208 protein-coding genes (2 of these 208 running past the window's edge) are annotated in these 230686 nt (G+C 56.8%); 98 read left to right on the top strand and 110 right to left on the bottom strand.

Annotated features, from left to right (window positions below; genetic code table 11):
- The 5 genes from KFJ24_RS14605 to KFJ24_RS14585 form a co-directional block, all read right to left on the bottom strand.
- Positions 1–115 carry the 5' end (the start) of an ABC transporter ATP-binding protein gene (locus KFJ24_RS14605; RefSeq protein ID WP_250831818.1) on the bottom strand. The gene continues 605 nt to the left of window position 1, outside the view, so only the first 115 of its 720 coding nucleotides appear in the window; its start codon is at positions 113–115; the stop codon falls past the left edge of the window.
- On the bottom strand, positions 105–878 hold the full coding sequence (locus tag KFJ24_RS14600; RefSeq protein WP_250831817.1) for an ABC transporter ATP-binding protein: 774 nt from the start codon (positions 876–878) through the stop codon (positions 105–107). The genes KFJ24_RS14605 and KFJ24_RS14600 overlap by 11 nt, the downstream gene beginning before the upstream one ends.
- Positions 879–1132: 254 nt before the next feature.
- A complete protein-coding gene (locus tag KFJ24_RS14595; protein WP_250831816.1) occupies positions 1133–3634 on the bottom strand; it encodes an acyl-CoA dehydrogenase in 2502 nt (833 codons plus the stop codon).
- Between the two features lie 81 nt (positions 3635–3715).
- Positions 3716–4606, bottom strand: a complete 891-nt coding sequence (locus KFJ24_RS14590; RefSeq protein ID WP_250831815.1) for a prenyltransferase — start codon at positions 4604–4606, stop codon at positions 3716–3718.
- A 13-nt stretch (positions 4607–4619) separates the two neighbouring features.
- Positions 4620–5507, bottom strand: a complete 888-nt coding sequence (locus tag KFJ24_RS14585) for an AEC family transporter (RefSeq protein WP_250831814.1) — start codon at positions 5505–5507, stop codon at positions 4620–4622.
- A 218-nt stretch (positions 5508–5725) separates the two neighbouring features.
- On the opposite strand from KFJ24_RS14585, the gene KFJ24_RS14580 reads away from it, so the two are divergent.
- On the top strand, positions 5726–6919 hold the full coding sequence (locus KFJ24_RS14580; protein ID WP_250831813.1) for a MalY/PatB family protein: 1194 nt from the start codon (positions 5726–5728) through the stop codon (positions 6917–6919).
- Here KFJ24_RS14580 and KFJ24_RS14575 read toward each other — a convergent pair whose 3' ends face one another.
- From KFJ24_RS14575 to KFJ24_RS14565, 3 genes are all read right to left on the bottom strand, one after another.
- Positions 6920–7414, bottom strand: a complete 495-nt coding sequence (locus KFJ24_RS14575; RefSeq protein WP_250831812.1) for a carbohydrate-binding protein — start codon at positions 7412–7414, stop codon at positions 6920–6922.
- 14 nt (positions 7415–7428) lie between these two features.
- Positions 7429–8349 carry a DMT family transporter gene (locus KFJ24_RS14570; RefSeq protein ID WP_250831811.1) on the bottom strand — a complete coding sequence of 307 codons (921 nt, stop codon included), beginning with the start codon at positions 8347–8349 and terminating at the stop codon, positions 7429–7431.
- 70 nt (positions 8350–8419) lie between these two features.
- A complete protein-coding gene (locus tag KFJ24_RS14565; protein ID WP_434968020.1) occupies positions 8420–9838 on the bottom strand; it encodes a succinylglutamate desuccinylase in 1419 nt (472 codons plus the stop codon).
- A gap of 192 nt (positions 9839–10030) precedes the next feature.
- On the opposite strand from KFJ24_RS14565, the gene KFJ24_RS14560 reads away from it, so the two are divergent.
- Positions 10031–10189 carry a YqaE/Pmp3 family membrane protein gene (locus KFJ24_RS14560; protein ID WP_248181915.1) on the top strand — a complete coding sequence of 53 codons (159 nt, stop codon included), beginning with the start codon at positions 10031–10033 and terminating at the stop codon, positions 10187–10189.
- Positions 10190–10240: 51 nt separating this feature from the next.
- Here the strand turns inward: KFJ24_RS14560 and KFJ24_RS14555 are convergent, their stop codons facing one another.
- The 4 genes from KFJ24_RS14555 to KFJ24_RS14540 form a co-directional block, all read right to left on the bottom strand.
- Positions 10241–10825: a DUF3501 family protein gene (locus tag KFJ24_RS14555; protein WP_250831810.1), complete on the bottom strand. Its 585-nt coding sequence runs from the start codon at positions 10823–10825 to the stop codon at positions 10241–10243.
- 12 nt (positions 10826–10837) lie between these two features.
- Positions 10838–12187 (bottom strand): heterodisulfide reductase-related iron-sulfur binding cluster, encoded by a 1350-nt coding sequence (locus KFJ24_RS14550; RefSeq protein ID WP_250831809.1) that lies wholly within the window; start codon positions 12185–12187, stop codon positions 10838–10840.
- A gap of 89 nt (positions 12188–12276) precedes the next feature.
- Positions 12277–12708: a rubrerythrin family protein gene (locus KFJ24_RS14545; RefSeq protein WP_250831808.1), complete on the bottom strand. Its 432-nt coding sequence runs from the start codon at positions 12706–12708 to the stop codon at positions 12277–12279.
- 197 nt (positions 12709–12905) lie between these two features.
- The gene (locus tag KFJ24_RS14540) at positions 12906–14543 is read right to left on the bottom strand and encodes an MBL fold metallo-hydrolase (RefSeq protein WP_250831807.1); all 1638 of its coding nucleotides are present in this window, start codon (positions 14541–14543) and stop codon (positions 12906–12908) included.
- Positions 14544–14678: 135 nt separating this feature from the next.
- Here KFJ24_RS14540 and KFJ24_RS14535 point away from each other — a divergent pair, with 135 nt between their 5' ends.
- Positions 14679–15104, top strand: a complete 426-nt coding sequence (locus KFJ24_RS14535) for a thioesterase family protein (protein WP_250831806.1) — start codon at positions 14679–14681, stop codon at positions 15102–15104.
- Here KFJ24_RS14535 and KFJ24_RS14530 read toward each other — a convergent pair.
- The 4 genes from KFJ24_RS14530 to KFJ24_RS14515 form a co-directional block, all read right to left on the bottom strand.
- Positions 15090–16379 carry an MATE family efflux transporter gene (locus KFJ24_RS14530; protein ID WP_250832660.1) on the bottom strand — a complete coding sequence of 430 codons (1290 nt, stop codon included), beginning with the start codon at positions 16377–16379 and terminating at the stop codon, positions 15090–15092. The two genes, KFJ24_RS14535 and KFJ24_RS14530, sit on opposite strands and share 15 nt — an antisense overlap.
- A gap of 270 nt (positions 16380–16649) precedes the next feature.
- Positions 16650–17147: a thiol peroxidase gene (tpx, locus tag KFJ24_RS14525; RefSeq protein ID WP_250831805.1), complete on the bottom strand. Its 498-nt coding sequence runs from the start codon at positions 17145–17147 to the stop codon at positions 16650–16652.
- Positions 17148–17245: 98 nt separating this feature from the next.
- Positions 17246–18466, bottom strand: a complete 1221-nt coding sequence (locus KFJ24_RS14520; protein ID WP_250831804.1) for a Bcr/CflA family multidrug efflux MFS transporter — start codon at positions 18464–18466, stop codon at positions 17246–17248.
- A 154-nt stretch (positions 18467–18620) separates the two neighbouring features.
- Positions 18621–19532: a LysR family transcriptional regulator gene (locus tag KFJ24_RS14515; RefSeq protein WP_250831803.1), complete on the bottom strand. Its 912-nt coding sequence runs from the start codon at positions 19530–19532 to the stop codon at positions 18621–18623.
- A 170-nt stretch (positions 19533–19702) separates the two neighbouring features.
- Here KFJ24_RS14515 and KFJ24_RS14510 point away from each other — a divergent pair, with 170 nt between their 5' ends.
- Entirely contained in the window at positions 19703–20374 is a 672-nt protein-coding gene (locus tag KFJ24_RS14510) for a haloacid dehalogenase type II (protein WP_250831802.1), read from the top strand.
- 157 nt (positions 20375–20531) lie between these two features.
- Here KFJ24_RS14510 and KFJ24_RS14505 read toward each other — a convergent pair whose 3' ends face one another.
- Positions 20532–21683, bottom strand: a complete 1152-nt coding sequence (locus KFJ24_RS14505; RefSeq protein WP_250831801.1) for an alpha/beta fold hydrolase — start codon at positions 21681–21683, stop codon at positions 20532–20534.
- 199 nt (positions 21684–21882) lie between these two features.
- Between KFJ24_RS14505 and KFJ24_RS14500 the strand changes: the two genes are divergently transcribed.
- Positions 21883–22773 (top strand): acyltransferase, encoded by an 891-nt coding sequence (locus KFJ24_RS14500; RefSeq protein WP_250831800.1) that lies wholly within the window; start codon positions 21883–21885, stop codon positions 22771–22773.
- An 18-nt stretch (positions 22774–22791) separates the two neighbouring features.
- Here KFJ24_RS14500 and KFJ24_RS14495 read toward each other — a convergent pair whose 3' ends face one another.
- The 3 genes from KFJ24_RS14495 to KFJ24_RS14485 all read right to left on the bottom strand — a co-directional run bounded on the left by KFJ24_RS14495 (position 22792) and on the right by KFJ24_RS14485 (position 25836).
- On the bottom strand, positions 22792–23004 hold the full coding sequence (locus tag KFJ24_RS14495; protein WP_250831799.1) for a hypothetical protein: 213 nt from the start codon (positions 23002–23004) through the stop codon (positions 22792–22794).
- A gap of 62 nt (positions 23005–23066) precedes the next feature.
- Positions 23067–25055 (bottom strand): ribonuclease R family protein, encoded by a 1989-nt coding sequence (locus KFJ24_RS14490; RefSeq protein WP_250831798.1) that lies wholly within the window; start codon positions 25053–25055, stop codon positions 23067–23069.
- 106 nt (positions 25056–25161) lie between these two features.
- A complete protein-coding gene (locus KFJ24_RS14485; RefSeq protein ID WP_250831797.1) occupies positions 25162–25836 on the bottom strand; it encodes a Fe2+-dependent dioxygenase in 675 nt (224 codons plus the stop codon).
- A gap of 132 nt (positions 25837–25968) precedes the next feature.
- Between KFJ24_RS14485 and KFJ24_RS14480 the strand changes: the two genes are divergently transcribed.
- Positions 25969–26985: a hypothetical protein gene (locus tag KFJ24_RS14480; RefSeq protein ID WP_250831796.1), complete on the top strand. Its 1017-nt coding sequence runs from the start codon at positions 25969–25971 to the stop codon at positions 26983–26985.
- A 51-nt stretch (positions 26986–27036) separates the two neighbouring features.
- On the opposite strand, the gene KFJ24_RS14475 is transcribed toward KFJ24_RS14480, so the two are convergent.
- From KFJ24_RS14475 to folE, 9 genes are all read right to left on the bottom strand, one after another.
- Positions 27037–28758 carry a GGDEF domain-containing protein gene (locus KFJ24_RS14475; protein ID WP_250831795.1) on the bottom strand — a complete coding sequence of 574 codons (1722 nt, stop codon included), beginning with the start codon at positions 28756–28758 and terminating at the stop codon, positions 27037–27039.
- A gap of 191 nt (positions 28759–28949) precedes the next feature.
- Positions 28950–29399 carry a DUF411 domain-containing protein gene (locus KFJ24_RS14470; protein WP_250831794.1) on the bottom strand — a complete coding sequence of 150 codons (450 nt, stop codon included), beginning with the start codon at positions 29397–29399 and terminating at the stop codon, positions 28950–28952.
- A 141-nt stretch (positions 29400–29540) separates the two neighbouring features.
- A complete protein-coding gene (locus KFJ24_RS14465; RefSeq protein ID WP_250831793.1) occupies positions 29541–32156 on the bottom strand; it encodes a heavy metal translocating P-type ATPase in 2616 nt (871 codons plus the stop codon).
- A 6-nt stretch (positions 32157–32162) separates the two neighbouring features.
- Positions 32163–32594 carry a MerR family transcriptional regulator gene (locus tag KFJ24_RS14460; RefSeq protein ID WP_250831792.1) on the bottom strand — a complete coding sequence of 144 codons (432 nt, stop codon included), beginning with the start codon at positions 32592–32594 and terminating at the stop codon, positions 32163–32165.
- 136 nt (positions 32595–32730) lie between these two features.
- Complete coding sequence (locus KFJ24_RS14455; RefSeq protein ID WP_250831791.1) at positions 32731–33045, bottom strand: hypothetical protein; 315 nt, start codon at positions 33043–33045, stop codon at positions 32731–32733.
- Between the two features lie 51 nt (positions 33046–33096).
- Positions 33097–35364 carry a putative bifunctional diguanylate cyclase/phosphodiesterase gene (locus tag KFJ24_RS14450; protein ID WP_250831790.1) on the bottom strand — a complete coding sequence of 756 codons (2268 nt, stop codon included), beginning with the start codon at positions 35362–35364 and terminating at the stop codon, positions 33097–33099.
- Positions 35365–35706: 342 nt separating this feature from the next.
- Positions 35707–36138, bottom strand: a complete 432-nt coding sequence (locus KFJ24_RS14445) for a CoA-binding protein (protein WP_250831789.1) — start codon at positions 36136–36138, stop codon at positions 35707–35709.
- A gap of 24 nt (positions 36139–36162) precedes the next feature.
- Positions 36163–36537: a dihydroneopterin triphosphate 2'-epimerase gene (folX, locus tag KFJ24_RS14440; protein WP_250831788.1), complete on the bottom strand. Its 375-nt coding sequence runs from the start codon at positions 36535–36537 to the stop codon at positions 36163–36165.
- A gap of 24 nt (positions 36538–36561) precedes the next feature.
- Positions 36562–37131, bottom strand: coding sequence for a GTP cyclohydrolase I FolE (folE, locus tag KFJ24_RS14435; RefSeq protein ID WP_250831787.1), 570 nt, complete (start codon positions 37129–37131; stop codon positions 36562–36564).
- A gap of 195 nt (positions 37132–37326) precedes the next feature.
- On the opposite strand from folE, the gene KFJ24_RS14430 reads away from it, so the two are divergent.
- Positions 37327–38232 carry an alpha/beta fold hydrolase gene (locus tag KFJ24_RS14430; protein ID WP_250831786.1) on the top strand — a complete coding sequence of 302 codons (906 nt, stop codon included), beginning with the start codon at positions 37327–37329 and terminating at the stop codon, positions 38230–38232.
- Between the two features lie 27 nt (positions 38233–38259).
- Here the strand turns inward: KFJ24_RS14430 and KFJ24_RS14425 are convergent, their stop codons facing one another.
- Positions 38260–39327: a GGDEF domain-containing protein gene (locus tag KFJ24_RS14425; protein ID WP_250831785.1), complete on the bottom strand. Its 1068-nt coding sequence runs from the start codon at positions 39325–39327 to the stop codon at positions 38260–38262.
- Positions 39328–39508: 181 nt separating this feature from the next.
- Here KFJ24_RS14425 and KFJ24_RS14420 point away from each other — a divergent pair, with 181 nt between their 5' ends.
- On the top strand, positions 39509–40591 hold the full coding sequence (locus tag KFJ24_RS14420; RefSeq protein WP_250831784.1) for a patatin-like phospholipase family protein: 1083 nt from the start codon (positions 39509–39511) through the stop codon (positions 40589–40591).
- 3 nt (positions 40592–40594) lie between these two features.
- Here the strand turns inward: KFJ24_RS14420 and arsJ are convergent, their stop codons facing one another.
- The 4 genes from arsJ to KFJ24_RS14400 are packed head-to-tail and all read right to left on the bottom strand — an operon-like array spanning position 40595 to position 44201.
- Positions 40595–41788: an organoarsenical effux MFS transporter ArsJ gene (gene arsJ / locus KFJ24_RS14415; protein ID WP_250831783.1), complete on the bottom strand. Its 1194-nt coding sequence runs from the start codon at positions 41786–41788 to the stop codon at positions 40595–40597.
- 1 nt (position 41789) lies between these two features.
- Positions 41790–42794, bottom strand: coding sequence for an ArsJ-associated glyceraldehyde-3-phosphate dehydrogenase (locus KFJ24_RS14410; protein WP_250831782.1), 1005 nt, complete (start codon positions 42792–42794; stop codon positions 41790–41792).
- Between the two features lie 15 nt (positions 42795–42809).
- Positions 42810–43841 (bottom strand): ACR3 family arsenite efflux transporter, encoded by a 1032-nt coding sequence (arsB, locus tag KFJ24_RS14405; protein ID WP_250831781.1) that lies wholly within the window; start codon positions 43839–43841, stop codon positions 42810–42812.
- Positions 43842–44201, bottom strand: coding sequence for a metalloregulator ArsR/SmtB family transcription factor (locus KFJ24_RS14400; protein WP_250831780.1), 360 nt, complete (start codon positions 44199–44201; stop codon positions 43842–43844). It lies immediately after the preceding gene.
- Between the two features lie 127 nt (positions 44202–44328).
- Here KFJ24_RS14400 and KFJ24_RS14395 point away from each other — a divergent pair, with 127 nt between their 5' ends.
- Positions 44329–44598, top strand: a complete 270-nt coding sequence (locus tag KFJ24_RS14395; RefSeq protein ID WP_250831779.1) for a CDGSH iron-sulfur domain-containing protein — start codon at positions 44329–44331, stop codon at positions 44596–44598.
- Here KFJ24_RS14395 and KFJ24_RS14390 read toward each other — a convergent pair.
- The 12 genes from KFJ24_RS14390 to pilG all read right to left on the bottom strand — a co-directional run bounded on the left by KFJ24_RS14390 (position 44569) and on the right by pilG (position 61367).
- Positions 44569–45576 (bottom strand): PAS domain-containing protein, encoded by a 1008-nt coding sequence (locus KFJ24_RS14390; RefSeq protein ID WP_250831778.1) that lies wholly within the window; start codon positions 45574–45576, stop codon positions 44569–44571. The two genes, KFJ24_RS14395 and KFJ24_RS14390, sit on opposite strands and share 30 nt — an antisense overlap.
- 89 nt (positions 45577–45665) lie before the next feature.
- Positions 45666–46478, bottom strand: coding sequence for an iron chelate uptake ABC transporter family permease subunit (locus tag KFJ24_RS14385; protein ID WP_250831777.1), 813 nt, complete (start codon positions 46476–46478; stop codon positions 45666–45668).
- On the bottom strand, positions 46465–47235 hold the full coding sequence (znuC, locus tag KFJ24_RS14380; RefSeq protein WP_250831776.1) for a zinc ABC transporter ATP-binding protein ZnuC: 771 nt from the start codon (positions 47233–47235) through the stop codon (positions 46465–46467). Before znuC ends, KFJ24_RS14385 begins: the two co-directional genes overlap by 14 nt.
- Positions 47228–47719 (bottom strand): Fur family transcriptional regulator, encoded by a 492-nt coding sequence (locus KFJ24_RS14375; protein ID WP_250831775.1) that lies wholly within the window; start codon positions 47717–47719, stop codon positions 47228–47230. The genes znuC and KFJ24_RS14375 overlap by 8 nt, the downstream gene beginning before the upstream one ends.
- Before the next feature lie 67 nt (positions 47720–47786).
- Positions 47787–48248, bottom strand: a complete 462-nt coding sequence (locus KFJ24_RS14370) for a chemotaxis protein CheW (RefSeq protein ID WP_250831774.1) — start codon at positions 48246–48248, stop codon at positions 47787–47789.
- A gap of 11 nt (positions 48249–48259) precedes the next feature.
- A complete protein-coding gene (locus KFJ24_RS14365) occupies positions 48260–49312 on the bottom strand; it encodes a chemotaxis protein CheB (RefSeq protein WP_250831773.1) in 1053 nt (350 codons plus the stop codon).
- Positions 49312–56907, bottom strand: a complete 7596-nt coding sequence (locus KFJ24_RS14360; RefSeq protein WP_250831772.1) for an Hpt domain-containing protein — start codon at positions 56905–56907, stop codon at positions 49312–49314. The genes KFJ24_RS14365 and KFJ24_RS14360 overlap by 1 nt, the downstream gene beginning before the upstream one ends.
- An 11-nt stretch (positions 56908–56918) precedes the next feature.
- The gene (locus tag KFJ24_RS14355) at positions 56919–57818 is read right to left on the bottom strand and encodes a CheR family methyltransferase (RefSeq protein WP_250831771.1); all 900 of its coding nucleotides are present in this window, start codon (positions 57816–57818) and stop codon (positions 56919–56921) included.
- Positions 57819–57845: 27 nt separating this feature from the next.
- Positions 57846–59921, bottom strand: coding sequence for a methyl-accepting chemotaxis protein (locus KFJ24_RS14350; protein ID WP_250831770.1), 2076 nt, complete (start codon positions 59919–59921; stop codon positions 57846–57848).
- 92 nt (positions 59922–60013) lie between these two features.
- The gene (locus KFJ24_RS14345; RefSeq protein ID WP_250831769.1) at positions 60014–60559 is read right to left on the bottom strand and encodes a chemotaxis protein CheW; all 546 of its coding nucleotides are present in this window, start codon (positions 60557–60559) and stop codon (positions 60014–60016) included.
- 20 nt (positions 60560–60579) lie between these two features.
- Positions 60580–60942: a twitching motility response regulator PilH gene (gene pilH, locus KFJ24_RS14340; RefSeq protein ID WP_250831768.1), complete on the bottom strand. Its 363-nt coding sequence runs from the start codon at positions 60940–60942 to the stop codon at positions 60580–60582.
- 32 nt (positions 60943–60974) lie between these two features.
- On the bottom strand, positions 60975–61367 hold the full coding sequence (gene pilG, locus KFJ24_RS14335; RefSeq protein ID WP_008175635.1) for a twitching motility response regulator PilG: 393 nt from the start codon (positions 61365–61367) through the stop codon (positions 60975–60977).
- A 296-nt stretch (positions 61368–61663) separates the two neighbouring features.
- Between pilG and gshB the strand changes: the two genes are divergently transcribed.
- The 8 genes from gshB (at position 61664) to KFJ24_RS14295 (ending at position 68669) form a co-directional block, all read left to right on the top strand.
- Positions 61664–62626, top strand: coding sequence for a glutathione synthase (gene gshB, locus KFJ24_RS14330; protein ID WP_250831767.1), 963 nt, complete (start codon positions 61664–61666; stop codon positions 62624–62626).
- Positions 62627–62664: 38 nt separating this feature from the next.
- Positions 62665–63531 (top strand): energy transducer TonB, encoded by an 867-nt coding sequence (locus KFJ24_RS14325; RefSeq protein WP_250831766.1) that lies wholly within the window; start codon positions 62665–62667, stop codon positions 63529–63531.
- Positions 63528–64094: a YqgE/AlgH family protein gene (locus tag KFJ24_RS14320; RefSeq protein ID WP_250831765.1), complete on the top strand. Its 567-nt coding sequence runs from the start codon at positions 63528–63530 to the stop codon at positions 64092–64094. The genes KFJ24_RS14325 and KFJ24_RS14320 overlap by 4 nt, the downstream gene beginning before the upstream one ends.
- The gene (gene ruvX / locus KFJ24_RS14315; protein ID WP_250831764.1) at positions 64087–64530 is read left to right on the top strand and encodes a Holliday junction resolvase RuvX; all 444 of its coding nucleotides are present in this window, start codon (positions 64087–64089) and stop codon (positions 64528–64530) included. The genes KFJ24_RS14320 and ruvX overlap by 8 nt, the downstream gene beginning before the upstream one ends.
- Before the next feature lie 32 nt (positions 64531–64562).
- Positions 64563–65072 (top strand): bifunctional pyr operon transcriptional regulator/uracil phosphoribosyltransferase PyrR, encoded by a 510-nt coding sequence (pyrR, locus tag KFJ24_RS14310; protein ID WP_250831763.1) that lies wholly within the window; start codon positions 64563–64565, stop codon positions 65070–65072.
- A 42-nt stretch (positions 65073–65114) separates the two neighbouring features.
- Positions 65115–66128: an aspartate carbamoyltransferase catalytic subunit gene (locus KFJ24_RS14305; RefSeq protein ID WP_250831762.1), complete on the top strand. Its 1014-nt coding sequence runs from the start codon at positions 65115–65117 to the stop codon at positions 66126–66128.
- Complete coding sequence (locus KFJ24_RS14300) at positions 66125–67432, top strand: dihydroorotase (RefSeq protein ID WP_250831761.1); 1308 nt, start codon at positions 66125–66127, stop codon at positions 67430–67432. Before KFJ24_RS14305 ends, KFJ24_RS14300 begins: the two co-directional genes overlap by 4 nt.
- 211 nt (positions 67433–67643) lie before the next feature.
- Entirely contained in the window at positions 67644–68669 is a 1026-nt protein-coding gene (locus KFJ24_RS14295) for a putative solute-binding protein (protein ID WP_250831760.1), read from the top strand.
- Positions 68670–68723: 54 nt separating this feature from the next.
- Here KFJ24_RS14295 and KFJ24_RS14290 read toward each other — a convergent pair whose 3' ends face one another.
- Positions 68724–68996, bottom strand: a complete 273-nt coding sequence (locus tag KFJ24_RS14290) for an HU family DNA-binding protein (RefSeq protein WP_250831759.1) — start codon at positions 68994–68996, stop codon at positions 68724–68726.
- A gap of 407 nt (positions 68997–69403) precedes the next feature.
- On the opposite strand from KFJ24_RS14290, the gene KFJ24_RS14285 reads away from it, so the two are divergent.
- Positions 69404–70351 carry a hypothetical protein gene (locus KFJ24_RS14285; protein ID WP_250831758.1) on the top strand — a complete coding sequence of 316 codons (948 nt, stop codon included), beginning with the start codon at positions 69404–69406 and terminating at the stop codon, positions 70349–70351.
- Between the two features lie 7 nt (positions 70352–70358).
- Positions 70359–72440, top strand: a complete 2082-nt coding sequence (locus KFJ24_RS14280) for a TRAP transporter large permease subunit (protein WP_250831757.1) — start codon at positions 70359–70361, stop codon at positions 72438–72440.
- A gap of 33 nt (positions 72441–72473) precedes the next feature.
- On the opposite strand, the gene KFJ24_RS14275 is transcribed toward KFJ24_RS14280, so the two are convergent.
- The 8 genes from KFJ24_RS14275 to mutM form a co-directional block, all read right to left on the bottom strand.
- A complete protein-coding gene (locus tag KFJ24_RS14275; protein WP_250831756.1) occupies positions 72474–73277 on the bottom strand; it encodes a class I SAM-dependent methyltransferase in 804 nt (267 codons plus the stop codon).
- A 124-nt stretch (positions 73278–73401) separates the two neighbouring features.
- On the bottom strand, positions 73402–73680 hold the full coding sequence (locus KFJ24_RS14270) for a hypothetical protein (RefSeq protein WP_250831755.1): 279 nt from the start codon (positions 73678–73680) through the stop codon (positions 73402–73404).
- A gap of 89 nt (positions 73681–73769) precedes the next feature.
- Positions 73770–75302, bottom strand: coding sequence for a phosphoenolpyruvate carboxykinase (locus KFJ24_RS14265; RefSeq protein WP_250831754.1), 1533 nt, complete (start codon positions 75300–75302; stop codon positions 73770–73772).
- A 172-nt stretch (positions 75303–75474) separates the two neighbouring features.
- Positions 75475–76329, bottom strand: coding sequence for an Hsp33 family molecular chaperone HslO (hslO, locus tag KFJ24_RS14260; RefSeq protein ID WP_250831753.1), 855 nt, complete (start codon positions 76327–76329; stop codon positions 75475–75477).
- Between the two features lie 79 nt (positions 76330–76408).
- Positions 76409–76816 (bottom strand): ribosome-associated heat shock protein Hsp15, encoded by a 408-nt coding sequence (hslR, locus tag KFJ24_RS14255; RefSeq protein ID WP_250831752.1) that lies wholly within the window; start codon positions 76814–76816, stop codon positions 76409–76411.
- A gap of 41 nt (positions 76817–76857) precedes the next feature.
- Positions 76858–77547 carry a GMP/IMP nucleotidase gene (yrfG, locus tag KFJ24_RS14250; protein ID WP_250831751.1) on the bottom strand — a complete coding sequence of 230 codons (690 nt, stop codon included), beginning with the start codon at positions 77545–77547 and terminating at the stop codon, positions 76858–76860.
- An 82-nt stretch (positions 77548–77629) separates the two neighbouring features.
- The gene (locus KFJ24_RS14245; RefSeq protein ID WP_250831750.1) at positions 77630–77962 is read right to left on the bottom strand and encodes a hypothetical protein; all 333 of its coding nucleotides are present in this window, start codon (positions 77960–77962) and stop codon (positions 77630–77632) included.
- 170 nt (positions 77963–78132) lie between these two features.
- A complete protein-coding gene (mutM, locus tag KFJ24_RS14240; RefSeq protein ID WP_250831749.1) occupies positions 78133–78945 on the bottom strand; it encodes a bifunctional DNA-formamidopyrimidine glycosylase/DNA-(apurinic or apyrimidinic site) lyase in 813 nt (270 codons plus the stop codon).
- Between the two features lie 230 nt (positions 78946–79175).
- On the opposite strand from mutM, the gene KFJ24_RS14235 reads away from it, so the two are divergent.
- Complete coding sequence (locus tag KFJ24_RS14235; RefSeq protein WP_250831748.1) at positions 79176–80354, top strand: DesA family fatty acid desaturase; 1179 nt, start codon at positions 79176–79178, stop codon at positions 80352–80354.
- 67 nt (positions 80355–80421) lie between these two features.
- On the opposite strand, the gene rsmD is transcribed toward KFJ24_RS14235, so the two are convergent.
- Entirely contained in the window at positions 80422–81093 is a 672-nt protein-coding gene (rsmD, locus tag KFJ24_RS14230; RefSeq protein WP_250831747.1) for a 16S rRNA (guanine(966)-N(2))-methyltransferase RsmD, read from the bottom strand.
- A gap of 161 nt (positions 81094–81254) precedes the next feature.
- On the opposite strand from rsmD, the gene ftsY reads away from it, so the two are divergent.
- From ftsY to KFJ24_RS14190, 8 genes are all read left to right on the top strand, one after another.
- Positions 81255–82436 carry a signal recognition particle-docking protein FtsY gene (gene ftsY / locus KFJ24_RS14225; RefSeq protein ID WP_250831746.1) on the top strand — a complete coding sequence of 394 codons (1182 nt, stop codon included), beginning with the start codon at positions 81255–81257 and terminating at the stop codon, positions 82434–82436.
- 32 nt (positions 82437–82468) lie between these two features.
- Positions 82469–83158: a cell division ATP-binding protein FtsE gene (gene ftsE / locus KFJ24_RS14220; protein WP_250831745.1), complete on the top strand. Its 690-nt coding sequence runs from the start codon at positions 82469–82471 to the stop codon at positions 83156–83158.
- Positions 83148–84152 (top strand): permease-like cell division protein FtsX, encoded by a 1005-nt coding sequence (gene ftsX / locus KFJ24_RS14215; protein ID WP_250831744.1) that lies wholly within the window; start codon positions 83148–83150, stop codon positions 84150–84152. The genes ftsE and ftsX overlap by 11 nt, the downstream gene beginning before the upstream one ends.
- 193 nt (positions 84153–84345) lie before the next feature.
- Positions 84346–85206: an RNA polymerase sigma factor RpoH gene (gene rpoH / locus KFJ24_RS14210; protein ID WP_250831743.1), complete on the top strand. Its 861-nt coding sequence runs from the start codon at positions 84346–84348 to the stop codon at positions 85204–85206.
- Positions 85207–85337: 131 nt separating this feature from the next.
- Positions 85338–86249, top strand: a complete 912-nt coding sequence (locus KFJ24_RS14205; protein WP_250831742.1) for an NAD(P)-dependent oxidoreductase — start codon at positions 85338–85340, stop codon at positions 86247–86249.
- A gap of 4 nt (positions 86250–86253) precedes the next feature.
- A complete protein-coding gene (gene hyi, locus KFJ24_RS14200; RefSeq protein ID WP_250831741.1) occupies positions 86254–87033 on the top strand; it encodes a hydroxypyruvate isomerase in 780 nt (259 codons plus the stop codon).
- A gap of 116 nt (positions 87034–87149) precedes the next feature.
- Positions 87150–87830, top strand: a complete 681-nt coding sequence (locus KFJ24_RS14195) for a winged helix-turn-helix domain-containing protein (RefSeq protein ID WP_250831740.1) — start codon at positions 87150–87152, stop codon at positions 87828–87830.
- Positions 87817–89298, top strand: coding sequence for a HAMP domain-containing sensor histidine kinase (locus tag KFJ24_RS14190; protein WP_250831739.1), 1482 nt, complete (start codon positions 87817–87819; stop codon positions 89296–89298). Before KFJ24_RS14195 ends, KFJ24_RS14190 begins: the two co-directional genes overlap by 14 nt.
- 6 nt (positions 89299–89304) lie before the next feature.
- On the opposite strand, the gene KFJ24_RS14185 is transcribed toward KFJ24_RS14190, so the two are convergent.
- Both KFJ24_RS14185 and KFJ24_RS14180 read right to left on the bottom strand, forming a co-directional pair.
- Entirely contained in the window at positions 89305–89586 is a 282-nt protein-coding gene (locus KFJ24_RS14185) for a hypothetical protein (protein WP_250831738.1), read from the bottom strand.
- Between the two features lie 277 nt (positions 89587–89863).
- The gene (locus tag KFJ24_RS14180; protein ID WP_250831737.1) at positions 89864–90772 is read right to left on the bottom strand and encodes a LysR family transcriptional regulator; all 909 of its coding nucleotides are present in this window, start codon (positions 90770–90772) and stop codon (positions 89864–89866) included.
- Between the two features lie 247 nt (positions 90773–91019).
- Here KFJ24_RS14180 and KFJ24_RS14175 point away from each other — a divergent pair, with 247 nt between their 5' ends.
- From KFJ24_RS14175 to astD, 9 genes are all read left to right on the top strand, one after another.
- Positions 91020–91760, top strand: coding sequence for an amino acid ABC transporter ATP-binding protein (locus KFJ24_RS14175; protein WP_250832659.1), 741 nt, complete (start codon positions 91020–91022; stop codon positions 91758–91760).
- 98 nt (positions 91761–91858) lie between these two features.
- A complete protein-coding gene (locus KFJ24_RS14170) occupies positions 91859–92653 on the top strand; it encodes a substrate-binding periplasmic protein (protein ID WP_250831736.1) in 795 nt (264 codons plus the stop codon).
- Between the two features lie 144 nt (positions 92654–92797).
- Positions 92798–93484 carry an amino acid ABC transporter permease gene (locus KFJ24_RS14165; protein WP_250831735.1) on the top strand — a complete coding sequence of 229 codons (687 nt, stop codon included), beginning with the start codon at positions 92798–92800 and terminating at the stop codon, positions 93482–93484.
- 12 nt (positions 93485–93496) lie between these two features.
- Positions 93497–94192, top strand: coding sequence for an amino acid ABC transporter permease (locus KFJ24_RS14160; RefSeq protein ID WP_250831734.1), 696 nt, complete (start codon positions 93497–93499; stop codon positions 94190–94192).
- A 55-nt stretch (positions 94193–94247) separates the two neighbouring features.
- Positions 94248–95501 (top strand): NAD(P)/FAD-dependent oxidoreductase, encoded by a 1254-nt coding sequence (locus KFJ24_RS14155; RefSeq protein ID WP_250831733.1) that lies wholly within the window; start codon positions 94248–94250, stop codon positions 95499–95501.
- A gap of 37 nt (positions 95502–95538) precedes the next feature.
- Positions 95539–95889 carry a RidA family protein gene (locus tag KFJ24_RS14150; protein ID WP_250831732.1) on the top strand — a complete coding sequence of 117 codons (351 nt, stop codon included), beginning with the start codon at positions 95539–95541 and terminating at the stop codon, positions 95887–95889.
- An 80-nt stretch (positions 95890–95969) separates the two neighbouring features.
- Entirely contained in the window at positions 95970–97196 is a 1227-nt protein-coding gene (locus tag KFJ24_RS14145) for an aspartate aminotransferase family protein (RefSeq protein ID WP_250831731.1), read from the top strand.
- Between the two features lie 52 nt (positions 97197–97248).
- Positions 97249–98274 carry an arginine N-succinyltransferase gene (gene astA / locus KFJ24_RS14140; RefSeq protein WP_250831730.1) on the top strand — a complete coding sequence of 342 codons (1026 nt, stop codon included), beginning with the start codon at positions 97249–97251 and terminating at the stop codon, positions 98272–98274.
- A 2-nt stretch (positions 98275–98276) separates the two neighbouring features.
- Entirely contained in the window at positions 98277–99746 is a 1470-nt protein-coding gene (astD, locus tag KFJ24_RS14135; RefSeq protein ID WP_250831729.1) for a succinylglutamate-semialdehyde dehydrogenase, read from the top strand.
- Positions 99747–99785: 39 nt separating this feature from the next.
- Here the strand turns inward: astD and greB are convergent, their stop codons facing one another.
- On the bottom strand, positions 99786–100262 hold the full coding sequence (gene greB / locus KFJ24_RS14130) for a transcription elongation factor GreB (RefSeq protein ID WP_250831728.1): 477 nt from the start codon (positions 100260–100262) through the stop codon (positions 99786–99788).
- Positions 100263–100589: 327 nt separating this feature from the next.
- On the opposite strand from greB, the gene KFJ24_RS14125 reads away from it, so the two are divergent.
- Complete coding sequence (locus KFJ24_RS14125) at positions 100590–100970, top strand: hypothetical protein (protein ID WP_250831727.1); 381 nt, start codon at positions 100590–100592, stop codon at positions 100968–100970.
- Positions 100971–100988: 18 nt separating this feature from the next.
- On the opposite strand, the gene KFJ24_RS14120 is transcribed toward KFJ24_RS14125, so the two are convergent.
- Entirely contained in the window at positions 100989–101300 is a 312-nt protein-coding gene (locus KFJ24_RS14120) for a site-specific integrase (protein ID WP_250831726.1), read from the bottom strand.
- Between the two features lie 131 nt (positions 101301–101431).
- Entirely contained in the window at positions 101432–101692 is a 261-nt protein-coding gene (locus tag KFJ24_RS14115; protein WP_250831725.1) for an acyl-CoA-binding protein, read from the bottom strand.
- 519 nt (positions 101693–102211) lie between these two features.
- Here KFJ24_RS14115 and KFJ24_RS14110 point away from each other — a divergent pair.
- From KFJ24_RS14110 to KFJ24_RS14100, 3 genes are all read left to right on the top strand, one after another.
- Complete coding sequence (locus KFJ24_RS14110; protein WP_250831724.1) at positions 102212–104935, top strand: bifunctional diguanylate cyclase/phosphodiesterase; 2724 nt, start codon at positions 102212–102214, stop codon at positions 104933–104935.
- 29 nt (positions 104936–104964) lie between these two features.
- Entirely contained in the window at positions 104965–106572 is a 1608-nt protein-coding gene (locus tag KFJ24_RS14105; protein ID WP_250831723.1) for a methyl-accepting chemotaxis protein, read from the top strand.
- Between the two features lie 306 nt (positions 106573–106878).
- Entirely contained in the window at positions 106879–107136 is a 258-nt protein-coding gene (locus KFJ24_RS14100; protein ID WP_250831722.1) for a YdcH family protein, read from the top strand.
- Positions 107137–107205: 69 nt separating this feature from the next.
- Here KFJ24_RS14100 and cysK read toward each other — a convergent pair whose 3' ends face one another.
- The gene (gene cysK, locus KFJ24_RS14095; protein ID WP_250831721.1) at positions 107206–108177 is read right to left on the bottom strand and encodes a cysteine synthase A; all 972 of its coding nucleotides are present in this window, start codon (positions 108175–108177) and stop codon (positions 107206–107208) included.
- Positions 108178–108411: 234 nt separating this feature from the next.
- Positions 108412–108852 (bottom strand): thioredoxin TrxC, encoded by a 441-nt coding sequence (trxC, locus tag KFJ24_RS14090; RefSeq protein ID WP_250831720.1) that lies wholly within the window; start codon positions 108850–108852, stop codon positions 108412–108414.
- Between the two features lie 179 nt (positions 108853–109031).
- On the opposite strand from trxC, the gene KFJ24_RS14085 reads away from it, so the two are divergent.
- Positions 109032–109817: an ATP-binding protein gene (locus KFJ24_RS14085; protein WP_250831719.1), complete on the top strand. Its 786-nt coding sequence runs from the start codon at positions 109032–109034 to the stop codon at positions 109815–109817.
- A gap of 7 nt (positions 109818–109824) precedes the next feature.
- Here the strand turns inward: KFJ24_RS14085 and KFJ24_RS14080 are convergent, their stop codons facing one another.
- The 3 genes from KFJ24_RS14080 to pdsR are packed head-to-tail and all read right to left on the bottom strand — an operon-like array spanning position 109825 to position 113889.
- The gene (locus KFJ24_RS14080; RefSeq protein ID WP_250831718.1) at positions 109825–111132 is read right to left on the bottom strand and encodes a DUF3422 family protein; all 1308 of its coding nucleotides are present in this window, start codon (positions 111130–111132) and stop codon (positions 109825–109827) included.
- 15 nt (positions 111133–111147) lie between these two features.
- Positions 111148–113184 (bottom strand): ATP-binding protein, encoded by a 2037-nt coding sequence (locus KFJ24_RS14075; protein WP_250831717.1) that lies wholly within the window; start codon positions 113182–113184, stop codon positions 111148–111150.
- Positions 113185–113187: 3 nt separating this feature from the next.
- Positions 113188–113889, bottom strand: coding sequence for a proteobacterial dedicated sortase system response regulator (pdsR, locus tag KFJ24_RS14070; protein ID WP_250831716.1), 702 nt, complete (start codon positions 113887–113889; stop codon positions 113188–113190).
- A 191-nt stretch (positions 113890–114080) separates the two neighbouring features.
- On the opposite strand from pdsR, the gene KFJ24_RS14065 reads away from it, so the two are divergent.
- The 5 genes from KFJ24_RS14065 to KFJ24_RS14045 all read left to right on the top strand — a co-directional run bounded on the left by KFJ24_RS14065 (position 114081) and on the right by KFJ24_RS14045 (position 118291).
- A complete protein-coding gene (locus KFJ24_RS14065) occupies positions 114081–116201 on the top strand; it encodes a marine proteobacterial sortase target protein (RefSeq protein WP_250831715.1) in 2121 nt (706 codons plus the stop codon).
- Positions 116198–116791: a class GN sortase gene (locus KFJ24_RS14060; protein ID WP_250831714.1), complete on the top strand. Its 594-nt coding sequence runs from the start codon at positions 116198–116200 to the stop codon at positions 116789–116791. The genes KFJ24_RS14065 and KFJ24_RS14060 overlap by 4 nt, the downstream gene beginning before the upstream one ends.
- A gap of 46 nt (positions 116792–116837) precedes the next feature.
- The gene (locus tag KFJ24_RS14055; RefSeq protein WP_250831713.1) at positions 116838–117536 is read left to right on the top strand and encodes a lysophospholipid acyltransferase family protein; all 699 of its coding nucleotides are present in this window, start codon (positions 116838–116840) and stop codon (positions 117534–117536) included.
- A 105-nt stretch (positions 117537–117641) separates the two neighbouring features.
- Positions 117642–117884, top strand: coding sequence for a GlsB/YeaQ/YmgE family stress response membrane protein (locus KFJ24_RS14050; protein ID WP_250831712.1), 243 nt, complete (start codon positions 117642–117644; stop codon positions 117882–117884).
- A 2-nt stretch (positions 117885–117886) separates the two neighbouring features.
- Positions 117887–118291 carry an MAPEG family protein gene (locus KFJ24_RS14045; RefSeq protein ID WP_250831711.1) on the top strand — a complete coding sequence of 135 codons (405 nt, stop codon included), beginning with the start codon at positions 117887–117889 and terminating at the stop codon, positions 118289–118291.
- Positions 118292–118349: 58 nt separating this feature from the next.
- Here the strand turns inward: KFJ24_RS14045 and KFJ24_RS14040 are convergent, their stop codons facing one another.
- Complete coding sequence (locus KFJ24_RS14040; RefSeq protein WP_250831710.1) at positions 118350–118796, bottom strand: OmpA family protein; 447 nt, start codon at positions 118794–118796, stop codon at positions 118350–118352.
- Positions 118797–119122: 326 nt separating this feature from the next.
- On the opposite strand from KFJ24_RS14040, the gene KFJ24_RS14035 reads away from it, so the two are divergent.
- The gene (locus tag KFJ24_RS14035) at positions 119123–120568 is read left to right on the top strand and encodes a rhomboid family intramembrane serine protease (protein WP_250831709.1); all 1446 of its coding nucleotides are present in this window, start codon (positions 119123–119125) and stop codon (positions 120566–120568) included.
- Between the two features lie 18 nt (positions 120569–120586).
- Here the strand turns inward: KFJ24_RS14035 and KFJ24_RS14030 are convergent, their stop codons facing one another.
- The gene (locus KFJ24_RS14030; RefSeq protein WP_250831708.1) at positions 120587–122041 is read right to left on the bottom strand and encodes a hypothetical protein; all 1455 of its coding nucleotides are present in this window, start codon (positions 122039–122041) and stop codon (positions 120587–120589) included.
- A gap of 144 nt (positions 122042–122185) precedes the next feature.
- Here KFJ24_RS14030 and KFJ24_RS14025 point away from each other — a divergent pair, with 144 nt between their 5' ends.
- From KFJ24_RS14025 to KFJ24_RS13985, 9 genes are all read left to right on the top strand, one after another.
- Positions 122186–124009, top strand: a complete 1824-nt coding sequence (locus tag KFJ24_RS14025) for an ABC transporter ATP-binding protein (protein WP_434968019.1) — start codon at positions 122186–122188, stop codon at positions 124007–124009.
- A gap of 162 nt (positions 124010–124171) precedes the next feature.
- Positions 124172–125686: a methyl-accepting chemotaxis protein gene (locus tag KFJ24_RS14020; protein ID WP_250831706.1), complete on the top strand. Its 1515-nt coding sequence runs from the start codon at positions 124172–124174 to the stop codon at positions 125684–125686.
- Between the two features lie 269 nt (positions 125687–125955).
- Positions 125956–128715, top strand: a complete 2760-nt coding sequence (gene acnA / locus KFJ24_RS14015; RefSeq protein WP_250831705.1) for an aconitate hydratase AcnA — start codon at positions 125956–125958, stop codon at positions 128713–128715.
- 195 nt (positions 128716–128910) lie between these two features.
- The gene (locus KFJ24_RS14010; protein WP_250831704.1) at positions 128911–129060 is read left to right on the top strand and encodes a hypothetical protein; all 150 of its coding nucleotides are present in this window, start codon (positions 128911–128913) and stop codon (positions 129058–129060) included.
- 89 nt (positions 129061–129149) lie between these two features.
- Positions 129150–129470, top strand: a complete 321-nt coding sequence (locus KFJ24_RS14005) for a DUF2288 domain-containing protein (RefSeq protein WP_250831703.1) — start codon at positions 129150–129152, stop codon at positions 129468–129470.
- Positions 129471–129488: 18 nt separating this feature from the next.
- On the top strand, positions 129489–129860 hold the full coding sequence (locus KFJ24_RS14000; RefSeq protein WP_250831702.1) for a hypothetical protein: 372 nt from the start codon (positions 129489–129491) through the stop codon (positions 129858–129860).
- Positions 129861–129888: 28 nt separating this feature from the next.
- Complete coding sequence (locus tag KFJ24_RS13995; protein WP_250831701.1) at positions 129889–130797, top strand: lysine exporter LysO family protein; 909 nt, start codon at positions 129889–129891, stop codon at positions 130795–130797.
- Positions 130798–130901: 104 nt separating this feature from the next.
- Positions 130902–131861 carry an ABC transporter substrate-binding protein gene (locus KFJ24_RS13990; protein WP_250831700.1) on the top strand — a complete coding sequence of 320 codons (960 nt, stop codon included), beginning with the start codon at positions 130902–130904 and terminating at the stop codon, positions 131859–131861.
- Positions 131862–131863: 2 nt separating this feature from the next.
- Complete coding sequence (locus KFJ24_RS13985; RefSeq protein WP_250832657.1) at positions 131864–134137, top strand: diguanylate cyclase domain-containing protein; 2274 nt, start codon at positions 131864–131866, stop codon at positions 134135–134137.
- Positions 134138–134267: 130 nt separating this feature from the next.
- Here the strand turns inward: KFJ24_RS13985 and KFJ24_RS13980 are convergent, their stop codons facing one another.
- The gene (locus KFJ24_RS13980; protein WP_250831699.1) at positions 134268–135476 is read right to left on the bottom strand and encodes an HD-GYP domain-containing protein; all 1209 of its coding nucleotides are present in this window, start codon (positions 135474–135476) and stop codon (positions 134268–134270) included.
- Positions 135473–136282: a TatD family hydrolase gene (locus KFJ24_RS13975; protein ID WP_250831698.1), complete on the bottom strand. Its 810-nt coding sequence runs from the start codon at positions 136280–136282 to the stop codon at positions 135473–135475. The genes KFJ24_RS13980 and KFJ24_RS13975 overlap by 4 nt, the downstream gene beginning before the upstream one ends.
- A 120-nt stretch (positions 136283–136402) precedes the next feature.
- Here KFJ24_RS13975 and KFJ24_RS13970 point away from each other — a divergent pair, with 120 nt between their 5' ends.
- The 3 genes from KFJ24_RS13970 to KFJ24_RS13960 all read left to right on the top strand — a co-directional run bounded on the left by KFJ24_RS13970 (position 136403) and on the right by KFJ24_RS13960 (position 139876).
- The gene (locus tag KFJ24_RS13970; RefSeq protein WP_250831697.1) at positions 136403–137230 is read left to right on the top strand and encodes a polyphosphate kinase 2 family protein; all 828 of its coding nucleotides are present in this window, start codon (positions 136403–136405) and stop codon (positions 137228–137230) included.
- A gap of 20 nt (positions 137231–137250) precedes the next feature.
- Positions 137251–138522, top strand: coding sequence for a D-amino acid dehydrogenase (locus KFJ24_RS13965; protein WP_250831696.1), 1272 nt, complete (start codon positions 137251–137253; stop codon positions 138520–138522).
- 79 nt (positions 138523–138601) lie between these two features.
- Positions 138602–139876, top strand: a complete 1275-nt coding sequence (locus KFJ24_RS13960) for a methyltransferase (RefSeq protein WP_250831695.1) — start codon at positions 138602–138604, stop codon at positions 139874–139876.
- Here KFJ24_RS13960 and KFJ24_RS13955 read toward each other — a convergent pair.
- The 3 genes from KFJ24_RS13955 to KFJ24_RS13945 form a co-directional block, all read right to left on the bottom strand.
- Entirely contained in the window at positions 139833–140315 is a 483-nt protein-coding gene (locus KFJ24_RS13955) for a hypothetical protein (RefSeq protein ID WP_250831694.1), read from the bottom strand. The genes KFJ24_RS13960 and KFJ24_RS13955 overlap by 44 nt on opposite strands.
- A gap of 69 nt (positions 140316–140384) precedes the next feature.
- Entirely contained in the window at positions 140385–141581 is a 1197-nt protein-coding gene (locus tag KFJ24_RS13950; protein ID WP_250831693.1) for an OmpA family protein, read from the bottom strand.
- A 158-nt stretch (positions 141582–141739) separates the two neighbouring features.
- Positions 141740–144061: an ATP-dependent helicase gene (locus tag KFJ24_RS13945; protein ID WP_250832656.1), complete on the bottom strand. Its 2322-nt coding sequence runs from the start codon at positions 144059–144061 to the stop codon at positions 141740–141742.
- A gap of 184 nt (positions 144062–144245) precedes the next feature.
- Between KFJ24_RS13945 and KFJ24_RS13940 the strand changes: the two genes are divergently transcribed.
- The 3 genes from KFJ24_RS13940 (at position 144246) to KFJ24_RS13930 (ending at position 147545) form a co-directional block, all read left to right on the top strand.
- Positions 144246–144623 (top strand): DUF2237 family protein, encoded by a 378-nt coding sequence (locus KFJ24_RS13940; RefSeq protein WP_250831692.1) that lies wholly within the window; start codon positions 144246–144248, stop codon positions 144621–144623.
- Entirely contained in the window at positions 144623–146776 is a 2154-nt protein-coding gene (locus KFJ24_RS13935) for a tRNA(Met) cytidine acetyltransferase TmcA (RefSeq protein WP_250831691.1), read from the top strand. The genes KFJ24_RS13940 and KFJ24_RS13935 overlap by 1 nt, the downstream gene beginning before the upstream one ends.
- 70 nt (positions 146777–146846) lie before the next feature.
- Positions 146847–147545: an ankyrin repeat domain-containing protein gene (locus KFJ24_RS13930; protein WP_350455578.1), complete on the top strand. Its 699-nt coding sequence runs from the start codon at positions 146847–146849 to the stop codon at positions 147543–147545.
- A 4-nt stretch (positions 147546–147549) separates the two neighbouring features.
- On the opposite strand, the gene KFJ24_RS13925 is transcribed toward KFJ24_RS13930, so the two are convergent.
- The gene (locus KFJ24_RS13925) at positions 147550–148692 is read right to left on the bottom strand and encodes an enoyl-CoA hydratase/isomerase family protein (protein WP_250831689.1); all 1143 of its coding nucleotides are present in this window, start codon (positions 148690–148692) and stop codon (positions 147550–147552) included.
- A 177-nt stretch (positions 148693–148869) separates the two neighbouring features.
- On the opposite strand from KFJ24_RS13925, the gene KFJ24_RS13920 reads away from it, so the two are divergent.
- Complete coding sequence (locus KFJ24_RS13920; RefSeq protein ID WP_250832655.1) at positions 148870–149202, top strand: c-type cytochrome; 333 nt, start codon at positions 148870–148872, stop codon at positions 149200–149202.
- A 39-nt stretch (positions 149203–149241) separates the two neighbouring features.
- Here KFJ24_RS13920 and ppnN read toward each other — a convergent pair whose 3' ends face one another.
- On the bottom strand, positions 149242–150615 hold the full coding sequence (gene ppnN, locus KFJ24_RS13915) for a nucleotide 5'-monophosphate nucleosidase PpnN (protein WP_250831688.1): 1374 nt from the start codon (positions 150613–150615) through the stop codon (positions 149242–149244).
- 155 nt (positions 150616–150770) lie between these two features.
- On the opposite strand from ppnN, the gene thiI reads away from it, so the two are divergent.
- Entirely contained in the window at positions 150771–152225 is a 1455-nt protein-coding gene (gene thiI, locus KFJ24_RS13910) for a tRNA uracil 4-sulfurtransferase ThiI (protein WP_250831687.1), read from the top strand.
- Between the two features lie 4 nt (positions 152226–152229).
- Here the strand turns inward: thiI and KFJ24_RS13905 are convergent, their stop codons facing one another.
- Positions 152230–153243, bottom strand: coding sequence for a histone deacetylase family protein (locus KFJ24_RS13905; RefSeq protein ID WP_250831686.1), 1014 nt, complete (start codon positions 153241–153243; stop codon positions 152230–152232).
- 172 nt (positions 153244–153415) lie between these two features.
- On the opposite strand from KFJ24_RS13905, the gene KFJ24_RS13900 reads away from it, so the two are divergent.
- Both KFJ24_RS13900 and uvrD read left to right on the top strand, forming a co-directional pair.
- Complete coding sequence (locus KFJ24_RS13900; RefSeq protein WP_250831685.1) at positions 153416–154867, top strand: NAD-dependent succinate-semialdehyde dehydrogenase; 1452 nt, start codon at positions 153416–153418, stop codon at positions 154865–154867.
- Positions 154868–155107: 240 nt separating this feature from the next.
- A complete protein-coding gene (gene uvrD / locus KFJ24_RS13895) occupies positions 155108–157273 on the top strand; it encodes a DNA helicase II (RefSeq protein WP_250831684.1) in 2166 nt (721 codons plus the stop codon).
- A 148-nt stretch (positions 157274–157421) separates the two neighbouring features.
- Here uvrD and KFJ24_RS13890 read toward each other — a convergent pair whose 3' ends face one another.
- The 5 genes from KFJ24_RS13890 to KFJ24_RS13870 form a co-directional block, all read right to left on the bottom strand.
- Positions 157422–158219 (bottom strand): undecaprenyl-diphosphate phosphatase, encoded by a 798-nt coding sequence (locus KFJ24_RS13890; RefSeq protein WP_250831683.1) that lies wholly within the window; start codon positions 158217–158219, stop codon positions 157422–157424.
- Positions 158220–158347: 128 nt separating this feature from the next.
- Positions 158348–160840 (bottom strand): arsenate reductase (azurin) large subunit, encoded by a 2493-nt coding sequence (locus KFJ24_RS13885; RefSeq protein ID WP_250831682.1) that lies wholly within the window; start codon positions 160838–160840, stop codon positions 158348–158350.
- A 14-nt stretch (positions 160841–160854) separates the two neighbouring features.
- Positions 160855–161388, bottom strand: coding sequence for an arsenate reductase (azurin) small subunit (locus KFJ24_RS13880; RefSeq protein WP_250831681.1), 534 nt, complete (start codon positions 161386–161388; stop codon positions 160855–160857).
- A gap of 389 nt (positions 161389–161777) precedes the next feature.
- Positions 161778–162014, bottom strand: coding sequence for a thioredoxin family protein (locus KFJ24_RS13875; protein WP_250831680.1), 237 nt, complete (start codon positions 162012–162014; stop codon positions 161778–161780).
- A 40-nt stretch (positions 162015–162054) separates the two neighbouring features.
- Entirely contained in the window at positions 162055–163071 is a 1017-nt protein-coding gene (locus tag KFJ24_RS13870; RefSeq protein ID WP_250831679.1) for a permease, read from the bottom strand.
- Between the two features lie 188 nt (positions 163072–163259).
- Between KFJ24_RS13870 and KFJ24_RS13865 the strand changes: the two genes are divergently transcribed.
- Positions 163260–164444 carry an MFS transporter gene (locus KFJ24_RS13865; RefSeq protein WP_250831678.1) on the top strand — a complete coding sequence of 395 codons (1185 nt, stop codon included), beginning with the start codon at positions 163260–163262 and terminating at the stop codon, positions 164442–164444.
- On the opposite strand, the gene KFJ24_RS13860 is transcribed toward KFJ24_RS13865, so the two are convergent.
- Complete coding sequence (locus tag KFJ24_RS13860; protein ID WP_250831677.1) at positions 164441–164776, bottom strand: TraR/DksA family transcriptional regulator; 336 nt, start codon at positions 164774–164776, stop codon at positions 164441–164443. The two genes, KFJ24_RS13865 and KFJ24_RS13860, sit on opposite strands and share 4 nt — an antisense overlap.
- Positions 164777–164961: 185 nt before the next feature.
- Between KFJ24_RS13860 and nifJ the strand changes: the two genes are divergently transcribed.
- Together nifJ and KFJ24_RS13850 are read left to right on the top strand one after the other, a co-directional pair.
- Complete coding sequence (gene nifJ, locus KFJ24_RS13855; protein ID WP_250831676.1) at positions 164962–168555, top strand: pyruvate:ferredoxin (flavodoxin) oxidoreductase; 3594 nt, start codon at positions 164962–164964, stop codon at positions 168553–168555.
- Positions 168548–169540 (top strand): dihydroorotate dehydrogenase-like protein, encoded by a 993-nt coding sequence (locus KFJ24_RS13850; protein ID WP_250831675.1) that lies wholly within the window; start codon positions 168548–168550, stop codon positions 169538–169540. The genes nifJ and KFJ24_RS13850 overlap by 8 nt, the downstream gene beginning before the upstream one ends.
- 3 nt (positions 169541–169543) lie before the next feature.
- On the opposite strand, the gene KFJ24_RS13845 is transcribed toward KFJ24_RS13850, so the two are convergent.
- Positions 169544–169948 (bottom strand): acyl-CoA thioesterase, encoded by a 405-nt coding sequence (locus KFJ24_RS13845; protein ID WP_250831674.1) that lies wholly within the window; start codon positions 169946–169948, stop codon positions 169544–169546.
- Positions 169949–170143: 195 nt separating this feature from the next.
- Between KFJ24_RS13845 and KFJ24_RS13840 the strand changes: the two genes are divergently transcribed.
- The 5 genes from KFJ24_RS13840 to phoU all read left to right on the top strand — a co-directional run bounded on the left by KFJ24_RS13840 (position 170144) and on the right by phoU (position 175637).
- Positions 170144–171187 (top strand): substrate-binding domain-containing protein, encoded by a 1044-nt coding sequence (locus KFJ24_RS13840; RefSeq protein ID WP_250831673.1) that lies wholly within the window; start codon positions 170144–170146, stop codon positions 171185–171187.
- Between the two features lie 139 nt (positions 171188–171326).
- Positions 171327–172715, top strand: a complete 1389-nt coding sequence (gene pstC / locus KFJ24_RS13835; protein WP_250831672.1) for a phosphate ABC transporter permease subunit PstC — start codon at positions 171327–171329, stop codon at positions 172713–172715.
- Positions 172708–173982: a phosphate ABC transporter permease PstA gene (gene pstA / locus KFJ24_RS13830; protein WP_250831671.1), complete on the top strand. Its 1275-nt coding sequence runs from the start codon at positions 172708–172710 to the stop codon at positions 173980–173982. Before pstC ends, pstA begins: the two co-directional genes overlap by 8 nt.
- Positions 173983–173993: 11 nt before the next feature.
- Entirely contained in the window at positions 173994–174881 is an 888-nt protein-coding gene (gene pstB, locus KFJ24_RS13825) for a phosphate ABC transporter ATP-binding protein PstB (protein WP_250831670.1), read from the top strand.
- Positions 174882–174914: 33 nt separating this feature from the next.
- Positions 174915–175637 (top strand): phosphate signaling complex protein PhoU, encoded by a 723-nt coding sequence (gene phoU, locus KFJ24_RS13820; protein ID WP_250831669.1) that lies wholly within the window; start codon positions 174915–174917, stop codon positions 175635–175637.
- Between the two features lie 15 nt (positions 175638–175652).
- Here phoU and KFJ24_RS13815 read toward each other — a convergent pair whose 3' ends face one another.
- The 5 genes from KFJ24_RS13815 to mnmH form a co-directional block, all read right to left on the bottom strand.
- Positions 175653–176018: a histidine triad nucleotide-binding protein gene (locus tag KFJ24_RS13815; protein ID WP_250831668.1), complete on the bottom strand. Its 366-nt coding sequence runs from the start codon at positions 176016–176018 to the stop codon at positions 175653–175655.
- 49 nt (positions 176019–176067) lie between these two features.
- A complete protein-coding gene (locus KFJ24_RS13810; RefSeq protein ID WP_250831667.1) occupies positions 176068–177363 on the bottom strand; it encodes an FAD-dependent monooxygenase in 1296 nt (431 codons plus the stop codon).
- 85 nt (positions 177364–177448) lie between these two features.
- Positions 177449–178003, bottom strand: a complete 555-nt coding sequence (locus KFJ24_RS13805; protein ID WP_250831666.1) for an aminoacyl-tRNA deacylase — start codon at positions 178001–178003, stop codon at positions 177449–177451.
- Between the two features lie 169 nt (positions 178004–178172).
- Complete coding sequence (locus tag KFJ24_RS13800; protein ID WP_250831665.1) at positions 178173–179006, bottom strand: mechanosensitive ion channel family protein; 834 nt, start codon at positions 179004–179006, stop codon at positions 178173–178175.
- 146 nt (positions 179007–179152) lie between these two features.
- A complete protein-coding gene (gene mnmH / locus KFJ24_RS13795; protein ID WP_250831664.1) occupies positions 179153–180256 on the bottom strand; it encodes a tRNA 2-selenouridine(34) synthase MnmH in 1104 nt (367 codons plus the stop codon).
- Between the two features lie 139 nt (positions 180257–180395).
- On the opposite strand from mnmH, the gene KFJ24_RS13790 reads away from it, so the two are divergent.
- Positions 180396–181049 (top strand): class I SAM-dependent methyltransferase, encoded by a 654-nt coding sequence (locus tag KFJ24_RS13790; protein ID WP_250831663.1) that lies wholly within the window; start codon positions 180396–180398, stop codon positions 181047–181049.
- A 430-nt stretch (positions 181050–181479) separates the two neighbouring features.
- Here KFJ24_RS13790 and KFJ24_RS13785 read toward each other — a convergent pair whose 3' ends face one another.
- A complete protein-coding gene (locus tag KFJ24_RS13785) occupies positions 181480–181884 on the bottom strand; it encodes a VanZ family protein (protein ID WP_250831662.1) in 405 nt (134 codons plus the stop codon).
- A 97-nt stretch (positions 181885–181981) separates the two neighbouring features.
- On the opposite strand from KFJ24_RS13785, the gene cysZ reads away from it, so the two are divergent.
- From cysZ to KFJ24_RS13760, 5 genes are all read left to right on the top strand, one after another.
- The gene (gene cysZ, locus KFJ24_RS13780; protein ID WP_250831661.1) at positions 181982–182731 is read left to right on the top strand and encodes a sulfate transporter CysZ; all 750 of its coding nucleotides are present in this window, start codon (positions 181982–181984) and stop codon (positions 182729–182731) included.
- Positions 182732–182748: 17 nt separating this feature from the next.
- The gene (gene rapA, locus KFJ24_RS13775) at positions 182749–185610 is read left to right on the top strand and encodes an RNA polymerase-associated protein RapA (protein ID WP_250831660.1); all 2862 of its coding nucleotides are present in this window, start codon (positions 182749–182751) and stop codon (positions 185608–185610) included.
- A gap of 130 nt (positions 185611–185740) precedes the next feature.
- Positions 185741–188191: an acyl-CoA dehydrogenase gene (locus tag KFJ24_RS13770; RefSeq protein WP_250831659.1), complete on the top strand. Its 2451-nt coding sequence runs from the start codon at positions 185741–185743 to the stop codon at positions 188189–188191.
- Positions 188192–188352: 161 nt separating this feature from the next.
- On the top strand, positions 188353–188733 hold the full coding sequence (crcB, locus tag KFJ24_RS13765) for a fluoride efflux transporter CrcB (RefSeq protein ID WP_250831658.1): 381 nt from the start codon (positions 188353–188355) through the stop codon (positions 188731–188733).
- Positions 188734–188992: 259 nt separating this feature from the next.
- Entirely contained in the window at positions 188993–189199 is a 207-nt protein-coding gene (locus KFJ24_RS13760) for a cold-shock protein (RefSeq protein ID WP_008172950.1), read from the top strand.
- 168 nt (positions 189200–189367) lie between these two features.
- On the opposite strand, the gene KFJ24_RS13755 is transcribed toward KFJ24_RS13760, so the two are convergent.
- Positions 189368–190171: a dienelactone hydrolase family protein gene (locus tag KFJ24_RS13755; RefSeq protein WP_250831657.1), complete on the bottom strand. Its 804-nt coding sequence runs from the start codon at positions 190169–190171 to the stop codon at positions 189368–189370.
- A 157-nt stretch (positions 190172–190328) separates the two neighbouring features.
- On the opposite strand from KFJ24_RS13755, the gene ald reads away from it, so the two are divergent.
- The 3 genes from ald to KFJ24_RS13740 all read left to right on the top strand — a co-directional run bounded on the left by ald (position 190329) and on the right by KFJ24_RS13740 (position 192850).
- Positions 190329–191447 (top strand): alanine dehydrogenase, encoded by a 1119-nt coding sequence (gene ald, locus KFJ24_RS13750; protein WP_250831656.1) that lies wholly within the window; start codon positions 190329–190331, stop codon positions 191445–191447.
- A gap of 23 nt (positions 191448–191470) precedes the next feature.
- Complete coding sequence (locus KFJ24_RS13745; protein WP_250831655.1) at positions 191471–192043, top strand: glutathione S-transferase family protein; 573 nt, start codon at positions 191471–191473, stop codon at positions 192041–192043.
- Positions 192044–192238: 195 nt separating this feature from the next.
- Positions 192239–192850, top strand: a complete 612-nt coding sequence (locus KFJ24_RS13740) for a Yip1 family protein (protein ID WP_250831654.1) — start codon at positions 192239–192241, stop codon at positions 192848–192850.
- Positions 192851–192999: 149 nt separating this feature from the next.
- On the opposite strand, the gene KFJ24_RS13735 is transcribed toward KFJ24_RS13740, so the two are convergent.
- The gene (locus tag KFJ24_RS13735; RefSeq protein WP_250831653.1) at positions 193000–195417 is read right to left on the bottom strand and encodes a xylulose 5-phosphate 3-epimerase; all 2418 of its coding nucleotides are present in this window, start codon (positions 195415–195417) and stop codon (positions 193000–193002) included.
- A 244-nt stretch (positions 195418–195661) separates the two neighbouring features.
- Between KFJ24_RS13735 and ilvD the strand changes: the two genes are divergently transcribed.
- A complete protein-coding gene (gene ilvD, locus KFJ24_RS13730; RefSeq protein WP_250831652.1) occupies positions 195662–197338 on the top strand; it encodes a dihydroxy-acid dehydratase in 1677 nt (558 codons plus the stop codon).
- Positions 197339–197350: 12 nt separating this feature from the next.
- Here the strand turns inward: ilvD and KFJ24_RS13725 are convergent, their stop codons facing one another.
- Positions 197351–199954: an EAL domain-containing protein gene (locus KFJ24_RS13725; protein ID WP_250831651.1), complete on the bottom strand. Its 2604-nt coding sequence runs from the start codon at positions 199952–199954 to the stop codon at positions 197351–197353.
- Positions 199955–200235: 281 nt separating this feature from the next.
- Between KFJ24_RS13725 and pbpG the strand changes: the two genes are divergently transcribed.
- Together pbpG and KFJ24_RS13715 are read left to right on the top strand one after the other, a co-directional pair.
- Positions 200236–201180, top strand: a complete 945-nt coding sequence (gene pbpG, locus KFJ24_RS13720; RefSeq protein ID WP_250831650.1) for a D-alanyl-D-alanine endopeptidase — start codon at positions 200236–200238, stop codon at positions 201178–201180.
- Between the two features lie 23 nt (positions 201181–201203).
- Positions 201204–201683 carry an asparaginase domain-containing protein gene (locus tag KFJ24_RS13715; protein ID WP_250831649.1) on the top strand — a complete coding sequence of 160 codons (480 nt, stop codon included), beginning with the start codon at positions 201204–201206 and terminating at the stop codon, positions 201681–201683.
- Positions 201684–201686: 3 nt separating this feature from the next.
- On the opposite strand, the gene rsuA is transcribed toward KFJ24_RS13715, so the two are convergent.
- The 8 genes from rsuA to KFJ24_RS13675 form a co-directional block, all read right to left on the bottom strand.
- On the bottom strand, positions 201687–202379 hold the full coding sequence (gene rsuA / locus KFJ24_RS13710; RefSeq protein ID WP_250831648.1) for a 16S rRNA pseudouridine(516) synthase RsuA: 693 nt from the start codon (positions 202377–202379) through the stop codon (positions 201687–201689).
- Positions 202379–203407, bottom strand: coding sequence for a metal-dependent hydrolase (locus tag KFJ24_RS13705; RefSeq protein WP_250831647.1), 1029 nt, complete (start codon positions 203405–203407; stop codon positions 202379–202381). Before KFJ24_RS13705 ends, rsuA begins: the two co-directional genes overlap by 1 nt.
- A gap of 6 nt (positions 203408–203413) precedes the next feature.
- Positions 203414–204667 (bottom strand): lytic murein transglycosylase, encoded by a 1254-nt coding sequence (locus tag KFJ24_RS13700; protein WP_434968018.1) that lies wholly within the window; start codon positions 204665–204667, stop codon positions 203414–203416.
- A 254-nt stretch (positions 204668–204921) separates the two neighbouring features.
- Entirely contained in the window at positions 204922–206238 is a 1317-nt protein-coding gene (gene phoR, locus KFJ24_RS13695) for a phosphate regulon sensor histidine kinase PhoR (RefSeq protein WP_250831646.1), read from the bottom strand.
- 53 nt (positions 206239–206291) lie between these two features.
- The gene (phoB, locus tag KFJ24_RS13690; RefSeq protein ID WP_250831645.1) at positions 206292–206984 is read right to left on the bottom strand and encodes a phosphate regulon transcriptional regulator PhoB; all 693 of its coding nucleotides are present in this window, start codon (positions 206982–206984) and stop codon (positions 206292–206294) included.
- A 77-nt stretch (positions 206985–207061) separates the two neighbouring features.
- A complete protein-coding gene (gene ubiA / locus KFJ24_RS13685) occupies positions 207062–207949 on the bottom strand; it encodes a 4-hydroxybenzoate octaprenyltransferase (RefSeq protein WP_250831644.1) in 888 nt (295 codons plus the stop codon).
- Between the two features lie 82 nt (positions 207950–208031).
- Positions 208032–208613 (bottom strand): chorismate--pyruvate lyase family protein, encoded by a 582-nt coding sequence (locus KFJ24_RS13680; protein ID WP_250831643.1) that lies wholly within the window; start codon positions 208611–208613, stop codon positions 208032–208034.
- The gene (locus tag KFJ24_RS13675) at positions 208594–209151 is read right to left on the bottom strand and encodes a hypoxanthine-guanine phosphoribosyltransferase (RefSeq protein ID WP_250831642.1); all 558 of its coding nucleotides are present in this window, start codon (positions 209149–209151) and stop codon (positions 208594–208596) included. Before KFJ24_RS13675 ends, KFJ24_RS13680 begins: the two co-directional genes overlap by 20 nt.
- Positions 209152–209434: 283 nt before the next feature.
- On the opposite strand from KFJ24_RS13675, the gene KFJ24_RS13670 reads away from it, so the two are divergent.
- From KFJ24_RS13670 to KFJ24_RS13660, 3 genes are all read left to right on the top strand, one after another.
- Complete coding sequence (locus KFJ24_RS13670; RefSeq protein WP_250831641.1) at positions 209435–209602, top strand: rubredoxin; 168 nt, start codon at positions 209435–209437, stop codon at positions 209600–209602.
- 18 nt (positions 209603–209620) lie between these two features.
- Entirely contained in the window at positions 209621–210775 is a 1155-nt protein-coding gene (locus KFJ24_RS13665) for an NAD(P)/FAD-dependent oxidoreductase (RefSeq protein WP_250831640.1), read from the top strand.
- A gap of 136 nt (positions 210776–210911) precedes the next feature.
- Positions 210912–211766 carry an acyl-CoA thioesterase gene (locus KFJ24_RS13660; RefSeq protein ID WP_250831639.1) on the top strand — a complete coding sequence of 285 codons (855 nt, stop codon included), beginning with the start codon at positions 210912–210914 and terminating at the stop codon, positions 211764–211766.
- A gap of 66 nt (positions 211767–211832) precedes the next feature.
- Here the strand turns inward: KFJ24_RS13660 and KFJ24_RS13655 are convergent, their stop codons facing one another.
- Together KFJ24_RS13655 and KFJ24_RS13650 are read right to left on the bottom strand one after the other, a co-directional pair.
- Entirely contained in the window at positions 211833–212279 is a 447-nt protein-coding gene (locus KFJ24_RS13655; RefSeq protein ID WP_250831638.1) for a flavodoxin, read from the bottom strand.
- Between the two features lie 82 nt (positions 212280–212361).
- The gene (locus KFJ24_RS13650; RefSeq protein WP_250831637.1) at positions 212362–213465 is read right to left on the bottom strand and encodes a GGDEF domain-containing protein; all 1104 of its coding nucleotides are present in this window, start codon (positions 213463–213465) and stop codon (positions 212362–212364) included.
- 205 nt (positions 213466–213670) lie between these two features.
- On the opposite strand from KFJ24_RS13650, the gene KFJ24_RS13645 reads away from it, so the two are divergent.
- Both KFJ24_RS13645 and KFJ24_RS13640 read left to right on the top strand, forming a co-directional pair.
- The gene (locus KFJ24_RS13645) at positions 213671–215230 is read left to right on the top strand and encodes an inorganic phosphate transporter (protein ID WP_250831636.1); all 1560 of its coding nucleotides are present in this window, start codon (positions 213671–213673) and stop codon (positions 215228–215230) included.
- A gap of 97 nt (positions 215231–215327) precedes the next feature.
- Positions 215328–215594, top strand: coding sequence for a hypothetical protein (locus KFJ24_RS13640; RefSeq protein ID WP_250831635.1), 267 nt, complete (start codon positions 215328–215330; stop codon positions 215592–215594).
- Between the two features lie 75 nt (positions 215595–215669).
- Here KFJ24_RS13640 and panP read toward each other — a convergent pair whose 3' ends face one another.
- The 4 genes from panP to KFJ24_RS13620 all read right to left on the bottom strand — a co-directional run bounded on the left by panP (position 215670) and on the right by KFJ24_RS13620 (position 220372).
- The gene (gene panP / locus KFJ24_RS13635; RefSeq protein WP_250831634.1) at positions 215670–217346 is read right to left on the bottom strand and encodes a pyridoxal-dependent aspartate 1-decarboxylase PanP; all 1677 of its coding nucleotides are present in this window, start codon (positions 217344–217346) and stop codon (positions 215670–215672) included.
- A gap of 193 nt (positions 217347–217539) precedes the next feature.
- Positions 217540–217878 carry a DUF503 domain-containing protein gene (locus KFJ24_RS13630; protein ID WP_250831633.1) on the bottom strand — a complete coding sequence of 113 codons (339 nt, stop codon included), beginning with the start codon at positions 217876–217878 and terminating at the stop codon, positions 217540–217542.
- 158 nt (positions 217879–218036) lie between these two features.
- Positions 218037–219737: an isovaleryl-CoA dehydrogenase gene (locus KFJ24_RS13625; protein ID WP_250831631.1), complete on the bottom strand. Its 1701-nt coding sequence runs from the start codon at positions 219735–219737 to the stop codon at positions 218037–218039.
- Positions 219738–219739: 2 nt separating this feature from the next.
- The gene (locus tag KFJ24_RS13620; RefSeq protein WP_250831630.1) at positions 219740–220372 is read right to left on the bottom strand and encodes a TetR/AcrR family transcriptional regulator; all 633 of its coding nucleotides are present in this window, start codon (positions 220370–220372) and stop codon (positions 219740–219742) included.
- 273 nt (positions 220373–220645) lie between these two features.
- Here KFJ24_RS13620 and KFJ24_RS13615 point away from each other — a divergent pair, with 273 nt between their 5' ends.
- From KFJ24_RS13615 to KFJ24_RS13595, 5 genes are all read left to right on the top strand, one after another.
- The gene (locus KFJ24_RS13615; RefSeq protein ID WP_250831629.1) at positions 220646–220867 is read left to right on the top strand and encodes a hypothetical protein; all 222 of its coding nucleotides are present in this window, start codon (positions 220646–220648) and stop codon (positions 220865–220867) included.
- Positions 220868–221022: 155 nt separating this feature from the next.
- Complete coding sequence (locus KFJ24_RS13610; RefSeq protein WP_250831628.1) at positions 221023–222054, top strand: lipase secretion chaperone; 1032 nt, start codon at positions 221023–221025, stop codon at positions 222052–222054.
- A 141-nt stretch (positions 222055–222195) separates the two neighbouring features.
- Positions 222196–223212: a porphobilinogen synthase gene (gene hemB / locus KFJ24_RS13605; protein WP_250831627.1), complete on the top strand. Its 1017-nt coding sequence runs from the start codon at positions 222196–222198 to the stop codon at positions 223210–223212.
- A 67-nt stretch (positions 223213–223279) separates the two neighbouring features.
- Positions 223280–225421 (top strand): polyphosphate kinase 1, encoded by a 2142-nt coding sequence (gene ppk1, locus KFJ24_RS13600; protein WP_434968017.1) that lies wholly within the window; start codon positions 223280–223282, stop codon positions 225419–225421.
- Positions 225422–225434: 13 nt separating this feature from the next.
- Complete coding sequence (locus KFJ24_RS13595) at positions 225435–226724, top strand: DUF945 family protein (RefSeq protein ID WP_250831626.1); 1290 nt, start codon at positions 225435–225437, stop codon at positions 226722–226724.
- Positions 226725–226770: 46 nt separating this feature from the next.
- Here the strand turns inward: KFJ24_RS13595 and KFJ24_RS13590 are convergent, their stop codons facing one another.
- The 3 genes from KFJ24_RS13590 to KFJ24_RS13575 form a co-directional block, all read right to left on the bottom strand.
- Positions 226771–227019, bottom strand: coding sequence for a YfhL family 4Fe-4S dicluster ferredoxin (locus KFJ24_RS13590; RefSeq protein ID WP_250831625.1), 249 nt, complete (start codon positions 227017–227019; stop codon positions 226771–226773).
- Positions 227020–227030: 11 nt separating this feature from the next.
- A complete protein-coding gene (gene coaD / locus KFJ24_RS13585) occupies positions 227031–227513 on the bottom strand; it encodes a pantetheine-phosphate adenylyltransferase (RefSeq protein WP_250831624.1) in 483 nt (160 codons plus the stop codon).
- A gap of 343 nt (positions 227514–227856) precedes the next feature.
- The gene (locus tag KFJ24_RS13575) at positions 227857–229302 is read right to left on the bottom strand and encodes a coniferyl aldehyde dehydrogenase (protein ID WP_250831623.1); all 1446 of its coding nucleotides are present in this window, start codon (positions 229300–229302) and stop codon (positions 227857–227859) included.
- Between the two features lie 181 nt (positions 229303–229483).
- On the opposite strand from KFJ24_RS13575, the gene KFJ24_RS13570 reads away from it, so the two are divergent.
- Positions 229484–230155 (top strand): TetR/AcrR family transcriptional regulator, encoded by a 672-nt coding sequence (locus tag KFJ24_RS13570; RefSeq protein ID WP_250831622.1) that lies wholly within the window; start codon positions 229484–229486, stop codon positions 230153–230155.
- Between the two features lie 187 nt (positions 230156–230342).
- On the opposite strand, the gene yihA is transcribed toward KFJ24_RS13570, so the two are convergent.
- Positions 230343–230686, bottom strand: partial view of a ribosome biogenesis GTP-binding protein YihA/YsxC gene (yihA, locus tag KFJ24_RS13565; protein WP_250831621.1) — the 3' portion only. It continues 298 nt past the right edge of the window; only the last 344 of its 642 coding nucleotides appear in the window; its start codon lies off the right edge, out of view; it ends in the stop codon at positions 230343–230345.

Below are 230686 nucleotides of genomic sequence, written 5' to 3'. Positions count from 1 at the left end.
TAATGACTTCACCCTCGTGCAGCGTCAGATTCAGACCATGGAGTATGTGCGACTCGCCATACCAGGCGTGCAGGTTCTCAATGCGCAGTAATTCCGGGCGCTGCTCAGGCTGCATCGGTCGTTCCCATATAGGCTTCCATAACTTCGGGGTTGTTGGAGACCTCGTCATAATTGCCTTCAGCGAGGATTTCGCCCCGGTTCAGCACGGTGATCTGGTTGGCGAGCGTCGCCACCACGTTGAGGTTGTGCTCAACCATGACAATGGTCCTGCCCTCGACGACACGTTTGATCAGGTCGGTCACCGTACTGACATCTTCCGCACTCATGCCCTGGGTGGGCTCATCCAGCAACATCAGCCTCGGTTCCAGGGCAATGGTGGTGGCGATTTCCAGCGCCCTTTTTTGCCCGTAGGGCAGTTCAACCGCTTTTATGTCCGCAAATTTGCCGAGGCCAACCTGCTCCAACGTTGCCTGCGCCTCCTCGTTGAGTTGGTCGAGAATTCGCAGCGGGCGCCAGAAGTGGTAGGACACCTTCAGTTTCCGTTGCAGGGCAATGCGAACGTTTTCCCTGGCGGACAGGTGGGGGAACACGGCAGAAATCTGAAATGAGCGGATCAGTCCACGCTGAGCAATACCTGCGGGCCTGGCGTGGGTGATGTCTCTGCCGTCATAGATAATCTGACCGGACGTTGGCTTCAGGAACTTGGTCAGCAGATTGAAAAAGGTGGTCTTGCCCGCCCCGTTGGGGCCGATCAGGGCATGGATGGTGCCGGTCCTGACGCTGAGGTTGATGTCCTTGACGGCGGTGAAGCCTTTGAAGTCTTTTGTGAGGCCATGGGTTTCAAGAATAGTGGCCTGTTCCCGGGCGTGGTCGTTCACGAAAAGCACCCCTGTCAGGCCAGTGGACTGTGGGTCAGACACTGGCGATTATTGTTTGTTTTTATTGCCGTTCAATGTAAATAATTGAAAGCTCGACATACCGGATACAAGCTTCAGTAAAGATGGTGGACCGCAGTTCTGTCAAGTTGGGCCCGAAAGACGAAAGCATAAGAGCGGGAGGTAAAGGGACTGGAAATCAATGGCCTGAAAATAACCACGGGCCGTGTCCGGCCCGTGGTTCCTTGCGGTTACTCTTAGTCCTGAGCCGGACGTTCCACCACTTTGCGTTTGCCTTTGGCGCACCGTGACAGGGCCTTGAGGCCGTCGCCCTCAAAGGCGTCCACTCGGATCACATCGTAGAGTGCGGTCAGTGCTTCCAGCAGCTGGTCGCACTCGTCGGCTTTTACCACACCCTGGGCACAGGCCCAGTCCACCAGTTCCTTGCGTTGGTGGCCCATCAGCAGGGCGATGCCGTCCAGCTCGTCCTCATCCCGATTTCTGATGGCCTCGTGCAGGCGGTTGCGCATATCCGCGGTTTCATTGGCCAGCTTGTAGGCATTCAGTACCCGGCCCAGGGAATCCTCCGGATCCATCGTGACGTAAGCGCCACGGCTGACGCGCTTCCGGACAGGGGTATCTTTCACAATAGTTTCCGCTACTCGGGCGCCCAGCTTATCATCGGGGCCGTTCAGGCCAGTGGCGCCCAGCGGGAAGACCAGTAGACGCAGGGGCCAGCGCAGCGCCGGTACCGGGAAGTTTATAATGGCTTCGCGCATGGAGCCCTGCAGATCCCGAAGACAGGTTTGCAGGCACCATTCCACCAGCGGCCGCTGATCGTCCGGATAGCCTTCTTCATGCCATTGTTTGATGACCGCTGTGGCGTAATACAGCTGTGTCAGGCAATCCGCCATCCGGCCCGACAGCCGTTGACGGGCCTTGAGACCACCACCGACAGTCAGCAGGGTGACGTCGGTCATCAGGGCAAAGGCTGCGGAGAACCTCGCCAGTTGCCGGTAGCTGGATTTGATGTTGCCCTGCCGCGGTACGGACTCGGCCCAACCTCTGGTCAGTCCGAGCAGGCATGCCCGCATGGCATTTCGGGTGGTATGGGCCAGATGACGGTAGAAGATTCCGTCAAATTTCTTCGCTGCCTTGTCTTCATCCTCCATGCCGGCGGCTTCGATTTCTTCAACGATGAACGGATGGCAGCGGATCGAGCCCTGACCAAAGATCATCAGGCTGCGGGTGAGAATGTTCGCCCCCTCTACGGTGATACCGATGGGGACGGCCTGATAGGCTCTGGCCAGGAAGTTACGGGGGCCGGTGATCACACCACGGCCGGCAACCACATCCATGGCGTGGTTGATGACTTCCCTCATCAGATCGGTGTTCCGGTATTTCAACACTGCCGAAGGGACCGAAGGCCTGACACCACGATCCAGCATGCCTGAGGTCAGCAGGCGCGCAGCATCCATCATGTAGGTGTAGCCTGCAATCGGTTCGAGGGCTTCCTGAACCCCCTCGAACTGACTGATGGACCGGCCGAACTGTTCACGGGTGTAAGCGTAAGAGCCAGTGGCCAGACTCGCCACCTTGCCGGCACCAGTGCCCAGCGCGGGCAGGGAAATGGAGCGGCCGATGGACAGGCATTCCAGCAGCATGGTCCAGCCTTTGCCGAGCATGTCCTGCCCGCCAATGACCTGTTCCATGGGGATGAACACGTCAGTGCCCCAGGTAGGCCCGTTCATGAATACGGTGTTCATCGGCAGGTGGCGGGCACCCGCGTTTACGCCCTCGGTTTCCCGGGGCACCAGTACACAGGTCACGCCTACGTCGTCACTGCCGCCCAGGAGTTTATCCGGGTCATAGACCTTGATGGCCAGACCAATGAGGGTCGCGACCGGCGCCAGGGTGATGTAGCGCTTGTTCCAGGTAACCTTCAGACCCAGCACTTCCTTGCCATTCCACTTGCCCTTGCAGACGATGCCCTTGTCGGGGATAGCGCCGGCATCGGAGCCGGCGACCGGAGAGGTCAGGGCGAAACATGGAATTTCTTCACCGCCGGCCAGCCGGGGCAGGTAGTGCTGTTTTTGCTCGTCGGTACCGTAATGCATCAGCAGCTCGCCCGGTCCGAGGGAATTCGGGACCATGACCGTAACCGCCGCCGAAACGCTACGGGTGGAGATTTTCATGACGATTTCGGAGTGGGCGGTGTTGGAGAAACCCAGGCCGCCGTCCTCCTTGGGGATCACTAGCCCGAAAAAGCCCTTTTCGCGAATGAACTTCCAGACTTTGTCGGGCAGATCGTATTGCTCATGGGTGATCTTCCAGTCATCCAGCATCCCGCACAGTTTTTCCACCGGGCCATCCAGAAAGGCCTGTTCTTCGCTGGAGAGGTGGGCGGGTTTGGCATCAAGCAGCTTGTTCCATTCCGGTTTGCCGGAAAAAAGCTCACCGTCCCAATCAACGGAGCCGGATTTCAGGGCTTCGGCTTCGGTGTCCGAGAGTTTGGGCAAACGACTGCGAACCCAGCCGAGCAATGGCCGGCTCAGTTTGTCGAGGCGCAGGTCACCGGGCAGTACCAGAATCAGCGCGAGTGCCAGCAACACACCGCCGCACACAATACTGAGAAGGTGCCATTCGTCCTGGAACAGTCCCACGACTGTAGCAATCGCCATAACGGCTGCAGCGGTTGTGCCGCCGATGCCAAGGTAGATCAGTACCAGCGCACTGACCAGTAAAAGAAGAACACTCATGGGCAGACCTCCCTATCATGAATGAAATCAACCAGATTCGCTTTAACCATCGGTTAATTTTCGTGCAGTTGCAAGAGGTGGCTAGAGACTGAGCCCGACAGTGAGGAGTGCCAGCGTGGCCAACAGCACGGCCACGTTGATGCCGAGAACAGTATTGAGGCGCTCCGGGTGGTCAAGGCGGGAAGGTAATGTCCAACTGACCCACAGCGCAAACGGGGAGGCCAGCAAGGTAATCGATGTCAAAGGTGGCAACCAGTCGGCCACAAGCCCGGCGATGATAACGGCGTAACTGCCCATGAGCAGAGCGGCGACCAGCCTGGCTGCAGCCCGCTTTCCCAGTGTAATCACAAGATGTCGGCGGCCAATCTTCTGGTCGGCTGCCGCATCCGGAATCTGATTGATCAGCAACAGTTCACTCGCCAGCAGTAAACTGATCACCGAGGCGGTGACTGCAGTCGTATCCATCCGCGCACCCAGGGCGACCAGTGTTCCGAGCACCATGACCGGGCCGAAGCCCATGCCCGGTGCCAGCAGGCACAACAGTGGTGACCGGGTGATCCAGCGCGTATAGGTGAGTACCAGAACCACACCGGCAACGCCCAGTACCAGCATCGGCATGCCTCGCTGCCAGAGAAAGTAGCAACCAATGGTAATGACCAGCCCGAGGGTCCCGAGGGCAGCGGTCAATACGCCCCTGGCTGCAGACGGGACTTCCGGCAGTGCACCACTGCCTCCGGAAAACGGCGTCCGCTGGGTGATGAGATCGAGGCCGGAGATAAAATCTTCGTACTCATTGAGCAGGTTGACGGCTGCATGGGCGAGCAGGGCACCGACCAGGACCAGGAGGGTATCGAGCATTGCCGGCGGCTGCCCCTGTTGCCAGGCAATGGCAACACCCAGGCCTGCGCACAAGGGTGCGAGAATCAGGAAATTAGGGCGCGAGGCGCGGACAACCGCAGCGGTTTCGGACATGGGTTCCTTTTCCCTAGATGTAGCCTTCGGCAAACACCAGACCCAGAACAATGGGCATCACAATCAGGCTGCCAAGGTTGCCGAGCAGCACCAGGGACGCAACCTTATGGGGCTCCTGCCGGTATTGCTCGGCGACCATATAATTGAGTACCGCCGGGGGTAAGGCGGCAAATACCCAGAGCGACGCCACCTGCAGACCTGGCAGGTCCAGCACTGCAATCATCGGCCAGGCCAGCAGCAGGCCGCTGGCAGGGCAAGCGATGGCTCCCAGCATGCCCAGCTTCCAGTCGCTGAAGTCGATATCAAGCATGCGTACACCCAGGGCAAACAGCATCAGAGGGATGCATACGCCACCCAGCATGTTCAGGGTTTCGAGCAGCCATTCCGGCAGCGGAACGCCGCCCAGATTGACGGCGAGTCCCGCAATACTTGCGAATACAATCGGGAGCTTCAGGCGCTGAACAATGGAGGTATGGGGGTCCAGCATGTACAGGCCCACCGAGAAGTGCAGTAGCATCTCGACAATGAACAGCACGATGGCCGCCGGCAGCGCTGCGTCGCCGAACGCCAGTACCAGCAGCGGGATGCCCATGTTGCCGGAGTTGTTGAACATCATTGGTGGCAGGAAGGTTTTCAGGTTGAGCTTCATAACCTTCGCCAGCGGGTACAGTAAAATACCGGATCCCACTACTACGACGGCTCCTGCCAGGGCCAGCCGCGCGTACTCCTGCAGCGGCGCCTGCTGGTCCGCAAGGACCGCAAACACCAGCATGGGCACAAACAGCTCCATGTTCAGCACGTTCAGGCCCTGAATGTCCGGGCTACGGTAGCGACCGTAAAGTGCACCACAGCCGGCAATGATGAAAACCGGCAACATCGTGGACAGAATCTGACCAATCATTGAATAGCTCCGATAGTAATCCGGGGGGCTGAAATCAGGGTTCTGGCAAATAAACCGTTAGGTTCGCAAGCATCAGGTTGTTTCGGCAAGTACTATTCGCCGTCTTTCGACCAAAGACCAAGTCCGGACGGTAACGGATGGTCAGAGAGGTGGTTGCGATGGTCTGGCAGCGGCCCCACAATAAATGGCCCTATCTTAACCTGCTGCGGAGCCTTTTTGTGACCATCCCGTTCGATCAGCCTGTACCCCGTGAAGACACCTGCTCCGTCAAATTCGACGCCCGCAAGGCTGTTTTCGGACGCGATGATGTTATCCCGGTCTGGGTGGCGGACATGGACTTCGCTGCCCCGGAGGCCGTTACCCGTGCGCTCATGGAACGGGCGGCCCACCCGGTGTATGGCTACACCCTGTTTCCGGACAGCCTGTACCAGTCGATCATTGACTGGTTCCGGACCCGTCATGACTGGGTTATCCAGAGGGAGTGGATTTTAATGGCGCCGGGAGTCGTCCCCTCCTTGCATGCGGCCTGCATGGCTTATTCGGAACCGGGGCAGGGCGTGATTATCCAGCCCCCGGTTTACCCGCCGTTCTTCAGCTCTGTCCGGCAAAGTGGTCGGACGGTTATCGAAAATCCGCTGGTGCTTGAGCAAAGTGGCGGAGAGGGTGCCCATTACCGCATGGACATCGACCACCTTGAGGCCTGCGCTGCCCGCGCGGATGCGCGGATCCTTATGTTGTGCTCGCCGCACAATCCAGTGGGAAGAGTGTGGTCAAAGGAAGAGTTGGAGGCGGTTCTGGCCATCGCCCGAAAACACGACCTGGTCGTAGTCTCCGACGAAATCCATTGTGACCTGACCTTTTCGGACCGGCCGGCGCATTCCGTGCTTGCCACACTCGCAGGTCCGGAGGATGCTCTGGTGACGGCGATCGCGCCGAGCAAGAGCTTCAATATGCCCGGACTGGGGCTGTCGGCCCTGGTGATTCCGGATGAGAAGCGCCGGAAGGCCATGACCACCGTGTTTCAGTCCATGCATATGCCCCAGTGTAATCCGTTCAGCATCGCCGGTTTTGAGGCCGGCTACCGAGAGGGTGGGCCCTGGCTGGACGAGTTAATGGGCTATCTGCAGGCAAATCGCGACTATGTTGAGAAGACGGTCAATCAGCGCTTGCCGGGCATCAGTGTTTCCTCCCCGGAGGGCACCTATCTGATGTGGCTGGACTGCCGGGGATTGGGCATGCCAGACCCGGAACTGAAACGGTTCTTCGTCCGGGATGCCGGAGTGGGCATGAACCCCGGCATCTCCTTTGGTGAGCCGGGTCGTGGGTTCATGCGCCTTAACATCGGTTGCTCGAGATCGGTGCTCACGGATGTGCTCACGCGCATTGAAGCGGCGCTCGCGGCTAACCGCTGATCAGTCGAGTTTCAGGGAACAGTGGTCCGGTACAAGCTGCCAGCCTGGCGGCTCGGCCATGCCCGGCATATCGCCGGACGTTGCGCCAGCGGCTTTCCATACCTTACCGCCATGCGTAACCATGGCCCCCTGTGAATAGTCGTGGGAAAAACGCCAGTGTTCCGGGCGCACGCACAGTGAAGATCCTGAGTCCGGAGACGGGTCCCCGGTAGTACTTCCACCTGACTGTGTCTGCTGGTTGCAGTCAGGCACCTCTTCCAGATCTTTCCACTCAAAGGTTATCCCTGGTTCCTTGCCGTTGTTCAAATCTCTGGCCTGATACCACTGGTCGTTATAGAAGACCACACTCCCTTCGGTGTAGGACTGGCTGGGATCCCAGCTGGCCTCTTCCGGATGACAGGGCTGGGCCAGGGCGGTGGAGGTGGTTGCAAAGCTTGCGAAAAGGACCAGGCCAAGGATGGAAATCAGACTTTGGATTGGACGTTTGCCAGACATGGGGGACTCCTTTTTCAGCCCGTTTTACGGTAATCGGGTGTATGGCGGCCGGCACGGGTAGCCAGCAACAGCCCGCCGAGAATCAACAGCCCACCTATGATGTGGAACGGGCCCAGGGATTCTCCCAGAAATATACCTGCCAGCACAGAGGCGAAGACCGGTGTCAGGTACATGAAAATGGCGGCTTTGGATGGGCCGATCTTGTGCACCCCGTGGTTCCAGAAGCCATATGCCAGAATACCGGGAAAAATGGCGAAGTAGAGCAATGGTAGCGCGGTCGCCCGGGAGAGTTCGAACCCGCCGCTGAAGAACAGCAGGTCCATCAGATAAAACGGCAGGATGACGAGCGCGCCCAGGAGTATCTGCATTGTCAGAAAGGTCAGCGCCGGCAGTGGCACAGACTGGCGCCGCAATAGCACGGAGAACAGTCCCCAGCTGAAGACGGCAGCGACCATGATCAGATCCCCCGGCTGGGCCTGCAGGCCGGTCAGCACGGAGATATCGCCTCTGGCTACGACGGTCAGAATCCCCAGTACAGCGAGAGCAATGCCGCAGGCCTGAATCGGCCGGGTACGATCTCCGAGCAGAATCCACGCCAGCAGTGCGACAAAGATCGGTATGGTTGCGTTGATAAGGGCAATGTTGGTTGCCGTGGTGGTGGTGGCGGCAAAATACAGCAACGAATTGAATGCGCCGACACTGAAAGTGGCGAGGGCCAGCATAGAGCCCAGCCGATGGCGGATAACCTCTCGGTGCCGCCAGATGCCCGGCAGCCCGAAAGGCAGCAGGATGGTGAGTGCGATGACCCAGCGCCAGAAGGACATGGACAGGGGCGGGATGTGCTCGACGGTTCCCCGGGCCACCACGGCATTTCCCGCCCAGAACAGCGGAGTAAGGACCAGACCGACGTAGGCCAGGCCCTGATATCTGGACAAAAATCCCGCGTTTCCCGTGGACACATTCGCTCCCGTTGATTGGGTGTTGTCAGGTAAAACGCATAGGATACTACTCTCCGGGTACTTCTGCCTCCGTACCAATGTGGTAGGCGGCAAAGCCGGCCATCACGACCTGGTCCACGGCCATACCGATGATACGGCCATTACTGCTGGAGCGGATGGGGTACTGGGCATTGGTAATCGGATCGGCGACATAGCCCAGAATCTCGCCTTCGGAGACCCGGGCACCCAGTTCCACGTCGCTGAACAGAATGCCGCCGTGCTCGGCGCGGATCCAGTCGGAGTCGTAGTACACCGGCTCCGGATCGCCCCAGACAAACATCCGGGAAATCATCCCCTGCCTTTCCATCAGGCTGGTGAGGCTGTTCACACCGGCTTCAATCTGGTGCTCCTGAATACGATGTGACTCACCCGCTTCCAGGGTGACGGTGGTGATACCGGCGGCCACGGAAGCGCTTCGAAGCATGCCCGGGGAGCCGGTGCTGTGGACGACCGCCATCCGGTCAAATCCCTGGGTAAAGGTGGCTACATCCGGATTGTTCATGTCGGCCCGTAACTGCGGCAGGTTCGTGCGCTTGAGCGAACCGGTATGGATGTCGACCAGCATGTCGCAGCGGCGGATGATGTTCTCAAACAGGGAATAGGCGATGCGGTCGGCCAGGCTGCCATCCGGGCTTCCGGGGAAGTGGCGATTCAGGTCGCGACGGTCTGGCAGATAGCGGCTGCCCTGCTGGAATCCCGGCAGATTCACAATGGGAATACCGACCACCCGGCCAGAGAGTTTTTTTGGCTCGAGGTCATACATGGTGCGACGAATGATTTCGATGCCGTTGAGTTCATCGCCGTGAATAGCGCCGGTCAGGCATAGGGTCGGACCGGCCTTGGCTCCGTTCACCACCAGAACCGGTGTGGGCTGTGACAGGCCGGCAATCTGGATGCCCGGAGACCAGGCCAGCCGGGTAGAGGTGGCAGGCAGCACTTCATTACCCAGCAGGGTGAAATTCTTCGCCGCTTCAACCGGTTTTTCTGTCGGTGCAGCGGTCACGGTCTCTTCTCCGGGGCGGACCTCGCTGTCTTCCTGGGGTGTGTGCTGTTCGACCTGTGCCGGCTCGGATGCTTCGGTGGCCTGCACCTCTGGCAATGTCGGCTCTGTCTCGGATTTCGGCGCAGGCGCGACCTCTTTGAGGTCGATGTTGGGCGCCACTTTCTTGGCCGACCTGGGTTTGGCTTTTTCGCCGACGGTGGCAGTTACTGGCTCTGCTATTTGAGGCTTACGGGTCTTTCGTGGCTGGGACTGTTCAATGTCTTCAACGTTTTCGTCTTCGGCCAGTTCCGCAACCAGAATTTCCGATGCCTTGGTCCCGGTGTCTGCGGGCGGGGCTGCAAGCACGGATGCGGGCAGGCAAAGAGCCAGCATGCCGGGGAACAATCGGGATAACGTCAGCTTTTGATGCCAGTGAAACAGCATAATTCCTCACGGGTCGTCAGAATGCGCTCAAGGATAGAGGGCCGCTGCCGGTCATGAATACAGCTGTGACAAAGGTTTAATGCCACTTTCATGAAAAACGGACATGGTTGCGCAATGTTACCTGTAAAACCGGTATACAGGTGCTATGTTGCGTTTAAATTGACCTTATACGCGGCCTGGGGGAATAACGGTATGGATCTTTTGCGAATTCTGGTTGCGATTTTGTTACCGCCGTTAGGCGTATTTTTACAGGTAGGTATTGGCAAACACTTCTGGATCAACATTTTGTTGACCCTTCTGGGCTATATCCCCGGCATTGTGCATGCCGTGTACATCATCGCCAAGAAGTAACGTGCAGAAAATAGCCCGGAAGATCCGGGCTTTTGAGGGTATCGTCGTCGATTATTTCAAATCCTGAAGCAGACTGCCCTGGGCGTCCGGCGAGATTTCATCGATTCTGTGATTGTAGCCCGGGTGGTCAATGCCAATGGCCAGGGGCACCCCCTGTTTGGCGGATTGCACCATGTCAGGCGTGAGCTGGAAACGGAGGAAATGCACCGCGCTGGTTTTGCTGTCATTGGCCCGGTCCATGTCCTCGTCGGCAAAGGCGTAACAGCGATCATGGCCGGAAACCTGAATATAGGTGTGGTTCTCGATCTTCCTCAGTTCCGTGAGTTTGATGTTTCGCTCGGCCGGATCGGTGAACTCAATCATCATGGTGGCCTTGAAGTTGTCACCATCGGGAATCAGCGGATTGTAGGCTTCCAGTTCTTCCTCGATGCCCTCCTCCTCAAAGGTTTTTTCAATCCTCAGCATCTCCTGGATCTGATATCGAATGGTGGCTTCATTCTCGAACTGCAGGGTCACGTTGGGGCCAATAAACACACTGCGCTTCTTTTTCAGTGCCATAGCCTCGGCCCGCAATTGGGGGCGCTGCCTGGCATAGGCTTCCAAAGTGAGCAGTGAGTCGCGGGTTATCTGTGTCACTCTGAACCTCCTCTACAGGCCATAAGCCTTGCGCACAAGACTTATAGGGTGCGACAGGGCCGGATTGTTCTGATGGTTTTCCTCGATGCCCTGGGCGATGTGATGGCCACCCAGCGGACAGTCGCTGCTGATAAAGTCCGGTTCGACCTGATTCATCTGTCGAAATACCGGGCGCCCAATCTTCATGCTGTTTTTATGAAATTCCTTCTTGATGCCGTAGGTGCCGGCATGGCCGCTACACCGCTCGGTGGTGCTGACCTCCGTATCGGGTATCGACTTGAGGAATTCCTCAGTTTTCTTGCCAATGTTCTGGACCCGACCATGGCAAGGCGTGTGGTAGGCGACCTTGCCCAGCCCTTCCCTGAAATCGGTTTTTAACAGGCCATCTTTCTGCCGCTGGACCAGATAGTTGAACGGATCCCAGAAGGCATCGCGGACAAGCGCGACTTCCTCGTCGTCCGGGAACATCAGCGGCAGCTCCTGCTTGAACATCAGCGTGCAGCTCGGTACCAGTGCCAGCAATGCGTAACCCTCCCGAGCCAGTTTGGCGAGGTGAGGAATGTTGACCCGTTTCAGGGACTCCACCGAGTCCAGGTCGCCCTGTTCCAGCTTCGGCATACCGCAGCAAACTTCTTTCTCGGCAATGGTCCACGGAATCTCATTGTGTTCCAGTACCTTAACCAGGTCTTCGCCCATGCCGGGCTCGTTGAAATTAACGTAGCAGGTTGCGAACAGTGCGACCTTGCCAGGAGTGCGCTCACCGGCTTTGGCCTCAAAAGTCTCGTTGGGGCGGGCGCTGTTACGGAACTTGTGGTCAGCGAAAGAGGGAAGCCAGGCATCCTTGTCCACGCCCAGTTGTTTTTCCATGATCTCCCGGGCCGGTTTCCAGTGGTTGACGGCGTTGACCGTTTCAGTCACCAGCGGGATGCCGGCCAGCTTGCCCAGGGTGTCGGTGCTGGAGAACAGCTTGTCCCGGAAACTGCCGCCGGTTTTCCTGTGCTGGATAGCCTTGTACTGCAGCATCAGGTGGGGGAAGTCGACATTGAACTGGTGTGGCGGTACATAGGGGCACTTGGCCATGTAGCACATGTCGCAGAGGTAGCACTGGTCCGCCACTTTACCGTAATCACCCTTGTCGACACCGTCCACTTCCAGGGTGTCGGACTCGTCGATCAGGTCAAAGAGTGTGGGGAAGCTCTGGCAAAGGCTGACGCAACGGCGACAACCGTGGCAGATGTCGAAGACGCGCTCCATTTCTGAGAGCACCTTGTCTTCGTCATAGTAGTCGGCACTCTTCCAGTCGATGGCATGCCGCGTGGGGGCCTCGAGATTGCCTTCGCGGTTCTGTTGTGGTCCGGCCATGATCGGTTCGCCTTGTCACGTTAAGGAAATAGCGCCACACCCCGCGCGCACGGGCATGCGAGGGTGGCACCAGACTCGGTCAGACGGGATCAGGCTTCTGCCCGGTAGGCTTCCAGCGTTTTGGTAAATTTGTTGGCGTGGCTCCGCTCGGCCTTGGCCAGGGTTTCAAACCAGTCGGCGATCTCATCGAAGCCTTCGTCCCGGGCGGTTTTTGCCATGCCTGGGTACATGTCCGTGTATTCGTGAGTTTCGCCCGCAATCGCCGCTTCGAGGGCTGAAGCCACGTTGCCGGAGGGCAGACCGGTTTCCGGATCGCCGGAACCGCCGTTTACCAGATATTCCATGTGGCCGTGAGCATGGCCGGTTTCACCTTCGGCGGTATTACGGAAGACATTGGCTACCTCCGGCGCACCCTCAATGTCCGCCATGTTGGCGAAATAGAGATAGCGTCGGTTTGCACGGGATTCACCGGAAAATGCGTCTTTTAAACACTGTTCGGTTTGGGTGCCCTTAAGGTCCATAGTCTCTTGCTCCTGTGATTCGTTTTGTTGTTGCTACACGGAACGAAATGTTCGGTGTGTGAATTTTGATCACAGATTAAACATAGTCTGTTGTTTAAAATTTACTCATCGATTCTTTCTATGGACCGGCAAGGCGGACTCTATTTCAATTGCTGAATCATATTATTTGCTGCTGCACCTAAATTCTGGCCGTCCAATCAGGTTTCCCGGGTGGCATGCCAGAGCTCGCTTTTCTGGCCCGCACGGCCTTCGGCTTCCAGTTTCAGCAGGTGAGCCAGGGCTGAACGTGATGCAACGCCGTGAATGGCAGTCGGTACATCATCATAGGCTTTGGCCGTCAAATCCTTCAGGGTCACGGGCGCATGTTCTTTCAGTGCCTTCGCCACCTTGTGCTCCCTGGCAAGGCGATGTGTGATCAGGTAATCGACCACAGCCTCCGGCTGGCCCATCAAAAAACCATGCCCCGGGGCCAGGAACCGGGCAGGCTCGGCAAGCAGATCGTAGAGCGACTCCAGGTAGGCCTTCATATCGCCATCCGGCGGGTTAATCACCACCGTTGACCCCTGCATGATGTGGTCGCCGGTGAACAGTAATTCCTGATCGGCCAGCAGAAAGCACAGGTGATTAGACGCGTGGCCCGGGGTGTGAATGACCTTCAGCTGTCCCGCATCGGTCCCAATCAGCTCGCCGTGGACTGGCTGTTCATCCGGTGTAAAACCTGAATCCTGCGAAGCGCCATCCGGGGCCGGCAGGCCAGCGAGCACGCAGCCAGTTTCCTGTTTGATCGAGCCTGTGCCGGGTGAGTGATCACGGTGGGTATGGGTGACCAGCACCCTGTCAATTCGTCCTCCGGTCAGCTCCAGAATGCGCTTTATGTGTGCTGGATCATCAGGCCCCGGGTCAATTACTGTGAACCGGTCGTGCCCGATGATATAGGTATTGGTGCCAGGCCCCGTCATGACACCCGGATTCGGAGCCGTCAGCCGTCTCACGCCGGCGGCAACCTCTACCGCCTCACCGGGAACAATCTCGGCGCTGACAGAACCTTCCCCTTCCGGATCCAGTTTGGCAGCTTCATCATAGGCTGGCGCTCCGGGTTCCAGCATGACCGGTTTGCCCTTTTTTATTGCCGGCCAGGCCTTGTCAGGGGCTGATTCTGGCGGATTAGCGTGGGCATAACGCATCAGCGCGTCAGACGTGCTGAAATCGCTTAAAATCCGCAGGGTCCGGAGTGTTGGCAGCCCCAGTAACCGGCGGCCGCTGCGATGATCGTCCAGTGCCTGTGCCGGGCTGATCCAGAGATGGTCAATGGTTTCCACACCATCATGGCTCGCCTGCTGGCCCATCGGCGCCGTGGTGACAAAAAACCGGGTATCAAAGCGGCGAGGCGGACCGGGTGGCGTCGTCCAGTGGCTCAGGTAGGCTACCCGGTCCAACGGAATCGTCAGCCCGTGTTGCCTGCAGATGTCCGCAAGCGTCAGGTCGCCCCGGAAAACTGCCTCCCGATCCCTGAGGACTCCGTGATCTCCACCGACAGTCTGGCCCTGCGGATCCACGGCCAGCAGAATTCCGGCTTCTTCGAAACATTCACGGACAGCGGCAAGCATATAGTCTGCGCCGCCCTCGTCCAGACTCATGGTATGGCTGATCTGGGCGTCTTCTGAACCCGCAATGTGTTCGCGTGCGGAGGCTTCCTGCTGATCGACGGCGCCGCCGGGGAACACAAAATAGCCCGGCATGAACACGGCCTTCCAGGTGCGCTGGAGCAATAATACTTCGAGGCCGTCTTGAGTATCTCGTGTCAGGACCAGCGTTGCGGCAGGGCGAATATCCATAGGTGTGCCTTTTCCCCAATTTCGATGCGCAAAGGATAATAAGCAAGATAACCGAATTCACCGAAAGGTGAACAGAAAAAGCCAAACGCGTATCATCCGGCCTTCCAAGTTATCCCATCAGACAAGGTAGCCAGCGTGGCCAGAATCAAACTCACCTTTCCGGACGATGTTTTCTGCTTTGAAACCAGAATGCCGGTACGAATCACCGATATCAACGGTGCCAACCATCTGGGCAATGACGCTCTGATCTCCATGTTGTCAGAAGCCAGGGCCCAGTTTCTGGTGAACTATGGTCTTCAGGAAGCGGGCCAGGATGGCACGGGGATTATCGTGACGGATCTGGCCACCATGTATCAGTCCGAGTCGTTTTTCCCGGAAATGTTGCGCTTTGAAGTGGGCCTGATGGATTTCAACAAGTACGGCGGGGATTTTGTGTTCCGGGTCACCAAGGCCGAAAGTGGCCAGCCGGTAGCAATGGCGAAGTATGGTTTCGTCTTCTTTAACTACCAGCGCAAGGAAGTGGTAGCCATACCCGAGAGCTTTCGTTCACGCTTTGGCTGAGGACATCCTGCCCCTCAGACTGACCATGCCGGAGTGATAAAAATGGTAGGCCATCGCGCCTGCGAACAGATTGCCCACCAGCGCCCCGCTCATCAGGCCGAATACGCCATTGATCTGGCTGCCTAACCAGAGCAGGGGCAGGAAGCAGAGAAACAGTCGCAAAGTGGATACCAGCAAGGCCCGCATGGCGAGCCCCAGGGCGTTGCATACTGACACCATCAACATGCACACACCCAGGCCGCTGTAGCTTAGGGGCACCCGTACGAGATAGCCGGCCAGTATGTCCTGGACATCGCCGTCACTGGTGAACAGGTCCGAAACCAGCCCCGAGGCCACCACCCAGGTCAGACCAATGGCAAGCTGCCAGACCACCACAAACCGGACCGCGATGCGCACCAGCTTGCGGATCTGTTCGATGTCCCCGGCCCCGAGCAACCGGCCAATCATAGGCGGCATCGACATGGTCAGCGCCAGAACCACCACAATCGAGAAAAATTCCAGACGCGTGCCGAGCCCCCACGCGGCTACGGCCGCAGATCCAAAACCGGCCACAAGTGCCGTCGCCAGCATGGCCGAAACCGCCGGCATCAGTTGACTGACCATGGCCGGTGCCATGATGCCGTTGAGCTGCCTCAGCGCCTGCCCGAGGGCAAGCTGTTGCAGGTCAAAGCGGGCCCAGTGCCGTTTCAGGAGCTTTGGATAAATCACCAGGCAGCCAATAGTAAAGGACGTCACCGTTGCCCAGGCGGCGCCGGGCAAGCCCCAGTCGAAGACAAAGATGTAGAGCGGATCCAGGGCAATGTTCGTCAGGCTGGTAGCGACCATCATATAGCCGGGCAGCTTGGTATCGCCATGGGAGCGGCACACGCTGTAGCCAAAGTACAAAAACGCGCCGGTCCAGGCGGCAATGAGCCAGGGAACCCAGTAACTTCGGATCAATGGCAGAAGTGCATCTTCCGCGCCGAGAGCGGTCATGATGTGGCTCTGCAGAAACCATAGGCTTACACACAACAGGAAAACCAGGGTTCCGCCTACCGTAATGATCAGGCCTCCCAGTCGGTAAGCGCGGACTTCGTCACCAGCACCAAGTGTGCGGGAAACAATGGCGGTGGTGGCAATCCCCAGACCAACCTGAAGACCGATGATCAGTTGCTGCATGGGCAGGGTGAAACCGAGCGCCGCCAGTGGGTCTCTGCCCAGTTGGCCGATAAAGGCACTGTCTGCCAGCTGGAAGGTCATCAGTGAGAGCACGCCGAAGAGCATGGGCCAGGTCATGGTGTAGAGCTGGCGCGGGAGGCTGGCGGTCTCGGGTGACTTGCTCACGGGTTAGGGGTTGGGCCTTGATTCGAATGAGGGGGGGATTCTAACAGATTTGGCTTCAGGTTTCGGGGGCGGCTCGATCGGCGTGGCTGCCGCCTCAGACGCGCCCTGGACACATCCCTGGGAGCTTGGCATTGCCATCCCTGACAGTGCACAGTCTGTGGCGGCAGCCCCGCCGGTCAAGCTCAGAGCCGGTGCATGACCGGCCCGATTTGGCTGGCTCGATCAAAGCGCCTTGAGAGCTGCTTCGTAATCCGGCTCATCTTTGATTTCGTCAACAAGTTGACTGTGCAGAACCTTGTTGTCCTCGTCCAGGACCACGACTGCGCGGGCGCAGAGGCCGGCCAGTGGGCCATCCTGAATCGCAACCCCGTAGTCCTGCTGGAAGCTGTAGTTGCGGAACGAGGATAGGGTAATCACATCCTGAAGGCCCTCGGCGCCGCAGAAACGTGCCGCAGCGAAAGGCAGATCCGCGGAGATAACCAGGACAGCCGTGTTGTCGAGGCTGCTGGCCTGTTCGTTGAACTTGCGGGTCGAGGCCGCGCAAACGCCGGTGTCGATGCTGGGAATGATATTCAGGATCTTCCGTTTGCCGGCCCAGTTATCCAGTTTCACTTCTTCCAGACCACTGTTGGTCAGAGTGAAGGGAGGCGCATTGTCACCGGCTTTGGGGAAGTTGCCGCTAAGTTCGATGGGGTTTCCGTCGAGATTCACAGTAGTCATGGTAGGTCCTTTTTCAGTTGACTGGGCTAAGAGGTTCTCTATGTACTCTTTGTAGTCCAGTTTGGACTATCTTGCCTCCGACAAATACCCCATTCAGGCTACCGGGCGGAAACACCCTGAGGCTCGAAGTCAGACGCCGGGTAGCGCTGTACCAGCAAAAGGTAGCTGGCCAGTGCAGCGCAGGCACAGATGGCAATGATTACCGCCATAATCATCGATGTGCCGTCGTGAAGATGACCCACCAGCATGCCAACTCCGGCCGCAACTCCCATCTGCACGAAGCCATACAGCGCAGAGGCGGAGCCGGCCATACGCGGGAAGTTAGCCATGGCACCGGCCATGGTTTGAGGCAGAACCATGCCGGTCCCGACCATGAACAGGGTTTGAGGCAGGATGACTGCCCAGACGTTGTAAACTTCACTTAACGCCAGGCCGGCCATAAGGCTGCCGCCGGCGACTGCGGTTACCAGCCCCCTTACCAGAATCTGGTCCGGAAGCAGTTTTCTGCCAAGCCGAACCGCGGACAGGTTGCCGGCAACAAAACCGGCAACCATACAGGCGAAGAAGAGGCCAAAATGCTCCGGCGCCACGCCGAGGAAATCGATCAGCACGAACGACGAGCCGGACAGAAATGCGAACAGGCCCGAGAAAATCAGCGCGTTGGTCAGGGTGTAACCCAGAAAGCTGACATCGCCAGCGATGCTTCGATAGTTGCGCAGCAGGCTGCAGAGTTTCAGCGGCTGGCGGTGCTCCGGGTGCATGGGCTCAGGGATGCCAAGAGCCACGACGACCGCCATGACCAGGGCATAGCCACCGAGTGCGAGGAAGATGGATGACCAGCCGAGACCAGCGACCAGAAAACCGCCGATGGTTGGGGCAATAGCGGGCGCCAGCGCCATGATGCTGGCCAGAATGGCGAGAATCTTTGCCGCTTCCTGCGGGGTATAGATGTCCCGAATGGCGGCACGGCCAAGTACCGGGCCTGCGGAACCCCCCAGAGCTTGCAGGAACCGGCACAGAATCAGTGTTTCGATATTCGTCGCGAGAGCGCAACCAATACTGGCGATGGCGAACAGCACAAAACCACCGATCATGATCGGTTTGCGGCCGAAGCGGTCGGCCAGTGGTCCGCAAATAAGCTGGGCGATGGCAAAGCCGACCATGTAGAGACTGAGTGTCAGCTGAACCTGATCGGTACCGGTACCAAAGTCACTGCCGATCTGTGGCAGTGCCGGCAGATACATGTCGGTCGCAAGCGGGCCCAGAGCCACGGCGGCCGCGAGTAGTATGGTTGTCCAGATACTGGTTAACGTAAGCATGCTGATCCTGAATTGAGAGCAGGTGGGGTGAGGCAGGGCTTTCCGAAACCCCTGCCTCGCCTCGCCGAAGTACTGTTAGCGGGGAGTCTAGTGGTGTGTGGCTTGAAAGATAACGGCCGCAGGCCTCATACGATGTATGAATAATATTGATTGATTACTGGCTCAGCCCGTTCATGGCGGCGGCAACGCCATTGACATGGTTCCGTAACCAGCGGTGGGCGGGGTCGTTCTGGTTGCGGCGGTGCCAAAGCATCAGCAGGGTGAATGGCTTGAAGTCAAAGGGCAGGGGCGTCCAGGCGAAATCCCTGAGTAAGTGTTTGCTCATCAGTTCCGGGGCGGTGGCGAGCATGTCGGTGCCGCGCAGGAACTCCGGCAACCCGGAGAAGTTGGAGACGGTGACCACCGTGCGCCGGGTCAGGCCCCGGGCTGTGAGGGAGGTTTCCAGTCCCGGTTTCTCACCGGTGGCGAAGAGCAGCGCAATGTGGTCGGCCTTCAGGTATTCGGGCAGATCCTTCGGTGCTTCCCGCTGTTCCGGATCATAAAACACCACCATGCGGTCAGCCATCAGGCCCCGCTGCATGATGTCTGTCGATTCCGGAGCGTGGGGCGAGATGATCAAGTCGCAGACATCCTTGCGCAGCATGTCGGCACTGGGAATGCCTGATGGAATTACTTGCAGGTGTATCCCCGGCGCTTCCCGGCGCAGGATCCTTGTCAGCGGCGGTAACAGGAGGTCCCGCTGGTAATCGTTAGCGGCGATGGTAAAGGTGAACTCTGCGGTTTCCGGTGAAAATGGAGGGCCTGACGAGAGTGAATGCAGGTCGTCCAGTATCTGGCGGATGTGCGGTCCGGCTTGCAGGGCGTATCGGGTTGGTGTGATGCCACGGCCGGATTTGACGAACAGCGGGTCTCCCAGAGCCTGTCGCAGGCGCTCCAGGGTGTGGCTGACAGCGGACTGGCCAACACCGAGTTTGACGGCGGCGCGGGAAACGCTGCCTTCGTCGAGGACGGCAATGAAGGTTCCAAGGGCGCGGATGTCGAGATTGAATGTATCAACGGGGTTCATGAATGGCAGTTTACCCCAGAGAGGCCGCCATCGAAATAATTATGGCGTTGTCTGGCTCCGGAGTCCGGGGCATGGCGCTCGTTTATCTGTTAGGGTTGAGTGATTGTTCAAGCCGTTACCGTAAGATCTACGGACAGTCGGGCACAACTGGATGAGGGGGAAGTTTCGATATGACTATGCGAGTCGCGTTCGATGTCTACGGGACCCTGGTAGACCCTATGGGTATGTCGGATCTGCTGAAACAGGACGCCGGCGAAGATGCTGAAGCGGTGGCTGCCCTGTGGCGGGAGAAGCAGCTGGAGTTCTCCTTTCGCAAGGGGCTGATGAGGGTCTATGAGGACTTCGGTGTCTGTACCCGTCAGGCCTTGCGCTTCGCCATGGCAACCCGGAAATTGCCCTTGTCGCAACAGCGTGAGGACGAGTTGATGACGGCTTATTTGTCGCTGCCGGCCTTTGACGATTCTTTGCCGGCGCTGAAGGCTCTGCAAGGTCAGTATCCATTATTCGCGTTTTCCAATGGCAGTTATCCGGCGCTGGAAAAGGTGCTGGGGCACAATGGCTTGCTCGAGCAGTTTGAAGATCTGGTGTCGGTCGATGACATCAAGAGTTTCAAGCCGGACCCGGCTGTGTATACCTATGCGCGTCGGAAAACCGGGGCCTGGGATGAGCCGTTGTGCCTGGTGTCCAGCAATGCCTGGGATGTCATTGGGGCCCGGGCTGCAGGGTTGCTGGCGGTCTGGGTTAAGCGGGATTCGGAGAAGGTGTTTGAGGACTGGGGGATTGAGCCTTCTGCCGTTATTGGCTCGCTTTCTGAGTTGCCCGCTACTCTGAAGAATCTCTAACTTCGGTGGTGCGACCGTTGGCCGGGGTCTTCCAAAACCCGCTCAAGTACGTCCCTGTAGCGCTTGAGCTCCGCCATCCTTGGCTCCGCACAGTTTTGGAAGACCCCGGCCAACGGTCGCTCGTTTTACGGAGCCAGCCGTCGCTAAATGATATTTCTCAGTTAGATCGCTCTGCCAACCACTCAGCCAATGCCATCCAGCTTTCCTTCGGCGCTTTGCTGCCGGCCAGAATGCCCATATGGCCACCGGGTACGACCCGAAAGGTCTTGTCTTCAGAGCTGACGTGGTCCATCACCCGATTGGCGGCGTCTGGCGTGACCATGGAGTCGTCGCTGCCGGCGATGGCCAGTAAGTTGGCGTTTACGTTTTCCAGCCGGGCGATGTCGTCGCCGATCTGGATATCACCTTTGGAGAGCTGGTTGTCGATCCAGACTCTTACGACGGTGTCCTGGATGATGCCGCCGGGGTAAGCGACCATCCGGTCGAGGAAGGCGGAGGTGGTGGCGTGGTTAGTGACGAATTCGCGGTCGCCCAGGCGTACCACCAGTTCCCAGTAGCTCATCACGCTGGCGATGGGGCTGGTCAGTTTGAATCCGATGGTGTTGGCCCAGCCGGGGGTGTGGAACCAGTGGGGTTTGACGTCGTGGATCCGGAAGCCGGTGCGTTTGCGCACGAAGTCGGCGACGTCGGCCATGCGCTGGTTCAGCAGGCCAAGGATACCGGAGGCGTGGCTGTCGATGGGGGAGCCGAGCACGATGGCGTTGCGTACGTGCTGGTCGTTGCTCAGGGCGGAGTAGAACAGGGTGAACATGCCGCCCAGACTCCAGCCGTGCAGGCTCAGTTCCTGTTCGCCGCTGTGTTCGCGCACCCGGTTCAGGTACGCCGGTAATAGTTCGGCCACGTAGGTGTGCAGGTTGTAATGGCTGTGTGCTCTTGTTGGTACGCCCCAGTCGATCAGGTAGACCTCGAAGCCTTTGGCGCGCAGGAATCTTACCAGGCTGCGCTGGGGAAACAGGTCGTAGATGAGCATGTTCACAGCCAGCGGCGGGATAATGACAATGGGGGTACGGTGAGTCTGGCGCGCGACTGGAATCACCGAGTCATCCAGTTCGATGAAGTCTTCTTCAAGCGGCGGGTAGTAGCGGAGACTCACCAGTCCGTCACTGTGCAGTGTCTCAAACGGCGTTTGTCCGGCCTGCACCAGGCTGGCGGCGCGGAATACCCGGTCGAAGGCATTGCCGGCATAGAGGGCGGTCTGCTGGGTCAGCCCCGATGCCTTGTCGGCGGCGGACTTAACGAAGTTGGGCATTGATGTTTCCATAGCATTTTGACCGGGGATTGTGATGAACAACGGAGTAGGGCAACAATAAGCCACGTTGGCAGGGGCCGGCTATGGCAAATCCGTCCAGTCTCAGTGGCAAAGAGGTCACTTTCGGCTACTGCCCAAGTCCTTCTGCGGTTGCTATCATTGGCTTCTATTTGAACAAAACAACCACAATTGGAATCCCATGCTTAGTTTCCTTCCTGCTCCTGTTATCGGCGTACTTAATTCCATTTTGCTGGGCATCAATACTCTGTTCTGGTGCATCCTGCTGTATATCCCGGCCATACTGAAGCTCATTGTCCCGATCAAGGGCTTCCAGGTGCTCTGCACCAAGGCGATCATTGCCATTGCCGAAGCCTGGGTTGCCTGTAATGTCGGCTGGATGAAGTTGACTCACGGAACGAAGTGGGACGTGAAAGGCGCGGAAAACCTGAAGCGGGAGAGCTGGTATCTGGTACTCAGCAACCACCAGAGCTGGGTGGATATCCTGGCCATGCAGCGGGTGTTCAATCACCGTGCGCCGTTCCTGAAGTTTTTCCTGAAACAGCAGCTCATGTGGGTCCCGGTCATCGGCCTGGCCTGGTGGGGGCTCGACTTCCCCTTTATGAAGCGCTACACCCGCGAGTACCTGATCAAGCATCCGGAAAAGCGTGGTGAAGACCTCAAGGCCACCCGTGTTGCTTGCGAGAAGTTCCGCCACACGCCGGTCAGCGTGATGAACTTTGTGGAAGGCACCCGCTTTACCCAGGTCAAGCACGATAAACAGAAGTCGCCCTATAAGCACCTGCTCACACCGAAAGCCGGTGGCGTGGGGTTTGTTCTCGATGCCATGGGTGATTCGATTCAGACCCTGGTGGATGTCACCATTGCCTATCCCGGCGGTGCGCCGACGTTCTGGGATTTTATCTGCGGACGGGTGAAGGAAGTCAGGATGGAGATCCACACAGCGGAAATCCCGGAGCACCTCAAGGGCCGGGACTATTCAGCGGACGCTGAGCACCGCAGGAATGTGAAGGACTGGCTGGCGGAGCAGTGGCGAGCCAAGGACGAACGGCTGGAGCGGATGCTGGGTTGAGCCTGACAGGATGACGACTCAGTCTCTGTCTTTGTCGTCATCGTCTTCCACCTCATCCGGGTGCTCGCGCTTGTAGCGTTCCCATTCTTCCCAATCGTGAGGTGTTCCGGCATGGGGCCTGCGCAAGTGCTTGGCGTGCTCCATGGCGTTGTTGCGAAGGCTGTGATCCCGATCCTCGTCTTCCTTGTCGAAACCGTACTTCTTCAGAAACTCGTCGGGTGTGATGGGCATGGCGCACCTCCATCAAACAGGGAATGTCCCTTAGATTACGATGCGCCTGCCCTAACGGTTTTTCAACTGTTCGCCGAGTCTGTGCCTGTGAGCTGGATCTCTTCGGCTTCCACCAGTTTGAAATTGATCTGACGGCGTTCTTCGTCCACACCTGCAAAGGTGACCTTCACCGGCTGCTCCAGCTGGAAGATGCGGCCGTTTTTGTTATGGATCAGGCGCAGGGTGACCGGATCAAAACTGTACTTTCCGTCCAGATCCTTGCAGCTCACAAAGCCTTCGAGGCCATTGGCGTCGAGCCGGACGAAAAAGCCGGCCGGGACTGTGCGGCTGATGACGCCAGACAGGGTTTCTTCGCCCAGGGTCCTGGCAAAATCGCTCTTCAGCCAGGCTTCCAGACTGCTGGCGGCCTGACGGGCACGAATCTGGGCCTTCTGCAGGTTTTCCAGCTGATCCTCCGTCAATGCCTTCATGGGCACGTCCCAAAGGGCAGCCTTGATCAACCGGTGCACATAGAAGTCCGAGAACTTGCGCAACGGTGAGGTGAAGGTGGTATAGGCGTCGAGCCCCATACCCTGGTGCGGCGCTGCTTCAAACCCTAATTCGGCGCGGGCCAGCTGGCGGGAAATGATGGCTTTCACCGGCACTTCGGCCCCGAGCTTCTCAGTGTGCTTCATCAGATGCCTGAAACCTTCCGCGCTGTTGGCGTCTACGTCTGACAGGTGCGGCGCGTGGCTTTCCAGCAGGGCACGGATGTTATCAATACGGTCGTCCCGAAGACCCGGGTGCTGAATAAACAGGCCCGAGGCCTGGCGCGCCAGGAACCCGGCGGCACATCGGTTGGCGGCCACCATGCATTCCTCAACCAGTCGGTGGGCTTCGTTCTGCACCGAGGGCTCAATCAGGCGAATGCGCTTGTTCTCATCCAGGCGCAATCGGAATTCCGGCCGGTCGCCGCTGAGAAGGGCATGCTCATTGCGCCATTTGCGCAGGGCAGTGGCCACCTGGTGCAGTTGATCCAGGCTGTTGGCAACGGCATCCGGCAGCGCCTTGATCTCGTCGTCTTCGCGGCCCTCGATCAGGTTGGCCACCAGCTCATAACTGAGCTTGCGGTGTGAGCGGATGACGGCCTGATGGAAGCTGTAGTCACCGAGGCTGCCATCGTTGTTGACTTGCAGGTCACACACCAGTGCCAGGCGGTTGACGTCGGGCATCAGAGAGCACAGGCGGGTGCTGATGCTGTCCGGTAGCATCGGCAGGGGTTCGCCCGGAAAGTAGATGGCAGTGGCACGATTGAAGGCCTCCTGCTCTGCCGGGCTGTCAGGCTCAAGGACCGACGTCGGATCGGCAATGGCAATGGACAGGGTCCAGCCCGTGGCGTTGGGTTCCGCCAGCAGAGCGTCGTCCATATCCTGTGTGCCCGGACTGTCGATGGTTACATAAGGCTGAGCGGTACGGTCTTGCCGGCCGGCTTCATGCGCTTCGATATCCTTCTCACTGAGGCTGTCGGCCTGGGCCTGAACCTGTTCTGGCCAGGTATCCGCAAGATCGAAGGTTGCCAGGGTCAGTGAACGTTCAATCCCCGGCTCGCCGGCCTTGCCAATCACCCGCAGGATACGGGCCTGGCCCTTGCCATCCTTGATCGGGTGCTTGTGAATCTCGCAATAGATGTAGTCGTCCGGCTTGGCGTTCATGCGCTCTTTCGGAGGAATGAAAATCCAGCGGTTGATGCCGGGAGTTTCCGGTACCACGAAATGGCCTTTGCCTTTGACCAGGTAACGGCCGACAAAGGTGGTCAGCCGGGTCTCCAGGAGTTCATCCACCGCACCCTGGACCTTGCCTTTCTCGACTTCCTGCTCGGTCACGTTCACCCGGTCGCCGGGCAGAACCTTCTGCATCTCTTCCGGAGGCAGGAAAACGTCCCTGCCTTCATCAAGGGCGACAAACCCGAAACGGCCGTTGGTGGCTTTGACGGTGCCGGGAAAGACCACCTTGTTTTCCTCGATGTCGGATTTCAGCTGGCGCAACTGGCTGAGAGCGTCGGCATTAAGCATGAAGTAACCTGGCTGGTAAAAAATGGATTATGGGGCGGAGTATAACGGTTATGGACCCATGCGTCAGACGGAGGGCGCAGGTATTAAAGACTTTTAAAGCTGCCCGCTACATCTCGGCCCAAAAACGCTGGAGATTGGCGAGCGACTTGGTAAGCAGATCAAATTCCGTGGTCTTGCCATCCCGCTCAAAGAGCTGTCTTCGGGCGGTATCAAGATCAAACAGAACTTCTCGCTGGGCCGGGTCACGGATGGTGCTCTGTATCCAGCCGATGGCTACACGGCGCTGCCCCCGGGTGACCGGCTCGACCCGGTGCAGGGTAGACGAAGGGTAGATGACCGCCGATCCGGCCGGAAGCTTGTAGGATTGTTCACCGGCCGTGGTATCCGTAACCAGTTCACCTCCGTCATAACTCTCGGGCTCATCCAGGAACAGGGTAAAGGATATATCTGTTCGCAGCTTTGCATCTCCGCGGCCCATCACCGGGTCATCCACATGATTCCCGTAAGTCATGCCGTCACGATAGCGACTGAAAATAACAGGCGTCATTTTCAGCGGGCGCACCGCCATCTGGAAAAGCGGGTGTTCACTCAGTGACTTTTCAACGTCGGCTCGGAGACGGCGGGCCTCATCGCTGGATGCCTGCATCTGCTCGTTATTCTTGACCAGTCGCGCATGCCAGCCAGCAGTTTTCCGGCCATCTTCGAAATGACCCTCGTCCATGGCCAGCTTTGCGCGCGTCAGTTGATCGCTTGTCAGAATATTGCCAACGCACAGAATCATTGCGCCTCCAAACCTAAATAAGAATGATTTGCACTAAGATGTATGATTGAAGCATCATGCACCACCGTGTACAAAGCATCAATACCACCGTTGGGAAAGCGTGTCTCTGCGGAACGTGGACAGGAGGATCTAATGAGAGATCAGAAACTGAAATTGTGGATGGGTATCGGCGTGGCGACGCTGCTTGCCAGCTCAGGCGTTAGCGCTGACCAGAATGATGGTCATCATGACGAGATGATGAAATCCGGGACTCATGGCGGTGAGGGCGGTGAACATCACGGTGGCGAAAACGGTGAACACCATAACGATATGACTGCTGAGCATCATGGCGGTGAAGGTGGTGAGCACCACGATGACATGGGCGATATGCATCACGGTGGTGAAGGCGGTGAAGGTGGCGAAGGCCACGGTAGCCAGCCGGGCCCTGCCTTCAGCTATTTCTCAGCCGGCGGCGAAGGCGGTGAAGGTGGTGAAGGTGGAGAGGGCGGTGAGTCAGGCTCTCCGGCACTTTCAGATGGCGCCTATGTTGCGATGGTCCAGATGATGCAGGGACACCTGATGGCGGCCAGAGAACTGATCGAGGCCGGCAAGGTTGCTGATGGGCGGCCACACCTGACGCATCCCTGGATCGAGGTTTATCCGATGATGGGAAGCGCACAGAAGCTTCAGGGAAGCAGCGAACTGGGGCAAAAGCTGAAAACGCTGGCTGAGAAAGCCGGACAGGTAGAAGTATGGTCTGATGCTAAACCGGCGTTCCAGGCTGCCTGGGACGAGACCGAAAAGGCCGTTACTGTTCTCGAAGGTAACAGGGCGCAAACTCCGGCTACGGTGTCGAAAGTGGTTTTGGCATTAACCAAGCAGGCGGTTCTGGAATACGATGAGGCACTTGAGGGTGGTCAGTTCGTGGCAGAGCACGAATACCAGGATGGCCGGGGCTTTGTTCTCGCCGCCCGTGAGTACCTGGTTAATCATAAGAAGGCGCTGAAAAAGCAGAACGGGGAAGCCTGGCGGGACGCGCAGAAGGCACTGAGGCAGCTACAGAAAGCCTGGCCTGACGCAGAGCCACCCGGCCGTCCCGTGGTCGCCGTTTCCGATCTGTACGCGAGACAGGCTCGTCTTGAGCTGGCACTTGCCCCCTACCTCTACTGAGGGGGCGCTGGCCGGGGCTGATCACGCCCCGGCCTTGCCTGCCGACCGGTTTCAGCTCCCCGCTGTGACCAGACCATTTTGGGCGGTGGCAATGCACACCCGGTTACGCCCCTGATTCTTGGCCTGGTATAACGCCCTGTCGGCTTGCCTGAGAATGGTGTTGCTGTTGTCCTCAGCGCTGCAGAGATAGCCGCCGACACTGACCGTCACGTTATGCCCGGTCTTGCCGCTCTCCTGCTCGACCAACTGACGTATACGCCCGGCGATTTGCTCAAGTGTCTGCTGGTCACAGGGCGACAGAAGGACTACGAATTCGTCGCCGCCCCAGCGCCCCGGGTGGTCATAGGGGCGAACTCCGGCCTTCAGCCAGAGGGCCACGCGACACAGGATCTGATCACCCGCCTGATGCCCGAGCTGGTCATTGACGGTCTTGAAGTGATCGATGTCGAGCCAGATGATGCCGAAGCCGGTGCCCTGTCGTTTCGCCCGCTGAATTTCCTCATCCAGGACTTCATCCAGCCCACGCCGGTTTTTCAGGCCGGTGAGCGGGTCGATGCGAGCAAGGCGGTTCAGGTCATCCGTGCGTTGGGCCACCTTGTTCTCGAGTTCCCGGGTAGAGTGTCGGAGGCCGTGGCTCATTTTCTCAAAATGGTCTGCCAGACGGCCAATCTCATTATCCGGTTTGTCCAGTCGTGGTAGTTCAAAGCTGCCATCCCTGACCTTTTCGACCGCATGCTCCAGAGTGACGATGGGTTTGAGAATCCTGGATTGGATAATCAGATGGAACAGCACCAGGGCCACAAGAAGGCTGACCAGAAACACGCCTACCAGGGGCCAGAGATAACTCTTCGGCAGCAGTGTGTTCAGGTCCAGCAAGGTAATTTCAAACCAGCCAATGGCGGGCAGGAAGGCCACTCCGGCCAGATGCTTGTTTCCGTCGACGGTGACAAAACCGCTTTCCACGTCGCCCACCTGATCCCCTTTCTTTTTAAGCAGTTGCAACATGCCGAGGATTTGTTGCTTGTCTTCGGGTTCGTCAAACAGCAGATCGACGGTATTCTTCTGGCCTTCGGGCTTGATGATACTGGCAAAATCTATGAAGTTCTGGTCGCGGTACAGCTGAATCGCACCGTTGTAGTCCACGAACAGAGTGGTAATGCCGTCCTGTCCGATATCGACGATATCCTGAAGGAAGTCGTCCAGATTGAGGCCGGTGCCAACCATGCCGACGATCTGGTTGTCCGGGCCACGCATGAGTACGTCGATCCAGAGTTTGGTGACACCGAGCTCGACATCCGGGTTCACGTTCAGGTGAAAATCCCGCCCCTCTTCGATTAACTGAAAGAACCAGGCGTCATCCGGCTTGTCCGGATCCAGTACATACCGGAATTGATCGCCGGCGAATTCGTTGGCAGCGTTGTTGTAGTAATAATGACCATTCTTGCGCAAGGCGACGAAGTAACTGTTGTCCCTGAAATTGGAACGGAAACTCTCCATCTGGCGAATGGCGTCAGATTTGAGTGCCTGATCTTCAGGTGCCTGTGCCCAGTTGATCAGAGCCGATGATTGGGCCATCTGCTTTGCCAGGCCGATCTCTCTTTCAAGAGATTGCAGGAGTCGGGCGCTGTCATAGCGAACCTGTATTTCCGCAACCTGCTGCCCCCAGCGCTCAATGATGTCTTCGGACAGCTCCCGGTAGGCCAGCCAGGAGGTAACGGATGTGACGATAATCAGACCGGCGGCCAGGCCGAGAATACGAGTTTTCAGGCTCAAAAAAAGGCTCCCTCACAGTTATACACAATCACCGGGGGCGCTATGATAGAACACCGATTGAGCAGAGTGTAGGGAAAACAGACAGAGTAACGTTGATTTGGCGGGGTAATTCGGCAAAAGCCCGGGCCAGTATGACTGACCCGGGATTTTCTCAGCCGGCGAGGCTGAGAGGAAAATGTGCTTCCCTGATGTCAGTCATATTCAGAAAAGATCCGGGTCTGGCCCTTGTCGTTGAACATCAGCACTTGATAGTGGTCCCTGCGGTCACCTATCTCCATGCCTGGGGAGCCAACCGGCATTCCAGGCACGCTGAGCCCCCTGGCCTGGGGTGCTTCTGTAATCAGGCGGTGGATGTCGTTGGCCGGCACGTGGCCTTCGATCACGTAGTCACCCACAAACGCGGTGTGGCAACTGGCCAGGGCCGGGGTCAGGCCGGCCTTGATCTTGATCGGATTGAGGTTGTTGGTCTCGGTGACTTCTACCTCGAAACCATTGCCTTCCAGGTGTTTGACCCAGTCCTGGCAGCATCCGCAGGTAGGCGATTTGTAGACATGGATGTTCTGGGCCGCGCCTGCGGCCAGAAGCGGGGTGCTGAACCCCAGAAGGGTGGTCAGGGCGAAACTAAGGGCCTGCTTTTTCATCATGTCTTCCTTTGTGATTTAAACACTAATGATTGCTGTGATCGTGTTCCCGAGCGCCGCCAGTTGAGGGTGACAGCCAGAACCACCAGACGATGGCAGCCATTAACATCACGCCTCCCGCATTGACAAGTAGAGTCTCCATCAGTTCCGCTCCCCTTGGTTTTGCTCTGAAGTTAGACGCTTTTCCCGTTTGTGACTGGTTTTGAACAGCCTCAACCGGTTGGCATTGGATACCACCGTAACCGAGGACAGTGACATGGCGGCGCCGGCCAGGATGGGGCTCATCAGGATACCCCAAACCGGGTAGAGCAGCCCGGCGGCCACTGGAATGCCCAGGCTGTTGTATACAAAGGCCCCGAACAGGTTCTGGTGGATGTTCTTTACCGTGGCGCGGGAGATTTCGATGGCGTCGGGCACACCGTGCAGGGAGCCGCGCATCAGGGTAATGGAGGCGCTTTCGATGGCCACGTCCGTGCCGGTACCGATCGCGAAGCCGACATCGGCTGCCGCCAGGGCCGGGGCGTCGTTGATGCCGTCGCCGACCATGGCCACGGTGTAGCCCATACCGCGCATTTGGCTGACCACTTCCGCTTTGTCTTCCGGCAGGACTTCCGCCCGGTAGTCGTCGATGCCGGCTTTGGCCGAGATCGCTTTCGCGGTCGCGTCGACATCGCCGGTGACCATCATGACCTTTATCCCGGCGCGGTGCAGTCGAGCGATGGCGGCTTTGGAGTCGGGTTTGATGGCGTCGGCGACACCGATGACCCCGAGCACCTGGTGGCCATGAGCCAGAAACAGCGGGGTGCCGGCCTCTTCGGCAATTTCCCGGGCTACCCCGTCCAGACTTGTGAGGTTCAGCCCCTCGGCTTCAAGCCAGCGACGATTGCCGAGGCGCAGAGGCTGGCCTTCAAAATCACCTTTGACACCTTTTCCATTCAGAGCCTCGAAGTCGCTGACCTTGTCAGTTTGTATGCCGTTGGTTTCTGCCTTGCTGAGAATGGCTTCGGCCAGCGGGTGCTCCGAATGTTGTTCGAGACCTGCGGCCAGGCCCAGCAGCTGGTTTTCATCGCCGTTAACGGCATGAACACGGGTGACGGCCGGGTGGCCTTCGGTAATGGTGCCGGTTTTATCCAGAATAACCAGGTCCAGCTTGCCGGCGGTCTGAAGGGCGTCGCCCTGGCGGATCAGCGCACCGTATTCCGCTGCCTTGCCCACACCGACCATGACCGACATGGGGGTAGCAAGACCAAGAGCGCAGGGGCAGGCGATGATCAGTACGGTGGTTGCGGCAACCATCATGTGTACCACGGCGGGTTCCGGCCCGACGTTGTACCAGATTAGGGCGGCTACCACGGCGATCAGCATCACCGTTGGCACGAAAACAGAAGAGATCTTGTCAGCAAGGCGGCCGATCGCCGGTTTGGAGCCCTGGGCCTTTTTGACCAGCCTGATTATCTGGGCCAGCGCTGTTTCACTGCCGACACGGGTGGCTTCGTAGATGATCGAGCCGTGGCTGTTCAGGGTGCCGGCGGAAACCTCATCCCCTTCGCCCTTGCTGACAGGCATCGGCTCACCGGTAAGCATGCTTTCATCGATACGGGTGGAACCTTCCCTGATCAAGCCGTCCACCGGCAGTTTTTCGCCGGGGCGGACGCGAATTCGGTCGCCCTTCCGGACGTCTTCCACGGGAATGTCCCGTTCCTCGCCGTTGCGAAGCACCCGGGCAGTTTTGGCCCGGAGGTCCAGCAGCCGGCGCACCGCTTCCGAGGTTTTACCCTTGGCACGAAGCTCCAGAGCCTGGCCCAGATTGATCAGACCGATAATCATGGCGGAGGCTTCAAAGTACACGTGACGCGCCATCTCCGGCAACGCACCGGGCATGCTCGCGACCACCATGGAGTAGATCCATGCGGTGCCGGTACCAAGGGCAATCAGGGTGTCCATGTTGGCGTTATGGTGCCTGAACGCTTTCCATGCGCCGGTATAAAAATGACCGCCTGTGGCTGCCATGACAATCAGTGTGAGCAAGCCTAACCCAAGCCAGGTGCTCTGATTTGCTCCGGTCACCATCATCGTGCCAAAGCCCATGCCCCAAATCATCAGACCAAGGCCAAGCGACAGACTCACCGCCATCTTTATCAATAGCATCCGGTACTGTTTTCGGTCTTGGGCCTGTTTCTGGTCGTCGGCCTGGTCAGGATCCTTGATTACACTGGCGCCATAGCCGGAACCTTCAACCGCGTCTATCAGCGCCTGAGGATCCGCCTGACCGCTGGCGGTGGCGGTGTTATCGGCCAGGTTCATATGGGCGTGGGTAACTCCCGGCACTGACTTCAACGCTTTCTCGATGGTATTGACGCAGGAGGCACAGGTTGCGCCGGTAACTGATAGCTGAATCTGGTCGCCTTCGGCCGTTGTCGGTTCCGCCTTTTCAGTTGCGGAATCGTGCGGGTGTTCGTGCCCAGACTCCGGTTCAGTCCTGTCGTTGGTTGGTGCCGGGCTACAGCAGCTGGCGCCACCGGTTTCTCCTTTACTGTTTATGGTCTCAGCCGGGTAGCCGGTCTCGGTAACAATGCGTGCTGCTTCGCCGGCATCAATGCCATCCGGCAGAGCCACGGTCTGGTCCTCAAGATTGACCTCTACCAATTCGGTGTCACCGGTCAGGGTTTCCAGGGCATTGCGGATTTTTTTGGCACACCCCTGGCAAGATGCGCCAGAGATATTGAGAGTGGTCTGTAACACCGGTGTATCGCTCATAATAAATTACTCCTCAGCCTGTTTTGCCGGGGTGGTATCGTCCCAGTGTTCAATCAATCGGCAGATGGTGTGACCATCGGGGGTGCCATCCGGCATATCGCGCCACGCGTTGAGGGCACCTTCCATCCGTTCACGCAGCTGCTGAAGCTCGCTGATTTCACGCTCAACTTCGACCAACCGTTGTTCAAATACCTCGCGCACCATTGGGCAAGGCGAATGATGATCGTCAGCCTGATCCAGAATGGCCCGGATCTCAGGCAACGAAAAGCCCAACTGCCGGGCCTTGCGGGCAAAGCGCAGCCGCCGCAGATCGTCGGCATCGAATTGCTGGTAATTGTTGTCCGGATTACGGCTCGGGTTCAGCAAGCCTTCCCGGGTATAAAAACGGACGGTGTCGGGATTCACAGCTGCCGCTTCGGCTATCTCTTTCACTTTCATGGCTCAAACGCCTGATGCGAGGTTGAACGAGTGTTTGGCCCCAGCCAAACACGGACGGCACCCATCCAAGGGCATCTTGAGCATAGAATAAAACCTGTGAGCAACTCACAGGTCAAAGATTTTTTTGAAAGGAAGGTTACTGGCTTTTGGCCCGCAGAAAGGCGCCGCAAGTCTTGCACTGGTCAGGCGCCATCAACTTCGCCTGCCAGCCAATCTTATGGCCACAGGCGGGGCACTTCAGTTTCAGTTGGAGGATAATGATTGGAGTAATCAGCAAGGCAATCACAACACCCAGGGACTCCCAGCTTTCCCCACTGGACAGCCCCAGCTGGCTGCTGAATATCAGGATCACGGTCAGCGCTACGAAAGCGAATATGAAGTAGTTACGGTTCCAGCGCTCCCAGCGCCGGAGTTCACTGTCCTGTTCCGAAGTCAGGTATTTTGCAGCCATAAAATCTCACCCGAAGAATAAAAGCGTAATGGTGGGGCTGGCTGGCCGTTATTACAATCCGGAATCCACGACCGCGCCCGTTAGCAGAAGGCCCTCCGCCAATGCTTTTTCCAGATCTACGACGGGAATCGGCCGACTGATCAGGTAACCCTGAACAATATTGCACCGATGGTTCTTCAGGAAACTCAGTTGCTCCTCGGTTTCCACACCTTCCGCTACGACCTGAATGCCAAGATTGTGGGCAAGATTAATCACTGCACGGGTTATCACCGCATCATCATGGCGTTCAGTGACATCGGTAATGAATGAACGGTCAATTTTCAGCAGATCCACCGGGAAATCCCTCAGGTAACCGAGGGAAGAATAGCCCACACCAAAGTCATCAATGGCCAGGTGCACGCCCAGTTGGCGCAGGCGTGACAGCTGGTTCAGGTTGTGTTCGATGTTCTGGATGAAGATTTCTTCGGTCAGCTCAACTTCCAGACGGTCGGCGGACACATTCTCGGCATCCAGTGCTTCCCGGATATGATCCACCAGACTTTCATCATCGAGCTCACGACCAGACAGATTCACAGCAATGCGCAGATTTTCGTAAGGGGTGCCTTTCCAGCTTGCCAGCTGCTGGCAAGCCGCCATCACCACCCAGCGGCCGATATCGGTAATTCGTCCACTCTCCTCAGCCAGAGGAATGAACTCTACCGGTGACAGCAGGCCCCGACGCGGATGGCGCCAGCGGATAAGTGCCTCGACACTGCGGATCTCGGAGCTGTCCAGATTCAGCTGCGGCTGGTAATAAAGGACAAATTCATTGTTTGCGAGTGCCTGACTCAGGTCCTTGTCCAGTTCCAGCCGCATGACCTCACGCTCCTGCATACCTTCGGTGTAGAACTGGTAGGTGTTGCGGCCCTGATCTTTCGCCCGGTAGAGGGCTATGTCCGCGTTACGCAGAAGGGTGTCAGCATCCAGACCACTTTGCGGGTATACCGCTATTCCCATTGTGGCCGTGACCAGGTGCCCTTCGCCCTGCACTACAAGAGGCTCATCAAAGCACTGTTTGATCTGTCCGAGCAGGTTAATCACATCGTCAATGTTGTCCACATGCTGCTGACAGAGCATGAATTCGTCACCACCTGAATAGGCCACCAGAATTCGTTCGTCGCTCAGAGTGTTCAGGCGCTCGGAGATCTTTATCAGGAGTTCATCACCAAACTGGTGGCCGAGGGAATCGTTAAGCATCTGAAACCGGTCCAGGTCCAGCATGACCAGTGCAACCTGTCGCATCTGGCGGTCAGCAATGTTCAGAGTGTGAGCCAGGTCCTCCATAAAGAATCGACGATTGGCCAGACCCGTCAGGGTATCGGTGGATTCCAGGCGCGCGAGATCCTGTTGAATGCTCTTGCGTTGGTCGATCTCCCGGTCCAGGTCCTTGCGGGTCGTCAGAAGCGCCTGGTTGCGTTTCAGAATAAGCTGGGCGAGCAGGGTTGCCAGGCTGGTCAGCAGGCCCATAAGCAGCAACGAGGCAAACGTCATTGCTGGCCAGTAGCTACGCTGGGTGTCGACCCATTCGACGCCTGGCTTCAGAGTGAGAGACCAGTTCAAGGCGGGCAGTTCGACCGGTTCACTGTGAGAGAACGATGTGCTTATGGTGGCTGAATCGTTGAGTTCATAGCTTGGTACGCCGTCGTTCCGGATCTCGATTCTGAAGGATTCCAGAACCCGGTTTGTCAGCAGTTGCCGCGCCAGGGTTTCCATCCGGAAAACCCCGGCAATGAAACCGTTGTTTTCCTCTCCTGAGCCAATAGGCGCGTATATGACCAGCCCCTTGCCACCCTGGCGCAAATCGATCACACCTGAAATGTCCAAATTGCCTGAACGTCGGGCGATTTCCAGGGCTCTTCGGCGTTCGTCCGAAAAGGCCACGTTAAAACCGATTACATCCTCGTTCCCGGAGTAAGGTTCCAGCCAGCGAATTATAAAATCCTTGTCGATCCACTCGATCGCCTGGTAGACACCGAAATCCTGAAGATAGTGCCGGGCATCGCGGCGCCAGTTTTCCTCGCTGTTCCCGGGGGCTGCCTCCATGCGACCTGCCATGCGCTGGATTGCCTCGGCAAGAATTGCGAATTCGCGTTCGAGGGTATTGGCCAGCGCGCGGGTTTCGTTGGCGAGATTTGCCTTGATCTGGTTGTTGTGCTGTTCAACCAGACCTACCCGGAGGCCTGCGGCCACGGCCAGAAAAACCAGAAAGATCACCACCGGAAAAGCCGGGCTGAGCAGGCCTTTCACAACAATTTTGGTGGGTGATGCAGGTTTTTCCACAGTTTACTCCGCAGTGTGCATTTGAACGGCCCGTTTGCCGACAGTACCGGAGATTATGAAACACTTTCGTCGGGTGCGGCCATCAGTTCTTTAACCCTGCCCAGAAGCGAGAGGCCAAAGGGCATCGTCGGGCAGAGGCGACATTCGGTCAAGGGCTGGGTTCAGGCGGGATGTTAACACTGCATATCCCCGCTTTAATCAGGTCAAGCGGAAGTCTGGCTCGTTGTAGCGTTAAGGCGTTGACAGTCTTTCAGGTTATTTTGGCCGATTATGGCAGACCAGAGCAGGGTATCACCGCCTGCTCGCGAAAGTGTGCACCAGTTCTCATTTTGATCAGTCGGCTCAGGCAGGCACCGGGGAGATGCCAAGACGTGGAATTTCCTGCTTCGGGCAGCGGTCCATGACCACCGTCAGTCCGGCTGCTTCGGCTCTGGCGGCACCGTTCTCGTTGATAACACCAATTTGCATCCAGAGGACAGGTATGTGCAGATCGACAGCTTCATCGATGATGGCGTCAGTGCGCTCAGGTGCCAGGAACAGTTCCACCATGTCCACGGGTTCGGGCAGGGAGGCCAGGTCGGCATAGACGGTTTCTCCCAAGAGTGTTTTGCCCGCGATACGGGGGTTCACGGGGATAACCCGGTAACCCTGTTTCTGCATGAACTCCATGACTTCGTGAGACGGCCGGTTAGTCTTTTCACTGGCGCCCACAAGCGCAATCGTGCGGATGCTTTCGAGAATGACGCGCATCTGTTCCGGGGAGTTGCTAGGCATGGGAGAGGTTTCACCTGAGTTGGTTTATCGATGTGCCTCAAGGCATACGGACACGGATTCTGCGTATCGTAACGCGTGGGGTTTGTCGATTTCCACCTGCGCCCACTGCACCGCCTCGTGCTCCATGACGATGCATAGCACTTCATGGGTCAGGCGCTCCAAAAGGGCAAAACGGTTGCCATCTACATGGTGGATAATCTGCTTGGTAATGGTCCGGTAATTCAGCGCGGCCGAGATTTCGTTTTCGTTGATCGCGTCGGCGGCGTCGTAGGTCAGGCACACGTTGATCAACACGTCCTGCTGGTTGTTGATTTCCTCTTCCTTGATGCCAATGTAGGCTCGCAGTAGAAGATCCTTGATGCGGACCCGGGCCTGATGGTTTCCGGTTACATCTGTCATAGCGCCTCCGTTCTCCGGGTTGGGTCAGCGGTTGTTGCCAATGAGGTTCAGGAACTCAGTGCGTGTCGCCTGGGACTTGCGGAACTGTCCCAGCATCATCGACGTTTTCATCCGTGAGTTCTGCTTTTCCACGCCTCGCATCATCATGCACATGTGCTGGGCCTCAATGACCACAGCAACACCCTTGGCGCCGGTAACGCTTTCGATAGCTTCGGCAATCTGGCGCGTCAGGTTTTCCTGGATCTGCAGGCGGCGGGCGTACATATCTACGATGCGGGCAAACTTGGACAGGCCCAGGACCCGGCCCTGGGGCAGGTAGGCGATGTGACACTTGCCGATAAACGGCAGCATGTGATGTTCGCACATGCTGTAAAGCTCGATGTCCTGAACCACCACCATCTCATCCATGGCAGATTCGAAGACGGCATTGTTTACCAGATCGTCCAGGCTTTGCTGGTAACCCTGGGTCAGGAATTGCATCGCCTTGGCGGCGCGCATTGGGGTGTCTTGCAGACCTTCGCGGCTGGTGTCTTCACCGAGCCCATTAATAATGGCGCTGTAATGCCCCGCAAGGTCGTCAAGGTGTTTGGTCATAGTCAGTTCCGGTTTGCTGTGTCGTACGAGGGCCAAAGCTTAAGTCAATTTATCCGTTATCTCCACGCTTTACGCTGGCGGGACGGGAAAAGACCACTTTCGCTTCAACTGCGTGCATGCCGTGGTGTAAGGCTATGGTAGCTGAACCCGGATTGTTTTAAAGTTTGAGGGTCTGAAAGACACCGGGGATAGCGCATGGAACAGGTGATAGCCTCCGCCGATACAACGGACGGGGTGTACAGCCTTGAAGGATGGCAGCATGGAGGCAAGTGGTTCAGTTATGAGGGGCATGCGATCTTCAGCCGCATGGCGGGCCATGGTGAACCACTGGTTCTGATCCATGGATTTCCAACAGCCAGTTGGGACTGGAGCAGGGTCTGGCCAATGCTTGTTCAGCAACACAGTGTGCTGACGCTCGACATGCTTGGCTTTGGGTTTTCAGACAAGCCCATGGCTTATCCGTATAGCATCGAAGATCAGGCGGATCTCCTTCAGGGCTGGATCGAGGGCCTTGGCTTGGGAACCGTGCATTTTATGGCGCATGATTATGGGTGCAGTGTGGGCCAGGAACTCCTTGCCAGAGAGCAGGAGGGGGTACTGCAATTTCATATAGCCAGTGCCTGCTTCCTGAACGGAGCCCTGTTTCCGGAAGTCCATAATCCGTTGCTGATCCAGAAGCTCCTGCGAAGTCGGCTGGGTGGCCTGATCAGTCGGGGCCTCAGCCGCCGGGCCTTCGAGCGGAATTTCCGTCGTCTTTTCGGTAGCCAGAACCCGCCGGATCGACAGGATATGGAAGATTTCTGGCACCTGCTTACCTACAACAATGGCCGGGGTATTCTTCATCACCTGATTCAGTTCATGGAGGAGCGACGTTGCCACCGTAATCGCTGGGTAGGGGCCCTGCAGAAAGCCCGTCAGCCGATGCGGCTGATTTCCGGAACCGCGGATCCGGTGTCCGGGGCTGCCATGGCCCGACGTTACCGGGAGCTGATTCCAGAGCCGGATGTGGTGAGCCTCAGAAACGTTGGACACTATCCGCATTTTGAATGTCCATGGGATGTTTTCAGTGCCTATCGCGATTTCAGAAAAGGGATGCAGTGATTCCGGGCCTTCGGCATCTGCCGGAGGTCAGTTGGTTTCCTGGTCGGTTAGCTGGTCAGATCCCTGCTGATTGATGGGCACCGGGCGGGCAGCGTTTACCACCTGATTCCGCCCCCGGGATTTGGCCTCATAAAGTGCCTGATCCGCACGGTTCAGCCAGACGGACCAGGTTTCTCCCTGGCATACCTCTGCCACACTGGCGCTTGCCGTCATCTTTATATCTTCCAGAAACGGCCGGGAGCTGATGCTGGTCAATAACTGGTGAGCAAGGTTATCAGCATCTTTCTGGCGGGTTTCTGGCAGCACGATCATGAACTCCTCCCCGCCAATGCGAAACAGCTGATCGCTCTCCCTCAGCCGCTTGCGCATCCGCAGGGACATTTCCTTGAGTACCCTGTCACCGGCCAGGTGGCCCCATTGGTCATTAATGGTCTTGAAAAAATCCAGATCCAACAGTATCAGGCTGGAAACCCGCTCGTACCTTTCCCGCATCTGGATCTGGCTGTTGAGAATGTCGGCCAGCTGAGAACGGTTGAGACAACCGGTCAAAGGATCGGTTGTTGCGAGTCGTGTCAGTTCCCCCTGGAGCCTGCCCACCAGCCAGGCAAAAATCATCGCGAACAGGCATGTCAGTCCGAGAGAAAAGGTGATACGCCAGAAATCGGCTTCGGCAAACTTGATGAACGAAACCATCGACATGACAGCAACGAAAACGATATTGCTGGCGATGGCTTCGCGCAGGGGCAGTAGGAAAAACAGGGCAGTGGCTGCAGGATAAGCCCAATAGAGACCGGCGTGTCCGTTAATACTGGTGGAATAGGCGGCCGATACCACCGCCAGAAGAGGAAACAGGCGGCCCTTGAGGAAATAGGTGCTACGGAATCGGAGAAAGGCAATGACCAGCAGAGCATTCAGGCAGAACAGGATCAGAATACTGGAAAGAAGGTAGTGATCCTGTCTCCATTGAACCAGTACCAAGGGAGCAACGGCAACGAAGGCCCAGAAATGAAGGTGGTATACCAGTTGCCTTTTGAAACCCAGAACTGCGAGAGTCGGGTTGGTCGCCAGCGAATTGGGTAAGGCAAAAACATTCACAGCAAGCTCCTGCTGTCTAGGAAAATCAGTCCGCTTCCGGTTACAGACCGCCTGGAAGTCTAGCATGGCCCGCCCCTTAATGAAGCATATGGCGATACTTATAACCACCATTAGTTTGGTTCAGTTGGCTGCTGCCTGTCCACTTGGTTAGAATCCACAGGACTTTTCAACGGAGCTGAGTATGACTGCCATCCATTCCCGCGCGCCGGTACTCACAATTCGCGCCGGGCAACGTGCGATGCAACGGCTGAAAGACAAGCCACTGACCCCCGACGATGTTCATGTGATCCCGGGTGCCGCCGGTGGGCCAAAGGCTTTGGGGATCAGTGGACTGGACAAGGCCATCTTTGGCGACTGGTTGCCGGGGGTAGAGCAGGAACGCACTCTGATAGGCTCCTCGATCGGCAGTTGGCGGTTTGCTGCGGTTGCCTCTTCGAACGATCCGAAGACCCAGCTCGCCAGGCTGGCTGAGCTTTATACCGCGCAGCGTTTCGCCAAGGGTGTCAGCCCGGCGGAAGTCAGTCGCAAAAGCGTTCTGTTCCTGGAGGAGTTGCTGGGTGGTCACGAAGACTATCTCCTCAATCACCCCTGGTATCGCCTCAACATCGTGGTTGTCCGCAGCCTGGGGATGCTTGAGCATGACACCAGGGGCCGGTTAGGTCTTGGTCTGATGAATGCCATCAGTGCCAACATGGTCAGCCGCCGCCATCTTGGCCGTTTTATGGAGCGTGGCATCATTCACGATGCCCGACTGAAAGCACCGGTATCGAAACTGGTGGATTTCCCGAGCCACGAAGTGGCACTGACACGGGAAAACCTGATGCCAGCGTTACTCGCTTCAGCATCCATACCGATGGTCATGTCCGGTGTGCGCAATATTCCCGGCGCTCCGGAAGGCGTATATCGGGACGGGGGGCTGCTCGACTATCACCTGGACCTGCCTTATGAGCAGCCGGGGATCATCCTGTACCCGCACTTCACGGATAAAGTGGTACCCGGATGGTTTGATAAGACCCTGCCCTGGCGCCGCGGTGATGCAACCCGTTTGCAGGATGTTCTGCTGATTGCGCCTTCCAGGGAGTACCTGGACACCCTGCCCGATCGCAAGCTGCCGGATCGGAAAGATTTTGAGAAATATGTGGGCGATAACACTGGCCGGGAGCGTTCCTGGCGCAGGGCCATCGCGGAAAGCGACCGTCTGGGTGATGAGTTTCTGGAGCTGACTGAAACCGGGAAGCTGATGGACGCTATCAGGCCGCTCTGATGGTCAGGCCGGTGCCGTCCGCTGGTCCGGTAACCAGGCGGCAAATAGCGCAGCCAGTGTGATCAGCCCGGAAGAAACCCATAAACAGGCGCCCAGACCGTAAGCCTGATAAACCCAGCCGGACAGGATGGTCCCCAGCAGTCGGCCGGCGGCATTGGACATATAGTAGAAACCGACATCCAGGGAGGCCCCATCTTCCCTGGCGTAGCTGACAATCAGGTAACTGTGCAGGGATGAGTTGATGGCGAATAGCACGCCAAACAGTAAAAGCCCTCCAACGATTGCCAGTTGCGGAGCTATCCCTGCCATCAGGCCAGTAGCAATAACGGCGGGAACGAGTGCCAGGAGTCCTGCCCACAGGACCACAGGTTTTTTGTCCTCGGGATTCCCGGTCAGTCTCGGCGCAATGGTCTGGATGAAGCCATAGCCGATGACCCAGGTGGCCATGAAACCACCGACTTTCCAGAAATCCCAACCGAAGACTGTGTGCAGATAAACGGGCAAGGCCACCACGAACCAGACATCCCGGGCACCGAACAGAAATAACCGGGCTGCTGAAAGCACATTGATGGCCCGGTTCTTTGAGAGAATCTCTGTAAACTTCGGTTTGGCCTTGCTCTTGCCGAGCTCCTGTGTGAGCAGAAACAGGCTGCTGAGCCAAACCAGCAACAAGGCTGACGCCATCAAAACCACTGCGCCCCTGAAGCCTGCAGTCATCAGCAGCAGGCCGCCCAGGAAGAACCCGACCCCTTTCAGGGTATTCTTGGATCCTGTGAGCAGGGCGACCCATTTGTAGAGCTTGCCCTGGTTGGCGTCCGAAACCAGCAGTTTGATGCCGGTTTTGGCGGACATCTTGTTAAGGTCCTTGGCGATGCCGGACAGTGCCTGAGCCGCCATGACCCAGGGTACGGTAAGCGCAGAGGCTGGCACTGCGAGCATGGCCAGGGCCAGGACCTGAAGGGCGAGGCCCAGATTCATGGTCCTGTTGAGGCCGATTCGGGCACCCAGATAACCACCGACCAGGTTGGTGACGACCCCGAAGAACTCGTAAAACAGAAACAGCATTGCGATTTCCAGCGGTGAATAGCCGAGCTGGTGGAAGTGCAGCACCACCAGCATCCGCAACGCGCCGTCAGTCAGGGTAAATGCCCAGTAATTGCCGGTGATAACCAGGTACTGGCGCAATGCTGTGTTCATATCAGGCCGAGCCCACCTTGAGCATCAGTTCGGCGGTCCGGTTCGCGTAACCCCATTCATTGTCGTACCAGGCATAGAGTTTTACCTGGGTACCATTCACCACCAGGGTGGACAGGGCGTCAACAATTGAGGAGCGGGGATCGGTCTTGTAGTCAATGGAGACCAGTGGTCGTTCTTCATAACCCAGTATGCCTTTCAGTTCGCCTTCGGCGGCCTCTTTCAGGAGCGTATTGACGGTGTCACGGTCAGTGGCCTGTTCCACTTCGAAGACGCAGTCGGTCAGTGAGGCATTGGTCAGGGGAACACGGACCGCGTGGCCATCCAGCCGGCCTTTGAGTTCCGGAAATATTTCGATGATGGCTGTGGCGGAACCGGTGCTGGTGGGTATCAGGGAGCTGCCGCAGGCCCGGGCCCGCCGCAAGTCCTTGTGGGGCGCATCTATGATGGTCTGGGTGTTGGTCAGACTGTGGATGGTGGTGATCGAACCATGTTTGATGCCCAGTTTTTCATGAATCACTTTCACGACCGGGGCGAGGCAATTGGTTGTGCAAGACGCGGCTGTCACGATCCTGTCTGTGGCCGGGTCGAAACTATCGTCATTGACGCCGAGCACAATGTTTTTGGCGCCGTTCTCCTTTACCGGGGCCGTAACAACCACGCGCTTGACGCCCTGATCAAGATAGGCCTGCAGTACACTGACTGTCTTCATTTTACCGCTGGCTTCGATGACCACGTCGCAGCCCGACCAGTCGGTTTCCCCGATTGTCTTGTTGTGGGTCACGCGGATCCGGCTGTCATCAATGACCATGTCAGTCCCTTCAAAACCGGCCTCGTGGTTCCAGCGGCCATGGATACTGTCGAAGGTCAGCAGGTGCGCCAGGGTGGCGGCGTCGGCCCCCGGATCGTTGATGACAACGAATTCAACTTCCGGCCAGTCCCACGCCACTCGCAGGGCCAGACGGCCAATGCGGCCAAATCCATTGATGCCTACCTTTATCTTGCTCATGATGCACTCCTTTGATCAGGTTTCGGCCGGGCCTGCAGGAAACCAGTGTCTTGTCCGATTCGCAAAAGCGACCAGAGACAACATGACCGGGACTTCCACCAATACCCCGACCACCGTTGCCAGGGCGGCTCCTGAGGTCAGCCCGAACAGACTGATCGCAACTGCGACCGCCAGTTCAAAAAAATTAGAGGTGCCGATCAGTCCGGCCGGTGCCGCCACATTGTGGGGCAGCTGCATTTTTCTCGCGATGAAGTAGGCGAGAAAGAAGATACCGTAACTCTGGATCAGCAGGGGAATGGCAATCAGTCCAATGGCAAGGGGATTGTCCAGAATCCGGTCTGCCTGCAGTCCGAACAACAGTGTTACGGTCGCCAAAAGACCCAGTACGGTTGTTGGTTTGCTATGCTGCAGCCAGCTATCGAGCCTTGCAGTGCCCTTTCGGAGCAGCTGCCGTCGAGTCACGATGCCTGCGATCAACGGTGCCACTACATACAGCAGAACCGAGAGCAACAGGGTTTCCCAGGGCACGGTAATGGAGGAGAGCCCCAGCAGAAAGGCCGCCAGGGGGGCAAAGGCGAATATCATGATGATATCGTTGACGGACACCTGTACCAGCGTATAGCCGGAATCGCCTTTGGTCAGATGACTCCAGACGAATACCATGGCGGTGCAGGGAGCGACGCCCAGCAGGACCATCCCGGCGATGTATTCGGTAGCCGTGACCGGATCCACCAGCTCGGCGAACAGGACCTTGAAGAACAGCCAGCCCAGAGCGGCCATGGTGAACGGTTTGACCAGCCAGTTGATAATCAGAGTCAGCACCAGCCCCTGTGGTTTTCGGCCCACGTTTTTGATGGCCAGAAAATCCACCTGGACCATCATCGGGTAGATCATCGCCCAGATAAAGACCGCGACCACCAGGTTTACATGGGCATAGGTGAAGCCGGCGACCGCTTCAAACACACCGGGCATCGCAGTGCCGGCAACAATCCCCAGGACAATGGCCAGGGCGACCCAAAGGCTCAAATAACGTTCAAATAATCCCATTTATGCGCAATCCGTTTTCATGGGGCGATCTGGCATGTTGGCCAGTCGCTGCATTTCGGCGTTGAGGTTTTTACGATTTGGCTCTGCTGCTTCGTCGATGACCCGAATCACCCAGTCAGGCAACTGAGGGTGAAGCTGATAGTAAATCCACTGCCCCCGGCGTTCTCCCTCCAGCAATCCGGCATCCCGCAGCGTCGAGAGGTGGCGGCTGACTTTGGGCTGAGCGACATCAAGGGCGGTCGTCAGCTCGCAAACACACAGCTCCTGTTGCGCTCGAATCAGCAATACCATCGCCAGACGGCTGGGATCGCCCAAGGCCTTGAATACAGCGACCGGCTGATGGTGATTGACTGGGCACATGTACTGGTCTCATATATTCGGAAAAACGCATATAAACATAGGCGAATGTCCCTTTCGTGACAAGGTGTCTGCTGAGAATTGTCTATACTGCTGACGTCATTGCGAAGAAAGGCACTGGGGAGGTTTGATGAGTGATGAGAAAGCCCGTGTGGCAAGCACGACGCCGTATTCTGTCCTGGTCGAAGGTGGCAAGAACTATTTCTGGTGTGCCTGCGGCCGAAGCCAGAGTCAGCCGTTCTGCGACGGCTCCCACAAAGGCACGGGGTTTGGCCCGGTAAAGTACACCGCGGAGAAAAAGGAATGGGTCTGGTTTTGTGGCTGCAAGCAGACAGCCTCGGCTCCGCTGTGTGACGGCACCCATAAGTCCTTAGCCGGCAAGGATGGCGGGAGCGGGTAGCGCGCTGAGCCGATAACCGATAAGCCCGTGGAGCGTGTCCCTCAGGGCCCGGACACGGAGTATCACTGGAACCTGGGTATCTGTATTTCGATGTAATAGTGGCAGGTCGATTCGCTGGATAGTGTAGTCCGTTCTGGATGCATTCAGCGCCAGCCTGAAATTTTCCCGGGAAGACGGTGCTACCAGGATCTCGAATGGCTGGTCGATCATATCTGTTGGAGCCAGGTCCAGCGTATCGGCGATCTGGGGCGAGATGAACCCGATTTTCCCGTACTCGTCCAGCTCACAAATCATCGCGCCGGACAGGGCGACAAGGTCCCTGCTGCGTAGTTCGCTGTCATTCAGTGCCTGGCGGAGTATCGTTTTTTCGACCTGAAGATTGTTGATTTGCTTGTCTGAACCTGCCTGGCGCCGATCAAGATCAATGACCTGCAATGACTGTATGTACAGCCGCCGGCACAGGACCAGGGTCAGTAGGGTCGCCAGGGCAGAAAGCGCCAGGCCCGTGGTCCAGACGGTTATTCGTGCCTGATAGGCGGCTTCCTCAAGTAACCGGGAGGAGGGTACTGTTGTCAGCATCCAGCGCACATCGCCGGGATTCACTTTGGTACGAAGGGCGAGTGCTGGATTGATGGCGCCGTTAGCGTGAATTTCAAGCAGTGGCTTTTTCGTGTGCCGGTCAAGCGTGTCGATACGCAGGCCGATGGTTGGCGGCAGGGCCTCCTCGAACAGAGACGGCAACCAGTCCAGAGAGGGGCTCTTTTCAGAAGTCATGGCCGGGGCTCGGGCAAGAAGCAGGTTGACGAGCGCCTGGTGCTGGGCATGGTAACGGGCTTGGGCCAGATCCCTGGCCCGGTTGGATTCGATGCTGGCGGCCATGCCTGTTGCGATCAGGCCGGAAAGAAGGATAACCAATGGCACCCATAAGCCGGGCCATAACACTGGTTTCCACGGCACAAGGAGTTTTGAGCTTTCCATGCAAGCCTACCCTGATGATGTGGTTCCATGCCCGGAGCCAACCCGGGTTTTCCTTCACTTTAGACCAGGCAGGGATTCCATGGAAATTTTCAGGCGCGGACCTTGCCGGCACTGCCGTATACCAGCAGGAAAGTCAGAAACGCGGTTACGACCACCGATGGACCGGCCGGTGTATCCAGATACCAGGACAGACTCAGGCCGCCGGAGACTGCCACAAACCCGAAGACCATGGCCAGCCCAACCATATGCTCCGGATTATGTGCCAGTCTCCGTGCTGTCGCAGCCGGTATGATCAGCAGTGCTGTGATCAGTAGAACGCCCACGATCTTCATGGCGACTGCGATCACCAGGGAAAACATCAGCACGAGGACCAGTCGAAGTCGTTCCACGGGGACGCCTTCAACGCGGGCAAGCTCCTCGTGGATGGTGCTCATCAGCAAACCTCGCCACAGGGTGGCAAGCAGGGTCAGAATCAGTCCGGCACCCCCGTAAATCCAGAACAGGTCATCCCGGCTCATGGCAAGCAGGTCGCCAAACAACAGTCCGGTAAGGTCCACTCGCACGTCCGGCATAAAACTCAGCGTCACCAGGCCGATAGCAAGGGCACTATGGGCGAGAATACCGAGCAGGGTATCGGTCGCCAGTGCTTTGGTACGGGAAAACAGGACCAGTGCCAGGGCCAGGATAACGCAGGTGATAACCACACCGACATTGAGCGGAACACTGATCAGGAAACTCAGGGCAATACCCAGCAGAGCAGAGTGAGCGAGTGTGTCGCCAAAGTAGGCCATCCTTCGCCAGACGACAAAACAGCCCAGGGGGCCGGCCACCAGGGCGACGCCAAGCCCACCTATCAGGGCTCGCCAGAAAAAGTCATCCAGAATGGTTTCAATGATGGGCATGGCCGGAGCACTCCTCGTGGCCGCTGCCAACGACATCGCCATGAAGGTCGTGGCGATGATTGTGATGGTGATGATAGACGGCCAGGGACTCTGCTACCTGATGACCAAAGGTTTCGATGAATGCGGGGTCGTGTGAGATATCCGCCGGGTAGCCACTGCAGCAAACATGCTGATTCAGGCAGATAACCTTGTCGGTGGCAGCCATAACCAGATGAAGGTCATGGGAAATCATGATCACGCCACAATGGAGTTCGTCGCGTAGCTCCCGGATCAGTTCATATAATGCGGCCTGGCCGTTGATGTCCACGCCCTGCGCAGGCTCATCCAGAACGAGGAGGTCTGGCTTTCTGGACAGTGCTCTGGCCAGAAGTAACCGCTGCCTTTCTCCACCGGAGAGGTGGTGAATCGAGGCGTTGAGCAGATGGCTGACGCCGGTCCTGGCCAGTGCATCCTCACACTCTGGCAGGGGGCGGCCACTCAGCAGCATGAAGCGCTTAACGCTCAGCGGCAGGGTTGATTCCAGGATGAGGTGCTGGGGTACGTAACCTATAACCAGATCTTTTGCCCGTCTGACTGCGCCCCGGCTCAGTTTCTGAATGCCCAGAATGGCTTTGATCAGCGTTGTTTTGCCTGCGCCGTTTGGACCGATGACCGTAATAATATCGCCCCGGTGCACATTCAGGTTCACATCATCAACTACCGGGCGGTCGTCAAATTCAACCGTCAGATTTTCAAGGGTAACCAGTGAATCACGCATCACCCGACTCCGCCTGGCAGCCGGGACAGAGGCCGGCTATTTCCAGGGTGACGTCGTCCACTTTGAAGCCTTCCTGGTCGGCGGCCGCCTGAACTGCGCCGGAGACAGCGGGCGCGGTCAGTTCCAGAACATTGCCGCAGGCACGACAGATTAAAAACATGCCGGCGTGGTGTTTGCCGGCGTGGGCGCATCCGATAAAGGCATTCAGGGATGCAATACGATGAACCAGCCCATGCTGCTGGAGAAAATCGAGCGCCCGATAGACTGTGGGGGGAGCGGCGTTGTGCCCGTCCCCGGTCAGTTCCGCCAGAACATCATAGGCGCCCAGGGGCTTGTGTGATTGCCAGATAAGTTCCAGCACCCGCTCTCGTGTTGGTGTCAGTCGCGCATTATGTTGCTGGCAGATTGACCTGGCTTCAGTCAATGCCTGGCTGACACAGGCAGCATGGTTGTGAGGGCGGTAGGGAAGTGCGCTGGCAGACATGATCGGGATCCCACGAAATTTGCAACATTATAACATTTGCAAGGATCCCTGCCATGTTGAAGGGCGTTCAGTGACGGGATTGTCTGGCGAGTGACTCAATGTATTCGAGGTTTGGAATCCAGGCATTTTCCCCGTCCACTTCAACCTGCATCAGATCGGCGGGGCCGGCCTCGCCGTCCAGTTTTCGGATCTGATCCTCTGCGAGCCTTGCCTGGCTGGGAATACCCTGGGTAACCAGGGCAACGAACGGAACCTCCTGATGGTGTTCGCCGATGGTGTTCAGAACTACGATTCGTCCCCGGTTATCACCCGGAACAGTCAGTGTGCCGCCATTGGCGGAATCGTAGGAGATTACCGGCAGGTTGAGCCCGCGCCAGTCCAGGTAGCCCACCAGCCATTCAGGCGAGTTTGTGCCCGCGTCCGTACTGGCATAATCCACGACCTCGGCGATGGTCACGTTTGGCAGTAACAGTTGCCGCTCGCTCATGGGAATCATGACGCAGGAGAGGGTTTGGCTATCGTCTTTCATTGCATGCTTCCTCAGGCAGAATCCTGTTTCTGCCGGCCTTTCAGCAGACAGGCTTTTTCAATGGTTTTGACCAGTTCCCGGGCCAGCTCCTCCGGGGTACCACAGAAAGTGGAACAACCGGTCGCAGCTACGGAGTCCGGCATGGAGCTGTTGCCACAGCTGTCACTCTCCTGAACCCAAATCCGGCTACCATAAGCCTTGAGCAGTGGCGCAGCGATGGCACCATCGTTGCCCATGCCCGAAAACAGAATAGCATGGCAGCGCGGACCGTAATGGTCTGCAACATTCAGCAAGACCTGATCAATGGAGGGGCCGTAAGGTCCCGGCCAGGGGCCGCTGAGCTCGGTCAGTTCCCCGGTGTTGTCGATTTTCCATTCATGTTCCACTGGCATGAGCACAACATCGCTATTGTGGATCCGATTGCCTTCCTCTGCGGTTTTGAGCTTGTAATTAGCATGGCGGCCCAGTACCCGTGTCAGTGCCTCGGTGAAGTTGCCATCAATGTGCTGGGCGTAAATAAAACCCACGGGAAGCCCTGGCGGCAGGTTGTCCAGAAACGCCTTGACCGCAGCGGGTCCACCAAGGGAGGCACCGAGAATCCATACTTCCTCGGCCACTGAACCGGGCACCGCCGGCGGAATCCAGTGAGGCAAAGAGGCGGTAACCGGTTCCGGGGGCGACTGCTCCTCAAGCTCCTCAAGACTGGCCTCTGAGTCCAGTTCCTCAAGGTGGCCTAGCTGTTTTTCAAGCTTTCCGAGCAACCGCCGTTCCCAGCGAAAGTAATCCGTGCCGCCGGGTTTGGGTGCCTGGTCCAGCCCAAACAGGACCGGTGCTTCAGTGTTTTCCAGTAAATGGTCAAACAGCGCGGGATGATCAGCCTCATCTTCCAGGGTAACCAGCCACAGGCATGCGTCAGGAAATTCCGGATAGCCCAGAAGGCGCTCGGGATCGCCGGAGAAACAGACATCAAGGCCGAATTTCGCGGTTGCTGCCTGCAGTCTATGACGTTGCAAAACGACATCAGAGACAATCCCGACTCTGGGCCGGCCAAATTGGCCGGCCATCACTGGTTACCAGACAGCCGTTTAATGGTGTCAAGCAGCTCGGTTTCCTGGAACGGCTTACCGAGATACTCGTTAACGCCAATGGCCATGGCACGCTCTCTGTGTTTTTCTCCGGTACGGGAGGTAATCATGCAGATGGGCGTCTCACGCAGATTATCGTCATGGCGTACAAAACTCGCCACCTCGAAACCGTCCATCCGCGGCATCTCGATATCCAGCAGGATGACGTCAGGCTGGTGATCCTGCAACTGGGCTACTGCGTCCAGACCATCCTTTGCAGTGATGACCTCCATGCCGTTTCGCTCCAGCAGACGAGAGGTAACCTTCCGCACAGTAACCGAGTCGTCCACCACCATAACCGTTGTGATTCGTTCCTCGTAGCGAGCCGCTTCGCGCGCTTTCTCAAGGCTGGCCAGCCGCTGGCGCTCGGAGAGAATGTCAGAACGGATCATCGCCGGCAGGTCGAGAATCACCACCACGTTACCGTCACCGAGAATAGTGGCACCGGACACGCCACGGACCGTGCCGAACTGCGGACCGAGGGACTTAACCACGATCTCCCGGCTACCCATCAGGTTGTCTACCTGAAGAGCCATTGGCTGTTCAGCACCGCGTACGAGGATGACCGGCAGAGGCAACGCCTGACCCTGAAGCTTGGGCTGGTGGTCGCTGTTCAGCAAGCTGCCGAGATACTGCAGGCGGTATTCCTGGCCTGCGTATTCGTACAGCGGTGCTTCCGGTTTGTAATATTCCTCAAGTTCGTAGGTGCTGACGCGAACGATGCCTTCAATCGTGTTGAGCGGGATCGCGTAGAAGTCTTCGCCGGTTGATACCATCAGCGCCCGGTTGACGGAAACCGTAAACGGCAGTCGAACCGTGAAGGTCGTTCCGTGGCCAACGGCAGAATCAATGTCGAGACTGCCGCCGAGCTGTTTGATCTCGCTGGCCACCACGTCCATACCGACGCCACGTCCGGAAATCTGGGTGACCTGCTGGGCCGTGGAAAAACCGGGCTGCAGAATAAACTGCAGGACTTCGCGGTCGGACAGGTCCTCGTCCTGGCGCATCATGCCCTGACGAATTGCCTTGTCACGGATCACCGACGACGGAATGCCAGCACCATCGTCGATCATCCGCAGAACCACATCACCGCCTTCTCGAGTCAGGGACAGTGTCACTTCACCGGTTTCAGGTTTGCCGGTCTTTTTCCGGTCGGCAGGCGCTTCGATACCGTGATCAAGCGCGTTACGAAGCATGTGTTCAAGTGGTGCAACCATCCTTTCCAGGATGTTGCGATCCATTTCGCCCTCGGCGTTACGGACGTCAAAGTCCACTTTCTTGCCAAGCTCACCGCTGATCTGGCGAACGATTCGGCGCAGACGGGGCACCATGGAGGCAAACGGAATCATCCGGGTCTTCATCAGACCTTCCTGGAGCTCCGTGTTGATCCGGGATTGCTGAACCAGCAGGGTCTCCGTATCCCGCACCCGGTCAGACAGGGTTTCCCGCAGGTCCGCAAGGTCGGAGGAGGATTCGGTCAGTGCTCGTGACAACTGCTGGATGGACGAATACCGGTCCATTTCCAGGGGATCAAAGTCCTCGCCGTAATCGGGGCCATGCTCTTTTTCGGCACTGAACAGGATCTGCGCTTCGGTTTCGATTTCCATCCGCCGGAGCTGTTCACGCAAACGCTCGATGGTCGCAGCCATTTCATCCAGGGTGTGACTGAAGTCGCTGGTCTGTTGTTCCAGGCGGCCACGGGTAATACTGGTTTCGCCAGCGAGGTTGACCATCTCGTCAAGCAGCGGTGCCGATACCCGGATCGTTTCCTGAGCCGCTCGCTGAGCCTCAGCAGCCTTTTTACGGGGTTTTGCCGGTGCCTTGGCGGGCTTGGGTGCCGGCTCTGGCGGTTTCTTGGCATCCGCCTCTGACGTCTCAATCCGCGCAGGTGCCTGCTTTTTCTCCGGCTCCGGCTCCGGAGCCTTGGCAGGCTCTGGTGTTACTGCACCGGAATCAAAGCGTTTCCGGATCTCCGCGACCATCGCAATGATGGCGTCGTGCTCTTCGGTGATGGCTTGCCACTGGCTCTCGTCTGGCGCATTGCCGCCCAGATCAATCAGGCGGGTTTCGAACGCGTGAGCCTTGTCACCGAGCTGTGTCAGTTGTGACAGGCGTGCACCACCTTTCAGTGTATGCAGGGCACGCTGAGCTTCCTGGTTGAAGGTATGGTTAGCCGGCTCCTTGCGCCAGTCCTCAAGCATCTGCTCTAACTGGTCCATGATCTCGCCGGCTTCCTCCAGGAAGATTTCGAGAACTTCCGGGTCCACATCTTCGGTGCCGGCGTCTTCGGTTTCTGCCGGTTTCACCTGAGCATCATCAGCAGCCGTCCTATGGGCGGCCTTCAGTGCCTCGACCAGGGCATCGTCGGCAACTGGTTTTTTGCTCTCTTCCAGGCTCGTAAGCATAGTCCTGAGAGAGTTCAGCGCCCTGTCACTGAGTTGCAGCAGGGTCGCCTGGTTACTGGCGCCGGCAATCAGTGGATCGAGAGCGTCAGACCACGCCTCGGCGAGATCGGCGATGGTGTCTACATCTGACAGCCGTGCGCCGCCCTTGAGAGTATGCAGTTCCTGCTGAAGCTGGGTGACACCGGTTAATTCTTCCGGTTCATCACGCCATTGAGCCAGACATTCCCCAATGGCGTCCTGGATTTCCAGGCCCTCGTCGAGGAAGATGCCAGTCAGGTCGTCGTCACTGGCTGCAGTCATGGCCGCTGTAACACCGGGCGTCTCGTCGACTTCCGGTTCTTGCGAGCCCTCAACCGCTTGAGCTTCGTAGTCTTCAGTTTGCGGAAGATCCGGCTCAGCCTCGTCTTGTTGGGCCTGGGGTGCCGGGGCGTCTCCGCGAAGAATGGCCTGAACCTGCGATACCAGCTCGGTCGCGGGTGGGCAGGGTTTCTGTGTCGCTGCCTGTTCAACCATTTGTGCCAGCCGGTCATGGCAGGCAAACAGAAGGTCGTTCATGGCGTCACTGGCTTCCAGCTGACCTTCCGCCACTTTCTCGAACAGGTCTTCGAGGACGTGAGTCAGATCCCCAATGGACTCAACGCCGGCCATGCGGGCACCGCCCTTGAGGGTGTGCACGTCGCGCTGGAGTTCAGCAGCGACGGCCCGGTTGGAAGGATCTTCGCTCCAGGTATGAAGTGCACTGCCAGTGGAATTGATCAGATCGTAGGCTTCCTCCAGGAAAATGCCCACCAGCTCCGGATCCAGGTGTGACAGATCGGTCGCGGCATGCTCCTCAGGTTCCTCCACGGCCTCTTCAGGCGCTGACGGCTCCTCGGGTTCCCGGCCGGACAACGCATCCTCATCGGCCTCGGGTTCTGCGGCAGGGCTTACGTCAGTGACCGGGCGGGAACCGTTGGCGGTGTCCATGTAGGCCCGGATCTCCCCGATCAGGTCTGGCGCCGGACGCGGGGTTTCCTGTGCTTCCAGGGCTTCCACCATGCCCGCGAGGCGATCATGGGCACGGAACAGCAAGTCGGAGAGTTCGTCGTTGATAGACAATCGCTGTTCGGTCAATCCCTCGAACAGGGTTTCGAGTTCGTGAGAGAGATCGCCGACAGCTGGAATGTCGGCCAGCCGGGCACCGCCCTTCAGGGTATGGAGGTCGCGCTGCAGCAACCGGAGGATATCCAGGTTATGGGTACTCTCACTCCAGCTATGCAACGCATCGGCAGTGCTGTCTATCAGGTCGCGGGCTTCCTCAAGGAAGATTTCCGCCAGTTCCTGACCCATTTCATCATCGGATTCCATGGTTTCCGGCAGCGGCGGTTGCTCAGCGGGGGGTTCTTGAGACACCTCCGGCGCTTCGATGTCTTCCATATCGAAACTGAGGTCGATCGCTTCCAGATCACCGGTGAATTCCTGCTCGAATTCATCAGGTTCGGAGGTTTCTTCCGCGCTCTGATCGGTCGTTGGAATGAGGGCATCCAGACTTGCAAGGAGTTCGTCGCTGGACTCGGTGGCCAGGCCCGCCGCGACCTGATCCATCATGTTGATCAGCTGTTCGTGGGCTGCACGTACGGTCTGGAAGAAATTCTCGTCCGGGGCCTCGGTGCGAGCGGAACTTGCGTTATACGTATCTGTCAGCGCGGCAGACAACCCTGCGACATCGGGCAGGCCAGCGTCTGTGGCGCCTTCGGTTAACTGGCCCAGTTCGTCACGCAACTGGTTGAGAGACTCTGTCTCTTCCGGATGGGAAGCCCAGTGATCGAGTATGCGATCGGCATCAAGGACGATATCCAGACCTTCGTTCAGGAACAGCTGAACCAGTTGAGGTGATGCCTGGTTTTTCGTGGTGTCGTCGACGACTTCATTGTGGCTTCGCAGTGTTTCCGTCGTGACCCGGTCCAGTTTTTCGAGGAAGGCGTCGGTACCCGGCAGGGAGGCCTGCGGGTTTTGGCGGATCTGGGCCAGCCCTTGCGAGAGAAACTCGCAGGCGGATTCAATCAGGGACAGGACTTCCTGGTCAGCCCGCTTGTTCTGTGCGCGGGACTCCTTGATGAACCTTTCCAGTGGAGTAATCACCGCTGCAATTGGTGCGATACCCGCGGTATGGGCACTGCCTTTGAGCGTATGCAGGGCACGGGAAAGATCATCGGTGTAGGAGACGGTTGTCTTGTCGCCGGCTGCAGCCAGGTAGTCCTTCAGCGTTTGCAGGTGCGTTTCCGTTTCACTCTCGAAGATATCGAGCAGAACCGGGTCCACTCCGGCCTCATCAGCCTCCCCAGCGTCGGACGCTTCAGGATGCGTTTCTGTCCCGGTGGTTGAGTCCGTTTCCGCGTCGGGCATCGTGCTGGCGTCAGGGATTTCTCCATTCGCCAGGGCAGTGGCCCGGGCTTCGAGGTTACCCGTGTCGATGCTCGGGCTCCGGCGGTTTTCAAAGTCCTGGACCAGTGCGGGCAATGCATCCGTGACGTTATCCAGCAAACCGGCAATGTCATCATTCATGAAGATGCTGCCGTCTATGACCCGGTTCAGCATGTTCTCCACAGACCAGGCAAGTTCACCGACTACGAGAGCACCGACCATTCGACCACTGCCCTTGAGGGTATGGAATGCACGGCGTACTTCGGACAGAGCGCTTCGGTCGTCGTGCTGACGAAGCAGCATCGGCAGGTAGTCGCGAATGGTCTCAAGTACCTCACCGGCTTCCTCGATAAAGATCTCTAGAATCTCATCGTCGATAAGGTCATCGTCGTCCTCTGACCCGGCGACAGTGGGCGACGTGTCACCCTCTGAGTCACCAGCCAGCTCGGGTTCTGCTAACGGAGTGTCTTCGGCTTCCGGCTCCCCAGCGGTCTCATTCTCGGCAGCCGCTCCCTCGCCGTCGGTGCGACGGGTAGTTGCCATGGCCTCGGCACGTTGAATCAGGTCGTCAACATCGCCGTTGGCCTCGCCTTCCCGGAACTCACGGATCAGTGAGGGAACACGGGCATTAACCTCATCCACCAGCGAGAACAGGTCGTCGTTGGCCTTGATGGTCTGGTCGATCACCCGGTTCAGGAGATTTTCCACAGACCACGCCAGTTCGCCCAGGCTGGTTGCGCCGACAAGACGACCACTGCCTTTGAGGGTATGGAACGCACGGCGGACTTCGGTCAGCGCCTCCCGATCCTCATGACTCTGGCGTAGGCGTGGATAGAATTCGTGAATGGTCTCAAGAACTTCCTCGGCCTCTTCCACAAAGATGCCAAGAATCTCGTCGTCCAGAAGCTCTTCGTCGGAGCCTTTGTCTGTGTCCTGTGTTTCGGGGGCGGAAGACTCTTCGACAGCTCGGCTTTCGACGACCGGAATATCTTCTTCCGCCGTGGTTTCTGTCCAGGTTGGTTCGGCCCCAACCGGGAAACCAAGGGAAGCCAGGCTGTCCTCTGCTACCCGGAGGACGTTGTCATTCTCGCCAATACCTTCGGCGATTCGCTCCAGGTAATACTCGATACTGGTTACCGCATCGGCCAGCGTGTCGAGCTGTTGCCAGTCCGGCACCTGTTTGCCACCCAGAAGTACATCGGTAACGTAGCGCTCGGCGGATGCCAGCATTTCGGCCACACGGTCCAGCGGAATCAGGCTCAGGCCGCCACGGATACTGTGAAGCAAGCCGGGTACATGCTCGATTTCACGGGTATCCCACTGTGAGGCAATAAAGTTCACAATGGCGGACTTGACCTGCTCCAGGGTGTTTCTGGACTCTCTCAGCAACGCGCCGCTGGCCTCGCCCAGTTCGCGAGAGCCGAGATTGATCGGCTGATCATCCTCTCCCTCACCGCTGTTTTCTGACTGCCTCTCGCTGTCGAGACCGGCCAGGCTGGCTTCAACGTAAAGCAGGGCGCCGGCAATATCCATCAGGGTGCCGTCATCAACCAGCTCGCTCTGATTGCTTAGCTTCGTCACCAGCTCAATCTGTTCGGTGACCACCTTGCGTGGGATGCCCAGGCCCAATACGGCCAGCGTGTTGGCAACCTGCTGCATGCCGGGAAGCAGCTCTTCCAGTTCGTCGTTCTGGCGCAGTTCAGAGCGGACAAAAAGGTCCAGTTGGTCTTTCAGCTTCGCCAGTTCTTCATTTAGCGCGCTCACCACGGAATGAATCGCTTCACGTCCCGGTCCGGAAACCCGTGAGCGTGCGGCGTCTACTGCATCTTCGGATGGCAGGGCCTGATCCAGCTGGTATTGGTCCCGGAGAATCTTGACCTGAGGCGAGGCCAGGTCCCTTGCGCGGGCGACGTAATAGAGCAGGTGTTTCAGCAGGGCTTCGGGTGCCGGTTGCTGCAGAATGTCCGCGTGCTCTTCGGTAAGGCGACGGATTTCGTTATCCAGTTCGCGCAGCAGCGACTTCACTGCGGCATTTACCGGATTGACGTGAGCCTGCAGGGTTTCAACGAAAGCGCTGGCCGATTTCCAGAGTTCACCCTGCGGTGTTTTATCGCACAGCCGCATCAGCCGCTGAATCACCTTCTGCATGTAATCGAAATGAGCGTCCAGGTCTGCCTCGCGCACCACGCCTGCAAGGGCAAATTGGTACATCTGGCGCAGTTTGCGGATATGGCCGAGGACTTTGGGGTCCTGAAGACGCTGCGAAATCTTGCCGCTGACGGTAATGCGCGACGGGCTCAGGTCTGGTTTGAACAGGGAGGTATCGGAGAGCAGAGACTCGCCACGCGCCGCACGTAGATCGTTTAGCAGGGGCAGAAGTACCATGGGGAAGTCGTCCTGGCTGCTGGCCAGGTGTTCCAGGTATTGGGGCAGCTGCAGAATAGCCTGCATGAGTACTTCGACCGCTTCATCAACACTGGCAACGGTGTCGTTAAGTAAAGCCTGGGTTAGCTTCTCCATCTCTTCGGTGAGCAGCGCTGCACCGTAGAGTTCAACCATCTGCAGGGTGCCATGCACCTGATGGAGATAATTCAGGCAGAAGCGCAGGCGCGCAGTGTCGTCACGATTTTCGACATACGCTTCCAGTGCATGCTGACCCTGGGTCAGCGTGTCCTGTATCTCGCCCCGAACCCAGTCGAGGGCGATGCTGTCATGGTGATTGCCCATAACCTCTCCGGTTATTCTTCGTCAGTCTGGCGTTTGATCCACGCCAGTACATGTTCCGAGGGTACCCTCTGCAGGCCGGGAGGCTGCCAATCGGTCAGCTCACCCTGGCCCAGCACCAGCAACCCCCCGGGCGCCAGCCGCTCTGCAAGTCGTTTGACAATTTCCCGCCGGCGCCAGCGGCGAAAATAAATCAGCAGATTCTGGCAGAAGATAATGTTCATCCCGTGCATGGGTGCCTTATCAAGATCCAGCACATTCAGTCTGGTAAAGCACACCCTGTCCCGGATGCTATTCACAATTTCTACGGTATTTCGCTCGGCCGGGCGGAAATACCGGGATTTCATGTCTTCGTCCATTCCCAGCAGTTTGCGGGGGTTGAACTGGCCAATACGGGCCTTTTCGATCGCGGGCTTGCTGATGTCGGAGCCAGTGATGCCGAATAATGGCTTCAGGGCCAGCTGGGCCATGCACTCATTCAACACCATCGCCAGGGTGTAGGGCTCTTCGCCCGAAGAACACCCGACGCTCCAGGCTTCCAGCGGCTGCCTGGTGAGCTGCTCCCTGGGTCTTGTCAGAACAAAATCCTTCACCAGCCGGAAGGCGTCCGGGTCCCGGAAAAACCGGGTTTCCTGGACGGTCAGCCGGTCAACCAGTGTTGACCACTCCCTGATGGCATCGGGCCCGGATACGATTTTCTCGTAATAGGCCTGATAACTGTTGCAGCCGATTTCCCGCATCCGGATTCCGAGATTGGTCTCCAGAAATGAGCGGCGCTCCGCTGACAGAGTCATGCCTGTTCGGTGCTCCAGCAGCGTCTGCCACTGGCTGAACTGCGCCTCGTCCATATCCGGGAGTCGGCGCAGTGACCAGATGCCTTCGGCGGGTGACAGGTTGTTATGCATTTGCGCCATAAACCGTCAACACCCCAGAGCCGAAAATCAGCCCACCACCGGAACGTCGCTGTCTTCCTCTTCTTCCTGATCAGCTGCGTCTTCTTCCGGCAGGGTGAAGCCAGCAACGGAAGACCGCAGCTCTGTCGCCATTTCTGCCAGATTACCGATAGACTTCGCGGTCGCGTTGGTACCGGACGAGGTCTGGGACGTGATTTCCTGGATAACGTTCATGGTGTTGGAAATGTGCGCCGCAGAAGACGACTGCTGTCGTGCCGCGTTGGAGATGTTCTGGATCAGTTCCGCCAGACTCATGGATACGTTCTCGATTTCCTCGAGCGCGATACCCGCATCCTGTGCCAGTCGGGCACCACGGACCACCTCGGCGGTGGTGTGCTCCATGGAGATAACCGCTTCGTTGGTATCGGACTGGATCGTCTTAACCAGTGCTTCAATCTGCTTGGTTGCCGCAGAGGAACGTTCCGCCAGACGCTGAACTTCATCTGCAACCACCGCAAAGCCCCGGCCTGCGTCACCGGCCATGGAGGCCTGGATCGCAGCGTTCAGGGACAGGATGTTGGTCTGGTCGGCGATGTCGTTGATCAGGGATACGATGTCACCGATTTCCTGGGAAGATTCACCCAGACGCTTGATCCGCTTGGATGTTTCCTGGATCTGCTCACGGATGTTATCCATGCCGCGGATGGTGTTCTGTACCACTTCCGCGCCTTTCTTGGCGATCGCAACCGACCGCTCCGCAACCGCCGAGGATTCGGAAGCGTTCGAGGATACCTGGTCGATGGACACTGCCATCTCGTTAACCGCCGCGGATGCACCGGCAATTTCCTGGGCCTGGTGCTCGGAAGCGTCGGCCAAGTGCATCGCCGTAGCCTGGGTTTCCTGGGCGGCGGATGCGACCCGTACCGCGGTGCCACGAATCGCCTGTACCAGACCGCGCATCTGGTCAATCGCGTAGTTGATGGAGTCCGCGATGGCACCGGTAAAGTCCTCGGTTACCGTCGCCTCGGTGGTCAGGTCACCATCCGCCAGGTCGGCGAGTTCGTCCAGCAGTCGCAGGATCGCGTTCTGGTTCTGTTCGTTCTGCTCTTGCGTAGTGGCCAGTCGGGCCTGGGCTTCGCGGTACAGGGCAAAACCGATAACCACAACAATACCAACCATGGCGGCCAGAATAATGAAGGCCAGGGTCGGGCTTATCAGGCCGGAACTGGACTGATTCCGGAATCTGTCTGCAAGTCCAGACAGTTCGGAAAGCAGGATCTCAGAGTTCTGGAAGATGTCGCTCGCGGCAGTGCGTACCTTGAAGAGGTCGGGAGAGGCTTCAAGGATGGCGTCTACGTTCTGGGAAACAAATTCGAAAAGCTCGTCAACGGCTTCAAGGCCGTAGATGGCATCTTCATCGTTAACCTTGGAGATACCCATGGCAGCGTTGCCATTCAACTGGCCCTCGAGGACCCGGCCAAACAGGCTGGCGTCGCGGCCAAACCGGTCTGCTGCTATAACGGCATCTTCGTCACCAGAGAGTACGTTATTAACTGAACGTACTATTCGTTCCGCAAGCAGTGACTGGCGCTGCGCCAGCGCGATCTGCTCGGCCGGAGCACCATTGTCGAGCAGAATCTGTACGATGTCATCGTACTCCACCTGCAGCTGAGGAATGGTTTCGTTCAGCGTCCGGGCAACTTCGTTCAGGCCCATTACCGCGCCCTGAGTCGTGAGGATGCTGTCAGCGTTCTCACGCACGGTGTTCCAGTTTTCCTGAACCCCGCTTTGTTGCGCCAGTTCACTGGGCGGGAGGCCGGTTTCCGGGTTGCCCTCAGTTACATTGCTCCAGAGCTGCTGGAACTCATCCCGTGAACGCTTGAGCTGGTTGAAGGCCTCGGCGGTACCGCCGGCGGCCTCGGTGGCGTTCTTCGCAATGGCCTGCGAGAGAACCCTCAGCTCAGCGGTGTTGGCGATGTATTCCTGGTCGTTCTGGCTGTCCCTGTTAATGATAAACAGGACCACAACGAGCAGGACGGTGAGTGCAATCAGTGCGGCGATCAGACCGGCAACGAATTTGTTGCCCCCCTGTCCCATACTGAGTCTTCCGGCTCTGTTTTTCATTTTCTGGCTCCCGGCCTCTTCATAAAGATTGGCAAGTTTGTTTAAGCGGGTATAAGGCGGTCAGGGTGATGTTCCTGCCATTGTCACCACCCTTACCACTGTGCGACGTCAAGAAAGCGTTCGTCGTCGAGCAGATCGACGGCAGAAAAGACTTTCCAGACTTCCTCATTGCGTTCATAGCCGCCTGTAACAAACGGTCGAACGTTTTCAGGCACACCTTCCGGTGTGCCTTTGAAACTGTCTGATGCGAAGTACTGCATGCCCAGTACGCTGTCGACCACCAGTCCACTGAAAATGTCTCCCTGTTCGACCACCAGCACGCGGCGTTCACGCATGCTGCGTGAGGAGCGGGGGACATCGAAGAAACCGGCAAGGTCTACCAGGGGGAGTAGGCGGCCACGGACATTGGCGGCACCCAGAAGAAAGGAGCGAACCCCCGGGATGTGAGTAAACCGGGGGACATGGAGAATTTCAGTGACTTCGCCCATCGGGGCCACATAGCGCTCACCCGCCAGAACAAAGCCGATGCCGTTCCACAGATCAACGGCTTCCTGCTGCTCCGGCAAGCCGGCTGCCATGGACCGGCTGCGCTGGGCGATATCCGTCAGAACGGCAAAGGGGGCGGCCTGGGCGGACATGCTTACTCCACGGTTAGGGGTCAGGCAATCAGACTGTTGATTGTTTTGATCAGGTCGTCTTCGATAACCGGCTTGACGAGGTAACCCTTGGCGCCCTGACGAGTACCCCATACACGGTCAGTTTCCTGATCCTTGGTGGTTACGATAATTACCGGGATGGACGCAGTCTCCGGAGCACGAGTCAGTTGGCGTGTAGCCTGGAAGCCGTTGAGACCAGGCATTACTACGTCCATCAGTACCAGGTCCGGCGTTTCGGCGCGGGCTTTGGCAACACCGTCAGCGCCGTTATCGGCGGTCAGAACTTCGTGCTGGTGCTTTTCCAGGATGCTGGAAATCTTCTTCACCTCGGTAGGGGAGTCGTCAACAATCAGAATGCGAGCCATGGTTTCCTCGATGGTTCTTGGTTTCAGCAGGTTTACTGTTCCGCTTGGGGGACATACTGGCGGATAGTGTTGAGCAGCTCATCCTTGCTGAACGGTTTGGTCAGATATTGGTCCGAGCCGACGATGCGGCCCTTGGCCTTGTCAAACAGTCCGTCCTTGCTGGAGAGCATGATAACCGGCGTCTTTTTGAAAGAGGAATTGTTCTTGATGAGTGCGCAGGTCTGGTAGCCATCCAGGCGCGGCATCATGATGTCCACAAAGATGATGTCGGGCTGGGAATCAGCAATCTTGGCCAGAGCGTCAAAGCCGTCAGTTGCGGTGATGACCTCACAGCCGACCTTTTTGAGAAGGGTTTCTGCGGTGCGACGGATGGTCTTACTATCGTCGATCACCATGATCTTCAAGTTCTCGAAGTTGTCATCCATTGTCCAACTGCCTTGCGCTCAGCGACTGTCATTATTTTCAAACGAGGGTTTTAACATAAACCTTAAGGTTCTTCTATAAACCCCGCTCATTTATAGAGTATCAATGGCTGGATAAAAAGTATTACTTTGTGACCAAATGTACTTTCGCCTGCAACGTCACGTAATCGGCTGAGGATTTCTGCGGATGCATTCACGGCTCGGGTACAATACCATCTGACGTCTCAGCATAGCACTTATCGTCCGGTTCGCTCTGCAGACCGGTTCGTGTTTTTAACCCTTGGAGCTCAAGAGACATTATGACAGTCCGACTCGGGATCGTGATGGATCCGATTGAGGATATCCATTTCAAGAAAGACAGTTCACTGGCCATGTTGCTGGCAGCGCAAAAGCGCGGCTGGGAAATCGAATACATGGAATTGCCGGATATGTATCTGGATGGTGGCAAGGCCATGGCCCACACCCGTGACTTGACCGTGCACATGGATCCTGAAAACTGGTATGGCTTTGGCCCGAGTCAGGACCGTGCGCTTGGCGACCTGGATGTGATCCTTATGCGCAAGGACCCTCCGGTTGACCGGGAGTTCTTGATGGCGACCTACATTCTTGAGGCCGCAGAGCAGCAGGGGGCCCTGGTAGTGAATCCGGCGGCCACGCTGAGGGACTGTAACGAAAAGCTGTTCGCTACCCAGTTCGACGATCTCACTCCGCCGCTGCTGGTGAGTCGTTCCGCAAGCCGTTTCCGGGAATTCTACGCTGAGCATGGCGACGTTATCATGAAGCCGGTGGACGGCATGGGTGGCCATTCGATCTTTCGCATCAAGGAGAATGATTTCAATCTGGGCGTCATCATCGAAACCCTGACCAACTATGGCTCTCACCAGGCCATGGCCCAGAAGTACATTCCCGAGATCACTGATGGCGACAAGCGTATCCTGCTGATTGAGGGTGAGCCCGTGCCTTATTCCCTTGCACGGATTCCGTCGCAAGGTGAGAATCGCGGCAACCTGGCAGCCGGTGGTCGTGGCGAAGGGCGTGAACTTACCGCCAGGGATCGGGAAATCTGTGAGCGAGTTGCTCCGGTCATCAAGGAAAAAGGCCTTATTTTTGTGGGCCTGGATGTGATCGGCGACTACCTCACTGAAATAAACGTGACCAGTCCAACCTGTATCCGTGAACTCGATTCCGCTTTTGGTATCGACATTAGCGGCATGCTGATGGACGCCATTGCCAAACGCCTGGGTGTGAGTCACCAGGCATAACGGTTACGACAGGGCTAACGATTTAACCAGGATCAGGAATGGCAGTTCAGGTAAGCGACTTCGACCGGTTTTCCTTTACCCTTTTCATGGCGTTGGCTGTGCATGCCATTGTCGTACTGGGGATTACCTTTGCTCCTGAACCGCCACGTTCCTCGGCGCAGACCATGGAAATCACTCTGTCTCAGTTTGATGACGAAAAGGCGCCCGAGGAAGCGGACTTTCTGGCCCAGACCAGCCAGCAGGGCAGTGGCACTGAGGAAGAAGCCAGGGAAATGACTACCCCGCAGCCAGCGGAGGTCAGCCAGCCCGAAGTGGCCCAGGTACAACCGGAGCCGCCGTCGCAAACCAAACCTCAGCCCCGCCAGGAACAGCAGGTAGTAAAGACCAAAAGTGCATCCAGCCGAAAGGTTCAGGCCCCCGAGGAACGCACCGAACCGGTTGAGGAGCCCCTGCCGGTCCGTAAAAAGAAGAGCCTGATGGAGCGCAGTCTGGAAATTGCCAGCCTGGAAGCGCGTTTTGATGCCCAGCAACAGGCCTATGCCCGCAAGCCACGGGTTATGCGGGTGACGGCCGCCTCGACGCTGAAATCAACCAACGCCTGGTATGTGCAGAACTGGATCAGCAAGGTTACCCGGGTTGGCAACATCAATTATCCCACGGAGGCCCGGCGTGCAGGTATCTATGGCACGTTGCGAATGCTGGTTTCACTGAAGAAAGATGGCACAATCAAGGAAGTGGCCGTTTTGCAGTCATCAGGGAGTACGGTGCTGGATGATGCGGCGATCCGTATTGTCCGAATGGCTTCACCGTTTGCGCCTTTCCCGGATGATATGCGGGAAAAGGTGGATGAACTGGAAATCATACGAACCTGGTCTTTCCAGCAAAGGGGGCTGACATCCGGATGACAGCATCTAAGCACTCTCCCCAAAGTCTCAGGCACCACTTTCTGGTGGCCTCTCCTTATCTTGCCGATCCTCGGTTTCACGGTGCTGTGATCTACCTGTGTGAACACTCCGACGATGGCGCGCTGGGGCTGATGGTTAACCATCCCCTGGATATCCACCTGGGCGAAATCCTGGAGCAGCTGGACATGCACGGTGGCGAGCTGGATCTGCCGGTGTTCAGTGGTGGTCCTGTGGAACCCGAGCGTGGCTTTGTTCTGCACCCACCCGGGACCAGCTGGCAGAGCACCGCTGAAGTGACCGAAGATGTCATGCTCACCACCTCCCGGGATGTACTGGCAGGTATTGGCCGTGGTGACGGTCCCGAAGAGTTTCTGGTGGCGCTTGGCTATTCAGGGTGGGGCGAAGGCCAGTTGGAAGAAGAGCTGGGAAGCAACTCCTGGCTCACCTGTCCCGCAACCACAGACATTCTGTTCCGTACGCCCTGGAAAGACCGCTACAAAGCGGTGCTTAAGCTGATTGGAATCGATCTCAACCAGCTCAGTGAGTCTGTTGGCCATGCCTGAAAGCGGTAATCGCCGAGTCATGGCCTTTGATTTCGGGACCCGCCGGATCGGAGTAGCGTCGGGCCAGGAAATTCTGGGCACCGGGCAACCCCTGGCCATGATCCCGGCCCGTGATGGTGTTCCCGACTGGAACCAGATCGGAAAACTCCTTGAAGAATGGCGCCCGAACCTTGTGGTGGTCGGCTTGCCGCTCAATATGGACGATACCGAAAATGAGATGTGCGCCCGGGCGCGCAAGTTCGGAAAGCGTATTCACGGTCGCTACCATGTGCCCGTGGAGATGGTGGACGAGCGCCTTACCAGCTTTGAAGCAAAGGGTGATGTTATGGCGGCGGGCGGCAATCGGGATTTTGGCCGATACGGCGTTGATGACCGGGCCGCGGTACTGATTCTGGAAACCTGGTTTGGACTGCAGGATAATCACGCTGGCAACTGATGGATGTTGGCTTTTTAATTAAAGAGGATGAAATGACCGCACAGCTTGATATCAAACAGCTGCTGAACGAACTGGAAACGGGTTTGCGTCATGTGCTCAAGGAGCGAGGCGTGAAATCACCGGCCCTGATCGGTATTCGTACCGGCGGTGTCTGGCTGGCCGGTGAACTCAGAAAGCGTCTTGAGCTGGCAGAACCGTGCGGAGAACTGGACATCTCCTTTTACCGGGACGATTTCAGCCGCATCGGCCTGAACCCGAAAGTGAAGCCTTCCAGTCTGCCTTTTGATACCGAAGGCCGGGACATTATCCTCATTGATGATGTGATCATGAGTGGCCGAACCATCCGTGCTGCCATGAACGAAATTTTCGATTATGGCCGTCCAGCCAGTATCATATTGGCCACCCTGATTGACCTGGGCGCCCGGGAGCTTCCGGTCCAGCCGGATGTTGCAGGCCGGGTGCTTTCTCTGGAGCCACACCAGCGCGTGAAGCTGCGTGGTCCTGATCCCTTGCACATAGAATTTCAGGAAACCGGGCAGTAAAACTCCAGGCCACCATACCGCAGAACAGCAGACAGGCGACCCATGACCGCAAACGACCCTTCCCCGCACCACTTGCAGCTGACCCGGGATGGTCAGTTGCGGCATTTCCTGACCCTCGACGGCCTCGACCGGGAATTACTCACCGACATTCTGGACACCGCCGATTCGTTTATAGAGGTTGGTGAACGCACTATCAAAAAGGTGCCGTTACTTCGCGGGCGCACGGTGGTCAACCTGTTCTTCGAATCGAGTACCCGTACCCGAAGCACTTTTGAGCTGGCTGCCAAGCGCCTGTCGGCAGACGTGCTCAACCTGGACATCAGTACCTCGGCCACCTCCAAGGGTGAGTCCCTCTCCGATACCTTGCTCAACCTTGAGGCCATGGCCAGCGATATGTTTGTCGTTCGTCACTCCCAGAGCGGTGCACCTCACTTTATTGCCGAGAGCGTTACCCCGGGGGTTGCCATTATCAACGCCGGGGACGGCCGTCACGCGCATCCAACCCAGGCGATGCTGGACATGCTCACTATTCGGCAGCACAAAGGCACGTTTGAAGGCCTGAAAGTTGCCATCGTCGGGGATGTACTGCATTCCCGTGTTGCCCGTTCTCAAATCCGTGCCCTGAATGAACTGGGTGCTGCGGAAGTTCGAATCATCGCACCCGGCACGCTGCTACCCAAAGACGTGGAAAGCCTGGGCTGCACCATCGAATACGACATGGCTAAGGGCATGAAGGATCTGGACGTGGTTATCATGCTACGTCTGCAAAAAGAGCGGATGGAAGGCGCCCTGTTGCCCAGTGAACGGGAGTTCTACCGTTTGTATGGGCTTAGCCAGGAAAAGCTGGCCCTGGCCCATCCGGATTGCATAGTGATGCACCCCGGTCCGATCAACCGGGGTGTGGAAATCGAATCAGCGGTAGCGGATGGGCCACACTCGGTGATCCTTAATCAGGTTACCAATGGCATTGCCATCCGGATGGCCGTTATGTCCATGGCGATGGGAGGCCAGGTTGCAGAGCGTCAAAGGAAACAGAGCGAGAGGGCCCGGTCATGAGTGTGACAGAACAACACGAGGGGGCCAGCCTGAAGATCGTCGGTGGTCGCCTGATCGACGGGAACGGTGCTGAATCGGACAACGTTGCGCTGCTGATTCGGGACGGCAGGATCGCCGCCACGGGAGATGACGCCAGACGGGCAACGGCCGATGAAACCGTGACGGCGGAAGGGTGTGTGATTGCACCGGGTTTTGTGGACCTGTGTTGCAACCTGCGTGAGCCGGGTAATGGCCAGAAGGGTAACATTGCTTCGGAAACCCGTGCGGCGGCCCATGGCGGGTTCAGCACCGTATGTGCGTCGCCGGAAACGTCTCCGGTGAATGATTCCGGGGCGGTCACCCATCTGATCCGGGACGTGGCGGCGACCCGCTCACCCATTCATGTGTTGCCGGTGGGAGCGGTCACCCGTGGCCTGGAGGGGGATCTCCTTAGTGATATGGCCGGTCTGGCTGCTGCCGGATGTGTGGCCGTAGGCAATGGTTCCAAAGGGGTTCGCAACGCCCGTATTCTGCGCCGTTGCATGGCCTATGCCCAGACATTCGGACTGACCGTGATGTTCAGCCCGGAAAACCTGGCGCTTGCTGCTGACGGCTATGCTCATGATGGCCTGGTGACGTCCCGCCTTGGCTTGCTGGGTATTCCGGAAGTGGCAGAAACTACCGCTGTCATGGAAATGATCCTGCTGGCGGAGGAAACCGGTGTGCGCCTGCACCTTAGTCAGCTTTCCTGCGCTCGCAGCGTGGAAATGCTTGCCGAGGCACGCCAGCGAGGTGTAGCCGTGACCGCCGACGTGGCCATGCATCAGCTGTTATTCACCGAAAGTGCCCTGGCCGGCTTCGATAGTCGCTTCCACGTACGTCCTCCCCTGCGCAGGGAAGAAGATCGCAAAGCGCTGATCGCCGGTGTGCGCGCAGGCACAATTGATGCCATTGTCAGCCAGCACCAGCCCCACGATTCCGCTGCCAAGCAGGCACCCCTGGCCGCTACCGAACCGGGGCTGTCGAGTGTGGAAAGTGTGCTGTCCCTTGGGCTTGAGCTGGTGGAACTGAATGAGATGACCCTGCCGGAGCTGGTGCGCGCCCTCACTTCTGGACCGGCCGCAGCAATTGGCCGCAAGGCGTCACTGCAGGAAGGCGAAATCGCCGATCTTTGTGTTTTCGATCCCGCAGAATACTGGACCCCTGACAACAATACTCTGGTCTCCGCCGGCCGCCATGCTCCGGTGACTGGCCGTGAATTGCCGGGCGTTGTTCGCCTGACTGTCGCCGCAGGTCGTATTGCCTGGCAACAGCCAGCGAGCTGATCCACAACCAAACCTGAAATGCGGCAGAGGTTGCGTAACCTCTGTCGACACTGTCACAGAATCTCTCCCTTTTGCCTAAAAGCCCTTGATGACAGGCACCTGTGCCAACGTATTCTTGTAGCCGTCGACCCTCGTCGGCCAAGGAAAGCGGGGCATTACCGGTACACATGGACGTATCGGCGCCCGACAATAATAAATCAGGAGTCATCCCGTGAAATCAGCAACTTTCCCGCAACGGGTGGCCGTAGCTGCCACTCTGTGTGCCAGTCTTCTGCTCCCTTCCCTGGGCCTCGCCCAGGCTCAGAACGAGCCGCTCGAGCGCAGTTTCTGTGTGTTCGATCCAGTGGGGGCCAACGGCCCGCTGTTCGCTATCACCAAAACGTTCCAGCCGGTGGCTCTGAAGCAGGGCATCAAGCTGAACCTGAGTGCCTATACCGATGAAAAAGTGGCTGCCGAAGATTTCAAGGCAGGCCAGTGTGATGCCGTGCTGCTCACCGGCACCCGCGCCCGTGAGTTCAACAAGTTTACTGGCACGCTGGAAGCCATGGGTGCGGTGCCCGGTGAAGAGGAAATGCGTCTGCTTTACAACACCCTCAGCCAGCCGAAAGCCCGTCCGTTTCTGATCGATGGTCCGTATGAGGTAGCCGGCGTTTTTCCGGGTGGTGCTATCTACCTGCATACCCGTGATCGAAGCATTGACTCGGTTGAGAAGCTTCAGGGCAAGCGCATCGCCACCCTGGACTACGATGAAGCTTCCGTTCGTATGGTGCGTCACGTTGGCGCCTCAGTGGTGGGGTCCAACTCGGCCAATTTTGCTGGCAAGTTCAATAATGGCAGTGTTGATCTGGCCTATGCGCCGGCAGTCGCCTATACGCCCCTGGAACTCTACAAGGGGGTGCAGCCCAATGGGGCCGTCGTCAAATACGCCCTGGGTTACATGAACTTCCAGGTCATCATTCATCGCGACCGTTTTCCCGAAGAAGCAGGCCAGATGGTTCGGGATGAGTCGATCAAACGCATTAATGAAGCCTACGACATCATAGCCCAGGCAGAAGACGAGATCCCCGGAGATGTTTGGATGACTCTGCCCCAGGAAGACACGGCGGAGTACGACAAGATGTTGCGAAAAGTTCGTCTTTCGCTGCTTGAGGACGGGGTATACGACGACCGTGCCATCAAACTGATGAAGGCTATTCGCTGTCGTGTGGATGGCGCACGTTCGGAGTGTGCTTCCTGAGGAAAGGTACCGCAGGAGTGACCAGGCCCGCCGATCCGGCGGGCCTTGCCGGCCTCAGGTGACTTGTTCTTTCAGGGCTTTGCCGGCCTTGAATCCGACTGTCTTGCTGGCGGGTATGCGGATGGTGGCGCCGGTTTGCGGATTTCTTCCATCGCGAGCGTCGCGGCTCCGGATATTGAAGGTGCCAAAGCCAATCAGAGTGACGTCTTCACCACGGGCAGCGGCTGCAGAAATCTGATCGGTGAAAGCGGTAATCACCTCACTGGCCTTTTCGCGGGTCAGGCCGGTTCGGTCAGCAACAGCAGCGGCGAGTTCAGGTTTGCGCATCGAATACTCCTTTTATTATTCCTGTTTTTTAGTCTGGGTGCTGGCCGCGCAATCGGTAAGAGGCGCGGTTGCACCAATCTATAGTGGCTTGTGCCCCAATGTGCAAACCCTCTCGAGGCCGAGGTGTGTGGCAATTGACGTCATTTGCGGCCCCGGTCTCATAAAAACAGGATCTTGTGCGCCATAATGGCCTCCTGGTTACAGTTTGTAACAATCCGGTTCTGTTACAGGACAGGGCCGCGAGACGAAAACAGGGCACGAGAACAAAAAGCAAAAAAGGTGAAGACTTAATGACACATTTCCGGATTCCCTCACTGGATCGGTCCCGAGCTTTGTCGCGGCTGAAAGGTTATGTTGCAGCGTTCACTGCGTGTGTCGTTCTCAGCGGCTGTGGGGCAGTTAATAACATGATCTACAAGACCACCGGTGATGTGATGCAGGGCTTTTCACGAGACCATACGGTTCCTTACCTGATGGGAAACGATGATTTGGCCATGGGCTGCGCGATGAGTGAAGCAACTGCGCCGCTGCTGATGTCTTTTGGTCGGGTAACCTCCGAGCCGGACCAGCTGGCCGTGATGCTTTACCTCTCGGCAGGCGGCTGCGCCGAAGAAAAGGCCCGGGAACATGAACTGGCTGGCCTCGCTGCGATGAATGCCCTGAACGCCAACGAAGCCGAAGATGCGATGATTCGCCAGAAGCGGGCTTATGCACTTGCATCCGAGCGTTATTACAAGGCCTGGAAGCATCACAACACCTATTATGGAGAGCCAGGAAACGGGGAGTGCCCGGGCTTTGACGGTGATATGGACGAATTCATTTACATGGCCGGACTGCTGTCGGGCCTGCAGGCACTGAACGCACAGATCCAGTCCACGTCTTCCATCGGCGTGCCGGCCAACATTGGTTCCATCGTCGCCCGTGCCACCAGCTGCCTGGAGAACGATAAGTGGTGGGGCGCACCCATGGCGCTCCGGGCGACTGTCTGGGCGATGGTCCCCGGCGCCCAGCCTCAGGGTGAGAATGCCTTTGAACGCCTGGCGATTGCGGACAAGCAGGGCGAGGAAGCCGGTGTACGGCTGCCTCATGTCTTTCACGCCATTGCCGCCATCAACAAGGGCGATCACGACATGGTCAAAGACGTGATCCGCGAGCATGCGCAGTCCCTGGAGGAAAACCCTGCCGACGAAGACTGGCGGTTTGTAGATGCCATGGCCACCAATATGATCGTGGCCATCTCCGATCGCCTCTGGGTGGAAAATACCGGCCACCGGACCCCCCTGGGTCAGCTTGGAAGTTTCTGGGATGACAAACAGGAAGAAGTCGAAACCATGAACCTGGACGCTCTGTTGTAACCATCCCATGTCTCAGTATGTAGCTCTTTCCAAGGTTGGTATGCGTCGTAGCGGGCTGGAGTGGTTTTCCTCATTGCCCGCCTGCTTGCTGTTGCTTGCTGTTGTCATCTTTTCCACCAGCAGTGATATCCATAACCAGATGCTGCGCGGTGGTGAGCAGCTCTGGAGTGGTTATTACAAACTCCGTATGGATCCGGTGGCACCCACCTGTGATGCCAACCGGAATATTGATGCCGCGGTGGCCGCGGAACTCGCGGAAAAGCCGGCGAAAGACGACCCCATGGCTGCCTTGCTGGGCGTGAAGGAAAAGGATCCGGCGGATGTCAGGCTTTCCATTGAGCGCGCAGTGGCGGATTGCAGGGCTGCCCACGAGAGTTATATAAACCTCCGGGATCAGCTCACCCCGGGCGTGAAAGCCTACCGTGCTGTGGAACTCTTCGTCGCGGACCTGACTGCGTTTGGCCTTTCATCCCAGCGTTACATACTGGTTATCCTGGTTATGCTGTGCGCCGTGACCGCCACCCTGACCCGCCATCACATTGCTATGCGGGCGATGGAAACCCGCCTGGATTACACCGTCTCCCACACCTTACAGACAATCGCCAACGCCATGCTGCTGGGTTCCAGCGTGATCTTCCGGCAATCCAGCCTTGGTGCTGAGACCTCGGTTTCCACTGAGGAGCTGCTGCTGCACAATTTCTGGATTACCGGTTTTGCCTGTCTGACACTGGCCAGCCTGTACCGTCTGTTTCGGGTGCCGGATGACCTGAAGGTTGGTGGCAGTCTGAACAAGGCTTTCCTCGCGGTACCCCTGTACACAGTCATGTGCCTTATTTCCGGTACCTACTTCATGCTGATCGGCCATTCCTCAGGTATTGGCATCTATCTCGGCAAGATGATGGAGCTGGCGGACATGTTCCTGAATGTGGGGCTATACGTTTGGGTGGGCATGATGCTCAAACAGACCCGCCTGGCCACGCTGGTTTTTAACGTTTTCCGGCCCTGGCGAATGCCGCCGGAGCTGCTGGCCGTGGTTGCTGTTCTGGTTGCCGCAGTGCCTACTGCCTATACCGGTGCCTCCGGTATTTTCGTTATTGCCGCGGGTGCCGTTATCTACAGTGAATTGCGCGCTGCCGGAGCCCGCCGGCAACTGGCCCTGGCGGCCACCGCCATGTCCGGCTCACTTGGGGTGGTGCTGCGCCCATGCCTGCTGGTGGTCGTGATTGCATACCTGAACCGGGAAGTGACTACGGACGAACTGTTTGGTTGGGGGATCTGGGTGTTTGTCCTGACCGCCACCATGTTCACCGTCGTGGCACTCACCGTAAATCGCGAGAGCAAGTTTAATCTGGCGCCGTCCTCTGAGGCCTTACCGGCTATGATTCATGCCTTCAGGCCGTTAATACCCTACGTACTGGTCATTGTGGCGGTTGTCCTTCTGTATCGCTTCGCGCTGGACGTCCACATGGATGAATTCTCGGCGCCTCGATTGTTGCCGGTGATCATGCTGGCCATCTTGCTGTACGAGCACGTCAGCCTGAAGAACAGCAAGGGCAGGACACCGGGTGAACTCAGCCATCAGGGCCTGGAGCGCAGCCTGCGCGGCGCCACCAATGACACCACCGCTGAGATCGGGGCGCTGCTTCTGCTGCTTGGCCTGTCCGTGAGCATTGGTGGTGTTATCGAACGCTCCCATATCATGCAAAGCTTTCCCCAGGCCTTCGACAGTGCCTGGTCCGCCATGCTGCTGATGGTGGTGATCCTGGTGATCCTGGGCATGATTATGGACGCCTTTGGTGCGGTGATTCTGGTGACTGCGACTGTGGCAACCATTGCGTATAGCAGTGGTATCCATCCGGTTCACTTCTGGATGGTCACCCTGGTGGCCTTCGAGCTGGGCTACCTGAGCCCGCCTGTAGCGCTGAACCACCTGTTAACCCGGCAGGTGGTCGGCGAGGCCGAATTCGCTGCGGCCGATGAGCAAACCGGCACCTTTTACCAGCGTTATGAGCGCATCATCATGCCACTCATTGCCATGGGTATCTCGTTGCTGGTGGTGGCCTTCGTTCCGTTGATGTTTTACGCCTGAGCTGCCTGAAACGGTCTCGGCGGACACCGCGGGTCAGAGTTTCGCGGCGCTGAGAATATGGACCGGAACCTGAAACTCAATGGTGCCCGCATCCGTCCGAAAGGGCTCAAGCGCCAATTCAGCCTCGGCAACCACCGAGTCGATGGTGGGCTCGTCAAGCTGAATGTCGGCAAACGGAAACCAACCTTTGATGTCGGCCAATGCCATCTCCCGGGCTCCTTGAAAACGCGCGGTTATTTCAAGTGTTCGGATGCCTGGCGCACTGATGCCGGCACTGGTGAATAATGAGGTGAGTTTCCTGGTATCGCCCAGCGAAAACGGAAGTTGAAGGGCCTGACCAACCGCTGGATCAACGACGCGTGCAAAGACCGCCGACATTGCCTTGTATGCCGGTACCCGGTTGATCGAGTCAAACACCGCCACCAGTAACGCCCCCTTCTTCCGCAACACCCGGTACATCTCCTGCAGTGCAAGTTCGGGAGAGGGGAAGAGCATGAGGCCGAACTGGCTGACGACAACGTCGAAAGAGTGGTCCTGGAATGGAAGCGATTCTGCGTCGCCCTGTTGCCAGTCGATGCCCGGCGCCTGACTTTGGGCGACGGCGAGCATGCCCGGATTCAGGTCGAGCCCGGTGACAGAGCCTGCGGTCTCGTATCGTCTGGCAATCGTTCGGGCGAGTACTCCGGTCCCGCATGCGACGTCGAGTACGTCCTGACCTGCGTGAATGTTCGCCGCTTCGGCAAGGTGCCCTGCGACGTCCTGAAACAGTGCAGGCACCAGCCGTTCCTCATAGGCGCGTGCTGTCTGTTCCAACTCCGGTAAGCCTGGATTGTTCATGCCAGCCTCCTCTTCCGAAGCACGACGCCTAAACGTGCATTCAGAATGCTTGTCTTACATCTGCTGAGAAATTAGACAAGATGGCGGGACGTCGGTTCCTGCTGATCGCTGGCGCCTGGTAATATTATCGATTGCCCCACATCTTTGATACAGCCACATCTGAGCCCAGTGTGCCTACGATTAGTGAGAGTCCGCCGATTCCGAGAAAGGCCAGTACGGGAATGAGTGCGCCGAGTTCTCCAGTGTAGTTGAGTATAAAGACAGAGAAACCCGACAGGATCAGGAATAACACGCCGACCACGTTCAGAATGGCTCGGTGGGATTCTTTGTAATTGGCACCGACTTCCCCGGTTTCCAGAGGTTTGAGGATTGGTCCGGCGAGTTTTCTCAGGAACTGTTTCATGAAAGCTTATCCTACGTGTTGAATCAGTCATCATACAAAAAAAGCGCCGTGCTTTCGCAGGGCGCTTTTTTGTGACGGCGGATGCTGTCTTAGAGCTTCGGACCCGCCTCGACGATTGCGTCTGATACGTCGAACTTCTTGAAGTTATCGACGAACTGGGCGATCAACTCTTCGGCCTTGCCATCGTAGTACTCCGGGCTGACCCAGGTATTGCGTGGGTTGAGCAGTTTGGTATTTACACCGGGTACGTACTTGGGCACGTTCAGGTTAAGCATGTCCAGATGCTCGGTTTCTGCATCGTCCAGGTCGCCATTCTGGATGCCGGCGATGATGGCACGGGTAGTCGGAATGCTGAATCGGCTGCCTTCACCGTAGGGGCCGCCGGTCCAGCCGGTGTTTACAAGGAATACCTTGCTGCCGAACTCGTCCATGCGTTTCATCAGCAATTCGGCGTATACACCGGCAGGACGCGGGAAGAAGGGTGCGCCGAAGCAGGTGGAAAATGTGGATTTCAGTTTGGAGGAAGACCCCATTTCGGTAGAGCCCACCAGCGCGGTGTAGCCACTCAGAAAGTGGTATGCCGCCGCTTCCTTGGAAAGGATGGACACGGGCGGTAATACGCCGGTCATGTCGCAGGTCAGGAATACGATGTGAGACGGCTCGCCGGCACGGTTTTCGATGACCCGCTTCTCGACATGCTCGAGCGGGTACGCGCAACGGGAATTTTCGGTGAGGGAGACGTCGGTATAGTCCGGCTCACGGGTTTTCGGGTCGATTGTGACATTTTCGACGATAGCACCAAAGCGGATCGCATCCCAGATGATCGGCTCGTTCTTCCGGGAGAGGTCAATACACTTGGCGTAGCAGCCACCCTCGATGTTAAAGACTGTTCCCGGGCCCCAGCCATGCTCGTCATCACCAATCAGATAGCGGTTCGGATCGGCAGAGAGGGTTGTTTTGCCGGTACCGGACAGGCCGAAGAACAGAGTGGTCTGGCCGTCTTCACCAACGTTGGCGGAGCAATGCATGGGCAGTACGTCTTTCTCCGGCAACAGGAAGTTCTGCACCGAGAACATGGCCTTCTTCATTTCGCCGGCGTAATGCATGCCAGCCAGCAGGACCTTGCGCTTGGCGAAGTTGATCATCACGCAGCCATCGCTGTTGGTGCCATCGCGCTCTGGGTCGCACTCGAAGTTGGCGGCATTCAGGATCTGCCACTCCTGTTTGTCGGCCGGATTGAAACTGTCCGGACGAATAAACAGGTTGCGACCGAACAGGTTCTGCCAGGCGGTTTCGGTGGACATCTTGACCGGCAGATAATGCTCGGGATCTGAGCCGACGTGAACGTGAGAGACGAACTGGTCCTTCTCTGCGATATAGGCTTCAACTCGATCCCACAGGGCGTCGAACTTGTCGGCGTCGAAAGGGCGGTTGATTGGTCCCCAGTGGATATCGTCAGCGGTGCTAGGCTCTTCGATGATGAAACGGTCCATGGGAGACCGGCCTGTCCGGTCGCCGGTTTTCACAACCAGTGAACCGTTTGCAGCCAGCTGGCCTTCATTACGCGCCAGTGCCAGTTCGACCAGTTCTGCTGTACTCAGATCAGTATAAGTGTTGCTCACTTCGACCTCGCCCTCGGGGTGTCTTCGTGATTGCTCAGCCCGCCCCCAACAATTGGCGGAAATCTGAGCAATCGGGTCAATTCAGGCGCGCTATTATGCCAGACACGCCGGTAAAAAACGACTGCCCTGAAGCCCGCGTCACGACTGGCTTCAGGGCAATTTCCTGTTGACCTTAGTGTAACGTATGACCGGTGAAAAGATGATCAATATCATTTCTATCAAAGCGATAGTGTGTGTGACAGAACTGACAATCCATCTCGATGGATCCCTGTTCATCCAGGATGCTGTAACACTCTTCCTCACCGATGGCTTCCAGCGCGCCGAGTGTTCTTTCCTGAGAGCAGCTGCAGCGAAATGCGACGGCCTCCGGCTCAAACAGCCGGACAGTCTCTTCGTGGAACAGGCGGTGCAGGACGGTTTCGCTGTCCAGCTCCAGCAGTTCCGACGCCTCCACGGTGCGAGCCAGGTGGTTGATCCGATCCCACAGATCTCCGTCTTCATCGGTAGCGCCCGGAAGCCGCTGGAGCAGCATTCCGGCGGCACCGTTCTCATCGGCAAACAGGAAAAGACTGGTAGGAATCTGTTCGGAACGCTCAAAATACTCTTCCAGGCAGCCGGCGAGAGTGTCCTGCTCGCGGGGAACCACGCCCTGGTAACGGTTGCCCTTGTCGGGAGTGATGGTAATGGCCATCCGGCCCTCGCCCAGCAGGTTATGGAAATTTTCCTCGCTCACTGCGTGTTCATCGAATCTTGCCAGGCCACGGATGAAGCGGTCATGACTGCATTCCGCCATCAGGGTGCGCAGGGCGCCTTCTCCCTGGGCCTGAAGGGACAGGGTGCCCTCGAATTTCAGTGTGCTGCTCATCAGCACGCTGGCCACCAGCGCTTCGCCGAGCAGGCCCCGAACGGTATCCGGGTAAGGTGCCTGGCTGCCGATCTCCTGGAAGCTCTCTCCCAGCTGGACCCAGGCTCCCCGCACCTGGCTGTCCTCAAAGATAAATCGCTGGAACTGGTCACGGGATGCCATGGTGTATCTCCTGAAAACTGACTGCTGATTTGGGTTCGGTTGGGGCCCTGCGATGGCCGGCAGGGCATCCTGAAAAGGTTCAGATGTTGTTCTGTTCGCGGAAACGCTGGATATCACGCCGGTCTTTCTTGGACGGGCGTCGTGCCGGCGGTAGCTGGGCTGCCTGCATGGTTTTGCGCTGCCAGGCCAGATCTTCGCGTTTTTTTACGCTGTCTTCTGTTTCATGGTAAAGCTTCTGAGCTTCCGGTGCGCCGCGCCGGCGGTCACTGATGTCATCGATTATGACGACCTTTTCCTGCCAGCCCAGGCGCAGCGTCACTTTAGCCCCGGCCTCCACCACCTTGCCGGGCTTGCAGCGCTGGCTGTTGTAGTGGACCTTGCCGCCCTCTATTGCTTCCTTGGCCAGGCCGCGGGTTTTGTAAAAACGAGCCGCCCAGAGCCATTTGTCGAGTCTTACCCGTTGATCGTCAGCGGTGGATGCTGTCATGTCCCCTCACCTGATGAGCGTATGTGCAGATTATAACCCGCTCATCGCACGGATGTCAGAGGCTGGCGCCGTCGCAGGCCCGGGAGCACCTCGTCGAAGTGATGAATGCCGGGTATGTCCGGGTGGTGCGTTTTTGGATCCTGCTGGCTGTCTGGCGCGAGTATTGCGAGACACTGGGCGATGCCGGCCTTGCGGGCGCTTTCCAGCACCGGAAAGCTGTCATCCACCATGAGGGTGGAGCCGGCCCTGTATGGTGCAAGCTGCTGCAGGTCGTGCCAGAACCCCGGCTCTTCCTTGGCCTTGCCGAGCTGATGGCTGGAGACGATGGCATCAACGCGGTCACCCAGACGGGTATGTTTGAGTTTGAGTTCAAGCGGGTCAGGGTGGCAGTTGGTGACAATCACAGTCCGGAGGCCGGATGCCCGCAGGGTGTCCAGAAAGTCAGTGACATGGGGGCGGTAGCCAATGCGGTCGCCTACTTCCGATTTCAGCCCGGTGATATCCAGAGAGAGGCGGTCGCTCCAGTAATCGGTGCAGTACCAGTTCAGGGAGCCTCGTTCGGCCATGATCATGGGGATCAGCCGGTCTTTGGCCTCCTGCGGATGGAGGTCAAAGTGCTCGGCATAGCGACGGGGCAGGTGTTCGAGCCAGAAGTGGTTATCAAAATGCAGATCAAGCAGCGTTCCATCCATATCCAGGAACACTGTCTCAAGGGAAGACCAGTCCACCATACAAAAACAGCCTAAAGAATTTTCTTCAGGCTGCCGGAGATCGCCGGACTTGGCAAGCCGGGATAATACGGATCTTTTGGGATCAGTTGCCCGTCTGTTCTACCGTTTCAGGTTTGCGACCGGTGCGGGTACAGCCCAGGCAGCGCACAAATGTGGCTTTGGCCGGCCCCATCACCAGTACTTCGGCCGCTTCATCGGCGTTGCCGCCAAGCAGGGAGAAGGGCAGGGATACAAGGTATACTGCGCTGCCAATGATGGTGGTAGCCAGCAGGACCGGGCGTGCAAAAATGGCATCCCCTGTCATGGCCAGCGCCGTGGGGCTTTCCTCAACTGTCTTCGCGTGCCCGATGGACGAGAACGCCAGCAGGCAGGCGGTCAATGTTGCCATCAGTGTGCGGGAAATCTTGCGGGTCATTTTACTGTCTCCTGAACTTATCGGCCCTTTATTGTTCCGACCGCGCCGGTTTGAGCGCTCAATATGCCTTCTTATTATAAACGAAAAGCATCATTCCTCTGTTAACTATGAATCATATTTGCGCATTTTCAAACGATTTTTCGTTTCAAAATGTGCATTTCCGGGAGGCTCTACCGCTGGCACCGGGGACAGTAGACGGTGGAACGATTATTCATGCGGATTTCTTTCAGCGGCGCGCCGCACTCTTTGCAAGGCTCGCCGGTGCGCCCATACACCAGCAGGGACTGGGCAAAGTAGCCCGGTTTGCCGTCACTGTTGACGAAATCCCGTAACGTGGTCCCGCCCATCAGAATCGCGGCACTCAGGGTTTCGCGGATGGCTTCAGCAAGCCGATGATACCGGTCAAGGCTGATGCGGCCAGCTTTGCGTTTCGGGTGAATGCCCGCCTTGAACAGGGCTTCGTTGGCGTAGATGTTGCCCACACCCACCACAACATGGCTGTCCATAATGAAAGATTTCACCGGTGTTTGTTTGCTGCGGGACAGCCGGAATAGCATTGGTCCGTTGAAGTCAGCTGACAGTGGCTCCGGGCCAAGGTTGGTAATGAGCGGGTGTGACGGCGCCGAGTCGGACCAGAGCCAGCAGCCAAACCTGCGCGGGTCATTGAAGCGCAGGGTCGCGCCGGTTGCCAGGGCCAGTTCGATGTGGTCATGGGTGAGGGGAGGTGTATTGTCGGTGATGACCCGAAGACTGCCGGACATGCCGAGATGGACGATCACGCTCCCTTCGTCGAGGTTCAGGAACAAATACTTGGCTCGCCGGTCTACACTTCGGATGATCTGACCTTCCAGCCTCTGTGCGAGGTCTTCCGGCACAGGCCAGCGCAGATTGCCGTTGCGGACGGTTACCCGGGAGATGGTTTGCCCCTCGCAATGAGGCGCGATGCCACGGCGGGTGGTTTCGACTTCGGGTAATTCTGGCACGCAGGGGTCTCCGGGCGACGAGTGATCGCAATTGCATAGGCCTGTCGGGCCTGATTATGAGCCGATAAGTGTAATCAGTAACAAAATTGCTTCCAAATGCAGTTGTTGCAGCGAACATCTGTACGCTAAAGTGTTTATGTTGGTTTGTTCCCCTTCGAAAGTTTGAGCATTTTTCCTTTGTCTTGCGTTTCGAGTGGCTGCAAATCGCTGAATTGATTTGAGGAATTCTTATGTGGTTTAACGGTCTTCTTGACCTTTCGGTGATGCAGCTGATTCTGGTTGCGCTGGGCATGACCCACATCACCATTGTCAGTGTAACGCTTTATCTTCATCGCCACTCGGCTCATAACTCTCTGGATCTGCATCCGCTTCTCAAGCACTTCTTCCGGTTCTGGCTATGGCTGAGCACCGGCCAGAATACGAAAGAGTGGACGGCTATCCACCGTAAGCATCACGCCAAGTGCGAAACCGCGGAAGACCCCCATAGTCCGGTTGTGCTCGGCATCAGGAAGGTATTGCTGGAAGGCGCTGAGCTATATGAGAGTGCCGCGACGCCGGAAACCCTTGAGCGTTATGGCCAGCGCACCCCGGAGGACTGGATAGAGCGCAATGTTTATACCCGCTACAAAATGCTGGGTGTTACTCTTATGGCGGTCATTAATCTGGCGCTGTTTGGTGTTCACGGTATCTGGATATGGGCCGTTCAGATGATGTGGATTCCGGTATGGGCCGCTGGGGTGGTTAACGGGATCGGTCATTGGTTTGGTTACCGTAACTTCGAGTGTGCGGATAACGCTCGCAACATTTCGCCACTCGGTATCCTTATTGGCGGTGAAGAGCTGCACAATAACCACCACACTTATCCGAACTCGTCCAAGCTTTCCCGGCGTTGGTACGAAGTGGATATAGGCTGGGGTTACATTCGCCTGTTCCAGCTATTCGGTCTGGCCAAGCCCAAGGGCTTTCGTCCGATTGCTCATTATGTGCCGGGCAAGCAGGATGTTGATGTGGAAACCGTTCAGGCGATTGCCAATAACCGTTTCGACATCATGCGCCAGTATCGCAAGCGGGTCATGGAGCCGGTACTGCGCCAGCAGAAAACTCTGATGGATGACGAGATTCGTCCCCGCTACCGAAAGCTGAAGCAGTTGCTGTCCCGTGAGGTTTCACTGATTCAGCCGAAGGAAAAAGAGACGCTCGAGTCCGTTCTGGAACGCAATGCAATTCTGCGTCAGATCTACGACAAGAGTCATGAGCTGCAGGCTCTGTGGCGTCAGCGCGGGCTGAAGCCTCAGGACAAACTGAATGCGTTGATGGCGTGGTGCAAAGAGGCGGAAACAAGTGGCATCCGCTACCTGGAAGAGTTTGCTGCCCATTTGCGAGCCTACTCACTGCGCCCGGCGACCTGATCGGTTGTCCGTAGTCTGACGTGAAAAACCCCGCTACGGCGGGGTTTTTTGTGGGCGTTTATTCGCTTCAGGTCGCTGGCGCGTTGGCATCCTGTTCGTCCGCCTGAACCCGAAACAGGCAGTAGGTCACCTGCCCTGCGGTTTTCTGTCGGTGCAGTTGCCAGCTGGCAGGCGGGACCGGCGTTGTGAGTTCGCTTTCATGCTCCACGTATACCCAGCCGCGGGGGTTGATCCACTCCTGCTCGTCGAGCAGCCTGAAAAGCCGTTCCAGCCACCCCTGTCGGAAGGGTGGGTCCATGAACACGATATCGAAAGGGGCGCGGGTGCGGTGGCCGAGGTATGAGTCCACCCCGGCGCAGACAACATCGCCGTTGTCCGATTTCAGCAATCGCAGGTTTTCCCTGAGTGCCCGGGCAAGCTCAGGAGTGTGGTCCACCAGGGTGACGTTGGCTGCGCCTCGGGAGAGTGCCTCAAGACCAAGGGCGCCGGAACCTGCGAACAGGTCAAGGCAATCGCGGCCGGCGAGGTGAAATGAGAGCCAGTTGAACAGGGTTTCACGGGTGCGGGCAGGGGTTGGCCTCACGCCGCCGGCACCAGGGAAGCGGAGTTTCCGACTGCGCCAGTCACCACCGATGATTCGTAGTTCGCCACTGCTGCTTTCGCTGTGGCCCGGTGCGGGTCCGGTTCCGCGTGAAGACTTGTTTGAAGGGCCCCGGCCTGCGGGTTTTCTGCGCGCCATGTATCCAGCTCCAGAAGCGTGTTCAGTTCAGTACTCTCGGTCAGCATGTTAGCGGAAACCGGGCCCGGCGTGATAATCAATGCGGCCCTCACTTCACCGGTACAGTCTGCTAGAATGTCGGCTCTATTTGTCCCGCCCATTCAGACTGATGGTATGACTTTATGACGGCAGAGTGGATTTCAATCGGCCTTCTGGCCCTTCTTGTGCTTGTATTTGTTCTGGATATTGCCGGCAATCGCAGCCGTGCCCCGCGACCGAAACCGGTCCCCCAGCGCAAGCCGGAGGTTGCGAGAGGCCCGGCACCCGCCGAGCCGACAGAGAAGACAGCTCCCGAGCCCAGCCCTGCGGAGGCTGAAGCACCTGCTGAACCTGAAGCCAGGCCTGCCCCGGCGCCAGAGCCAGAGCCTGAAAAGGAACCGGAACCCCAGCTCGGTGTCTTCGAGCGTATCAAGCAGGGACTTGGCAAGACCCGTGCGAGCCTGACTGGTGGCATGGCGGATCTGTTCTCTGTAGGCAAAAAGATTGATGAAGAGCTGTTAGAGGAAATCGAAACCACACTGCTGATGGCAGACGTAGGTGTGACCGCGACTTCCGAGATTATCGAATCTCTCACCGACAAGCTCGAGCGTAATCAGCTCAAAGATGGTGAAGCCCTGCGCACGGCTCTTCGCGACGAACTCCATGGTTTGCTGAAAGACGTTACCAAGCCTCTGGCGATTGATGCCGGCAAGCAGCCTTATGTCATTCTGATGGTCGGTGTGAACGGTGTCGGCAAGACCACCACCATTGGCAAGCTCACCAAGAAGTTCCAGAACGAAGGCAAATCGGTGATGCTGGCAGCGGGTGACACCTTCCGTGCTGCCGCCGTTGAGCAATTACAGGTCTGGGGTGAGCGTAATGATGTGCCTGTGGTGGCCCAGCAAACCGGTGCGGACAGTGCCTCGGTGATCTTTGATGCCATCCAGTCGGGCAAGTCCCGCGGTGTTGATGTGGTTATTGCCGATACCGCCGGTCGACTGCAGAACAAGGACAACCTGATGAGCGAGCTCGAAAAGGTTGTCCGGGTGATGAAGAAGCTGGACGAGACGGCGCCCCATGAAGTGATGCTGGTACTGGATGCCGGCACCGGCCAGAACGCTCTCAGTCAGGCCCAGGTGTTCCAGCAGGCGGTGGGTGTGACGGGTATTACGCTCACGAAACTGGACGGCACCGCAAAAGGCGGTATTGTGTTTGCCATTGCCCGTCAGTTGCAGCTTCCGATCCGCTATATCGGCGTCGGCGAGCAAGTGGATGACTTGCGCAGCTTTGACGCTGAAACCTTTGTGCATGCGCTGTTTGACTGATAATCCGGCTTTATCGGAGCTTGTAGCCGCCCATGATTGAGTTTCGTCAGGTCACCAAACGATACGACAGTGATCACACCGCCCTGCGCCAGGTAAATTTCGGGCTGGACCGGGGTGAGCTGGCGTTCCTCACTGGTCATTCCGGTGCGGGCAAAAGTACGTTGCTGAAACTCGTCATGATGATGGAGCGGCCCACCGCCGGCGACGTCATCGTCGGTGGGCAGGTATTGAACCGCTTGCCCCGACGTCAGATTCCCTATATTCGTCGTCACATTGGTGTGGTGTTCCAGAACCACCAGCTACTGTTTGACCGCACAGTCTACGACAACGTTGCCATGCCTCTTGAGGTAATGGGAGCTTCACCGAAGGATGCCGGCCGCCGGGTACGCGCGGCTCTGGACAAGGTGGGTTTGCTCAGCAAGGAAAAGATGAATCCCATGCAGCTCTCCGGCGGGGAGCAGCAGAGGGTGGGTATTGCCCGTGCTGTGGTCAACAAGCCTCCGGTGCTGCTCGCGGATGAGCCCACAGGTAACCTGGATCCGGAGCTTTCGGCGAACATCATGAACCTGTTTGGCCAGTTTAGTCAGGTAGGTGTGACCGTGCTGATCGCCACTCACGATATTGCGCTGATCAATGAGATTGGGCGCCGCACCCTGTCGCTGGATCATGGACGGCTCATTGCCGGTGGTACGCCGCTGGTGGGAGGTGTGAGTGGCCACTGACTCACGTCGTAAGCCTGAATCCGCCCGTGGAGCCAAAACGTCTCGTGCGCCCTGGCGACAGCAGGTAGAGAGCTATCTGAATCACCACCGTAAAGTGGCCCGGGACAGTGCCGATCGGCTCTGGCGCACGCCGGTGGCCAGTCTGATGACCTGGACCGTAATGGGGGTTGCCCTGGCTTTGCCAGTTGCGCTGTTGCTGCTGCTTACCAGCCTTGAGGGCGTAAGTTCCGGCTGGGAAAACAGTGCCCGCCTGACCGCTTATCTGCAGATGGATGTGCCCCTGGAAAACGCAAAGGCCCTGGCTGAGGAAGTTGATGCTGATGGCCGGGTTGCTGAGATTGAGCTGGTGGAGCGTGACGACGCACTCGCAGAGTTTCGTGCCTCTTCGGGCCTTGAGGACGCACTGGATTATCTTGAAGAGAATCCGCTACCGCATACGTTGCTGATTACACCGGAAGAAAGTGCCCGCTCCGAGGCAGGCGTAGAGGGACTGGTAAGTTTTATTCAGGCGATGGATGGCGTAGAGCGGGTGCAGGTGGATCTGGGCTGGCTGAAGCGGTTAAACACCATGACTGATTTGCTCGCTCGGGCGGTATGGGCTCTCTCTGTTCTGCTGGCAGCAGCAGTCGTGCTGGTCATTGGCAATACCGTGCGACTGGCAATCGAGAATCGCCGGGACGAGATTCTGGTGGCCAAGTTAGTGGGTGGCACCGATGCCTTTGTGCGGAGACCCTTTCTCTACACGGGGGCCTGGTTCGGCCTGGGTGGTGGTGTTGTCGCATGGCTGTTATTGCAGTTGTCGCTCTGGTGGCTGAGTGGCCCGATTGAGCGGCTGGCGGGGTTGTATCGCAGTGATTTTTCACTGAGTGGACTCAGTATCGATGGCGCCTTTGCATTGATTATTGTCGCCATGCTGCTAGGCTGGCTAGGCGCTTGGGTAGCGGTAAAGCGGCATCTGGATGATATAGAGCCGGGTGAAATCGCCGGCGGATGATCCGAATTTCGGGAAAACCGTATTGTAAGTACGTCCTTAACTGGCGTAGTTTCGAATTTAGTCTAAGCCACAGCGAATATTCCAGATAGTTGATTTTCAACATTTTACTGGAAGATTCGGGAACTTTTAAGGTTCTTGGCGGTCTAATCATGAATTGGTATATTTAACGGCCGTCAGGTTCGGAGGTAAAAGCATGGGTACGAGTTTACAGCTGGTTGACAGACTGGTTCCGGGTGCAAACCTTGAGTCCTACATACAGGCTGCGGGCCGTATACCGGTATTGACGGTGGATCAGGAACGCGAACTCGCAGCGCAGCTTTACTATAAAGACGATGTCGAAGCGGCACGTCAACTGGTTATGTCGCACCTGCGCTTTGTGATTCATATTGCTCGCAGCTATTCCGGCTATGGACTGGCTCAGGCGGACTTGATTCAGGAAGGCAACGTTGGCCTGATGAAAGCGGTCAAACGGTTCAATCCGGAATACGGTGTCCGTCTGGTGTCTTTCGCTGTGCACTGGATCAAGGCGGAGATTCACGAGTTTATTCTGCGCAACTGGCGCATCGTAAAAGTGGCCACGACCAAGGCTCAGCGTAAGCTGTTCTTCAACCTGCGTAGCCAGAAGAAGAGGCTGGCCTGGTTGAGTCATGATGAACTGAACGCCGTGGCTGCCGATCTGGGTGTAGAGCCCCGGGTTGTGCGTGAGATGGAAGGTCGGCTTGCATCCCAGGATACGGCGTATGATGGACCGATGGACGATGATGACGATAGCGTCTACAAGGCCCCGGCCCATTACCTTGAAGATAATCGTAGTGATCCTGCGACCCAGCTGGAAAATTCTGACTGGACCCAGGATTCCAACGGTCGCCTGATGGATGCGTTGGGCAATCTGGATGAACGCAGCCAGGATATTTTGCGTGAGCGCTGGCTTTCGGGTAGCAAGTCCACGCTGCACGAATTGGCAGACAGGTACGGGGTGTCCGCCGAACGGATTCGCCAGCTTGAGAAGAATGCGATGAAGAAAATCCGGAATCAGATGGTGGAAACTGCCTGAATCCGGCCCCGACCAGCCCTCCCAGAAGCTGACTCGTGAAAACGCCACCACCGCTCCGGTTGGTGGCGTTTTTGTTTGTATAATCGGTGCTAACCGACAACACTTCAGATGATAACAAGAGACTCCCGGTTATGACCGCAGAACGACCGCATATCGCTTTCCTGGGTATTGGCCTGATGGGTGCTCCAATGACACGAAACCTATTGAACGCAGGCTTTCCGATGACGTTGTGGAACCGCACGGCCGGCAAATGCGCTCCCTTTGCCGGTGAAGCGGACATAGCGGAGTCTCCGGCTGATGCAGTTCGCGAGGCGGATGTGGTGATCGTCATGCTGGAGAACAGCGACGTAGTGCATCAGGTTCTGGTAACTCAGGGAGGCCTGGATGCCCTCAAGCCCGGTGCGTTGGTGGTTGATATGAGCTCTGTTCAGCCCTCGGTTGCCCGGCACCATGCCGGGCTGGCGGCCGAGAAAGGCGCGGGCTACGTAGACGCACCCGTCTCTGGCGGCACTGTGGGGGCCGCAGAAGCACGCCTGAGTATTATGGCTGGGGGTTCAGAGGAAGATGTTGCCCGCGCCGCTGCGGTATTTGAAGTGTTGGGCAAGTGCACGAGAATTGGACCGGTTGGCGCCGGCCAGCTGGCCAAGCTCGCCAATCAGGCAATCGTGGGTATAACGATCGGTGCCGTTTCCGAAGCGCTCCTGCTGGCGGCCAAGGGGGGCGCCGATCCGGCAGCTGTCCGGGAGGCCCTGCTGGGAGGTTTTGCCAGCAGCCGGATCCTGGAATTGCACGGACAGCGAATGATTGACCGGGATTTTGCTCCCGGTGCGCCGGCGCGTATCCAGCTCAAGGATATGCGGATGATCCTGGACGAGGCTCGGGCCGAGGGACTTACTCTGCCGCTTGCGCAGCAGACCCATAACGAATACCTGTCGCTGGTGGCCAACGGCCACAGTGACGTAGACCACAGCGGCTTACTGCTGGAGCTGGAGCATCTGAACGGATCGCTTCTCGGTTCTCTTGGCCGTAGCCCCAAGGAGTAAGGCCATGCCACGCTTCGCTGCCAATCTCTCTATGCTTTTCACCGAGGTCGATTTCACCGAGCGCTTTGCCAGGGCCCGGGCTGCCGGATTCGAAGGTGTCGAATATCTGTTTCCCTACGCCTATCCAAAGGATCTGTTAAGGCGGATACTCAAGGACAACAACCTTACTCAGGTGCTGTTCAACCTGCCTCCGGGCGATTGGAATGCTGGCGAACGCGGTATTGCCTGTTTGCCCGATCGCGTTGAGGAGTTTCGTGCCGGCGTTGACGAAGCCATTGACTACGCAAGGGCACTGGATTGTAAACAGCTCAACTGTCTTGCGGGCCTGAAACCGGCGACCCTGGATGAAGGCGAGGCCTGGCAGACCCTGGTGGCCAACCTGGCCTATGCCGCCGAGAAGCTCGCAGCGGAGGGCATCACACTGTGCCTGGAAGCGATCAATTCCCGGGTGGACATGCCGGGTTTTGTGCTGGACACCTCTGGTAAGGTACTGGCCGTGATTGAAGAGCTGGATGCTGGCAACGTGCGGCTGCAATATGACCTGTACCACATGCAGATCATGGAAGGAGATCTTATCCGCTCGATGGAGTGCCTGTTACCGTGGATCGGGCATATCCAGTTTGCCGATAATCCCGGGCGCCATGAGCCAGGAACCGGAGAGATTAACTTTTCGAATGTTTTTGCGGCGATCGACCGGATGGACTACGAGGGCTGGGTAAGCGCGGAATACCGGCCCTCGGGAGAAACTGGCAGCTCCCTTGGATGGTTTACCGGCGGGATCTGACCGTCGCCATAGGCGACACCCTCTTACAAGATCGTAACTGGCCGGCTTTGAGACTTCTTCGTACCCTTGTGCTCAAGGTAAGTCGTTAATGTAATCCGCTATCGGGAGGAACGCCGGTGAAAGCACTGGTAATCGAAGACGATCAGGACGTAGCCAATTACCTGGTCAAAGGGCTGAAGGAATCCGACTTCGTGGTGGATCATGCTGCCGATGGAAAGGAAGGCATGATGATGGCAGCCAGTGAAGACTACGACATCATGATTGTGGATCGCATGTTGCCGGGGATGGATGGCCTGTCGATCATCAAGACGGTCCGAGCTACCGGCAATCAGGTACCTGTCCTCATTCTGAGTGCCCTGGGTGATGTTGATGACCGAGTTGAAGGCCTGCGCGGTGGTGGTGACGACTACCTGACCAAGCCTTTTTCATTTACGGAACTGTTGGCACGCATCGAATCTCTGGTTCGTCGCAATCGCCAGGCTGCGGAAACGGAAACCGTGCTGCGGGTCGCGGATCTGGAGATGGACTTGCTGGCCCGGACCGTCAAACGTGCAGGACAAAGCATTGATGTGCAGCCGCGGGAGTTCCGGTTGCTGGAATATCTTATGCGCAATGCGGGCCAGGTGGTGACCCGGACCATGCTGCTGGAAAAAGTATGGGACTATCATTTCGATCCCCAGACCAACGTGATTGACGTGCACATCAGCCGCCTGCGCGCAAAAATCGACAAGGAATTCGATACACCCCTGCTGCAAACCATAAGGGGTGCAGGATACATGTTACGTGAAACTGCTTAGCCAGCTCAGGACCTCGTCGTTTCAGCTTGCACTGCTGTACATGGTGGTGTTTGCCACTTCGGTGTTTTTGTTGCTGGCCTTTATCTACTGGCGCACGGCGGGCTTTATGGCCGCCCAGACCGACGAAACCATTGAAGCGGAAATCGCCGGCCTGGCGGAGCAGTATCGGGGCCGAGGTGTGAACGGCCTTATTACCATTATCCGTGAGCGGGTCGCTCGCGACCCCAATGCCAAGTCCATCTATCTGCTAGCCACCGATGATTTCCTCAAGCTTGCTGGCAATATAGAGTCCTGGCCGGAGGGTAGCCGGTCCGACAGTGGCTGGATCAACTTCACTCTCGATGAATCGGTGGGTTGGTCCGGGCCACGGCGCCTGGCCCGAGCCCGCATCTTCGAGGTGCAGGGTGGTCTGCGGTTATTGGTAGGCCGGGACGTTGATGAACTGACCAATCTCAAGCGGGTGATCGAAACCGCAATCAACTGGGGGATGGGCATCACCCTGGCGCTGGCCTTGTTGGGCGGCTTCCTCATGAGCCGGAGTACAACCAAGCGTATTGAGGTGATCAACAACACCTCCCGCCGCATCATGAATGGCCACCTGTCCCTGCGAATCCCCACCCGGGGGACCGATGATGATTTCGACCAGCTGGCGGAAAACCTCAATCAGATGCTGGACCGAATTGTGTACCTGATGGAAGGCATCCGTCATGTCTCCGATAGCATTGCCCATGACCTGAGAACGCCGTTGACCAGGCTGAGGAACCAGCTGGAAAACACCCTGATGTCAGTGGATAACGATGAGGCCCGGGAACAGGCAGGTCGCGCCGTCGCCGAGGCCGACCAGCTGCTGGCTACATTTAACGCCCTGCTGCGCATTGCCCGTCTGGAAACCCGTGGTAACACGGCAGACATGAAGCCGGTCTCTCTGGACGAGCTGGTCACCGATGCCTGTGAGTTGTATGAGGCCCTTGCGGAAGACAAGGAGCAGCAGTTCGAGCAGGGGCTGGAAAACGGAGTGATGATTGAAGGCGACCGGGACCTGCTGTTCCAGATGGTCAGCAACCTGATCGATAACGCTATCAAATATACGCCGGAGCATGGTGTTATCGGCGTATCCGTGCGGAAGGAAGATGCGGAAGCAATCTTCGAGGTGCGTGACAGCGGTATCGGGATTCCCGACGAAGAGAAAGATCAAGTCTTCCAGCGCTTTTATCGAGTCGGAAAGAGCCGTTCATTGCCGGGCAATGGATTGGGCCTGAGTTTGGTCAGTGCGGTAGCCGAGATACATCAGGGGCGGATCGTTCTTAGTGATACCTATCCGGGTGAGAACCCGCCGGGACTAACGGTAGCGATTCGTATGCCGGAATTCACGGGCGTACGCAAACGGATCAAGGCCGCACAGACCGGGTTACCCGCTGATTCTGTCGGAGAGGAGACCCTTAATCCGACTGAAACCAGCGGTGCCTGACATTCTTTACTGGCCGGTGCGGAACCGGTTTACGCGCTTTAACACCGGGCCCAATACCGCGTCCGCCCGGGTTTCGACGAAGTGAGTAATCTGCTCGAACTGTGAGCGCCGACGATCCACCCTGGCCTGAATGCTGTCCCATTCGCCTTCAAGGTGCCATTGTTCGGCCATCAGAAAAGCCGCGATGTTATGACGGTTAACCTTTCCGGTAATCCCCAGCTGGTCAAGCCGAAATCCCAGCGAGTCAACGCCGCCGAGGGCCATGTTCAGCAGTTTCTGAGTGTTCATGTCGCAATCTCCGTGACTGGAAAACGTTAAGAAAGATTATCCCGTGAAATTAGCGCCCGGCACTAGAGTGTGCAACCTAATTATGATGAAACACCTCACTGTGAAAGCCTGTCAAAAAGGTAATCCATCGGACACTCAGGTGTAATCCTGGATATGCATAATGGAAACTGTAGAAAGAAGTTAAGCGGCGAATGCCACTTACTTCTCCCTCCAGCACAGCGCTAGCCTTAACCCCGTTTTTACGGGGTTTTTTTATTTTGCTAACTCGCCTCCGGTGTCAGCCATAGGTCCGGCAAAGCTCCTCCAGTTCGTTGGTCAGGATTGATTTCAGCTCGGCTGCAGGTTTGGACAGTGGCCGACTGTTGATGCTGATAAGTTCCAGAGGTTCCACAATAGCTGGAGCAAACCGCCGGAACACGATCTGGTCCATGGGATAAACATTGGTGAAGTGATAAAGGTTCACCACGTCCACCAAAGCAATTCCGCGCATCTGCTGTACGAATGGCAGGGAGTGTAACGTCGCATTTACCTCGATTTTCGGGATAAATTTTGCGCCTGCGGCCAGATAGTGGTTGCTGAGTAGCTGGTAGGTTATATGCTCGGGATCAAGCGTTATCCAGACCTCCCCGTCCAGCAGCTCCGGTGATAACACCTCGTTATCTGCTGCTGGGTGGTTCTTATGCAGGGCGCAAAAGCAGGGAAGGTCGAACACTTCAGAGTTATAACTGGATGATGGTGCACTTTTATCCACCAGGCCAAGTTCGAACTGCCCGGATGCCACAGAGTCGCGAATTGTCCGGGAGTTGTGAACCTGCAGGTTAAGCTTCAACTGTGAGTTATCTCCGGCATAAGCGTCGAAAATTCCCGGTAAAAAGCTGTAGCTGGGTCCAAGAATCGATGCAATATTGAGTCGGCCCAGCTGGCCGTATTTCGCCCTTTCAAAGCTGTCTTCCAATCGCTTAAGACTTCTCAGGATCGTCATAACCTCTTCGTGCAGGTACAGCGCTTCAGGGGTTGGATTCAATTGTCCGTTTTGCCTGAAGAAGAGCCGATAGCCCACTTTCTCTTCGAGGTTCCCCAGCATTTTGCTGGCGGCTGGCTGGCTGAAGTTCAAGCGCTCTGCCGCCCTCGACATTTTCCCGGTACTCAGCACTTCATGGAAAAGTCGCAGCTGTTTGACATTCATAGGTCATAACCATAGGTTAATAGTTGTAAATATAGTTTCATTAGGATTATAGCAACCCCGTTGCTATGGTTGAAACTACTTATAAAAAGACGGTGTTAAAACACAGCGACAGGCGTTCATTGCAAAGTAACCCCTCCGCCCTTTTTTCTATTGTGTACCCGTCGTAGAGACCGGATTTGTTGGAGAGAACTGCATGACATCTTTAAATGAAACTGGAAAGGACGGGTCAACGGGCACCGGCGAATCCATGGTCGTGATCGACAAGGTGTCGAGGCGTTTCAGTATTGATGGTGGCAAGACTTCGGTGCTTGCGCTCAATAACGTCAGTAACGAAATCAAGCGGGGCGAAGTCGTTGTCATTATCGGGCCGAGTGGTTCCGGTAAAAGTACCTTGCTGAGGACTCTGAATGGCCTGGAAGGTATCGACGAGGGCAGTATCAGTATTGATGGTGCTGAACTTTCTGACCGGAAAACCTGCATGAATACGCTTCGGACGGAAGTGGGCATGGTGTTTCAGCATTTCAATCTTTTCGAGAACAAAACCTGCCTCGAAAACATTGTCCTGCCGCAAGTGGTGGTTCTAAAAAGGGACAAGAGTGAGGCGCAGGAGGTTGCCCGCAAGCTGCTCGATAAAGTGGGAATTCCGGACAGGGAAAACAACTACCCCAGACAACTCTCGGGTGGCCAGCAACAGAGGGTTGCTATAGCCCGCGCACTTGCGATGAACCCGAAGATGATGCTGTTTGATGAAGCGACATCAGCACTGGATCCCGAGACAGTTAGCGGTGTTCTCAACCTGATGAAGGACCTTGCCCGGGATGGCATGACGATGGCTGTTGTGACTCACGAAATGGGTTTTGCCAGGGAAGTCGCAGACCGCGTTATTTTTATGGATGGCGGCGAAATCGTTGAGGAAGGATCTCCGGACAGTTTTTTCGATGCCCCCAAGAGCACTCGGGCCCAGAAATTTCTGGAACAGATCATTTAAGCCCGCTGTATCACCGCTTTAACGGTGGCAGCGCGCCTTTCAGGGGCTCTTTGATTCGAGCCCTATTAAAAAAAAGCAAAAAGTGGAGGAGAGATCAGATGCTTACTGTTAAGCGTATGTTCGTGGCCGTAATGGCTATATGCCTGGGAGCCATGAGCTCTGTAGCCAGTGCCGAAAGCACCATGGAAAAAGTCAGCAATACCGGAGAGCTTCGTATTGCTGTGCAGACACAGGGCCCCCCTGTCAGCTTTATTGACAAAAACGGCGAGCGTACCGGCCTCGCGATCGAACTGGCACAGACCTTTGCCGATGACATGGGTGTTGAGCTGGTGATTAAAGACTATGACTGGAAAGGCCTGATCCCGGCGCTGACCTCGGGCAAAGTCGATATGATTGCCGCTGACATGACACCGACTGCGAAGCGGCACATGAAAATGCTGTTCACAGATCCGGCGTTTCATTCTGAGATCGTGGTCTTTGCGAAAAAAGAAAAAGGCTTCGATTCCTGGAAGACCCTCAATAATGAGGATTACTCGATCGGCGCAGCACAGGCTTCGTCCTATGCTGATCAGGTCCGCGCAAAACTGCCGGAGGCTGACCTGAAGCCGTATGCCGGAGGTACGCCTCAGGTGGTTCAGTCTCTGCTGAGTGGCCGTGTCGATGCGGGTGTATCCGACCGTGCAGCCCTGGCTGGTTTCCTCAAACAAAACAATGAACTGGAAATTATCGGCTCGCTCAAAAAAGAGCCGCTTGGTTTCGCCGTCCGCCCGGATTCGATCCACCTGTTGCTGGCACTGAACAACTACCTCAGATTGATTGAGAGTGATGGTCGCCACGAAGCGATGCTGGACTACTGGTGGAACAGCACCGATTGGCAGGCAGATCACAACTAATCTGCTGACTGACCTGGCACAGCAAAGGAGGCTCGCGTGATAAACGCGCGGGTCTTCCGCACCATCTTACTCTCCTTTCATTTGTCTCCGCTGTAGGGCTTCAAATACGCCTTGTGAGCTAATGTAGGTATTAAGAGGCAGCAAATGTACTGGCTTACTGAATTATTTAATTTTCGAATTGTTGCCGACTATGCCGATATATTTATTGACGGCATTATTAATACGGTATGGATCTCACTGGTTTGTCTGGTTCTATCGATATTTTTCGGCATATTCCTGGCATTGATGCGAATGTCATCGGTAGGTGTTATCTGGCGTACTGCAGCTGCATATATTCAGTTTGTTCGCGCAACACCACTTCTTATTCAGATATATCTCATTTATTACGGGTTACCTCATTTAATTGGTAACTTTTTTAATGAGATGCAGACGGGTGTTATCGCACTTACCCTGCATACCACACCCTTTATGGCCGAGATCATTCGAGCCGGTATTATGTCGGTTCCACGGACTCAGACCGAGGGTGCAATGGCTGTCGGTATGAGTCGGCCACAGGTTCTTTATTACATTATTCTGCCACAGGCAATCGCCAAACTAATTTCGCCGTTGCTAGGCCAAACAGTAATCCTTGTAAAGGATACGTCGCTGCTCAGTATTATCGCCGTCTTCGAATTAATGGGCGCCGGTTTGCTTATGTTTTCAGAAACTGTATCTGCTACCGAAAGTTATGTCACAACAGCGATTTGTTATCTGATTATTTATCTATTGATGCTGGTTGCTTCTGGATTTATTCAGAAAAAGCTAAGCGGAAATCTGGCCGGCGCTCAATAGAGGGAGACAGTTATGGATTGGTTTTCTGAGAAATGGCAGATAATTAACAGCCTCTCGCCCTTCTTGATGGATGGGCTGTGGAAGACATTCGAAGTTTCTTCGGTGGCTATTATGTTAGGCAGCATCCTGGGGGCAATACTCGGGATCATAAAAACGCTTGATTCGAAATCACTAAAACTGGTCATCAATATATACGTTCACCTGTTCCGTGGCACGCCTTACCTGGTTCAGATATATATCATTTACTTTGTGCTGCCATCACTTGGCATTGCATGGCTTCAGTTTGACAGCTACACCGCTGCCATCGTTTCTCTGTCGCTTTACACGGCCAGTTATGTCACTGCGATCGTTGCGGCTGCCATCGATTCGATTCCGGCCGGACAGGAAGAGGCCGCACGCTCCGTGGGCATGACCAAGGCCCAGGCGCTCTATCACGTCATTGTCCCCCAGGCCATTAAATTAACCGTGCCTCCCATGGCGAGTATTTATGTGATTGTCATCAAGAGTACTGCTGTGCTGTCGGTGATTGGGGTCGCAGAACTTACCCGTCAGGGCGAAACCTCCATCCTGCGAATGCCGGGCGACACCATGTTTATCTACGGCTTAATCGCTGTTCTTTACTTTATCTACTGTTATCCGGTTTTGCGGTTCGCCAGTTGGGCGGAACGGAAGATGAAGACCTCCGGCAGCCCCCAGGAACTCGCCTGAACTGGCACCGTTTGAAATTCAACGCATTACATAATTCGGGATAGGAAGCGCAGAAGTGACATCCAGTAATCAGCAGTCTGTTGTGGTAATTGGTGCCGGTATCATTGGTGTTTGTGCCGCTCTGGAACTGCAAAAACGTGGGTATGCCGTAACGCTGGTAGAAAGTAAATATCCTGCGGCGGAGGCATCGTCAGGCAACTGTGGCCTGTTGGCCGTGGGTTCTGTCGTGCCGTTTTCAAAGCCCGGAACCTTCAAGAAGGTTCCGGGCTGGCTCCTTAATACCAAAGGTCCCCTGTCCATCCGCCTCGGATATCTGCCGAAGTTGATGCCATGGATCATTCGCTTTCTCATGGCGGCAAAGCCTTCCCGGATACAGGAAATCGGTGAGGCGTTGGCGACACTGACCGCGCAGGCTGGCGACGCCTATCAGCCCTGGCTTGAGGAAGCTGGTATCTCCGACATCGTCAAACCATACGAGACGCTGGTTGTATACGAAACGGAGGCTGAATATCAGGATGATCTGCCCAATCTTGAGATGGAGCGTGCGCTTGGTTATGACCATGAGCATCTGACGGGCCGTCAGCTCCAGGAGCTGGAGCCGAGTATTGCCGCTGATTTTGCCTGTGCGGTAAAGAAGAAGGGTTGGTATTACTTTTCGGATCCTGAACGCCTGGTCAGGTCCTTGTATGACCTGTTTATGCGCAAGGGCGGCGCGGCGATTACCGGTAAGGTTCGGAACTTGAATACCGATGGCCAGCGGGTCCGCGCTGTCAGTGTTGATGGCGGTGAAGAAGTGCAGGCGGATCACATTGTTATTGCTGCGGGTGCCTGGTCAAGAAAACTGGCTGAAGAGCTTGGGGATGCCGTCCCAGTAGAGGCACTGGCGGGCTACTCGACCACGGTAACTGACGCCGGTATTGATGTGCAGCATCCGGTGACTTATGCCGCTGGCGGCTTTGTTATCACGCCGATGGAAGGCGGGCTTCGAATTGGCGGAACGATCGAAATGGGCGGCCTGGATAGCTCGCCGAATTTTGACCGGGCCAAAGTCATTGCGGAGAAGGCCAAGCGCGTCTTCCCATCTTTAAAAAGCATTGAGGGTGAAGAATGGATGGGGTACCGCTCGTTCATGCCCGACACTTTGCCCGTTATTGACCGCGCTTCACGTTTTCCAAACGTCTACTACGCCTTTGGCCATGGCCAGATAGGGATCACCACAGGTGCCATTACCGGTCGTCTGGTAGCGCAGTTAGTGGCTGGAGAGGAAACGAGTATCGCCATGAAACCCTATTCGGTATCCCGGTTCTGACTTCAGCGCCATTCCACTTTCAATTCAGGTGACATCAATGACTATAGAACGCATTTCCACGAACAGCCGTATGAGCCGGATCGTAAAGCACAATGGCACGGCTTACCTGTGTGGCCAGGTTGCCAAGGACAAGAACGGCGACATTCATGCCCAGGTAACCGGGATGCTGGAGAAAGTCGACGAGCTTCTGGAGAGTATTGGCTCAGACCGGAGCAAGATCCTGTCGGCGACGATTTATCTCTCAGATATGGCGGATTTCAAGGCCTTGAACGATATCTGGGACAACTGGGTGCCTGAAGGGGAAGCTCCGGCACGGGCCTGTGTGCAGGCCCAGATGGCGTCCCCCGAGTTGTTGGTGGAGATCTCAGTCATTGCCGCCACATCATGATCCGGGACGTGCCCGAGATTCCTTGGTGGTGCTGAAAGTGGCAGCTGAGTTAAACCGAGTTTGCAGAGGTCAGTGAAAAAATGAACGGAGAACACGTAAACAGAGCCTTGTTCAATGACGTCATGGTTCCTAACTACAACCCTCAGCCAATAGTTCCGGTTCGCGGAAAGGGCAGCCGGTTGTGGGACCAGGAAGGCAACGAGTATATCGACGTTACTGGCGGGATCGCAGTGAACGTGCTTGGACACTGCCATCCGGCATTGACAGCGGCTCTTGAAAAGCAGGCCGGCAATCTTTGGCACTTGAGTAATGTATTTACCAACGAGCCGGCATTGAATCTGGCCAGCAAGCTGGTGGATATGACGTTTGCGGACCGGGTCTTCTTTTGCAACTCCGGTGCCGAGGCCAACGAAGCGGCCTTCAAGCTCGCTCGCAAGTATGCGTTCGACACTTATGGCGAAGACAAGAATGAGATTATTTCTTTCCGCCAGTCCTTCCACGGACGCACGCTGTTTACCGTATCCGTGGGTGGCCAGCTTAAGTACCGTCAGGGCTTCCAGCCGGTGCCGGAAGGCATTTCCCACCTGGAATATAACGATCTTCAGGCCCTGAAAGACGCCATTTCCGACAAGACCTGTGCCGTGGTTATGGAGCCGATCCAGGGCGAGGGCGGGGTTATCCCGGCAGCCCCGGACTTTGTCAAAGGCGTGAGGCAGCTGTGTGACGAGCACAACGCACTTCTGGTCTTTGATGAGGTCCAGACCGGTGTTGGCCGGACCGGCAAGCTTTACGCCTACATGGATACCGAAGTCACCCCGGATATTCTCACGTCAGCCAAGGCCCTGGGTGGCGGATTCCCGATTGGCGCGATGCTGACCACAGAAAAAGCAGCTCAAAGCTTCGGCATTGGCTCCCACGGCAGTACCTATGGCGGTAATCCGCTGGGTTGTGCGGTTGCCAGTGCCGTCATTGACGAGGTAAGCCGTCCGGAAATCCTGGAGGGTGTTGCCAGAAAGCGGGCGATCTTTGAAGAAGGGCTTGAGCAGATCAATGCCCGGCATGGCATTTTTCGAGAGGTTCGGGGCAAGGGTCTGCTGATCGGTGCCGAGCTGATTGACGAATGGCACGGCAAGGCCGGTGAGTTTTTGGCGGCCGCCAGAGAGCAGGGCGTGCTGATCTTGGTGGCCGGGCCCAACGTGCTTCGCATGGCACCGGCTCTGAACATTCCGGATGAGGACATCCGTGAGGCTATGCAGAAGCTCCAGGCCGCGGTCGAGACCAAGCTTGCCAACATGGATCGGGCCTAAGTTGCCAGGCTTTTCCCGATCCGATTGACCCGAATTCAGGAGTGACATCGCGATGATGGTAGTTCGCCCTATTGGCGCAGCTGATCATGAGGCCTTGCGTGAACTGGCCCGTAAAACCGGCAAGGGCTTCACCTCCCTGCAGGATGATGACAAACAGGTTGCCCGGAAGATGGAGGCTGCCCTGGAAGCATGGAAGGATGGGCCTGTTCCCGAGGAAGCATTTTACCTCTTCGTTATGGAGGACACGGATTCCGGAAAGGTCGAGGGCATATGTGCAATCGAGTCGGCTGTGGGCATCAGTGAGCCCTGGTACAACTATCACCTGGGCAGACTTCTGCATGCGTCTCGGGAGCTTGATGTATGCAATCTGGTTAATACTCTGACTCTTAGTAACGACCACACGGGCTATTCGGAATTGTGCACCCTGTTTCTTGCACCCGAAGCGCGTCAAGGTAAGAACGGGTCGCTGCTGTCCAAATCCCGTTTCCTGTTCATGGCAGAGTTCCCCCAGCGCTTTAACGAAAATATGTTGGCGGAGATGCGGGGCTACGCTGATGAAAATGGTGTATCACCCTTCTGGGAAGGACTCGGTCGGCATTTTTTCTCGCTTGAGTTTGATCAGGCAGACAAGCTGTCTGCCATGGACAAGGTGTTCATTGCCGAGCTGATGCCCAAGAACCCGATTTACACCAACCTCTTGCCGCAGAGTGCGCAGGAAGTTATGGGGTTGACCCATCCGGCAACCACGCCGGCCCGGAAACTTCTTGAGGCCGAGGGGCTGAGGTATACGGGCTACATCGATATTTTTGACGCCGGCCCCACTCTGGTGGCCCGCATGGACGATATCCGCGCCATTAATCAGAGCCACCATGCCGAGGTTCATGTTGCTCAACAGGAACCTGAGGGTGACCTGTACCTGATCAGCAATACCGACTTCCTGAACTTCCGTTGCTGCGTGTCTCCCGTAGATGCGCTGGGCAATCAGGGAGTGGGGCTGTCGCAGGAGGTGATCGAGGCACTTCAAATTAACGAGGGCGGCACGGTCAGGCTTGTCCCGCTCTCAGCAAGAAGGAGATAACCATGACGTCCTCGGTAATGATTGATGGCGAGTGGCAGGCCGGCAAGGGCAGCCCGTTGGTTTCACTGAACCCGGCAACTGGCGAGGTTGTCTGGGATGGGCAGGCCGCTGACGAGGCCCAGGTAGAGGCGGCTGTTTTTTCCGCGGCTAAGGCTTCTGTTTCTTGGGCAATGACCGACTTGGATGATCGGGTTGCCATCGCACGCAGATATGCTGAGTTGCTGGCTGAAAACAAGGAAAATCTGGCTACCTGCATTGCCCTGGAGACTGGAAAACCACTGTGGGAAGCGCGCACCGAAGCTGGTGCCATGATCGGGAAGATTGAAATCTCGGTGACAGCCTACAATGAGCGCACAGGTCAGCGCAGCAATGAAATGGCTGGTGGCCACGCAGTTCTGCGCCACAAACCGCATGGCGTTGTTGCTGTGTTCGGGCCTTATAATTTTCCGGGGCACCTGCCCAATGGACATATCGTACCGGCCTTGATTGCCGGCAATACTGTGGTATTCAAGCCCAGCGAACTGACTCCTTCGGTAGCTGAAGAGATGGTTCGGATGTGGCTGGAAGCCGGGTTGCCCAAAGGCGTTTTGAACCTGCTTCAGGGTGAGAAGGAAACGGGCATTGCCCTCGCTAATAACCCAGCCCTCGATGGCCTGTTTTTTACCGGAAGCTCAAATACCGGTCATGTCCTGCACCGGCAGTTTGCGGGCCATCCTGGCAAAATCCTTGCACTCGAAATGGGCGGCAATAACCCACTGATACTGGATGAAGTGGAAGATATGCAGGCCGCTGTGCACGAAACGATCCAGTCCGCGTTTATTACGTCCGGCCAGCGCTGCACCTGTGCAAGGCGCTTGATGGTGCCGGAAGGCAAATGGGGCGACCTTTTCCTGGAGGCCCTGGAGGCCTCGGTAAAGGCCATTCAGGTTGGCGGTGCTTTTGATGAACCGGCACCGTTTATGGGCAGTGTGATTTCAGAAACTGCCGCTGACGGCGTGATCGCGGCTCAGGAACAGCTGTTGTCGGAAGGGGCGTCCTCCCTGGTTCGTTGTGAGAAGCTCAAGCCCGGTACCGGCTTGATTGCGCCGGGACTCATTGATGTGACCGCTGTCGAAAAACTGGTGGACGAGGAAATTTTCGGGCCTTTGCTGCAGGTGATCCGTTATAAAAGTTTTGATGATGCTATTCGCAAGGCCAACGATACCCGCTTCGGTCTGTCAGCCGGCCTGTTCAGCGATAGTGAGGAGCAATTTCAGTATTTTTATAATCGTATTCGCGCCGGCATCGTGAACTGGAACAAGCAGTTGACGGGAGCTTCAAGTGCCGCGCCTTTCGGCGGAGTCGGTGCCAGCGGTAATCACCGTGCAAGCGCCTATTACGCCGCAGATTACTGCTCCTACCCTGTGGCGGGGATTGAGGCCGGCCGGTTGGCACTGCCTGAGAACCTGGCGCCGGGACTGAACCTCAGATAATTCCTGGTTGTGAGAGGCCCGGTGAAATCGCCCGGCCTCTCAGGCTGTCTCATACCGCACCGATTCGATGTACCAGGTTTTCTCACTGACCGGCGTCTTCACATAGACTTCATCACCGGGTTCTTTCTTGAGACTGGCCCGGGCAATGGGGGCATCGATCGAAACGTAATCCTTCCGTTCGTAAATTTCGTCTGGTCCGACGATTCGAAACGTCAGTGTCTCGTCGTCATCGTCCACCAGCGCCACCCAAGCGCCAAAGAAGACTTTACCTTCCTGCACAGGCGCGTAGTCAACCACGCGAACTTCCTCGAGACGCTTTCTCAGATACCGTACTCTTCGATCTATTTCACGCAGCCGCTTCTTGTTGTACTGGTAGTCCGCGTTCTCAGAGCGATCGCCAAGGCTTGCTGCCCAGTTAACCTTTTTCGTTACCTCAGGGCGCTCTTTGCGCCAGAGAAAGTCGAGCTCTTCCTGAAGTTTGTTAAAGCCTTCCCGGGTAATAAGATTGGTTTTCATGCTTGGTAGTCAGTCTCTGCAGTTCCGATATCATCCATTGTGGTTGCCCCAGTTATAACTTCAAGACATCTGTATCCAGAAAAGGGCGGTGCCAGTGCCGGAGCAAGCTAATGACAAGTGAAAAGCGTCACAGAATCGTCGACTGCACAGGAAAACCGTCATTGATGGGGATAGACTGATCAAAATTTGTCATATTTGATGGCGCGAATAGATCCGTTAGCCAGGGTTTGAACCATGGGTGCATTGTCGGCAATGAGCAAGGTGAGGGGTTTTTTAGGGCGTTCGGCTTTGATTGTCGGCTGTGCGTTGGGGCTTGGATATCCCTTGGTGACAACAGCCCAGAGTGAGCCCACGGTTAAAAGCGAAAGCGGGGCTTTCAACTATGAGGAGCGCTCGACCATCGACAGTATTCCCCTGCGCTCTATCGAGGAAGAGGTTCTGGCCAATACGGTCATCGAAGGCGGTCTGGCGGCTCCGGCCGCAGGAGTGCCGGTCCAGCCTGGCAAGGAGGATGACTTTTACCTCGACCCGCTGTCACTGCAGCCAGGGGATAGTCGAACCGATCTTGGCCGGTCAGAGATTCCGGTTGATATCCGGTTCAGTGATCCCAAGTCTGTTCCGGGGCAGACCCATAGCAACAACTATGTCATTCGCCCGCCCCAGAACCGTAATTATGACGCCCACAACGTCAATATGACCGGGCGCTGAGCAATTTTCCGGCGGCGTTCAGGCCGCGGCAGGGCCGCTCAGGGTCGTTTTCCCCAATACGTCTTCATAGAAAAACGTCAACGCCTGACTGGCCTGATTCAGGCGTGCCCGGGACACTCGGATACGGTCGCTCAGATAGGTGAGGAACTGTTGACGATCTTCGCTTGCCAGCGTTTCTGGATCTTTCAGCTCATTAAAAAGCACGAAACGGGTAATCCAGTGCAGGTAGGTTTGCTCGGCACGCTGGTTCAGGTGATGTTTGCGGATGGCTTCCTTGACGCGGCCCACAAGGCCGGGCTGGGATTGTTCCAGCGCTTGGGTGATGTCCATGACTAACTCTTCCAATGAGGGGTTGTTCTTATGTTGGGCGCATCTTATGACAAACGTTTGAACGTCGCAAAATTTTTTAGAGGAAGTTTGATCCCGGTCAGTTGGGACCGGGATCAGCGGCGTTTGAGGGCTTACTTCAGGGATTCCAGCTTGTCGATATACTGCTGCATGGCATCGTCACTGGACAGGCCTTTGGCCTTTTCCCAGGCGTCATACTTGGCGCGGCCGACAAAATCCATCATGCCCGGACGTTTGCCGGAAACATCGCCTTCCGTGGCTTGTTTATAAAGCGCGTAAAATTCCAGTTTCAGCTCATTGGACGGTTTGAAATCACCTTCGGCGTTCTGGATGTAGTTTACGGCTTCTTCGAATTTGGCCTTCAGGTCACTCATGTCAATCTCCTTGTGGGTAAGTGTTATGTCCTGGAAGTGATTGGCCGAGTATAGCCAGAGCGTGACCAGTCGTCATTGGCTGAACGTCCCTTTCCTGGAATCCATCGAGATCGAGATGGTTTAGGCCTGGACACCCAGGCGCCGTTAATTGAGCCGGGAAGGAGGCGGCTTGTTAAAGTCGTCTTCAGACCATCCCTGCCAAAGGCCCCCTGTTCCACTCCCTCCCTGGTTCATTCCTGACGATCTCCCAACACAGTTCGAAAGTGTTGTAGTTGTGTACATGCCCCTACAAAGGGTAGGGGCTTTTGTCGTAAAATTTATAAATGAATAAAGTTTTAAGCAGAGTTGTAGGCTGTTTACTGCAAAAGGCTCTTCCGATGGCAGTTTAAGTCAGGTTGCGATAACGCGAGAACGCCGGATATTGCAAAGGTAAAAAGCAGAATAATGAAAATATATAATCACCTGTTGAAGAGTGATGAGTCGTTGAGGGCGTTCATAAATGAACGTGGACTTTCCTCTATGAGTGGGTTGCTTCAGATTTTTGCTGGAGATCTGGACCACGAAAAGCTAAGTCGCCTGCTGGCTATGCTGCCGCAATTGGTTCCGGGCTTCCGCGTTATAGGCGCTTCCACCAGCGGTGAGATCTGTGAAGGGCAAGTAAGTCAGAACCAGATTCTGCTCAGCTTTTCAGCGTTCAATGATACCCGGGTCGAGCTGGTGTATTCCCCTGACTTAACCTATCTGGCCGGTGAGCAACTTGGTGAGGAGTATCACGATACTGACGTTCGGCTAGCCGTTGCTTTTGGAAACGGACTCGTCGCCAACCCTGAAGAATTTATCAAGGGGTTTACGGGAGCCGCACCGGATGTCTGCCTTGCTGGTGGCAATGCCGCAGACAATAACCGGTTTGTGCAAACCTTCGTGATCATCGATGACCGCATCCATTTTTCCGGGATAGTGCTGGCTATACTGAGGAGCAACGTTCTTCAGGTTCACAACAGCTATGTTTTGGACTGGACCCCCATTGGCACTCAGATGGAGGTCACCCGCGCGGCTGGCAATATTCTCTATAAGCTCAATCACAGGCCGGCTATAGAGGTTTACAAATACTACCTTGGGGACGAAGTGGCCCGGGATATCCCTCGGACGCTGATGGAATTCCCGTTGATCAAAGTGGCAGAGGGGCAACTGATCGCACGCTCTCCGGTAGGTAAGACTGAAGACGGTGGGCTGATCTTCGCCGGCAGCTTTGAGGAAGGCGAACTCGTTCAGTTTGGGGTGGCCGACGTGGGCACCATAACCAATAGCGTTAAGCGCACTCTTGAAGCGTTTTCGGGCAGACACCCGATTGAGGGGATTTACACTTATTCATGCACCGCACGCAGGTCTTTCCTGCAATCTCTTATCAAGGCCGAGGTTGGTGCGATTGGCGCCATGGGGCACAATGCCGGATTCTTCACTTATGGTGAATATTTCCACTCGTCCCAGGCAAGTCATCTGCTGAACATCACCACGACGTTGGTAACGCTTTCCGAACATAATGACGTCCAGCGCAATGTCACCAGCAACCAGGAAACCACGATTCCCCAAGTTTCCACGCTGCGCTCTCTGACCCACCTTTCCAACACCACTGCGCAGGAATTAAATCTGTCCATGCAGTTTCTGGAGCAATACAAACATGCTCTGGATAAGACCGCGATCGTAACCAAGACCGATGCGACGGGCAGAATCACGTACGTGAATCGCCTGTTTGAGTCCATTAGCGGGTATTCCGCCGAGGAAGTTATCGGCAAAAGTCACAGTATTCTCCGTCATCCGGACATGCCGTCCAGCGTTTTCACGGACTTGTGGCACACGATTCTCAGAAAGGAGGTTTGGCAGGGTACGATCAAAAATCGGAAGAAAAATGCCGGTTATTATTATGTGGACACGACCATTGTTCCGATCACTGACCAGAATGGCGATATTCTGGAGTTCATCAGTATCCGCAACGACATTACCGAAATCATCGTCAACCAGGAACTGCTGACACAACAACGAACAGACAAGCTCACGGGCCTGCCCAGTCGCGCCCGGCTTATCGAAGATCTCACCAAGAGACAGCCTGATCAGCTGGCGCTAATGGACGTACGGAACTTCAAGTCCTTTAACGATTATTATGGTATCGCGATTGGCGATCGCATTCTCATTGAACTGGCGGCAGAGCTTGAACGGAGTTGCCATGATCAGGGCATCATGATCTATCGGCTTTACGGGGCGAACTTCGCCTTGATGCCAGCCAGTGATATCGAGTCCAGCGAGTTCAAAGTGTTACTGGAAGGCCTGGCACAAGAGCTTCAGGCGAACCCGATCTCCCTGAACAACGAACATTTCGATATAGAGTTCTTCTTTGGCGTGGGGCGGGGATCAAAAAATCTGCTGACCTTCGCTGAAACGGCATTGCAGAGAGCCAAACTCGAAAATGCGATGAACAGTGTTTTTGAGCTCAGCGATCAGGATTTCGACCATACCGAAAATTTTTATTGGCTCAATGAGATAAAGGAAGCACTCAAGGACGGTCGGATCGTCAGCCACTACCAGCCCATCGTGAGTGTGTCCGGGGACTCGGATTCGGCCAAATATGAGTCCCTGCTGCGGATGATCGGCAGGGATGGTGAGGTTATTTCCCCCTTCCGTTTTCTCGGACTGGCAAAAAAATCAAAGTATTACCCCGAGATTACGCAAAAGGTCATTGTCGATGCCTTTGCCCTGGCATCATCCCGGAAGCTCACCGTCAGCGTGAATCTGTCTGCGGAAGACATCGAAAACACCAGCACGTCTGAGTTCATCCTCTATCAGCTGACCAAGCATGGCGGTTCCAACCTGATCTTTGAAATTACTGAAACTGAATCTATCCAGGATTATTCCAGGGTAAAACAGTTTGTCGAATCGATTCGCAGCTTTAACGCACGGATTGCCATCGATGACTTTGGCAGTGGCTACTCAAATTTCTCATATCTTATTGAATTGCAGCCAGAATACGTAAAGATTGATGGCTCGATAATCTCCAGGATTCTCTCCGATGAAAAAAGCCGATTGATCACAGAAAGCATTGTGGACATTGCCCACAAGATAGGCGCAGAAGTCATCGCAGAGTTTGTCAGCAGTGAAGACATAGCGCAGGTGCTCCGAGCTATAAATGTGGACTTCTTCCAGGGGTTTCACTTTGGCAAACCGCGTCCTATGGCAGACCAACAAATATAAAACGAGCATGCATAGCGAGAGTAAAGCGTATGAGACTGAACAACCCCGTAACACAGCGCCAGGTGGAGGTTGGTACCACGGCAAATATTCTTTCAACCACCAACCCCAAGGGCCAGATCAGCCACATCAACGATGAGTTCGTCGAGATCAGCGGATTTTCCCGGGAAGAGCTGATCGGGCAACCCCATAACATTATTCGTCACCCGGATATGCCCCGGGCCGCTTTCCATGAAATGTGGTCGCGTCTCAAAGACGGAAAGACATGGATGGGTGCGGTCAAGAATCGCTGCAAGAGCGGCGATCATTACTGGGTTCAGGCATACGCTATTCCCATATTGGATGCCAGAGGCGACATTGTTGAATTGCAGTCAATTCGCTCAAGGCTGAGCAGTGAGGCTCAGCAGCGGGCAGAGAAACTGTACGAAAAGCTCCGGAAAGCCGAACCGGATAAAGGGGAGCTTGCGGACAGCAAGCCTGTTATGAACGCCACCTTCTCCGTTCAGTTGGTCAGCCTAATTTTCATGCTGCTGGTTGCGCAGGGAATACTGGGAGCAGTTATTAACGAGGGCTGGCTGGCAGTTTTGGTCTCCGGTGGCATTGCGCTTTTGGGTGCGGGATTGGTGTACGCAAAAATGGCAGGCTTTCGCCGGTGTGTTCGCAATGCCCGTCGTGTGATCGATGACCCGGTCGCACAACACATTTTTACTGGCCGTAAGGATGAAATCGGGAGTATTGAAATGGCCATCTCTCAGCAGTCGGCAGAGCTGGATGCAGTAGTTAAACGCCTGAGTGATGTGATCGATAGCCTGGGAAAAGGTGCCCGATCAAGTTCCGATCACAGTGGCAAGGCCCAGGCCGCAGTTCGGGAGCAGTCTGGCGAAACGGCGGCAATTGCTTCGGCAAGCGAGGAGATGTCGTCAACATCACGGGAAGTGGCCTCCAACGCAGTCAATATGTCGGACGGCGTGCGTAAGACCCATGAACGTCTGGGGAGAGGCAAGGACCTGACCAACAGCACGCGTGAGAGCATGACATCCTTGGTCGGAGAGCTTCAGGGCGCCTCCACTGCAGTCAACCAGTTGGCTGATGCGAGCAGAGAGGTGGCGGCAGCCGTTGACGTAATTGGTGAGATCACAGAACAGACCAACTTACTTGCCTTGAATGCATCCATTGAAGCCGCCCGTGCTGGCGAGGCAGGGCGGGGATTTGCGGTGGTTGCCGATGAGGTGCGTCAGCTCGCACTGAGAACCCGTGGTTCTACAGAGCAAATTGATGCGCTGGTGGGGCGCTTTGAAGAAACCGTCAAGGGCGCTACCGGTGCCATGTCGCGATGCCAGAACTTTGCCCAGACGACGGAAGCCAATGCCAACGAATCTGCTGCCACTCTGGATGAAATTCTGGCGTATACCGATGGGATTAGTCAGCTATGTGACAGCACGGCTGCTGCGGCTGAAGAACAGGAAGCTGCTGCGGGCGAAATTTCACAGAAAATTGTGACCATCAGTGATTTGGGCGAGGACGCTGTGGGCACCGTCGATAATGCTCAGCTCGCAATCGCTGAGCTTCAGGATCAGGTGGATGCCGTAGGAGGCCTGGTGAGCCGGTTACGTGAGCGAAATCTTAGCATGGCATCGTAATCAGGGGGAGTTGCGGATCTCGGGGGCTCGATGTGCCTTGTTACGCCTGCAGATAGAGCATCCTCGCTTTACTGGTGGCGGGGGGCAGTGGATCTGCTCGTTGAGGGCAGTGCGGCGCTCGCACCATGGTCTTTCCAGGCTTTGTTATGGCGCCGTCAGGGCAAGCGCCAACAGTCTTGGATACGCGGTTTCCACATTGTCGGTCCATGCGTCCATTGCGCTTGACCAGGATCAAGAATCCTCGGCCCAGAGCACTCTAGACTGAGCCTAAGATAATACTCACTAAAGTCATGGAGAATGCTGACGATGTCCCTCGAAAAACACGACCTGCTACACGAACTGCCTGAGTCAAAAGAAGCGATCCACCTGCTGAAAACCAACAGCAATCACTTTGCGAAGCTGTTTGATGAATACCATGAGCTGGATCATGAGATTCACAGGATTGAAACGGGTGCTGAAAATACGGCCGATGAGTATCTGGAAACCCAGAAAAAGCAGCGCCTCAGTCTGAAAGACCAGCTGTACACAATGATTCGTGAGTATGAGGCGTCGACCGCTAGCTGACGCCGGGCTCGAAGAGAGTGCCTGTATCAGGCAAACAAGCGGACGCGGTCGGAAACCGCGTCCGTTTGCTTACTGCACGTTTTCCAGCTCGCCAAACCTGTCCGCAAACAGCGCGGATGACAGATACCGCTCCGCAGAATCAGGCAACACCACCACGATGTTTTTGCCTTTGTGCTGAGGTTGTTTGCTGACTCTCACGGCTGCCGCAACGGCCGCTCCGCACGAAATGCCACAGAGAATGCCTTCTTCCTGCATCAGCCTGTGAGCCATGTTCATGGCTTCGTCGTTGGAGATAGCCTCAACCTGATCCACCAGATCCAGGTCCAGATTCTTGGGAACGAACCCGGCACCAATGCCCTGAATCTTGTGAGGGGCGGGCTTCGGGTCTTCGCCATTCAGAGTCTGGGTGATGATCGGTGAGTCGGTCGGTTCGACAGCAACGGCAGTGATCTTCTTGCCCCTGGTTCCCTTGATGTAGCGGGCAACGCCAGTCAGGGTGCCGCCGGTGCCAACGCCAGCAACAAAGATGTCAATCTCACCGTCAGTATCGTTCCAGATTTCCGGGCCGGTGGTGTCCTCATGAATTCTGGGGTTAGCCGGGTTCTGGAACTGCTGTGGCAGAAAGTGGTTGTCCGGATCGGAGGAGAAGATTTCTTCAGCTTTGGCAATGGCGCCTGGCATCCCCTTGGCTGGTTCGGTCAATACCAGTTCTGCGCCAAGCGCCTTCAGGACCTTGCGTCTTTCCAGGCTCATGGATGCGGGCATTGTCAGCAAGAGTTTGTAACCACGGGCGGCTGCAACGAATGCCAAAGCTATGCCGGTATTGCCGCTGGTCGGCTCGACAATGGTCATGCCCGGTTTCAGGGTGCCGCGCTTTTCTGCATCCCAGATCATGGCTGAACCGATTCGGCATTTGACCGAATACGCCGGGTTTCGGCCCTCAATTTTTGCCCAGATGGTGGCACCGTCAGCCACCCGGTTGAGTTGCACAAGCGGGGTATTGCCAATAGAAAGGGAGTTGTCTTCGTAGATTCTTGCCATGGGGATGCTCCTTATCGTTTTTTGTAATCGTATCATCACTCAGTCTTTGACAGAGCGCGTTTCCAAACGGTTTTGGATCGGTTTCCTGATCAAGGATGTCTGCTAACGGCGCCTCAAACATGGCTTCCTGGGAATTGAAAACGGGGAGGGGGGAAATAACTCATCGGATAGCCGGTAGTCCGCTACTGCCACGGATTTCAGTGTAGCCCTTGCGACCGGGTTTGCCCAAAAGGATTATCTGCCCAGATGCTGACTTAGCCAGGCGGAGAGTTGTGATGCGGGCATCGCTCCACTCTGTCTGGCCACTTCTTGTCCGCCCCGGAACAGGATAAGGGTCGGAATGCTACGAATGCCATATCGTGACGAAGCCTGGGGGGCTTCCTCGGTGTTCAGTTTTGCGAAAGCGACCTTTCCCGCCCATTGTCTGGCGGCCTGCTGGAACTCGGGTGCCATGGTCTTGCAGGGGCCACACCAGGAGGCCCAGAAATCCACCAGCACGGGCAGGTCAGACTGGGTCGCGAAGCCCGTCACGGCAGCATCGGTTAATGTGGCGACATCGCCATTAAGGAGGGGCTTTTTGCAGGCGCCGCAATTGGGTTGTTCACCAAGCCGTGATGCAGGTACCCGGTTGGTCCTCAGGCAATGGGGACATTTGATCTGAAGTGGATCGGACATAGGTTTCTCTCCAGGATGTTATCTTGTTCAGATAGTGCCCGTGATTCCAAATTCAAGGGCAGTCCGCCATGTTAGTGACTGACTTTCGGGCTATTTGAGGTAAAGTCTCCTTAATAACGGGAATCGATGAACAATCAGTGTTTCACAAGCCGATACCGGACGGAACAGGAAAGGAATGTATGTCTTTGAGCGAAACCTTTGATTGGAGAGTGACGCCTGCCGCCGTCTGGCGTCGTCATCGCTCCGGGTTGAGAGCAATCCGTCGGTTAGATCCGGTGCAATGGGGCGACCTGACCGGTATCGAGCGCCAGCAACAGGCGCTGGCCCGGAATACCGAACGCTTTCTCTGTGGTGAGCCGTCCAACAATGCCCTGCTCTGGGGCTCCCGGGGCACTGGCAAGTCGTCGCTGATCAAGGCGTTGCTCAATCGCTACAGTGACCGTGGCTTGAGAATGATAGAGGTAGACAAAGACGATCTGGTGAACCTGCCGGAGATCGTCGACGATATCTGCGATCTTAGTTTTCGCTTTGTCATCTTCTGCGATGACCTTTCCTTCGATGTGGGCGAGTCGGGTTACAAGGCCCTGAAAAGTGTGCTCGAAGGTTCGCTGGAGCTGCCGCCGGAAAACGTAAGGGTCTATGCCACTTCTAACCGCCGCCACCTGATGCCGGAATTCATGTCCGACAACCTCAAGAGCGGAGTGCGGGACGGTGAGCTGCATCCAGCTGAAGCCATTGAAGAGCAGGTTTCCCTGGCTGACCGCTTTGGTCTGCAGTTGTCGTTTTACCCTTTTTCCCAGGATGTCTACCTGCAGGCGGTGGATGCCCTGTTCCCGGAAGTCGCGGACCGTGACAGCCTGCACCGTGAAGCGATCCGTTTCGCCACCGGCAAGGGCGTTCGCAATGGCCGCACCGCACAGCAGTTTTACCGGCATGTTTCCGGCGATGGTCAGCTTGTAAAGTAAGCGTTTGCTACTGCCGCTTGGCCAGTTTCAGGAAGCGGTGATGGATTGTCCGGACGCCGAAAAACACCAGGATCATGGTGGTGGGGATAGCGACGCCGAGTATCAGTGACTTATTAAAGCTGAATCCGGCGTCATACATGGAGTCCAGTCCCAGCTTCAGCAGGCCGATCAGGTAGTAGGAAATCGCGACTACTGAGAAGCCCTCAACGGTATGTTGCATCATCAGCTGAATTTTAGAGCGCCGGTCCATGGAGGTCAGCAGCTGCTGGTTCTGGCTCTGGATTGCCAGCTCTACCCGCGTACGCATCATGTCCGAGGCGCGATCCACGCGTTTTGAAAGGTCCTCCAGCCGTTCGCTGACCGCTTCACAGGTTTTCACCGCCGGTGTCAGTCGGCGAGTCATGAATTCGGTAATGGTCAGGTGGCCGGAAAGCTCGTCTTCCCGCAGTTCTTCCAGTCGGGTCAGAACCAGCCGGTGGTAGGCCCGGGTGGCGGAGAACCGGAACGTAGAATGGGCCCGGAAGGCTTCAATCCGTGCCGCAATGTTGGTCAGCTGGGCCAGCAGTCTCTGCTCGTCAACATCCTGGTTATCCGCAAGTGCCTGGGTGATGATGGCCATTTTCTGGTCCATGTCGTTCAGGGCCGGCGTGATCTCCCGGGCGACCGGAAGCGCCAGAAGGGACATTAGCCGATAGGTCTCGATCTCCATCAGGCGCTGGGTCAGTCGGCCCAGCTGGCTGTCTGACATGTGATGGTTCATTACCATGAAGCGGCCAAAACCGTCACTGTGAAGCTTGAAGGTGCCCCAGACCCGGGCCGCGCCTTCCTGCGGGCTGCTGCCAACCAGTCTCATGCCCTCAAAATGCTTGCGCACATAGGAAAGGTCGCCATTGGCATCGTCGGTGGCCGGACGAATGTCCAGATGGAAAGCGGCGACCACAGTACCTGCCAGCTCTTCCAGCCAGCCTTCCGGCAGTGGCGAAATGCCGGTTTCCGAGAAGGGAGCGTCGTCACTGGTGGCCAGGTTGGTAAACGTATAGGTGGCAAACTCCATGTGCATTTCACGGCGCACACGGAGGGTGCCGAAGGTCTGCTCGAAACAGCCAACCTCGTGCTCCGGCCAGGGATAGCCCAGGCGCCGATGCAATGCCTGCAGATGCGAAAACTGCTGCAGGCGTTGTTCTGGTGTTGTCAGGACGGCCATCTGGGTTACACGGGCGGGTGTGGGTAGGACCTGGAAGGGGCGTGAGTGCAGCTCGTTGTAGAGATCATTCCGTAGTGGATGAATGTCCAGGGATTCCAGTCGAGCGCTCACGGCGATGTCCTGTGGTCAAGTGTTGGCTGTCGGAATGATAACGCGGAAACGCACCCCGTCAATGGTACCTTGGACGGCATTCGCCGCTTCAACACGGGCGCCATGGTAGTCGGCAATAAGCCTGACAATGAGCAGCCCCTGGCCCAGGTGGCCTTCCTCCCGGCCATCACGCAATGATACGAACGGACCGAAGATGTCAGTGGCCTGGGTGCCCGGAAGTGCCGAGCCCTGGTTGAATACCGAAAGGCACAGTTCGTTGGAGGTGCGTTCAAGATTTACTTCAATCACCCCGTCTGCCGGGGTGAAATCCCGGGCGTTATCCACCAGCTTATCCAGAAGCTGAACCATGAGCTCGGGTGAGCCGGTCATTGTGCAGCCCTCCGGTGGTCCGGCATAGCGAATCCGGTGTCGCTCGTCGAGAGCCTGATAGGCTTCGGTGGCCTGGGCGACAACGTTGGCGAGATCGAAGGTTTCCTTGTCGGCATGGTCGAAGCTTTGTTCAAGCCTTGCCGCTTCACTCATGCCGTTCAGTATCTGACGCAGCCGGTCGGTGGCGCTTGCTGCCCGCTCGATGTATTGCTCCCGCTCGGCGTCAGACTCGCTGTGGCTCAGGTTTTCGAGAGATGAGCGAACCACGGCAACCGGCGTTTTCAGTTCGTGGGAGAGGCGCCTTGAGAAGCTTTCAAGATAGCGGTTATAGCCATGCAGGCGATCTACCATTTGGCTGAAATGGCGTTGCAACTGCCCGAGCTCGTCCTGAGCCCGGGATGCCGGAAGTGTGCCTGTGATTCGACCATCCTCATCGATGCTCGCGCTGACCGCACGCTGCAGTCGGGTAATGCGCCAGGACAGCCAGCTGGCATACCCCAGGAGGACCAGCGTCAGGCCGATGATAATCAGGGTGCTGCGGGCAATCACCGAGCCCAGCGCTGAACCTGAAAGCGTGAGCTGCTGATCCAGTGACTGTTCCAGAATCAGCTGGCGACCGCCGAACACCGGCTCCCTGGTCATCAACCAGGCGCTGCCGTCCTCGTGCCGAACCAGTCCCTCCGGCGGCAGCGTGTCGATCGTCAGGCGGTTTATGCCCGAGCTGATCGGTGCGGGTTCGGGCTGGTAAAACTGAACCAGGGCCCGGAGGGCATTGAGGCTGATCCGTTCGATGACCTGAAGCGGACTGAGCTGATCAAACTCTGGTTGAGAATCGCTGGAGGGGGCGTTCTGTCTTGCGGTTATCCAGCCGCCCGGCTCCAGGATCCGGACATGCTGGCCCCTGTTCAGGCGGGGTTCAAGCTTGCGCTCCAGCAGTCGATTCCGGCGCACAAGGACGGGGAGTGGGTCGAGAGAGGTGCTGACACCCGAGACATTGTCACTCTCCGGCCAGCGAGCCGAAAACCCGAGCCGGCTGCCCTCCGGTGGATCAGGCAGTCGCAACTCCAGTTCCCACTTATTGGTTTGTGGCCAGACCCCGAGAATACGATAGTCCGGCCGATCGGTTTGTTTGCCGCGCAGACCATAAACTTCGCCCGGCTGGGTTGTGCGGATAAGCCAGGATTGTCGGTGTGCGGGTTGCGCAACATCATCGCCCGGAGGCTCGATCCAGAGCTCGAGACGGTCGTGGGACTGTTGCGGTGAGGCAGGATTAAACCGCTCCGGTTGTCGGTTGTTAACACGAACGAACAGATAGAGATGCAGGCCATCGGAAGCCGCCTGCCACTGGAGGCCGGGTTGCCCGGCCTGCTGGGGCTGCCCGGCAGTCTGCCATGTCTGAAACGGCTCGCCGTCTTCAAAGCCGGGCCAGTCGTTGGCATACCCGTCCAGGTTAATTTCGCGGTCGATGGACTCGACAAAGATTGCAGGCGTGTCCGTCGTCACTGGAGCCTGCCCAATCAGCTCATCGCCCACGGTTTTCGCCAGTCGTTGGGCATGTTCCCGGAGTTGCTCCCGGGCCTGTTGGCGCAGGGCATCGTCGAGCTCCAGCACAAATTGCAGGCCAGCCCAGGGTATAAGCAGCATGAGCAGGCTGGCAACGAGGAGTTGGCGCTTGAGAGTCAACGGTCAAACCTCATGGGCGTTCCAGCGGTAGCCCATGCCGTAGGCCGTATGGATGCCATCGAAGCTCTTGTCCATCTGGACAAACTTGCGGCGGATCCGCTTGATGTGGGAGGTCACGGTGTTGTCGTCCAGCACCGTGCTGGCGGCCTCCATCAATTGGTCCCTGCTTCGCACATGTCCAGGGTGCTGAACCAGCGAATGCAGCATCCAGAATTCGGTAACGGTCAGGTCGATGGGCTGGTCGTCCCACGCTACCGTCATCCGGTCCACGTTCAGCGCGAGACGTCCTCGCTGCAGCACTTCATCCGGCTTTTGCAGGGCCTCGGCCCAGGCTTCTGCCCTGCGCAACAGGGCGGTTACCCTGGCCAGCAGATGATCCATGCTCATGTCTTTGGTCACGTAGTCGTCGGCACCCAGGCGCAGGCCATGTACGGAATCAATATCACTGTCCCTGGCGGTCAGAAAGATGATCGGCAGGGTCTGAGACAATCCCCGGAGGTCCTGGCAGAGGGCAAAGCCACCTTCAGGCTCGTCGCCCAGGCCAACATCGATAATGGCGAGATCCGGCAGCCCCTGCCGCAACACCTGCCAGGCGGAAGACCGGTCGCCATAGACAGACACCCGGTAACCCCGGCGTTCGAAGGCAACGCGGTAGTTGTCGCGGATGGCGGGTTCGTCTTCAATCAGAACAAGGTGTTTCTTCATGTCTATGGCAGCTTGGCTTGGCAATGTGTCCCTATTTAAACATGGCAAGCGAGGAGAACAAGGGCGAAGCCGATCGTTGCCATAATTGATCATTTTTTGCGGCCGGAATGTCTGGTTTTGCCACCTCAGTAACTTGCGGGATTGCTGCAATGACGGCACATCGACCAGTCATGCAGTAAAAGGATCCCGACATGATGCTCTCCAGCAGTCTGTTCAAGCTAACACCCACGCTCACGGACAATCAGCACCGCCGACTAAGGCGCTTTATGGAAGGCGTCAGCCTTTGGTTGGCGGTCCTGCTGATGCTGTTTGTGCATCCACTCTATGCCGAAGCGAATCAGGCTGATACCGAATCCGCAGGCCTGCTGCGGTTTGTTGATGATGCCGGCCGCTGGCAGGAACCGGCGATTATTCTGGAGAGCGAGTTTGATGTCCAGGTCAGCGGCCTGATTGCCGACAGTCGCCTGTCCCGGCGTTTCCGCAACAGCAGTGACCAGTGGCGTGAGGGCGTATTCGTATTCCCGCTGCCGGAGAATGCCAGTATTTACGGGCTGACCATGAAGGTTGGCGCAAGGACTGTCGTTGGCAAGGTGCGACCGAAGAAGGAAGCGCGGGAGGCCTACCAGGCTGCAAAAGCCTCGGGGCGTCACGCCGCGAACGTTCAGCAGCAGCGTCCGAATCTGTTCACCGCGCGGGTGGCGAACATCCCGCCGGGTGAGACAATCGCGGTCGAGCTTCGCTTCCAGCAACCGGTTGACTACCGGGCCGGTGTTTTTGAACTGCGCCTGCCCACGACGCTGACGCCCCGGTACATGCCCGGCAAACCAGGTGTTGAGGAGCCGCAGGAGTGGCAGCAGGGTTGGTCGGCCCCCACCAGCGGCGTGCCGGATGCCACTGATATAAGTCCCTTCACCGTCCGTACCAATGATGTGTCTGATGCCAGTCATCGTGCCTCGATTCGAATGGCGATTGATGCAGGCTTGCCGCTGGCGCGAGTCTTCAGCCCCACCCATAGACTGGTTACTCGACTGGATGGCCAGAAGGTGGAGGTGGAGCCCGAGGGTGGGCAAATGCTCATGAATCGGGACTTTGTTGTTCGTTGGCAACCCCTGGCAGGCCGGGAACCCACCGCAGCAGTTTTCCACCAGCACTGGCAGGATCAGGATTACCTGATGGCGATGGTTGTCCCCGGTGTTGGCCAGCCCCAGGCGTTGCCCCGCGAACTGGTGTTTGTAATCGATACCTCCGGTTCCATGGCTGGCGAGTCCATCCGGCAGGCCAGGGCTGCCTTGCAACGGGGCCTGAACACACTCACGGCCAACGACCGGTTTAATATCGTGCAGTTCAATAATCAGACTCACGCCCTGTTCATGCAGTCTGAAATCGCCAGTGGCAACAATCTCGCCCGTGCCCGGCGATACGTGGATCGTTTGCAGGCGGATGGCGGAACAGAAATGGCACCGGCACTGGCGATGGCTTTGCAAACGCCGGTGAGCCAGAGCGAGGCCCCTCTTGATCTGGTCAGGCAGGTGGTGTTCATCACCGACGGTGCCGTGGGCAATGAGGCGGCACTGTTCGGGCAGATCCGCCAGCAGCTGGGTGACCAGCGTCTGTTTACAGTAGGTATTGGTTCGGCACCCAACATGCACTTCATGCGCGAGGCCGCCCGGTGGGGGCGGGGCATGTACACCGCCATCCAGGATCCCACAGATGTCAGTGGGCCACTGGAGACGCTTTTTTCCGCTATGGAAGCGCCCGCGTTGACGGATATTGATGTGCAATGGCCGTCCGGGGCTGCGGCTGTGGAGAGCTTTCCGGCAAGACCCGGAGATCTTTTTCAGGGCGAGCCGCTGGTTCAGGTTGTCCGGGGAGTAGCTCCGGCAGGTGTATTGAAAGTGTCCGGAACCTTACCTGGTGGCAGAACCTGGGAACGAGCTCTGGATCTGCAACAGGCGGCACCGGCCAGCGGCCTGAATCGCCATTGGGCGCGCGAGAAAATCGACAGCTCGCTGGATGAAGCCAAAACCAGCGGGCAAGAGCCGGATAAAGCGGGCATTACGGCTCTGGCCATTGAGCATGAGCTGGCGTCGCCGTACACCAGCTTTGTGGCTGTGGACACGACACCTGCAAGGCCAGCAACAGTCCCCGTCACCACAGAATCGCTGCCAACCCTATTGCCGGCAGGTAGCAAAAACAGCATGTTGCGATACCCGCAGACAGCCACTATTGCGCCCTTGCTGAAGGCTTTGGGCCTGACCGGTTTGATGTTTTCGGTGGCTATCGTTCTGCTGCAGCGGAGGGTTTCCGCATGAGCCGACTATTGCTAATGCTGTTAACCTCGTCCGCTACCTTGTTGGTATTCGGACTCTGGATTCCACTGAAAGCTGTCATTGCCCAGGAGTTGCTGGAAATGGCCTGGTCGGAAAGTCAGGCCAGACAATCGGAAACCCGTCCCTGGCCCTGGGCAGATACCTGGCCCGTTGCGAAGCTCACGGTGCCTACCCTCGGGAGCTCAATGATTGTTCTGTCCGGAGGGCATGGAGAGAGCCTGGCCTTCGGGCCGGGCCAGTTAATGGGCAGCGAGAACGGTGTCGGGCCGATTGTGATTGCCGGTCATCGCGACACCCACTTTCAGCAACTGAAGTACCTTGAGACAGGGAGTGAGGTGCGGCTTCAGGGCCGCGATGGTGACTGGCAGGGTTATCGGGTTCTGAACGCTCGGATTGTCGACAGCCGGTCAGAGCGGATCGATACCGGGCAGTTTACGGACGATACGCTGCTGCTTGTGACATGCTATCCCTTTGACAGCATGGATGCGGGTGGACCACTGCGTTATGTGGTTGAGGCCCGTGCAGAAGTACACGATGACCTTGATCAAATTGACACTGTTGCCGGGATATAATTTTGGCGTACACTTGTGCGCCAAAAACTGTTTACAGAGTCGTTTCATGGGTGCTTTGAGAAAACTGCTGGCATGGTTAAGCGTTCCGCTGATCTGCCTGTTTGCGCTGATACTTTACATCGCACGTCCTTTCAACCCGGACAACAACCGTCTTCTGGGTTGGACTGTCGCCCGTTTCGGGCGCGCTCTACTGGGTTTGGCACGTCCACTGGAAGGGTGGGAAAACATGCCGAAGGACCGGCCAACGGTCGTAATCGCCAATCACCAGCACAACGACGATCTGTTTGTGGTGGGCGATTTATTGCCTCCCCGCACGGTGACAGTCGGTAAGTCCTCGCTGGTATGGGTGCCTTTCTTCGGGCAGGTGTTCTGGCTCGGCGGCAACGTCATTCTCAATCGTGCCCGTTCTCACAAGGCCATTTCGGTTATGCGTGCGACCAGTGATGCGCTTGCCCGTGATCGCAAGAGTCTCTGGGTCTTTCCAGAGGGCACTCGCAGCCGCGGCCGTGGTCTGCAGAAATTCAAGAAGGGCGCCTTCCATGCGGCAATCGCCTCCGGTGCCCCGGTTACTATTGTCTGTGCCCGCCAATACCAGGACAAGACAATCGGTTGGAGCGGTCGGCGTGAGCCGGTACCTGTGCGAATTCTGCCACCGATTGAAACGACAGGCATGACCGCAGAAGACATTCCTGATCTGATGGCCCGTTGTCATCAACAGATGGCAGAAGGCATAGCCTCACTCTAGAAACAGCCTCTTATCGCATGGGAAGTCCTTGAAGCACCCATGGAAACAGGGCAGTCTTTGCGAGTCTGATCACTTTGTTCAATGACCCCCAGGGAGAGGCTGAAGATGAACCTGATTTTGTTCCTGATTATAGGTGGTGTGGCTGGCTGGTTGGCCGGATTGATCATGAAGGGCCGCGGATTTGGTGTTCTGGCCAATATTGGCATTGGTATCGTCGGTTCATTTATCGGCGGTTTCGTGTTTCGCCTTCTCGGCCTGGCGGCTCAGGGAGCGGTTGGTGAACTGGTGACGGCGACGGTTGGCGCCATACTGTTGCTTGCCATCGTCAGCAAGATCAATAAGGCCTGAACATGATCGTACCTGTTACCGGAGTGTTTGCCGCGGTTATCGGCATTCTTTTGCTGGTGCTTTCTGCCCAGGTTGTTAAATTCCGCCTGAAGCACAAGAAAGGCCTTGGCGTTGCAGACGATCGTGATTTCGAGTCCGCGGTGCGAGCCCATGCCAACCTAGTGGAATATGCGCCGCTCGGTCTCATTATGCTGGCGATTGCCGAACTCAATGGCGTTCCCGGTGGTCTGATTTACTGGACGGGCATGGGGCTGGTTGTCGGGCGTATTCTGCACGCCTGGGGAATGATCAACGGTCGTGGTGGCCCACACTGGGCCCGCATGAGTGGGATCCTGCTGACATGGCTGGCCATTCTGGTGACGGCGCTCTTGCTGTTTTGGAACGTCTGGCAAGTCTACGGTAGTTAAGCCGCTTTGCAGTGAGCGGGGCCAGGCGGGCCCCGTTCTTTTTCCAACCGGCGGCCAGTCAGCCCTGAAGTGCCTGGGTTATTTCCTGGGTCATGTACTCCAGTTCTACCCTTCGGTTGGCAGCATGGTCTTCCGGCGTGGCCAGGGGGCGACTTGAGCCCCACCCCTTCAGTATGATCCGGGATTCCCAAACGCCTTCTTCAATCAAAAGCCGAGCCACGGCGTTGGCCCTGAGCCTTGCCAGAAACTGGTTGTAGTCTTCCGCGCCAAAATTGTCCGAGTGGCCATGAATCCGAACCCTGATGTTCGGATTTTGTCTCAGATAGTTAGCGTGTTGTTCAAGGGTAGTCTCATCGTTGGCGTCCAGCGCATGCTTGTTGAAGCCGTAGTGAAACTTCATCCGATGAGGTCGTTTTGCGTCAGTGGCAAGTTCTGAGGCAGCAAATCCCGAGGCGACAGCGGCTTTGGCAATCAGGTCCGGGTTATCCAAAACGAGTACGGTCATTTGCAGTATCCTTGATTCCAGTATCCGGTTTTTCTTGTTATTCCCGCTCACTATTGGCTGGAGCGGGAACAACGGCAATTGGCGAATGGTCGATAGGGCTTTGGCCTGATCACTCAGTGACACTGATTAAATGTCATTTCTGTGACTCCCAAATGACAACGTCGGTTGCGATGGCTAAAACGGCACACCTTTTGTGGGCACGAGCACATTTCCCGACTTGCACCCATATCTCCCCTTCGCCGAATACCATTTGAGCGCGAAAAGAAGGCCTTACTGTGGTAAAAAACAGGTTTTCAAGGACCGATTGTGATGAATTGTGACTGCCCATGCTGATAATCCCTGCTGAGAATGCCGTTAACTGGAGACGTCCGCCCTGGATCACCCTGGGGCTGATGTTGGCCTGTGTCATGATTTTCCTGTTTTACCAGGGAGGCGACAGCCGGAAGATTGAGCAGGCCGTTGAGCAGTACGTCGAATCCGGCCTGCAATCCCTGGAAGCCCCTGCCTATGAGGACTATCTGCAACGGCAGATACAGTTTGAGGGTGCGGAAAGCCGGGCTCGTGAATTGCAGCAATTCCAGAAACTTCAGCAGGAGGATGAGCAGTTCTGGCTGGCCGTCAGCCTTCTGATGGACCGGGAGTTCTATCACTACCTGAAACAAAACCAGGGTGTAATCTGGGCGCCAGCAGAGCAGGCGCGCTGGAACGAGCTACGCACCCCCATCGAAGATCAGTACATCGCCAGGCTGAGTTCCTTCCAGCTTGGGCTGGTACCGGCAGATCTGTCTCTGTATACGCTGGTCACTTACCAGTTTCTGCACGGGGGATGGGGGCACATTATCGGTAACCTGGTATTCCTGTTTCTGCTCGGAATTACCGTGGAAAAGGCGCTGGGCCCCGGTCGTTTCCTGATGGCCTACCTGCTCTGTGGAGCCCTTTCGGGGCTGGTTTTTACCGCCTTCTCGACGGGGAGTCATGTGCCGCTGGTCGGTGCCTCGGGCTCTATTTCCGGGTTGATGGGCATGTACGTCGCTATCTACGGTCTTCAGAGAATCCGGTTTTTCTATTTCCTCGGGGTTTATTTCAATTATTTCCGCGCACCGGCTATCGCCATGCTTCCGGTGTGGGTGGGCAAAGAAATCTATGATTACTGGTTTGCCGGCGCAACCGGCATTGCTTACATGGCCCATGCCGGTGGTCTTCTGGCCGGCGCCGGGTTGGTCTGGTTGCTGGGTCGCAGCTGGTTTCAGGTGCGCGAGGAGTTTTTCGAGCCGGAGCAGGACGAGCAGGATGCCCGTTTCACCAGCAGCTATGCCCAGGCTATGGCCAGTCTGGGACGGATGGAGTTTGATCTGGCAAAAAGGCAGTTTGAAGCATTGCGTGAGCATTATCCGGATCGCCCAATCCTGTTGGAGCACTTGTATCAGTTGGCCAAGCTGCGGCCAGACCTGCCGGAATACCGGGACCGTACCCGTGAACTGATGAATGACGCGCTGGCACGCCGGCAGCCAGAGCAGATGATTGAGGTCTGGCAGGAGTTTTTGGGCAAGGGCGAGCGCTATCAGCCATTGAGCGCCGAAGACCACAACCGGGTGTTGTTCACGGGCCTCAAACAGCAGGACCTGAAGGCGGCGGAAAAAGCCTTTGAACGGCTGCGTGGTACCGGTGACGAGTTACTGACTTCCGAAGCGTGCCGGTTGTTGGTGGAGGAGTTTGAAAAGCGCCAGATGGCACCAAAGGCGCGCCATTACCGGCAATTGCTACAGGCATAGTGGGAAGCCTCGCCCGCCCTAGTCTTGCACTGCGAAATTTGCCTTCGGTCCTTTCAGCGGTTCCCGCTTTTCGGCCTGAGCCAGGTAGGTCGCGATCTGCTCGTGCAGCGGATGGTTCCCGCACCGTTTCTGGATAAAGGTCAGGAACGCGGTCGCTTTCTCCCACTGATTCAGCCCATTTGCCAGCGTCTGCGCTACCAGCAGATAGGCCGGTGCCAGCTGCTCGCTGTCCGGGAATCGTTTGTGGAAATCCTGAAGCAGTCGCAAAGCCGGCTTGAATTGCCCCCGGTGGTAAAGGGTGCGGGCACATCGTACCGATAGTTCCGGATCTTCCAGTCGAAATTCAGGTTCTGCCCGTTGCAGGCTTCCCAGCAGGGTGGCCATGCCATCACCATCGTTGCGGTCGGCCAGCCAGCCGAGCAGGCGGGGATGGTAGCGGTAAAGCTCGGTGGTGTCGTTTCTCGCGGTTAACAGCTGGTAAAGCTGGCCGATACGAAGGCTGTTGTCCCGGTCTCGCTTCAGGGCCTCTTTCAACATGGTCTGAACCCGGTCAAAGTTGCCGTCTTTCAGGTTCATGTCGATGTCCGCGTCAAAACGTGCGCTGCGATCACGCTGACTGAGGTCCTGGCCCTCGGTGTCGTCTTGCAGGTCCGCAGCGAATCCCAATTCCTCCTGGTACTGGAATAACAGGTAACCCAGCATATGGAACAGGATCAGGGTGAAGGTACTGTTCAGGAAGCCGGCGAGGGGCTGGGAGACCCAGAACGGGAAATGGTTAACGGCGAAATCCTGAGCCGCGCCGGACGCAAAGACCATCAGGATCAGGTAGCCGTAGAGCAGGAAGTAGGGGCTGCCAATGCGGGAAATCAGCAGGGCCAGATTCATCGGATTCACGGCCGCACCCACGGAGCGTTCCATAGCCAGAACCATGATGCTTGCCGGCAGGGCCAGTACCACGAAAGCGAGTGCCAGCAGCATCAGGATGGGCCCGCCGAGCATGGCGGCGGTGGTCACCAGTGCGCCCATAAGCACGAACACCAGTAACTGCAGAATGACAATGTCGAAGCCACTGCCGGTAAAGGCGACCGAAACCGGCGGTGGCTTGAGATGGCCTTCAGCGGTGTAATTGATAACGGCATAGGTGTACTTGAACAGGGCCAGAGCCAGTACCAGGCCTATGATAAGACCGATCAGATTGGCGGGTGCAATGACCGGCACCAGCGTGCAGATAGCAATGACGATCAACGGATCGCTGTGGAACGGGTAGCGGAAGAAGGCACCGATCCGGTTCCAGAACGGGACCACTTCCGTGGCTGCGCCCAGGTATCGCATGGCCTTGCTGCAATGAGGGCAGAGAGCCCGGCGCTGGCGGGTATCGGCATCGGGCATGCAGCGGCTGCAATAATGCGTCTGGCACTCGCCGCAGTGCCACTTGGCCGGGTCGCCGGGATGGTAATGACAATCGTGTTTCACAGCTGGCCTTTGTCCTGGTCCGTCAGAAAATTGATGGCCAATGATGACAGAAGTCATCAGCCACCGCAGCTAACCGGTTAACAGGTAGACTATTGTCAGGCACTGAACGTATGGGTGAGGGCGGTATTGCAATCCGGAGGGTCTTTGGAACATCAACATAACCACATTCATGTCGCAGATCAGCCTGGCGGAAGACAGCGCTACCACTGGCGCGATGTTTTTGCACTCGCGCTGAAGCACAAGCCTCGCCTGGTCAAGGCAAACCTGCTGGCAGTCATGGCGACGGTCATGAGCGTGCCTGTTCCCCTGCTTCTGCCGGTGCTGGTGGATGAGGTGCTGCTGGACGAGCCCGGGCCGGTGCTGCCGGTTATGAATCAGCTATTGCCCGAGGCCTGGCATCAACCCGTGGTGTATATCGGGTTGATGGTTCTGATCGCGTTCGCACTTCGCATTGCCGCGCTATCGTTTAATGTTCTGCAATCCCGCGAGTTCTCCAAAGTGTCCAAGGACGTTGTCTTCCGGATTCGCTCCCGCCTGCTGGGACGGCTGCGGCGGGTGGCAATGTCTGAGTATGAGACCCGTGGCTCCGGCGGTATCAGCAGCCATTTCATTACCGATCTGGACACTATGGACCAGTTTTTGGGAAGCACCATAAGCCGCTTCCTGGTAGCGAGTCTCACGGTTTTCGGTACCGCGTTGGTGCTGCTGTGGGTTCACTGGCAGCTGGCATTACTGATTCTGCTGTTCAATCCGCTGGTCATTTTCGCCACAATTCTTATCGGTAAGCGGGTCAAGGAACTCAAGCGCCGTGAAAATGCCGCCTATGAGGCATTTCAGGGAGATCTGACCGAAACCCTGGATGCCATTCACCAGCTTCGTGCTGCCAACCGTGAGAAGCACTATTTGCGGCAGCTGATTGACCGGGCCAGGAGCGTTCGCGACCACGCCATCCAGTTTGAGTGGCGCAGTGACGCCGCCTCACGGGCCAGTTTTGCCCTGTTCCAGTTTGGGGTGGACGTGTTCCGGGCGGCGGCGATGGTTACTGTTCTGTTCAGTGACCTGAGTATCGGCATGATGTTCGCCATTTTCGGCTACCTGTGGTTCATGCTGACGCCAGTGCAGGAAATGCTGAACATGCAGTATGCCTGGTTCGCTGCCAACGCGGCTCTTGCCCGAATCAACCGTCTTCTCGACCTCAAAGAAGAGCCCCGTTATCCGGCCCTCGAGAATCCGTTCCGTGACCGCCATACGGTCAGCCTGACGCTGAAAAATATTTATTTCGGCTACGGTGATGAGCCGGTATTGCGGGGGATCAACCTGCACCTTGCGCGTGGCGAAAAAGTGGCGGTGGTTGGTGCCAGTGGCGGCGGTAAATCGACTCTGGTGCAGGTCATCCTTGGCATGTACACGCCGCAACAGGGCGAGGTGCTTATTGACGGGGTGCCGGTCCAGCGCATTGGTCTTCCCTGCCTGCGGGAACACATTGCCACGGTGTTGCAGCATCCCGCTCTGTTCAACGATACCGTGCGCCAGAATCTGACATTGGGGCGGGAAAAGCCCGAAACCGAGCTTTGGGACGCGCTGCGGATCGCCCAGCTGGACCAGACTATTGCCAGCATGCCGGATCAGCTGGATACCATGATTGGCCGACAGGGCGTGCGCCTTTCGGGCGGCCAGCGTCAGCGCCTGGCCATTGCCCGGATGATTCTGTCCGATCCCTCAGTGGTTATTCTGGATGAGGCTACGTCCGCTCTGGACGCTGAAACCGAATTCCAGCTACACAGGGATCTCGAAGCATTCCTGAGCAAACGCACCACCCTGATCATTGCCCATCGCCTGAGTGCTGTGAAGCAGGCAGACAGGGCCTGCGTTTTCGAAGATGGCCGCATTATTGAAGAAGGCCACCATGACGAACTGATTGCACGAGATGGTTTGTATGCTCAGCTTTATGGTGAGCGGCAAATCTGAGTGCCTGCCTCGCCATAAAACGGTAATCCTTACTTTTAGTTACATTCTTCCATGATCTGCCGTATCGGGTGATCGTATACCTGCGCTGGGAAACAGTTTCCAGATCAACCTACACCGAAGGCTGCCAAGGCCCGTCGTCCTGAATTTGAGATAAGTCCTGCCATGTCTGAATCCGTCAGTTTTATCCGTCAGGAGCGCTTGCGCAGCGATCGCTACCTGCTTGTCATTCTGCTTGCCCATGTACCTGTTGTGGGCCTTGTTGTTCCCCTGGAATTTGATACCGGCGCCTTCTCACTGATCGCGTCCCTGCTGCTCGGGGTTTTGGCGGCCGCTGGCTATTTCGCCATGCGGGGAACACGGGCCTGCTCGGCATTCTTTGCCATCTGCCTGATGGCGTTTTCTGCCGTGATGATTCAGGCCCAGATGGGCCGGGTGGAAATGCACTTTCACATTTTCGCCGCGCTTGCTCTGGTGATCATCTACAAGGACTGGATGCCTGTTGTGGCCGGTGCCGGATTCATTGCCATACACCACCTGCTACTGACTGCCCTGCAGCAGGCGGGTGCGTCACTGGGTGAGATGCCTGTCATCCTGTTCAATCATGGGGCCACCTACGGAATGGCCCTGCTGCATGCGGCATTTGTGGTTTTTGAATCGGCAATTCTGGTGTTTTTTGCACTGCGAATGGCTGCAGAACGCCATCAGGCGTTTCAGCTCATCGAGTTGATTCGGGACTTTGGTGCGAATAAGGATCTCGGCGGCAGGTTGAGCAGCACTGGTGACAAGCTGACCGCAAGCCATTTTAACGACATGATGGATCAGTTTGGTGAGTTGATCGGGAAGGTAAAGGCGTTGTCAGGTAACTTGCGACAGAGCGCCGATGCTCTGATCGAGGTGAGTGATCACACCGGGAGTATTGTGGAGGACCAGCAGCGGCAGACCGATCAGGCGGCCGCGGCGACGAACCAGATGACTTCGACGGTACACGAAGTCGCGCAGAACGCCCAGGCAGCTTCGGAATCCGCCGGCCATGCTTCCCAGGCCTCGGAGGACGGGCGCCGCAATGTGGAGCATGCCGTTCAGCTGACAGGATCAACGAACACGGCACTGGGCGATTCTGCCCGCATGGTTAACGAGCTGGCCGACAAGGTGAAGGCTATCGGCAACTTCATTTCCTCTATCAACGAAATCTCTGAGCAGACGAACCTGCTGGCACTGAATGCGGCCATTGAGGCTGCGAGGGCCGGGGAGCATGGCCGGGGATTCGCGGTCGTGGCGGATGAGGTGCGCAATTTATCACGACGAACACAGGAATTTACCGGTGAAATCCGCAGTACGATCGATGATCTGGGGGCAGTCTCTGAGGCGACTGTGGCCGCGATCGAAATGGGCCAGACCCGTTCCAGGGAAACGACCCTGGCGATTCAGCAGACCGATGAGGCCATCGTCCGGATAGAGGAAGCGATTGCAGCCGTCAGCGACATGAATCACCAGATCGCATCTGCGGCGGAAGAGCAGGCGGCAGCCTCATCGGAAATCAATGAGAGTGTTCAGCGAATGGCTGACAAGAACAGTGAGGTTGTTCAGGAGGCTGATCGGACAAGGGCTATGGCCACGCAACTGGAGCAGATTATTGTTGAAGTGGACGGCCTGGTTCGTGAATACCGTGGTCTGTGACCTTTGGATAGTATTCACATCGCGAATTCCGAACATTCACTGAGCCACGGTTGAACTCTGGTTAATTGCTGCAATAGTTATAGGTGAATTCGCATCTCCGGGCCTTTGCATCAGCCTGTTTCAGATCGTGCTAAAAACACGCTCTAGAGCGGGTTGATGCAAGGGCCCCAGCATGGTTCTTCGGCGCCCGGAACTATTGGCGCCAGATTGTCTCTATGCTCGGGATGGCCTTCCGGAATATCTGGATCGCGACGAAAAGGAGGCACTACATGTCCAATGAAAGTCTCAGTAACGACAGTCTGAAAACCTTGTCCAGCCTGGATGCCGGCGGCAAGACCTACCACTATTACAGCCTGCCCAGGGCGGCAGAGACCCTGGGTGACCTGAACCGTCTACCATTCTCCCTGAAAGTCCTGATGGAGAACCTGCTGCGTAATGAAGACGGTACCACCGTCGACAAGAGCCATATCGACGCCATGGTTCAGTGGCTCAAAGATCGCCATTCCGATACCGAAATCCAGTTCCGGCCTGCCCGGGTCCTGATGCAGGACTTCACCGGTGTGCCTGGTGTGGTGGATCTTGCTGCCATGCGTGAGGCGGTCAAGGTTGCGGGCAAGGATCCGGCCATGATCAATCCGCTATCGCCGGTCGATCTGGTGATCGATCACTCGGTCATGGTGGATAATTTTGGTGATGCGTCTGCCTTCAAGGACAACGTCGCCATTGAGATGGAACGTAACCAGGAGCGCTATGAATTCCTGCGCTGGGGCCAGCAGGCCTTCGATAACTTCCGCGTGGTACCACCGGGCACAGGTATCTGTCACCAGGTAAACCTGGAGTATCTGGGCAAGACCGTTTGGTCGAAAGACCAGGATGGCAAGACCTTCGCTTACCCTGACACCCTGGTAGGTACTGACTCCCACACCACGATGATTAACGGCCTGGGCATCCTTGGCTGGGGTGTTGGCGGTATCGAGGCCGAAGCCGCGATGCTGGGCCAGCCGGTTTCGATGCTGATTCCGGAAGTGGTTGGTTTCAAGGTTACCGGCAAGCTCCGCGAAGGCATTACCGCCACCGATCTGGTGCTGACGGTGACTGAAATGCTGCGCAAGAAAGGCGTGGTTGGAAAATTTGTCGAGTTCTACGGTGATGGCCTCAAGGACATGCCAGTAGCGGACCGGGCCACCATTGCCAATATGGCCCCCGAGTATGGGGCGACCTGTGGCTTCTTCCCGGTGGATGAACAGACCATCAAGTACATGCGCCTGACCGGCCGTGAAGAGGATCAGCTGGAGCTGGTTGAAGCCTATGCCAAGGCTCAGGGCTTGTGGCGGGAGCCGGGGCACGAACCCGTGTATACCGACAAGCTGGAACTGGATATGGGCGAAGTGGAAGCCAGTCTGGCGGGCCCGAAGCGTCCCCAGGACCGGGTGGCACTGAAGAACATGAAGGCTTCCTTCGAGCTGTTGATGGAAACGGCCGAAGGCCCGGCGGAATCCCGGGAAAGCGAACTGGATTCCGAGGGCGGCCAGACCGCAGTTGGCATTCACGACAGCTACGAACACGCCGCCAGTCAGCCGCTGGAGATGGACGGTAAAAAATCCCGTCTCGATCCGGGCGCCGTGGTTATTGCCGCAATTACCTCTTGTACCAATACCTCGAACCCCAGCGTGATGATGGCCGCTGGCCTGATCGCCCAGAAAGCCGTAGCGAAGGGTCTGACAACCCAGCCCTGGGTGAAAACCTCTCTGGCGCCGGGTTCTAAGGTTGTCACCGATTACCTGAAAGTCGCCGGGCTTGATGATGATCTCGACAAACTTGGCTTTAACCTGGTGGGCTACGGCTGCACCACCTGTATCGGTAACTCCGGGCCCCTGCCAGACGCTGTCGAAAAGGCCATCGCCGATGGTGATCTGACCGTGGCGTCAGTGCTGTCCGGTAATCGGAACTTCGAGGGCAGGGTGCATCCGCTGGTGAAAACCAACTGGCTGGCGTCTCCCCCCCTGGTTGTGGCTTACGCCCTGGCGGGCAATGTCCGGGTTGATCTTTCCAAAGATCCTCTGGGTGTTGGCTCGGATGGTACTCCGGTATATCTGAAAGACCTGTGGCCAAGCCAGCAGGAAATCGCAGAAGCGGTCGAAAAAGTGAAGACTGACATGTTCCGTAAGGAATACGGTGAAGTGTTCGACGGTGATGCCACCTGGCAGGCGATCAAGTTCCCCGAGAGCAAGGTCTACGAGTGGTCTGACAAGTCCACCTACATCCAGCATCCGCCGTTCTTTGAAGGGCTGAGAGAAGAGCCGGATGCCATCGAAGACATCAAGGATGCCAACATCCTGGCGCTGCTGGGTGACTCGGTGACCACCGATCACATCTCGCCCGCTGGCTCCTTCAAGCCGGATACCCCAGCCGGCAAATACCTGCAGGAACATGGCGTCGACCCCAAAGACTTCAACTCCTACGGCTCTCGCCGGGGGAACCATGAGGTCATGATGCGGGGCACCTTTGCCAACGTGCGCATCAGGAATGAAATGCTGGACGGCGTGGAAGGTGGCTACACCAGATTTGTGCCCACCGGCGACCAGATGGCCATCTATGATGCTGCGATGAAATATCAGGAGAGCAACACGCCGCTGGTGGTTATCGCGGGCAAGGAGTACGGCACCGGCTCAAGCCGGGACTGGGCGGCCAAGGGCACCCGTCTGCTGGGCGTACGGGCAGTTGTGGCCGAATCCTACGAGCGTATCCATCGCTCCAACCTGATCGGTATGGGGGTAATGCCACTCCAGTTCCCGGAAGGCACCGACCGCAAGAGCCTGAAACTCACCGGTGAGGAAACCATTAGCATCGAAGGCCTTTCCGGCCAGATCAATCCCGGGCAGGCACTGAAGATGACGGTGAAATACAAGGACGGATCAACCGAGAGTTGTGAGTTGAAGTCTCGCATCGATACCGCCAATGAGGCGGTATACTTCAAGCATGGCGGCATCTTGCACTATGTTGTGCGGGAGATGCTCAAGTCGGCGTGATGACCATCCCCGGCAGGCCCTGGCCTGCCGGGTTTCACACATCATTTTCAGGGTGTATCACCCGGAAGCCGATGCCGGTATTTTGCCTGCTACTCGGTGCTGGCGTCGAGTAACCCTGCCCCGGGGATGGATGGGCCCTCACCCCTTGAGGCAATTCGGCAGTATCCGGAATTCGCAAGGACGCCTGCCGTTTTCATGACGGCCAAGGTGCAGCCCGAGGAAGTCGATGGCTACCTGTCACAGGATGCCGCAGCCGTCATACCCAACCCCTTTGATCCGATGGAGCTGTCGGATCAGATCCGGGAAATCTGGCATGCTTTGGAGCCGGCCAGCCGCTCAGAGTGATACTCTTATCCCGGGATGTGCTGGTGTCACTACCCGTGATTCGGTTAATCTGTGCGAAACGTTCTACCAGGATTTTTTGAGGCCCCATCATGTCGTCTGTACCTTCCCGGGATGAGCTGAAAGAAAAGCTTAATCTGGAAACTTCTCGCATTCACTGGCACGATCTGCAAACCTATTTCGCCAGGGGGCAGGTGGTTCGGGTTGCGCCTGAGCTTGATTTGCTGGAGGTAGCGACGGAGCTGGCAGCCGATAATAAAGAGCGCTTTGACCAGTGGATGCAGCAAAGCAAGGTCGGCGATATTGCTCCCGAGATTGCACAGGACTGGTATGACCGTAACGCTGAGTTATGGGCCGTGGTGATTGCTCCCTGGGTTTTGGTTCAGGATCGTTCAGGTCATGTACTCCACTGATTGTGAGGCGGCTCGGCCGTGAAACTGCATTATTTTCATGGTCGCGGACCCTTCAAGGCGCTGGTAATGGTTCGGGGTGATTACCGCCTGGAACTTTTTATCAAACCTGTTGGTGAGGACACCTGGGCACTGGTTGCCCTGACGGGGCCTGATCATGGCCAACCGGAACGCCAGCACTGTCAGGGACCCTGGAAAACACTGGCCCGGGCGGAGTCAATCCTGAGGAGCACCGCAGGTGCCCTGATGGGCAATGGTTATGAACCATGCCCGTCGGACCATGTGGTCTGGTCAGTGACCGCCCAGCGTCTGGCCCGCTCTATAAGCACCAAGCCCGCGACAGGTGCCCGTCAAAAAATACTGGATCCCGAGCAGTTCGAACCCCTCGTCTGATTTCCCGTCTCCAATTGTTGAGGACATTATGCTGACCGGAGCATTGTTCATTCTTGCCCCATTGTTTATGGGGTTTGCCTTGCCGCTGCAGAACCGTCGTCTGATGACGAGTATTCATTACACCGTAGAAGCGCTTGTTTACTTCATCCTTGCCTTGCTGGGCCTGGGGCTGGGTCAGATGGAAGGGCTCGCCAGCCAGCTCGGCGGTATGGCAGCGCAGGTATTGGCTCTTGTGGGGGTGTTGTTTGGTGCCAACATGACAGGGTTGTGGTTGCTCCACCGGTATAAGCCCATGGCCACGGAGGAAGGCCAGACTGCTGGAAGTCCGGGGTATCGCCGTCTGTTTCTGGCAGGACTTAAGCCCATGCTGGCGGTTCTGGCAGGATTGCTGGCGGGTTATTACATGCTTCCGCCGTTACCCATGGCCGAACAGGTCGCTACCTGGTCCCTGATGCTTTTATTGTTTCTTATCGGTCTTCAGCTTCGTAATGCCGGTCTTTCCTTGCGCAAACTGCTGATGAACCGCCAGGGTCTGGGGATCGCTCTGGCCTTGACGTTCAGCTCGCTTGTTGCCGGCGCCCTGCTGATACCCGTACTGGCGCTACCCTGGCACGATGTACTCGCACTGGCTTCCGGCTTTGGTTGGTATTCGCTGTCAGGGATCGTTATCGGAGATGCACTGGGGCCTGCCTGGGGTGGCGTTGCCTTCTTGAATGACGTGCTGAGGGAAATCATCGCGCTGGCGATTATTCCGTTATTGATTGCCGCCCGCCCGGCCATGGCTATTGGCTATGGTGGTGCAACAGCTATGGATTTTACCCTGCCTGTCATTCGCAGCAGTGGCGGACTGTCGTGTGTTCCGGTCGCGATTGCCTCGGGCTTTTTGCTGTCGTTTCTGTCGCCGGTTTTGATGGGGGTGTTCTTGTCACTTGGGTAATATCAGGCCCGATGCAAGGTAAGCTTCGGTTTTACCGGTACTCTGGCATACACTAGAATCAGCGAAATTAACAAACGTTAACCTTGGTTGTGCCAGGAACTCAGATGTATCGCCGCTCTTTCCTCCGATTATCGATTGCCGCTGGCATGGCTGTTGCTGGTCTCACAGGATGTGACCGTGCCCAACCTATCCATTTTGGAGTTCATCCCTGGATAGGCTATGAACCGCTTTACCTGGCCGAGGATTTCGGCTGGCTCACCGAGTCGGTCAGCCTGGTCAAGGGTGCTGCGGCCGACGACTCAATGGCGGGCTTGATAAATGGAACTCTCGATGGGGCGGCACTCACCCTGGACGAGGCTCTGAGAGTTCAGGATGCCGGTAAAGATGTGGTTGTGGTTGGCGTGACGGACGTATCCGCAGGTGCTGATGTGATCATGGTTCAGCCTTTCATTCAGGAGTTGTCTGAGCTCAGGGGCAGGCGGATTGCTGTTGAGCTGTCCGGCGTTTCGGGGGTCATGCTGGTTAACATTCTGGAGCGTGCAGGCCTCAGCCGTGGTGACATCATCGAAGTGGGCCTGCCGGTCAGTGAGCACCTGGACGCCTGGCGGCGTGGTGACATCGACGCCTCCGTCTGTTACGAACCAACTGCATCAAAACTGGAGAACCTGGGCGGTAACAGGCTTTTTGACAGTAGTGATCTGCCCGAGACCATCTTTGATGTTCTGGTGGTCACCAGGGCAATGGCGGATAACAATTCGGATGCGGTCAGGGACCTGCTGGAGGCTCATTTTGCCGGAATGAGGCACCTGGTGCGTAGCTGGCATGACTCGATTTACCGGGTTGCCAGCCGGCAGGATACCTCGCACTCTGCGGTTGAACGCGCAATGGCCAGCGTTATGTTCCCGGACCTCACGGCCAATCAGCGCTACCTGGCGGCTTCGGGTAGAGTCGAAACCATCGCGTTCGCTCTTGCCCGGATGATGGTTGTCGAAGGGATGCTCTCCGAACTGCCAGACCCTGGCCGCCTTTGTGATCCTTCGTTCTTGCCCCGGAGCCTGTCTTGAGAGTGTTTCTTGTCCGGTTGGTGTTGATTCCTCTCCTGCTAGGGGCACTTCTTGCACCCTCTATTGCTGTTGCCGAAGACGTTCTGACTTTCGGCGTCTTCGCCTATCGCCCGGGTGATATCATGCGCGAACGCTATCAACCTCTAGCTGACTATTTGTCAGAACAGGCAGGCCAGGAGGTTGAGTTGCAGATTCTCTCGCAAGAGGACATGAGCCGCGCGCTCGCTGCTAACCGGCTGGATTTCTTCCTGACCAATCCCAGCCATTTCCTGGTTATTCGCAGCGAGAGAAGTCTGACCGGAGTTCTGGCTACTCTGGTGAGGAGCTGGGGGACTTCCACAACGTCGAGCCTGGGAGGTGTCATTATTACCGCCGCCGGGCGGAACGACATTAACGGCCTTGCCGACATTAAAGGCAAAAACGTTGCATCGCCCGGCTTGCATTTCCTCGGTGGCTATCAGACCCAGGCGCTGGAGCTGATGGAAGCTGGAGTCGATGTGCGCCGTAGCAATCGTATCAAGTTCCTGAGTAACCACGATCGGGTTATCCGTGCGACTTTGTCAGGTGACGCAGACGTGGGGTTTGTCAGAACCAGCATCATTGAACAGATGTCAGTGGCGGATCCGGGTCTGATTGACCAGATACGGGTGATAAATGAGCAGGATCTGGCCGGCTTCCCCTTCAGGGTGTCCACCCGTCTGTATCCGGAATGGCCACTGGTGGCACTTCCGCATGTGGATGGCCGTATCGTGCGCCGGGTTGCGTCGGCACTGTTTGCGCTGGAGGCTGAGGATCCGGCCGCAGTTTCAGCCGGTATTGCCGGTTTTTCACCGCCTGCGGACTATCAGGCGGTGGAATATCTGGCCAGGAAACTTCGTGTTGCACCCTATGATGCAGTGCCGAAGGTAACCTGGGTAGATGTTCTGCACCAATACCGCCTTTGGGTCTTTACCATTTTCATGCTGGTGATTCTGCTGATCGCCAGCTCCCTGTGGCTGGGAAAAAAGAAAAGACAGCTTTCTGCCGAGCAAAGGCGTTTAAGGCGTCTGATTCTTGGCTGGCCACAACCTATGCTGATTATTCAGGGCGGCGTATTTGTCGATACCAATCGTGCGGCAGTGGAGCTGCTCCGCTTTACTGCACGGGAGTCCCTTCTGGGTAAGGATGTTGCGACTTTTTCGCCTGAGTTCCAGCCGGATGGGCGACTCTCGCGTCAGAAGATGGATGGCATTCTGGCTCAGGCGGTTCATGGTGGAGTAGACCAGGGCGAATGGGTGTTTCGCCGGTCTGATGGTTCGAAGGTCTGGGTGGATATGACGATCGCCCCGATTCATGAAAAGGGCGAACGGGAGCCTATTTTTCTTTGCTCCTGGTATGACGTCACCGCGCGCAAGCAGGCGGAACAAAAACAGCGGCTTGCCGCCAGTGTATTTGACTATGCCCGGGAAGCGATTTTTATCACGGACAGCCATGGGGTTGTGGTGGATGTAAACGACGCCTACGTAGCAATCACCGGAAAGTCGCGAAGCCAAACGATTGGCCGCCTTCCGCCGTTGCCGATGGATGAGGGAAGCGGTGTTTTCCATAGCGCAAGAAAACACGGGTTCTGGTCCGGAGAGTTTTCTACCAGACGGGGTAATGGTGATGCCTTTGTCTTGACGCTGACTATTAGTGGGGTTCGGGATGAACGCGCTGACATTACTCATTTTGTCGGTATTTTTAACGATATTACCCGCATAAAAGAACAGGAGCAGAAGCTTCATACCCTGGCTCACTATGATGCGCTGACCGGTCTTCCAAATCGGGTACTTTTCGCTGACAGGCTGCATCAGTCGATGGCGCAGGCTCGGAGGCAGGACTACATGCTGGCTGTTGCTTACATTGATCTGGATGAGTTCAAGCCGGTCAACGATGCTTTTGGCCATGACGCGGGCGATCAGTTGCTGGTGGAGGTCGCATCACGAATGCGATCGGTTTTGAGGGAAGAGGATACGTTGGCTCGCATCGGTGGCGATGAATTCTCCGCCATTATTGTCAATGTGCTGGATGAGGCGGCGCTCGAAAGCCTGCTGTCCCGACTGCTGGTGATGGTATCTGAACCTGCCTGGGTGGCAGACCATAGTGTCGAGGTCTCGGCCAGTATTGGCTATACACTGTTCTCGATGGATAGGGAGCTGGATGGCGATCAGCTATTACGTCAGGCGGACCAGGCCATGTATCGAGCCAAGCAGCAGGGCAAGAACCGCTATTGCCGGTTCTCTGATGAGGACTCCTGATCGGAGCGGTCGAGCAATTCCGTTGCCAGTCCGCCGATGATCTGGAATATGGATGCGATCATAGCTGATGGAAATCCCTGGAAAATATTGATTGAGAGCTTGGCAGATGCTTGGCCGGAGCCGCTGGCACTCAGGTCATGAATTTGCGGATATCAATCCTGTACTCATCAGGATCGACCGACCGAAGGATGCGGTCCTGGGTGTCCGGCCTGGACAGATCAATGGTGTCTACGGTAATAGGCATCCGGAATTTGGTGTGATACATCACCCGCACCACCGGTAAGCGCTGGTCCAGCTCGTTGGCTTCCACGACAGCGCCCAGTCTCCCGCTTTCCAGAAGTACCAGGGATCCAACCGGGTATAGGCCGATACATCGGATGAACTGTTTAACCAGCGAAGGATCAAGATGGTCGCCGCTCCATTCCAGCAATTTCTTCAGCCCCTGGGTAGGCGTCATGCCCTTGTGGTAGACACGGTCGGCGGTGATGGCGTCATACACATCGGTAATGGCCACCATGCGGCCGTAAACGGAAATGTCGTCGCCCTTGAGGCCTTCGGGGTAGCCACTCCCATCCAGTCGCTCATGGTGCTGTGCGGCCGTGATCACTGTCAGCTCGCCAATGCCTTCGGTTGTGGCCAGAATTTCCCGTGAGTGACGGGCATGCAGTTTCATAATCTCGAATTCTTCGGCAGAGAGCCGGCCCGGCTTGTGCAGGACTTCATCGGGCGTCAGGATTTTGCCCAGGTCATGTAGCAGGGCACCAACAATGGTCTGATGCAGAGCATCGGCTGGCAGCGAGCGGTAATTACCAAACAGGGACATCAGCACGCTGAGATTGACCGAGTGCTCCATCAGGTAATTGTCTTTTTCCCGGATACGGCCCAGGCAGCTCAGGGCATTTGCATTGCGCAGGACCGAATTCTGAAGTTCGTTGGCAAGCTGGTGGATCGGCGCTATGTCAATGGCAGCGCCAATTTTGACGTTGTTCATGAACTCGCCCACCAGGCCCTGAGCCTGGCTATGAATCTTCTGTGCCATAACCATTTCTTCGGCCACCGGCACGTGGGGTCTAAGCCCCGGAGCTTGCTCCCCTGCATTTTGCAGGGCTGCTTCGTTGCGGCGATCGACTTCGGCGGCGGTCTCGGAATCCTGGGTATCCAGTCCTTTTGAAGCGTCGATGTAAACGGACGTCACCCCCATCCGGCGAATCTTTTCAATGGTTTCGTCTTTTTTGATCACCCCTTGTTTACGTTGGGTGTTGTGGGGGATCCAGTCATTGTTGAGGTCGGTAATGTACATACCTACCTTCAGCGCCGAAACGGGGATGCGCTTGATCATTGTCCGGGGAAGAACGTTCGTAAGCTGTTTTTATAGGTTTTGCTCAGTACTTCTTCCAGGGGCAGTTCCTTTACCTCGGCAATTTTTTCCGCCACAAAGGGCAGATAGAAGGGCGCATTTTCTCGGCCCCGGTAAGGTACCGGAGTGAGAAACGGAGAGTCAGTCTCCAGAAGGATCTGCTCAATGGACGCCATCCGCACAATATCCCGGACGTTTTCGGCCTTGTTGAAGGTGGTAATACCGTTAAAGCCAAGGCACCAGCCCTGGTCCAGCGCATACTGTGCGAGCCCGGGGCCTGAGGTGAAGCTGTGGATCACGCCTCTGCGGCCCAGGGTGTTCTCGAATTCCTTGAGGATAGCAATGGTGTCCTCGTCTGCGTCCCGGCTGTGAATAACCACAGGGCGGTCAGTGTCACAGGCAATCTGCAGTTGGCGGCGGAATACCTCCCGCTGCACGCCCTGGTCCGCATTGTCATAAAAGTAATCCAGGCCGATTTCACCAACAGCAACAATTTTTTCGTCTAGCGCATGGCCCCGGATTTCTTCCTCGACCGCATCCGAGTAGCTTTCCGCTTCATGGGGGTGAATGCCCTGTGTGCCATAGACCCAGGGTGCAATCTGGCTCAATTCGCGCACGCGGCCGAGGTTGTCTGGCGACACTGCAATGGTGATCAGTTTTTCGATGTTCACCCGCTGGCTCTGCTCAAGAGTTTCCTTCAGCTCGCGATCCTTGAGATAGTCCAGGTGGCAGTGGGTTTCAATGATCGGGTGATCGAAGACGGGAATTTCGCGACGTTTTTTGCTCATTGCCGTGGATTTAGCTCCATCGCAGCGACTGGTCTGCTGCTATTCTGAGAATTTAAAGTGTGCCAGTTTATCAGCTTGTACGATTGTTGACCCATATTATGTCCATAGGGAGTTTCGTTAATGCCTTCATCGGAGTTTGCAGAGAGCTGGTTCTTTGTGCCCGGTAAACCCCGGTTCAAGGATTATCCGAGTGTGCTGGACGACGATAAGTTACCGGCGCTGGAAACGAGTCTTGAGGAGATTGGTGAGTATCAGAGAAGGCTCTGGGCGAATGGCCGCCGGGCCTTGCTGCTGGTGATCCATGGTCCGGATACCAGCGGGAAAGACAGCTTGATCCGGACTCTGGCAACCTACGCCGATCCCGCCGGTTTTCATGCCTGGTCTTTCGGTCGGCCACAGGGGGCGGAAGCCCGGCACGACTTCCTTTGGCGTGTCACTCCGTTGCTTCCGGGCTTTGGCCAAATGGTGGCGTTTAACCGGAGCCACCATGAAGCCGTCATCGGTGAGAGGGTCTGGCCTGTTCACGCTGCCGACAGCTACAACTGGCCAAACCGTTATCGAGCGATCCGGGACTTTGAGAAGCACCTGGTTGAGGAGGGCACGACCCTGCTTAAAATCTGGCTCAACCTCTCGGAAGATGAGCATCGCAGGCGCTTGCTGAAACGGTTGGACAAGCCCCGTAAGCGCTGGAAATTCGATAAATCCGATATTGATGGCTGGGAAAGACGCCAGCAATATGCAGCCTTTGCCGAGGAAGCGCTGGCACAGACTCATACGGAAGAGGCGCCCTGGTTTATTGTACCGGGAGACAGTAAACCCCAGGCTCGCGCTATTGTTTCGGCTATTGTGGCCCAACAGCTGAAACATCTTGCCCCGGAGTACCCGAAAGAGGATAAGGCCGTACTGGATGCATATCGTCGACTGCTGGCTGAGAGCGGCGTGAAATAGAGCAACACACGGAGGCGCATATGCGCATTGTAGTAGTGGGTGGGGGCGTAGTCGGGGTAACCACTGCGTATGAACTGAATCGCCGGGGCCATGATGTAACCGTACTGGAGCGTCACGGCATTGCCGGTAATGAAACCAGCAAGGGCAATGCGGCCCAGCGCTCTTATGGTGTGGTTTATCCCTGGGCAGACCCGGGAATGGTGCTCAAGGCACTGCCCTGGTTACTGAAACAGGACGGCCCCCTGAAAATGCGGATACCACCGTCGGTGGAAGCGGTGAAATTCATGTTCTCGACCTTGCGCTATGCCTGGTCGCCGGGCCTGTTTGGCCTCAACCGGAGAGCCATGCTGCGTCTTGGCAGTCATAGTCGCGAATGCTTCCTGGGGCTGGAGAAGGCGCTCAAGTTGTCATTCGATGGTGATCACAAAGGCCTGCTCCAACTGGCCAGCACACCGGAGGCGCTGGAAGGCTACCGCGGGGTCCACCAGCTCCTTGATGAACTGGGTATCCCGTCCCGGCTGCTTACGCCAGATCAGGTGCGCGAGTTGGAGCCCGGCATGGTGGGAAATGGCCCGCTATATGGTGCCCTGAGTTACGACACAGATGGCACCGGCGATTGCCACCTTTTCGCGAGGGAGCTGGCCCGCGTCTGCGAAGAGAATGGCGTCAGCTTCCGATATAACGTCGAGGTGGAAAACCTGATTGCCGATGATCAACGGGTAAATGCGATTGCCCTGACCACCGAGGGGGGAAACCGTGAAACCCTGGAGGCCGACGCCTTTGTTGTCAGTGCCGGCTGCTGGTCCGATTATCTCGTGCGTCCACTGGGTATGACGCTGCCAATATACCCGGTCAAGGGCTACAGCATCACGGTGCCGCTGAAGAATCCGGACCATGCTCCGGTATCGACCATCCATGACGACAACTACAAAGTGGTCTCCACGCGACTTGGCAATCGGCTGCGCGCGACCGGTTTTGTCGAAATCGCCGACTTCAACCGCAACATCCCCGAGGAGCGTCTGGCCACTATACGAAAATCGGTGGAATCCCGGTTCCCGGGTTGCGCCGATCTTGCTTCCGCGGAAACCTGGACCGGCTTTCGTCCGATGACACCGGATGGCCCGGCCATCATTGGTCGTGGTCCCAGGGACAACCTGTTCCTCAATACCGGACATGGTACCTTTGGCTGGACCTTCTCTGCTGGAAGTGCGGATCTGATCGCCCAGGTCATAGACGGAGAAGAGCCATCGGTCTGCCTTGATGCGTTCCGGCCAGGCCGTTTCAGCGAGTAGTTACTTGCGTTGCAGGGTACCGACGACGGCCCCGACATTTCCATGAACCCTGGGTTAAGCGAGCCCGAAGGCCAGTTGCATGACATTACCTCCGGCAGCGAGTCTGTTCGATCCGGCCGAAACTTTTTACAACCGTTGGCAGCAGCTGAATGACTGGCTGTTGCAGCATCAAGCGTTTTGGCAACCTGCACCGTTTATGGAACCGGAGCCTGAGTGGACCCTGCAGTATCCACAGCTGGCCGGTATGGTTGCTGATTTGAGTGATGCTCATTGCCGTGCTCTGGAGGACGCCCCTGAAAAGCTGGCAGAGCTGGCGAGCCGGCATATACCTGCGTTAGGCAGGTATGCGCATCTGGTCGCCCTGCCGGAGTTGTCGCGGTCTGAAACGGAGATTGAGACTGCGACACTGCCCGAGGTGAAGGCGGTTGACATGCCCGGCCGAAAACGGCTCCAGTCCGGGGCGTTTGCCGCAGCAGTTCAGCCGCTGAGCCAACCGGTCCTGGACTGGTGCTGTGGTAAAGGCCACCTGTCTCGGACGCTAGCGCCCCATTGTCCGGAGTCGGTCGAGGGTTACGAATGGAATGCCGAGCTTGTGAGCGATGGTAACCGGTTGGCAGCCCGGTATGGTGATCCGGTTTCCTTACATTGCCAGGATGTGATGGCAGATAATCTTGTCCTGCCAGAGAACACACACGGTGTCGCGTTGCACGCCTGTGGCGATCTGCATCGACAGTTGATTAAGCGCGGTAGCAAGCTGGGGTTGCCGCGCCTGAGTATTTCCCCGTGTTGCTACCACCTGACCGGAGAGGGACCCTATCGGCTTATCTCTGGCCGCACGGCGAGCTATGCCGGGGCCTTGGCGCTGTCCCGAAATGATATCCGGCTGGCGGTTCGGGAAACGGTTACGGCTCCAGCCAGGGTGCGGGAACAGAACCGCCTGGTAAGTCAGTGGCGTCTGGGCTTTGATGGACTTCAGCGATACCTGCGAAAGTGCGACGAATATCTTCCGGTGCCGTCCCATCCGCCTCGACTGGTTAATGGGGACTTTGAAACTTTCTGCCGGTGGGCGGCGCAAAAGAAAGGACTGACGTTGCCATCAGGCATGGATTTTAATCATTGGTCTGCGTTTGGTGCCAGACGCCTGCAACAGGTACGGCGTCATGAACTGGTCCGTCATCTGTTTCGTCGGCCCCTGGAGCTCTGGATAGTCCTGGACTACGCCGTCTTTCTGGAAGAGCAGGGCTACCGGGTCAGGTTGGGCCAGTTCTGTGACCGGTCGCTGACGCCGAGAAATCTGCTGGTTGATGCCGTCAGGGTTTCCGGTACTCCACCCGTTCCACACAGCCGTCCCTGAAATACACATAAGTGAGTTCATACAGCGCGCCATAGTAGCGGGTCTGGTAAATCCAGACTTCCTGCGGACTGGTGTATGTTTCTGGCGGGCTGCCGAAGGCGCGGCGAACATTGTCCCGGGTCATGCCCGCGACCACCTGTTCCCGGATGATGTAGCGGCGCAGATCAGTGGAGTTGATAAACCGGCAGGTTCCGTTTTCCTCTTCCTGTTCTTCCCGAGCCTGATTCTCAGGCTGGCTTTGGGCTGGCTGCGGCAGGTTTCGATCCAGGCTCCCTCCAATCCGGTTGTCGCGGATATTAATGGTTTCCGGATTTTCGCCGCAAGGCTGATCCGAAAATATGATGCCGCTTTCGTTCTCGCAACGAAACACCTCGGACTTCAGCGCAGTGCTGATGGTCAGCAGCAATGCCGGAACAAGAATGGCGATCGTCTGTTTCATCAGTGGTCCAATAAAAAAGGCGCCCTCTGCGGGCGCCTTTCCGATCATGCTCAGGACACGCTCAACGGATCAGAGCTGAACCTGAATACGAGCTTCAACCCGACGGTTGGCGGCACGGCCGTTGGCAGTAGTGTTGGAAGCAATCGGCTGCTCCTCACCATAACCTACGGCGTTTACGCGGGCCGGATCAATGCCCAGTGGTCCGGTCAGGCGTGCGGCGACGGCTTCGGCGCGACGCTGCGACAGGAACTGGTTGTAACCGGCTTCACCACGGCTATCGGAGTGGCCAGCGATTTCAACGATGGTTTCCGGGTTGGCTTTCATGAAGTCGGCTACGCGACGGATTTCGTTGTCGAAGCTGTTACCAATCACCGAACTGTTGGTCGGGAACTGAACCTCGATTTCAAAGGTTTGAATGGTCTCGGTGACACCCTCACAACCATTGGCATCAACCTCAGCTCCTGCAGTAGTGTCGGGGCACTGGTCTGCACTGTTCACAACGCCATCGTTGTCACTGTCAAGTTCACAGCCGCGGCTGTCTACGTCGGCACCACTCGGTGTGTTTGGACAGGCATCTCGGGCGTCGACCACACCATCCATGTCGCTATCAGGTTCACATCCGGTGCTATCCACCATTGCACCGGCCGCAGTGCCCGGGCACTGATCACGGCTGTCAGGCACGCCGTCACCGTCACTATCGGCAGGCGCTGGTCCAGCCACAGTGCGGGTGAAAGCAACGCTAACGCCCAGGGACACCTGAGTGTCGAAGGTACTTTCATCGATGCCATGGAACTCACGCAGATCACCGCGCAGGGAAACGGCGTCGCTGATGTTGTAGCGGAAGCCGGTGCCCACGTTTACACGGGTTTCGTCGTGGTTACTGCCGGCGGTACGAGGACCACTTGGGTCAGTGCCAAAGTCGGCATTGCCTGCACCCAGAGAAAGGTATGGATTCCAGGCTTCCTCGGGGCCAGCGAAATAATAGGTACCGTCGACGCGGAGCTCTTCGAATTCGGATTCGCCGGCAACATATCTGCGGTCAGCATCCGCCCGGGAGTACATGGCTTCCACTGCCCAGTTTGGCTTGAAGCGGTACTCTAAACCCACGCCAAACGTGCCGGTTTCGCTCAGGTCCCGCTTGTCATCAAACAGCTGGAACGCTGCGAACGGGTTGATGTAAATGGTTTCCTGACGATCAGCAGCCATTGCCGGTGTTGCCAGTGTGGTAGCGATGGCGGCCATCGCAAACGGACGCATGATGTTCATGCAGAACCTCCTGTTCGGTTATCTTTGTTGAAACTTATTTTCTGGAAATCGCTTAATTGCCGGCAATTTAAGCCAGTAAGCCAAAAAAAACAAAAAATTGATACAGATCGTTACATTAGGAATTGTACGCAGCCACAGCCTTATTGAGATCAGTCTCTTCAGGCCAGCGGCGTGAAATAGAGGTGTGCGCTTTTTTTGCTGAAATTCAGGGTGTCCCCGTTATCGAAACGCACCTCGAACGATCCCTCGTCTTCGGCTACCACGCTACCTGCACCAAAAATGGCGTGACTCACACGCTCCCGGTACCACAGGGGGTCGTTCGAATCGGTCACGGTGGCAGCCTGGCCATCCAGCACTACACCCTCCCGCTCAGCGTAACGTTGGCTGATCGGGGTCAGCGGAGCCTCCAGCCGGATTGACTGGCCCTGCTCCTGAATGCGTTCATCAAGCCAGCCCCCGAATTCATTGGCCAGTTGGAAACAACATTCCTCGACAAACCGGCTGGGTCCCTGATCGCCATCCAGGTGGGGCTGGTTGCTTGCCGGGCGACTGACCAGGTGCAGCTGTTGCCGGGTCCGGGTCATTGCGACATAAAGCAAGCGTCGCTCACTCTCAAGAACGGCCCGGGCATCGTCGTGGGGTTTCGGGCTGTAGGGCAGGTACTTTTCCTGCAGGCCCGGGATAATCACCCGTGGCCATTCGAGGCCTTTGGTGCGGTGGATGGTTGAGAGCAGCACACCGCCCTCGCGTTTTTCGCCGGCCTGTTGTTTGAGTGCTTTCAGGTGGTCCAGGGCACCCTCGGGATTGACGTCCAGACTTTTCAGGTACTGGCGAAAACCGTGAATGGTGTCGATGCGTTCGTCGGCACTTTCGTGGGTCAGCGCCAGGCTCCGGATACCTTCATAAAGCTCCGTATGCTCTGCGTAAACGCTGATCAGACCCGCGACTGGGCCCTGGTAACCGCGTAATTGACCCAGTACCTCACCCAGCTTCCGCAATTTGCGGGCGGCCATAGGTGAGAGGGCATCGAAATCCATGGCCAGGAGTCGATCATGCCAGTCGGAGGAAAAACCGGACAGAAAACGGGCCAGCTGCTCCAGTTCCGGTTCCTTCAGCCCCACGTGTGGGAATCGCAACAGGAGACGGGCAACCTCGAGACGGTCATCGTCGGGAAGATTGGCCAGCCGGCCCGTGACCACCATCAGCAGAGAGGTAATTGCCTGAATCTCCCGGCTGAACAGGGCACCCTTACCAGCATCAATGCGATACGGGATCTCGCGGGCCAGCAATTTGAGTTCAATGGGAACACTCTGGCTCCAGACCCTTACCAGAATGGCCGTTCCGCTGAGCGCTGACTCCGGTGTCTGTTGGAGGATCCGGGCGATGGCCTCACTGTCATTATCCACCCGGTGCAGCACGATGTCCGTCGCTGGCGTGGAAGGATGGGAGTGGCACAGCACATCCTTGCGTCCGGTGTTGTGGCAGATCAGATGATTGGCCAGTAGGGCTACCCGGTGACCATAGCGAAAGGTATAGCTGAGTGTCTGCTCCAGGGGACTTTCAAATTCATCGCTGAAACGCTTGAGGATGAACTCCGGTTTGGCACCCCGGAACTCATAAATGGTCTGATCCGGGTCGCCCACGACGGTCACCCGCGCCCGGTCGCCGGCGACATAGCGCAACAGCAGGTGCTGGACCTCGTTGGTGTCCTGGTATTCGTCCACCAGAATCAGGTCCATCTTGTTACCCACCAAGCGCTGCAGCCTCTGGTTCTGATGAATCGCCATGACCGGTTCATAGAGCATGTCGGCGTAACTGATCCGGCTCTGGCTCTTGCGCCACTGCTCAAAACTGTGGAACAGATCGATCAGATAACGATGCTTGTCTGCATAGCCCAGTTCCTCGAAGATGATTTCCGCCGGCGACAGAGTGGTTTTGACCAGATCAATAAAGCCGGTGGCGGTCTCCACAAAATCCTTCTTGTTGCGACGGACTTCGTCGGCGAGGTCCTCCGGGGCCAGGCGTCGGGTCAGTTGCCAGGCCTGAAAGCTAATTTCCTGCTCGGTCAGAATCTTGTCGGAAAACCCGGGCAGGTAGCCTTCCCGCACGAACCGTTTATAGAGCCGAAGACCCATGGCGTGATAGGTCCGGATTTCCGGCAGCGCCAAACCGCTCTCGCTGCACACCTCATGCAGTTTGCGCTCAAAATCCACCCGCGCGCTGCGGTTGAACATCAGCACCAGCATGCGGTCGGGATCATGTCCCTGCTGCAGCAGATAGCGAATTCGCCAGGCCAGAGTAGACGTTTTGCCACTGCCGGCCACGGCGGTGATTACCGAGTGTTCGTAACCGGCCGTGATGATGGCCCGTTGCTCGTCGGTGAGGAAATCCGGCAGATCGAATTCGGCGTGATGTTGGGGTTTGGTTGGCATAGCGCGTATTGTACTGGCCAACTGGCAGTGCGGGTACCTGTCCCGCATAATTGAAAAGTTATTTAAAGTCACAGGACTACCATTCCCGGGGTGGCCGCAGCCTTTTGGTTGGGCTTTCCAAAACCCGCTCAAGCACGTCCATGTGACGCTTGAGCTTCGCCATCCATGGCTCCGCACAGTTTTGGAAAGCCCAACCAAAAGGCTGCTAACTCTTGGAGTAGAGGACGAAATTATGCAGATATCTGAATCCGTCAACGTACTGGGTGAAATACTCGAAACCTGCGGCACCGACCCCAAGACCGGATTCTACCGGGACGGCTGCTGCAATACCGGGCCCGATGATCCTGGTTTCCATACGGTGTGTGCCGTGGTCACTGATGAGTTTCTAGAGTTTTCCAGGAACCAGGGCAATGACCTCAGCACCCCCAGGCCGGATTTCGGTTTCCCGGGCCTGAAGGCCGGGGATAGCTGGTGCCTCTGTGCGGCGCGCTGGCAGGAAGCCTTCGATGCGGGCTCGGCGCCGCGAGTTCGCCTTCGGGCAACCCATCAGGCAACGCTGGAAATGTGCGACCTGAATGACCTGAAACGCCATTCGGTGGACCTCAGTTAATGACCGCGGGCGGGCCCACTGCCGAGGATCTTGAATCCTGGCGGTCGTTCCAGGTCAAGCTGGCGCGACGGGGTGAGCGGCGCCTGGTGTTGGTTGGGGGTGATCGCACCGAATCACTGACGTGGCTGAAAACCCTGTTGCCCGCACTGACACTCGAGCCCGGTGTCTGGACCGGTCCCGAATCAGATTGCCCGAGTGGAGCACTGGTAACGCTAGCGCCCAAACACGTCCGGCAATGGCTGGGCCGTGAATCCTCGGTGGTGATCTGGGATGGCTGGCAGGGCAATCCGCCGGATGGCTTTGCCGCGCTTGCCGGAACGCTGAAAGCCGGTGGTTTGTTGTTCTGGCTGATGCCGCCGCTTGCCGGATGGCGTCGGTTCGAAGATCCGGATTATGCCAGAACGGGGCTGGATCAGAGCACTGATCACCCATTTGCTGGCCGCATGGCGCACATCCTTGATGCGGATGCACGAGTCATCCGCATCAATATCGCCGCCAACCCTCACCCTGAGCTGCCCGATGTTTCCGCCCCCCTTGCGGACTTTTCCGTGAAGGCGACGCAAGCGCAGGATGACCTGGTTAAGCGACTTGTGCATTTTGGCCTGGGTCGCCGTCGCCGCCCCCTGGTCGTGACAGCAGACCGTGGTCGAGGCAAGTCGGCGGCGTTGGGAATGGCTGCAGCGGAATTGCTCAGGCAAGGGCGCCGGCAGGTGCTGGTGACCGCCCCCGCGCGGGAGAACGTGGAAACCCTGTTCAGCCATGCCCGCAATACGCTGGGAGCCGAGCTGCTGAAAACGGACACTGATGCTCTTGAAACCGGCACCGGTGGATGTCTGCGTTTCCTGCCAGTTCGAGAGCTTCTGGCCGAAAAGCCCGAAGCCGAAGTGGTTATGGTCGATGAAGCCGCGGCGATACCGGCCCCCCTGTTGAAGCAGGTGCTTCTGGGCTGGCCCAGGGTCGCCTTTGCCTCGACCGTTCACGGGTACGAGGGGGCGGGTCGGGGGTTTGCGATCCGTTTCCGTCGGGTGCTGGATCGCGAAACGCCCCATTGGCAAAGCCTGATTTTGACTGAGCCGGTTCGTTGGGCCCCGGGTGATCCATTGGAGAGCCTGGTCTCTCGCCTGTTTCTGCTGGCGGCAGATAGTGGTGAACCGGATGCTATTTCCACTGATTCCGGTGCATTGACCATTGAGCCCTGGAACCCTTCCGGGGCGTCCGATTCTGAATTGTCCGAAGCCTTTGGCTTACTGGTGGATGCGCATTACCGGACTACCCCGGCCGATCTCCGCCAATGGATGGATGACCCGGCTGCAAGGAGCTGGCAGGCGCGTATTGGCGACAGAGTTGTGGGCATTCTGTGGGGCGCCGTTGAAGGTGGCCTGGTGCCTGAAATCGCCGAGCAGGTAACCCTGGGCAAGAGGCGAATCCGTGGGCATCTGCTGCCCCAGTCTCTGGCTACTCACAGTGGCTTTCCCGGAGCCGCGAGTCAGCGTTGCCTGCGGGTAGTCCGGATCGCTGTGGCAGATGGTGCCCGCAGGCTGGGCATCGGTCGGCGACTCGTTGCGGCGGCAAGCGACTTTGTGGAAGCGGAAGAGCTGGACACACTGGGCACCAGTTATGGAGGCAGTAGCGATTTGCTGGCCTTTTGGCAGTCATGTGGTCTGGAGCTTGTGCGAGTAGGTCTCCAGCAAGAGGCAACCAGTGGTGAGTATCCCCTGCAGATGCTGCAGGGGCGGAGTCCCGCGGGTGCTGATCTGGTCAAACGTTTGCGGCATCGGCTGGCGGGCCACTGGTTGACGCTTATTCCCCTTGCCTGGCCATCGCTTGAGCCGCACTTGCTGGCGGAACTGACCGCCGATTTGCCTGCTTCACGATCGGCGAATGACGATGACCGGCGAGACCTGAACAGCTTTGCCTGCGGACACCGGGGCTTTTTGCTGAGCCTTCCGGTTCTGCGAAACGTCAGTATGACGAAAGGGGTCATGGACTGGCTGATGAAGCAGGATCATGCAGCGCTCTGGTGTTGCGCCGTCCTTCAGCAGCAGAGCTGGTCAGAGATGCAGGTCAAAGGATTGTGTCGTGGTCAGCGGGATGGTGAGGATCGCTTGCGCAGACTGACAGGTCAACTTCTGCAAAACGGCCCTGAGTTGTGAACCGCTCGATTTAATTCTGATCATCCACTGCGCAGAATAGGCCAATCCAATCTGACAGAGATCGTTTGTTATGGCCAAGGGAACCGGCTCGTCTTCCCGTTGTTTTTTGATTGTTTTTTCACTGTTTTTTCCCTGGGTTGCAGGATGTGCTTCTCACGCGGAGCCAACCAATCTCGAGCACGGGACTGCTACCAGAGCCGGAACCCCTCTCATGGAGGCGGCCGAGTCGGGTGACCTGGACCGTGTCATCGCCCTGGCGGAAGCCGGTGAATCACTCAATACCCTCACAGAAAAAGGCTCACCGCTCATGGCCGCTGTCGTCGAAGGTCAGGATCGGATAGCGTGGTATCTGCTGTCACAGGGTGCAGCTCCCGACCTGGCAACCCCCGACGGTGGAACGCCCCTGATGATGGCGTCTTCGGAAGGCGAACGCCGGCTCGTTCAGTTGCTGTTGTCGGCTGGTGCGAGGGTTAATGCCACAGATTCAGACGGCTATACGCCGGTTATGCGTGCCGCTGAAAACGGTCATCTTTCTGTGGTTAAAGTGCTGCTGGCCGCCGGTGCCAATGTCAATGTCAGTCAGGGTGGTGAGTCGCTGCTGATGAAGATCGTTGCCAGTGGTGATCTGTTGACCGCCGAGATGCTTCTGGCGGCAGGCGCAGACGTGAATTATCGTGGCAGTGACGGCATAACCGCGCTGAATCTGGCCCGGAACAACAACAATCGCGATCTCGAGATGCTGCTGGTCCAGGCCGGGGCTGAGTTGTAAGGGATCAGCTCAACTGCATCGGGTCGGTTTCATCGTCCCATTCAGGTTGGAAATGTGCCTCCACAACCTCCATGGGTACTGCTCTGATGCTTTCGAATGACCACCTGGGGTGGAGGTCCTTGTCCACCGCCAAAGCCCGGATGCCTTCGGGCAGATCCGGTCGACGCGTGCATTCCGTCACCATGGCAAGCTCCATACGGAAAACGTCTTTGAGCGACATCTGCTGAGCTTTCTTCAACTGCGTCCAGATCAGCCAGGCGGATACCGGGCATCCATACCTGAGGTTGTTCATGCCCGCATTCCACCACTCACTGTCAATCTCCGCAGAGAGTAACTGATCGACAATTTCCGGCAACTCGTCACCGGCACAAAGCCGGGCAATGTCTTGTTCATGACGTTCCAGGTTGCTGCGCTTAAGCGCGCGGTAATCAGGAGCATGCATCTGTGTCAGCATTCTGAACAGGCGGTTGTCATCGGCCGCAGGTTTCCCTGTCCAGCGCTGCTCCTGCATTTGAGCGAGGAGGGGCTCTCTGTCCTCGGGCAGCAACACCATGTCTGCCAAACTAATCCGAATCGTGTCGGTAATATTCAGGCGGGCACCTGTGAGTCCCATGAACAGGCCGATGCGCCCCGGCAGCCGGTTAAGGAACCAGCTGGCGCCGACATCGGGAAACAGGCCAATCGAGATTTCCGGCATTGCCAGGGTTATATCCGGCGTAGCCAGACGGTACCGGCAAGCGGAGAACAGTCCGAGGCCGCCCCCCATCACCACGCCGTGGGCAATTCCCACGACCGGTTTGGGAAAACGGTGGAGGGTATAGTCGAGTCGATATTCACGGGCAAAGACTCGACTGGGAGCTTCGGCAGGCTCTTTACCTTTAATGGCACGGTAAAGTTCTCGAATATCGCCGCCTGCACAGAATGCCCGATCGCCTTTGCCTTGCACCACCACCAGGCATATCCGGTCATCGTCGGCCCAACGGTCGAGCGCACTCTGGGCGTCTACGATCATTTGCTCTGAAAGCGCATTCAGGTTGTCTGGGGAATTCAGTGTCAGCAGGCCGATATGGCCTTCCCGGCAGGCAAGTTCCTGGGCCTCTATGGACATTGAGAGAGTCTCCGGCGTTAATAGAATAATCTGGGCCATGGGGTTCTTCGTACTTTCCCATAATCCTCCGGTATTTAAAGAGGACGAACGTCGAACGAGAGGCATTGATCTATCACATTTCGGGTTTGCTGCGGCTGTGCTATAAGATCATATAGTTTACTGTCCGGCTTCAATTGCCGGAATGCAAACTCTAAAACAAATGAGAGGGTTATGATGATGAATCTGAAACACTACGCAGTTGCAGGGATTTTTGCGCTCAGTACTGTTGTTCCTGCTGTCGCAGCAGCTGCTGATGTTGAAGCTGGCAAAGCCAAGGCTGCGGTTTGTGCCGCTTGCCATGGGCAGAATGGTGTTGCCCAGATTCCGACCTATCCGAATCTGGCAGGTCAGAATGAGCAATATCTGAAGCTGGCTATCACCGCGTACAAGAACAAGCAGCGTACCGGAGGCCAGGCAGCTGTCATGCAGGGTCAGGCGGCTGCGCTCAGTGACGCCGACATTGCGAACCTCGCGGCGTACTACGCCAGCCTGCCGGCTGGTGGCAAATAAGCCGGACCTGATAAGAGTGAGTTAAGCGGTGGGTACCACTTAACTCACAATGCGATAGCTGGGGCGGTAGGCTGATGAACCGGGCAGTTTCATCCGGTTCTGGGCGACGAACTGCTCCAGCATTGCCTCCAGAGGTTTGATCAGTGTCGGGTCCCCGGCAATCTCGAACGGACCTTTTTCCTGAACCTGGCGTATTCCGTTCTCCTTCACATTGCCCGCAACAATCCCGCTGAACGCTTTGCGTAGGTTGGCGGCGATCAGGTGCGCTGGCTGATCGCGATGCAGCTCCAGTGCCCTCATGTTGTCGTGGTTCGGCTCAAACGGAAGCTGGAAAATAGGATCGATCTTGAGCATCCAGTTGAAGTAATAGGCATCCTGCATGGCCCTGCGGAAGGTTTCCACTTCATGCATGCCGTTCTTCATGGTCTGAGCAACCCGAACCGGATCATCAATGATGATCTCGTATTTTCTGGCGGCCTCGTCACCCAATGCATTGCGGATGAACTTGTCGATCATTTCGAAGTATTCCGCGTTCTCACTTTCTCCGGTAAAGACCACCGGGAATGGCAGATCCGCGTTATCCGGGTGTAACAGAATGCCCAGCAGGTATAGGATTTCCTCGGCGGTACCGACCCCACCAGGGAAGACGATCACACCATGACCACAGCGGATAAACGCTTCCAGGCGTTTCTCGATATCCGGCATGATCACCAGCTCATTGACGATCGGATTCGGCGCTTCGGCTCCGATGATCCCGGGTTCGGTAATCCCGATGTAACGACCATTCCTGACCCGTTGCTTGGCGTGGCCAATAGTGGCTCCCTTCATGGGTCCCTTCATGGCGCCAGGACCACAGCCTGTAATAATGCTCAATGCCCGAAGGCCAAGTTGATGCCCGACTTCCTTGCTGTACTGGTATTCATTCTGACCGATGGAATGTCCACCCCAGCACACCACCATGTCCGGCTGACGCCCGGCTTCCAGTACCCTGGCGTTGCGCAGGATGTGGAACACGAGGTTGGTCAGGTCTTCCGGATTATCGCGACGAAAACCTGCAACCGTCTGCGGAATCGAGTAGGAATAAATGATGTCCCGCAACACTGAAAAAAGGTGTTCACGAATGGCCCGAAGCATCTCGCCATCGACGAAGGCATGGGCCGGGGCGTTGATCAGTTCCAGTTTCAGTCCCCGCGGCTGGGGGACCAGGCGTACATCGAAGTCTGCGTGTGACTCCATGAGTGTTTTACAGTCGTCGGTTTCGACCCCGGTATTAAGGACAGCGAGCGCACACTGGCGGAACAACCGGTAAAGACCGCCTTCACTCCGGTCCTTAAGACGGTTCACTTCATGATTGGAGAGAATCTCCAGGCTCCCCTCTGGTGATACCAGGGCATTAATGGTGGGTTCTTGCATGAACGATAGAGCTCCTGACTGTCTTCCGGCTGTGTCCACGATCGTATGACGCAGGTCGGTCTGGTGTTTCGGCAATGCCTGATTTTGAAGCAAGGGGTCAGGAAGGTACACTAGGTGCTTTCCTTTTTTTACGCCACCCGACAAAATTCAGGTCTATGAAACTTCTTATTCGTCCCGCTCCTGAAGTTGCTATCAAGAGCAAGCCCGTCCGTCGCCAGCAGATGCGCCATCTGCGGCAGAACATTCGCAAACTGCTGGCGCGTCTTGATCACGACATTGTTGTCCACGGCAGTTGGGACAGGGTGGACGTGGAGTTTCCAGACGACCGCGGCCTCTCCGGTTCTGTTATTGACGCACTTCTGCGCATTCCGGGGATTTCCACCATTCAGGAAATCGGCGTGTTCCCGTTTGTCAGTATTGACGATATTGCGGAAAAAGCAGTGGAAGCTTTTGCCGACCAACTGAATGGCAAAACCTTTGCGGTTCGTGTCCGACGCCACGGTGACCACAACTTCCGGTCCATTGAGGTGGAACGCAAGGCGGGGGCTGCCTTGATGCAGGCGTCAGGTGCCGTCGGTGTTAATCTCAAGTCGCCGCAGGTGAGAGTTCGGATCGAAGTGCAGGATGAGCATTTTCACATTGCCTATCGCAGGCATCGTGGCCTTGGTGGCTACCCGCTGGGCAGTGTTGAAAACGTGATGACACTGATTTCCGGTGGCTATGATTCCACTGTTGCTGCCTACCTGATGATGCGTAGAGGGTTGCGGAGTCATTTCCTGTTTTTCAATCTGGGCGGCACGGCCCACGAGGTTGGCGTTCGTCAGGTAGTCCACTATCTCTGGGACCGCTACGGTGCGTCACACGGTGCCAAGTTTATTTCCGTGCCCTTCGACGGGGTTATCTCTGAAATCATGGGGTCGGTGAATCACCGTCACTGGGGAGTGGTCCTCAAACGTCAGATGCTTAAGGCAGCTGCCGAAATCGCCAAGAAGAACAATGTCGCAGGGCTGGTCACCGGTGATGCGGTCGCCCAGGTATCGAGCCAGACCCTGACCAATATCAATGTCGTGGACCGGGCCAGCGATGAAGTGGTTTTGCGTCCGCTGATCTCCATGGACAAGGAGACCATCATTGGTATCGCCCGGGAGATTGGTACCGAAGCCTACGCCCGCACCATGCCAGAGTATTGCGGGGTAATTTCCCAGAAACCTGCGACCCGGGCCAAGCTTCATCGGGTGGAGGAGGATGAGTCTGCGATGGATCCGGCGGCACTGGTCAATGCTATCGACTCCCGGGAAGAGACTCCGGTAGACCGTCTTCTGGAAACCATCAAAACACCGGAAGAGGTTGAATTGGTGCAAACGCCGGGCGTGGATGACGTTATCATCGATGTGCGTCACCCCTCAGAGGGCGAGCATGCACCGCTGACGCTGACCAATAACGAGGTGATTCAGATTCCGTTTTATGAGTTGAATCAGCAGATACCGTCGTTGCCCGGCAATCGCCAGTACCTGCTTTATTGTGATCGCGGCTCCATGAGCCGTATGCATGCGGGGCACCTGAAGGCGGAAGGGCACGAAAACATCAAGGTTTACGCACCCGCCTCCTGATTGCTTAACCAGCCAGTCCCTTGAAGAATTGCTGGACGTTTTCACTGAGGGCGTCCAGGTCATAGCCACCTTCCTGCACGATCAGCGTCGGTAAGCCAAGCTGGCGGATGTGCGTGCTTAACCGGCAGAAGCCCTCCGTAGATACCGACACTTTGGCCTGCGGGTCGTTTTTGTAGATGTCGAAACCAAGCGTTAGGATCAGGGCATCCGGCTGATACAGTTTGATGGCGGCCAGGGCCTCGTCCAGTTTTTCGAAAAAATCGTCTTCGGACGAGCCATGGGGCATCGGCAGGTTGATGTTGTAACCGAAGCCTTCTCCTTCACCCCGTTCGTTTTCGTAACCGGAAACAACCGGGTAAAAATTCGTTGGATCGCCATGAATCGATACGTAAAGCACATCGCTGCGATCGTAGAAGATTTCCTGGATGCCCTGGCCGTGGTGCATGTCCGGGTCGAGGATGGCAATCCGGGGGAATCGGCTCTTCATATGCTCCGCGGCAATGGCGGCGTTGTTCAGGTAACAGAAACCGCCCGCCGCATCCTTCCTGGCGTGGTGGCCCGGGGGACGACAAACGGCGTAGGAAGTGCGGTCTCCGGCAATAAGTGCGTCGGCTGCGCCCAGGGCAGACTGTGCTGACCAGTAGGCTGCATGCCAGGTGTGTTCGCCTATCGGGCAGCTGCCATCAGCCTGATAACGGGCGGCCTCGGCCAGAATACCCGTCAGGTGATTGGGGGACCGGACAAAGATATTTGAAATGACCTCTTCGCCCCAGTCACCCATTTTCATCCAGCGCCGATGGGCCGATTCCAGGAAGCGGAGGTAGCCCAGGTCGTGCACCTTTGAGATCGGAGCGGCGCCCTGATCAGATGGCTGCAGAATGGATACCCCCATTTCCTTCAAACCTTCCAGCATCTGACCGGTACGGTCAGGTATTTCTTGCGGCTGGCGCATCTGACCCCGGGTGAAGTAGGTCTTGGGAATATGCTGATCCTGAGCGGGATGGAAAAACGCTTTCATTATCCGACCTCTTTGGTTTTTGATGCTCCGAGTATAGGCGCAGTCGGAGGATGTTCAAAAGCCTCGCGATTGACTTTACAGCCAGAGATTCAGCATCCACTATGGAAGACATATTCAACTGACGCAACACTGTCCCGGCAGGGATAGAGCTACTTACAGAAGAGGAGCCGAGATGATCGAGTCACCACTGCTGGAAAAGCTGACCGGCTACATCGGCGGTCGCTGGACTGATAATGCACAGGGCAACACCTTCGATGTCTACAACCCGGCCACGGGTGAGGTGATCGCGCAGGCGGCCTCCATGTCTGAGGACGAGGTAAAGGCGGCGGTTGCTGCCGGCAAGTCGGCGCTTCGACTGACCAGTCCGTATTCCATTGAGACCCGCAGGAAGTGGCTGGAAGATATTCGCGATGCCCTCAAGGCAAACAAGGAAGAAGTAGGGCGGATCCTGTGTATGGAGCACGGCAAGCCGTTGCAGGAGGCCCAGGGTGAGGTTGATTACGCCGCCGGCTTCTTCGATTACTGCTCCAAGCATATTCAGGCACTGGATGCCCACACGATTCCGGAAAAGCCCAAGGACTGCACCTGGACGGTTCATTATCGCCCGGTTGGTGTTACCGGCCTGATTACCCCCTGGAACTTCCCGATCGGCATGATTGCCAAGAAGCTTTCGGCCGCGCTTGCTGCTGGTTGTCCGTCGGTGATTAAACCGGCCAGCGAAACCCCGCTGACGATGGTCGCCCTGTTCAGTCTGATGGACAAGCACACCGACATGCCGGACGGCATGGTCAATCTGGTGATGGGTAAGGCCAGCGTGATTGGCAAGGTCCTGTGCGAGAGTCCGGACGTGCCCATGCTGAGCTTTACCGGCTCCACCGAGGTTGGTCGCAAGCTGATTCAGGATACCGCCGAGCAGGTCAAGAAGCTGGCCCTGGAACTGGGTGGCAATGCGCCGTTCATCGTCTTTGATGATGCCGACCTGGATGCCGCAGCGGATAACCTGATTGCCAACAAGTTCCGTGGAGGTGGCCAGACCTGTGTTTGTGCCAACCGGATCTTTGTGCACGAGAAAGTGGCCGATGCCTTTGGCGAGAAACTCGCCGAGCGTGTGAACAAGATGACCGTCGGTGACGGTATCAACGGTGGTGTTGATCTCGGGCCGCTGATTAACAAGGCCGGCTTCGACAAGGTGAAACGACACCTTGAAGACGCACTGGAAAAAGGCGCCGGGCTGGTTGCGGGTAAAAAGCCGGAAGAGCTTGGCAATGACCTGTTCTTTCCCCCAACGGTTGTGACCGATGTGACCAGCGATATGTTCTGCTATCGGGAAGAAACATTTGGCCCGCTGGTGCCGATGGCACTGTTCCGCACTGAGGAAGAGGTGATTGAGGCCGGTAACGATACCGAGTTTGGCTTGGCCTCTTACGTGTTCACCGGTGATGCCGAGCGCGCCCAGCGTGTTGCGGCGGGGCTGCGTTTCGGACACTGTGGCTGGAACACCGGTACTGGTCCTACGCCGGAAGCGCCGTTTGGCGGCATGAAAGCCTCCGGCATTGGCCGCGAGGGTGGTCTGGAAGGTCTGTTTGAGTTCGTAGAAGCGCAGACTGTGCCCAGAGGCTTTTAACAGAAAAGCTTTCTCTCATACATGGAAAAGTGCGAGAGCGGGCCCCTTTTCAGGACTGTGTGTGGCCAGGGAAGGCCACACCCAAGCGCACATGGATGTGCTCGTAGCGTGTCCTGAAAAGGGGCCTGCTCGCGCGCGACTCGCCAGAAGTCAGAGGGCTCACCCAAGCCCGCGGAAATCCGTTTTTTCTCCTGTTATACTTCCACTCCTGTTTATTTAACCAGTAGCGAACGTTTCCCTATGGATGTCTCCCACATTATCGATCCTCTCAATGACGCCCAGCGTGAGGCCGTAACCGCCCAGAATGATCACCTCTTGGTGCTTGCGGGCGCCGGCAGTGGCAAGACGCGGGTACTGGTGCATCGGATTGCGTGGTTGATGACCGTAGACCGGGTGCCACCCACCGGGATCCTGGCGGTAACCTTTACCAACAAGGCCGCCAGGGAAATGCGTTATCGCATTGAGCAGATGATGGACATTCCGGCCCGGGGTCTCTGGTTTGGTACTTTCCATGGCATTGCCCACCGGCTGCTGCGCGCGCACTACCAGGACGCCGGGTTGCCGGAGAATTTCCAGGTGTTGGACAGCGATGATCAGTTGCGACTGATCAAGCGGGTGATGCGGGAAAACCAGATTGATGAGAGCCGCTGGCCACCGAAACAGGCTCAGTGGTTCATTAACAGCCAGAAGGATGAAGGCCTGCGGGCGGATCATATCCAGGAGAATCCGGGTGATCACTTCATCTCGACCATGCTTAAGATCTATCGCCAGTACGAAAAGCTCTGTCAGCTGGGTGGTTTGGTGGATTTTGGCGAGCTCTTGCTGCGTTCCCATGAACTCTGGCTGCACCGGCCCGAGCTGCTGGCCCATTACCAGAAACGGTTCCAGCACATTCTGGTGGACGAGTTTCAGGATACCAATACGATTCAGTATGCCTGGTTGCAGGTGCTTGCGAACAACCGTGTGCCACTGACCGTGGTGGGTGATGACGACCAGTCCATCTACGGCTGGCGCGGCGCCAAGATCGAGAACATCCAGCAGTACCAGCGGGACTTCCCCAACGCACGACTGGTGCGCCTGGAACAGAATTACCGTTCGACCCAGATGATCCTGAAAGCCGCCAATGCGGTTATTGCCAACAATCAGGGGCGATTGGGCAAGGAACTCTGGACCGACGGGCCGGATGGCGAACCCATCAGTCTGTACGCCGCGTTCAACGAGCAGGACGAAGCCAACTACATCGCCGACAGCATTTCCTCCTGGGTTCTGGATGGCAATTTACGCAGTGAGTCCGCAATTCTTTATCGTTCCAACGCCCAGTCGCGGGTGCTCGAAGAAGCGCTGATGCGTCAGGGGATTCCATATCGGGTCTACGGCGGTCTGCGGTTCTACGACCGTCAGGAAATCCGAAATGCACTGGCCTATTTAAGGCTGGTGCAGTACCGCCGGGACGACGCGGCCTTTGAGCGGGTGGTGAATGTGCCGCCTCGGGGCATCGGAGCCAAGAGTCTGGCCGAGCTTCGGGAGTACGCGACCGAACAGAGCATCTCGCTCTGGGAGTCGGCGGAGCGATTGCTGGAAGCGGGCCAGGTAAAAGGTAGGGCCAAGACCGGGTTACAGTCGTTCATTGCGATTATCGAGGGCCTGTCTGGCATGGTGGGCGATGCCACGTTGCATGGTCTGATGAAACAGACGATTGAAGACAGCGGTCTGAAGGGTTACCACGCCAGCGAAAAGGGCGAGAAGGGGCAGGCCCGGGTTGAGAACCTTGAAGAACTGGTGAATGCCCTCTCTGACTTTGAAGTGGAAGAGGGTGTGGACCCGCTGTCGGAATTTATTGCCCAGGCGGCTCTGGATGCTGGTGAATCCCAGGCGGAAGCTCACGAAGACAGCGTGCAGTTAATGACACTTCACTCCGCCAAGGGCCTGGAGTTTCCGCTGGTATTCCTGGCCGGTGTGGAAGAAGGGCTGTTCCCGCACGGAATGTCGCTGGAAGAGCCGGGCCGGATGGAGGAGGAACGCCGTCTGGCCTATGTCGGCATCACCCGCGCCATGAAAAAGCTGGTGCTCACTTACGCAGAATCTCGCCGCCTGTATGGCCAGGAGAAATTCAACGCACTGTCCCGGTTTGTTCGTGAAATTCCCGGCGACTGCCTGCAGGAAGTCCGCCTGAGAAATACTGTGACCCGTCCGGCCATGGTTCAGCGGCCCAACGAAAGCCTGTTCAGTCAGGATTCAGCCCAGCAGTCCGGGTTCAGCCTGGGTCAGCGAGTCCGGCATCCTAAGTTTGGCGAGGGCATCGTTATGAACTCTGAGGGAACCGGGCACCATACTCGGGTACAGGTGAACTTCGATGAGGGTGCCAAGTGGCTGGTGCTGGCTTATGCGCCCCTGGAAGCCTGTTAGTTTCAGGGGGCACAGGGTTGGGTAGGCCTTTCCAAAACACGCTCCTTGCGGCACGTCCATGTGACGCTTGAGCTCCGCCATCCATGGCTCCGCACAGTTTTGGAAAGGCCTACCCAACCCTGTGCTTCAGACGGAACGCTTGCCGCCTTTACATCAGAACCACGTAAATTACGCCGGCCAAAACGATTCTGTAGATCACATACGGCCACATCCCAACCTTGTTGAGCCACTTCAGGAAGAAGTGGATGGCCGTGATCGCCATCAGGAAAGACGTCACGCCACCGATCAAGAAACCACTCCAGTCCACGATGACATCAGACGTTGCGACTTCCAGGAGTTTGACACCCCCTGCCAGAACGATGATAGGAATGGCCAGCAGAAAGGAGAACCGGGAGGCGGTCTCCCGAGTCATGCCCAGGAACAGGCCGGCGGTGATGGTGACGCCTGAGCGGGACGTGCCCGGCACCAGTGCCATTGCCTGGGCAATACCAACGATGGCAGCGTCTTTCCAGTTCAGGCTATCAAGATTTCGATGGCGCTTGGGCAGCCAGTCAGCGAGACCCAGTAGAATGCCGAACACCAGGGTTGTGGCGAAGATCACTTCCACCGCCCGAAGCTCATTGTCAATCATATCGAGCAACGCCAAACCGGCCAGGCCCGCGGGAATGGTGCCGATCACCAGGTACCAGGCCAACGCGCCCTGGCCGACTAATTTGCGTTGTGCCATGGAGATCAGGCCATCCCGGGCAATGCCGAAGACGTCTCGCCGGAAGTACAGAACGACTGCCAATAAGGTGCCCAGGTGAACCGAGAGATCGAACCCCACACCTTGATCAGTCCAGCCAAAGAATGCAGGAACCAGGATGAGGTGGGCTGAGCTCGAAATGGGGAGGAATTCGGTCAGCCCCTGGAGAAGACCAAGGAAAAGGGCCTGGAAAAAATCCATATCTTGAATCCGTTGTCTGACAGTGCGGCGATGGAAGCAGGTGGCGATAGTAGCAGGGAGAGCAGGGACTGAACAGTTACACTAGGAGACAAAAAAGCCGGGTACCCGTTGGGGCACCCGGCAGACATTCAAACGTACCGTCGGCGCTTGAAACTCACCTTGTCGGCGTAGTCCCCAATCCGTCCGACACGGCGGACATCCGCCCAGGTTCCTTTGTAGTAGGGGATGATATTCCGGTCGGTCCAAGGCGTCACCAGGTCGCCCATGACGGAGTTGAAGTACATCGCCTCCATGAATACATGGCCCTGCTTGATGTCCGGCTCCAGATACGCCATGGCCGTTGTCGCGCCGTAGTCGTTGAACAGCTCTACCAGGTCGCCCGACTCAATGCCAAGATCCTTGGCATCGCCCGGGTTGATTTCCAGCGGGGCCATCGGATAGCGGCCACGACGGAATTCCACGTGCTGGTCGTGGTAAGCGGTTTGCCAGATCTGATTAGTCCGGCCGTTGTTAATCCAGAAACGGTACTTCTTACGTTGCTCTTCCACGACATCAGGCATGCCATTCCAGGGCGCGGCCTGGAAGTGTGCCTTGCCGTCGTCGGTATCGAACGTGTTGTTGGTGTACAGCATTTCCGTACCGATCAGCTGGCCGTCCTTGTATTCCTTGATCGGTAGCTGAACGCCGTTATTACCGGCAGCACGGAGCCGTTCGTAGGTGGCCAGATGACCGGTGGGGCCGCCCTGGCTATCGATGCGTGGTGCTCCGGGCTGGCCGGCGCGCCGAAAACCGTCGTTGAAGGCGTCCTCCTCAGTTTTCCAGTCGAAGCCGTCAAAGCGCTTGACCATTTCGGTGTTACCTTCGGCTTCGTACAGCTTGTGCAGGGCATTGGCCATGTCTGCGGCGATCAGGCAGTCCGGCCTGGCATTACCCGGAGGGTCCATAAACCTCTCGGACAGACGCAGGCGCCGCTCGCCATTCATGGAGGTCAGGTTCATTTCACCGGGATGCGCAGCCGGAAGCAGCAAGTGAGCCGCTTCGGCAAACTTGGTGGGATAAAGGTCGATTACGGTAATAAACAGCCCACCGTCTTCCTTTACCGCCTTGTGGATAACGTCCGCCATCTTTTCCGGGCCGGCACCCCGGACCTTGCGCAGGGCCTGTTTGACAATGTCACTGCGGCGAAGGACTTCGTTTCGGTACTGTTCTGCATTCAGGGTAGTCTGGAAGGCATTGCAGGCCCAGACCGTAAGCATCTGGCCGTTACCCTGGATGATCTCCTGGTCCACATAGGGAGCCGGACGGCCACCCGGATAGGGCGGGCGGCAATAGCCTTCCTGGTGGCCGCCCATCCGGACCACCCCGGTTCCCCGGCGCCCCACGTTATGGGTTGCCAGCACCAGGTCCACCAGCGCCGACTGAATGCGGTAATTGTCATTGCCCCAGATGATGCCCTTTTCATAGCCATGCATGGTTCGGGGTTGGTGGCCGGAGGCTTTTGGCTTGTATGCCCACTCTGCGGCTTTGATGATTTTGTCCTTGCTGACGCCAGTAATTCTGCCGGTTTCGTCCAGGCTCATGCGGTTGGCCTTCAGGGCGTCCTCGAAGCCGGTGGTGTGTGCGTCTATAAAGTCCTTGTCGTGCCAGCCCTGATCCACCACGTACGTCAGCAGGCCATTGAACAGAGCGGTATCGGTGCCCGGTTCAATATCCAGAAACAGGAGGTTATCCTTGCCAACAGCCTGCTCTAGAAGGGCGACGGTGAGGGACCGACGAGGATCGACCATAATGATCTTTGTCTGCTGGACGGTCTCACCGTCCTCATAGACGGCCCGCTTTTTGTCCGTGGTCTGGCCCTGGAGGCTGGGTAGCCAGTGATTGAGGAAGTAGTTGGTCTGGGTCTCGTAGGCGTTAGCGCCAATGGAGAAGATGCAATCGGCCATCCGGGCGTCTTCATAGCTGTTGTTCAGCTCGCCGATGCCCATGTCCCGGGTGGCGTGGCACTCAGAGTTATAGGCGGGGCGGTTGTGAATCCGCACCATCTTGCTGCCGAGGCCGGTGAAAATCAGTTTGCCGGTGCCCCAGGTGTTCTCGAAGCCACCTCCGGCACCGCCATGATCGAACAGGTTGAACATCAGCTGGTCGGAGCCGTCATCATCGAGAATGCGCTTGGTCAGATGGCTATACAGGGCGATGGCCTGATCCCAGCTGGTATCCCGCCATTCATCGCCGGCGAACACCCGCGGGTATTTCAATCGCTGACTGCCTACCGGCGTCTGGGGCGAGTGCATGATCGACGCCATCTGGCCGCCCCGCGTTGATGCCAGCCCACTGTTCACTTTGCAGTCCCTGTCCGGCACGATCATGATCCGGTGGTAACTGCCATCCTCGTCCTGGATAACGTTGGTCATGGCCTGGGTCATTGTGGCTGCTAGGGGTGGTAGCTGCTGGCGGAAATCCAGGCCAAGTGCGTTTTGCTCGGGGGCCAAACCACCTTCCTCATCTGCGGGCCATTTGTAGACATGGTAACCGCAGCCGACAATGCAGAAATGGCAACAAGTCTGGGTTTTCTTGGCGTTGGCCGGTGGCAGTGCGATCCGGTCCTTCTTGTATTCAAACATGGTGTATCCCTCCCTCAGGCGCCCGGCAGAAGATTGGACTGGCGACCGTAGATCAGACCTCCCACGCCCACGGCCTCAATGGAATCATCCGAATCCTGGTAGCTCAGGAGAATCCGGGGCAGATTTTCCGTGGCCTGACCGGACACCATCTGGCCATTTAGCTCGGAATCAAACACGCTGAAATGGCAGGGGCACTTGAAGGTGCGCTCCTCGGCCGAATAAGAGACGGGGCAACCCATATGGGTGCACAGAGTGCTGTAGGCGACAATATCGCCATCCGGTCCCACTCCCCCCTGAGTTTTGCGACCGGTTTTGACCAGGGTGCAGGGTGAGGAGGCATCCGGATAGGTGAAGGAAACCGGCTGGCCGACCGTCAGGTCAGCAGCTTTGCTGATGGTGGTTTTCGGATAGTCCAGCAACACTTTGCCGGGTTGTTGGTTGTCCTCAGCGGCGTGGGCAGGGTTCAGGATCAGGCTGCCGCCAAGGGCGACGGAACCAGCTGCGGTTGTGCCAGTGAAGGCAAGAAACCGTCTCCTTGAAAGTTTCATTGCACTCTCCCTTTCTTGTTTTGGGGTCACCGCTACAGCTGCCCATGGCCCCCATTTGTTGTATAAACTTTGTACAACTTTAGGTCGTGATTTTGATTTGTGCCATCGTATCCAGGGTCGATTTCAGTTTTTATTGATGTTGGTCAATTCAGGCCGGAACTACCAATACGGGCCGTTCGGCATTTTTGCAGAGTCGGCCGGCAATGCGTGTAGTCATCACGCGGTTTCATGGATTGAATAGACCCTTGAGGAGCACGCCATGAGCAAGATCAAAGTCGGAATTAGCGGATTTGGCCGCATCGGTCGCCTGACTGAAAGACACTCCCTTATTTATGGGCTGGTTGCCTTTTGAGTGGCGTTTATGCAATCGCTATTTCAGCCTGTCAGTTTCAGGCGTTGAGCCAGCCAACTATCTTGTCGTGCTCGGGAATAGAACCGCTGTGGACCACTTTGCCGTCAACCGCCACGGCTGGCGTCGACATCACCTGATACTCCATGATCTTCTCCGGATCAGTGACCTTGGTGACCTCTACTTCCTCGTTAAGTTCGCGGGCAACCTGCTCAATTTTTTCGGCTGTGTTAACGCATTTCTTGCAACCGGTACCAAGTACTTCAAACGTTTTCATCGTTTCTCTCCTGTCAGGCACGACGTTCAGTCATTGATAGTCAGAACCCGGAAAAAAGCCAGGGACTGATCATGTTAATCACCCAGCCGACCACCATGAAGTTGGCGAGCAGAATGGCAAAGATCATAGCCAGCAGGCGGAAGGTCATTACCTGCTTGAGCATGATGAATTCCGGAAAGCTTGCAGCCACGGTACTCATACAGAAGGCCAGGGTCGTGCCCACTGGCAGCCCCTTGACGATCAGGCTTTCCATTACCGGAATCACGCCGGTTGCGTTGGAGTATAGGGGCAGGCCGGCAAAAACTGCGGCTGGCACGCTCCACCATTCGCCGGAGCCCAGGTTCTCGGCAAACCAGTCATCCGGTACGAAGCCGTGCAGGGCGGCGCCAAGACCAACGCCGATCAGCACCCATTTCCAGATTCGGCCGACAATTTCCTTCAGTTCGTCTTTGGCAAACTGATGCCTTTCGGACATCGATAGCTTAGGTGCCTCGGGCACCGGCGAACCTTCTGATGCATCCCCGGTTTGCTGGGCCGCCTTCTGGTAAGCCTTGGCGGCAAAATCCTTCAGCCAGCGCTCACCCTTGACCGCATCCAGGATCATGCCGCCGACGATGCCCGCCGCCATGCCGATCACAACGTAGGCCAGGGTGAACTTCCAGCCCAGCAGGCTCCAGAGCATGATTACTGCGACTTCATTGATGATGGGCGAGGTAAACAGGAATGCCATGGTGATACCCAGCGGGATGCCGGCGCTGGTAAAGCCCAGGAACAGGGGAATGCTGGAACAGGAACAAAACGGTGTGATGGCGCCAAAGCCGGAACCGAAAACATAGCCAACCATCTGGTTCTTTTGCTGAATATAGGCGCGCACGCGCTCCAGGTTGAGCGAGGCTCGCGCCAGCGCAATCACATAGATCATTACCACCAGCAGAAACAGGATCTTGGTGGTGTCCTCAATGAAGAAGTGGACGGAAGTGCCCAGCCTGGTTTCAGGGCTCAGTTCCATCAGGTCGTATGTCAGCCAGTTGGCCAGCTGAGCGAAAAGCTCAAGCATGTCTCGCAGCATCCTTTGATTGGTGATGAAAGAAAATTGCTGAGTGGGTGATGAATAACTTCCGGAGAGGATACTCCTATTTCCGGAAAGTTTGGCTGATCATTAGCAAAGCACCAAAGTAGCATGTGCTCTTCTGGTTTCCTCGCTATAGTCTTGAGGGGCACCACTCAATAAAGAAGACAACAATAATGATTGATTTAATTCGGCGCTTCCCGTTGCCGGTCATTGTGCTTGCCCAGCTGTTCGGTACTTCGTTGTGGTTCAGCATTAACGGCGTGTGGTTATCGCTTTCCGGAGAGCTGGGTCTTAACGAAGTCGACCTTGGCCGGCTGACACTGGCGGTTCAGGGCGGGTTTATTGTCGGCACTCTCACCATTGCTGTAACGGGGCTGGCCGACCGGTTTGGCGCCAGCCGGATCTTTGCGGTGTCGAGCCTGCTGGGGGCACTGGCTAATGGGGGATTTGTCTTCGCCGCCCACCTTCCACCCCTGGACTTCATTTTGCGGTTTGCCACCGGCCTCTGCCTGGCGGGCATATATCCGCTCGGGATGAAAATGGTGATTGCCTGGACTCCGAAATACGCCGGGGCGGCCCTGGCGTGGCTGGTGGGAATGCTCACCCTGGGTACGGCATTACCCCATCTTATGCGGGGTGCCACATTCGGAATGCCCTGGGAGTTGCCATTATTGGTGGCATCTGTGCTGGCCCTGGCCGGCGGCGCCATGGTGTTTCTGTTGGGTGATGGGCCGCATCTGCCCAAAAGCAGTGGCCCCATACCCTTGAGTCAGGGCCTGGCCGCATTGCGTATACCGAGGTTTCGGGCGGTCGCCGGTGGCTACTTTGGGCATATGTGGGAGCTTTATGCCTTCTGGACGCTGACGCCTTTGCTGATTGGCCGGGAGCTGCAGCGTTTAGGTGCTGATGACGGGGCCATCCCCTGGCTGGCTTTTGCCATTATCGGTGTAGGTGCAGTCGGCTGTATCGGTGGCGGCAGACTCAGCCGCACCAAGGGGAGCGAATGGGTGGCCTGGCGAGCCCTGATGCTTTCAGGAATTGTCTGCCTGCTGTACCCCTGGTTAAGCGGGCTGTCGCCGGTGCTATTGATTGTCCTGCTGTTTGTCTGGGGCGTTGCGGTGATCGCAGATTCGCCCCAGTTTTCTGCCCTGGCTGCTGCGACAGCGCCCCGGGAATCGGTGGGTTCATCGCTGGCGGTGATGAATGCGGTCGGGTTTGGCCTGACATTGCCAGCCATCTGGCTGACCAGTGGTTTGTGGGGGCAGTTGGGGGTCTGGGTGGTGTTGTTGCTGGTCCCCGGGCCGGTATTTGGTTTGTGGTCGCTGAGCAAATCGAGGTTTGAGTCGCAGCCGGGTTAGCTTGCGCACTCAATGCAGTAGAGCGTGGTAGGATCAATTTCCAGCCGCTTCGGATTGATGGTCTCACCACACTCCATACAGTCCCCGTATTCGTCTTTGTCGATTCGCACGAGCGCCGCCTCAATCTGTCGTAGCTGGCGTTCCGCCCGTTCTTTGCCTGCTTTTGCCAGGGCCTGGCCCTGCAGGGCATCCATCCGGGACAGCCGGCCAACACTTTGCTGGTCCAGATGAACGGTTTCGCTCGTTTCATCCCGGACTTTACTGGTTGAACGCAGGTCTTCCTGAAGTTTCAGCAAGAGATTTCGGAACCGCTCAAGTTCTTCCTGAGTCACGTCTGCTTCTCCTCGTTACGGATAGACAGTTATCGTTTTCGCTAGGCAATGCAACGTGGTCCACGATACGACGGTCCGGAAGTGCTGTCACGATCAGATTCGGTAGCGGATAGATGACTTGCGGTTGTGTCGGTCGCTACTAGACTCAAAACAGTCTGTCGGCCTGATCACAAGGAGTCGTGGCCATGAAGTTCCGCACCCTCGACGGCAATGAAGCCGTGGCTTCGGTGGCTTACCGCCTGAGCGAAACCATTGCCATTTACCCGATTACCCCGGCCTCAGTGATGGGTGAGCACGCTGATGACTGGGCTGCTCTGGGCAAGCCCAACCTCTGGGGGCAGGTGCCCAGTGTGGTGGAAATGCAGTCGGAAGCCGGCGCGGCCGGAACGATGCACGGGGCCCTTCAGGCGGGCTCGCTGGTGACGACCTTCACCGCGTCTCAGGGGCTGCTGCTCATGCTGCCCAACCTGTTCAAGATTGCGGGTGAGCTTTCGCCTTTCTGTATGCACATTGCCGCCCGCAGTGTTGCGACTCATGCCCTGTCAATTTTCTGTGATCACTCCGATGTAATGACGGCTCGCGGAACCGGCTTTGCTCTTCTGGCCTCCGGATCGGTTCAGGAAGCCCAGGATCTCGCGGCGATCGGCCACGCGGTATCCCTGGATAGCCGGGTACCGGTAATGCACTTCTTCGATGGTTTCCGAACTTCCCATGAAATATCCAAGATTGCAGCCCTGAGCGATGAGGACTTGCAGGCCCTGGTACCCCATGATGGATTGGAAGCGCACCGGAATCGTCGGATGACGCCGGATCGGCCGGTGGTGCGGGGCACGTCACAGAATCCCGATGCGTTTTTCCAATCCCGGGAGGCTACCAATCCGTTTTATCAGGCTTTCCCGAATCATCTGGAAGCTGTGATGGAGCGGTTTGCCGGGATTACCGGTCGGCAGTACCGCTTGTTCGATTATGTGGGCCACCCGGAGGCAGAGAGGGTGGTTGTCCTGATGGGCTCCGGCGCCGAGTGTGCCCACGAGACCGTGGATTGGCTGCTCGAGCAAGGAGAAAAGGTCGGTGTACTCAAGGTGCGCCTGTTCCGGCCCTTCGCCACCGATCGTTTCCTGCAGGCTTTACCCGAGAGCGTGAGGCACCTGGCGATACTGGACCGGACCAAAGAGCCCGGTGCCCAGGGTGAGCCACTGTTACTGGAAGTCAGCGGCGCATTGATGGAGGCCTACAGTCGGGGTGAGCGTGAGGTACTGCCGCGGGTGATCGGTGGTCGCTATGGTTTGTCCTCCCGGGAATTTACCCCGGCCATGGTATGCGCCATCTTCGATGAGCTGAAAGCTGAGGCATTGAAAACCCGCTTTACCGTCGGTGTCCGCGACGATGTCAGCCATCTCTCCCTTGACGTCGACAACGAGTTGGATATCGAGTCACCTAAAACCCGCCGCGCCCTGTTCTTCGGTCTGGGCGCCGACGGAACGGTCAGTAGTAACAAGGCCAGTATCAAAATCCTGGGAGAGGGTACCGACCTGTTTGCCCAGGGCCATTTTGTTTACGACTCCAAGAAGTCCGGAGCCACAACGGTTTCCCACCTGCGTTTTGGCCCGCTGCCAATCCGGTCCAGTTACCAGATCCGGAAGGCACAGTTCGTTGCCATTCATGCGCCCCAGTTTCTTGAGCGTTTTGATGTTCTGGAACACGCGGCTCAAGGGGCAACGGTACTGCTGAATGTGCCCTGGCCAAAGGATGAGGTCTGGAACCGGTTATCGGTAGAGGTCCAACGGGTCCTGCTAGAGCGCAAGATACGACTGTACATCATCGATGCTGCGGAAGTGGCGGAGAGGGCGGGGCTGGAGCGGCGCATCAATACCGTTATGCAGGTGTGTTTCTTCGCCCTCGCAGACATCCTGCCCCGTGATGAAGCCATCGACCGCATCAAGGAGTCCATTCGTCAGACGTGGGGTCGTCGAGGGCCGGAGGTGGTTCGCCGCAATGTGGAAGCGGTGGATTCCGCCCTGGCCAATCTGCACGAAGTGCCGGTGCCTGAAAAGGTAACGGCAACCCGCACCCGACCGCCGAGAGTGCCGGAGGATGCGCCCGATTTTGTGCAGAAGGTTACCCGGTTGCTGCTGGAGGGGCAGGGCGACAAGCTGCCAGTCAGTGCCTTCCCGCCGGACGGCACCTGGCCAACCGGCACCAGTCAGTTCGAGAAGCGAGCCATCGCTCAGGAAATCCCGATCTGGGAATCCGACCTGTGTGTGCAGTGCAACTTCTGTGCGATGATCTGCCCTCACACCGCGATCACCAGCAAAGTCTTTGAGCCGGACACCGGCAAGGATGCTCCCGAAACCTTCGAGGCCGTACCCGAGACGCATACGCCGGAACTGGAGGGGCTCGACTACCGGATTCAGGTAGCACCGGATGACTGTACCGGCTGCGGTTTGTGTGTCGAGGTGTGCCCCGCGAAAGACCGCACCCAGCCCAAGCGGAAAGCGATCAACATGCAGCCCCTCGAAGAACACCGGGAGGCCGAGGCTGAAAACCTGAAGTTCTTGCGCAACTTGCCGGAGGTGCCCAGAGAGCGTGTTCCCCGGGACTTCAAATCGTTACCGCTGCTTATTCCCCTGTTCGAGTATTCCGGTGCCTGCGCCGGCTGCGGTGAGACGCCCTACATTCGCCTGCTGACGCAGTTGCTGGGCGATCGCCTGCTGATTGCCAACGCCACCGGCTGTTCCTCGATCTACGGTGGCAATCTGCCGACCACCCCGTACACCGTGAATGCCGATGGCAGGGGGCCATCCTGGAATAACTCGTTGTTTGAGGATGCAGCTGAACTCGGTCTGGGCATGCGCCTTGGGCTTAACAAGCTGGTAGGCCGGGCGCGGCAGTTGCTGGATCGGCTTCAGGAACATCTTCCGGAAGGGCTTTATAGCGATCTGACCAGCACCTGCACCACCAGTGACGAAGCCGCTATGGCTTCAAGGCGTGAGGCCGTGAGCAGGCTTCGGGACTGGCTGACGGACCAGCAGGCGCCGGAAGCACGGGAGCTGGACAGCCTGGCCGATGAACTGTGCCCGAAGAGTGTGTGGGTGATCGGTGGTGACGGTTGGGCCTATGACATTGGCTATGGCGGTCTCGACCACGCTCTGGCTTCGGGCCAGAATCTGAAATTGCTGGTGCTGGATACCGAGGTGTATTCCAACACCGGGGGGCAGCAATCGAAGGCCACTCCGATGGGGGCGATTGCCAAGTTTGCCGCAGCCGGCAAGGAAACCCGCAAGAAAGACCTGGGCCTGCTGGCCATGAGTTATGGCCATGTGTACGTAGCCCAGATTGCCATGCAATCCCACAGCAATCAGACCACCAAAGCCTTGCAGGAGGCCGAAAGCTATGATGGTCCGGCACTGATTATTGCCCACAGCCCCTGCATCGCCCACGGCTACGATCTGGTGCACTCCCCGGCTCAGCAACGCCGGGCAGTGGATAGCTGGGCATGGCCGCTTTACCGGTTTGATCCCAGACGTATTCACGAGGGGTTGCCACCCCTGCAGCTGGACTCATTGCGCCAGAAGGTGACCATGAAAGCCTACATGCAGGAGGAAGCTCGGTTCCGCATGCTTGAGCTCAGGGATCCGGACCGTTATGAGCAGCTGGTCACCGCGGCCTCCGAAGCGGCGACCGAACAGAGGGAGCTCTACAAACAGCTTGCTGGCATTCACTTTGAGCCCCACGAATCCCCCGGGACCGATAATCAAAAGGGTGAACGTCATGACTGAACTGGCAACCCATTGGCTGGGGCTGGAGCTTCGTTCGCCCCTGGTGGTCGGCGCCAGCCCGCTGACAGATGACCTGGATGCATTGCAGGCTTGTGTTGATGCAGGCGCCGGGGCAGTGGTGATGCATTCGCTGTTCGAGGAACAGTTGGTGGCCGAACAGATGGCCGCGCACCGTTTTATTGACTCGCGTATCAACATGGACGCCGAGGCGCGCTCGTTTTTTCCGGAGTCCGAGGTATTTGAAATGGGGTCCGGGAGTTATCTCCGGCGCCTGGAACGGCTCCGCACCTCCCTGGGTGTGCCGGTAGTTGCATCACTTAATGGTATATCGCCCGGAGGCTGGACCCGGCATGCCCGGGAGCTTGAAGACGCCGGTGCGGCGGCAATTGAACTGAACCTTTACGACCTGGCAACGGATCCTGCCGACACAGCGGAAATTCTGGAGAGACGCCAGCTGGATGTGGTTCGGTCAGTGGTGGAGCAGGTCACTATTCCTGTCAGTGTAAAGTTGTCGCCCTTCTATTCTGCACTACCCGCCTTTGTGGCTGGTGTGGAAGCGGCGGGTGCGCGGGGCCTGGTGCTGTTCAACCGGTTCTACCAACCGGATATGGACCTGGACGAACTGAGCCTGAGCCGGGAAGTGGTGCTGTCTTCCAGTGCCGAGTTGCCGTTGCGATTGCACGGGGTTGCGATGCTGTCTGGCCGGACGGGCCTTGAAATGGTCGTCTCGGGCGGAGTCCATAGTGGCGACGATGCGGCCAAGGCGATCCTCTCTGGCGCCACTGCTGTTCAGGTGGTCTCGGCCGTATTGGCTGAGGGAGCCGGGGCCCTGGCAAGGATTACCGAGGAAATGAACCATCGGCTGTCCGGGATGGGTTACAGCTCGCTGGCGGAAGCCCGTGGCGTTCTGTCTATGGAGAACGCCCCGAACGCCCAGACCTGGGAGCGACTGAATTACGCCCGCCTGTTACAAGGCTGGAAATAAAGCCTAGAGACTTTGCTCCGGCACTTCCCGGATTCGACCGTGTTCATCAATAGCGACGTAGACAAATAGTCCTTCCGTCACTTTGCGCGGGTGCTTGGCCGTGCGATCCAGTGTCCAGACCTCCACTTTTATCTTCATGGAACTGCTGCCGATGTCCACCAGCTCGCAGTAGCAGCCGACCTGAGAACCTACCCGCAGGGGCGAAAGAAACTCCATGCGGTCCATGGCAACGGTGGCATTGCGACCCAGAGAGATTCTGCCGGCCATGGTGGCTGCGGCAATGTCCATCTGCTTGACCAGCCAGCCGGCAAAGACATCGCCGTTGGCATTAGTGTCCGAGGGAAGGGGGATGATCTGGAGTGTCAGTTCACCACGAGGCGTTGGTTTGTCATCGTCTAATGCTGTCATGGAGCCTGCCTTTTATTATTTCTGGAATTGTTTGAACACGCATGTTAGCGGCCTCGGACAGCTCTGCAAGCGAATTTGTGCTTTTGGGGCTATATTTCAGTCGCTGTAATAAAGTTGTCACAGAGTCCCATTAGTCTGCACACATCGGCAAAAAACATCCGACCAAACGTCCAAAGCAAATAATGGAGACTCGATGTGATGAAACTGAACAAGGCACTCGCTACAGTTGCACTGGCTGGCTCCGTTGCCGCCATCTCTGCGCCGGCAATGGCTCGCGACACTATCAGCATCGTGGGTTCTTCCACTGTTTACCCGTTCGCAACTGTTGTGGCAGAGCGTTTCGGAACCAAAACCGACTACAAGACTCCGAAGCTGGAATCGACCGGCTCCGGTGGTGGCATGAAGCTGTTCTGTCAGGGTCTCGGTACCCAGCACCCTGACATCACCAACGCTTCCCGCCGGATGAAAGGCTCCGAGTATGAGCTCTGCCAAAAGAACGGTGTGAAGGATATTACCGAGTTCCGTATTGGTTCTGACGGCATCGTGATCGCCAGCTCCAACAAGGCCGAGAACCTCGACATCACCCTCGAGCAGCTGTTCCTTGCCCTTGGCTCCAAGGTTCCTGTTGACGGCAAGTGGGTCGCCAACCCGAACGAGAAGTGGAGTGATGTTGACTCCAGCCTTCCCAATAAGCCCATTCGTGTGATGGGACCTCCCCCGACTTCCGGTACCCGTGATTCTTTCAACGAGCTGGCACTGGCTGCTGGTTGTGACCAATTGCCTGAGGCCAAGAGCCTGGGCAAAGACGAGCATGGCGCAATTTGTGAAAGTGTTCGTGAAGATGGCGCTTTCATTGAAGCCGGCGAGAACGACAACCTGATCGTCCAGAAACTGATCGGTGACACTGGTATGTACGGTGTGTTTGGTTTCAGTTTCCTGGAAGAGAACGCGGATCGTCTGCAGGCGGCCACCCTGAACGGTATGGTTCCGACCGCTGAGGACATTGCCGCTGATGAGTATCCGGTAGCCCGCTCGCTGTTTTTCTACGTGAAGAAGGCGCACGTTGGCGTCGTTCCTGGTATCCAGGAATATGTTAGCGAGTTTGCCAGCAATGCTGCGCTTGGAAGGAACGGTTACCTGAAAGATGTCGGCCTGATCATCCCGCCGCGCGAGCAGCTGATGGAGCTGATGGACAAGGCTGAGAATCTGCCGAACCTTGCTCTGGAAGAGCTCAAATAAACCGAAAGGATTCGGGAAAATAAGGGTGCGGGCCTTGAATGGGTCTCGCACCCTTTGCTCGTTCAGGGGGCGCCCGGTGCGAGGCAAGGCTCAAGTCTGTAAACTGGGCGCCTATTTAAAGTCGTAGACAGGAATATTCATGCAACCGGCTAATCTGTTCCTATTCACTATTGTGCTCGCGATCGTGGCCTATTTTCTGGGCTATGCCCGGTCCCGGTCGCTGGCCATGCCACTGGGTGGGATTCGTCATCTAAAGTCTCTGCCTTTCTATTACGGAGCTCGAGCTGCCCTTTGGTGTGGGATCCCCGCCCTGATTGTTCTGGGACTGTGGGCCGCGTTTCAAGGGAAAGTGATTCAGCTTCTGGTTGTCGGGTCTCTGCCGCCTGAGATGGTGCCTTCCGGTTCCGGAGAGGCCAGTCTGCTTCTGAGCAAGATCAGTAATGTGGCCAGCGGTGCTCTGCCTGTTGGGTTTGTGGAAGCACCTATCGTGGAAGCAGCGGAGCGCCTGACAGCATTGCGGGCCGAGAGCCGTTTTTTTATGTCGGCGCTGGTTATTGCCGTCGCGGTTCTGGCGGGGTTCCTTGGTTGGCTGCGAATCCGCCCCCGTCTGAATGCCCGAACGCAGGTTGAGTCTATTCTCAAGTGGCTGTTTTTCTCCTGCGCGGCTCTCGCCATTCTGACCACTATCGGCATCATCTTTTCGGTCGCCTTTGAAACCATCCGTTTCTTCGGAAAAGTCCCGTTTACAGAGTTTTTCTTCGGTACCCAGTGGAGCCCGCAGACTGCGCTCCGGGCAGACCAGGTCGCCGCCGAGGGTGCCTTCGGCATGATTCCTCTGTTCACCGGCACCCTGCTGATTTCCGCCATCGCCATGGTGGTCGCTGTACCGGTGGGGCTGCTTTCGGCCATTTACCTTTCAGAGTATGCCAACAGGAAAGTCCGGGGTGTGGTAAAGCCTCTGCTGGAAATGCTGGCCGGTATTCCGACCGTTGTTTACGGCTTTTTTGCGGCCCTGACGGTTGCACCCTTTATCAGCGACCTTGCTGCCTCTCTTGGCATTGAAGCTTCTTCTCAAACTGCGCTGGCAGCCGGTGGTGTCATGGGGGTCATGATTATCCCGTTTGTTTCGTCACTGTCGGATGATGTCATCAACGCTGTACCTCAAACGCTCCGGGACGGTTCACTGGCACTGGGTGCTACCCAGTCCGAGACCATGAAGAAAGTGATTTTTCCAGCCGCGCTACCCGGCATCATGGGGGGCGTGCTGCTGGCGGTTTCCCGTGCGATTGGCGAGACCATGATTGTGGTGATGGCTGCGGGCCTGGCGGCAAACCTGACGGCGAACCCTCTGGAAACCGTAACGACGGTGACAGTCCAGATTGTAACGCTGCTCACGGGGGACCAGGAGTTCGACAGCGCCAAGACACTGGCGGCTTTCGCACTGGGCGCCATGCTCTTCCTGGCGACCCTGTTGCTGAACGTAATTGCCCTGAAAATTGTGCGTAAATATCGGGAACAGTATGACTGACCAACCTTCTCAGGCGGAACTTGTCCGCCAGTCGCTCAAACGCCGGTACCGCAAGGAACGCCGGTTCCGTGCCTATGGGATTCTGGCAATCGCCATCGCGCTTTCCGCGCTGGTGATTCTCTTTACCGATATCATTGGTAAGGGGTATACCGGATTCCTCAAAACCACCATCACCATGGATGTGCATCTCGATGGTGAAATGATGTACCTGGACGACCCCACAGACGCACGACAGCTCAAAATGGCGGATTTTGTGGAGCCATTGGTTCAGGCCGCGATCAAGGAGATACCCGAAGCGACAGAGGACGATCGCGACGCGGTTCGAGGGCTGATCAATCCCTATGCTTCGGTTGCGTTAAGGGATGCACTCAAGGCTAATCCGGACTGGCTGGGTAGTACCAGGAGTATGACCTTCCTGTCTCACACAGATGTTGATGTGTATGTAAAACACGCAGGTGACGGCGGCTACTCAATCAAGCTGGATGAACAGCAGAAGGCATGGGTAGATCAGCTCCAGGAGCGGGGAGCCATAGACACTTCGTTCAATGATGTGTTCTTCAGTGGTGGTGATTCCCGCGATCCCTCCAAGGCCGGGATTCTGGGTGCGATTGTCGGGTCTTTGCTGACCATGTTTATTACGTTGATTCTGTCCTTCCCGATCGGCGTTGCTGCCGCCATTTATCTGGAGGAATTCGCGCCCCAGAATAAGCTCACTGACTTTATCGAAGTGAACATCAACAACCTCGCGGCGGTTCCTTCAATCATTTTTGGTCTGTTGGGTCTGGCGGTGTTTATTAATCTGTTTGGTATGCCGCGCTCGGTTCCGGTTGTCGGTGGCCTGGTGCTTACCCTGATGACGTTGCCGACTATTATTATTTCCAGCCGTGCAGCCATCAAGAGTGTTCCACCGTCCATCCGGGAAGCAGCCGAGGGTATCGGTGCCTCCAAAATGCAGGTGGTGCTGCACCATGTCCTGCCGCTCGCCATGCCCGGCATGCTCACCGGCTCGATTATCGGTATGGCGCAGGCGTTGGGTGAAACTGCGCCGTTGCTGTTAATCGGCATGGTGGCTTTTATTGTGGATGTTCCGGGAGGCCTCTTCGATTCTGCGACGGTTCTGCCGGTGCAGGTTTTCCTGTGGGCAGGCAGCCCCGAGCTGGCCTTTATCGAACGCGCGTCAGCCGCCATTATGGTGTTGCTGGCCTTCCTGATCAGTATGAATGCATTGGCCATCTGGATGCGTAAACGCCTCGAGCGCCGGTGGTAAGGAGAATCAAGATGAATACCATGAACTCAACCATTACCAGTGAAGTGCCTCAGTCGGAAGAGGCTGCTGCACCCGCTCAGGAAAACAAGCCGGCGGAGACGATCATTGAAGAAGGCAAGACGGTTGGCAAACCGTTCGCGGACGATGCGAAATTCAAACTTCGTGATGTTGAAGTTTTCTACGGTGAAAGCCGGGCGATCAAAAAGATCAGCCTGGACATTGGCCGGAACGAAGTAATCGCGTTTATCGGCCCATCAGGCTGCGGTAAGTCGACCTTTTTGCGCTGTCTGAATCGCATGAATGACAGCATCGATATCTGTCGGGTGAAAGGCTCCCTGCAACTGGATGACCTGGATATATACAACGGTAAACGGGACGTGGTTGAGCTGCGTGCCCGGGTGGGTATGGTATTCCAGAAGCCCAATCCGTTCCCGAAATCGATCTACGATAACGTCGCTTATGGCCCCCGCATCCATGGGCTTGCCAACCGCAAGTCTGACCTGGATGACATTGTCGAAAACAGTCTGCGTAAAGCGGGCCTCTGGGAGGAGGCCAAGGACCGCCTGGATGCGACCGCGACCGGTATGTCTGGTGGTCAGCAGCAACGCTTGTGCATCGCCCGCGCCATTGCAGTGAGTCCGGAAGTGGTCTTGATGGATGAGCCCTGTTCAGCCCTGGATCCGATTGCCACGGCAAAGGTGGAAGAACTGATCGCCGAGCTTTCCGAGAGCTACACCATCGTGATAGTCACCCACTCCATGCAGCAGGCGGCGCGGGTATCTCATCGTACGGCCTATTTCCATCTGGGGCACCTGGTGGAAGTAAACGAGACCAACAAGGTATTTACCTCACCGGAACACGAACTCACAGAATCCTACATTACAGGTCGTTTCGGTTAATTCCGGATCAGAGGAACATTGGAGAAGCACGGTATGCCAACACAGAAGGATCATGTATACGGGGATCATATTTCCCACAAGTTCAATGACGAACTGATGGAGCTCAAGACCGAATTCCTGAAAATGGGAGGGATGGTCGAGACTCAGGTAGAAAATGCCATACAGGCACTGGTGGACGGTGACGGGCATCTGGCGGAGGAAATTCGCGCCAACGACAAGAAAGTCGACAAGATGGAAATGGACATAGACGAAGAGGCGACCCTGATTATCGCCCGTCGTCAGCCGACCGCGCGGGACCTGCGTCTGGTGATCTCTGTTATCAAGATGGTCGCCGATCTGGAGCGTGTCGGCGACGAGGCGAAGAAAATCGCCAAGCTCGCGATCAAACTCAGTGAGGAAGGACAGGCGCCCCGGGGTTACGTGGAAGTTCGCCACATTGGCACCCACGTCCTGAGCATGCTGCATGATGCGCTTGACGCCTTTGCCCGCCTGGATTCCGAGCAGGCACTTCGGATCATGAAGGAAGACAAGCGAGTGGACGAGGAGTATCAGGCGGCCGCCCGAACCCTGCTGACCTTCATGATGGAAGACACCCGTAATATCTCACGCTGCATGTCGGTGATGTGGGTTCTGCGCGCTCTGGAGCGTGTCGGAGACCACGCCTGTAATATTGCCGAGAACGTGATTTTTATGGTGAAGGGCGAGGATGTACGGCATACGCCGGTGGAAGAGGCCGAAAAGGTAGTGGGGCGCTAAAAGCCCCCACTTTGGTCAGGCCTGCTTCATCTTGTCGGTGTAGGGAGGCCAGCCAAGCGGCTTCCCTGCCAGCAGGTGCAGATGGATATGGAATACCGTCTGCCCGGCATTCTCCCCACAGTTCATAACGGTACGGTAGCCATCCTGGTCAAAGCCCATGTCTCTGGCCAGTTTTCCCGCCACCCAGTAAAGGTGTCCCACCAGTTCGCGGTCGCCTTCCTCGATCTCATTGATCGAGACGATGGGCTTTTTCGGAATGACCAGCAGGTGCACGGGTGCCTGGGGATTGATGTCCCTGAAGGCCAGGCTGATATCATCCTCGTAAACGATATCTGCCGGAATCTCCCGGTTAATGATCTTGGTAAAAATCGTTTCAGACATGTTGGCTCCCTTATTCGTTATCGGATTTTGTCTTGCTGTTCCCGGGCCGCTAAAGCTGATTAAACCCGGGCAGTCTGGCCGTTAGCTGTCTCACTATAGCAGGCATCTCTTCATCAATTCCCATGGCATACCGGGCCACCCGGTTACGTGCAAAGGGCAGGGCCCGGGCAGCACCCAGACCAAGATTGCGCAGCAGGTGCACTGGGGGAATGCGATTGCTGAACAGGTGGTAGAACAGATCCATGGTCAGCATCATCCGCCGGTTCGCAGGCCGCCTCTGCTGTTCATACTTGTCCAGCCATTTCGGGTCGGCCAGGTCATCGCCGGCGCGTTTGGCTTCTTTCAGTATGGTCTGGAGGTATTGGGCGTCCTGGAAACCCAGATTGACCCCCTGACCTGCCAGTGGGTTGATGGTGTGAGCCGAGTCGCCCGCCAAAACCACACGATTGGCAAAATAGTGTTTGGCATGCTGCCGGGCGATCGGAAAGCTGGCGAGAACATCAATATGGGTCAACAACGGAAGGTCCGAAGGGAACGCTTTTTGAATTTCGGCCATCAGCTGTTCGTTGGTTAAGGCCTTGAGACGGGAAAGTTCTTCCGGGGCATCGTACCAGACCAGCGAGCCCCAACTTTCTCCAGGATAGTCTGAACCGGCGCTGTGCAGCGGGAGGAAGGCTCGTGGCCCGGTTGGGTGAAACCCCTGCCAGGTGATGTTTTCTACCGGGCCCTGATAACGGACTGAGATGACCATGGCTTGCTGGCCGTACTGGTTACGGGTTACGCCGATACCTGCCATATCACGAATTCTGGATTGGGCGCCGTCTGCACCGATCACCAGTTTTGCCTCAAGATCCTTGCCGCTGTCCAGAGTCACGATGACGGCTTGGCCAGTTTGCTCAAGTGTTGAAACCTCGTGGCCTGCGATGACGGTAACCATCGGGTCAGCCTCGGCCGTTTTCCAAAGCGCCTGCTGGGTGACGGAGTTTTCGACGATGTGGCCGAGATGGGAAGTGCCCAGAGCCGTTGCATCGAACTCCACCTCTGTCAGCGTCCGGGGCATCAGATTACCAAGTGGGTGCCGGGTTTCATCCCAGACCGCGAGGCGTTGATACGGAGTTGCCCGCATCTCGAGAATGTGTTGCCAGGCACCCAGGGTGCGCAGGTAACGCTCACTGCCGACACTGAGGGCGGAAACGCGGATATCGGGGGCGGCCTCGGGATCAAAGCCGGGCACAGGCGCACGATCGACCATGGCGACCCTTAAGCCTTCATGTCCGAGGCCTGTGGCGAGGGCAGCACCGACCATTCCGGCGCCGACAACTACTACATCAAATGCTTGCGTCATATCGGGTTCCTGTCTGATGCCATCAGTTTACGCGATGGGACAGGTCAGACAAGCGACCCGGATCAAGCCCGCCTGGAACAGCTCATTACCCGACCATTCCAGATACTGCCTGCTTGCCAGTCTCTCCTGGCCGCCGCCGACCTTTCGTTAGCCAGGCCGGTTTCTGGGCGCCCGGTTTGACAAATCCATGATTGAGCACCATCGGCTGAACGAGACTCAGGAAATCCGCCGTCTTCATATGAACGGATTCGGTATGGCTGCCGGCAGCAAACGCCAGCTCGGGCTGTTCCGTAAGGGCCTCACTGCAATAAACAGACATTTCGAACAGGTTGCCAAAGGGTGGCATGGCGCCCACCTCACAGTCAGGGAAGCGATCCTGAAATTCCTGTTCATCGGCAAGGTCGACGAAATCAGTATCGAGAATCCGGGAAAGCCTGTCCCAGCGAATTCGCCATGTGGCTGGCATGACCAGCATGGCCATTTTGCCGTCCAGTTCAATAATCACGGTCTTGACGACCCGATCCCCGGCAATTTTCACGTGGTGTGCCAGTTCCTGAGCAGTGAACGCAGGGGGGTGGGAGAGGCACATGTACTCAACATCGGCCCCGTCGAGGAATTCTTTCAACTGCTGTACCGGCATAGTGACTGCCTCCTACCAGCAATGACAGCGATCCGAAGCCATTCGTTGTTTGTATGCCTGGCTCCGCTGGCCTGGCGGGGTTCACAAACCCCGCCATTATCGTCAGCTTAGTTGAGGTTGTGCAGTTTGCGAGTAACCGGTTGTATCAATGAGGAACGGTTCCGGCTTCTCACTCGGTTTTGTACATGTGAACGTCCCTCTGAGGGAACGGAATGCTGATGCCCTCGGCGTCAAAGGCCTTCTTGACCTTTTCCTGCATGTCCCAGTAGAACGGCCAGAGATCCGCTGACTTGGTCCATGCACGCACGGTCAGGTCGACGGAGCTTTCACCCAGGCCACCGACCACAATCATTGGTGCAGGATCGGACAGGGCACGGTCATCTGCTTCGATCAGGCCTTTGATAACGCTTTTGGCCTTGTCGATATCATCGCCATAGCCGATGCCGAATGACATGTCACAACGGCGGGTGTCGTAGACGCTCATGTTGGTCAGGCTGGCATTGGCCAGTTGGCCATTCGGAATGACGACCCGGCGGTTATCGAAGGTGTCCACGATGGTGTAAAGGATGGTTATTTCCCGGACCGAGCCAAGATAACCCTGGGCATCAATGACATCACCGACCTTGAACGGCTTGAAAATCAGGATCAGTACGCCGCCAGCAAAATTTGCGAGGCTACCCTGGAGTGCCAGACCTACCGCCAGGCCGGCGGCACCAACAATGGCGATGAACGAGGTGGTTGCAATGCCGACCATGGAGGCCACGGAAATCAGCAGGAGGATTTTGAGAAGTGCGCTGAACAGGCCGCAAAGAAACTTGTTCAGTGTCGGGTCTTTCTGCCCCAGTTTTTGGTCCAGGACGGCGATAAATCTGTTGATCAGCCAGAGGCCAACAATGAGGGTGACGATTGCCAGCACCACTTTCGGTGCGTAGGTCATGACCAGAGTGGTAGCCTGATCCATCAGTTCTGAAGCGTTTCCTTCAGCTCCAAAAAGATCTTCCATAAGTGAACTCCTTGTTCATTAATAATTTTTGGGTTTTTGTCGGATACGGGGACAAAACCTGAATTCATGGGGATTTGTCTAATGGTGTTTATAGCAGACAAATGTGTCGGACGTGTAAAACCGAACGTGGTCAAAGCGGGGTCTAGTTACGCTGACGGCTCATTGCTGGACCAGTCGAGGATGACATCGGGTCCTCCCTGGACAAGGATGCGGCCTTGTTTATGGCTGAGTTGGTAGTCGTACATCGGGTCGTAGTAGTTCTGAAGCAGTGACTGGATCCAGGCGTCGTGACCACTGACGTTGCCGCTGAGCTCCTGGCGCTCCAGTGCCTGTTCCATCAGGGCACGCAACTGTTTGTGGCGTTCTCCGCCCAACCGTTTTCGAATGCGATCCAGAGCGCTGAGGAGGTAGTCACGAAAGTTCAGCCACCCGGCCTCTTCGCCATCCCGGTTCATATAGTTCGCAACCATATCTTCGACATAATCTTCCCGAATGATGGCGATCCTCTGTTCCATAGGCTGCTCAAGAATCATCAGGGGCGCTCCGGCCATGCGCTCCCTGAGGCGCTCAGGCAGTGCGCAGCGGCCGACCATGCGACTTTCATCCTCCAGGTATACGGGACCATCTTTAAGGTGGTGGGCCTTGAGCATGGCCACTGCCAGGCGATTTTCGAAGTCGATCTGTGATGGCTGAGGGGTCACTTGCCGGCCAAAGCTCGAGCCCCGGTGATTGGCCATGCCCTCAAGGTCAACCGGATTTGGTAATTGCTGAAGTACTCTGGTTTTGCCCGTTCCGGTTCGACCACTGAGGATCCGGAACTCGCTGCTTTCGATGAGATCATCAAGGCTGTCGATCAGAAACCGTCGGAGCGCCTTGTAACCGCCGGTGACCAGTGGGTAGTCAATACCGGAATCCCTGATCCACTGCTGGGTCAGTCGTGAGCGCAGTCCGCCCCGGAAACAGAAAAGGTACCCCTCAGGGTGTTGCGCCACGAAGCGTTTCCAGGCCTCGATGCGCCGGGCCTTGATGTCACCGGATACCAGCTGATGCCCCAGTTCAATGGCTTTGTCCTGACCTTTTTCCTTGAAACATATGCCGACACGGTGACGTTCCTCATCATTCATCAGCGGCGCATTTTCCGCACTGGGGAAACTGCCTTTGGCAAACTCCACCGGGGCCCGGACGTCCATGAGGGGGACATCGTTGAGAAACAGGGAGCGGTAGTTGTCGGTGTCGGGTCTGCTTGCCATTTCAGCGTTCAACTGGTTGCCAAAGTGAGGCGGCAGTATAACGGAATTGGGTGTTTTCTGCTCGCCGAACACTGTTTCCTGGCGACAGCACGGCTACAATGGCGGCCTCTCGGGAAAACACGTTGAGTCTGGGGAAACCATGTCGGCGGAACGTCTTAATGAGCATTTGCGGAAAACTCTCAGTCGGGGGCGGGTTGCGGTCTCTCGACCTGCGGGTTGCCCCTCTGTGCCATTACACCTGTTCGATCCCTCGGTGCTCGAAGGTCCTCTGAGCCATGATGAGGCTCAGGCGGTGGTGGCGGAGCCGGCTTACTGGTCGTTTTGCTGGGCCAGTGGTCAGGTTTTGGCAACCTGGATACTGGAACATCCGGAGTGGGTAGCGGGCAAAACCGTGCTGGATTTTGGGTCTGGCTCCGGAATTGTGGCGGTTGCAGCGGCGAGGGCGGGTGCCCGTGAAGTTATCGCCTGCGACATTGATCCGGCGGCGCTTGATGCGGTGTTAGCCAACGCGGCTCTGAATCATGAGTCGGTCACACTTTGCAGTGACTGGTGCACACGTCCAGAAGGGATTGATGTTATTACCGCGGCAGATGTCTTGTACGATCCGGAAAACCGACCATTGTTGAAGGTGTTCAGAGAAGCAGCAAAAAGCGTTTTGCTGGCGGATTCAAGAGTCCGGGATCTTGGGGACGATGCCTACAAGAAGCAGACAGAGGTAGAAGCCAGAACCTGGCCAGACCTGAATGAGTTTGAGGAATTTAACCGGGTCAGAATTTACGTGGCTGAAGCGTGATGGCAAGGCCGAAAAGGCAAAAAGAAAGGGCAACCCTCGGGTTGCCCTTTGTCGAAACAGGTCGGCGCATCCTTGCACATTGGGCAACAGCCTTGTTGCGAGATCCCTGAGCCACTCCATGGTGCCGGCTTCCGAGCCAGCGTTCCGAATAACTATCCTTTAAGCGAGGCGTCCCTTTGTCCTTGCCTCTCCCTGCAGTCCATGCCGGGGTGCATCCAGTGCGTCATCCATTTCCCTGTCTTCCTTGATGTGAACACTATACCAATCGAGGGTTTGCAAACGTGTGAACTGTACACGGTTTTTCGAGCGCTGAGTTGGCCCTGGATTAAATAAGTCCGTAATAACAATTGCTTGGCTATTTCTGGCAAGTGGGAACTCCCGCCACGTACGTGATATCACTGCAAGGTCTTACGCCCATGTAGGAAATATCTCACATGGATTCTGGCGAATTTCTCAAGTCTGCTTTGCCAAGGTCACGCAGTCCTGGCCACGGCAGCAATCCGATCGCAATTCCGAGACCATCGGCTGCCACGTCTGTCATTGAAAAATCCCGGTAGGGGAGGTTTGCCTGAACGCCCTCGATTGCGAAGCCGAAGGCAAGCAACAGCGGTGCGTACCACCATACTTTTGCTTCCGGCCACGACAGGCGCGTCAGCAGTGTCAGCTCGACGAACGCAATCAGGTGATTGATTTTGTCACTGGGGGCGGATGGGATCGGGTAGGGGGTGTCGGTGGTTGCCAGAAACACGATGGCACCCACTGAAATGAGCAGGGCGATTCTCCAGAGTGGGCGAAGGTGAAGCAGGTTCAGCACTCTTTGTTTCAGTGTTGCCATGGGGAGTTTCCGTAAGTGCTATCGGGCTGTGGGAACGTTTCCAACATGATATGCTTTGCGCCCCGTCAATGTCATTGGAGCGGAGGGCCTTCCGGTAATGCTCAAGGGAAATTTTTTTCGTGGACTTGGCTACCTGGGGGAAGGGTTTCGCCTGATCAGGCAACCCGGCCTTCGGCTATTTGTGATCATTCCGTTGGTTATCAACGTCTTGCTGTTTGGACTTCTCTTCTACTTCCTCGCTGACCTGTTCTCCGCGCTGATTGCTGCTGCGATGGGCTGGTTGCCGGACTGGTCCTGGCTGCAGGCTCTCGACTGGTTGTTCTGGATTCTGTATGGCGGCGTCATCCTGCTCATGCTCGCCTATGGCTTTGTGATTGTGGCCAACCTGATTGGCTCACCCTTCTATGGCTATCTGGCTGAACTCACCGAAAAACACCTTACCGGGCAGGAAGTGAGCACCGATGACAGCTGGAGCGCAATCATCAAGGATATTCCCCGTGCGCTCTGGCGAGAGGTTCAGAAGATTCTCTATTACCTGCCGCGAGCGATTGGCCTGTTTGCGATTGGCCTCATCCCAGTGGTGAACCTGGTGGCGGCAGTGCTCTGGTTTCTGTTCAACAGCTGGATGATGGCCCTGCAATATGTGGATTATCCAGCGGATAACCATAAGGTTAGCTTCAAGGCCTTGCGTGGCCTGTTGGGCGCCACCCGCCTGTCTGCATTTGGCTTTGGCCTCCCGGTAGCACTGGCGGCCATGGTGCCGGTTCTTAATCTTGTTGTGGTACCGGCTGCCGTATGCGGTGCCACCGCTTACTGGGTGCGTGAAAATGGCGCCACCCGGAAATAATTCTGTCTGGAGGTTTCTTGGATACATCGGAATTTGTCATTGGTCAGCGCTGGGTCAGCCACAGTGATACAGCTCTTGGCCTGGGGATCGTTACCGATATCTCGGGCCGCAGGGTAACCCTGGGATTTCCTGCTGCTGACGAAGAGCGCACCTACGCCATCGATAATGCGCCGCTCTCCCGCATCATTTACCAGATTGGCGAAGAAATCGATACGTTTGACGGTGAAAGGTACGTGGTGCGTGCGGTCGAAGACATCGATGGTGTGCTGGTGTATCACGCAGACGATGACGAGAACATTCACCAGATTTCAGAAGTTAAGCTGAGCAGTTCGGTAAATTTCTCGGCGCCTCACCAGCGATTGTTTGCCGGCCAGTTTGACCGCAATGGTGCCTTCCGGTTGCGGGTGGCAACGCTGCAAAACATGGACAGACTTCGCGCCTCTCCGGCCCAGGGTCTGATAGGGGCGAGAACCCAGCATTTGCCGCATCAGATCTACATTGCACAGGAAGTCGCCAAACGGCATGCGCCGCGGGTTTTGCTGGCGGATGAAGTGGGGCTGGGTAAAACCATTGAGGCCGGCCTGATCCTGCATTACCAGTTGCATACCGGTCGGGCCAAACGAGCACTGATTGTGGTTCCGGATTCCTTGATCCATCAATGGCTGGTGGAGATGCTCCGCCGCTTTAACCTGCGTTTTTCCATCATTGATCAGGACCGTTATGCCGCCCTGAAAGATGAAGAGGACGATGTGGATGCGCTGGTAAATCATATTTTCGGAGATGGCGGCGGGGTCAATCCCTTTGAATCGGAACAGCTGGTGCTGTGCAGTCTGGATTTTCTCACCAGCAGCAAACAGGCCCAGAAAGATGCCCTTGCCGCAGGCTGGGACCTGATGATTGTGGACGAGGCGCATCATCTGGCCTGGAGCCCGGACGAGGTCAGCACTGAATACCAGATTATTGAAGAGCTTTCAGCAGCGAGTCGTGGCCTGCTGTTGCTCACTGCAACCCCTGAACAGGTAGGTGTGGCGAGCCACTTTGCCCGCCTCAGGTTGCTGGATCCGGCACGCTTCCACGACCTGGAAGCGTTCCGCGAAGAGGAGCAGCAATACGAAGCCATTAATAACGTTGTGCTGCGCCTGCAGGATGAACAAGGAGAGATCACCGGAGATGATCGCACGGCACTGCAGGGCTGGTTGGGTGATGAGCTTGACCAGCTTCTGGCTGGCGACAACCCGCATCAGGCCATCATTGATGCCTTGCTGGATCGCCATGGCACCGGCCGTGTGCTTTTCCGCAATACCCGGGCTGCTATTCAGGGCTTTCCGGAGCGTCGGCTTCAGGCGGAACCCATGCCGTGCCCGGGTATGTATGAAGGTCATGCCTGGGGGCTAGCCGGTCTGTCGCCGGAGCAGGCCGTGCCCGAAGAGCAGTGGCTGGCGGATGATCCTCGCGTGGCCTGGCTGGAGAAAAAGCTGGTCAGCCTTCGCCCCGCCAAAGTGGTGGTCATTTGTGCCCATGCCGAAACAGCTATGGCAATGGAGCATTATCTGCAGCTACGTGCCGGCATCCGTAGTGCGGCGTTTCACGAGCACCTGAGTCTCGTTGAGCGTGATCGCGCGGCGGCCTACTTCTCCGACAGTGAGCAGGGCGCCCAAGCGCTGATCTGTTCGGAAATCGGCAGTGAAGGCCGTAATTTCCAGTTTGCTCACCATCTGGTGCTGTTTGATTTGCCTGCAAACCCGGATCTGCTGGAGCAGCGCATTGGTCGCCTTGATCGCATCGGGCAGATGGACATCATTGATATACATGTACCTTACCTTCAGGGCACTGCTCAGGAAGTCCAGTATCGCTGGTTCCACGAAGGTCTTAACGCTTTTGCCGAGAGTTGCGCGGTCGGTGTCGCTGTGCAGGAAAAAGTGCAAGACCAGTGGCAACAGGCGATTGAAGGTGATGACTCGGAGGTTGACCGGCTGGTGTCCGAATCCGCGCAAGAGGCCGGTCGCCTGCGCACACTTCTCCAGAATGGGCGGGACGCGCTCATTGAGCTGAACTCCTGTCGCCCGGATGTTGCGGACAACCTGATCGCAGCTATTGAAGACGAGGAGGGCTCTGCACAGGTTCGGGACTACATGATCGACGCCTTCGACATTCTTGGCGTGGACGTGGAGGATCATAGCGACCACTCCGACGTGCTCCGTCCTGGCGAGCACTATCACGCCGGCCATGTCGCCGAGTTACCCGAGGACGGCGTGACCGTAACCTGGAGCAGACAGCAGGCTCTGGAGCGGGAAGACATGGCCTTCATGAGCTGGGAGCACCCGATGGTGACCGGGGTGATGGATTCGGTGACCAGCTCCGGACTTGGCAAGGCCGCTCTGGCCAGCCTTTCTGTGAAGGCGTTGCCGCCCGGTACACTGTTGATGGAAGCTCTGTTTACGGTCCATTGTCCGGCACCGGAGTCGCTTCAGCTAACCCGTTACCTGCCGGTGTCTCCGCTGCGCCTGTTGGTGGATGTTAACGGCAAGGAATTGTCTGCCGCTTTACCCCACGACCGCCTGAACGATCTGTGTTCCAACATCCGTCGCCGCACGGCACAGGCCATTGTGCCGCAGATACGGCCACAGGTAGAGACCATGGTCGATCATGTTGAGCAGCTGTCGGAGCCTCACCTTGAGCCGATGAAAAAGCAGGCTTTGGAACGGCTTGAAGCGACATTCAGTCCGGAGATTCGCCGGCTGGAGGCACTCCGGAAAGTGAACCCGGTCATCCGTGACGAGGAAATCGATTATTTCCGAAATCAGCTCGCTGCGGCTCGGGAGGCGATTGGCCATGCCAGTCTGGCACTGGAAGGCATTCGGGTGATCGTGACGGCATAATCCGGTTTGAGATGGCTGTAACTGCCTGAATGTGAAGCCTTGGCTGTTCAGCTCTCATCCGATGCGTTACCGTAAACGTAACAATTTGTAGTCTTCGACATTCCCGAACCATGGATGACAGAGAGAACCTATGATGACCTTTATTTTGTTTGTAGTGGCGCTGGCGGGTCTGCTGACCGTCATGCGCCGGGAGTCCGGCGCCGTACCGGCCATCAGTGTGATGGCGGTCGTTGGCCTGCTGTCCCTGATTTTCGCGTCTGGCTGGTTGGCCCTGGTTTTGTTTGTTGGCGCCGGCGCGACGGCGGTGGCTGGCCTGCCGGGCTTACGCCAGAAGTGGCTGACTCCCCGAATTTTTAACACCTTCAAGAAGGTGGCGCCAAAGGTGTCCGAGACTGAGAAAGTTGCCCTCGAAGCTGGCACCGTCGGTTGGGACGGTGAGCTTTTTACGGGGCGGCCGGACTGGCATAACCTGCTGGTAAACCGGAATTCCGGACTGAGTGAGGAAGAGCAGGCGTTCGTGGACAACCAGTGCACCCAGGCCATCTCGATGTGTAACGCCTGGGACCTTGCAGTTGAACGTGCAGACCTGCCAAAAGAACTCTGGGATTTCCTGAAGAAGGAAGGTTTCTTCGGCATGATCATCCCGAAGGAATACGGTGGGCTGGAATTTTCCGCCAAGGCCCAGACGGCGGTACTGCAGAAGCTGGCCGGCAATGAAATGCTGATGGTGTCCGTAGGCGTACCCAACTCCCTCGGTCCTGGTGAGCTGCTGGTCAAATACGGCACTGAAGAGCAGAAAAAGCATTACCTTCCGCGTCTGGCCGATGGCCGTGAAATTCCCTGCTTTGGCCTTACCGGGCCCCGAGCCGGATCTGATGCCACCTCGCTGCCTGACACCGGCATTGTTTGTAAGGGTGAATTCGAAGGCAAGGAAGTTGTGGGCATCAAGCTCAACTTCGAGAAGCGCTGGATTACGTTGGCTCCGATCGCAACAGTCGTTGGCCTTGCCTTTCGCATGTTTGACCCGGATGGTCTGCTGGGTGAGCAGAAGGACCGCGGCATTACCTGCGCGCTTATTCCCCGGAATACCAAAGGGATGGAAATCGGGCGCCGTCATTGCCCCATTGGCACGCCGTTCCTGAACGGCCCGATCAAGGGCAAGGATGTGTTTATCCCGCTGGACTACCTCATTGGTGGCGAAGAAATGGCGGGCCAGGGCTGGCGCATGCTGGTTGAATGCCTGTCGGTTGGCCGGTGTATTACGCTGCCGTCTGGCGCGGCCGGTTCTGCGGCCTATTCAGTGGGCACAGCGGGTGGTTTCACCCGTATCCGGCGCCAGTTCAATACGCCGGTGGCGGATATGGAAGGGGTGCAGGAGCCGCTGGCCCGCATTGCCGCCAAGACCTACATTGCCCAGTCAGCGGTCAATCATACGGCTAACATGATCGACCGGGGTGAAAAGCCGGCAGTGCCCTCAGCGATCCTTAAATATCACCTGACCGAGTTCCAGAGGGGCATTCTGACGGATGCCATGGACGTACATGGTGGCAAGACCGTCACCCTTGGCCCCCGCAACTACCTGGGTCTTGGCTACAGCGGTGCCGCGGTGTCCATTACCGTGGAAGGTGCGAACATCATGACGCGCAGCCTCATGATTTTCGGCCAGGGCGCGATCCGATGCCATCCCTACGTGTTGAAAGAGCTGGCGGCCAAGGATAACGATGACATCAAGGCTTTCGATGAGGCTTTCTTTGGCCACGCAGGCCTGATCTTTGGCAACGCAGCCCGGGCGTTCACCCAGGCGTTCGGTCTGGGCCGTGCCGATGTCCCGTTCGACAGTGCCAGTCGCCGGTATGCTCAGGCGGTTGCACGCTTCAGTGCGGCGTTCGGCTTGTGTTCAGATGCCGCCATGACCACGCTCGGTAGCGAACTGAAAATGCGCGAGCTGGTCTCTGCCCGACTGGGCGATATTCTGTCCAACCTGTATCTGGCCTCAATGGTGCTGAAAAACTGGCACGAGAGCCAGCCGGTTGAGGGTGAAAAAGAAGTGATGGAGTACAGCCTTGGTCTTCTGCTTCATCGCACGGAAAATGCCCTGGACGAATTCCTCCAGAATTTGCCTAACCGTGCTGTTGCCATGGTTTTGCGCGGTATTACCATGCCGCTGGGGCGTCGTTGGGATGCACCCCATGACGACCTGGCCCGGAAGCTGGCCCGCGCGATTTCGACCGATACACCGATTCGTCACAAGCTGATTTCCAGTGTTTGGACGACGAATGGTGAAGGTACGGTGGAAAACCCCGTGGCCCGCTACAACGGTTTGTTGAAAGACTATGACAAGGCCGAGCAGCTCTACCGGAAGGTAACAAAGGCGTACGCTAAAGGTGAGCTTCCAATGACGGCCCTGCATCCGGAAGAGCGTTTCGAAGCGGCTCTGGAAGCGGGGGTTTATACGAAAGAAGAAGCGGACTTTATGCGCCAGTATGAGACTGTGGTGCTGGAAATGCTCACGGTTGATGACTTCCCGTTCGATGAGTTTGCCCGTAATAAAGACACGGTGATTGATCACAATCCAGCGTAATGGGTCGCTGCTGTCTTTGAATCAAAAGGGGCGCCGATTGGCGCCCCTTTTTTTATAAATCCCTGCAACTCCTTAACTTGAAGAAATTTTGACGGCATACTCAACCGATCGATGCCGGCCTCTAGGCGGCTAATTCCAGAAGATCAGGAGAGTCCATCGGGATGTGGCTTTCAGTATTGGCAGTAAGCGCCGGGGCGATCATCGGCGCCAACCTCAGGTGGGTGCTCGGCCTCTGGCTCAACACCACTTATCATGTAATCCCCTACGGTACACTCGCCGCCAACCTCAGCGGTGGCTGGCTGGTCGGCCTCCTGATTGGCTACTTCAGTCACGGCACTACCCTGGCCCCCGAGTGGCGCCTGTTTGCCATTACCGGCCTGTGCGGTGCCCTGACAACCTTCTCTACCTTCTCTCTCGAACTGTTTGCGGCGATTCAGGACGGCAAATGGGCCATGGCTGTCATCGGCGTAATCGCCCATGTGGTTGGTTCCATATTGATGACCGCACTGGGTATTTATACTTTTGGTCTTGTTAAGGGGTGAGGTCTCCGGGCCGGCGTTAGGGTGGGTATCACTACTTACGTAAATTATTTGAAATCCACTTGGCAATCCCGTAATTGAAGAGTAAGGTATTTCTTGTAGGAAAGATTCAGCAAAGCATTTCATGAATAAGACGTACCTCCGCAGTTAGTAGTGACCGTCCTGTTTTTGATTCCGCGAGTTCTGTATTTCCGTAAACGCTGACCTGCACCATGGAGGTGTGAGGCGGCAGATTAAATGATTGATTTCAGGAAGTTTAAGTATGTCTACTACTACCGGTACTGTTAAGTTCTTCAACGAAGCTAAAGGCTTTGGCTTTATCACTCGTGAAGGCGGCCCGGACGTATTCGTTCACTACAGCGCTATTCAGGGAAGCGGTTTCAAAACCCTGGCAGAAGGCCAGCAGGTTGAGTTTACCGTTACCCAGGGCCAGAAAGGTCCTCAGGCGGAGAACGTTGTTGCTCTTTAATCCTTAACGGATTAAGCAATAACCGCCAAAAAGGCAGCTTCGGCTGCCTTTTTTTATGCGTGAATCTTGGGCGAAGCCGAATCTGATTTCGTCATAGATGCCTCGCTGTACGCTCCAAACGCCACGGTTACAGGGCCGGGGCATCGGTAGTAGCCCCGGCCCTGCAGGTCATCTGGCGAAGATTTCCTCATAGAAGCGCATGGTGCCCTGCCACGAGCGATTGGCTGCCTCCTCGTTATAGCCAACAGGCATACCGAGCTCCGCCGCAATCCTGTCGGCGCCGGGGTTGGTGAACGAATGCATCACACCGGGGAAGGTGACCAGGGTCAGGTCTGCCTGGGCGTCCTGCATTTCTTTCACCAGGCCTGCGACCTGATCGGATGGAACCATCTTGTCAGCACCTCCGGTGTATACCTGAATCCGTGCCTTGACCTTGCCAGGTTCGGCTTTCAGGGGGCTTCCAAGGGCACCGTGGTAACTCACCACCCCGTCGAGTTCAACGCCCAGGCGGGCCATGTTCAGAACCACGGCGCCACCAAAACAGTAACCCTGGGCAGCGATTCGGCTGTTGTCCACGCTTTCATGGTTTTGCAGTATCGCCATGGCTTTCATGAACCGTGCTTGTAACTGATTGATATCTTTGGTGGCCTCCTGCATGAACTTCTGGGCAGTGTCCGGGTGGTCTGCGAGCTTGCCGGAGCCATACATGTCCAGAGCGAACGCAGTGTAGCCGGCAGCGGCCAGTTTTTTGGCCTGATCGCGGGCAAACTCGTTGTGGCCCCACCACTCATGCACAACCAGAACTCCGGGGCGTTTGCCTTCACGTTCGTCATCCCAGGCCATAAAGCCCGTAAAGTCCTGGTCGTCAATCGTGTACCCGATTGTTTCAGTCCGCATTTCTGCCAGTGCCTGTGAGGTTGCCAGAGAAAATGATAGAGCTGCTGTCAGGGCAGCCGTTTTCAGTATTGTCATGATTTGTCCTCCTCCTTGTGGTTTGGATTGCGATTGCTCGGGTTGTGACGCCCGTAACCGGTAAACCGATGCAGTCAATTGCGCTCTCCGGTCTTTAACCTTTTTACTACACTTCAGGCATAGACTCACGAAACCTGAAAAGCGTTGGAGATTGTCCATGAAGATTGGTGTGCCCAGGGAAGTGAAGAACCGGGAGTATCGGGTCGGGATGACGCCTGCTGCCGTCCATGAACTTTGCAGTCATGGTCATGAGGTGTGTGTAGAAACCAATGCCGGTGCTGCCATCGGGTTTTCCGATGACGATTATCGCGAGGCTGGAGCGCAGATACTGGAAACAGCCAGAGAGGTATTCGAGGCGGCAGGGATGATCGTCAAGGTCAAGGAGCCACAGCCGGAAGAGCGGGCGATGCTGACTTCCGGGCACACTCTTTTCACCTACCTTCATCTGGCGCCGGATAAGGCACAGACCGACGACCTGGTGAAATCCGGGGCTACCTGCATCGCCTATGAAACCGTCACTGACCAGTCGGGTCATTTACCTTTGCTGGCCCCCATGTCGGAAGTGGCGGGGCGCATGTCCATTCAGGCGGGCGCCCACTGTCTCGAAAAGGCTTTGGGTGGTCGTGGCGTGCTGCTGGGTGGTGTGCCTGGGGTCAGTCCGGCCAAAGTGACTGTGGTTGGCGGCGGTGTCGTGGGTCAGAATGCCGCGGTCATGGCTATCGGGATGGGGGCTCATGTTACCGTGCTGGACCGGAGCATGGAGGTGTTGCGCAATCTGGACCATCTTTACGGTAACCGGATAACCACGCTGTTCTCCACCGCCCAGACTCTCGATCAGTCCGTTACTGAATCCGATCTGGTGATTGGCAGTGTCCTCATTCCCGGCGCCTCGGCACCCAAACTGATTACCCGGGATATGATCCGGCGAATGCCCGAAGGCAGCGTTATCGTTGATGTGGCGATTGATCAGGGTGGATGCACGGAAACCTCAAAGCCAACCACCCATGACGAACCAACGTATATTGTCGATGGTGTGGTACATTACTGCGTCGCCAATATGCCCGGTGCCGTAGCGCGAACGTCGACACTTGCGCTCAATAACGTGACGCTGCCTTTCGTGGCTGCGCTCGCAAACAAGGGGCCCGTTCGGGCAATGAAGGAAGACCCGCACCTGCTTGCTGGGTTGAATGTATTTGCTGGCAAGGTGACCTACAGGGAAGTGGCAGAAGCCACCGGTCACCCCTACACTAACCCTGAATCCCTGATGGGATCGTGAGCCGTGAAAACTTCGGAGAAACCATGAAACTGATCGGATCCACTACTTCACCCTACGTACGACGTATTCGCATCCTGCTGGATGAAGAGCCTTATGAATTCGTCAATCTGAATATTTATGGTGAAGGACGGGATGAACTCAGGCGAAATAACCCGACCCTGAAAATCCCGGTTCTTGAGGATGGCGGGCAGGAAATCTACGACTCCCGGATCATCGCACGCTACCTCAGCGCCAAGCAGGGAAGCGATCCGCTCACCTGGGACCAGCAGAACCATCTGACCCTGATTGATGGTGCCAACGATTCCGCTGTCACGATGCTGCTGTCGGAAAAATCCGGCATCGACACAAGTCAGGACCTGATGTTCTACAACCTCCAGAGAGAACGAATCATGACCACCCTGCGAACGTTGGCAGCTATGGTGGATGATGGTCAGTTCGAAACCTGGAACTATCCCGCCATATGCCTCTATTGCCTGGTGGACTGGCTGGATTTCCGGGATCTGGTGGACTGGACGGGAGTAGAGAGTCTGCTTTCATTCCGTGACAGCAGGAAGGACAAACCCTGGGTTGCCGAGACTGATCCTCGTCAGTCCTGATCTCCCGATCGAAGGAGCCGGCCCCTGTGGCCGGCTCCTTCCGGTATTGCCGTATCCGGCAGTACAAAAAAATGCCGATTCCCTTTCCCCCTCCTCGTTCTTGACTATAGTTAGGAACAGGAACGGTTGCTGATCCGACTCTGGTCGGAGCCCGTACTTAAAAATACCAACAACAACGAAGGAAGGGGGTCGTCCATGCTCCTGTCACACGCTTTTGGTCTCTTCACTCATCCTGATGAAGAGTGGGCTTCCATACGTAAAGAACATGAAACACCACGCAGGCTTTACGTTGCCTATGTGGTTATTCTGGCGGCTATAGGTCCGATATGCGCCTACATTTCTACTGCTTATTTTGGTTGGACGGTCGGCAATGAACGGCTGATCAAACTGACTGAAATCAGCGCATTGCAGTTAAGCCTATTAACTTATCTGGCTATGCTCGTGGGCGTATTTGCGCTCGGTTTTGCCATCAATTGGATGGCCAAGACCTATGGGGCGAAGGAAGAACACGTGCCATCCAATGGAATCGCGTTGGCGGCCTATTCCTGTACTCCCATGTTTCTCGCCGGGTTCGCGCTCCTTTACCCGGTGCCCTGGTTTAATGCCATTATCTTCCTCGTTGCGGCCTGTTACGGCGCCTGGTTGATGTACGACGGTCTCCCGATCGTCATGGGAATTGAAAAGGACCAGGCCATCATGTACGCCGGAGCGCTTCTTACCGTTGCCCTCGTAATACTGGTGTCGACCCGGGTAGGTTCGGTGATTCTCTGGAACCTCGGGGTTGGCCCGGTCTTCGTGAGTGGGTAAAGCATCGAGATAAACAGATAGCCGAGAAAGGCTGTAGAAAAGGGGAGCTTAGGCTCCCTTTTTTTGTGCATCCGCCTCCCAGGCGCAGAAAACCGTCGGGTGCAGGCGATCAGCTGAACCGGAACGGGCAGGCGGCGCCAGGCATTGGCTCAGGGCAGGCCCCGGGTGATCACGACGGGGTCTCCCCGCCCCTCGACAGCTGCCAGCTCCGCGCTAGAAAGCCATGTCCCGGGCGGTTTGTCCATAACACTGGCACAGGCCGCCAAAGCATGTCCCCACGAACACTGATTGGCAAACAGCATACCGGCTTCATTCAGGGTGCCGCCGCGATTGGTGTAGCCAAGTACCCGGGCGCGAGAGGGTTCGGGAAACAGCGTATGCACATGGCCACGAAAGACTTCCGGGCGCATATGGGTCAGGGCAACACGCCGGTGAATACGGTGAGGGAAGAGGCGCTCACGCTCAAACTCGGACAGGCACGTCGCCGCTTCAGCGGTATCCCGGGGCTGACGGAAACGTCCTGGTTCCTGGACATACACCAGCCGGAAGGGTGTGCCGGTTTCCCGCAACCGTTCGCAGGCGCGAATGGCTTCTGATAATTGGTAGGCGCCATTGGCAATGAGCAACAGCGGCTCGCCCTCGGAGGTGTCTTCATCCACCACCAAAGCGCCATGACGGGCCAGGGTTTCGGCTTCGTTTTGGTCAAATACACAGGGCCGTTCCCGTTTCGGGATGACCATGCAGGTAATTCTTCCACGCTCGGTGTATACGCCTGGAAGTGCCGCCAGTGTGCTGTTGTAATCGGCGGGGAAAAGTACACGGGAAACGTCATTCATTTCGCCCAAAAGACTCTCACAGAATGTGGTGTCCTGGTGGGACTGCTCGTTTTTTCCGTTCTCCCAGGTGTGAGAGGTGGCAACAATCGGGAAGCCCAGCCAGCGGGCAGGGCGACCCACTTCTTTTTGATGGCGGGCGAAAATCAGTTCCTGTCGGATGGCACCAAGCATTTTCACGCAGAAGGCTTCATAGCTGGCAACCAGATTCAGCCCCGCCTTGTTTGCCAGACACGCGGAGACTACAGCTTCCTCATTCAGGGCTGTAATAACGTTGCCCTGGATGGATTCCTGGTCATTCTCCGGGTCCAGTACCCGGTGTTTCAGATCGGAAAGAACGCCACCAAGTCGATTGCTCGACAGTTCGTCGGGATTACCCACCCGCGCCCGCAGATGCCGGTTTTCTTTCACCAGTGCCCGGAAGAAGTCGTCGACCGCACGCATGGGGGAGGTCTGCTCGTGAATTGCCGGCAGTCGGGGAGTGACCGGGTCAGGCGGGTTGCGTCTGGCCAGAGGGTGATCCCGCTCCAGTTCCCGCCCCTGAATGGCATGTTCGTTCAGGAGGTCCGTGCATTGCTCAAGTTCGCTCGGATCTACCCACAAGGAGGCGGAATGCGTCTGAAACAGCTCGCGTGCCCGGCTATCTATTCTGGGATTACCTGGTAATGGAAGATTGTGGGCCGCGTTGGTTCCGGCGCCATAGAAACCAAAGCCTTTGACTGTTTCCGCAATGCCATAGGGAATGCGTACCGGATAGTGACTTTCGCCCCGGAAAGCCTGGTCCGCGCTGTATTTGAGGGACTGCTCCATCTCGAACAGGGCACAGACGAAAGCTGCCGGATCACGCCCATCGAAGCGGTAAGGGTCAAAACCACGTTCCGCCAAATGCGACTCAAAACGCTCCAGGCCTTCCCGCGTGCCCAGCTCAGTCCGTTGTTCGATCCGTCGGCCATTGGCGATCATCACCGGTAATACCAGGCCGCAATCATCGGCTCGCCACCAGCGGGGTATCCAGTCGCTGCCACGCTGTTCCTCGGCGGCTCCGTCGGAAAGGAAGGCGACCAGGGATTCACCGGGGAGTGGCATGTGAGCGTACTGAAGTTCGGCGAATCCCAGGTAACCACCTTCCAGAATGCCTCCAGCCGTATGCGCATTGACATGGCTGCCAAGCGGCGCGCTCACAGAGCCGTCGGGCTTTTGCCGGTAGCTGTAAAAGTCCGATGCAAGGTGGGATAAACCATCGGGAACCAGATAGCGTTTTTGTTGTTCCGGGTGCACGTTACCCGTCAGGACGTTGATGGCATCGACGGCGGCTACACAGTGGCCCTGGCCCATCAGCCAGCTACGGGTGCGGCCTGTCAGATTGTTGAGTGCCAGGTAAGCGGCATAGCCTGGGACCATGTTGAGTGCGCCGCCGGTATGGCCTTCCGGGTTGGCCTTGAAATCCTGGGGCCTCAACGCCTTACCGCTAACGTCCACCCGGTTGGCGTAGGTCATGTGCACCACCAGCCAGAGACCCGCGCTGGTCAGTCTGTCCAGTGCGGCCAGTTTACGGAATACCGTGGCGGTGTCTGGCTGCAAGCCGGCTTTAACAAGTCGTTCGGCAAGGCTCGTGCTGTGAAAACAGGTGGACTCGGAGTGCTGGATAACGCCATAGCCCCGTCGCCAGAGTTCAAACTCAGGACAGGTCGTTGCGGTATTTGCGACCGCTTCAGTTTGATTGGGCGATGGCATGGCATGCCTCCGTGGCTCCGGTATGTCAGACGATTGTAAAAGGTGTATGTTGACTGACTCTTGATACAGGTCAGTCGGAACTGCATATTGGTTCGCGAATTACATGCCGGTCCCATGGCTTCGATATAGTTTCCCTTCAGCATTTTGCGACCGGCATACCCAGCCGATAACACCGAATGTCGTTGCTCAGCGGGCGTGATTCTGCCAGCCTGAAGCCATCCGATAATCGTGTTAGGAGGCAATGATGACTGAGGACAAGCGTCGCCGTTATTCCTCGCAGGTGGTTGATGGTATTGGGAAGTCAGCCAGCCGTGCCATGTTGAGAGCCGTTGGTTTCAATGACGACGACTTCCGCAAGCCTCAGGTGGGCATAGCGTCTACCTGGAGTAACCTCACTCCATGCAACATGCACATCAACCGACTGGCTGAAGAGTCGTCGGCGGGTGCTGATGAGGCGGGCGGGAAAGCCCTGATCTTCAATACCATTACGGTGTCAGATGGTATTGCCAATGGCACCGAGGGTATGAAGTATTCCCTGGTGTCCCGGGAAGTGATTGCTGACTCCATAGAGACGGTTGCGGGTTGCGAGGGCTTCGACGGTCTGGTGGCCATCGGCGGCTGCGACAAGAATATGCCCGGTTGCATGATGGGGCTGGCGCGACTGAACCGGCCATCGGTATTCGTATACGGTGGCACCATTATGCCGGGCGAAAATCATACGGACATCATTTCGGTATTCGAGGCGGTTGGTGCTCACGCCCAGGGTAATCTGGAACTGATAGACGTTAAGCAGATTGAGGAAACCGCGATTCCCGGGCCCGGCTCCTGTGGGGGGATGTATACCGCGAATACCATGGCGTCGGCGATCGAGGCCATGGGCATGAGTCTGCCGGGAAGTTCGGCGCAGAATGCCGTGTCGGATACCAAGGCCGCAGATTGCCGGGCCGCCGGCGCAGCAGTGCTGAATCTTCTGGAGCGGGATATCAAGCCGTCTGACATCATGACCCGGGAAGCCTTCGAGAATGCGATTACTGTCGTTATTGCCCTGGGCGGCTCCACCAATGCGGTGCTTCACCTGTTGGCCATGGCGAGTACGGTAGGCGTCGAGTTGTCGCTTGAGGATTTTGTCGAGATCGGTAAGCGGGTCCCCGTGCTGGCGGATTTGCGCCCCAGCGGCCATTACATGATGTCGGAACTGGTGGCTATCGGTGGCATCCAGCCGCTGATGAAAATGTTGCTGGACCGGGGACTTCTTCATGGCGATTGCCTGACCGTTACGGGACAGACCCTTGCCGAGAATCATGCCGACGTGGCGCCCTATCCCGAAGGTCAGGACATCATTCATGCCTTCGACAACCCGATCAAGGCGGACAGCCACCTGCGCATTCTATACGGTAACCTGGCACCTACTGGTGCGGTGGCTAAAATCACGGGTAAGGAAGGCACCCACTTTGCCGGCCGGGCGCGGGTGTTCCACTCCGAAGAAGAAGCCCAGGCTCGTATCCTCGATGGCTCGGTAGTGGCCGGCGATGTGCTGGTGATCCGCTATGAGGGACCCAAAGGAGGGCCGGGCATGCGGGAAATGCTAAGCCCAACCTCTGCCATTATGGGCAAGGGGTTGGGGAGCGATGTAGCCCTTATTACCGATGGCCGTTTTTCCGGGGGGAGTCATGGTTTTGTGGTTGGGCATATCACGCCCGAGGCAGCCGAGGGTGGTCCCATTGCCCTGGTCGAAGAGGGCGACACCATAACCATCGATGCCGTCAGCAACCGAATTGAACTGGATGTTTCGGCCCAGGAGCTTGAGCGGCGGCGCCAGAACTGGCAGGAACCAGCTCTCAGGTTCAGCAGGGGGGTGCTTGCGAAATACGCGCGCACGGTCAGTTCTGCCTCGAAGGGCGCGGTTACAGATCTGCCCTGATCAAGGCGTGGCTCAGCTCTTCAGTTTTTCGGGGCGTCCCCAGTAGTAGCCCTGGCCATGCAGGCCGGGGAACTGCTGGAGCCAGATAGCGATGGATTCATCTTCGACACCTTCCACCACCACGTCCAGATCCAGCGCCTCACCGAGGTCCAGTGCAGCACGGAAGATCCGCTGCCGGGTGGGCTGATAGAGGATGTCCTTGAGAAAACTACGGTCGATTTTCAATTCGTCGAGCTCGAAGGTGGCCAGGGTCCCCAGTGACGAGTGGCCGGTTCCGAAGTCATCCAGGGAAATCCGGAAACCGCTGCGGCTGAGAGCCCGGATCATTTTTTGTGCCGCACTGGCGTCGGCCATCATTGCTGTTTCGGTGATTTCGAGAATCAGATCCGAGGGGTTCGTGTCGTGGCGGCGAGCAATCGCCTCTACTTCCTCGAGAAACACCGGGTGGGCGAGATCCTTTGCCGAGATGTTAACTGCGATTGCAATATTGTCACCGTGACGGGCTCTTAATTCATCATGGTCACGACAGGCGCGGTCAATCACCCAAAGAGTGACGGGGTGAATCATGCCAACCTGTTCGGCCAGAGGGATCCAGTGATCCGGGGGGACACTTCCGAATTCCGGATGTTGCCATCGGATCAGGGCTTCCATCGAACTGATACGGGTGTCCCGGATACTGACCTTGGGTTGGTATTCCAGCCATATGTCTCCGTTACCCAAGGCCTCTTCAACATCGAGCATCAGCATTTGTTGCTGATACTGCCATTCAGCAATAGCCGGATCGTAAACCGTCAGTGGTTGGCGGTTGTCCAGAGAAGCAAAACCGGCTGATGAAAGAATCCCTGGTGCATCGTCGCCATGTTCCGGGGCATGGGCAATGCCCACAGAAGGACTCCATGAAAAGGAGAACCGGCCTTCCCGGTAGTGTTCGCCCAGCCAGTTCATGAGCTCTTTCAATGATGCCAGGTCCGAATCGGGGTTATCGCTGCGATGAAAGGCGAAGGCGTGATTGATGGTATCGATGCTGGCCAGAGCATAACCGTTGATCATGACCAGGCGGTCGCCCAGAATTCGTTTCAGAAAACTGTTCAGCTGTCTGAGGTAATTCTTCAGCAGATCCTCTGCCGGTCGGTAGCCCAGGGCCTGTTCGATTTCATTAAAGCGCACCAGTTGAATCAGGCCAACGGTGTAGGGCTGCCGATGACTATCCAGCGCATCCAGCGATTCTTCCAGCATTGCACGGTTCGGCTTGCCTGTTACGCTGTGGGTTTTGAGCAGGCGGGCATAGTCCTGCTCAATGTCTGCCCGCAGTCGCTGTTCCTGCCGGGCGCGGATATCTGAACTCATCCGCTTTTGCCGTTCTGCAAGCATCTGGCGCCCGACGCCGCTCGTCAGGATCAATGAGGCCGATGCAGCGCCCAGGAAAAATGCCGAATCAGTCAGACTGTTTACCGGAGCCCAGCCGATAGTCCGGAGTGCAGATATCATTGAACCGACCAGGATTGCCAGCAGAGAAAGTGCGAAATACCGGGCAGAAACATGATCTTGGTACTGTTTGAGTACCAGGCCGAGTATTACCGCGCCTCCTGTCAGTGCCAGAAGCAGAAACGATCCCTGTCCAAGCAGCGGAAAGTGTAACGGTATTGCCAGCAGGTGGAGCAAAGCCAGCGCACTGATTGCATTAAGCGCCCGTTTTGAGGCTTTCGATACCGTTATGAAGTGCGGCGTGAACTGGCAAAGGGCGATAAAACACAGGGGCAGGCTGATGTTCAGAAGTGCATTCATTTCTGGCAGGTCCGGCCAGAGGAACCAGAGACCGAACCCCTCCATGACCAACTGACTGTGTATGACGCTCAGCATCAGTACGCTCAGCCAGGCCAGCCCGGGACGCTTGAGTTTTATCACGATGCTGAGGTTGAACAGCAGGGCGAATGCCAGCAGGCCGGTGACAAATGCCCTCCAGGCAAGCGTTTCGGCGCTGTCGCTGATAACACTTTCAGGCTCGAGAATGGAAAGCGGCAGTAGGGTCGGGCCGGCATTGCGAACCTCGAACAGCAATGTCGTGGTACCCGGTTGCAGGGTGATGGGCCAGATCCATTGAGGTAGAGCAATCAAGCGGTTATTAAACGGATACAGGTCTCCCATTTCGGGTAACAAGTTGAAACCACCGTTTTCCTTGAGGATGGCCGGCCTGACTCGGTCAAGGTAAGGAGCGGACACAACCGCCCATTTGTTGACCGGCGCATTCTCGGGGTTTTCAACGGTTACCCTGAAAGTGACAGGAGCGTCCAGGTAGCCAATGCCGGAATGTTCCGACGGTGCCCGTTGCCAGTCCTGTTGACGCCAGAGTTTTTTCTCAAGCACTTGCTCCAGGGGTGCAATCAGGTATTCAGTTTTGAGTCTGTTTGCGGGTTCGGAGACTGATGCCGGTGTAGCATTATGCACCGAGGCGGGTAGCCCCCGCTCGGGCATCAGGAAAAAGGTTGTGAGCAGGCCATAGCCAAGGGCAACGATCAATATCAGGAAGGGAAACCATCCCCTGAGGCACGACAACCTTGAGCGCAGTTGGGGTTTAAATGGCCCGGGATTGCGTGTCTGCTGTATGCCTGAAGTCATTCGAAACGAAATCCCTGTCGCTATGATCGTCGCCAAAACGGTCGGTTACAATATGGTTACACTATGAAATGTGTTGTAACGCTATGAATTAGAAGCAATTTTAGTGCATTTTAAGATGTTTTGCATTTCCGTTTAAAACGTATGCATTAAATTTTTGAACTGATCAAACTCGGTATTCGCTGGTATAGTGGTTTTTAGATCGAATATGTGAAGAAGTCGTGTTTCCGGACCCTGTCCGGAGTTGTTGCACGAGACTTGAACAAGCAACAGGACCTGGATAAATGAGAATGCGTGGCCTTGCACCGTTGGTGGCTTTTGTTTTGCTGTGTCTGCCCGGAGTGCTAACTGCCCATCAGGAAACCTCCAGTACCGAAAAGCCCCCCGCTCAACAGGGGCCCAGTCTTGCCTCTGTAAATGCCGCGGTAGCGTGGGCGGGGGACGATGAGCTGGTCTTTGGCAAGAATGCCAATCGATCTGTACCGATTGCGTCCATTACCAAGCTTATGACAGCGCTGGTGGTGCTGGATTCTGGTGAGCCTCTGGATGAGTGGCTTACTTTCCAGGAGCGCCACACACCCGCTGCTGCCAACGCCTATACCCGGATTCGCATTAATTCACGGATGCGTCGGGCCGATGTCTTGAGGATTGCCTTGATGTCGTCGGAAAACTTCGCCGCTTATACCCTGGCGCGCAGTCATCCCGGTGGTTTCGATGCCTTTATTGACGCGATGAATGCCAAAGCGCTGGAACTGGGGATGACCGGTACCGACTATGTTGATCCTACGGGTTTGTCTGCCGGGAACCGTTCCACCGCTGCCGACCTGGTCAAGCTGGTGAATGCCGCCGCGCAACACCCTGAAATTCGCGAATACTCCACCACTGGGTATTTTCGGGGACATTTCCGAAAGCCCCGCTACAGCTTGTCATTCGGCAACACCAATGCACTGGTACACAGGGAAAGCTGGGGCGTGGGTCTTAGCAAAACCGGCTACCTGTCCGAAGCCGGACGCTGCCTGGTTATGATCTCTGAGATGAATGGCAAGCCGGTAATTACCGTGCTTCTTGATTCTCTGGGTACCCGGTCTCCCATGGGAGATGCCGGCAGGATCCGCCGTTGGCTGGATACGGGTGCCAGTGGCAAAGTAGCAAAAGCGGCACGCCGGTATGAGCAGGAAAAGAACGCGGCCTATGCGTCGGCCAGAAACAGTACCGTCAGTGTGAACTGACCCTGAAGGGAAACGGACCAGGCATGATTCAGATCTTTACCGTCGGTGGCACCATCGACAAAGTCTATTACGATGCCAACAGTGAGTTTGAGGTTGGACATTCCCTCCTGCCGGAGCTGTTGTCGGAGTCCAACATCCATGAAGGCTACCGGCTGCGTGAACTTATGCGCAAGGACAGTCTGGAAATCGATGATTCGGATCGGCAGGCGATTCTGCAGGCGGTAGAGGCGTGTGACTGCGAGCGGATTGTGATCACCCATGGCACCGATACCATGGCCGATACGGCATCCATACTGTCTTCGCTGAAAGACAAGATCATCGTTTTGACAGGGGCCATGCAGCCGGCGCGTATGCGCCGCACAGACGCCATATTCAATATAGGCTTTGCCTGGGCTTCGGTTCAGCTGCTTCCGCCGGGTGTATACATCGCCATGAACGGAGAGCTGTTCGAGGCGGGGGCGGTCCGGAAAAACCTCAAGGCTCAGCGCTTCGAACGGACCTGACCTTCAGGTCACGCTCTCAATCTCGTCACGTGTAAGTTCACGGTAGTCGCCGGTCTCGAGCGTTGAGTCGAGGATGATTTTCCCAATACGCTGGCGGTGCAGGGCTTCAACGTGATTCCCGACGGCAGCCAGCATTCGCTTCACCTGGTGATAGCGCCCCTCTGATATCGTCAGCTCTATCAAACGGTCTCCCAGGACTCTTACCTGTGCCGGTTTGGTGGGTGTGGGATCATTCCTCAGCAGTACTCCACGCTCCAACTCCCGCACTGCAGGCTCGGCCATCGGGTCGCTTAGGGTGACCCGGTAGGTCTTTGGGCAATTCACCCGGGGCGATGTGATTCGGTGAGACCATTGGCCATCGGTGGTCAGCAGTATCAATCCCGTCGTGTCTGCGTCCAGACGGCCAGCGAAGTGAAGGTTTCTCGCCATAGCCGGGGGGAGCAGGTCCAGTGCTGTGGGATGATCACTGTCCCGGGTTGCACTGACCACCCCCATGGGTTTGTTCATCATCAGATAACGTTCTCCGGGGAGGGTGCAGACCTCCCCGTCAAGAGTGACCCGGTTACCGGCCTGGATCTTTGTATTGGCGGACTTGCAGGGTTCGCCGTCAACGTGGACTCGCCCTCCACTGATGGTTCGTTTGGCGTCCTTGCGGGAAAGTTCAGTGCTGGTGGCGATAAACTGGTCCAGTCGCATCAGCAGCTTTGTCCGGCAGCGGGCGTGGTCAGGCTCGCCAGGCAAAGCACCGGGGTTTCACCGGTCAGTCGCGTCCACAGAAGTGACAGGGCTTCCGGATTTATCGGCGGTCTGGGTTCGAGAACGCTGGTTACAGGCTCAGGCCCGTCGCCATGTTCTGTCGCGATAACGAAGGTGAAAGGGTGTGCGCCAGGAATACCAAGGCGAATATCCGTCGCGGTTATCTGTTCACCGGAGAGCTGATAAGACAGAAATCCCCGTGTGAACCAATCCAGTCGCTGGGCCTCGGGGAAATCTGAGACGGTGTTGGCCAATTCCGGATCGCGAGGGAACTCCTCCAGGTTCAGAGAAATATCACCGTCAAAAAAACCGGTCACAATCTCCACATGCCGGTCTTCTGTCAGCGCTGTTGCCCGCCAGAGTATCGAGTTGAATGGCATCGGCTGAACCAGAATGGTGGGGTGTTCCAGTCCTGCCTTTGCAAAAGCTGGCCGAACCCGGTCGGTCATGATTTGTTGAGCGACGACCGTCCAGACTAGGTACAGGCTGGAAACCAGAATTCCGGTGGTCAGGGCGGTGGTAGCGGGCGGACGTATCAGAAAGGCAATGCATCCTGCCAACAGCGGGAGCGTATAGAGCGGATCAATGATGAAAATGCTGCTGACCGCAACCGGCGCTCCGAACGGCCAGAACAATTGCGTGCCATAGGTAGTGAACGAGTCCAGCAGCGGATGGGTGAGCAGGACCAGTCCGGTCAGTGCCAGCCATCGGGGGTAGCCGAGCTGGGGTTTCCAGCGCCACAGTATCCATGCAAACAGCATGGCAAGCGGCGTAAGAACGAACAGGGAGTGGCTGAAACCGCGGTGCTGGGTGAAGTTGGCAACCGCGGAGCCATAATCGATCACCACATCGAGATCGGGGAGGGTGCCCAGCAGGGCACCCGTAAGCAACGCCGATCGTCCGAGTGTCTTACCGGCAACCGCGCCAGCAAGGGCAGCCCCCAGGGCCGCCTGAGTTATCGAATCCATGGTGGGCTACCGGACCGCCGAAATATTCAACTGTTTCAGCACCTCTTCGCCGGGATAGCCATCGGCCACCAGACCAGAGGCCGCCTGGAATTTGCGGATCGCCGACCGGGTGCCAGGTCCCATGATGCCATCCGGCTTGCCACTGTCGTATCCACGTGTGTTGAGCGCTTCCTGGAGGCTCACTATCGAGGCTCGTGACAGGGCCGGGACGTCTTCGGGGGGCGGGTTCTGTAATTTGCCTGCTCCCGCCACCCGATCAGCCAGATGCCCTACGGCGATGGCATAGAACTCGGATCGGTTCCAGCCCATGATCACCTTGAAGTTATGGTAGGCCAGGAAAGCGGGGCCCTCATGGCCGGCTGGGACCACCAGTGCCGCTTCAACAGGCTCTTTGGCCAGGGCATGACCGAACGCATCGGTTATGCCGAGTTCCCGCCATTGTCGCAGCGGCAGGCGGCGACCGTCTGCCAGTGCGTAGTCGAAGTTATTCGGCAGCAAAACCTCACGGCCCCAGCGATAGTCGCCGTCCCAACCCATCGATTCGAGGAATCTGCCGGCTGACATCATGGCATCGGGCAGACTGTTCCAGAGATCCCTGCGGCCATCACCGTCGGCATCCACAGCATGTTTCAGAAAAACCGTTGGCATGAACTGGACGTGGCCCATGGCGCCTGCCCAGGAGCCTTCCATCTGATCCACGGGAATCGCCCCCTCGTCAATGATACGGAGGGCTGCAATCAATTGTTCGGTGAAAAAACGGCTGCGCCGGGCATCGCAGGCCAGGGTTGCCAGGGAGCTGGGTACCGACATCTTGCCGAAATAGCTGCCAAAATTGGTTTCCAGGCCCCAGAAGGCCACCAGGTAGGGCGCGGGCACCCCCGTTTTTCGGGTAACACTTGCCAGCAGGTCCTGGTGTTGTTCCAGCAGTTCGCGGCCTTTACTGATCCGGTCATTGTTAACCCGGCGATTGAGGTAATCGGCAAAGGTGGTGGTGAATTCCGGTTGACGACGGTCGAGCTCAATCACCCGGTCCAGGTGTTCCGCCTGTGCCATGACATCGGTCGCTGTCTTGCGGCTGACTCCGGCGGCGATCGCCTTCTCCTGCAAGCGTACCTTGCACTCGGCGAAACCGGTATCTGTGGAGGTTGTGGCGTTACTCTGGCCCAGAACTGGGAGTGCCAGAGTGGTCAAAAGGCCGGTCATTGAAAGGCGGAATAAAGCGTTCCGGCTGGGCAGAATCCTTGCAAAAATGTTCAGCACGCAAAACCTCGGTCAGGGTAACGGTGGTGTGGATGTCCCGGGCCTCCATGGTAGCGCGTTTTGCCGCGACAGAAATACCACGCGGGGCCCATCCGGGTGACAATTGTTTAACCTCAGGGTTCCCTTCTGTCGCTTTATCTGTCTGGTTTGTTGTCTTTTTGCAGCGGTCGGGTTTCCGGAATGGGGCTTTGCTCGGGATCTGGCCAAGAGAGCAGTGCACCAGCGTTGCCCGGTTGCGGTCTGGAGCACACTGATTATTCAGCTTTTTCTGGCACCCGCTCCACCAGTCGCTCGCGCGGGAAGTGACAGATAAATTCACTACCGTCGCCGATACGGCTGCGTATCTCCAGTTTGCCGTCATGGTTCAGCAGCACATGTTTGACGATGGCCAGGCCAAGGCCCGTGCCGCCCGTATCCTTGTGCCGACTGGGATCCGCCCGATAGAAGCGTTCAGTCAGACGGGGTATGTGGACCGGGTCTACGCCAATTCCGGTATCTTTGACTGACAGATGCGCACCTTCCCGGTTGGTACTCCAGGTGACGGTTATATGTCCACGGGCAGGCGTATACTTCACTGCATTGAAGATGAGATTTGAAAACGCACTGCGCAGCTGGCTTTCGTCGCCCTTTAGCAGTCGATGATCGTTAATGCTAATGGAGAATTCGTGTTGTTTCTCGCCGCTCAACACCCTGGCATCGCGACAGATCTGTTCAACGAGTTGGTTTACATCGGTGAGTGAGTCGTGGACTGTCTGTTCCCCGGTTTCAATTCTGGACAGCAGGATGAGGTCGGTTATCAGCGCCTCCATTCGGGAAGACTGTGCTGACATGGTATTAATTGCCCGCCGCCATTTCGGTGGCAAATCATCTGCATTGTCTACCAGGGTTTCCAGGTAACCACTGATAACGGTGAGTGGCGTTCGCATTTCGTGGGAAACGTTGCCCACGAAGTCCCGACGCATTTGCTCCAGTTGATACAGGCGGGTGACGTCTTTGGCCACGATCAACCGGTCATCGTCACCGAACAGGCTGATCTGGATCTGCAGGTGAATGTGGGGTTTGGCCGGGGAGTGGATTTCCAGTGGCTCACGATAATTACGGGAGTCGAAATACGCCTTGAAGGCGGGCATGCGTATCAGGTTGTGGATGTACTGACCGCGATCGGTGTTGCGCCGGAACCCGAGAAGATATTCGGCAGAACCGTTCCACCATTCCATGGCGCCTTTGGCATCCGTCATGATGACGCCATCTCGCATGGCGTTGGTGGATTCCTGTACCCGGTTGATTTGTGCCCGCAGCCGGTCCTGGGTTTTCAGGTGGTTCTGGTTCAGTTTGTGAAGGTTGTCGAAAATTTCACCCCACAGCCCGACACTTTGGGGCGCTTCGTCGTTTGCCCCGGTATTGGCAAGCCACTGGTAAAGGCGTTTGGCCTGCAACAGTGTCCACCAGAGGTAAAAGATCAGGCCGGCGGTCAGCCCGTAAAGCGGTTGGCCGAAGTAAAGGCCAATCAGGGTTGTCGCAGCCAGGCCGCTGACAATGATCCGCAGATATCGTGACCAGTTATGCTGCATCAAAAGCTGCCTTGTGTTGTTTCCGGGGCTGATGCTCAGCTGGCCGGGATTACTTAAGCGGCTCTGGTCGAGAAACGGTAGCCGGCTCCCCGAACCGTTTGAATCAGGTGGTCGTAGCGGTCACCCAACGCCTTGCGCAGCCGGCGAATGTGCACGTCGACGGTGCGTTCTTCCACATAGACGTTACCGCCCCAGACCTGATCGAGAAGTTGGGAGCGAGTATATACCCGTTCCTGGTGTGTCATGAAGAACTGAAGCAGACGATATTCTGTTGGACCCATGGTCAGGGCGCCGTTTTCCGTGGTGACGCGATGGCCTATCGGATCAAGCGTCAGGCCGTCTACTTCGATGGGGCTGTCGACGCCGGCTGGTGTCGCGCGGCGCAGCACGGCTTTCAGTCGTGCGACAAGCTCTCGCGGGCTGAAAGGCTTGGTGATGTAGTCATCTGCTCCGACCTCAAGACCCTGTATCTTGTTGTCTTCTTCCACCTTCGCGGTGAGCATGATGATGGGAATATCCGCAGTGGCCTCGTCCTTTTTCAGGCGTCGGGCCAGCTCGACGCCACTGGTGCCAGGCAGCATCCAGTCGAGCAGGACGAGATCCGGTCGCTTGTCGACAATCAGGGCGTGAGCTTCCCCGGCGTCCGCTGCTTCCATGTAGTCGTAATCTGCCATTTCGAGGGCCACGGCAATCATTTCCCGGATGGCTGCCTCGTCATCGACAATCAGGACGGTTTTTCCAGACATAAGCTATAACCTGTGTCAGACCTAGTATTTGTTGCTGACTCATTACATCGTCTAAGTATTACAAGTATATGACAGGTTTAGTGGATCATGAGGTCGATGACCAGGCCGGCAAATACAGAGAATCCTGCCCAGTTGTTGTTCAGAAATGCCTTGAAGCAACCTTCCCGCTTACGGTCGCGGGCCAGGTATTGCTGAAAGACAAACAAGCTGGCCATGCCGGCCAGCCCGAGGTAGTAGAAGGTCCCCAGTCCGGTGCGGCTTCCCACCATGATGAGAATAATCACTACCAGGGCCTGCAGAATGCCAATGATGGCGCGATCGGCATCGCCAAAGAGGATAGCTGTGGATTTAATGCCGACCTTGAGATCGTCGTCACGATCGACCATGGCGTAGAAAGTGTCATAGGCCACGGTCCAGAGTACGTTGGCCGTGAACAGGAGCCAGGTAACCTGGCTGAGTTCGTTAGCCTGTGCTGCCCAGGCCATGGGGATCGCCCAGGAGAACGCGGCGCCCAGAAATAGCTGTGGCAGATGTGTGTAGCGCTTCATGAACGGGTAGATAAAGGCCAGCAGGGCACCGCCGAAGGAGAGGTACAGGGTCAGGGTATTGGTGAACAGCACGACCATCAGGAATGAGATCAGGCACAGGCCAGCGAACAGGGCGACGGCTTCCCAGGCCTTTATCCGGCCCGCCGTCAGAGGGCGATCTTTAGTGCGCTTGACGTGCCGGTCCCAGTCCCGGTCGGCAAAATCGTTGATGGCGCAACCAGCGGCCCGCATGAAGAAAACACCCAGAGTAAAAATGACGATGTTGCCAATGTCCGGGCTGCCATCGCCGGCCAGCCAAAGGGCCCAGTAGGTTGGCCAGAGAAGCAGGAGGCTGCCAATAGGGCGGTCGATTCGGAGCAGTCTGGCGTAATCTGAAAGCCGGGTCTGAATAGAGTCGGGCATGACGTTGGGTAGCATAAAGCGTATCCATTCGGTGGTGCGCATGGTCGGCGGATGCAGGGATTATAGCCAGTGGCAGGATGCCGTTGAAAGACCGGTGCTAGCGATAGAGTCCGGGGAGAAAATACTCACCCACCAGCAGGGCTTTGCCTTTATTTGAAAAAAGCGACCGGCGGGCAACCTTCGGTTGCTCCGGGATGGTGTTCTTGCAGAGTCCCGTTTCCAGCGGCCCGCGCTGCCAGTCGGGGCTGCTGAACAGATAGGCTCCCAGTGGCTTGTTGCCAAGATGAAGCAGTCGCCGTCCCTCACCTTCCAGGCAGGGCAGGGGAATGATTGTCCGCGCCAGCACCCAGGGATTGCCGTCACCGCACAGGCGCACTTCCCGAATCCAGGCAAGTTGACGCAGGGGAATACCCAAATGCCTGGCCTCCTCCCGCGTCGGAAGTGAGAAGCCCTCATTTTGGACTTCAACATGGAACGACCGGGCGCACCTGCTCTGCAGGGCCCGGGTAAAGGAGCCTTCCACTTGCAGCCAGTAGCGCGCGGGCCCGTGTACTGCGGGGTTTCTGAGCCCGGCAGCGGCGAGCGAGCGGTACCAGTCGGTGGGAGGGATGCTCAGCTGCCGCTTATCAGAAAGACCGACAGGCTGGTCACCGCTGATATCAAAGTCCCTGAACGGCATAAATACCGGGGGCGTTGCGCCAGTAGCCTTTGTAATCCATGCCGTAACCGAACAGAAAACGGTCTTCCACTTCCAGGCCGGTAAAATCGGCTTTCAGATTCGGGTGGGCTTTACGCTCATGTTTCTTGTCGACCAATACCGCCGTCAGGACTTCCTTTGCTCCATGGGCCAGACAGTAGTCCGCGATGGCACACAGCGTCGTACCTTCGTCCAGGATGTCGTCCACTATCAGGATTGTCCGGTCTTTCATATCGGCGTCGGGGCGCAGTTTCCATTCAAGGATTCCGCCGGTTGTTTCCTGACGGTAACGGGTGGCATGAAGGTATTCCGCCTGGACCGGAAACTTCAACTGGGGGAGCAATTGGCCAGTGAGGATGAGACCGCCATTCATTACGCAGAACAGCAAGGGGTTGCTGTCCCTGAGACGGCCGGAAATATCGTCGGCCATATTCCGGATGGCAGCCTGTACCTGCTGTTCATCGACCAGGCAGTCAGCGTCGGCCATTACTTGGTTCATTTCGGCGACGGTATTGGTCATAACGGTCGGATCCTGTCGTAAAACGGGCGATTATACCGGAGAGCGCACCTGGAAGGGAGGGGCTGTCGTTGGCTGCCAGGTCTGTCTATGTAGGGATTGGCAGAAAACGCCAGGGCGCACTGTCTGAACTGGCATTGGTCAATATTGGGAGGATGGGTATGATGGCTTCCTGACTTTTCAGTGTCCGGTCTGGCGGGTATAGCCTGTGTAAACTGGATAAAACACTTGCGTGCATGATTGTCAGACAATTATCATCGCACCGGAATGATTTTGGAGAACGAGCATGAAGAAGTGGCAGTGTGTGGTTTGCGGCCTGATATACGATGAGGCGGAAGGCTGGCCGGAAGACGGTATCGAGCCCGGTACAAAGTGGGAAGACGTACCGGAAGACTGGATTTGCCCCGATTGCGGTGTAGGCAAGGAAGACTTTGAAATGATTGAGATCGGCTGATACTTACGGAGCAAGGTTATGACTGAGCAGGCCCCCATCGTTATTGTCGGCACCGGGTTGTCCGGCTATTCACTGGCGCGGGAAATCCGAAAGCACGACAAGGCCACACCGATTGTGATGGTGACGGCCGACGATGGCGTCAGTTATTCCAAGCCCATGCTGTCTACCGGCTTTACCAAGGCCAAGGATGCGGACGGGCTCGCCCAGGCATCGACGGACACAATGGCCGATCAGCTCGGAGTGCAGCTTCGGACCTTTACTACAGTCACCGGTATTGATCCTGAGGCCCATGAACTGATTCTGGGTGATGACCGGCTTGGGTACAGCAAGCTTGTGCTGGCCTGGGGCGCGGACGTGATTCGTCTGTCCCTTGCAGGGGATGGACAGGAACACGTGTTTTCCATTAATGACCTGATGGATTACCGGGCTTTCCGAAAAGCACTGGCTGAAGGCAAGCGAGTGGCCATCATGGGTGCCGGCCTTATTGGCTGTGAGTTTGCCAATGACCTCCGCAATGGAGACTACGAGGTGGATGTGATCGCGCCATCCGATGTGGTGATGCCCGGGCTTTTGCCTGCAGTCGCCGCCAATGCGGTTCAGGAGGAGCTGGAAAACCTTGGTGTTCATTTTCATCTTGAGACCGTGGTTGAGCGGATCGATCGTGCCGGCCAGGGCGTGCGCCTCACCCTTGCCAATGGAGAGGCTGTTGAAGCTGATCTGGTTATATCGGCAGTCGGCCTGCGCCCGCGTACCGGGCTTGCGGAAGCGGCAGGCATCGAGACCGGACGTGGTATCGCAGTCAACCGGGCTCTGGAAACCTCGGCAAGAGATATCTATGCAATGGGGGATTGCGCCGAGGTGGATGGTAATGTGTTGCTTTATGTTCTGCCTCTGATGGCCTGTGCCAGGTCACTGGCGAAAACCCTGACCGGTGAGCGGACGGAAGTCAGCTACGGCACCATGCCGGTGATGATCAAGACACCGTGCTGTCCTACAGCAGTTTGTCCGCCGCCCCCCGACGTTGCCGGAGATTGGGAGGTGGAACAGGATGGCACCGATGTAAAGGCGCTGTTCCGAAGCAAGGAAGGTAAAATTCTGGGCTTTGCCGTGACTGGCCGGTTTGCGGTTGAAAAGCAGGCGCTGTCGAAAGAAGTGCCACCTATTCATAGTTAATTGCCGGCCTTCCAGGTCGTTCCCTCCCGGATTCCGTGGGGGGATCCCCTCCGCATATTTGTTGCTTTTCATTGCGAAATTGTTCGGCTTGGGGTAGAAAACTCCTTCGTGTGCTAACGAAATGACAGGAGCAGGCATGCTTGAAGTAACAAAAAAGCTGGTGGATTTGCTGGATCTTTCACCTATTGGCGATGACCACTTTCAGGGTGACAGTGAAGATCTGGGCTTTCCCAATGTATTCGGCGGCCAGGTTCTGGGGCAGGCGCTGATGGCGGCCAGCCGAACTGTGGAAGGCCGTCCGTGTCATTCACTGCATGCCTACTTCCTGCGCCCCGGCAACCACAGCATGCCCATCGATTATGAAGTGCAGCGTGTGCGCGACGGAGGCAGTTTTTCCGTCCGCCGCGTGATTGCACGTCAGGCAGGCAAGGAGATACTGACCGGCTCGATGTCGTTTCAGGTTGCGGAAGAGGGCTTTGAACATCAGCTCGAAATGCCCGATGCTCCGGCACCGGATAGCCTCAAGTCCGAGCATGAGTGGAGTAGACTCATCGCCCCACATGCGCCTGAAAAAATGCGCAAATCCCTGACCCGGGATCGACCGATTGAAATTCGCCCGGTGGATCCCGTTAACCCGTTCAAGCCGGAAAAACGGCCACCTCATAAACAGAGCTGGCTCCGCGCCCAGGGCAAGCTGCCGGATGATCCGGTGCTGCACCAGTGCCTGCTGACCTATGCGTCGGACTTTCACTTCCTTGGGACCTCCCTGAATCCTCATGGTGTGACGTTTAACACCAAAAATCTTCAGGTAGCCAGCCTGGATCATGCCATTTGGTTCCACCGTGGCTTCCGCATGGACGAGTGGCTCCTGTACGACAAGGACAGCCCCAGTGCTTCGGCCGGACGTGGATTCAATCGGGGCAACGTCTTCAACCAGGACGGTGTACTGGTGGCCTCCACTACTCAGGAAGCATTGATCCGTCAGCGCTGAGTAATCAACCCGGCACCTGCTGTTGGCTGCCCGACCGGTGCAGCCAGTCCAGCGCCTCGTGTTTGGTCACAGCTGGTTAAGCCATTCCCTCACCCACGGCAACGCCTCGCTCTCCGGTTCCATGGTCTCCAGTGCATCAATGCGCAGGGTGTCACCGATCTTCCGGGCCGCCGTTTCATAAAGCGCCTCTTCCATCAGGTCGCCTGCGCCACAAAAGGTATCGCCATAGGAGCTGTCGCCCAGCACGATGATCCCGAAGGGCCGACCGGGTTGCTGGGGCAGCTGGTCTCGCAGAGAAACATAGAACGGGAGCAGGTTGGCAGGAATTTCACCCTGGCCTGTGGTGGAGGTACACACCAGCAGCGCATCATCGTTGGCAGTGATGTCTTCCAGGGCAGGGTTTTCAAGTACCGTGATCGGGTACCCTTGGTTCTCAAGGCTCTTTTTGATTTCCCGGGCAGTCAGCAGCGCGCCGCCGTAGACGCTGCCCACCAGAATTCGTATGGCAGTCATTTGTTTTCCTGTCAGCTGGTTAACGCCCCAGGCGTTAGGGGGAATAGGTGGCGCTCGATAATAATAGCAGGCAGCGATGCACTCAAGCCTGTGACTCTTCGGTTACCTCAACACTCTGACTGCGGACGCGAGGCGCAATGCGGTTTCGGCCGGCTTGCTTGGCGTTATACAGGTGGATATCGGCTTGTTTAAGCAGGTCTCCGATCGAGCCGGCTTTGGCTATTGAGCAGACACCGGCGCTGATGGTGACGGGGAGCTCCGCCCCCTGAAAAACGAACCGGTTTTTGGCGACTTCCGCGCGAAGCCGTTCGGCCAGGGTGAGTGCCTGGAGCAGGGAGGTATCCGGCAGCAGAATCAAAAACTCCTCTCCGCCCCAGCGGCTGGCCACGTCTGTCTGTCGGATGATGGCATTCATCATGGTAGAGAACGCACGAAGCACCTCGTCGCCAGCATCATGGCCAAACTGGTCGTTGATGCTCTTGAACAGATCAAGATCGATCAGGGCAATGGAGAAGTGGTGTCCTGAGCGCTGGTAACGGGAGAATTCGTTGGTTAGCCGGTTTTGCATGTCGCGGCGATTCGAGAGGCCCGTGAGTTCGTCGGTCTTGGCAGCATGCTCCTGGGTCTGGGCCAGTTCGACCAGTTCATTACGCGCTTTCAGCCGGCTGGCCTCAAGCACAAAGCAGAAAATGGATTCGAACGTCAGTGACGCAAAAAAGCGGATTTTAAAATCCAGGCTGTATTCCGCTGCGATCAGTGGCAATCCGGGAAACTGGAACACAACCACTGCGATCAGGTAACAGAAAAGCAGGATTGCCGTTCCTGTTTTCAGGTTGGTCAGGTAGAACAGCAGTGGGGGGAATACATAAAACCACAAAGGCCCGGTGTTGCTCTCGCCGCCAGAGGCAATCAGGTAGGCCAGCAAAAGGCCCACGATGGTGAGCAGGCCGCCTTTCTGTAAAGTGCGGTTACCGATTCTGGCGAAGGATGCCATATTGAAAGCGACCAGCACAGCAAAGGCCCAGAGCACCCAGGCGTGAGTGTCGTGCCCTGCAAACCAGGCTTTGCCTCCAATGGCGACCAGGAAGGCGATGGCCATTGCCGAAAGCCAGGTGAGCAGGAGTGAAACCTGGGCATCCTCCCGCTCACCGGCGGCCTGGTGGCTGGTTGTGGTGTGTTCTGTCATGAATGCCTTGCTGGAATTCTTGTATTTTTGACGCTTTTTTCTGGATTATGAGTCAACTTGGTGAATTTTTGCATGCCCAGGTCACAGTTCTGTGATCTGGGTGAAAAATGGCCGCTTTATTTCAATTTGGTGACAAAGATTTTATAGTTGCGTCGCAGCGAATGCTGCCATTATTCCATTCTGACCAAATGAGACCCCTTCTGTTATGGCCCGTTCAAGCGGATTTCTGGACACGATACTTACCAGCCCCTCCACGGAACGATACAGGGTCGGAATCAGCCTGCTGTTTTTACTCGGCATTTGGCTGACCGTTGGTGCTTTCAGCCAAGGAATGCCCAATAGCATGTTGCTGATGGCGGCCGCAGTCATCGGCGGCTATATGGCAATTAATATTGGCGCTAATGACGTAGCCAACAATGTGGGCCCGGCGGTGGGGTCCGGCGCGCTATCGCTTGGTGCTGCGGTCGTTTTGGCGGCCATTTTTGAATCTTCCGGCGCCCTGATTGCCGGTGGCGATGTGGTCTCGACCATCAAGGGCGGTATCATTGATCCCTCGTCACTTGGGAGCGGACAGGCTTTTGTCTGGTTGATGACAGCGGCTCTGCTCGCTGGCGCACTCTGGCTTAATCTGGCGACCTGGATGGGTGCGCCGGTATCCACTACGCATTCGATTGTCGGGGGTGTTCTCGGTGCCGGTATTGCTGCTGGTGGCTGGGGTATTGCCGATTGGGCGGTGATGGGCAAGATTGCTGCGAGCTGGGTGATTTCTCCTGTTCTCGGTGGTGCCCTTGCCGCGCTTTTCCTGCTGATGATCAAGAAAACGGTGCTTTACAGGAAGGATGTTGTGCCGGCTGCGCGGACCTTTGTGCCCTGGCTGGTGGCGGTTATGGCCTGGGCTTTCGGCACCTATCTGATGGTTAAGGGTGTCAAGAAAATCGTCAAGGTGGACTTTCTTGAGGCCTCACTGGTCGGTCTGGCTGCCGCAGCTATTGTTTTTTTCGCAGTTCGCGCCATGGTAAGCCGTCGTGCGGCAACGATGGAAAACAGCCCGAGTGGCGTAAGCGCACTGTTCACCTGGCCGCTGATCTTTGCGGCGGCGCTCTTGAGCTTTGCCCATGGCGCAAATGACGTTGCCAACGCTATCGGGCCGCTGGCGGCCATCAACGATGCCTTGTCCTCAGGCGCCGTAGTGACTTCTGCCAGCATTCCTCTGTGGGTAATGATGGTTGGTGCGCTGGGGCTGGCCGTCGGCCTGATGCTGTTTGGCCCGCGCCTGATCAAGACGGTGGGTAGTGAAATTACCGAGCTGGATAAAACCCGCGCCTTCTGCGTGGCGCTCTCGGCGGCCCTGACGGTCATTCTCGCCTCACAGCTTGGCCTGCCTGTCAGTTCCACCCATATCGCCATTGGTGGCGTATTTGGTGTCGGTTTTCTGAGGGAGTATCTGAAGTCCAATTACGCAACCCAGTTGCACAAGATCATGGAGCATCACGATCCGGAAGAGCAGAAGCGCCTCAAGCCGTTCCTCGATGATTTCCGCAATGCATCTGTGGAGGAAATGGAGAGCCTGCTAAAACAGGCGAAGAAGGAAAAGCAGGTGCCCCTGTCCAAATCCGAGCGCAAACGTCTGAAGAAAATCTATCGGGAAGAAATGGTCAAACGCTCGCACCTGGTGAGAATTGCAGCCGCCTGGATCATTACTGTGCCGGCCTCTGGCATTATGGCCGCCATCCTGTTCTTTACCTTGCGCGGCTTGCTGATCTGATGCCTATGGCTGGTTGTAACCAGCCAGTTTGGCCATACTATTATGGTCCTGAGGGGGTGTTTCATCCCCTCGCATACATCTGTCCGGGGAATGAAGTATGAGTACATCTGTTGAAAGCCGTCAGGCCAAGATTATTGATGAGCTTCGAGTGTTCATCAAAAAGGTGCTGAGTGAGCCCACCATCGCCGTCAAGTCCATGGACATCGCCCGGAAGCATCGCAACGAACCCAATGCCAACGAGGTTATTGCCCGGGAGATCAGCGCTAACACCACGATCCGGATTCCGGAGAGCTGGAGTGAGGCGGATCATATGTTCCTGGATATCATCCACGAAGTGCTGGATGACGAAGAGGCGCTTTACTGATTCCGGGCTGATCGTGCGGCATGTGAAAGGGGCGAAGCCTGCTTCGCCTCTTTCACGCCAAGCCGGTTGGCCGCTTCAGGCCTCTCTGGCATCTGGCTGGTGCTGATTTAACACGGTATCAGCCATATGGTGCAGAATGTCCATCTCATCCTGGATCCCTTCATCCGCTGACAGCTCCTGCTGTTCGGCCAGAATGTCTGTCAGTATTTCACGTGTGGTCAGCGGATTGGCCAGAACCACCCGGAAAACGATGCACGGGAAGTGATAGTACCGGGCGGGTTCCAGCCGGGTTCGGGAGACGAACGCCTTGCCCCGTTCCCGCTGGGTTTTCTGGATGAACTTGGTGATGCGGTTCAGGCAGGTGTTGAGTTTCTCTGCCTGCAGCGGATCAGCGATTGCCAGAGCCTGCTGGACCTTCTCGGGGCAATAGCGGTAGGTGAGGATGTTCAGCTCTGGTTTGGTGACCAGCTCGAAATCCCGCCCTGCTTCGATCATCTCCGCAAAGGTCGCGGCCTTCTCAATGCCCTGATCAATCAGGATTTCGTAGCCTTCACGCGCCAGGATCTTCAGGCCCGAATGGATCAGCATGGACATGCCCGGGCGGGAGCCTTCGAGGGTCGTGCTGCCAAGATCCCGCGAGCCTTTCCGGATAATGTACTGGGCGTGGTGTTCGACGGCACTGGCTAGGCTGGGGTCCTTGAAGACCACAAGGCCCACACCCATGGGCACATAAAGCTGTTTATGGGCGTCAAAGGTGACCGAATCGGCCTTCTCGATGCCGCGGAGCAGATATTTGTGGGTGCGTGAGAACAGGGTGGGGCCGCCCCAAGCCGCATCCACATGGAAGTGGGCGCCGAATTCCCGGGCGATATCCGCCATGCCATCAAGTGGGTCGACGTTGCCTGTCTCGGTTGTACCGGCGACCCCGCAAATTGCCATGACCTTGATCTTCTGCCGTTGCAGTTCCAGGCATTTATCTCGTAGTGCATCAGTCTGGATGCGGTTTTCGTCGTCCGTCTCCACCGGCACCAGAGACTCCCGACCCAGACCAAGAACATCGGCGGCCTTACGCAGGGAGTAGTGACCACGACGGGATACCACGATCGCGGCACCTTCGTACCCATAGTATTTCAGGGCTCTGAACAGGCCTTCCTGATGCAGGCCGCGGAAACTGCCCTCGGCCGGGAACGCGCGGTTGCGGGCCACCCAGAGCGCAGTCAGGTTGGCGACGGTGCCTCCGGAGCACATTGCACCAAGGGCAAAACGGGGGTCGTGCATCCATTTGCGGTAAAAGGCGCCGTCTTCCTCGTAAACCAGGCGGTGAATCATGCCCAGCACTTGCCGCTCCATGGGGGTGAACGCCTTGGAGGTCTCGGTCTTAACCAGGTTCTGGTTGAGTGCGATCATGATCTTTGACAACGGCAGCATGAAATAGGGCAGTGCCGAGGTCATATGCCCGATGAACGCAGGGGAAGCGGTATGAACAGAATTGGCTACCAGCTTGTCCAGCAGGAACTGGGCCTGCTCGGAGACGAACACGGGCTTCTCGGGGATGTCATAGTCCGAGAAGTCCTTTTCCACATCCGAAAGGTCACGTTCGAGCGCAACAATGTGCTCCTGCAGGAAGCCTGCAAGATTACGGGAAATGTTCTGGTCGATCCGGCTCAGCGTTGATTCCGGCGCCTCTGGCACCGTGAATACGCGATACATGGCCTCGACTGAGGCCTGTGCGGATTTTTTCTTTCCGGTCATAGACACCACGCATAATCAGTGGTTATCCGTTGGGCCGGTTCCGGATGCCCAAACGGATACGGCCGGAATGTATTTCCGGCATTAATAACTGGTCGCCTGTCGCTGGCAGGCGCACTGGCATCCCTGAGGGGGCGTAGTATACGGCGTGGTGAAACGTTACGCCACAAGGCCCCATTCCATTGCCTGCCGCCGGTCAGAGAATCTCCCGGTGTATATCCAGTATGGCAGCATCCACCCGTTCTTCGATGGCTTTTTCTACCTGATCGAGACGTTGGGTGATCTGCTGCGAGGAGGTGCCGAGGGCGGCGATGGTCCAGGTTGCGCAATCGAGCGCGTCCTGATCAGCAGTTTCGGCCACGGCCAGGTCCGCCTCTTTGCCCCACACTGCCCGGAGCGCCGTGAATACCTTTCGTTTGGCTTTGAGATCTTCACAGCCGTAGAGCTGGAAGTGCAGGGTCAGCACGCCCACATGCGGGGTGATCACCGGCTGCGGGCCGGACTGGGACAGGAGTTTTCTCAGGGCTTCAGACATAAAGTTCTGCGCAGGAACCGCTGGGGGGGGGAAGCCTTTCCAAAACACGCTGTGAGTACGTCCATGTACCCTCGGCTCTGCCATCCATGGCAACCGCACGGTTTTCGAAAGGTTCCCCCAAGCGGTTCTCAGACCGTGTTGGTGGATTCGAATGTTGATCAGCCTACTACAGGCGTTGCCCGTTTGATAATGGCTGCGGGGTCGGTGCCCGAGGGCAGGTTGCCATAATTCATGCCGCCTGCGGATTCCAGTCGGGCGGCGCAGAAGGCGTCTGCGACGGCTTTGTCTGAGTGGCGGATCAGCAAAGAGGCCTGCATGACCAGTGCCATGCGGTCCACCAGGTTACGTGCCCGGTACTGGAAATCGCTGATGTCGGCGAAGTCATTCTGCAGTTGCGCAAGGAACCGATCAAACCGTCTGTCGGCTCCTTTGGCCTCAGCGGCTTCCCGGAAGAACGCGTCGAGGGTTTCCGGTTCCTTGTGAAGCGCGCGGAGGGTGTCCAGGCACTGTACATTACCACTACCCTCCCAGATGGCGTTGACCGGCGATTCCCTGAACAACCGGGGCATGATGCAGTCTTCCATGACGCCACTGCCGCCTATGCACTCCATTGCTTCGTAGGCATGGTTCGGGGTGCGTTTACAAATCCAGTATTTGCCAACTGGTGTGGCGAGGCGTGCCAGTAAGCGCTCATGTTCCTGGTCCTGATTATCCAGGGCGCGGGCGATACGCATGGTGTAGGCAAGGGCAGCTTCGCTCTCCAGAGCAAGATCTGCCAGAACGTTCTGCATCAGGGGTTGTTCGATCAGGCGATTGCCAAAGGCACTGCGATGCCGGCAGTGGTGGGTGGCCTGGGCCACAGCCTGGCGCATGCCGGCGGAGCTGCCGATCATGCAGTCAAAACGGGTCATGGCCACCATTTCAATAATGGTGGGAACACCACGACCTTCGTTGCCGACCATCCACGCCAGAGCGCCGCGTAATTCGGCCTCGCTTGAGGCGTTGGCGACGTTGCCCATCTTGTTCTTAAGGCGCTGGACGTGCCATGGGTTCTTGGTGCCATCGGGGCGCCAGCGAGGCATCAGAAAACAGGATAACCCGCCTCGGGTCTGTGCCAGCACCAGAAAGGCGTCGCACATGGGGGCGGACACAAACCATTTGTGGCCAACAAGTTCATAGGCCTGCCCCGCCCCTTCCGCTCCGATCGGGTAGGCCCTGGTAGTGTTCGCACGAACATCACTGCCACCCTGCTTTTCGGTCATGGCCATGCCAATAGTGACCGAGGTTTTCAGGCTGTCCGGAGCATTGCGCGGATCATAGCCATTGGCCAGAATGCGCTGTTCCCAGTCTTTTGCCAGCTCCGGCTGTTTGCGGATGGTGGGAATGGCTGCAAAGGTCATGGTCACCGGGCAGCAGTGTGCTGCTTCCACCTGGGAGTGCATGTAATACCTGGCGGCACGGGCTACGTGGGCGCCCTTGCCGGGATGCGTCCACGGGCTGCTGTGCAGGCCGTTTTCCAGGGCAATGCGCATCAGCTCATGATAGGCGGGGTGGAAATCCACTTCATCGATGCGATGGCCAAACCGGTCGTGGGTATTGAAGACTGGTTTGTTGCTGTTGGCGCGGAAGCCAAGATCAATGGTTTCCGCGGCGCCAGCGAGGGCGCCAAACTGTCTCAGGTCTTCTGTTGCTGCCCCGGCGCCCTCCCTGTGAACAGCTTGCTGCAGGGCAGTGTCCTGGTCGAAGAGGTTGTAGTTCTCCAGGGCAGGGGGTTGGTTGAACACCTCGTGAGTGGTCGCCAGGTAGCGACTTTCATCCTCATTGTCCGGGACTTCGGGGTAAGGCTGCCCTGCGTTCATGGTTAGCTCCGTGTGCCGGTCAACCCCTGCATGCAAAAGCGAATGATGGCGTTGACCAGTGAATGATCATTGTCTGTTGTGGTGGCGGATGCCTGGCTGGACTGGGTCGGTGACAGCGGCCCCACCAGACTCTCCGCAATGGCGCCAACCAGGCAGGTGCTGCTTTGGCGGGCGTCCTGATCTGGAACGCACCCCTCCTTGATGCCTTCGAGGATTGCTTGCTCGAACAGGCCTGCATATGCCTTTCGGTATGCCAGTCGTTCCTCTTCCACCTTTGGGTCTACTGGTTCGGCAATCAGCGACCAGGCCATCACCGGACCACGCAACGCCCGCTCGGCGAACTGTCTCAGGGCAGACTCAAGCCGGGTTGTGGCGTCGCCAGTTGTGGTGAGCGACTCGGCAACCTTGTCCACTTCTCTCTGGGTGGCCAGCCGGAATACTTCCGCAAACAGGTCTTCCCGTGATTCGAAGTGCCGATAGATGGTGCCCGTGGCAACGTCGGCCAAGCCTGCTATCCGGGTAATCCGGGCGCTGCGGAAACCGCCGTTGGCAACGCATTCATAGGTGCAGTCAATAATCCGTTGTCGCGCCAGGGCTTTGCGTTGGCGCATTTTCTCGGTTTCACGGTAGGCCATGGCGGCTCCCTACAAGTAGTGAATCAATATTCATTCTTTTTGTCAATTTAATGACCTTTTATTGTTGGCCATTTTATATTTCAAATTCAGAAGCTTAATGACATTTACAAAAATTTACAAAAAAGTCGACAGATGAAAATAGCGCTGTTACAAAAACCGGATTATAAAGACGCCAAGACGGGGTCGTTAATATCATTTCGTCGAGACGGAGTGTAGTTGCCCGGCGTGGTTGCAGCACTCGATCAATCTGTTTTCGTTGATGGAGAAAAGGCCATGAGTGAATTCGACGAAAGCAATATGGAGCAGTCCGGAAACTGGGGCAGCGACAGTGATGACGGTCATTCCGTTGCCGGTCGTGCTCGTGTGCGCGCACAACTGCAAGCGGATATCGAAGCCTATTTGAGTCAGGGTGGGCAGATTCAGGAAGTGGACACCTGCTTTCGGTCTGACTCCCCCCGCAAGGTGGAAGTGGGTTTTAATAACCGCTCCCTCTGATCTTGCTCGGAACAGAACCGGGACCTCAGGGTCCCGGTTCTGTTTTTGACGCCGTTCTCGGTAGTACCTGCCGCTCTGGTTTATTCTCGTGCAACGTGATTGCGTCCGGGAGATTGCCCTGGCGCGAACAAGCCGCTGAGATAAAAGGACTTTCTGTGACCATCAAAGCCCTTAACAGGCCGCTGGTGCTGCTGATAATGGCAGTTGTCGCTGGCTTCTGGTTAATGTCAGGAGGTCAGGACAGCGGTACACCGAAGGCTGCAATACCCGTCGTCAATGAGCCGCGTGTATCTGCCCCGGAGGAGGCGCCAGAAGAGCCCGTCGAGCAGCCATCCCGGATGGTGGGTAAGGCCAGCAAAGCCCCCTTGCCTGAGCGTTTACCGCCGTCACTGGCCGGCACGTCCGTACCCTCCGGATGGGCGAGGCTGGATGGCGGTGGCGCGCTGATCCCGACCCCGGAGTTGCGTCAGATGTTTGAGTATTATCTGTCAGCACTGGGTGAAGAATCCCTGCAGCAGCTGGTTGCCCGGATTGAAAAAACGCTGTCGGTCCTTGATGAACCGGCTCGCAGCCAGGCGTTGGACACGTTGGGTGCTTATCTGGATTACAAGTTGGCGGTATCGGATCTTGAAGCGGCCTTTGGTGGTGTTGACCAGCTTTCTGCTGCTGAAATGCAACAGAGGATGGAGGAAATACAGGCACTGCGCCGGACGTGGATGGACAGCCAGACAGCGGAAGCCTTTTTCGCGCAGGAAGAGGCTGTGGATCGATTCCAGATCGAGAAGTTGCGTATCGTCCGGGATGACACGTTGAGCGCGGAGCAGAGGCAAACGGCGCTTGCCCGGGCCGAATCGGAATTGCCAGAGCCTGTGAGGAGCGCCCGCAAGGAAACACGCCGTTTTACAGACTATGAACAGGCCCGCAGGAAGCTGGCGGATGATCCGGATGCCCTTCAGGCCTGGCGGGAACAAGCCTTTGGTGCGGACACCGCAAGTCGTCTCGCCGAAGTGGAACAGGAGCAGCAGGCCTGGGATTTGCGCTGGCAAGCCTATTCTTCAGACCGCGAAACATTGATGTCGTCCGGGCTTGCCGGTCCAGAGCTTGAGGCAGCCATCGTCCGGCTGCGGAGGCAGCATTTCAGTGAAACTGAACAGGTCCGGGCCCGGGCGCTCGATTCCATTCGGTAACCCGGTTGTCATATATGGTCTCTAAGCTGTTGAGGGAGCCTGCAACCGGCGGTCACAGGCGTGTATGATGGTATGTATAAACGCCGTTTGGGCGTTGCCACCATCCATCCAAATTCCCTGTCGTTTTCCAGGAGGTTATCTGTGCCGAGTCCGACTCCCCGCGCTTTCCCCGCTACCCGTCTGCGTCGCAACCGGGCGAGTGATTTTTCCCGTCGCCTGGTCCGGGAGCATCAGCTGACACCGGATAACCTGATTTTTCCGGTTTTCGTGCTGGAAGGCGAAGGGCAGCGGGAACAGGTGCCGTCCATGCCTGGCGTTGAGCGATTGAGTATCGATCTTCTGGTTGAGCAGGCGGCGGAGCTGATGGAGCTTGGTATTCCCGCAGTGGCACTGTTTCCGGTTGTGCCGGCCGGGCAGAAGAACCTGTCCGGATCCGGAGCCTGGGACCCCGACGGCCTGGCCCAGCGGGCAGTTCGTGCCCTGAAAAAGGCCCAGCCTGAGCTGGGGGTGATCACCGATGTGGCACTGGATCCGTTCACCACTCATGGGCAGGACGGCATCATTGATAATGACGGCTATGTGCTGAATGACGTGACCGTGGAGGCGCTGGTTAGCCAGGCCCTGTCCCATGCTGATGCCGGAGCCGATGTGGTAGCGCCATCAGATATGATGGATGGGCGCGTGGGGGCTATTCGTGAGGCCCTGGAATCGGCCGGTTATGTGAATACGCGGATACTGGCCTATTCTGCCAAGTATGCGTCCAGTTACTACGGACCTTTCCGCGATGCTGTCGGCTCCGCTGGCAATCTTGGCAAGGGTAATAAGTCGACCTATCAGATGGACCCTGCCAACAGCGATGAGGCTATCCATGAAGTGGCCATGGATCTCGCTGAGGGTGCAGATATGGTGATGATCAAGCCGGGCATGCCTTATCTCGACATCGTCTATCGCGTGAAGAAAGAACTGCAGGTGCCTACCTTTGTCTATCAGGTCAGTGGCGAGTACGCCATGCATATGGCGGCCGCACAGAATGGCTGGCTGGATGGCGATGCAGTGATGATGGAGAGTTTGACAGCCATGCGTCGCGCCGGAGCCGATGGCATTCTGACCTATTTTGCGTTGCGCGCCGCCCGGTTGATGAGAGAACAGGGGCGCTGAGCGGGTAAATGATATTCAAGCATTGTCGGGTTTTGGCCGGTAATGCATAGACTGGAACAGAGGAATCATGACAACGGAAACGGTGAAGAACTCGACAATGGATGGTGGCAAAAGCGTTCCTGCACCGTTAGACGTGCCTCCGACCGGGGAGGACGTGAATCTGGACGCCAGCGAGAATTATTTCAACCGGGAATTGAGCCAGTTGCAGTTCAATTACCGGGTGCTGAAACAGGCGCTGGACACCACGCACCCGCTGATCAACCGTCTGATTTTCTGCTGTATCTTCAGCAGCAACATGGACGAGTTCTTTGAGATCCGCGTCGCTGGTTTGCGTCAGCAGATGAAATACGGCCGGGAAACGGTGGGCGTGGACGGCATGATGCCAGAGCAGGCCCTGGCGGAAATCAGCCGGGTTGCCCACGGCTACATCCATGAGCAATACGACATTATCAACAACGTCCTGATTCCGGAAATGGAGCAGGAAAACATCCACTTCGTCCGTCGCCGGGAGTGGACCCCGGCTCAGGCTGAGTGGGTACGAAATTATTTTGATGAAGAAATCCTGCCGGTGGTCAGTCCCATTGGGCTGGATCCATCCCATCCATTCCCCAGGCTGGTTAACAAAAGCCTGAATTTCATTGTCGAGCTGGACGGCAAGGATGCGTTTGGCCGGGAAACTGGCATGGCAATCGTACCGGCGCCCCGCTCCCTGCCCCGGCTGGTGCGCCTGCCGGACGAGGTGTGTGACGGTGGCGAGAATCTGGTGTTCCTGTCGTCCATGATCCACGCCCACGCCGATGAACTGTTCCCGGGTATGGAAGTGAAAGGGTGTTATCAGTTCCGCCTGACCCGGAACGCGGACCTTGAACTGGAAGACGATCTGGAAGATTTGGCTTCGGCCCTCCGCGGCGAATTGCTCAGTCGCCGCTTTGGTGACGGGGTGCGGCTGGAGGTTGCCGACAACTGCCCGCAAGAACTGATGCAGTTCCTGCTGACCGAGTTCGGTCTGACCGGGCGCGATCTCTATCAGGTTAATGGACCGGTTAACCTGACCCGGCTTTTGGCGGTGAGCGGTCTGGTCGATCGCCCGGACCTGACCTATTCCGGCTTCTCACCATCGATTCCAAAGCTGATTCGAAGCAAGGACTCGATGTTTGACAGCATCCGCAAGCGACCGATCCTGTTACTGCATCCCTATGAGAATTTCAGCCCGGTTGTCGACCTGTTGCGTCAGGCGGCCAAGGATCCTCAGGTGCTGGCGATTCGCCAGACCCTGTATCGGACCGGCGCAGACTCTGAGGTTGTGGAAGCACTGGCCGATGCTGCCCGGCGTGGCAAGGAGGTGACTGCCGTCATTGAGTTGCGGGCCCGTTTCAGTGAAGCGGAAAACCTGGAACTTGCCAGCCGTCTGCAGGAGGCGGGGGTAATCGTGGTTTACGGGGTGGTAGGTTACAAGACCCACGCCAAGATGATCCTGATTGTGCGGCGTGAGGAAGGGCGGCTGCGTCGTTATGTGCACCTCGGAACCGGTAATTACCACGCTGGTAATGCCCGGCTGTATACCGATTACAGCTTTATGACCTGTGACGAGTCCATCGGTGATGATGTAAACAAGCTTTTCCAGCAGCTGACAGGGATGGGCAAGGCCCTGAAGATCAAAAAACTGTTCCATTCCCCCTTCACCCTGCACTCCCGCCTGCTGAGTCTGATCGATCGTGAAGCCGGGTTTGGCGAGAAAGGCCGGATTATCTTCAAGTTCAATGCGCTGACGGAACCCCAGATTATCAAGGCGCTTTACCGGGCCTCCCAGGCGGGTGTGAAGGTTGACCTTATCATCCGGGGAATCTGTTGCCTGAGGCCCGAGGTGCCGGGACTCTCAGATAACATCCGGGTACGTTCCATCATTGGCCGTTTTCTTGAGCATACCCGGGTCTATTATTTCGGCAATAACGGCCGACCGGATGTTTACTGTTCCAGTGCGGACGCAATGGAGCGAAACCTCCTGAGTCGTGTGGAAACAGCGTTCCCGATTGAGGATCCTGCGCTGGTGGCCCGGGTTCGGGAAGATCTGGATACCTACCTTGCGGATAACTGCCAGTCCTGGGTGCTGCAACCCGATGGCAGTTACATCCAGAATCAGCCCGCTGAAGGTGAAGACCGGGTGGCGTCGCAACTGGTGCTGCTTGAGCGGTTAACCGGCAAATCCTGAACGGAGAGAACCCTTGCAGAAAAAATGGATGATTGCCGGAGCCGCAGTGCTGGCAGTAGCTGGCGCCATGCCCTGGGCCGTGGGGTATGTCACGGAGCAGCAATGGCAGGCAGCGACACAGGAAGTGAATCGTTCCCAGCCGTTTGTTCAGATGGAGACCGGGCAGTATCGTCGGGGCTTTCTCGGAGCCGAGCTGAAGGGATCTTTGAGGATCATAAATCCCGAGACGGGTGAGCCCCACAAGATTGACTATCAGGGTCATGTGACTCATGGAGTCACGGGAAGCCTGCTCGACTTTGAGCCCGCTGAGGGCTGGGCGCCAGAGGGTGCTGACTGGTTTCCGGAAGCATTGCCAAAGCTGACTCTTGAAACGCGGATATGGGGTACGGCGATCGTCGAGCTTGTTGCGCCGGTTATGTCCATTGCTGATACCGAAACGGGGGAGTCACTGAACTCCAGCGGAGGGCTGGCGCGTTTGGAAATCAGTAATGCCGGGTCTTCTGCCGAAGCGCTTTTGGTATGGCCGGCAGTCAGCCTTTCCGGACCCGATATGGATATCCGGATTTCCGATATTCATATGGAGCAGAGTATGGAACATCTGCGTGGTGATATCTGGACCGGAAACGGAGAAATGGCAATAGCTTCTGCTGCCGCTTCAATGACCGATGGCACCGCTGTGACCTTCCGTGGCTTTAGTCTCACCAGCGCCAGCGAGGCCACTCGCGGAGGCGCGCGCCTGGATTCCAGAGCAACGGTTGAGTTGGAAGAGGTTGCCCGTCAAGGCCAGAGCTATGGCCCTCACAGGCTGGTGCTGGCTCTTGGTAACCTGGATGTGGAAAGCTGGAATAACCTCACTGAGGGTATGTCTGAGTTGCAGGCCATGGCGCTTCAAAAGGAAGCCACAGGGGCGGTGCAACCGGAACAGCAGTTGGCTGCCATGGAAAAGATGAACACGTCATTGCGCGATCTCGCTGCCGCGGGATTTTCGGTCGGGTTTCCCGAGCTGGTCCTGTCAACGCCCGAGGGTGAGGTGCGAGGCAATGGGGTGATCAGTCACCCTGAGCTTACTGCGGATCAGAAGGCGGGTATGTTAATGGTGATGCAGCGGTTGACCGGCGAGATGAATCTGAGTCTGCCGGTAGCACTGGCAGAGAACTATCCGGAACTGCGGATGCAGTTGGCGCCATTAGTTAAACAGGGCCTGCTGGTTCAGGATGGCAACCGACTGAAAATGAAAGCAACCATGAAGGATCTCATGGTGGATGTTAATGGTACTGAAATCCCGCTCCCTCCGTTACTCTGAACGGCGGGCTTGAGCAATAAAAAAGCCCCTCACGGGGCTTGCAGTGTCAGCTGCCGGTTAGCCGGTGATATTTTTCCATCAGCTGCTCTTCAGTCTCCTTGTGGGCCGGGTCCAGGGGGATGCAATCAACCGGACAGACCTGTTGGCACTGGGGCTCGTCATAGTGCCCTACACATTCGGTGCATTTATTCGGATCAATCACGTAAATCTCGTCACCCGCCGAGATCGCCTCGTTGGGGCACTCGGGTTCACAGACGTCGCAGTTGATGCATTCGTCAGTAATGATCAGCGCCATCTGGTGGTACCTCAGGCTCGGTTAAACTTCTGTTTCAGGGCGGCCTCTACGGCAGGATCGACGAATTCCGAAACATCCCCGCCCAGAGAGGAAATTTCCCGAATGAGAGTCGAAGAGATGTAGGACAGGTGGTTCGCGGGCGTCAGGAAGACACTTTCCACTTCCGGGGCCAGTCGACGGTTCATGTCTGCCAGCTGGAATTCATACTCGAAGTCAGAGACAGCACGCAGGCCACGGAGAATCACGGTGGCACCCTGCTCACGTACGAAATCAGCAAGCAGATTGCTGAAGCCGGTAACGCTGACATTAGGGATATGAGCGGTTGCCTGACGAACCAGTTCGCAGCGCTCTTCGAGATTTAGCAAGGGCTGCTTCTTCGGATTGTAGGCAATGGCGACAATGATTTCATCGAACATGCGGCCGGCGCGTTCGATAAGGTCGGTGTGGCCGTTGGTAATGGGATCGAAGGTGCCCGGGTAGATGACTTTCGACATGCACAGCTCCTTTCTTTACAGGCGCCTAGAATATCAGCATTCTCCAGTTTTCTGTAGGTAGTGGTTGATCTGGAGATAGACGTCCGCGGATTCAGTTATCGGCTGATGGCTAATGCCTCAAACGCTGAGCCAAACGGGTGCTGTTTCTCGCCGCCAGTGCATAGACCGAAAGCTGGGGATTGGCGCCAATGCTGGTCGGTAAACAGTCGAACTCGAGGTGGCTCCATGCAGATCGCTCATCGGTTCTCTCTGCTTATTATTCGAGTTTTTGTTTCAAGATGGCACTGGAATCCGGTTGCCGAAGGTGAGGGTGCATTCGGCAACCGGATTCCAGGATCAATGGTCAGCGAATAAAGAACTTATATACCATCTTGTGGGCGGCAGTTCCGTGAGGTGCATACACAAGTTTGCCGCTGTTGCACTTCTGCTTGGAGAAAATTGCGCGGTGATGGGAGAAAGTCAGAAAGCCTTCCTCACCATGGTAGTGTCCCATGCCGGAATCTCCGATTCCGCCAAAGGGCAGGTCATCCTGGGCAACGTGCATCAGGGAATCGTTAATGCACATGCCACCGGAGTGTGTGTTGTCCACCACGTGCTGTTGCTGGGTCTTGTCGTAGCCAAAGTAATAGAGCGCCAGGGGCCTTGGGCGGTCGTTGATGTAGTGAATGGCTTCGTCCATGCTCCCGTAACTGACCACTGGCAGCAGCGGACCGAAGATTTCGTCCTGCATCACTTTCATATCTGCTGTGGTTTTCAGAATCAGGGTCAGCGGAATCTTTCGGGTGCCGTCTTTCAGGTTTTCCCTCGCCGGATTGATTTCGATGATTTCGGCACCTTTGGCGCGAGCATCCTCAATGTAGCCCTGCAGCCGATCGTACTGCCGTTCGTTGATGATCGCGGTGAAATCATCATTATCGCGCAGGCTCGGGTACATCTCTGCAAAACGGGTGCGGAACTCGTCAACGAATGCTTGCGTCCGGTCAGCCGGGCAGAGCACGTAGTCTGGCGCAACGCAGGTCTGGCCGGCATTGAACGCCTTGCCAAAGGCAATGCGCTGAGCCGCGTCTTCCATGGGGATATCCGGCGATACGATGGCCGGTGACTTGCCTCCCAGTTCCAGCGTCACCGGTGTCAGGTTTTCCGCCGCTGCGCGCATGACCATCTTGCCGACAGAGGTTGAGCCTGTGAACAGCAGGTGATCGAAGGGCCGGGATGAGAAGTCTGCGGCTACGTCTGCTTCCCCGGTAATGACCGACACAAGTTCCTCCGGGAAGGAGGCCTCAATGATCTCCTTCAGCAGTGCCGAAGCGTGGGGGGTGTACTCGGACATCTTGATCATGGTCCGGTTACCGGCGGCCAGCGAGGCCACCAGAGGTCCAACGGCGAGATACAGTGGATAGTTCCAGGGTACGATCACACCGACGACACCCTTGGGCTGGTAATGAACCCTGTTGCTGGCCGGCTGGAACAGCACTGAAACATGGCGTTTCGAGGGCTTCATCCAGTCCTTGAGGTTTTTCAGGGTGTAGTTGATGCCCTGAATCGACGGCATAACCTCGGCGATCAGCGATTCGTCTCTGGAGCGACAGCTGAAATCGCGATCAATTGCTTCCAGAAGGCGGTCCTGGTTAGTCAGGAGGGCTCGCTTCAACCGCTTCAGGTTTTCCTGTCGTTCGGTCAGGGACGGTGCCGGGTTATTGCGGAAAGCGTTTTTCTGATCTTCAAAGACCCGGTGCGTGTGCTGAATTTGCTTTTTGCTCTCGGTAAGCTGGACGACAGTGGCTCCCACGGCGTTCTCCCCTGTATGGTGCGGTCTCATCGGACTGGCAACCTGTTTTTGTGAGGTGGCTAAAAAATGCTCAGTTTGCACTATGAGGTATTATTAGAGTATATACTCTAGAGAGTCAAGTGAGGTCCGGTGGCCTATCGGGCCATGTGTGTACCTGATAACAACAAACGCCGGCGAGTTTATGAAAACGAGAGACAAGATACTGCTCTGCAGCCTGGAATTGTTTAATGAGAGGGGTGAGCGGAACGTCACCACCAATCACATTGCGGCGCATCTGGCGATTTCTCCGGGCAATCTGTATTACCATTTTCGCAACAAGTCAGACATCATTTACGAAATTTTCCTGGAATACGAAAAGCTGGTGGATTTTTACCTGGATATTCCGGAAGACCGCCCCATGACGCTGGATGACATGACGTTCTATCTGGAATCGGTGTTCGATGGGCTCTGGAGTTACCGGTTTTTTCACCGGGATCTTGAGTATTTGCTGGATAGCGATCAACGTCTGCGTCAGGACTATCGGGAATTTACCAGGCGGTGCCTGGCTGCCATCAGCCGTATTTTCGAGAAGCTGGCGGAGGCGGGCATCATCGAGGCTCAGCCGGAAGCGCTTCGCGCAGCCATGTCCCTGAACGTCTGGCTGGTGATCACCAACTGGATGGCGTTCCTGAAAACAGCCCACGCTGAGGAGACCTACGCCAGTCTGACCCTGAATGAGTTGAAGCAGGGGATCTATCAGGTACTGACACTGGAAATTCCGTACCTTACGACAGCCTATCGCGAGCGGGTTATGGCCTTGAGGGAGAACTATCGGCCGTTCTTGCCTGAGCGGGAGATGCAGGGGTGTAAGTAGAAGCCGAAAAACAGATCAATAAATGATCGGTTATGGAACTTTCTCTGAATCCTTCGATCACAGTTAGTGACGTAGGAAATCCGGACATTTCTTGCGTTGCCTGAGTGAGTTCTCAGGTTTTAGCACGTCGCAAACCCTGACGTTCCGCCGGTCTGTCTTCTGGCAGACCGGCTTTTTTATGCCCTGTTCAGGGGGTCTCGTCCATGTCAGGCGCTTCCAGCCAATCTGTCAGTGCCTCACGGCATTCCTCGACGCCTCGCTTTGACGTCGCGGAAAACATGATGAGGTGTTCCACGCATGAAAAGGCTTTCAGGTTTTTCGCGATCCCCATCATGGCCGTTTTGGCCTGTCCGAATTTCAGTTTGTCTGCCTTGGTCGCCAAAATCATCAGTGGAAGGTTGTTATGTTCACACCATTCCACCATCATTTGATCGAAATCGGTCAGCGGGTGGCGGATATCCATCACCAGAACGAGGCCGCGCAGGCAGCGCCGGTCGTTGAGGTAGTGCCCGAGATGTTTTTGCCAGTCGT

It is taken from the genome of Marinobacter sediminum, assembly GCF_023657445.1.
GTDB lineage: Bacteria > Pseudomonadota > Gammaproteobacteria > Pseudomonadales > Oleiphilaceae > Marinobacter > Marinobacter sediminum_A.
The sequence above is the reverse complement of the archived record's forward strand: the minus strand, read 5'-3'. Positions and strand labels throughout refer to the sequence as shown.

Bases quoted from the DNA above. Each gene is read 5' to 3' on its own strand.
- KFJ24_RS14595 (WP_250831816.1), bottom strand. From the start codon at position 3,634: ATGAGTGTTCTTCTTTTACTGGTCAGTGCGCTGGTACTGATCTACCTT.
- KFJ24_RS14590 (WP_250831815.1), bottom strand. From the start codon at position 4,606: ATGTCCGAAACCGCTGCGGTTGTCCGCGCCTCGCGCCCTAATTTCCTG.
- KFJ24_RS14585 (WP_250831814.1), bottom strand. From the start codon at position 5,507: ATGATTGGTCAGATTCTGTCCACGATGTTGCCGGTTTTCATCATTGCC.
- KFJ24_RS14575 (WP_250831812.1), bottom strand. From the start codon at position 7,414: ATGTCTGGCAAACGTCCAATCCAAAGTCTGATTTCCATCCTTGGCCTG.
- KFJ24_RS14565 (WP_434968020.1), bottom strand. From the start codon at position 9,838: ATGCTGTTTCACTGGCATCAAAAGCTGACGTTATCCCGATTGTTCCCC.
- KFJ24_RS14560 (WP_248181915.1), top strand. From the start codon at position 10,031: ATGGATCTTTTGCGAATTCTGGTTGCGATTTTGTTACCGCCGTTAGGC.
- KFJ24_RS14550 (WP_250831809.1), bottom strand. From the start codon at position 12,187: ATGGCCGGACCACAACAGAACCGCGAAGGCAATCTCGAGGCCCCCACG.
- KFJ24_RS14545 (WP_250831808.1), bottom strand. From the start codon at position 12,708: ATGGACCTTAAGGGCACCCAAACCGAACAGTGTTTAAAAGACGCATTT.
- KFJ24_RS14540 (WP_250831807.1), bottom strand. From the start codon at position 14,543: ATGGATATTCGCCCTGCCGCAACGCTGGTCCTGACACGAGATACTCAA.
- KFJ24_RS14530 (WP_250832660.1), bottom strand. From the start codon at position 16,379: ATGACCTGGCCCATGCTCTTCGGCGTGCTCTCACTGATGACCTTCCAG.
- tpx (WP_250831805.1), bottom strand. From the start codon at position 17,147: ATGACTACTGTGAATCTCGACGGAAACCCCATCGAACTTAGCGGCAAC.
- KFJ24_RS14520 (WP_250831804.1), bottom strand. From the start codon at position 18,466: ATGCTTACGTTAACCAGTATCTGGACAACCATACTACTCGCGGCCGCC.
- KFJ24_RS14515 (WP_250831803.1), bottom strand. From the start codon at position 19,532: ATGAACCCCGTTGATACATTCAATCTCGACATCCGCGCCCTTGGAACC.
- KFJ24_RS14510 (WP_250831802.1), top strand. From the start codon at position 19,703: ATGACTATGCGAGTCGCGTTCGATGTCTACGGGACCCTGGTAGACCCT.
- KFJ24_RS14505 (WP_250831801.1), bottom strand. From the start codon at position 21,683: ATGCCCAACTTCGTTAAGTCCGCCGCCGACAAGGCATCGGGGCTGACC.
- KFJ24_RS14500 (WP_250831800.1), top strand. From the start codon at position 21,883: ATGCTTAGTTTCCTTCCTGCTCCTGTTATCGGCGTACTTAATTCCATT.
- KFJ24_RS14495 (WP_250831799.1), bottom strand. From the start codon at position 23,004: ATGCCCATCACACCCGACGAGTTTCTGAAGAAGTACGGTTTCGACAAG.
- KFJ24_RS14490 (WP_250831798.1), bottom strand. From the start codon at position 25,055: ATGCTTAATGCCGACGCTCTCAGCCAGTTGCGCCAGCTGAAATCCGAC.
- KFJ24_RS14485 (WP_250831797.1), bottom strand. From the start codon at position 25,836: ATGATTCTGTGCGTTGGCAATATTCTGACAAGCGATCAACTGACGCGC.
- KFJ24_RS14480 (WP_250831796.1), top strand. From the start codon at position 25,969: ATGAGAGATCAGAAACTGAAATTGTGGATGGGTATCGGCGTGGCGACG.
- KFJ24_RS14470 (WP_250831794.1), bottom strand. From the start codon at position 29,399: ATGAAAAAGCAGGCCCTTAGTTTCGCCCTGACCACCCTTCTGGGGTTC.
- KFJ24_RS14465 (WP_250831793.1), bottom strand. From the start codon at position 32,156: ATGAGCGATACACCGGTGTTACAGACCACTCTCAATATCTCTGGCGCA.
- KFJ24_RS14460 (WP_250831792.1), bottom strand. From the start codon at position 32,594: ATGAAAGTGAAAGAGATAGCCGAAGCGGCAGCTGTGAATCCCGACACC.
- KFJ24_RS14455 (WP_250831791.1), bottom strand. From the start codon at position 33,045: ATGGCTGCAAAATACCTGACTTCGGAACAGGACAGTGAACTCCGGCGC.
- KFJ24_RS14445 (WP_250831789.1), bottom strand. From the start codon at position 36,138: ATGCCTAGCAACTCCCCGGAACAGATGCGCGTCATTCTCGAAAGCATC.
- folX (WP_250831788.1), bottom strand. From the start codon at position 36,537: ATGACAGATGTAACCGGAAACCATCAGGCCCGGGTCCGCATCAAGGAT.
- folE (WP_250831787.1), bottom strand. From the start codon at position 37,131: ATGACCAAACACCTTGACGACCTTGCGGGGCATTACAGCGCCATTATT.
- KFJ24_RS14430 (WP_250831786.1), top strand. From the start codon at position 37,327: ATGGAACAGGTGATAGCCTCCGCCGATACAACGGACGGGGTGTACAGC.
- KFJ24_RS14420 (WP_250831784.1), top strand. From the start codon at position 39,509: ATGACTGCCATCCATTCCCGCGCGCCGGTACTCACAATTCGCGCCGGG.
- arsJ (WP_250831783.1), bottom strand. From the start codon at position 41,788: ATGAACACAGCATTGCGCCAGTACCTGGTTATCACCGGCAATTACTGG.
- KFJ24_RS14410 (WP_250831782.1), bottom strand. From the start codon at position 42,794: ATGAGCAAGATAAAGGTAGGCATCAATGGATTTGGCCGCATTGGCCGT.
- arsB (WP_250831781.1), bottom strand. From the start codon at position 43,841: ATGGGATTATTTGAACGTTATTTGAGCCTTTGGGTCGCCCTGGCCATT.
- KFJ24_RS14400 (WP_250831780.1), bottom strand. From the start codon at position 44,201: ATGTGCCCAGTCAATCACCATCAGCCGGTCGCTGTATTCAAGGCCTTG.
- KFJ24_RS14395 (WP_250831779.1), top strand. From the start codon at position 44,329: ATGAGTGATGAGAAAGCCCGTGTGGCAAGCACGACGCCGTATTCTGTC.
- KFJ24_RS14390 (WP_250831778.1), bottom strand. From the start codon at position 45,576: ATGGAAAGCTCAAAACTCCTTGTGCCGTGGAAACCAGTGTTATGGCCC.
- KFJ24_RS14385 (WP_250831777.1), bottom strand. From the start codon at position 46,478: ATGCCCATCATTGAAACCATTCTGGATGACTTTTTCTGGCGAGCCCTG.
- znuC (WP_250831776.1), bottom strand. From the start codon at position 47,235: ATGCGTGATTCACTGGTTACCCTTGAAAATCTGACGGTTGAATTTGAC.
- KFJ24_RS14375 (WP_250831775.1), bottom strand. From the start codon at position 47,719: ATGTCTGCCAGCGCACTTCCCTACCGCCCTCACAACCATGCTGCCTGT.
- KFJ24_RS14370 (WP_250831774.1), bottom strand. From the start codon at position 48,248: ATGAAAGACGATAGCCAAACCCTCTCCTGCGTCATGATTCCCATGAGC.
- KFJ24_RS14365 (WP_250831773.1), bottom strand. From the start codon at position 49,312: ATGGCCGGCCAATTTGGCCGGCCCAGAGTCGGGATTGTCTCTGATGTC.
- KFJ24_RS14360 (WP_250831772.1), bottom strand. From the start codon at position 56,907: ATGGGCAATCACCATGACAGCATCGCCCTCGACTGGGTTCGGGGCGAG.
- KFJ24_RS14355 (WP_250831771.1), bottom strand. From the start codon at position 57,818: ATGGCGCAAATGCATAACAACCTGTCACCCGCCGAAGGCATCTGGTCA.
- KFJ24_RS14350 (WP_250831770.1), bottom strand. From the start codon at position 59,921: ATGAAAAACAGAGCCGGAAGACTCAGTATGGGACAGGGGGGCAACAAA.
- KFJ24_RS14345 (WP_250831769.1), bottom strand. From the start codon at position 60,559: ATGTCCGCCCAGGCCGCCCCCTTTGCCGTTCTGACGGATATCGCCCAG.
- pilH (WP_250831768.1), bottom strand. From the start codon at position 60,942: ATGGCTCGCATTCTGATTGTTGACGACTCCCCTACCGAGGTGAAGAAG.
- pilG (WP_008175635.1), bottom strand. From the start codon at position 61,367: ATGGATGACAACTTCGAGAACTTGAAGATCATGGTGATCGACGATAGT.
- gshB (WP_250831767.1), top strand. From the start codon at position 61,664: ATGACAGTCCGACTCGGGATCGTGATGGATCCGATTGAGGATATCCAT.
- KFJ24_RS14325 (WP_250831766.1), top strand. From the start codon at position 62,665: ATGGCAGTTCAGGTAAGCGACTTCGACCGGTTTTCCTTTACCCTTTTC.
- KFJ24_RS14320 (WP_250831765.1), top strand. From the start codon at position 63,528: ATGACAGCATCTAAGCACTCTCCCCAAAGTCTCAGGCACCACTTTCTG.
- ruvX (WP_250831764.1), top strand. From the start codon at position 64,087: ATGCCTGAAAGCGGTAATCGCCGAGTCATGGCCTTTGATTTCGGGACC.
- pyrR (WP_250831763.1), top strand. From the start codon at position 64,563: ATGACCGCACAGCTTGATATCAAACAGCTGCTGAACGAACTGGAAACG.
- KFJ24_RS14305 (WP_250831762.1), top strand. From the start codon at position 65,115: ATGACCGCAAACGACCCTTCCCCGCACCACTTGCAGCTGACCCGGGAT.
- KFJ24_RS14300 (WP_250831761.1), top strand. From the start codon at position 66,125: ATGAGTGTGACAGAACAACACGAGGGGGCCAGCCTGAAGATCGTCGGT.
- KFJ24_RS14290 (WP_250831759.1), bottom strand. From the start codon at position 68,996: ATGCGCAAACCTGAACTCGCCGCTGCTGTTGCTGACCGAACCGGCCTG.
- KFJ24_RS14285 (WP_250831758.1), top strand. From the start codon at position 69,404: ATGATCTACAAGACCACCGGTGATGTGATGCAGGGCTTTTCACGAGAC.
- KFJ24_RS14280 (WP_250831757.1), top strand. From the start codon at position 70,359: ATGTCTCAGTATGTAGCTCTTTCCAAGGTTGGTATGCGTCGTAGCGGG.
- KFJ24_RS14275 (WP_250831756.1), bottom strand. From the start codon at position 73,277: ATGAACAATCCAGGCTTACCGGAGTTGGAACAGACAGCACGCGCCTAT.
- KFJ24_RS14270 (WP_250831755.1), bottom strand. From the start codon at position 73,680: ATGAAACAGTTCCTGAGAAAACTCGCCGGACCAATCCTCAAACCTCTG.
- hslO (WP_250831753.1), bottom strand. From the start codon at position 76,329: ATGGCATCCCGTGACCAGTTCCAGCGATTTATCTTTGAGGACAGCCAG.
- hslR (WP_250831752.1), bottom strand. From the start codon at position 76,816: ATGACAGCATCCACCGCTGACGATCAACGGGTAAGACTCGACAAATGG.
- yrfG (WP_250831751.1), bottom strand. From the start codon at position 77,547: ATGGTGGACTGGTCTTCCCTTGAGACAGTGTTCCTGGATATGGATGGA.
- KFJ24_RS14245 (WP_250831750.1), bottom strand. From the start codon at position 77,962: ATGACCCGCAAGATTTCCCGCACACTGATGGCAACATTGACCGCCTGC.
- KFJ24_RS14235 (WP_250831748.1), top strand. From the start codon at position 79,176: ATGTGGTTTAACGGTCTTCTTGACCTTTCGGTGATGCAGCTGATTCTG.
- rsmD (WP_250831747.1), bottom strand. From the start codon at position 81,093: ATGGCGCGCAGAAAACCCGCAGGCCGGGGCCCTTCAAACAAGTCTTCA.
- ftsY (WP_250831746.1), top strand. From the start codon at position 81,255: ATGACGGCAGAGTGGATTTCAATCGGCCTTCTGGCCCTTCTTGTGCTT.
- ftsE (WP_250831745.1), top strand. From the start codon at position 82,469: ATGATTGAGTTTCGTCAGGTCACCAAACGATACGACAGTGATCACACC.
- rpoH (WP_250831743.1), top strand. From the start codon at position 84,346: ATGGGTACGAGTTTACAGCTGGTTGACAGACTGGTTCCGGGTGCAAAC.
- KFJ24_RS14205 (WP_250831742.1), top strand. From the start codon at position 85,338: ATGACCGCAGAACGACCGCATATCGCTTTCCTGGGTATTGGCCTGATG.
- hyi (WP_250831741.1), top strand. From the start codon at position 86,254: ATGCCACGCTTCGCTGCCAATCTCTCTATGCTTTTCACCGAGGTCGAT.
- KFJ24_RS14185 (WP_250831738.1), bottom strand. From the start codon at position 89,586: ATGAACACTCAGAAACTGCTGAACATGGCCCTCGGCGGCGTTGACTCG.
- KFJ24_RS14180 (WP_250831737.1), bottom strand. From the start codon at position 90,772: ATGAATGTCAAACAGCTGCGACTTTTCCATGAAGTGCTGAGTACCGGG.
- KFJ24_RS14175 (WP_250832659.1), top strand. From the start codon at position 91,020: ATGGTCGTGATCGACAAGGTGTCGAGGCGTTTCAGTATTGATGGTGGC.
- KFJ24_RS14170 (WP_250831736.1), top strand. From the start codon at position 91,859: ATGCTTACTGTTAAGCGTATGTTCGTGGCCGTAATGGCTATATGCCTG.
- KFJ24_RS14165 (WP_250831735.1), top strand. From the start codon at position 92,798: ATGTACTGGCTTACTGAATTATTTAATTTTCGAATTGTTGCCGACTAT.
- KFJ24_RS14160 (WP_250831734.1), top strand. From the start codon at position 93,497: ATGGATTGGTTTTCTGAGAAATGGCAGATAATTAACAGCCTCTCGCCC.
- KFJ24_RS14150 (WP_250831732.1), top strand. From the start codon at position 95,539: ATGACTATAGAACGCATTTCCACGAACAGCCGTATGAGCCGGATCGTA.
- KFJ24_RS14145 (WP_250831731.1), top strand. From the start codon at position 95,970: ATGAACGGAGAACACGTAAACAGAGCCTTGTTCAATGACGTCATGGTT.
- astA (WP_250831730.1), top strand. From the start codon at position 97,249: ATGATGGTAGTTCGCCCTATTGGCGCAGCTGATCATGAGGCCTTGCGT.
- astD (WP_250831729.1), top strand. From the start codon at position 98,277: ATGACGTCCTCGGTAATGATTGATGGCGAGTGGCAGGCCGGCAAGGGC.
- greB (WP_250831728.1), bottom strand. From the start codon at position 100,262: ATGAAAACCAATCTTATTACCCGGGAAGGCTTTAACAAACTTCAGGAA.
- KFJ24_RS14120 (WP_250831726.1), bottom strand. From the start codon at position 101,300: ATGGACATCACCCAAGCGCTGGAACAATCCCAGCCCGGCCTTGTGGGC.
- KFJ24_RS14115 (WP_250831725.1), bottom strand. From the start codon at position 101,692: ATGAGTGACCTGAAGGCCAAATTCGAAGAAGCCGTAAACTACATCCAG.
- KFJ24_RS14110 (WP_250831724.1), top strand. From the start codon at position 102,212: ATGAGTGGGTTGCTTCAGATTTTTGCTGGAGATCTGGACCACGAAAAG.
- KFJ24_RS14105 (WP_250831723.1), top strand. From the start codon at position 104,965: ATGAGACTGAACAACCCCGTAACACAGCGCCAGGTGGAGGTTGGTACC.
- KFJ24_RS14100 (WP_250831722.1), top strand. From the start codon at position 106,879: ATGTCCCTCGAAAAACACGACCTGCTACACGAACTGCCTGAGTCAAAA.
- cysK (WP_250831721.1), bottom strand. From the start codon at position 108,177: ATGGCAAGAATCTACGAAGACAACTCCCTTTCTATTGGCAATACCCCG.
- trxC (WP_250831720.1), bottom strand. From the start codon at position 108,852: ATGTCCGATCCACTTCAGATCAAATGTCCCCATTGCCTGAGGACCAAC.
- KFJ24_RS14085 (WP_250831719.1), top strand. From the start codon at position 109,032: ATGTCTTTGAGCGAAACCTTTGATTGGAGAGTGACGCCTGCCGCCGTC.
- pdsR (WP_250831716.1), bottom strand. From the start codon at position 113,889: ATGAAGAAACACCTTGTTCTGATTGAAGACGAACCCGCCATCCGCGAC.
- KFJ24_RS14065 (WP_250831715.1), top strand. From the start codon at position 114,081: ATGATGCTCTCCAGCAGTCTGTTCAAGCTAACACCCACGCTCACGGAC.
- KFJ24_RS14060 (WP_250831714.1), top strand. From the start codon at position 116,198: ATGAGCCGACTATTGCTAATGCTGTTAACCTCGTCCGCTACCTTGTTG.
- KFJ24_RS14055 (WP_250831713.1), top strand. From the start codon at position 116,838: ATGGGTGCTTTGAGAAAACTGCTGGCATGGTTAAGCGTTCCGCTGATC.
- KFJ24_RS14050 (WP_250831712.1), top strand. From the start codon at position 117,642: ATGAACCTGATTTTGTTCCTGATTATAGGTGGTGTGGCTGGCTGGTTG.
- KFJ24_RS14045 (WP_250831711.1), top strand. From the start codon at position 117,887: ATGATCGTACCTGTTACCGGAGTGTTTGCCGCGGTTATCGGCATTCTT.
- KFJ24_RS14040 (WP_250831710.1), bottom strand. From the start codon at position 118,796: ATGACCGTACTCGTTTTGGATAACCCGGACCTGATTGCCAAAGCCGCT.
- KFJ24_RS14035 (WP_250831709.1), top strand. From the start codon at position 119,123: ATGCTGATAATCCCTGCTGAGAATGCCGTTAACTGGAGACGTCCGCCC.
- KFJ24_RS14020 (WP_250831706.1), top strand. From the start codon at position 124,172: ATGTCTGAATCCGTCAGTTTTATCCGTCAGGAGCGCTTGCGCAGCGAT.
- acnA (WP_250831705.1), top strand. From the start codon at position 125,956: ATGTCCAATGAAAGTCTCAGTAACGACAGTCTGAAAACCTTGTCCAGC.
- KFJ24_RS14010 (WP_250831704.1), top strand. From the start codon at position 128,911: ATGACGGCCAAGGTGCAGCCCGAGGAAGTCGATGGCTACCTGTCACAG.
- KFJ24_RS14005 (WP_250831703.1), top strand. From the start codon at position 129,150: ATGTCGTCTGTACCTTCCCGGGATGAGCTGAAAGAAAAGCTTAATCTG.
- KFJ24_RS13995 (WP_250831701.1), top strand. From the start codon at position 129,889: ATGCTGACCGGAGCATTGTTCATTCTTGCCCCATTGTTTATGGGGTTT.
- KFJ24_RS13990 (WP_250831700.1), top strand. From the start codon at position 130,902: ATGTATCGCCGCTCTTTCCTCCGATTATCGATTGCCGCTGGCATGGCT.
- KFJ24_RS13980 (WP_250831699.1), bottom strand. From the start codon at position 135,476: ATGATCAAGCGCATCCCCGTTTCGGCGCTGAAGGTAGGTATGTACATT.
- KFJ24_RS13975 (WP_250831698.1), bottom strand. From the start codon at position 136,282: ATGAGCAAAAAACGTCGCGAAATTCCCGTCTTCGATCACCCGATCATT.
- KFJ24_RS13970 (WP_250831697.1), top strand. From the start codon at position 136,403: ATGCCTTCATCGGAGTTTGCAGAGAGCTGGTTCTTTGTGCCCGGTAAA.
- KFJ24_RS13965 (WP_250831696.1), top strand. From the start codon at position 137,251: ATGCGCATTGTAGTAGTGGGTGGGGGCGTAGTCGGGGTAACCACTGCG.
- KFJ24_RS13960 (WP_250831695.1), top strand. From the start codon at position 138,602: ATGACATTACCTCCGGCAGCGAGTCTGTTCGATCCGGCCGAAACTTTT.
- KFJ24_RS13955 (WP_250831694.1), bottom strand. From the start codon at position 140,315: ATGAAACAGACGATCGCCATTCTTGTTCCGGCATTGCTGCTGACCATC.
- KFJ24_RS13950 (WP_250831693.1), bottom strand. From the start codon at position 141,581: ATGAACATCATGCGTCCGTTTGCGATGGCCGCCATCGCTACCACACTG.
- KFJ24_RS13945 (WP_250832656.1), bottom strand. From the start codon at position 144,061: ATGCGGGACAGGTACCCGCACTGCCAGTTGGCCAGTACAATACGCGCT.
- KFJ24_RS13940 (WP_250831692.1), top strand. From the start codon at position 144,246: ATGCAGATATCTGAATCCGTCAACGTACTGGGTGAAATACTCGAAACC.
- KFJ24_RS13935 (WP_250831691.1), top strand. From the start codon at position 144,623: ATGACCGCGGGCGGGCCCACTGCCGAGGATCTTGAATCCTGGCGGTCG.
- KFJ24_RS13930 (WP_350455578.1), top strand. From the start codon at position 146,847: ATGGCCAAGGGAACCGGCTCGTCTTCCCGTTGTTTTTTGATTGTTTTT.
- KFJ24_RS13925 (WP_250831689.1), bottom strand. From the start codon at position 148,692: ATGGCCCAGATTATTCTATTAACGCCGGAGACTCTCTCAATGTCCATA.
- KFJ24_RS13920 (WP_250832655.1), top strand. From the start codon at position 148,870: ATGAATCTGAAACACTACGCAGTTGCAGGGATTTTTGCGCTCAGTACT.
- ppnN (WP_250831688.1), bottom strand. From the start codon at position 150,615: ATGCAAGAACCCACCATTAATGCCCTGGTATCACCAGAGGGGAGCCTG.
- thiI (WP_250831687.1), top strand. From the start codon at position 150,771: ATGAAACTTCTTATTCGTCCCGCTCCTGAAGTTGCTATCAAGAGCAAG.
- KFJ24_RS13905 (WP_250831686.1), bottom strand. From the start codon at position 153,243: ATGAAAGCGTTTTTCCATCCCGCTCAGGATCAGCATATTCCCAAGACC.
- KFJ24_RS13900 (WP_250831685.1), top strand. From the start codon at position 153,416: ATGATCGAGTCACCACTGCTGGAAAAGCTGACCGGCTACATCGGCGGT.
- uvrD (WP_250831684.1), top strand. From the start codon at position 155,108: ATGGATGTCTCCCACATTATCGATCCTCTCAATGACGCCCAGCGTGAG.
- KFJ24_RS13890 (WP_250831683.1), bottom strand. From the start codon at position 158,219: ATGGATTTTTTCCAGGCCCTTTTCCTTGGTCTTCTCCAGGGGCTGACC.
- KFJ24_RS13885 (WP_250831682.1), bottom strand. From the start codon at position 160,840: ATGTTTGAATACAAGAAGGACCGGATCGCACTGCCACCGGCCAACGCC.
- KFJ24_RS13880 (WP_250831681.1), bottom strand. From the start codon at position 161,388: ATGAAACTTTCAAGGAGACGGTTTCTTGCCTTCACTGGCACAACCGCA.
- KFJ24_RS13875 (WP_250831680.1), bottom strand. From the start codon at position 162,014: ATGAAAACGTTTGAAGTACTTGGTACCGGTTGCAAGAAATGCGTTAAC.
- KFJ24_RS13870 (WP_250831679.1), bottom strand. From the start codon at position 163,071: ATGCTTGAGCTTTTCGCTCAGCTGGCCAACTGGCTGACATACGACCTG.
- KFJ24_RS13865 (WP_250831678.1), top strand. From the start codon at position 163,260: ATGATTGATTTAATTCGGCGCTTCCCGTTGCCGGTCATTGTGCTTGCC.
- nifJ (WP_250831676.1), top strand. From the start codon at position 164,962: ATGAAGTTCCGCACCCTCGACGGCAATGAAGCCGTGGCTTCGGTGGCT.
- KFJ24_RS13850 (WP_250831675.1), top strand. From the start codon at position 168,548: ATGACTGAACTGGCAACCCATTGGCTGGGGCTGGAGCTTCGTTCGCCC.
- KFJ24_RS13845 (WP_250831674.1), bottom strand. From the start codon at position 169,948: ATGACAGCATTAGACGATGACAAACCAACGCCTCGTGGTGAACTGACA.
- pstC (WP_250831672.1), top strand. From the start codon at position 171,327: ATGCAACCGGCTAATCTGTTCCTATTCACTATTGTGCTCGCGATCGTG.
- pstA (WP_250831671.1), top strand. From the start codon at position 172,708: ATGACTGACCAACCTTCTCAGGCGGAACTTGTCCGCCAGTCGCTCAAA.
- pstB (WP_250831670.1), top strand. From the start codon at position 173,994: ATGAATACCATGAACTCAACCATTACCAGTGAAGTGCCTCAGTCGGAA.
- phoU (WP_250831669.1), top strand. From the start codon at position 174,915: ATGCCAACACAGAAGGATCATGTATACGGGGATCATATTTCCCACAAG.
- KFJ24_RS13815 (WP_250831668.1), bottom strand. From the start codon at position 176,018: ATGTCTGAAACGATTTTTACCAAGATCATTAACCGGGAGATTCCGGCA.
- KFJ24_RS13810 (WP_250831667.1), bottom strand. From the start codon at position 177,363: ATGACGCAAGCATTTGATGTAGTAGTTGTCGGCGCCGGAATGGTCGGT.
- KFJ24_RS13805 (WP_250831666.1), bottom strand. From the start codon at position 178,003: ATGCCGGTACAGCAGTTGAAAGAATTCCTCGACGGGGCCGATGTTGAG.
- KFJ24_RS13800 (WP_250831665.1), bottom strand. From the start codon at position 179,006: ATGGAAGATCTTTTTGGAGCTGAAGGAAACGCTTCAGAACTGATGGAT.
- mnmH (WP_250831664.1), bottom strand. From the start codon at position 180,256: ATGGCAAGCAGACCCGACACCGACAACTACCGCTCCCTGTTTCTCAAC.
- KFJ24_RS13790 (WP_250831663.1), top strand. From the start codon at position 180,396: ATGTCGGCGGAACGTCTTAATGAGCATTTGCGGAAAACTCTCAGTCGG.
- KFJ24_RS13785 (WP_250831662.1), bottom strand. From the start codon at position 181,884: ATGGCAACACTGAAACAAAGAGTGCTGAACCTGCTTCACCTTCGCCCA.
- cysZ (WP_250831661.1), top strand. From the start codon at position 181,982: ATGCTCAAGGGAAATTTTTTTCGTGGACTTGGCTACCTGGGGGAAGGG.
- KFJ24_RS13770 (WP_250831659.1), top strand. From the start codon at position 185,741: ATGATGACCTTTATTTTGTTTGTAGTGGCGCTGGCGGGTCTGCTGACC.
- crcB (WP_250831658.1), top strand. From the start codon at position 188,353: ATGTGGCTTTCAGTATTGGCAGTAAGCGCCGGGGCGATCATCGGCGCC.
- KFJ24_RS13760 (WP_008172950.1), top strand. From the start codon at position 188,993: ATGTCTACTACTACCGGTACTGTTAAGTTCTTCAACGAAGCTAAAGGC.
- KFJ24_RS13755 (WP_250831657.1), bottom strand. From the start codon at position 190,171: ATGACAATACTGAAAACGGCTGCCCTGACAGCAGCTCTATCATTTTCT.
- ald (WP_250831656.1), top strand. From the start codon at position 190,329: ATGAAGATTGGTGTGCCCAGGGAAGTGAAGAACCGGGAGTATCGGGTC.
- KFJ24_RS13745 (WP_250831655.1), top strand. From the start codon at position 191,471: ATGAAACTGATCGGATCCACTACTTCACCCTACGTACGACGTATTCGC.
- KFJ24_RS13740 (WP_250831654.1), top strand. From the start codon at position 192,239: ATGCTCCTGTCACACGCTTTTGGTCTCTTCACTCATCCTGATGAAGAG.
- KFJ24_RS13735 (WP_250831653.1), bottom strand. From the start codon at position 195,417: ATGCCATCGCCCAATCAAACTGAAGCGGTCGCAAATACCGCAACGACC.
- ilvD (WP_250831652.1), top strand. From the start codon at position 195,662: ATGACTGAGGACAAGCGTCGCCGTTATTCCTCGCAGGTGGTTGATGGT.
- KFJ24_RS13725 (WP_250831651.1), bottom strand. From the start codon at position 199,954: ATGACTTCAGGCATACAGCAGACACGCAATCCCGGGCCATTTAAACCC.
- pbpG (WP_250831650.1), top strand. From the start codon at position 200,236: ATGAGAATGCGTGGCCTTGCACCGTTGGTGGCTTTTGTTTTGCTGTGT.
- KFJ24_RS13715 (WP_250831649.1), top strand. From the start codon at position 201,204: ATGATTCAGATCTTTACCGTCGGTGGCACCATCGACAAAGTCTATTAC.
- rsuA (WP_250831648.1), bottom strand. From the start codon at position 202,379: ATGCGACTGGACCAGTTTATCGCCACCAGCACTGAACTTTCCCGCAAG.
- KFJ24_RS13705 (WP_250831647.1), bottom strand. From the start codon at position 203,407: ATGGATTCGATAACTCAGGCGGCCCTGGGGGCTGCCCTTGCTGGCGCG.
- phoR (WP_250831646.1), bottom strand. From the start codon at position 206,238: ATGCAGCATAACTGGTCACGATATCTGCGGATCATTGTCAGCGGCCTG.
- phoB (WP_250831645.1), bottom strand. From the start codon at position 206,984: ATGTCTGGAAAAACCGTCCTGATTGTCGATGACGAGGCAGCCATCCGG.
- ubiA (WP_250831644.1), bottom strand. From the start codon at position 207,949: ATGCTACCCAACGTCATGCCCGACTCTATTCAGACCCGGCTTTCAGAT.
- KFJ24_RS13680 (WP_250831643.1), bottom strand. From the start codon at position 208,613: ATGCCGTTCAGGGACTTTGATATCAGCGGTGACCAGCCTGTCGGTCTT.
- KFJ24_RS13675 (WP_250831642.1), bottom strand. From the start codon at position 209,151: ATGACCAATACCGTCGCCGAAATGAACCAAGTAATGGCCGACGCTGAC.
- KFJ24_RS13670 (WP_250831641.1), top strand. From the start codon at position 209,435: ATGAAGAAGTGGCAGTGTGTGGTTTGCGGCCTGATATACGATGAGGCG.
- KFJ24_RS13665 (WP_250831640.1), top strand. From the start codon at position 209,621: ATGACTGAGCAGGCCCCCATCGTTATTGTCGGCACCGGGTTGTCCGGC.
- KFJ24_RS13660 (WP_250831639.1), top strand. From the start codon at position 210,912: ATGCTTGAAGTAACAAAAAAGCTGGTGGATTTGCTGGATCTTTCACCT.
- KFJ24_RS13655 (WP_250831638.1), bottom strand. From the start codon at position 212,279: ATGACTGCCATACGAATTCTGGTGGGCAGCGTCTACGGCGGCGCGCTG.
- KFJ24_RS13650 (WP_250831637.1), bottom strand. From the start codon at position 213,465: ATGACAGAACACACCACAACCAGCCACCAGGCCGCCGGTGAGCGGGAG.
- KFJ24_RS13645 (WP_250831636.1), top strand. From the start codon at position 213,671: ATGGCCCGTTCAAGCGGATTTCTGGACACGATACTTACCAGCCCCTCC.
- KFJ24_RS13640 (WP_250831635.1), top strand. From the start codon at position 215,328: ATGAGTACATCTGTTGAAAGCCGTCAGGCCAAGATTATTGATGAGCTT.
- panP (WP_250831634.1), bottom strand. From the start codon at position 217,346: ATGACCGGAAAGAAAAAATCCGCACAGGCCTCAGTCGAGGCCATGTAT.
- KFJ24_RS13630 (WP_250831633.1), bottom strand. From the start codon at position 217,878: ATGTCTGAAGCCCTGAGAAAACTCCTGTCCCAGTCCGGCCCGCAGCCG.
- KFJ24_RS13625 (WP_250831631.1), bottom strand. From the start codon at position 219,737: ATGAACGCAGGGCAGCCTTACCCCGAAGTCCCGGACAATGAGGATGAA.
- KFJ24_RS13620 (WP_250831630.1), bottom strand. From the start codon at position 220,372: ATGGCCTACCGTGAAACCGAGAAAATGCGCCAACGCAAAGCCCTGGCG.
- KFJ24_RS13615 (WP_250831629.1), top strand. From the start codon at position 220,646: ATGAGTGAATTCGACGAAAGCAATATGGAGCAGTCCGGAAACTGGGGC.
- ppk1 (WP_434968017.1), top strand. From the start codon at position 223,280: ATGACAACGGAAACGGTGAAGAACTCGACAATGGATGGTGGCAAAAGC.
- KFJ24_RS13590 (WP_250831625.1), bottom strand. From the start codon at position 227,019: ATGGCGCTGATCATTACTGACGAATGCATCAACTGCGACGTCTGTGAA.
- coaD (WP_250831624.1), bottom strand. From the start codon at position 227,513: ATGTCGAAAGTCATCTACCCGGGCACCTTCGATCCCATTACCAACGGC.
- KFJ24_RS13570 (WP_250831622.1), top strand. From the start codon at position 229,484: ATGAAAACGAGAGACAAGATACTGCTCTGCAGCCTGGAATTGTTTAAT.